We start from the raw sequence: 203,680 nt of genomic DNA on the forward strand, positions 1-203,680 counted from the left end.
GGGGCTTGCAGCAGTCGGGTTTTCGCTTTGAACTCAAGGGCGGAACGTCGCTCTCGAAAGGGCATGGCCTTATCCATCGGTTCTCCGAGGACATCGACATCCTGATTAACCCCGACTTGGACGATCTGCCAACCGGCAAGAACCAGAATAAGCCCGCCCATATAGAGGCACGCCGCACGTTCTATGATGGCCTGGCGGCCAAGATCACGATCCCCGGCATCAGCGACGTCGGGCGCGACGAAGCATTCGATGACCAGCGCATGCGCAGTGCTGGCATCCGCCTGCATTATACTCCCCGCAACACTCTGCCGGAGGGCGTCAAGGACGGGATTTTGCTGGAGGCTGGTTTCGATCAGGTGGCCCCCAATCGGCCATGCCGGATCAGTTCGTGGGCCTATGACAAGGCGGCGGTGAGTGGCCTCGCTGACCTGACCGACAATCGGGCACTCGATGTGCCCTGCTACGAACCCGGCTACACACTGGTCGAGAAGCTCCAGACGATCTCGACGAAGTTCCGGCGGCACCTTGAGGATGGCAGCATGCCGCAGAACTTCCTCCGCCACTATTACGATGTCTACTGCCTCCTCGGCGATGCCGACGTTCAGGCGTTCATCGGCACCGAAGCCTACATCGCCCATAAGGACGCGCGCTTCCCGGCTGCAGATAACAAGGTGATCGCCGAAAATCCCGCATTCGATCTTTCGGACCAAACCACACGGGATCGCTTCGCCCGTGCCTATGCCGCCACGTCTGCGCTCTATTATCGTGGCCAGCCCAACCTCGACGATATCCTTGGGCGTATTCAAGAGTATGCGCATCGGCTGTGAGAGATCAGCGCGGGCCCACGTCAAATGGACGACGCGAAGGCTGTCGAATCTGATGCGGAAGCGCGGCATCCGAATCACGGTGAACCGGACAGCCGGCAGCAAGAAATGCCCGGCAAAGGGACTCGAACCTTACGGCCAGAAAGTTGTAGGGTATCGACGAGGGTATCGGCTGACGGATATCTGGAAAAGTGATTATATTTCAATTCACTAGCGCGATTTTCGAGTCCTCTTCTGCTTGGAATCCGGGGGCGTTCACTGGCGTTCGGGTGGGTCCAGCTAGAGAGAGACTACGCGTTCAATTCTGAATGTGAAAGTCTCGTCCCGCGTTTCCCGAAGCCGACCATTTTGTTGACGTGTCAGAGTGTGTTGAGCGGCGGGACTTGGAAGCCGTCGTGCGGGGGATCGCCGGGACCGTCAGGTTTCGGTTAAACCTGCCTCTCGGCGGCGAGGCGGTTATCGACCGCTGAGTTGCCTGATCTCTGCGATCACAAACTCAACGGTGAAGGCAATCTGGGTGGCTTGACCGGCGTTGAAGCCGCATAGCGTCAGAAAAACAGGTACCCACTTCATGAGAGCCCCCTGTCGCGTGAAGCCATGGCGTATCCATAGAGCGCCGGGTGACCCGTGAATGCCGTCGCCATCTTGGTATCACCAAGCACACTTGCAGCCTTGAAAAATACCGAAAGCGGAGAAGTGACAGATGAAAGAGAAATCGCCATTGCGGGTGCCGTTTCTCCAACCGCATGCAGCAGCGGTTTGAAGATTCGATCCATGTCATGGGTCACCTTTTGTTTGCTGTTCATGATGATATTTCCCGACAATTTGGATTGTATGCCGCTAGAATAGGGAGAGTGTTTGGATCACTTAATAGCTCTGCGTGCTTCAACGCTTGTTAGCGACGCCACATAGTCCGAAGACCGAAAATAGTGGCGGCAAGCAGAAACCGTCAGTGATCGCCGCCTATTTTCGAGGCCTGAACGATGACCGCCGCCACTTTCCGGGGTTTGGACATCTGGATCAGGTGGCTGCCGGGAAGTTCGAGCGTGACCGTATGAGAACGGCGATACAATGTCCGCAGCATCTCGGGCGACAGCGTGCGATCATCCTGCGCGACGATCCCGAAACTGGGCTTGGTGTGCCACGCCGCATTCGGCACCCTGGTTCCGAATGCGGCGACCGGCGTCGGTCGCTGTGCGGAGGCAAGATAGCGAGCCTCCGACGCAGGCAGGTCGCCCGCTACATCCTGCTGGAACATCGCCGGTTCCACGATCAGCGAGGTATCATCGACCATCATGAGATGGCTCGGAAGCGGCCATCTGGCGTTCAGCTCTCCGACCGTTTCCCCAGCGTCTGGCTGCACAGCTGCCACGTAAACGAGCGATTTCACCTTGGCGTCTGTGCCTGCTGCAGTGATCACCGCGCCGCCATAGGAATGCCCGACCAACACGACGGGGCCGTTCTGGCGTTCGATGATCTGCCGGGTCGCAGCTATGTCAGCATCCAGCCCTGTGAGGGGAAGCTGCACGACCGAGACGTTGTAATGTTTGCGGGTGAGGATGTCGTAGACCTTGCGCCAGCTGGAACCATCCATCGCGGCGCCATGTACGAGGATCACGTTCTTGGTGGGAGGCGCCTCGCGGGCGGCGGCTGCGCCGCTGGCGAAGGTTGCTGCGGCGGCTGCAGCCAGTGACATGAAACTGCGCTTCATTGGTTCATCCTGTACGATCTTTCAGATTGGCGGACGCTCGGCACGGCCGCGCCGTGCCGAGGGGGTGTTCAACGGCCTGCCTTGCCATCGAGGCTGAAACGACCGGCTCCGAACGCGACGATCTGAAGCAGTCCGCCGATGATGGAAATGTTCTTGAAGAAGTGGATGAACTGGTTCTGGTCGGCCAGATTGCTGTGGAATGCGAGCGCGGCGCCAAGGGTGAACAGCGCCATGACGGCGGCCACGAAACGCGTGCGGTAGCCGGCGAGCAGTGCGATGCTGCCTGCAATCTCGACAAGGACAGCCAGGCCGAAGCCGACCGAGGCGAACGGGAGCCCGGCGCTTGCGATCATTCCGATCGTTGCCGCGGGAGCCGTCACCTTGGAAACGCCCGAGAGAAGGAAGAGTGGGGCGATCAGCACGCGGCCAGCAAGGGCGGAATAGGACGATGCATTCGCGGAAGAGTGTGCGCCCGAGATGGTCTGGGCGGGGCTGATAGCTGCTGTATTCATGAGGTATCTCCTGGTCTTCTTCAGCCGGTCACCATGACCGCTGCTGACGTCCAAATGGCACCTCACCGCTCATCGAAATAGCCGAATTGAATAGAAGATTAGGATCGATGAAATCGACATGTTTGGACAACTCTATCGCTCGGCCTAACAAAGCTTGATGCTTTCCAGATGATTATTTCGTGTGATCCGCCGGGCTACATCCGCTTCACCAACCAAGTGAAAGGATAGCTCTCATGCAAAATCTCGATGGCAAGGTCGTGCTGATCACCGGTGCAAGCAGCGGCATTGGCGAAGCCACCGCGCGCACTCTGGCCGAGGGCGGCGCCACGGTTGTTCTGGGTGCTCGCCGCACCGACCGCCTGAAAAAGCTGGTCGCCGAAATCGAAGCTGCCGGTGGTAAGGCTCTGGCAAAGCCTCTGGACGTCACCGACCGAGAAGATGTCGCGGCTTTTGCCCAGGAGGCGCTGGCGCGGTTCGGCAAGATCGATGTCATCGTCAATAATGCCGGCGTCATGCCGCTCTCGCCGATGGCGGCACTCAAGGTCGACGAATGGGACCGCATGGTCGATGTCAATATCAAGGGAACGCTGTACGGGATCGCCGCAGTGCTGCCGGTGATGAACGAACAGGGCTTTGGTCAGGTGATCAACATCGCCTCGACGGGCGGCCACGCCGTGTCCCCGACCGCTGCGGTCTATTGTGCTACCAAATTTGCCGTGCGTGCCATTTCTGAAGGCCTGCGTCAGGAGAATGACAAGATCCGCGTGACGGTTATCAGCCCGGGCGTGACGGCATCCGAACTGGCCGATTCGATCTCCGACCCGAAGGGGCGCGAAGAGATGAAGGAATATCGCAAGGTCGCCATCAGCCCCACCGCGATCGCCCGGGCCATCCGCTTTGCCATCGTGCAACCTGCGGATGTCGATACGACCGAAATGATCGTCCGTCCTACCGCCACGGCCCTTTGAGCCAGGCTCGAAGCCTCCGCCCGAACAATCACCAGATCAGGCGATGGGCTGGGCGCTGCGCCTAAGTCGGTGCAGCGCCCGCCTGCTCCTTGAATCGCTGGATCAGCCAGCGACCGGCGGGGCCGGGCGGAGTGTCGGTCCGGTAGATCGCATCCATGACATAGTCGCCGCCGATGCTGTCGGGCATTTCCAGCTTCACCAATCTTCCGGCCGCTATATCGTCGCCGATCATCGGCTCTGGCATATTGCCCCAGCCGATCCCCGCCTTGAGCAGCATATGCTTGGAACTCAGGTCGGCAAGGCGCCACGTGCTCGTGCCGACGACAGCAATGTCGCGGCCCCTGGTGAGCGCGGATCGGTCAGTGAGCACAAGCTGGACATGCTCGCGGCCGGCTCCGGGAAGATTTTCCTTGGCAAGGGCAAGGGGATGGGTCGGGGCCGCCACGGGGATCATCCGCACGCTTCCAATGCCCTCCTTTTCGATACCGTCTACCGTCACCAGCGGCCCCGCGACCCCGATGCTGGCAACGCGGTCCAGCACCAACCGCGTCACCGAGCCCAGTGATTCGACATAAAGGTGGAGCGCCACAGTCGGGAATTGATCGCGGAAACTGGTGAGCGCATCCACCACCCGCTCCTCCGGCAGCAACGTGTCCAGAACGATATGAAGTTCGGACTCCAGCCCCTGCAGCATGCCTTTCGACTTTGCGCGCAGGCTGTCGATGCCGCCCGCCACTCGGCGCGCCTCGGCCAGGACCATCCGTCCCGCTTCGGTGAGCTGCGGCTTGCGGGTCGTTTCGCGATCGAAGAGCGTGAGCCCGAGTTGCGCCTCGAGGTTCGCGATCGAGTAGCTGACCACCGAAGAGGCGCGATTGAGCTGCCGCGCGGCGCCCGCAAAGCTGCCGATGTCGACAACCGTCAGAAAGACCTTCAGCTGGTCGAGAGTGGGTGTACCTGGCTCACTTATCATGTCGAATTCCTCGAACCTAATCACCTATCATATGCCGGTTTTTTAGGCCGAAGGAAACGCATAACTCTCCGTCATCGCCAACGGCGCATTGCCGACGATGAAGGAACAAGACATGACTTTCCAAGCAAATCCGCCACTCGTCCAGCAGGTCGTACTGCCGGCGGTGCGCGACCTCGGCGGCTTCGATGTACGCCGGGCGCTCCCTTCGATCCAACGCCGAATGATAGGACCGTTCGCCTTCTTCGACGCCTTTGGACCTGCGGTATTCCGGTCCGGTGAAGGCGTCGATACACGCCCTCATCCGCACATCGGGCTCGCCACTCTCACTTATCTGATTGAAGGCGAACTCGATCATCGGGACAGCGAAGACTACTTCCAGACCATCCGTCCCGGTGAGGTAAACCTGATGACCGCGGGGCGCGGGATCGTACACTCCGAGCGCAGTGGTCAGGCCTTCCGCGACCGCGAAGACCGCATGTTCGGCTTCCAGACCTGGCTGGCATTGCCGCTGGAGCTGGAAGAAGCAGATCCAGGTTTCAAGCATATCGAGGCGGCCCGCATCCCGCGCCTGACCGAGGACGGCGTGCGCGTGAACCTGCTTGCCGGCAGCCTGGGCGGCGAGAAGTCTCCGACACCGATCTTTTCCGAGACGCTCTATGCCGATCTGCAGCTGAATGCCGGAAAGCGCTTCAAGCTGACCTCCGATCATATCGAACGAGCGGCCTACGTCGTCGAAGGAGAGGTCGAGGTCACAGGGCAAGAAGGCCGCTTCGTCAAAGACCAGCTGATCGTCTTCAAACCCGGGTCGGAGATCATCCTGCGCGCTGTCTCGAATGCGCGATTGATGGTGCTGGGCGGCGAACCGCTCGAAGGCGAACGCCACATCTACTGGAACTTCGTCTCGAGCCGGCTCGATCGCATCGAGCAAGCCGCCGCGGACTGGCGGTCCGGGCGCTTCCCCACTGTTCCGGGCGATCCCGAGTTCATCCCTCTCCCCTCGACGTCGCCCCGCGCCGCCTGAGCTCCCCCAACCAATTCCATCAAAAGGATATTCATTATGACCTACGCAATCATCGGCTCCGGCGCGATCGGCACAGCCCTTGCCCGCCAATTCGCCCGTACCAACACGCCTGTCCTTATCGCCAATAGCCGAGGGCCCGCCTCGCTCGCCAGCCTGGCGCAGGCGCTGGGATCGGCTGTCCGCCCCGTCGCGCTTTGGGATGCGCTGCAGGCTGAAACCATCATTCTGGCGGTGCCGTTCTCAGCGGTCGAACAGGTGGCAGCCGAAACGGCCGACTGGAGCGGCCGGGTGGTTATCGATGCTACGAACGCGATCAACTTCACCGATTTCTCGCCTGCCGATCTCGGCGGTCGCCTGTCGAGCGACATCGTCGCGGCCGCGCTGCCCGGCGCTGCCATCGTGAAGGCCTTCAACACACTTCCGGCAGCGATCCTCGCCGAGGAGCCGGGATCGGACGCGGGAAAGCGGCCGATCTTCCATGCGAGCAATAACTCGCAAGCGTCGGCCGTAGCCGCCGCGCTGATCGCCACCCTTGGTTATGCCCCGATCAATCTCGGCCGCATCGATGAGGGCGGCCGTCTCCAGCAGTTCGGCGGAGCGCTGATGGTCCACAGCCTCATCAAGCAGGCCTGATCACTTTCTTTGAAAGGCGCCCAAGCGCCCAGGAGAATGCACATGTCCAATATTCTTGAAGGCAAGACCGTCGTCGTCACCGGCGCAGCCAGCGGCATCGGCCGCGCCATCGCCATCTCGGCTGCAAAGCATGGCGCCAAGGCCGTCATCGTCTCCGATATCGTCGAAGCGCCGCGCGAAGGCGGCACCCTCACCACGCAGGAGATCGAAGCATTGGGTACGCCTTCGTTGTTCGTGCGGGCCGACGTGTCGAAGAAGGACGACAACGAGCAACTCGTTGCTGATACCGAGCAATTCGGCGGCGTTGACGTCATGGTGCTCAATGCCGGCATTTCCCTTCGCTCCGATGGGGCAGAGGTCTCCGAGGAAGACTACCGACGTCTGATGTCGATCAACCTCGATGGGACGCTGTTCGGTGCCCAGGCGGCCGCCCGGCAGATGAAGGCTGCCGGAAAGGCCGGCAGCATCGTGCTGATGGCCAGCATGGGCGGCCTTGTGGGCGCGGGCATCACCGTCGCCTATTCGACCAGCAAGGGAGGCGTCGTCCTGATGGCAAAGGCGCTCGCCGACGCGCTTGGCCCCGACGGAATCCGCGTCAACGCCGTTGCTCCCGGAACGATCGACACGGAACTGCTGCGCAGCACGCCGGACATCGCGGCCGCGAGCGAAGGCTTCCGCCAGCGCACGCCTTTGCGCAGGCTCGGTCAGCCCTCGGAAATCGGCGATGCCGTCGCGTTCCTGGGATCTGACCTGTCCAGCTATGTTTCTGGCATCGCGCTTCAGGTTGACGGCGGCTTGCTCGCGGTCATCTGAAAACCGGCAAGCCCGATCGGGCCAGCACCACGCTTGTCGATTTTCTCGATGGTAGCTGTCGATCGTATTCGGATTTTCGGACCGAAAGATGGCTGGCAAAACGAATTCACACAGACGCTTTCGCTCCACCACCTCTCTCAAGGATCACTATAATGGTCAAGGTACTCGTTCTCTATTACTCCTCCTATGGGCACATCGAGACGATGGCGCATGCCATCGCCGAAGGGGCTCGTTCGGCCGGCGCGACCGTCGACGTCAAGCGGGTGCCCGAGACGGTACCCGAAGACATCGCCCGCGGCGCGCATTTCAAGCTCGAACAGGATGCGCCGGTTGCGACCGTCGCCGAACTGGCCGACTATGACGCGATCATCGTGGGGACCGGCACGCGCTTCGGGCGCATGTCCAGCCAGCTTGCCACTTTCCTCGACCAGGCTGGCGGGCTGTGGGCGCGGGGCGCGCTCAATGGCAAGGTAGGCGCAGCCTTCACGTCTTCGGCCACACAGCATGGTGGCAACGAAACGACACTGTTCTCGATCATCACCAACCTGCTGCACTTCGGCATGACCATCGTGGGGCTCCCGTACAGCCATGGTGGCCAGATGAGCATGGACGAGATCGTTGGGGGTGCGCCCTATGGCGCCACAACGATCGCGGGCGGCGACGGTTCGCGCCAGCCTTCGCAGATCGAACTCGATGGCGCGCGCCATCAGGGCGAGATCGTTGCGAAGACTGCCGCCAAGCTTTTCGGCTGACAATCGGCCCGGGCCGCAAGTCCCGGGCTCCCACCACCGACAGGAAATTACCTTGGAAGTCCTGCTCTTCCGCGCGATGACGCGCGCCTCGAGCAGCTTCCGCGATCAGGTTTCAGGAGACTGACCATGGCACAGGATAGCAGCGATCTTGCAAAGTCCGTCATCCGCCGCAACACCGACGAAGTGCAAGGCGGCGGTGACTGGGCGCTGTTCGAGGAACTTTTCTCGGACGATTTCTACGATCATACGCCGCAGCCCGGCGGCACCCGTGACAAGGCCGGCGTACTGCTGCTCTACAAGCGCCTGCGCGACGCCTTTCCGGATTTTACGCCGGAGATCCACTGGCAGAGGGTCGACGGCGATGTCGTCACCACCTTCAAGACCTACCATGGCACGCATCTGGGGAACTTCCTTGGACAGGCGGGCACCGGAACGCGCGTCAGCTTCGAAACCGTGGACGCCATGAAGGTGGTCGATGGTAAGATCACCGAACACTGGGGCGTCGCCAACCTCTACTCGGTTCTGCAGCAGATCGGCGTAATTGCGCCGCTGCCCGCCGGAGAACCTAGCCATGTCTGACGTCATTCGCATGCATGCGGTCGGTGGACCGTCCGTACTAGTCGCCGAGCAGGAAACGGTTGGCGCTCCGGGACCGGGACAGGTGAAGATCCGGCACACCGCGATCGGCGTGAACTTCATCGATACGATGTTCCGCAGCGGGGCGTTCGGTGTCTCCCTCCCGTTCGTGAACGGTGTGGAGGGGGCGGGCGACGTCATCGAGGTGGGCGCTGGTGTCGAAAATCTGCAAGTCGGTGACAGGGTGGCCTATTTCTTCGCGCCCGGTGCCTATGCTCAGGAGCGGATCATCGACACCGCACCGCTGGTGAGATTGCCGCAGGATGTACCGACACAACTTGCAGCTGGGATGCTGACCAGGGGCGCGACCGCATGGCTCGCCGTCCGAATGCTGCATCAGGTCAGGCAAGGTGATGTGATCCTGGTGCAGGGTGCGACCGGAGGCGTCGGATCGCTGGTGGCACGCTGGGCCAGGAAGTTGGGCGCGACGGTCATCGCCGTGGGATCTTCGGCCAAGCTTGCACGCTTGCCGGCAGATATCGTTCATCGCCTCGCTTCCGAAAGCGCCGATCTGGGGACAGACATCCGGGCGATCGCACCGGACGGTGTCGACGTGGTCTATGATTTCGTGGGGCGAGCTACGGCCGATGCCTCTCTCGAGGCGGTAAGGGACGGCGGCGCAATCTTCACCATCGGCGCCGCGTCCGGAGCGGCGAACTTTGACGAGCAGCTGGTGGCCTCCCGTCGGATCACCGTCCGGCATGCCAGCGCGGCGTCAGCTGTGAAGGGCGCTGCGCTTGAGGCTGCCGCGCAGGAGGTCTTCGAGTGCTGGCGAGATGGCACGTTCGGGGAGATCGAACTGGATCGTTACGCTCTCAAGGATGCGGCCATTGCGCACCAGGCCATTGCTGATCGAACGATCGGATCTAACCCCGTGCTGCTCCCTTGACCAGACCATGCGGCAGCGGCGGCGCGTTGCAAAGTGTGGATTACGTCCGCTCGCCCGTATAAATACAACGTGCACGGCTTGGCCTGGTGGCCCGGGTTGCATAATGTCCGGGTTCATCACGAGTGAGGTACTCCATGACGCCGGCGGTTCAGGGCAGCGAGTTTGCGCAATTGCGCGCCTTTGTTTCCGTCGCCGAGCATGCCAGCTTCTCACGGGCGGCCGCGCAAATGGGCATTACCCCCTCGTCCCTCAGCCAGACCATCCGCAACCTCGAAGAGCGTTTGTCACTTCGTCTGTTCAATCGCACGACGCGCAGCGTAGCCCTGACCCCCGCGGGCGATGCGCTCCTGCAGCGGCTGCGTCCGGCCATGGATGAGATCGCGGCGGCGCTGGCGAATGCGTCGCACTTCCGCGACAGCGCTGCCGGGACGGTCCGCGTGCATGCGGCGCGGGTGGCTGCTGCGGCGCATATCGAGCCGATCCTGGGCGAGTTCTTCGAGAAATATCCGCAGATCCTTCTCGATGTGACGGTCGATGATGCCACCGTGGACATTGTCGCAGGCGGGTGGGACATCGCCCTGCGGCCCGGAGAAGTCGTGGAAAGGGACATGGTCGCCGTCCAGCTTGGTGGCGAACTGCGGCAGTATCCGGTCGCCACGCCGCAATATCTGGAACGCCATGCGGCGCCGCAAACGCCCGAGGATCTCCTCGATCACAACTGCATCCGGTGGCGGTGGGCAGGACGTCCACTCCCCTACAACTGGGAGTTCCAGCGCGACGGCGAGTGGTTCGAGCTGGCCGTCAGCGGATCACTAATCGCGACGGATCGTCCGATGATGATGCGCGCCTGCCTCGATCATGTCGGAATCGCCCTTGCGACAAACCGTGAGGCAGACGAACTTGTCGCCCGCGGCAAGCTTGTGCCGATGCTCGATCCCTACTGCGCTTACTACCCCGGCTATTTCCTCTGCTATCCCAAGCAGCGCCAGATGGCGCCAGCGCTGCGTGCGTTCATCGACTTCATACGAATGAAGGCGAAAGAGTAGCCCCCTTTCGCCTTAATCCAGCCTATTGGCGGTAAAGGACCATCCCGGCGTGATAGAGGACGTCGTTCCTGAAATCGCCATCAGCCGTAAACCCGGTGTCGTCCCAATATTCGATATGATCGCCAGTGACCTCATAGCGCCCCTGGTAGGCGCTATTCTTCTTTCCGCGGGCTTCGTCGTAGCGGCCGTTGGGCAGAAGCTCATGGCGAATATAATCATCCTTCGTGACCCACATTCCGACATAGTCGCGCTGCTGCGTCATCCTGCCTCGCATGTTGTTCAAAGTTGCGGCCTGGCGGACGGGGTTTAGCCGGTCCGCCCGTCCGATCAATCAAGCCGTGGGGCCGACGCGGATGAAGGGTTTGAGGTCAAGATCGCCTTCAACCAACTCCGGCACGCTGGCGACGAATGCCTGCATATGCGGAAGGCTGAAATGCTCGGTCAGGTCGTCGAAAGACCGCCAGACCTCGTAGACCATCCACAAATCCGGATCATGCGTGCCTTGGTGGATCTGGTAGATGATGCAGCCGGATTCCGCGCGGGAGGGGGCAACCAGGCGCTGCAGCGCAGCACCCAGTTCTTCGCTGCGCCCGGCCTTGGCCCTCATTTCGGCAAGGTTGGTGTGTTCTGCCATGATATTACTCCTTTCTGGCAAACATTTTCAGATCGCGAAATCGGTGCTGGTCGAAATGTCCTCCCATTGTCGCAGATCGTCCTCAAAGCGGTCGAGCCGAGCGCGCGTGCGCTGCAGGGCGTCGCTGCCAAGGACGAGGTCGAGCGGGGGTTCATCGGCGTCGACAGCGGCAAGAATTGCGGCAGCTGCCTTCTCAGGATCGCCGATCTGCTTGCCGTTCTTGTGGAGCAGGCCCGTGACGGCCCGCCCGCTGGTGGCGGCATAATCGTCGATGTTGCGCTGTGTGCGGCAAACCGACCTTTCCGAAAGGAACTCGGTTCGAAATGAACCCGGCGAGACGGTCGTGACCCAGACGCCCATCGGGGCGACTTCCTGTGCCAAACTCACCGACAAGGCAGAGATTGCCGCTTTCGTGGCAGAGTAGATCCCGGACCCGGGAGCGGGCGCGATGGCCGCCACGGAGGAGATGTTCATGATATGACCGCGCGTACGTCTTCGCAGGTGCGGGAGCGCGCCCCTGATCACGGCCAGCGGCGCGTAGACATTCACCATGAATATCTGCTCGATCTCCCGTTGAGACGCCGTCTCGATCGATCCCAGCAGGCCGAATCCCGCATTGTTGACAATCACGTCGAGGCGCCCAGCCACGCCCGCAGCCTTGGATACAGCCTGCTCGATCGCCGCCATGTCGCTCAGTTCGAGCGGAATGATGTGCAAGCGCTCTGATGAAATCGCTTCGGGCACGCGGCCGTCGCGGGTGGTTCCGACGACGACGTCGCCGCGTGCGATTGCAGCCGCAGCGATTTCCAGACCTAAACCACGAGAAACGCCTGTGATGAACCAGGTCTTGTGCGCCATTCCAACCTCCAAAAATGGCCGCGGCACCTGCCGCTCTGCTGCACAGGATTTAGGGCTTCACATGTCGGCGCATAATCACTCCCGTTCCGAACGCGCTTGTTAGCCGCACCACATAAATTGGCCACCTTGCTGCGATGCCCCTTGTTTATCCGCTGCCACCCCGCAAGACCCGCTGGCAATTCGGTATCCCGATGCAGGGGTCATCAAAGCCACTTGGAGATAGAAGCGAAGCCCTTGTAGGCATGCGGTCTAAAGCGGCCGTGGGCTCCGCAAACTGATCGATGGCGCGAGGATCGTTACGGAATGACAGAGCGGACGGCGGCAGAAACGCTGGACAAGCATATTCGGGGGCGGCTCGTTGCGGACGGCGGCGATCGTTCGATGAAATCGGTCATTGCCCAGATCTTCGTCCGAGAACGTGAACAGGACGGCTTCCTTGTCCCTGCCGTAGCTGAGCCCCTTATCGTATGGATCCTCAAGGGGACTGCCATCGTCGAAGAGCGTGAGCTTGGAGGCGAATGGACCGCTGCCCGCGTGGCGGCCGGTGATTTCTTCATCACGGATTCCGATGCGCCATATGAATTGCGCTGGAATTCACTCGATGACGGTCCATTCGAAGTGATGCACCTTCATTTCGGCTTGCCACTGATGGAACGGGCCGGTGCCGAAGTCCTGGGAAGCAAGCACCGCCCTCTGCTTTCAGAGGTATCCGGCGCGCGGGACGATCAGCTTGCGCCCTACATCGCCTTGATTGCAGAGGAGATCGCCGGGCAACCGAGACCAAGCCCGCTATATCTCGAAAGCCTCGCCCAGGCCCTCGCCATCCGTCTTGTTCAACACTACCGCGACGAGGCGCAGGATGGCAGCAGGCGACGTAACGCGCTTCCGGCTTACCGCCTTCGACGGGTCACCGAACTTATGGAGCAATCCATGGGCGAAGAGTTCGATCTCGCTCGCTATGCCGATGTTGCAAGCATGAGCATCGCCCACTTCAGCCGCCAGTTCAAACAAGCCACGGGCCTTGCTCCATCACAATATTTCATCCGCCTCCGCATCAGGCGTGCACGGCAGCTGCTCAGGGAAACCAACCAGCCGATCATCTCGGTTGGCATGGAAGTTGGTTATTCCAGTCCGAGCCACTTCGCGCAGGTCTTTCGCAAGGAAACGGGCGTTTCGCCCCGGTCGTACCGACGGGCATGACGACGGCACCAAAGAATAATCTATCGATCTGCACGCCCTGCCTTTGGCCGTAACGTCCACATGCCCAGCGCACGGGAAAGCTCCCGATAGGCAAAATCAAGCAAAACTCCGACAGTTTTCGCATAGCCCCGAGAGAAGGTCGGCGGTGGAAATGACATATCCGGTTCACGTCATCCGACGGAGCCGGATTGATCCATGGATCGTCAAAGCCGGCACAAATCGAGCGATCCTAGATGGAGAGAGATCATGACCAGCATCGTGAACACTGTGAATGAAGTTGAGGGTAAGGTTGCCATCGTGACGGGGGCAGCCAGCGGCATCGGACGAGCGATCGCAGAACTGCTGCATTCGCGCGGCGCCAAGGTCGTTGCGGAAGACGTCGATCCGGTGGTGAAGGATCTCGAACGCGACGGCATCGTCGCCCTGGTTGCGGATATCACGGTGGACGGCGTTGCAGAGCAGGCCGTGTCGCTTGCGCTCGACACGTTCGGCAAGCTCGACATCCTCGTCAACAATGCCGGCCGCATCCTCTACAAGAACATGATCGACCTCTCCCGCGAGGAGTGGGAGTGGCAGATGCAGACGAATGTCACTGGCGCCTTCCTCCACTCGCGTGAAGCCCAGAAGGCGATGATGAAGAATGGTTCGGGCGCGATCGTGAACATCGCTTCCTATGCGTCCTACTTCGCCTTCCCAGGTATCGCGGCCTACACCGCTTCCAAGGGCGCGATTGCCCAGATGACCCGCACGCAAGCCCTCGAGGCAATCGGGCACAACATCCGCGTCAATGCCATCGGCGTCGGCGACGTGGTCACCAACCTGCTCAACCACTTCCGCGATGACGGCCGCGAATTCCTCACCGACCATGGGCAGAATGCGCCCATCGGACGCGCAGCAGATCCGAAGGAAATCGCGGAAATCGTGGCATTCCTCGCATCCGATCGCGCGAGCTTCATCGTCGGCTCGGTTGTCATGGCTGATGGCGGCATGAGCGTTGCGATCGGCTGATCGATAGAGCGCGGGTGGCTCCGGGTCGGCGCCACCCGCGCATAGTCTCACTCCAATATGGGGTCCTGCACGGACCGCCCACGTGACTGGAATTTGTGCCGAGGCCGCAAAACGGGTTGGCGGTTGGCGAACGGCGGGTTTCGGCACAAGCAGTCATTCCCAGACGGGCTCCTGAGAGGCGAATATTGGTCGTCTCCTTCCTGAGATGTCGAATGCCGGTAAGCCGCGATTTGACCGCCAGTTCTGTTCAGGCCGTAGAACGACCTGGCGGCTTTATCGCGGAAAGCGTCAAGGTTTCTCTCTGCGGCATGGCAACCAGTCAGTGCGTTGGACAAAACGCCGCTGATCCCCATCTCTGAATGGCCAAGTCACGCCGCCGCCATCTTCTCAAGCTTTGCGACGAAGAAGCGGTCGCTCCATAATTCCAGCGACTTTGCCTCCGCCGGGCGCAAAAAGCGTCTGACATCGTCGGCGGCGGCCTTCCAGTCGATAGTGGCTATGGTGTTCCGCAACGTACCCTCCAACCATAGCATGTCGATCTTGAGGTCTGCCTGCCCCGTCCATGGGCCTGCCTGTATGAGGGCCGCCTGGAGATGTGTCAGATTGGGCAACACCCCGTTCGAGACGTACCAGGAAAAGTCATACCAATCCCTGCCCTTCAAATAGCCCCGACAAAGCAAGGCATGGATTTTCAGCGCGAAGTTGGAAGACATATCCTGATGCCGCACCTCGTAGTCGGCGGGAAAATCGAGAAAGGTGCTGGCTTCGCCGGATCCGGGCGGCGGATTGGTGTCGATCTCGAGCTTGATCTTGATCGTCCGGCGACGTCCGGTGCCTGCGAAGGTCAGATCGAGCTGGCTCGCGATGGATTCATCCTTGAGCACTGCCTCCCGAATCGCCTTGTCCATCCTTTCCTTGGGCTGGGCATCGAGCTTCAATCCAAACTGCGCAAAAACCTCGACCAGAATTTTGAGATAGGATGTCCAGTCAAACTCGGGGTTCGGTGACCGGAGCATAAAATCGAGAACTTCGGAAAATCTTGGAAGGCGATGCAGAATGCGTAGGCTGGTGCCACCTTGGAAAAGAGCGATATCAAAAAAATCGGCACGCCAGAGCGCGTAGAGGGCGATCTCCTGCACGATCTCCTTGGTCGCATTCTCTTCCTCGATCGCGTTGGTCGCTCCATATTGGCGGAGCTTTTCTTGAATAATCTCAATCATCCGAGGGGCGTCCTTTAGCCGCACCTTTGATCGTCAGAATGGCGTCTTCGAGTGAATGGAGGAACTCGTTGGCGGCCTTGTGCCTGTAAACGGGGCGGAGTGCGGAAAAATCCTTGCACCTGAGCGATCGCAGCCGGTCCTCGTCGATCCGCATGCCCTGGGTGAGCCAGTCCAGGCCGGACCATTGCTCCTTGCGCAGAGCGACAAGATCGATCAGCGCCCGTAAGGGCTGCGCGACAAATGCTGTGAGTTTCCCGAATTTTTCGCGATCTACGCCCGTGAGGAATTGGTATTCCCGGAGCGCGAGCGGATGAAAGCTGAATTGCCCGAGGGATGGTGTATCATAGGTAATCGTCTTGCGGCCTGGTGAAACACTTGCCGTGGTGAAAACGCTTTCGGGAATCCAGCCATGATAGGCCAGGGCAGTTTCAAACGAGATGTAGCTGCCCGGCAGGAGCGCCTGTGCCACGATAAAGGGATGGACGGCATCGTTGTTGATGCGCCGACCGAGCATATAGGTCGCCCGTTTGAGACGGATCAACGAACCGTCCTTCAGCGCCCTATGAACCAGAGCATAGCGACGAGCATCGCTGCCGCCTAGAAGCTCACGAAGCTGACCTTCGCTGAAAATCCGATCAACAAGGCTTGATTGTGTAATCTGATCAGCAAGCGCGCTCATAAAATTCCAGATACTTTCAAAGAGTGAAAGTTTCAAGAATTTCCTGAAACGGCGTGCACTATTTGTTCCTCTTCTGGCACCAATACTCAATATAAGTATATCAGATACTTAGATTTTATGGCGAGATAGAAAGCGCCAGTGACCCTTTTGGCGCCCCTTTTCTCGCATAATTGATTTTACGGTCGAATGCCGCCGAAACTCAGCCAATCCCGCCACACGACCCACCACCTCACCTTGCCAAGTTCTATGAGGCACTCGAACGTGCCTCTTATGGCCGATGGTGCATCGTCCGTGCAGCAATGGAAGGATGCGCTGTAGGACAGGTTCTTCAAGAAAGCGCCTGGACTACAGCGGCAATCCGTCGAGCAATATAAGGTCGTCAGGAATTTGCCTGATGCATGGCCACCACGGCTACAGCATCAGGTCGACAGGTGCGCCGCCCATCAGTAGATCGCCGAACGTGCGTGCGTACATGCGGAATTGTGCAGCAGCGTGTTGACGACCGCAGCGCATGTTGCGGTAGATGCGCGGGATACTGGTCTTTTCATAGACGCCGCCGCCGCCGGCAATCGTCATCATGTCCTCGGCAAGCCGGACGCAACGGTCAGCCACCGCAGCGCTTTGCAAGCGGAATAAGTGGCGCATTTCCATCGGCAAGGGTTCGTTGCGCTCTGCATACTCGGCCATGGTCTGGAGATTGGCGAAAAGCGTATTCTTCATTTCCGCAATGCCAGCCGTGGCCATGGCGACCGCATAATGCGCGTCCGGGTCGCGCCCGGTCCGAGTGCCGACAAAGACCTTCTCCCGCGCATATTCCTTAAACAGATCAACCATCGCCTGGAGCGCGCCAATCTGCGAATTGGTAATGCCGCGCATGAACACCAGCATGAACGGTGAGCGATAGATCGCGCCCGGATTCACGAAGCGGCCCGGATTCTGGCAATTATAGCCGTCGATGAACTTGTGTGTGCGGTGTTCCGGCACGAACGCCTTCTCGACCACGATGTCCTGGCTGCCCGTCGCCTGCAGCCCGGGGACATCCCACCCGCCGACGATCTTGGCGTCCGCGCGCGGCAGCAGGAACGACCGGAGATCCTGCCCGTCGGTGCCATCGACGATGCCGCCAAGGAAGGTCCATTCGCAATGGTCGCAGCCGCTGGAATAGGCCCAGCGGCCGCTGATCTCGTAGCCGCCGGGCACAGGCTTGGCGATGCCCCCGGGCATATAGGGGGACGCGATCAGCACCGAACTGTCCTCGCCCCACACGTCCTGGGCCGCCTGGTCTTCCATCAGGCAGATGTGCAGTGAGTGCAGGCTGATTACGCCGAAAATCCAGGCGACCGACATGTCGCCCTCGGCGAGCGTCATCTGCACTTCGGCAAAGGCGCGCTGCCCGAGCTCGTAGCCGTCCCAGCGCCGCGCCTGGAAGACGCGGAACAGGCCCGCCTCCTTCATGCGCCTTACTGTATCCGGGTTGACCAGGCCATTTTTCTCGTCTTCGGCGGCGCGCTCCTTGAGCAACGGGACCAGTGCTCGCGCCCGTGCGACAAGATCCTCGACGGTCGGCGCGGCTAATTCGTCGGCAATAGCCAAGGGCGATATCGATTCCACAATAATTACTCCACAGCCATTGAAAGTACAATTTCCGTTTTGCGAAAATTCATCAATCTCACGCAAGTTATATTGCAGGAAATTATATATTTGACACAATACTACCCTCAGTATCTCCTGTCATAGTCTGAATAGACTAAACATTTTATTACATATTTTGATCTACGTCAAATACCGCATGCCTCTGTTTAACTTATACTTGAAAAAGAATGTATCGTTCTGACTTGAGGAGAGTGGATCGTGAGGGGTAATGCGCTGATCAAGGGTGGTCGTGTGATTGACGGGACGGGCGCGCCGGCATTTACAGCTGATCTGCGGATCAAGACCGGAAGGATCGTCGAGATCGGCCCGGATCTGGCCCCAGGCGAGGAAGAGGTGTTCAACGCGGACGGCTGCTATGTCTCGCCCGGATTCATCGACACGCACGCTCATTATGATGGTTCACTATATTGGGACCCCAGGTTCGACCCCATTGCCCAGCATGGCGTCACCACGCTGCTGATCGGCAATTGCGGTCTTGGCATCGCACCGATTCACAAGCACCAAATTCCGGGCATCTCTGCCCTGTTCAGCTATATCGAGGACCTGCCGCGCGGCGTATTCGACACGGAAGTCCCGTGGACCTGGGGCGACTTCGATGCCTATGTCAGCGACCTGCGCTCGCGCGAATATGCCGTCAATGTGGCGACGCTGGTGAGCCATTCCCTGCTGCGCATGTTCGAGGTCGGGGACGAATCCTGGAACCGCCCCTCCACGGCGGAAGAGCGCAAGCGTCTGGCCGGGTGCCTGGATCGGGCAATGAAGGCAGGCGCGCTCGGCTTCTCGACTTCGAGATTTGACGTCAATCCGGATGGAAACAAGGTTCCCAGCTATTTTGCCGATGCGCAGGAATGGGACGACCTCTTCGCGGTCACCGCCGAGAACAAGGGTGTCGTTCAGATCATCCCGGACCTCAGTTCGCTCGACAACCAGGAAAAGGACCTGCGCGAGATGTGCGAGCTGTCGATCCGGCATGGCGGCGTGCCGGTCATGTCGAACGGCATCTATGAACGCCCCGAGGACGCCACATATGCAACGCGCCTTCTCAAACTCGGCCGCGAGATGCGGGCGAAGGGTGCCACCTTCTATTATTTCGCATCGCCGCGTTCGATCGAACTCGTCGTGAACTTCCATCAATGCATGGTGATGATGTACATGCCGGCGTGGGCCGATCTTGTGCAGTCGGTCGTCCCCGACGACGAAAAGAAACGTCGCCTTGCCGACCCGGCATGGCGCGCGACGGCGCGGGAGCAGTGGGATGCTGTCCAGGAGGGTTTCCCCAGCCGCGGGGGGCTTGCAAGATGCCGGATCATCACGGTCGACCGGCCGGAATATGAACACTATCTCGGCAAGACTTTCGACGTGATCCTCGGCGAGCGCGGGGGGCACCCGTCGGACGTACTGGCCGACTGGGCGCTCGAAAACAATCTCAAGGCCGAATTGGTTTGCCCCTTTACCAATCTCGATCTGGATGTGGTCGGGCAGTTGCTCGCGGCTGACGAGTCGCTGATCAGCGGCAGCGATGCGGGCGCGCATATCGGTATGTTCGACGGCGCGGGAGACACCACTCTCGTCCTGACCCGCCATGTGCGTGATCGCCACGACATGCCGATCGAGGTCGCCGTCAAGCGCATGTCGAGCGATCAGGCAAAGGTATTGGGACTGGTCGACCGCGGGACGCTCGAGGTCGGCAAGATCGCCGACGTCGCGGTCTTCAACCTCGACGATCTCAACTGGGCGGCGGAAAAGAAGGTGTTCGACGTTCCCGGGGGCGGATCGCGCCTGCGGCGGCCCGCTGGCGGCTTTCGCTACACGTTCGTCAGCGGCGTCCTGGTTCAGCAGGACGGCGAGTATACCGGCGCGATGCCGGCCCGCTTTCTCGGGCAGGAAGCCCGTGTCGCCAGCCCTTCGCCTGTCGCTGCCTGACCGCGACGGAGACGCAATTCTTTTTCGAGGGATTCAGCAATGTTCAGCCCGACCAACGATCTTACCGAAGCCCAGCTCGACAAGCTTGCGGCCAATTTCGATCATCATAGCCCGGAATATCGCAGTCATTCGATCGACATTCTCGGACATATGCAAAAGAAATGTCCGTTCACGCATAGCGAAAATTATGGCGGCTTCTGGATATCGACCAAGGCGTCGGATTGCCTCGAAATCGCCAAGAATGTCGACGTCTTTTCGAACTATCCCACAGATGTCATTCCCGACCTCGAACCGACTCTGATGATCCCCATCAATGTCGATCCGCCGGAGTTATACGACTATCGCGCCATTCTGGGCCCGGCCTTCGGCCCCGCCAAGGCCAAGGCGCTGACGAGCTTCGTACGGGAAACCGCCGAAGCCTTGATGTCCAGGATCGTCGAAAAGGGTGAAGGTGATCTCAAGTGGGACTATGCGCTGCCGCTTACTGGCAAGGTGACCTGCCTTGTCGCCGGCCTGCCGGCCGAGGATTGGGAATATTACGCGCCGCCGCTCCATGAACTGATCTACAGCGGCAAACCCATGGAAGAGCGCCTTGAGGGCATGGCCAAGATGATCGACTATATGCGATCGGAAATCGCCCGCCTCAAGGACGCGCCCATATCGGGCAGCCTGATCGAGTATCTGTACAATGTCGAGATGGCCGGGCGGAAATTGCGCGTCGACGAGATCGAGGGCATCGTCCTGATCCTGCTGGGCGGCGGACTGGACACGACCCAGGCGCTGTTCGGGATGAGTGCCGTGTGGCTGGCGCGCAACCCGGACCGCCGGAACGAACTGATCCACAATCCCCATTTGATGGACAATGCCATCGAGGAATTCCTGCGCGTGTTCCCGCCGACGCAAGGCAATGTGCGTCGGGCAACCGCGGATGTCGTCGTGGCGGGCCAACAGGTCAGGGCCGGTGAACAGGTTTTCATGTCCTATGCGGCCGCGAACCGCGACCCCGAAGAATATGAAAATCCGCACGAGATCGATTTCCACCGCGACAACATCCGCCATCTTTCTTTCGGGCTTGGTCCCCATCGCTGCCTGGGATCGCATGTAGCCCGGCTCCAGGCAAAAACCATGCTGCAAATATTGCTGGACATGGCGCCGGAGTATCGGCTGGTCGAAGACGAAGTGCAGCTCGCAACTGACATTGGAAACATCGCAGGATTTGCCAAAATCCAGATCAGAATATGACCTGAAAAATATTTCAGTGATGTATTTTTGGGAGAATAAAGAGATGGCAACCGCAAAAGATTATGGACTTGGCCCGTTCATCTTCCCTAGAGGCTGGTTCATGGTGGCGACCTCTGCCCAGATAGGGCAGAAGCCCTATTGTGTCCGCTTCTTTGGGCGTGATATGGTGATTTACCGCGGTGAAAGCGGCAAAGCCTATATGGTTGGTGCCTACTGCCCGCACATGCGCACGCATATCGGCAAGAGCACGACGTCATTCATGACGCAGCGGGGCGAGCAGATCGAGGGAGAATCCATCCATTGTCCCTATCATGCCTGGCGCTTCGGTCCCGATGGCAAGTGTAACAAGATACCCTATTCCGAGACGATTCCGCCCGCCGCCGAGCTGGGGGCCTACCCGGTCGTCGAGAAATACGGGGCGCTCTTCTATTGGCATGATCCCGAAGGCGGGGCACCTGACTATGATCTGCCTGAAATTCCCGAGTGGGATGATCAGCATTATGTGCAATGGGAAATCGACGAACTCGGCGCGATGAACCTGCATCAGATCGAGGTGATCGACAATATCTGCGACACGCAGCACCTTGGGCCAATCCACGCCACGACCAAGCAGTTCTATTTCGAGAACATCATCTGCGGCCATCGCGTGACACAGTTGCTGGGCGGCAAGCACGAGATCCTGGGTCACGATGTACCAATCTCTGAGTTCATCACCTATTACACCGGTCCCGGCATCCTTCTCTCGCGCTTTATCGGCGACAACTCCAACGATTCGATCATGTTCATCGCCCATACCCCCGTCGATGACGGTTCGGTGCGCGTCTGGCACGCCGTGCTCTGCAAGATCGCCGAGCGCAAGCCGACCCCCCAGGACATTGTGCAGGCGCGCGCGCTCCAGAAGCTCAGCCTCGATGCCTTTGCGCAGGATTTCGAGATCTGGTCCAACAAGGAACCCTGCCTGAAGGTGATGCAGATGCCTGCCGACGGCAACTTCCTGAAGGTCCGCACCTGGTACAAGCAGTTCTACGTGCCCCGCGCCGACGTCGCGGGGGTGCTCGCCCGCTGTGAGGGCCGGTACACCATACCGGGAATGGCCGGTGCGGAGGAGGGCCATGCCCGCCAGCGCGCGCTCGAGGCGATCGAGGCCTAGCAAAGGGCCTAGAGTGCTGATCGACAAATTGTTGCAGATGCGTCCCATCCAAACTGGGGAGGCGGGAATGGAAATCAGAGAACTGGCCTATCTTCTTGTCGGCGCGGCCGAAACGGCGGCGTGGCGGCAATTCGGCCAGGACGTGGTCGGCGCGATGGCGCACGATGGCCCGGATGGTTCGCTCTATCTGAAAATTGATGAGCGCGACTTCCGGCTGGCGGTCTTGCCCGGACATGATGATGGCTTGCTTGCCTGCGGCTGGCTGGTCGGGTGCGAGGCGCATTTCGCGACCGCGCGCGCCCGTTTCGCGGAAGACGGGGTCGCCATCAACGATGGTACGCCCCAGGGTTCGCACCTTCGGCGCGTGCAGAACTATTTCTCCTTCACCGATCCGGCGGGCATAACACATGAAATCGCGTGGGGCGCGATATCCGAGTTCGCTCCATTTACCTCGCCCGCCGGAGTGAGCGGGTTCGTGACAGGCAGGCAGGGCTTGGGCCATGTCGCGCTGGCGGTGAGTGACGAATATGATGCGGAACTCGCCTTCTGGGACCGCCCGGGGCGGTTTGCGGTATCCGATATCCTGCGTGTCCCCGGCCCTGCCGGGATGGCGCGGGTCAGCTTCCTGCATTGCGCCAATCCGCGCCAGCACAGCATGGCGTTGGGGGAACTGGCTATTCCCGGCCACTGCATCCACATCATGTTCCAGGCGAACAGCATCGACGACGTCGGGCGCTGCCTTGATCGGGCCAAGCGGATCGGCGTCAGCCTCACGGCGACCCTCGGCCGGCATGTCAACGACGAGATGCTCTCCTTCTACATGCGCACGCCAGCAGGCTTCTCGCTCGAATTCGGCACCGGTGGCCGGGAGATCAACGACTGGAGCGAGAACGTCTTCTTCGAAACGACACGCGGCAGCGACTGGGGCCACGCGTTCACGCCTGCCTGACATTCCCTCAGACACGTTGACGGGCTTCACTGCGTCAGGGCCGTGCAAATAGAGATCAGAGGAACGGAATATGGTCGAGAAAAGTTCTGGAAATGGCGTCGATACCGCCGCGCTGTTCCGCAAGTATGAAGAAGAAAAGGCCAAGCGGGTCCGCGCGGAGGGCATGGGGCAATATGCCCGGATGGAAGGCAAGCTGGCCCACTTTCAGGCCGATCCGAATGCCGCGCCGCTGACGCGCGATCCCGTTTCAAAAGATGTCGAGGTGGCGATCCTCGGTAGTGGCTGGGGTGGAATACATGCGGGTGTATACCTGCGCCAAGCCGGTATCGATGATGTCTGCATCATCGACAAGGCCGCCGATTTTGGCGGGGTGTGGTATTGGAACCGGTATCCCGGCGTTGCCTGCGACACCGAATCCTACGTCTATATGCCGCTGCTTGAGGAAATGGGCGTCATGCCCAAGGCGAATTACGCCAGCGGCCCCGAAATCATGGCGCATGCCCAAGCCATCGCCCGCAAGTTCGGCCTTTACGACAACGCCCTCCTTCAGACCTCGGTAAAGGAAGCGCGTTGGGACGAACCGGCGGCCAGGTGGATCATAACCACCGACCATGGCGATACGGTTCGCGCAAAATATTTCGTGATGACCTCGGGGTCGCTGCAATTGCCCAAGCTTCCCGGCATTCCCGGGATCGAGGAATTCAAGGGGCACAGCTTCCATACCAGCCGATGGGATTTTGCCTATACCGGCGGTGACGCCCATGGCGGCCTGACCAAGCTGAAAGACAAGCGCGTGGCCATCATCGGCACGGGTGCGACGGCCATCCAGTGCATCCCGCACCTTGCGCAATGGTCCAAGCATCTCACGGTCGTGCAGCGCACGCCCTCCGCAATCGACGTGCGCAACGAGCATCCGACCGATGAAGCCTGGTACAAGTCCCAGCCCTCCGGCTGGCAGATGAAACGCATCGAAAACTTCACCGACGTCGTTTCGATGCACCCGGTCAAGGAAGACCTGGTCAACGACGGCTGGACGCGGCGCACATTTGCCGCCATGCAGCAGATCACGCCGGACATGTCGGAAGCCGACATCGGCGACCTGCTCCAGCTGACCGACTACCGGACGGGCGAGGAGGTTCGTGCGCGTGTCGATGCGGTCGTCAAGGACAAGGCGACCGCCGAATCCCTGAAGGCGTGGTACAACCGCCTGTGCAAGCGCCCCTGTTTCCACGATGGCTATCTCGACGTCTACAATCGCGAGAACGTCACGCTCATCGACACTCAGGGCAAAGGGGTCGAGCGGATTATGGCGACCGGTCTCGTCGCTGACGGCAAAGAGGTCGATGTTGATTGCATCGTGTATTCCACGGGCTTCGAGCTCGGGCCCTACACCGATGCCCCGGTGATCCCGGTGATTGGTCGCGGCGGCGTGACGCTGGCGGACAAGTGGGCCAGTGGTGCAACAACACTCCACGGCTTTCACGTCCACGGTTTCCCAAATTTCCTGATGGTCAGCATCACGCAGAGCGCCTGGGGCGCCAACTTCATGCATATGCTGCTCGAACAGGGGCGCCATGTGGCCTATGTCATCAAGGCGCTTCGTGACCGCGCAGTCCGGGTGGCCGAAGTGACAGAAAAGGCCGAGCAGGCGTGGGTCGACCATCATGTTTCGCTGGCGCCCCTGATGTCGCGGCTGTGGGAGAACTGCACGCCGGGTTTCTTCAACAATGAAGGGAAGCTGGATGACCGGACAGCGCGGAGCGGACCCTATGGCGCCGGCGTAAGAGCCTTCGTCGAAAAGTTGGAACAATGGCGCCAGTCCGGGGATCTGGAGGGGCTCGCGCTGAACCAGCTGGATCGGAAATCCCGGCAGTCGACATCTCCGGCCCATCCGGGACGCAGGGCGGAAACCGCTCTGACCAAAGGAAGCCTACATGGCGCCATCCAGTAAAATGCAATTACTTGACAATATTCTGGAACGTGCATGCGATATTCTTGGAGATGTTACTCCACATGTATTTAATCTATATTACGTCACCTTCCCGGAAGCGCGCGCACATTTTGTCAAACATGCACGATCGAAATGCGGGCAATTGGAAGGGCAAATGGTCGAGCAGATTCTCTATTGCCTGATGGAATGGCCGGAATCCCCGGAACAAGTCAAAATCATATTACTGGACTGTGGACCACATCATGTCGAAACTCTGGATATACCTCCCGGACTGTTTTATGGACTAATCGATGCCGTCTGCAATGTCATAGACAAGACAATCCCACAACAGGAAGAAGATGAGAAAGCCTTGTGGAAGAGCATTCATAACGACGTGCGGGCGGTCTGCCTCGATCAGTTAGAGACCGTTGGGAAAGGGTCATTCCGCAGGGATGGAAGCCGCCCGAGGATGACGATGGAGTTGAAGGAAGTAGGGCTCGATGTTGGCGAGCGCCGGGTCGGATGACTGATGACCCGAAGGGCGGCGAAGCCAACATCAACGGGATCAAGCCAGTTCGCACGCGCAGGCACAAGGTTACGACTGACAGCCATCATCGTCTCGGTGTCGCGGCAAACTGGCTGGATGGTGATTTCGCCGCCGATGCCCCTGATCGTAAGTGGGCGGGCGACATCACCTATGTCTGGACTGCAGAAGGTTGGCTCTATCTCGCCGTCATCTTCGACCTGCATAGCCGCCGCGTCGTGGGCTGGGCTGTCAGCGACAGGATGAAGAAGGACTGGCGATCAGGGCACTGGATATGGCGGTGCGCCTGCGTCAGCCACCAGAGGGCTGCCTTTTCCATTCCGATCGCGGCAGCGAATATTGCTCCTATGACTATCAGAAGAAATTGCAGGCCTACGGCCTGCGTCCGTCGATGAGCCGCAAGGGTAATTGCTACGACAACACCTCTGTCGAAACGTTCTTCAAATATCTGAAGGCCGAACTCATCTGGCGGCAGCGATGGCCAACGCGGCGGCAAGCGGAAGCTGCCATCTTTCAGTATATCAACGGCTTCTACAACACCCGCCGCCGCCATTCATACCTTGGCGGCATCAGCCCGCTCGTGTTCAAGGTCATGTTCGGCCGAGTCACTCTGAGTGACGTCCGCAGCAATCCAGATTTTTATTGAGGGCAATCCCATGTGGTATTTTTCCTGGGTTCTCGGCCTTGGCCTCGCCGTCGCCTTCGCGATAATCAATGGACTGTGGCACGAGATACATTCGGTGCCGGACGAGGAGTAGCTGCTCGGTCAGTGCCGGGCCAATGCTCCCTGAACCCAGCGCACCATGGCATTTTGATCCAACACGCCCGACTGCCGCGCGATTTCGCGTCCTCGCTCGAAGAGCGCCAGCGTTGGGATCGACTGGATCCGGTATCGCGCGGCGAGCTCCTGCTCCGCCTCTATATCGATCTTGACGAGCCGGATACGCGGTTCGAGCCTGGCCGCAGCCGCTTCGAATTGGGGCGCCATCAAGCGGCAGGGACCGCACCAGCCAGCCCAGAAATCGACGAGCACGGGCAAGGTACCGATCCTGATCAGGCGGTCAAAGCCCGCAGCATCAAGCACGACCGGTTTGCCGATAAACAGCGGCCGCCCGCATTTGCCGCACTTCGGCTGCTCGGCAAGCCGAGCCTCCGGAACGCGATTGGCCGTCGCACAGGCCGGGCACAGGATGATTCGGTCAGTGGTCATGGGTGTACCCCGAGCGCCATTGCGCTCTTCCACATCATATAGGCGGCGATAGCGAGGATCAGAAGGGCAAAGACGCGGCTCAGCGCCTCTTTGGCGGCGAGCCTTCGCGCTGCGAACGTTCCGATGAAGCCACCCGCCATGCCGCCGGCAATGAACAATGCTGCAAGCACCGCGCCGGAGCGCGTGGTGGTTCCTGGGCGGTGCCCTGCGCGAGGACGGCCGCATCGCAATTGAGGCAGCGTCTGCATAGTTGTGTATCTATGAAAGATGACATACTTGCCTCGATCGACCAGGCATCGGAGTTCCTGAAAGCGCTCTCCGGACGCAGCCGGTTGCGGATCCTGTGCCATATCTGTCCCAGCGACCCAGAGAGCTGAAATCGTACTATGAGCCGAATAGCGTATACTCCTGGGCCGTGATGTCACTCCAATGCGCTGAAGGATGCCGACGGCAACTGGCGAGATGTTGCGAAGAAGCCCCTTTCCTGCGGAGGGCTCCAAGTTCGAGAGTCGTGATCGCGGGTGCGTCAAGCCTTTTGGGAATCGAACCATTCCGATAAAAAGTCCCAGGGTATCGGTGAGGGTATCACCTCATGGAGCCTCTCAAGAAATGGCTGTTTTCTGCGCCTGAACGGGTCGTTTTCGAGTCGTTTTCTAGAATGCCTTGGCAGGATCGCCGCGCATGCTCGGGGCTTCAACAGCTAAATGAGCAGGATCGCCCTTACGCAGCAAGAATGCCCGCGCTTTGCGGCGGTTTGCCGAGTAGACGGAAAATCTAACAAGCCAAGCATACCGCTGAAAGCGGAAACATGGTGCGAGGAGAGAGAGGATGAACCTTGCCACAGCGGCTGGCGCGCAGCAGATGCGTATAGATGCCCAAGGACAGAGCGTCGGGCGGTCAATCGGCGCGCAGCGCTTGGGCGCCGTACATCCCGGTTATCTCAATAACACAAGCCGTTCGCTGTTCGATCCAACGTTGGAGGCGATGGCGCCCGTCGATCGGAGGGCTCTGCAGCACGCAGCCTTCACGACAGAGTGGGAGCGTGCCTGGACGTTGCCCTTCTACCGTGAGCGATACTTGCAGGCGGGATTGAAGCCAGGAACGATTCCGGACCTTAGCGACATCCCGATGGTCCGTAAAAGTGACCTGCGCGCTAACGAGGCTGCGCTACCGCCGTTCGGCAGCCATCGAGCAGTGAACCTGGCCGATGCAGTACGAATTGCGCGGTCATCGGGTACCACGGGTCGCCCGTGGTATACCTTCTATACAATAGACGACATAGATCGCATGCGGGAAATCGATCGCACCATCTATTGGCGCGCCGGTTACCGACCAGGCATGCATTACTCACTCAGTTTTCCGCAGAACCTATATCCGACCAACGTCAATGGTGGGCGCAGCATGCGTGATGCGGGCATGCTCGAAATTCCAGTTGGCGTTCCTTTTTCGGTTGAAGACGCTGTCGGCCATATCAGAGTTTGGCAGGAAATCGGTGTCGACATCCTGATGCTCTCCTTGCCGCAACTTAACCTGTATGATGAAGCGGCAAGGTCAATTGGGTTAGACTTGGCCGAATTGCTGTCCGGCAACATCGTCTCAATCATCGAGGCGAGCATGCAATGGGAGACCCCCCGGAAGCGGTTGGAAACGGCATACAACATCCGTGTCCGCAATACCTACGGTGTTTCAGACTGTATCGGCTTCTCCGTATTAGACGGTGAGACGCACTCCGGTATGGCACAGCCAGTCAATTATTATATCACGCAAATTTGTGATCCGGACACCGGGCGCGAGGTGGAGCCCGGCACGCCGGGTCATCTCGTGGTCACCATGTTCGGGATGGACCAGTTCATGCTGCGTTTCGACTCCGAAGACGTTGTGGTCGAGCGGACGGACCCGTGCCCAACTGGATCAACGCTGATGCGTTGGAACTATCTCGGGCGCACGGCGGACATGGCAGTGATTGGCGATGTGCGTCTGCTTCCCGTGCAGGTCCAACTGGAACTGGAGGCTTATGGCGCGCCGGAGTTTGGCATAGCGCCAGGCGCGGCCGACGTACTCCGATTGAAAGTCGAGCATCCAGACGCTGATTCCATTGCGCGCCATCTTTCCGAGAGGCTCGGCGTGCCAGCAACCGTGATTTCGGCGCCGCAGGGATCGATGCCGCGCTCCACTTACAAACCTCGCAGACTGGCGTTTGATTGAACCAGGAACAGGACAACTCAAATGAGCGCAATTCCTACTGAGCCGCCCCGCTCGGAGTTGATCGATACGCTGATCGACGCGCCCGAGCGGTATGTCGACACCTCCTACAACATGATCTTCTCAATCACCGATGAACAGCGCGAGCGGCTGTGGATCCAAGGAGCGCGCCGACGCTTTGCGGAGATGCGCCCCAAGATCGCAATGCTCGAGACCTTGGCGGTGCGACAAGGGGTCGACGCAATCGCGACACTCGATGACCTGGCCCCACTGCTATTCAAAGCCTCAACCTACAATTCATATCCACTATCTTGGCTCGAAAAAGGCGATTTTGGGCGGCTGACACGCTGGCTGGACAAGTTGACGGTTGTCGATCTGTCGCACGTTAACATGGCCGGTGTAGAACTTATCGAGGAATGGTTTGCAGCGCTCGCCAAGCAGACAGATCTAATCGTCTGCTATTCGACCACGACGTCCGGGAAGATGACATTTCTGCCTCGTACCGTCGCGGAATGGCAGCTGTACTGGCGCGGAGGCCAGTGGCGGCTGGAGCCGTTTGGCGAGGAGCGGGCTCACTATCGACCGTTGGTACCCGGCGTTGACAAGGTGCCGATCTTCTTCCCCGGGCCAAAAGGGGGCAACCGCCCCTTCAACATCAATCTCGCTATCTACGAAGATGTCTACGGCGAAGGCCTCGTCAAAGCGCCCAGCGCTTACATGGACGCCGATTTGATGTCGCTGGCCGGGCGCATCCAGGAGGCGAGCAAGCGTGGTGAGGAAGGCATGCTCGCCATCAATCCGCGGCTCCTCGCCCGAAAGGATGAGATTGCGCAAATCAAGATCGATGGCCCAGCGCAATATGCTGCCTGGGTGGACACACTGATAAACGCCCATCGCGGGCAGCGCGTTTGGGTGCTGGGTACGATGGGGAGCGTACACGCACTTGCGCGGCAGCTCCTTGCTGGAGGCACCACCGGTGCTTTCACTCAGGACTCGCTGATCTCAGTGGGCAGCGGCTTCCCTGATGGGGTTGAGCCGGAGAATTGGCAGGAGGAGGTGTATTCCGCCTTCGGTATACCTGCGCGCAACATGAACATAGATTTCGGTATGGGCGAGATGATGAGCGTCGCTACCCGCTGTCCTCATCGCCACTACCACCTGCCGCCGACGACCATTCCCTACATCCTCGACGTTGATACCGACGAGGTGCGACCGCGCAGCGGCAGTCAAACCGGGCGGTTCGCCTTCTTCGATCTCTTGGCCAGCACTTACTGGGGCGGCTTTGTCTCTGGCGACCAGGTTACATTGAATTGGAACCCATGCGCCTGCGGGCGAACCGGCGCTTACCTTAGCAACGAAATCGGCAAGATTCCGGAGGATGGTGAGAAGATCGGCTGCGCCGGATCAGCGCAGGCCCATGATGACGCGACTGAATTCCTGCTGGAGAATTCTTGATGACGAAATCCTACTCAATCCCGATCTTCGCCAGAGGCGAGATCATTGATGATCCAGAGATGACTTACGCCGGACGGTTCGGCACAGAGTTCAGTGCGCCCGATGCCGCTAAATACCTTGATAAGCTGATCCTGCCGTCCCGCCACGCTCTAAGCGAGCTCTACGATCTGTCGATTGACGATATCGTCAACTTCCTCGTCGAACTGGGACATCGCCTGGATTTGGAAACCAACCCACATCTGAAGTGGGCGCTTGAACTCAACGAGGCATTTTCCGACATGCCGCCGTCCCTCTGCGCCGGCAGCTTTCGGGGAATAGCGGGAAAGAACGGCATGCTTTCTCGCGAGCGGATCGAAGCCGTGATCGACACGATCGGACGCGAGCATATCGATCAGTGGGCCACGACCACTCAGTATAATGGTCGGACGATCGGGGTGCGTGCGATCGGCGTGCCCACGGTTCACGTCATCGCCGGCAATGCGCCAGGAATTGCAACGATCACCTTCATTCGCAACGCTCTCATTCGCGGATATGCGCTTGTGAAGATCCCTTCAAACGAGTTGGGCGCCGCGATTGCCATCGGTCGAACGCTGATCGACATGGATCCCCATCATCCTCTTACAAAGTCATGGAGCGCGGCTTACTGGCGAGGCGGTGACACCGGGTTGGAAGAAAAGATTTACCACCCGAAGAACTTCGACCGCGTCGTGGCCTGGGGTGGGAAGAACTCGATCACTCACATCGCGCGCTACTTGCGCCCTGGGCTCGATCTTGTGATGTTCGATCCGAAAAATAGCCGAGCCTTCATAGGTCGCGAGGCGTTGGAAAGCGAAGACGCAATGCGCGAGGCGGCGATGCGGCTTGCCGCCGACGTCGGTTACAACAACCAGATTGGCTGCGCGAATGCGCGCATGGCATTTGTCGAGTGCGACGAGGATCCGACCAGTCGGGCACAGCTGCGCCGCTTCGGCCGGCTTGTGTTTGATTCGATCCAGCGGCTTCCAGCGCAGATCAGTACACCGGCTCCCCGCATCAGTAGCGAATTCGCGGCACAACTTGACTCGCTCACCATGCTCGACGAGGAGTTCGAGCTGATCGGCGGCGGACGGGACGGCGGCGTGATCCTTTCTCTGTGCGACGAACCGGTAGACTTCTTTGAGGATCTTGCGCACCGTACCGTCAATATCGTGCCGATCAAAAGCTTTGAGTCTGCATTGCGCCGAACTACGCGCGACGTCCAAACGGTTGGCATCTTCCCGGAGCATCTTCGGGAAAAGTTGCGCCTGCCGTTGGCGCTGCATGGTGTGCAACGGGTTACAGATCTCGGCTACATGCTCAACTATGACTCACTAACGGTCCCGCACGACGGTACCGAGGCTCTCCGACGAATGGCTACCTGGGTCGTGTCCGAAGATTGCAGCAACGTACCCGAATTGTGGCATGCGTTACTTCGTGAAAAGATTTCAGCGTGAAATAGCCTTGCCATCACTTTGATAAATTGCGCTCGAGGACCGAGCTCCCATGCTCTTCAGAGCATTGGAGGCGATTCACTGCAAAGCTGAGGACCCATAAAGAATATTAATCTGCGGGAGGGAGGACATGGCGAAAGTCATAAGAGCGGCGACAGTGTCATCCATTGCGATGTTGGCGACGGCCGGCAGTGTACAAGCTCAGCAAGCTCAGACTGTATTGAGGTGGTGCCGCCTTCTTGGACAGTTTGGCGGCTGAGTTAAGCTCATCCTGGTCGTGGTTATGCCGCCTGTTCGGGATTAGCTTAGCATCCTGTCCAGAAAACCGGCACCATCTCAGAGATCAGCATGGCGTTCTGAAGGCGGCTTGATCGCCTCTGCTCCGTGCGGAACTTGGTTGATGGAACCTAAGCTATTTACCAACGGCCTACCATCGAAACGCGACACTTGAAAAGCGACCGCATGACGGTGAGGGGCGGGGTAAGCGGGAGCGCTCCTTGCGACAAACAGCTCGCCAGTAGGCCACGTCGGCGGTAGGCTTCCGTAATGCCAGGCTTTCAAATTAGAAACTTTATTCGCACGCCGTTGAATGTGCTTGTAGAGGATCACGACCAGACGGGAGTGTCAGCATGTCACGTCGCGGCACCCCCCGATACTATCTGGCGTTACAGGGCTGTGATGCCGGAGAAGACTCATGTCATCAGCGTCTATTTCCAGCATAGCCTTCAACATCGCTTGGTCGTTGATGATACTGTGCTCATCGAGGGGCCGCTTCCAGATATTTTCATCTGTTTTTTACCGGCGGGCACTCGCGTTGAGGCAAATGTGACCAACGGATTCGACATTTTGCAAATGTTCATGCCTTCTTGGTGGATTGAGGGCCTGGCGCAGAAGATCCAGAGGCAACAAAGCGCCTTGGCTAATCTGAGGTGTGACCCATTCGTCTGCTCCGATCCAGGGCTCTTCTATCTTGCACGGGCCATATTGGAATCGATGCGTGGCTTCAACGAGGATCAGCGCCTCCTCGAGTTTCGCACGATGGCTGAAGCCTTTGCCACGCGCTTGGTTGCAGAACACATGCTGGTGCCAGGGGATCGCGGACGTAGTTCCGGCTTGAGTGAGGTCGATGTGAAGCGGGTTAGAAGATATGTTGAAGACCACCTGGATACTCCGCTGCGAGTGGAGCTGCTTGCCAATTTGACTGGACAGAGCCTCTTCCATTTCACCCGCGCGTTTAAACGCGCTACCGGCTTTCCGCCTTACCGCTATATACAGGACCGACGGATGCGCCGTGCTCTTGAGCTCTTACGCAACTCGAACCTCTCCATAGGAAGCGTAGCTGCTGCAGTTGGCTACGAGGATCCAAGCCATTTTGCGGGGGTTTTCCGTCGCACCTTCGGTTCGGAGCCGCGCCGCGTACGGCAATCCGATCAACTCTCGTCGCTGTCGAGACCTTCCGATCAGTCTTCTGACTAATGTGGTGGATTTGAAATACGCCTCATTATAGCGGCTAGGTAGGGAGCGTATTTTAAATCCAAAAAAATACACTAAAATCATATATTTACTAGTGACCCTGATGAATCTGAAGTTCGTTCAACACCTATCCAACAGTGTGACGAACTTCAGATTCGGGTCACTAGGCCGCAGAGACATCGACAGAATTCCTGGGGTCAGGACCGGGGCGCTGTCTGAACAGACGAGGATGTTGAGGCGCAACCGGTCCTACCCAGGGGATGGAGCAGGATGACATGGAGCGCGCAGATGAAAATGCTTGAAGGGCGTACTGCCCTCGTAACCGGCGCAGGTTCCGGAATTGGCCGCGCATCGGCCCGCCTCTTCGCCGAACGCGGCGCGCGCGTCGTTGTGGCGGATATCGATGCGCAAGGGGGGCATGTCACGGTCGAGGAGATCAGGCGTCAAGGGGGCGAAGCGCGCTTCATTGGGGCCGATGTGACGAGCGAGGCATCGGTTCGCGACATGATCGAATTTGTGATCGAGACCTATGGTCGGATCGACATGGCGCACAATCATGTGGGTCATGGCGGCCCGATCGGGAAGATCACCGACATATCGCTGGCTGAATTCGAGCGATGTCATGCTCTCAATACCGTCTCCTGCTTTCTCTGCATGAAATATGAAATACCCCATATGCTGGAGGCAGGCGGCGGCGCGATCGTGAATACCGGCTCGCTGGCCAGTCTGATCGGCACGCCGGCGATGAGCGCCTATGTCAGTGCCAAGCACGGTGTGGCCGGATTGACCAAAACGGCCGCTCTGGACTTTGCGACCAGCAACATCCGCGTCAACGCCATATGCCCCGGCGCTACCGATACGCCGATGATGCGCGGCGCGCTTGAGGAAGTGAGCAGGACAAATCCGGAAATGATCAAGCAATGGGTGGAGCCGATCGGGCGGTTCGGTACAGCAGAGGAGCAGGCCGAGGCGGCGGTATGGCTCTGTTCGCCCGCGGCCTCCTTTGTGACGGGTCACATTTTTCCTGTCGATGGCGGGCATATGGCGGGCAACCGGCCAAGCGACTGAACTTCAGGTCATGGGAAGGAAGGAATGTCGATGAACAAGCGCATGGACGGCAAAGTCGTAATAGTGGTCGGCGCGACCCGGGGCATAGGTGCTGCAACATCGCGTCGCCTCGCCCAGGAAGGCGCTGTCGTGATCCTGGGCGGGATAAGCGTCGAACGCGGTCAGGCCTTTGCAGAGGAGCTGAACGACAGCGGGGGCAGGGCCGAATTCCGATTGGCCGATCTTTCGAACGGCGACAGCCTGCTGGACCTGATGAACGGCGTCGCCCATGACCACGGCCGCATCGATGGTCTGTTCAACAATGGGGCCGATCTCCACCTGCTCGATCGTGACGGCGATGTTCTTAGCACCGATCCCGAGATTTTCGCGCGGTCGCTGACGACCAATCTGACAGGTTATTTTCTTTCATGTCGGGCGGCTATCCCTCATATGCTGAAGACCGGCGGCGGTGCCATCGTGCAAACCTCGTCGCTGGCGGCTTCACGCGGCGATTCGGCGATGGTGGGCTATTGCGCATCCAAGGCGGGCGTCGATGCGCTGACCAGGCATGTCGCCGTGCGGTTCGGCAAACAGAAGATCCGCTGCAACGCCATCCAGCCCGGCATGATAATGGTCGAAAATGCGGTGGCCATGGGGGATGCGCTGCCCCTCGAACTCATCCTGAAGCAGACGGCCGGGCCTCGCCTGGGAGAACCCGAAGACATTGCGAGCGCGGCGACCTTCCTGCTTTCGGATGACGCCGCTTTCATCAACGGCCAGATCATCCGCGTCGATGGTGGCATGAGCATCCCGCTGCTGAGCAATTCCATAGCGCAGTCTTGATTGGCCCTGCCGGGTGGTCTGCTTTGATAGTTGGCGCATTGTTGCCTCTGGCGCCGTGGCGGGCCGAAGGTGGAGCGAAGCGGAACCGGAGGGAGCCGATGGCGGCGTAGCCGTTTTCGGCGCCGAGGGGCGATAGCCCAGCGAGCTGTGCGGCCTGTCAGTTTTGTGATGCCGCCGCCATCAGCAGTACAAGCTGGCCGACATCGGCTTCACCGAGAACGGTATCGACCGCATCAGCGGCGACTGCGTGCGCGCCTACGACGTTCCGCTGGTTCAGCCCGCCGGGTGCGGACCTCGGGAATAGGTCGCAAGGTCGCGGACCGTGTCGTAATCGATTCCGTCCGGCGGCACGAAGCGTTCGCGCAGGTTCACGAACGGGCGGCGATAGGACGGATCCTCGCGCGTCTGGCTGGGTACGCCGTTGGCAAGGCGATCCGGCGCCCACCGGAACGGGATCGGCGCCCCAGGAATGTTGCAGCAGCCGTCGATCGTCGCATAGCGGAAGGCGATCCGCCAACCTTCCGGCCGCCGCTCCACCCGGTCGAGATAGCGGCCAAACGCGATCGAATTGCTGCCGTCGAGCAGCGGGCCGGTGAAAATCCAGTAGGTTTCCGTAATCGCTGTGTCCGCGTCGATGAACTCGCAAGTCTGGTTGGTCGTATGATGCAGCGTGGTTTCGATGGACCGCTTGTGCGAATCCCAGATCCATTCGAAAAATTCCTCGCGGCTGCCGCAGAAGCCCAGATGGTCGTCGATCGCATCATCGGCATAGGCGGTGAACAGGATATCCTTGTCCAACCGGTCGTCCCCGCGCGCGAGGCGGATCGCCACGTCGCGCACTGCCATGCGGTCGTGCAGGTGCTGCACTTCGGCCTGCAGGGCTTCCACCGTCCTGCACAGTCGGTCGATCTTTTCTGCGTCGGTCATTTGCTGCCTCTCCACCATACTTCCCGCCGCCCGGATCACATGACCGGCTTGGGCGCGTCGGGATCGATCAGCCGCATGACGCAATGGCGATGCGTGATCCGCCACCCGGCGGTGGTGCGGGTCAACCGGTCACGATAGACCCCGGTCATCGTCCGGGCATCGGCGAGCACGATCACAATCTTGGAATCGCAGCGGGCCCCGTCCGGCCCGTCGGGATCGACCACCAGGTTGGTCACGTGATGACCCCAGGGGTGCACTGATGCGCCCCAGGCGTCCTGCAACTCGCGCAGGCTATTCAGCCGCACGCCATACGGCTCCACTTCGAACACCGCCTCGGGAGTGAAGATCTCGCCAAGTCGATCCCACGGACCGCCGGCGGCGGAACATTCGTCCATGATGTGGCCGTAGCGGCCCATCAGGTTGTAGATGGCAATGAAATCCTCGGCCGCGATCTGACGCATCGGCTCATCCTCCGGAAACGTGCGGTTCCCATCCGGCTTCCGTGATGCGCGCTCCGCGCCCTGCCGCAATCGTCCGTGTGGCCTAGATGCCGTAATGGGCCGTCGCCTGAAGGGCAGCGCCCGAAAGCTTTAAGGCCCTCGCCAAACAACGCTATCGCTGGCGTTCGGCACGGTACAATGTCTTTGGGAGCCTTGCGCAACCCTGCGTACGCCCCGCCTGTCGGACCTCGAGGTGGCCGGATCGCTGCAGGCCTGGCTGTTCCAGATCGTCTTCGCCGCGATCTTGCCGTCCATCGATCTGGTGCCGCTCAATCCGGTCGTCGACACCGTCCTGCGTGTCTCGCGTGCGAACGCACCGGACGGGTCGCCGTCTGAACAGGATGCTACTCGGCCGCATTCGCGGAAGTCGATCATAGGCCGCGCTCGGCTGCAGCACTTCCGGCGCGACGTCCCGAAAAGGCGTCGGCTATCGTCATGCCGCTGGCGTCCACGACGCCACCGGTCCGCTCGTCGACCTCCAGCCCGCCGAGCATGAAGACCTGCGTGAAGCTGTATTTGTTCACAGTCGAAATGTTCGCCGCATAAAAGGGGCCCTTGCGGATTGCCGACCGGTTCCCAGGCGACTTGCCGAAGGCATCGTTCACTGGTCGGCTTCGGCTATCGTGAAACTATTCAACACTGGCCCGAGGACCAGCTATACCTACGGGCTAGGCCAGTCGATCGATATGCCATGCCGATTGGCGTCCAGGAACATGACGATATCGGCTCGTTCCGGCATTTCAGCCAATATATGACGTGTCAGACGCTCGTAATGGCTGATGAACCGGCTGATATCCGCTGTGGTCATGATAGCGTCGCCTGGCGCGCCGCTCTGACGCAGTGCCTCTTCCTGTTCGAGCCGCCAGCCATGCACGACATCCCAGCCTGGTGCGGCGAGGAATATCAGGAAGTCGATGCGCGCGAACAGGGAGCGGTAAGGCCCGGCCAACATGTCGTTTACATATCGGCGCCATGTGCCGTCGCGATCCTCTTCCCGCTCCAGCGCATTGGCCGGTTCCGCTAGCGCCTCGCTTTCCTGCGGCAGCGCGCCGACGCACCATCCCTCGAACAGCATGATACGGGTGTTTGCGGCTGCCATCGGCCATGACGTTTCCGGTGATCGATCGTCGATCGCCTTGTCGAAACGAGGCAGCCGAACAGCGGCGTCGCGATCCAGCGACGCCATCACGGCCATTCCCAGGTCGATGTCATGGGTGCCCGGCACGCCGCGTGTGCGGAGCAATGGATGGACATCCTGGGCCAATGCCTCGCGCTCCGCCCGCGTGAGGTAGAGATCGTCGAGTGAGAGCGTGGCGACACGGTCCAGACGCTGCGCGAGGCGGGCCACCAGCGTCGACTTGCCACTTCCCTGCGCGCCGCAAATGCCCACGACCAGCGGACGGTCGGGGCTCTGCGCCGCCGCCGCCTCGATCGCGGCGATCAGCCGATCGTCAGGCGACACGGTTGGGCAGCGCCTTGCCTGACAGGAATGCGTCGATGTTGGCGATGGCCTGCATTCCCATCGCGTTGCGCGCCTCGATCGTCGCACTGCCGAGATGAGGCAGCAGGACGGAGCGCGAATGGGCGAGCAATCCGGGATGCACCACCGGCTCCTCCGCATAGACATCCAGGGCGGCGGCACCGATCCAGCCCGCCTCCAGCGCCTCGACGAGCGCGGCCTCGTCGATCACCGGCCCACGCGCCGTGTTCACTAGGATCGCATGGGGTTGCATCGCGCGCAGGATCCCCCGGTCGATCATGTGACGCGTCGCCGCGCCGCCCGGCGTATGCAGCGACACCACATCTGCGCCTCGGACCAGATCAACCAGCGTGTCGACCGGCTCCGCGGCAAGCTGCGCCGTCACCGCCGGATCGACCGGGGAGCGATTGAAGTAGCGGATCGTCATGCCGAGCCCGCGCGCCTTCGCGGCCGTGGCTTGCGCGATGCGGCCGAAGCCAACGAGCGCGAGGACGCGGCCGTGCAGCCCGTTTCCGACCAGATGGGTGGGACGCCAGCCTGTCCACGCGCCGGCGCGAACCTCGCGTTCGCCCTCGCCCGCGCGGCGAGCCGCCATCAGCATCAGCAGGATGGCGAGTTCGGCCGTCGCCTCGGTCAGCGCGTCGGGCGTGTTGGTGACCGCGATCCCGACATCGCGCGCGGCGGCCAGGTCGATGTGGTCGACGCCGGCGCCGTAGCTGGCGATCAGCCGCACCCGGCGTCCCGGCACCGTCAGCAGTTCCGCATCGATGCGATCGGTGATCGTCGGGACGAGGATGTCGACGTCCCGCATGGCGTCGGCCAGCTGCGACCGGTCGAGCGGCACGTCGTCCGGGTTCAGCCGGGCACCAAGCCGCTCCGCGAGCACGCGTTCGACCTCCGTCGGCAGCCGGCGCATCACGCGGATGGAGGGATGCGCCGCCGTCATGCCCGAACCGCTTCGTCCCGCGCCGTCGGCACTGGCGCGTCGCTTCGCAACAGGCCCTCCGTCACCAGCGCCTGCCAGAAGCCTCCGGGTATCGGACGGCGATACAGGTCCAGCGTCTGCGCCAGCCGGCGCGGATCACCGATGCCGGGGAGGACGCTGACGACGCAGGGATGGGCAAGCGGGAATTGCAGCGCGGCGGCGGCCAGCGGCACCTGCCACGCGTCGGCAACGGCCTCGATCCGCCGGACGCGTGCGACGATCTCGTCCGGTGCCGGGCCATAGTCGTAATAGGGCGTACCGCCGGTGCGCGTCCCGGTCGCGAGAATACCGCTGTTGTACGGTGCGCCGGCGATCACCGACACGCCGTTCTTCGCGCACAGCGGAAACAGCGTGTCGAGCGGCGTCTGTTCGAGCAGCGTGTAGCGGTTGGCGAGCAGGAGGACGTCGATCGGCGCGGCGTGGATCGCGTCGATGCAGACCTCGACCTCGTTCACGCCCAGTCCGAACGCACCGATCGCCCCCTGGTCACGCAACGACTCCAGCGCGTCGAACCCGCCGCCCGTCGTCAGTTCGGCCCAGTGACGATCGTGCGCGTCGCCCTGCACCATCCGACCGATGTCATGGACGAACAGCATGTCGACCCGGTCGAGCCCGAGGCGGTGCAGGCTCGCCTCGAACGAGCGCAATATGCCGTCGCGGCTATAGTCGTACACGACCCGGAACGGCATTGGCGAGAGGAAGCCGTCGCGCGCTTCCTCCGCGGTCGCCGACGCATCGGGCGTCAGCAGCCGCCCGACCTTCGTCGACAGGATGATCGCGCGATCCGCTTCCCGCAGTGCATCGCCGACGCGCCGCTCGCTCAGGCCCCGTCCGTAAAAGGGGGCGGTGTCGACGAAGCCGACCCCCGCCGCGATCGCCGCGTCGATCGCCGCCCGCCCGGTCGCATCGTCGATCCGCCGGTTGAGGTTGCCGAGCGACGCGGCGCCGAAGCCGATCTCGGTCAGCCGGATCTTTGTCTGCCCGAGCGGGCGGGTCGGAAGGGTCATCGCGCCGGTCCCGTTCAACCATTCGCCGCGGCGACGAAGTCCTGGCGCTGCTCGCCCAGGCCCTCGATGCCGAGTGTCACCACGTCGCCCGCCTTCAGATAGCAGGGCTCGGGCTTCTGGCCGAGCCCGACGCCCGGCGGTGTGCCGGTGGTGATGATGTCGCCGGGTTCCAGCGCCATGAACTGCGAACAATAAGCGACGATCTCGGCGATGGGGAATATCATCGTCGCGGTGCTGCCGGTCTGCATCCGCTTGCCGTTGACGTCGAGCCACATCGACAATGCCTGCGGGTCGCCAACCTCGTCGGCGGTGACCAGCCACGGGCCGATCGGCCCGAAGGTCGGGAAGCCCTTGCCCTTGTCCCAGGTGGCGCCGCGCTCGGTCTGCCATTCGCGTTCCGACACGTCGTTGACGACCAGATAGCCGGCGACATGATCCAGCGCCTTGTCGACCGGAACGTCGTGCGCCGGGGTGCCGATGACGATGCCCAGTTCGACCTCCCAATCGGTCTTCTTCGATCCGCGCGGGATCACGACCGGGTCGTTCGGGCCCTGGATGCAGTTCACCCATTTGTTGAACACGACCGGCTCTTCCGGGATCGGCAGGTTCGATTCAGCGGCGTGGTCGGCATAGTTCAGGCCGATCGCGATGAACTTGCGGGTGCCAGTGACCGGCGGACCGTAGCGGACCCCCGCATCGACCAGCGGCAGATCGTCTGCGGAGAGCGCGGCGAGGCGGCGCAGTCCCTCCACCGAGATCGCGGCAGGATCGATGTCGGCGACATGCCCGGACAGGTCGCGGATGCGGCCGGCGGTATCGATCATGCCCGGCTTTTCGTGACCGGTGGTGCCGAAGCGGCAGAGTTTCATGGCTATTCCTTTGTCGAAAAATTGTTGGAAACATTGGCGAGGATGCTGTGGTCGATTGCGGAAACGGCATTGACGCCGGTCAGCGTCATGGCGACCCGCATCTCGTGTGCGAGCATGGCGAGCATCCGCGCAACGCCCGCCTCGCCTTCGGCGGCGAGCGCCCACAGCCATGCCCGGCCGAGCAGCACGCCCTTCGCCCCCAGCGCCAGCAGGCGGACGACATCAAGGCCGGAGCGGACACCGGAATCGGCGAGCACGGTCAACTGGTCGCCTACTGCGGCGGCGATACGCGGCAAAGCGGCGGCGGTCGACATCACGCCATCGAGTTGTCGTCCGCCATGGTTCGACACGACGATGCCGTCCGCGCCGTAATCGGCGGCGGCGCGGGCATCCTCCGGATCGAGGATGCCCTTGATGATGAGCGGCCCGTCCCATTCGGCGCGCAGCCAGTCGAGGTCGTTCCAGCGGATGCCGGGGTCGAAGTTCGCGCCCAGCCAGCCCATGTAATCGTTCAGGCCGCTGGCATTGCCCAGCACTGGCTCCAGATTGCCGAGCCGGTGCGGACGACCACGCAGTCCGACGTCCCATGCCCACCCTGGCTTGCCGATCGCCTGGGCGACGCGCTTCATTGCGGCGCCCGGCCCCGACATCCCCGAATGCGCGTCGCGATAACGGATGCCGGGTATGGGCATGTCGACGGTAAACACCAGCGCCTGCGCGCCCGCTTCTTTCGCCCGCGCCAGAAGTTCCCGCATGAAGCCGCGGTCGCGGATGACGTAGAGTTGGAACCACAACGGCCCGTCCGACGCCGCCCCGCGCAGTTCCTTCATGCTGCAAATGCCGACGGTCGACAGCGTGAAGGGCACGCCGTGCCGATGGGCTCCCCGCGCCGCCTGCGTTTCGCCGCGTCGGCGGAACATGCCGGCGATGCCGATCGGACCCAGTACCACCGGCAGCGGCTGCTCGCGACCGAACAGCGTCGTGCGCAGGTCGAGCGCGGCCACGTCCTGCAACACGCGCTGGCGCAGCACCGTGGCGTGCAGGTCGTCGACGTTGCGGCGGCAGGTGACCTCCGAAAAGGCGGCCCCATCGGCATAGTCGAACAGGAAACGCGGCAGCCGCCGCCGGGCGGCGGTGCGGAAGTCGTCGATGGAGGCGATGATCGTCATCGGGCGGCTCAGGCCATCGTCCAGCCGCCATCGATCGCCATCAGGCTCCCGGTGATATAGCTGCTTTCGTCGGAGGCGAGATAGAGGGCCAGTGCGGCAATCTCTTCAGCGGTGCCGATCCGCCCCATCGGCTGGCGCGCAATGAAGGCCGCGCGCGCAGCCTCGGCATCGCCGGTCGCCGCGAGCCGCTGGTCGAGTGACGGAGACTGCACGGTGCCAGGGCAGATCGCGTTGCAGCGGACGCCGTGCCGCACATAATCCACGGCCACCGATCTGGTCAGCCCGCCCAGCGCGCCCTTGGACACGCAATAGGCGAAGCGGTCAGGAACGCCGATCATCGCCCCCGCCACCGACGCGACGTTGACGATGGACCCGCCACCCGCGGCGATCATGCCGGGCAGGAAGGTGCGGATCATCCGCATCGCGGCATCGACGTTGAGGTCGAACGACAGGCGATAGCCCCGTTCCCCGGTGGAGAGCAGGTCGCCGGCATCGACATAGCCCGCGCAATTGACCAGCACGTCGATCGTCCCGACCTCCGTGCCCAAGGCGTCGACCGCCACGGCGTCGAGCAGGTCGACCACCTTCGTCCGGCACCCGGCCAGCGTCGCCAGCGCCTCCGCCTGCACGTCCAGTGCGATCACCTCCGCGCCTTCGCGCAGGAACAATTCCACCGTCGCGCGGCCAATCCCCTGCGCCGCCCCGGTCACGAGGGCGCGCTTGCCCGCCAGTCTGTTCATATCCTGTCCTCATTCGATAGATGATCACTCTGCCGGAAGACGCGATGCGCCACCGGCCAGGGTTCGCCATCGGCAAATGGCGCCCGTTGAAGCTCGGCCATGCGGGCCTGCCATGCGATCAGCTGGGGATGATCGCGCTCGATCCGCCGCAATCCCTCCGCGTCGAAATCCTCGGCCAGCGTCAGGATCATGACCAGACGGTGGCCGGCCCGGAAGATCTCCATCTCGACGATGCCATGACGATGCTGCGCCTCGACGACGGCAACCGGCGTCCGGCCCACGCGATGCGCATCGTCATAGGCGGCGATCGCCGCGGCATCGGTGGCGAGGTCCATGATGCGGACCACCCGGTGCGTTCCCATCGCTCAGCCCTTCATGCCGTAGAATGCGGCCGCCGCACCGCGAAACAGGCGATCCCGCGCCGGCCCGTGCAGGCCGGTGAGCCGGTCGGCATCCGCCACCCATTGCGCGAAATCGTCCCCCGACAGGCGCAGCACCGGCCAGTCGCTGCCCCACATCAACCGATCGCCGAAGCATGCGAGCAGATGGTCGACATAGGGGCGCAGTTGGTCCGCCGGAGCGCCGGCCACCTGTTCGGTGCGCAGGCCCGACAGCTTGCACCATGCGCCGCGATCGGCGAGCGCGGCGATCTGCGTCCGCCACGGATCGATCCTGTCTTGGGCGATGAAGGGCTTTGCCGCATGGTCGATCACGACCGGAAGATCCGGCCAGCGATCCATGAAACGCGCCAGCATCGGCAGATGCCGGGGCTGCACGAGCGCATCGAAGCGCAGGCCGTGCCGCAGCATCGCCGCGATGGCGGGCTCCAGCGCCGGGTCGAGCAGCCAGTCGGTGGCGGCGATGGACTGCAGCATCGGCCGCAACCCGCGCAGCCTGGGCGCGGTCGCGAGCGTGGCGATCCTGCCCGGTGCCTGCGGTGACGCGAGATCGACCCATCCGACGACGGCACCGACGACAGGACTCGTCTCCGCCACGGCCAGCATCCAGTCGGTATCGGCGTCGGTCGGCTGCGACTGGACCAAGACGCTGGCGGCCAGCCGGACATCGCCCGTCGCGGCGATCAGGTCGTCCATCGCGAAATCACGATGAATCGACGGTTCCGCGACGGTCGGCCACTGGTGCCCGGGCGTGTCGAGCGCCCAGAGGTGATGGTGCGCGTCGATCACCTGCATGGTATCACGCCATACCGAGGATCCGTTGCAGCGCCTGCTGAAAATGGCCGGCGAGCGCCGCTTCCGCCGCGTCCGCATCGCGGTTCGCGCACGCCTCCAGAATGTCGAGATGCTCGCGCAGCGTACGCAGCGCCAATGGTCTCGTCACCAGCCGGTCGAGCCGAACGAGCGTCACGTAATTCTTCAGTCGTCGCGCGGTCATTTCGATCAGCGAGTTGCGCAACGACGAGATCAGCGCGCCGTGCAGCTGCTCCTCCAGCAACCCCAGCCGATCCTCCTCGGCCGGACCCAGGTCGTGACGCTCCAGATCCGCGATCAGATCGCGATGCGCCGCGATCATCTCCGCGATCTCCGCCGCATCGCCCGTTTCCGCGAAAGCCCGTGCCCCCGCCCGCTCGATCAGCGAGCGGAACTGGTAGGTCGATCGCGACAGTTCCAGATCTGCCTTGACGAAGCGGATACAGGATCGCGCGTGAATCGTGACCAGGCCCTCCGTCTCCAACGTTCGCAACGCGTCGCGCAGCGGCTGGATGGTGAGGCCGAGCAATCGCATCAGTTCGTTCTGCGACAATTCGGCACCGACCGGGATGGTTCTGTCGAACAAGCCCTGAAGGATCGCACGATAGGCCTTTTCGGCCAGCGGCGGTTCGTTTCCTCTCTCGCCGACGGATTTCTCGCTGGCAGGGGGATCGGTCGCCGACACGGCGCTGATTTTCGAACGTGGCATAGTCAGACGAAATGGCCTCATCACCGGGACGGGTCAACCGCAAAGCCTTTCGGCAGGATAGCGAAGCGCCGCTCATCGCACCGACCGGATCGGCAACACGAGACACGCACCCGCCAGCACGAACGCCCCCGCGACGACGAACAGCAGCGGATAATCGTTGCCGGTCGCGCTGAGCAGCGTCGCAGCGAGCACCGGGCTGAGGATTTGCGGGACGTTCACCGCGGTGGTCAGGATGCCGAGATCCTTGCCCGTATCATCACCGCCTTCGCTGGCCGGCAGCACCTGCGTCATCAATGCGAGGTCGACCGACATGAAGGCACCATAGCCGAGTCCGATCAGCACCGCATAGGCGAACATGCCGGCGGCGTTGGGCTGCACCAGTGGGGCGACGACCGCCAGCGCCATGATGATACCAGCGGCGAAGACCAGCGGCTTGCGGCGCTGCCAGCGATCCGACAACCAGCCGGAGGCGAGGCCGGAGATGACCAGCGCGACGAACGTTACGGACGACAGCCGCGCGATGGTGGTATTTGCGTCGCTCTGGCTCAACCCGATGTGATCCTGAAGGATATAGAGCAGGTACGTGACGATCGCCTGATAGCCCATGTAGATCGTGAAGCGCCCGAGGAACGCCCATGCGAAATCGGGATGTTCGCGCGGGTCGATCCAGAAGGAGCGCAGGAACGCGCCGAGGCGAAACGGCGAGGCCGGCGGCAGCGTTTCGCGCGGTTCCGGGTTGAGCGCCACGAACGACAGGCAGGCGAGGATGATCGCACCGCCCAGCAGGCCGTAAGCGAGCCGCAGATCATGAGCGAGCAGTCCGCCGTAGATCGTGCCGGCGGAAATGCCGGCCGTCATCGCCGCGCCGACCACGCCCGACACGAAGCCGCGCTCCTCCACCGCGAACCGGTCGGCGACGATGGTCGTGATCGCCGGCTGCATCGAATTGAGGCTGATCGCCGCCACGACCCAGAGGGCCGTCACCGCGACGATGCCCGATCCGTAAGGCACCATGATGATGGCGCCGCCGCCGATCAGCGCGCCGATGACGATCCACGGTGTGCGTCGCCCGAACTGGCTTCGCGTTCGGTCCGAGAAGGCGCCGGCCATTGGCGTTGCCAGCGTGCTGAAGACGGACGTGATCGCGAACACCACGCCCAGCGTCTTCGTCTTGGTGGCGGGCGAGATATCCTGGATCTGGTTGGGCAGCAGCACGCCCAGCACCGCGGCATACAGCGTCAGCAGCACGAAGAAGACGACACCCAGCGACACGATCAGTCGCCAGTCGCGCCGACCGGTCGCCATCGTGCGGGGCGGGGGAGCAAAGGGCGCTGTCATGCCGCTGCCGCCGCAGTCAGTCGCCGGCAATCTTCCTGTGCGGTCGCGCTCAACCGTAAACCGTGCCCAGGCGTATCGCTGCCGAAGATCATGCCGTCGCGGATTGTAAACGTCTTTTCGACCAGATGGTCGAAATTCTGGAAGCTGTATTCCAGCCAGCGCACGCCTGGCAGCGCCAACGCCATGTTGACGCCGATCTCGAGGAAACTGTTGCCCAGCGTCACTTCGACATTCTGCTCGCTGGCCAGCCATCCGGCGCGCATCACGTCCCCGACCTGGGCATGGACGTTGAGCATGTCGCATGCCTGTTGTTCGAGCAGGCGCCGCTTGCCGGACAGGTCGAGATATTCGCCGGCGTTGACCCGGGTGATGCCGGTCCGCCGGATCAGCTTCAGCCCCGCGATATCGTCGCGGGTCACGGGATCCTCGACCCAGTAGATGCGGTGCCCCGCGCGCTCGAACGTCTGCAGGGCGTCGATCGCCTGCCCGACGGTCCACGCCTCGTTGGGATCGACCATCACCGGGCGGTCCTGGCCCACCGTCTTGCGCAACAGGTTCAGCCGGTGAACGTCGCGCTCGAGGTCGGGATGGCCGACCTTGATCTTGAAGCCGCGATAGCCGGCTTCCGCGGCGTTGCCGAACAGCTCGACGAAAGCGTGGTCCGACAGATGGAAGTCCAGCCCGCTCGCGTAGACGGGAACGCTTGACCGATCGGCGCCCAGCATCTGCCACAGCGGCAGGCCCTGCTGCTGTGCGAACAGGTCCCAGACCGCCTGTTGGATCGCCTCCTCGAACGGCAGCGACATGCGGCGCACATTGCCGCCGCGTGGACGCCGCACCGCGAGCGCCAGTGCCGCCGGTTCCTGACCATCGAGGGCGGGCCACGCCTGTTCGAGGAAGGTCCGCTCGATCTCCTGCTCGTCGGGAAGGGCGTTGAACAATGATTGCGCGAAGCCGAGGCCGACATGTCCCGCCGAATCGATCAGTTCGATCGCGGCCACATGGATTTCGGTCGTATGCACCTGCGAATCGCCGACCGGTCGATCGCGAGGATAGTGAAAACGGGTAATCCGATATGCCGTAATCCTCATCCCCGTTTGCCTTTCGTCATATCTGATATTTCAGATCTATATTTCAGAGAAATTTTGCGGGCGCAAGCCGATAAATCGATCTCAACGGCCGCGAAACACGCCTAACGGCACAGCGCCGTCACCGACAATAGAGGGGTAATCCCGTCCCGACAGCGGCATTTCGGTCTGAATTATCCTGTATCTTCAACAAAATTCATCCACTGATATATCAAAATATGAATTAGATAATGTTTTTGGCTTGCATGAAATATCGATTGGCTGCATTCACGGCGAACAAGGGCGGCGGTCGACCGATCGCGCAAGAGGGAGAGGATGAATGAAGATCACCCGGATCATGTGCCTGTGCACGGCAGGTGCAATGTCTCTCATGCAGGCGTCGATGGCCTGTGCGCAGGCGGGAGGTGAGGCGACCACGCCGCCCCCCGGCTCGCCGGCACAGCCGCAGGACTCCTCTGATGCCGCAGCTGGCACGGCCCCGGCACAGGCCAGCAATGTCGAGGATATCATCGTCACCGGTTACCGCGCCTCGGCGGAGCGTGCCGTAGCGGTCAAGCGTGAGGCCGCGTCCGTCGTCGAGGCCGTCACCAGCCAGGATCTGGGCCGCTTCAGCGACGTCAACATCGCCGACGTCCTGCAGCGTGTGCCGGGCGTTCAGATCGAACGCAACGACAGCGGCACCGCTGGCGATCGCGCATCGATCCGCGGCCTCGGCCCGGGCTACACGCAAGTCACGATCAACGGCCGCGTGCCGCTGACCGGCGGCAACGAGGGCATCAACTCACTGCGCCAGGTCAATCTCGACGTGCTGCCGACAGAGGTCATTTCGGGCATGCTGGTGTACAAGACACCGACCGCCGACCTGGTCGAAAGCGGCATCGCCGGCGAGATCGACGTCCAGACGCTGAAGCCGCTCGACTATCGCGCGCCCGGTGGCGGCACGTCGTTCGGCAGCCTGACCGTCCGTGCCGACTATGACGACCAGACGAAAAACTTCATTCCCCGGATCAGCGGTGTCGTCGGCACCAAATTGCTCGACAACCGGCTGGGCGTCTATCTGTCGGGCCTGTGGTCGCACGGCGACACTTCCAGCTCCGAACTGTTTTCGCGCTTTGCCACTCGGGATTTGTCGTTCGACGATAATGCCGACGGCAGCATCGACCGTGTCGAGCGCGGCGTGCTGGTGCCCTCGCGCATCACGGCGTCGAAGAACGACGGTAAGATCAGCCGCCTGGCGTTCAGCAGCGGTCTTCAGTTCAAACCGAGCGATCAATGGGAAATCAACGTCGACGGAACCTATTCCAAGTTTCTGAACGAGCAGTTCCGGCCGACCAACGATCTCCAGCTCAATGGCGCCAGCAGCGTCTATGACGGGGTGGCCAGCCCCGGCGGCTATACCGTCCGTGACGGACGGCTGCTCGCATTCGATACGTCGAAGCTCGCCTATGCGGGAGGAACGGGCCCGGGCGTCACGCTCGATCCGCAGCCGCTGAAGTTCTTCAACAACCAGTATGCGATCGTCGCCGGCGGCAACATCAAGTATAACGGCGACGGTTTCCGCGCGAGCGTCGACTATGGCTATTCGAACGGTCGCTATGATCAGGATCTGCGGCTGTTCTTCGGCGGCACCAGCGCGCCGAATCGCAACGTGCAATTTGACGGCGTTCCAATGGTGCCGACGATCACGGGAGTGACCAACGTCGTCACGCCGCCGGGCGGCGTCTTCAACGGCTTCTTCGGGCGCAAATATTTCAACCGTTCGCATGCCCATGCGCTTCGCGGCGACATCGCCTATGACGTGGCACCGGATGTCGTGCTGAAGGCGGGCGCGCGCTATCAGGACACGACCATAAGGCTGCGCAGCACCTCACTGTTCGTGCCGGCTCCCGATGCGGCCACCGGCTTCACTACCGCCATTTCCCAGCAGATGCCCGACGTGATCTTCAACGGGCAGGATGCCGGCTTCCTGACACGCTTCAATTTCGGGGTGCCGATCCCGTTCCTCGATTATCCGGCGGCGGCCAATCTGGTTCCCGCGCTGCGTGACGCGGCGATCGACAAGGAAGACGCGTCCTTCGCCATCACCGCGCATGAAAAGACGACCGCATTCTACGTGCAGGCCGATGGGAATGGCACCTGGGGCAATATGCCGGTCAAGGGCAATGTGGGCGTCCGGGCGGTCTACACCGATCTGACCTCGCGGTCGACGCAGAGCACGACGATCCTCAACGGCCTGAACGCGACGCTCAGCCAGACGCTGACGCCGACCAGCGACACGCATCGCTACTGGGAATTTCTTCCCTCGGCGAACCTCGACCTCAATCCCACCGACCCGCTGCATGTCCGTCTGGCCGTGTCCCGCGTGATGTCGCGCCCGGAATATGAGGATACCGCGCCACGCAACGCGGTCAGCTATTATGATCCCAACGATCCGCGCGTCGATCCCAGCCAGCGCGGCACCGCGACGCTCGGCAATACGAAGCTGAAGCCGCTGACGGCGTGGCAGCTTGACCTGGGGCTGGAATATTACACCCGTGGCGGTGGTGCGCTGTATCTCGGCGGCTTCTACAAGAAGGTCGACGACTTCATCCTGCGTACGGTGACCCTCGACACCACCATTCCGGCACAGGGCGCGACCCGCCTGGACGTGACGCAGCCCGTCAATGCATCGAATGGACGCGTCTATGGTGCCGAAGTCGGGTTGAACCAGCCGTTCAGCTTCCTGCCCGCACCGTGGGACGGGTTCGGCGTGCAGGCGAACTATACCTATATCAACTCGAAGATCACCATCGACAATGCCGCGTCGACCACCTCCTACGGCTTCCCGGGGGCATCGAAGCACAATGCCAACGCGATCGCCTATTATGAGAAGGGGCCGTTCGCGACCCGCGTCGCCTATGCCTATCGGTCGAGCTACTTCCAGGCGCTCGGCGGCGGCAACGATCGTGCTGCGCAACCGACCTTCACCAAGGGATATGGCCAGCTCAACGCGAGCATCTCCTACCGTCCGATCGAGCATCTGGAGCTTAGCGTCACCGGCACCAACCTCACCCGTGCCAATCGTCGCGACTATATCGTCGATCCCGACATGTTCCGCTCGTTCATCCAGCGCAGCCGGACGATCGCCTTCGCCGTACGCGGCTTCTTCTGATCGACCGGACCCTCGCCAGGTTCTTCGGCATCGATATCGGGACGTCCGGCGTCAAAGCCATCGTCATGGATCCATCCGGGAAGACGCCGGGCGAGGGCGTGGGCGAGGGCGTGGGGGTGCTGCCGGTGCAGCGCCCCCGGGGCGCCCGCGCCGGCCAGATGCCTGGTGCCACTCTGCTGGGGGCGGACGACCGTCCGCTCCTATTTGCCTGCAATCGGGCACAGGTGGCCCCACGCCCCTGAGTGAAATTGCCATCCGCGCGGCTCCATACTGCGCGCATATAGCCACGCTCCGCCGGAAGGGCTCGATGCTCCGCCTCATCCCCCCTCAGACGCGGCAATCGCGGCATGGGGCGAGGTTTCTGCATCAGATGCGCAGGCAAGATGAAGGATCCCTCGACATTCTGGAGGGGACGATATCGTCGGGCCCAACACTTTCACAACGCCGCGTTTTTCTGTAGACTGCGGCAAACGGTTATTATCCGAAGGCGACTCGTAAGGTCGACAAGCCGTTCGACCGGAGCCGCCTCACCATTGGTGGGAGAGGGCCTGTGCCGATTGCGGTCGCCATCGCCTTGCTGGTGTTTGGTTCGGTCGCCTTCCACTTGTTCAGTCCATGGTGGCGGACACCGATCGCGACCAATTGGGGTTCGATAGACTCCGCGCTCGACGTTACGCTGTGGATTTGCGCGGCGGCATTCGTCCTTCTCAACCTCTTCCTGGCCTGGGCGCTGGTGCGATATCGGCACCGGCCCGGACACCGCGCCCATTATGAACCGGAAAATAGTCGGCTCGAAAAACGGCTGACCTTCTGGACGGCAATCGGCATCGCCGGGATGTTGGCGCCAGGACTGGCTGCCTGGGGCAAATATGTATCGGTGCCCAAGGGGGCAACGATCATCGAGGCGGTGGGGCAGCAATGGCAATGGTCGTTCCGCTATCCGGGTCCCGATGGCGTTCTGGGCGCCGCAGCGGTCAAATATGTGACGCCGGACAATGTGCTGGGGCTCGATCCGCTCGACCCCTATGGTCGCGACGACCTGCTGGTCGAAACGGGCGACCTGCATCTACCCGTGGGCAAGCCGGTGAAGATCCTGCTGCGTTCCAAGGACGTGCTGCACGATTTCTATGTACCCGAATTCCGCGCCAAGATGGATCTGGTGCCGGGCATCGTCACCTATTTCTGGATGACACCCACGAAGACGGGGACGTTCGATATACTCTGCGCCGAACTGTGCGGCACGGGCCATCATGAAATGCGCGGCAAGGTGGTGGTCGATTCGCCCAGGGCCTTCGCCGCGTGGCAGGCGCAACAGAGCAGCTTCGGGCAGATACTGGCCGAGACGCCTCCAGCCGCCATGTCGATCCTGCTGATCAAGGCGAACGCCTGTTCAGTCCCCGCCTCCTGGAGCATTCGCTGATGGCTACCACCCTGGCCGACGATCTGCGCCCGCTGCATCATCCGCATAGTTGGGTCACCCGCTATGTCTGGAGCCAGGATCACAAGGTCATCGCCATCCAATATAGCGTGACCGCGATCAGCATCGGGCTCGTGGCGCTGGTCCTTTCGGCGCTCATGCGGCTGCAATTGGGCTTTCCGGGGGCCTTCCCGGCGATCCAGCCGGACAATTACCTGCAGTTCGTGTCGATGCACGGCATGATCATGGTCGTTTATCTGCTCACGGCCCTGCTGCTCGGCGGCTTTGGCAATTATCTGATTCCGTTGATGATCGGTGCGCGGGATATGGTCTTCCCCTTCGTCAACATGCTCAGTTACTGGCTGTACCTGCTTTCGGTGATCGTGCTGGTGGCGGGTTTCTTCGTGCCGGGCGGACCGACGGGCGCGGGCTGGACGCTCTATCCGCCGCAAGCGATCAGCGAAGGAACGCCGGGTCACCAATGGGGCATCGTCACCATGCTGGTCAGCCTGGCGATCTTTGTTGCGGCATTCACCATGGGTGGCCTCAACTATGTGACGACGGTGCTGCAGGCGCGGACGCGAGGCATGACGCTGATGCGGATGCCGCTGTCGGTGTGGGGCATTTTCACCGCTTCGGTCATGGGCCTTCTGGCCTTTCCGGCGCTGTTCGTCGCCGCGGTCATGATGCTGTTCGATCGTCTGGCGGGTACCAGCTTCTTCATGCCGGCGATGCAGTCGGCCGGCATGATCACGTCGACACAGGGGGGCAGCCCGCTGCTCTTCCAGCATCTTTTCTGGTTCTTCGGCCATCCGGAGGTCTATATCGTCGCGCTTCCCGCCTTCGGCATCGTGTCCGACCTGATCAGTGTCCATGCGCGGCGCAATATCTTCGGCTATCGCATGATGGTCTGGGCGATCGTCGTGATTGGCGCGCTGAGTTTCCTCGTCTGGGCGCATCATATGTATGTGAGCGGGATGAACCCCTATTTCGGTTTCTTCTTCGCCACATCGACGCTGATCATCGCCATTCCCACCGCGATCAAGGTCTATAACTGGATGCTGACCCTATGGCGCGGCAACATCCATATGCGCGTGCCGATGCTGTTCGCCATCGCCTTTATCTTCACCTTCATCCATGGCGGACTGTCAGGACTGTTCCTGGGCAATGTGAGCGTCGACGTACCCTTGTCGGACACCTTTTTCGTGGTGGCGCATTTCCACATGGTCATGGGCGTGTCGCCGGTTCTGGTAATCTTCGGCGCGATCTATCACTGGTATCCCAAGATTACGGGGCGGATGTGGAACGAGACGCTGGGAAAGCTCCATTTCTGGATCACTTTCCTCGGCGTCTACGCGATCTTCCTGCCGATGCACTACCTTGGCATATTGGGCGTGCCGCGCCGTTATTATGCGCTGGGGCGGGCCGACTTCATCCCGCCATCGGTGCATTTGGCCAACCAGTGGATCAGCATCGCGGCGCTGGCGGTGTTCGCGGCGCAGAGCCTGTTCTTCTTCAACATGATCTGGAGCCTGTTCCGCGGTCCGAAGGCCGATCCCAATCCCTGGGGCGCGGCGAGCCTGGAATGGCAGACGCCCCAGACACCGCCGGCCCATGGCAATTGGGGGCCGAAGCTGCCGGTCGTCTATCGCTGGGCCTATGATTACAGTGTCCCTGGCGCCGAGCGCGACTTCATCCCGCAGACCGAGCCGCGCGCATGAACCTCATCGCGCGCCTTTCCGAACGGAGCTGGGAACCGGCGAGCGACAGGCTGGACCCGTCGCATCGCCCCTCGGCGGGATCGGTCGGGCTGACCCTCTATGCGGTGGTGATGGCCGTCATGTTCTCGCTGCTGGTGGCCGCCTATGTCATGCGCATGGGGCTGCACGCGGCCATGGGTCATGCAGACGACTGGGCCGCGATGCCCGACCCGCCATTGCTGTGGATCAACAGCGCAGTGCTGGTCATGAGCAGCATTGCCTGGGAAATGGCCCGGCGAGCCGCGATCCGGGGCCGGGCGAGCATGGCGTCGCTCGCGGGCGGGGTGCTGGGGCTATGCTTCCTCGGCGGACAGTGGATGCTGTGGCGTCATTATCAGGCGGCGGGCTATTATCTGGCGACGAATCCGGCCAACGCCTTCTTCTATCTGCTGACCGCGCTGCATGGGCTGCATATCATCGGCGGGCTTGGCGCCGCGGGCTGGGTGCTGGCCTCGCGGAACCCGGGCCAGGTGCGACTGTGCGCGCTCTACTGGCATCTGCTGTTGCTCATCTGGATATTGATCGCCGTCTTGCTGCTGCTGACTTGAGGTTGTTGCGCCATGCTCCAGACCACGCAGGATCGTAGAGACAGGGAAGTCATCACCCCAGCCCTGCGCGAGATCGCGGCCGACTGGTCGGCGGATCAGGAGGTGTTTCGCCATACCCATTGGGGCAAGGCGATGATGTGGATCTTTTTGCTGTCGGATACCTTCATCTTCTCCTGCTTCCTGACCGGCTACATGACAATGCGCGCTTCGGCCGTGCTGCCCTGGCCCAACACGGCCGAGGTTTTCGCGCTCAACATCGGCGGACAGGACATTCCGCTCGTCCTGATCGCGATCATGACCTTCGCGCTCATCAGTTCCAGCGGCACGATGGCCATGGCCGTGAATTTCGGTTACCGGCGCGACCGCCGCAGAACGGCGGGGCTCATGCTGCTGACCGCGCTGTTCGGCCTCACCTTCCTCTCCATGCAGGCGTTCGAGTGGAGCAAGCTGATCTTCGAAGAGGGGGTGCGGCCCTGGTACAACCCCATGGGCGCGCCGCAATTCGGTGCCTCCTTCTTCATGATCACCGGCTTTCACGGACTGCATGTGACCTGTGGGGTCATCCTGTTGCTGATCATCGCGTCGAAGGTCGCGCGCGGCGATTATGATCGCACGGGCGATTATAGCGCGGTCGAGATTGCGGGACTCTACTGGCATTTCGTCGATCTCGTCTGGGTCTTCATCTTCGCATTCTTCTACCTGTGGTGAGCTCCATGAAGCAGGATCTGTCCAATGCCGATGTCGGGGCTGTGCATGAAGGGGTGGATCATCCGATCAGCCTTTATCTGAAGGTCTGGGGCTATCTTTTCCTGCTCAGCACCCTTTCCTATCTGGTTGACTACATGCATGTGCAGGGGATCGTCCGCTGGACGTTGATCGTGCTGTTCATGTTGCTGAAGGCGGGGCTGATCCTGTCCATATTCATGCATCTCGCATGGGAACGGCTGTCCCTGATCTACGCGATACTGACGCCGCCACTGGTGCTGCTGGTGCTGGTGCGGATCATGACGATCGAGGCGAACTACGCCTTCTGGACAAGGGCGATCTTCATGGGCGGGGGAGGCTGAACCATGGCGCGGATGCGTTGGGTGGTGACGGGGCTGTGTGTCGCGGGGGCCGCGGCGTCGCTCTGGAGCTTCAACTGGTTTTCAGGGCAACTCTATCCGCATGCCAGTGCCGGCGACCTTGCCTACAAGCCTGACGACATGCCGCCGCGCATAGATATGGCATCGGTGCAGCGCGACTGGCCGGCGAGCCTCGATGATCCGGCGGATGGCAATCGGCTGATCGCCTATCACCGCGACATGCGCGGGAAGGTTTCCCTGCCATCGACTGGCGCCGGGACCGGCGCCACCGCCGCCACGCCGCCGGCGGATTTGGGAACGCTGCTCGCCAGTGCTGATCCCAATGCGGGCAAGGCGAAGGCCCAGCTCTGCGCCAGCTGCCACGACTTCAGTCAGGGCGGGCCGAACCGGATCGGCCCCAATCTCTGGGGCGTGGTCGCCCGCCCGGTGGCGAGCCATGCGGGCTTTGCCTATTCGCCCGCGATGAAGGCGCATGGGGGCGCATGGAGCTATGACAAGCTGTTCGAATTCCTTGCCTCGCCGGGGCGGGACGTGCCGGGGACGAAGATGAGCTTTGCCGGGCTCCGCCGGCCCGAGGATCGAGCAGCGGTGATCCGCTATCTGGCGACCTTGGGGAATGGAGCGCCGCCTTTGCCAGCGCCGAAGAGCGCGAACTGAGTTAGGGCACGACGCTTCAGCGCCCATTCGGGCTGCGCTTGTTGAGGCGCAGCCCTTTCCTTCAGAAAAGCGAAGGGCCTGGACAGGCTCAGCCCGAACGGGTTCGGGTTACCGAACCACCGCCCGCGTGTAGAGATGCCAGGTCGCATAGCCCAGCACCGGCAGCACGATGGCAAGCCCGACCAGACCCGGCAGCGCGCCGAGGATCAGCAGCCCGACGACGATCAGTCCCCACATGGCGACCGTCACCGGATTGGCCCAGGCGACCCGTACGGAAGTGCGCAGCGCCACTCCCCAATTGGTCCGCTTGTCGATGATCATGGGAAAGGACACGACGCTGACCGCCAGGGTTATGATTGCGAAGCCGAGGCCGACCAGATTGCCGACGATGATCATCTTCCAGCCCTCGACCGTGCCGAATACCGCGTTCAGGAAGACACCGACCGAACTGACCGCTTGGGGACCGAGCTGGCCGACAGTGGCGTTATAGATGAGCCACGCTGCACCGAGCCAGGCCAGGAACAGCAGGGCGGTGATGCTGGTAAGGTCGAAGAGCGCGGGCGCCGACGGTCCGCGCACCACATCCAGGAAATGCCGCCAGCGACTGTCGAGTCCCTGTTCGCGGCGTCGTGCCAGTTCGTAGAAGCCGCTCGCCAGGGCCGGGCTGAACAGGATGGAGCCGGCGACCAGCGGGAAGAGCAGCGGCAGTATCGACACGCGGCTGGCCATCAATATGGCCATCAGCACCACTGCGGGATAGATGAAACCGATGAAGATCAGGTCGCCCCGCTTGGCCTGGAAATCGTCCCAGCCCTGTTGCAGTGCGATCTTCAGATCAGGCAGTCCGATCCTGCGAATCTCATATTCGTCACGAGACGATGCTTTTTCACCTGGATGAGCAATTGCCATGGCCGCTCTCCCTTTGAAGCTCGCCATGACGAGCGTCCGGCTTGTCCTGCCCTCTGTCGGGACCGGTGCGCGATGCAGTCCATGTTGGAGCCTGCCCAGGGCATCGTCCCGGCATGAGGAAACGCCTCATGGCCAAGGCGAAGAGTACATCTTTCCGCCGGCTTTGGACAGGGGCTGATCGCGGTCGAAACGTACATGCCGGCCCGCGGTTTCCAGCGCCACCGACAGCCCCTGGAGGCGTGCCGGCAAGCGGCGGCAGCCGTTGCGGTCAATCAAGCGCAAGCTCGTCGGTTGAACCCCGGGTCGCATGAACCTGATATGCATTGCGACAAGGCAGGATGATCCGCGCACATTCGCAACTAACTGTCTGGTTGCGATACATTATTGGCGCAATATAGCACGTCATCGACTTTGGTCATAAGATCGTCCTGTGTCGGCGGCTTGCGAAGAGGATTGGCGGGTGCGGGCATAACATCGACCCACGGCTTCGAACCGGAGATTGCCCATGAGCGACCTGATCCTGACCACATATGACTGGGTGCCGGAGATGCCACGGGGCCTTGTGCGCGACCTTCGGGTGCGCTGGGCGCTCGAAGAGGCAGGATTGCCCTATCGGGTGGAAAGCACGCCGTTTCGCGATCGCGGCCCCGAACATTTCGCGGCGCAGCCCTTCGGCCAGGTGCCGTGGCTGACCGACGGCGACCTGACCCTGTTCGAGAGCGGCGCGATCCTGCTGCATCTGGCGGACAAGAGCCCGGCGTTGATGCCGCAGGACGCGCGGGGTCGGGCCGAAGTCCTGTCATGGGTCATCGCCGCGCTCAATTCGGTCGACCTGCCGTGCCAGCCATGGAGCCTGTTCCGGTTCATGGGATTGCCCGGCGAAGCACCCGAGGCGAAGATGATCGACAAATTCCTGAAAGCCCGGCTCGACCGAATGGATGCGGTTCTCGTCGATCGCGAATGGCTCGTTGCGGGCCGCTTCACGGTCGCTGACCTGCTCATGGCGGATGTGATGCGGCAGGTCGATCGGTTCGACGGGTTGTCCGATCACGCGGCCTGTCGCGACTTCCTCGCCCGCGCCACGGCGCGACCGGCGTTTGAAAAGGCGCATCGCGACCAGATGGCTCACTTCGCCGCCGCCGATGTGGCCTGAGAACGCGCCATGTACGCCAAGGACGTTCCCGCCGGGACCATCTTCTATCACGGAACCAAGGCCGATCTGGCCATCGGCGACCTGATCGCGCCGGGGTTCGAGAGCAATTTCGTCGAACGGGGGCTGAAGCACGTCTATTTCGCGGCGAAGCTCGAAGCGGCCACATGGGGCGCGGAACTGGCGAGGGGTGACGGGAGGGGTCGTATCTTCATCGTCGAGCCGACCGGCCCGTTTGAGGATGACCCGAACCTCACCGACAAGAGGTTTCCCGGCAACATGACCGCCTCCTACCGATCGACCGCGCCGCTGCGGATCACGGGCGAACTGGAAGATTGGGTCGGCCATGCTCCCGAGCAAGTCAGGGAGATGAAGGACAATCTCGCCCGCATGAAACGCGAGGGCACGGACACGATCATCGAGGACTGATGCGCCGAAGGCCGGAGCGCGGCAGAAAACTCCAGGCCCGAGCGGTCCAGGGCCGGATGGCGGCGCATCCTTGGCGCAGCCTCTCCATCAGGGGTCGCGGCAGGAGAAGGCCACGATTCCTGATAAGGACAAAGCCCACCCGGCACGCCACTCCTGCATTGTCCGAAAGGACGAGGCGACCGCCCAGCACCCGGTTCATGATCCGGGCTGGGAGATTAAATCGATGGCGCTGCAAACATTCCCCCGAATTTGCCCGACCTGCGAGGCCAGCTGCGGGTTGGTCATCGAAGCCGATCCCGACAGTGGCGTGGTCGGCCGGGTGTCCGGTGATCCGGCCCATCCGTCGAGCAAGGGCTATGTCTGCCCGAAGTCGCAGGCGATCAAGGCGCTGCGCGAGGATCCCGACCGGCTGACGAGGCCGCTGATCCGCGATGGCGAGGGCTTCCGCGAGGCGAGTTGGGAAGAGGCGCTGGACTTTGCGGCGGCCGGGCTCAGGCGCGTCGTGGCTGACCATGGATCGAGCGCGCTGGGCATCTATCTGGGCAATCCCACGGCGCACGTCGCCGCGTTGCAGTTGGTCGGAGGGTCGCTGCTCTCCGCCATGCCGGCGCAACTCACCGGGGCGGCCGCGATCGACAACTTCGCGCGCAACATGGTCGACGCCTATCTCTATGGCGATATCGGCAATGTTCCCGTACCCGACGTCGACCGTACCGAATTCTTCCTGATCTTCGGCGCCAACCCGGCCGTGTCGAATGGCAGCATGTTCGGCGCCCCCGGCATGCCCGGTCGGCTCAAGCGGTTGCGCGCCCGCGGCGGGCGGCTGGTGGTGGTCGATCCGCGCCGCACGCCCACTGCCGAACTGGCCGACGACCACTTCGCCATCCGTCCGGGCACCGACGCGCTGCTGGCGCTGGCGCTGATCGACACGCTGTTCCGCGAGGGGCTGGTGCGCCTTGGCCGCCTGGAAGGGCACGTGTCGGGACTCGACGAATTGCGCGCCGTCGCGGCGCAATTCCCGGCCGAGCGCGTCGCCCCGCTCACCGGCATCGCAGCGGAGCGCATCACCCAGTTGGCGCGCGACTTTGCCGCCGCCGGCAGTGCCGCCGCCTATAGCCGGGTCGGCATCAATACCCAGAGCTTCGGCACGCTCGGCGTCTGGGCGATAGACTGCCTCAACATCCTCACCGGCAATTGCGATGCCGAGGGTGGGGTGATCTTCCCCGAGGGCAGCCTGCCGGTCTTCACCCGCGATCCCTATGTCGGCGATCAGCCGCCCCATGGTCGCTGGCACTCGCGCGTCTCGGGCGCGCCGGAACTGGGCGCCACCATGCCCACCCACGCCATGTGGGAGGATGTCGAGACGCCGGGCCCCGGTCGCATCCGGGGCATGACGATCATCGCCGGCAACCCCGTACTGTCCAACCCCAATGCCGGCCGCGTCGCCGCCGCCCTGGACAGCCTGGAGTTCCTGGTCGCGGTCGACATCTACCTCAACGAGACGACGCGCTTTGCCGACGTCATCCTGCCGCCGGGCGATCACCTGCGCCACAGCGAGTTCACGCTGATCTGGAACAACTGGATGGTGGAGGACGTGATCTCCTGGTCGCCGCGCATCCTGCCGCCCGATCCCGACGGACGCACCGACTGGAGCATCATCAACGGCCTCGCCGCCCGCTTCATCGGCATGGACGAGGCCGCTTACGACCTGCGCTGCGCGGTGGAATATCTGTCGCGCCAGGCACCGCAATTGCCGCGCCTGCCCGCCGGGGCGGACCTGGCCGGGCTCCTGGCCAGCGCTGATGGCGAGGACTGGCCCGAACGCATCTTCGATATCCTGTTGCGCGGCGGCAAGAACGGCGACGGCTTCGGCAGCCATCCCGGCGGCCTGTCGCTGGCCCGGCTGCGCGAAAGTCCGGCCGGGATTTCCCACGGGCCGATGCAGCATGGACGCCTGCCGCAGGCGATCGCCACCCCCGACGGCAAGATCGCGCTGGCGGCCGCTCCGTTCCTTGCCGATATTCCCCGGCTGGAGCAGGCGATCGACGATGGCAGGTTCGCGCACGGTACGCTGCGCCTGATCGGTCGGCGCGAGATGCGCTCCAACAACAGCTGGATGCACAATCTGCAGCCGCTGGTGAAAGGGCCGAAGCGCTGTACGGCGATGATCAGTCCGGCCGATGCCATCCGACTCGGCATCGACGAAGGCGACGAGGTGCGGTTGCGCTCGCGGGTTGGCGAGATCACGCTGCCCGCGCGCATCACCGACGAAGTGGGGATCGGCACGGTATGCGTGCCGCACGGCTGGAGCGAGGCGCTTGACGGCTCGCGCCTGGGCCTCGCCCACAGCCTCGACGGCGCCAATTACAACCGGCTGAGCGACGACGCCGAATTCGACGTGCCGAGCGGCTGCGCCAGCTTCAATGGCACGCCGATCGTCGTGGAGCTGGCAAGGACCATCGCGCAGCAGGACGCAGCTTGAACACCATGGTCCCGGCGATTGCCGAGGTCGAACGCCTGGTCGCCCGGGCGGCGGCAGCGGGCATCCCACCGACCGGCGAAAGCTGGCGTGAAGGATTGGAGGTGTTCCTCGCCGATCTGGCGCGTTCGCGCACGATGCGACCGGGCGCGCGCGAGCGGACGGAAGCCTTCCTGGTGGAGACGCTCAGAGCCCGGTTCGCGCTGGAAGCGTGGCACGCCGCGCATCCGGCGGCGGCCGCGACGCCAGTGACGCGCCCGTTGATCGTGCTGGGCATGCCGCGCGCGGGCACGACCTTCCTGGTCAACCTGCTCAGCCTCGACCCGCAGCGGCGGATGCACTGGAACTGGGAGGGCAATCGCGAACTGCCCCCGGCCGAGGCCGCCCACCTGCACGATGATCCGCGCATCGCGGTGCGGGTGCGCGAGGTCGATGCGCGGATCGAAAGCGGTTTCCTGCCGCTCAACCATCATGTCGAGCGCGGCGACGAGCCCACCGAGTGTTTCTGGCAGATGCAGCAGGACTTCAAGTCGTTCTCGCTGCTGATCCATACCCAGGTGCCCGACTATTTCGAATGGTGGCTGCACCATGCCGACATGGCCGCCGCCTATGCCTGGCACTGCCGCTATCTCCAGGTACTGCAGAGCGCCGCACCGGGGGCCTGGACGCTCAAATTCCCCTCGCATGCGCTCGCCGTGGAAGAGATCATCGCCACATATCCCGATTCGCGGATCGTCTACACCCATCGAGACCCGATCAAGCCGCTCGGCTCGACCTGCAGCCTCAATGCCCATCCGCTGTCGATGACCAACAGCGATGTCGACCTGGCGATGGTCGGTTATCAGGTCTCCGGGATCCTCGCCGCCAGCGCGCAGCGGATGATCGCCGCGCGCGACCGCCATCCGGACCATGCCTTTCACGACATTCACTACCGCGATTTCATCCGCGACCCGATGGCGACGATCCGCGCGCTCTATGCGTTCGAGGGGCTGGAGCTGAGCGACGTGGTGGCGCAGGCGATGGAGGCGGCGATCACCACCCATGAGGCAGCGCGTGGCCACGCCGGCGCCCATCTCTATGACCTTGCCGACTATGCGCTGACCGAAGCGACGGTCGATCGCCAGTTCGGCGACTATATCGCCCGCTTCGACATTGCCCTGGAAAGACGCTGATGCACCAGTGGTTCCCCGACTATCCGACGCGCGATGCGGACATCGTCGACTATCGTCCGTTCACCCTGGACGGGTGCCCGGTCCCGTTTCGCGGGCCCGCAATCGATCCGCAGGCCGCGCCGGAGCGGTCGTTCTTCACCTGTCTCGGCGCGGCGCAGACCTATGGCTGCTTCGTCGACCGTCCCTATCCCGACCTGCTCTCCGATCGTCTTGGCCTCAGCGCCCTCAACCTCGCGGTGGGCGGCGCCGGGCCGGGATTCTATCTCCAATATCCCGCGCTGATCGCCGCGATGAACCGGGGCCGCTTCGTCGTCGTGCAGGCGATGGCGGCGCGCCACGAGGCGAACAGCCGCTTTGCCGCCGACGGCTATGTCGAATATCTGCGTGACCGGGTGAGCGGTGACAGCATCGATACCGTTTCCGCGTGGAGCCGGGTGCTGGAGGAAACGCCCGATGACGCGCCCCGCCTCGTGGCGGAAAGCCAGGCGAGCTGGCTGGAATCGATGCGGCGGCTGCGTGCTGCGATCACCGTGCCGGTGGTGTTCCTGTGGTTCTCGCAGCAAAAGCCGGCGGCGCTTGCCTGGCCTGAACTGCGCGCGGAAGTGGGCCGGCGGCCGACTGTCGAGCTGGTCCACCGGATGTTCGGTGCGTTTCCGCAGCTGGTCGACGCGGCTATGGCCAAAGAGGCGGCGGCGATGTGCACCGCCGCGATCAACTGCGTAAGCGAGCGGGGGGCCGGCGCGCCGCTCATCAACCGCTGGACTGGCAAGCCGATCGATCCCGCCAATTATGAAAATCGCGGGGTCGAATATGTCGCGCTGGCCACCGGCCGCAACGATTACTACCCCTCGCCCGAGATGCACGAAGATGCAGCAACAGCGCTGCTCGGAGCCGTGAGGGGGTTGTGACCGCCTTGGGCACCGCGAAGGGCGCGAAATGGCGGCCACCGCTCGTTCGCGAAATTGAACAACCATCAAGCGCAACACCCCCAATATCATAGGAGCGGAAACATGAATGATAATGTCGTCGTCATTACGGGCGTTCGCGGACTGGGCCTTGCATGTGCCCGCCGTCTCGGCGTTGGCAAACAGCTTGTGCTCGCGGACAACAATCCTGAGGTTCTGGCCGACACGGTTCGGCAATTCGAGGACGATGGCTACAAGGTGCTGTCCGCGGTGGTCAACGTGGCCGACCCCGATTCCGTGAACGAACTAGCCGCACTGGTAGCCCGGACCGGGCGGCTCGCAACCTTGATGCATACGGCGGGCGTCTCTCCCGGCATGGCGGACTGGGAGACGATCTTCAACGTGAACCTCGTCGGCACGATCCACATATTGAATGCGTTCAAGCCGCTGGCCGTGGACGGCACGGTGGCGTTCGTCACCGCCAGCAACGCCGCCTATTACTCGCCGGTCCCGCTGGACGTGGAGGAAAAACTCGCGCTGGCCCCGATCGAGGACCTGAAGGCGGTGGTGCAGAGCGTGGCGGGCCACGACACAGGCATTGGCTCATACTGGCTTGCCAAGCGCTCCAACCAGCTTCGCGTGCAGGCGCAGGCCGCCGACTGGGGCGCCCGCGGCGCGCGGTTGCTCTCGATCAGCCCCGGCATCATTTCAACCGCGATGATCCGCCATGAACGCAAGCACGGAGCGCCGATCGACCAGACCATCGCCAGCCAGCCGATTGCGCGGTTGGGGAATGCCGAGGATATTGCCTCCGCCGTCTGTTGGCTTGCCGGTCCCGAGGCATCCTACATCACGGGCACGGACCTGCTCGTCGATGGCGGCATGCAGGCTTCGCTGCGCTGGTCGAAACTGTCGACCGAATATCTGGAAAGCTTCAAGAAAGATACGAACTCGTAAGGCCCGGACCGCGTCGGGATCTTGCCGCGCGGATCATGGCTGTCTGCGGTGCTGCGGTGTTTGTCGCCCGGTATCGCGGGCTGCCGCGGCCCGATCCTTGTTATCCGCTGATCAGGCGTCGGCCAGGATCAGGTCCGACGCCTTTTCGCCGATCATGATGGCGGCGGCGTTGGTGTTGCTCTGGAGCGTCGTATTGATGGTCACACGCTGACCGCAGTCAGGCCGGAATCTCGCAGGCGGCCGATACGGACTGCGCGCTTTTTCCCATCAACTCACAGCCACGAAACGCGGCGGTCGCTTCGCCAGGAAAGCGGCGACTCCTTCCCGCCCTTCGGACGCCCCGGCAGACGCTGCAATCCAGGCGGCTTCGCGATCCAGCTGGGTGGGAAGGTCGGCGATGGCGGACCCCATCAGCAAGGCGCGACATCTGGCGAGTGCGCGGATCGGCCCCTTTGCCAGCGCCGATGCCACGGTCGATGCCTCGGCACGGAGCGCATCGTCGGCGACCACGCGTGTCACAAGGCCCATGCCTGCCGCTTCCTCCGCCCCGACCCGTCGATTGGTGAACAGCATCTCCTGCGCTCGCCGCATCCCGATCAGGCGCGGCAACCACCATGATGCGCCGCCATCCGGTGTCAGCCCGACAGCGCTATAGGCCGAAGTGAAATGCGCGGAGGCGGCTGAGAGCGCGATGTCACCCAATATCGCAAGGCTGAGCCCAGCGCCGGCGGCGGGACCGTTGATAGCCGTGACGAGAGGTTTTTCCATCGTGGCCAGTCGATGGATGCCGGCATGGAAACTGCGTGCGAGGGCGCCGACCGCCGCTTCGGCATCCTCCCCGGCGGCGGAGAAGGCATCGATGTCGCCACCGACGCAAAAGAATTTGCCGCTTCCGGTGAGCACGACGCAGCGTATGTCCTGGTCCGCCGCGCATCGCTCCGCCAGTTCATGAAGGCGCAATGCGAATTCGGGATCGACCGAATTGCGCTTTTCGGGGCGCGCCAGCGTCAGCCAGGCGATGCCATCCTCGACAGTGAGCGTGATGGCCGGGCTGCTCATCGGGCGCCCGCCCTTTCCGCCTGCTGCCATGCGAGACGCATGAGTTCCGGGAGCACCGCAACGCGCTCGCGCGCCTGCGCGGACGAAGCGTTGCCGCGGATGACCCGACCCTTGATGCCATGGAAGATGGCCGCGAGCCGAAAGAAGTTGAAGGCAATATAGAAGTCGTAACCCGGCATGTCCGCCAACCCCCTGCGCCGGCAATAGGTGGCGAGATAGGCCTCTTCATCGGCTATGCCGAGCGCAGCGGGGTCGCTCCCGCCGAGGCCGGCGACGATGTGCGGCGGCATCCTATACATCATCGCGTGATAGGCGAAGTCGGCACCCGGATGGCCCAGCGTCGAGAGCTCCCAGTCCAGCACGGCCAGCACGCGCGGCTGCGTCGGGTGGAAGATCAGATTGTCGATGCGGAAATCGCCATGGACGATGCTCGTTTCCTCCCCCGGCGGGATGTGTGCGGGGAGCCATTCCACCAGCCGGTCCATGCAGGGATCGCGCCCCGCCTGTGCGTCCTCAAGATATTGGCGCGACCAGCGCGCAATCTGTCGTTCGAAATAATTTCCTGGCCGGCCATAGTCTGCAAGGCCGGCAGCCGCGTAGTCGATGCTGTGGAGATCGGCGATCGTCGCGTTCATGGCGTCGAAGAGCGCCGCCCTTTCCGTGGGGGACATATCGGGAAGCGCGGCATCCCAGAAGATGCGGCCCTCCACCATGTCCATGACGTAGAAGATCGTGCCGATGATGGCGGGATCGGTGCACAGGCCATGGACGGCGGCGACCGGGAAGCCCGCTCGCGACAGGCCAGCGAGCACCTTCGCCTCGCGGTCGAGCGCATGGGCACCCTTGAGCAAGGGGCCGGGTGGTTGCTTGCGCAGGACATAGGCCTTGCCCGGCGTGATCAGCTTGTAGGTCGGATTGGACTGCCCGCCCCTGAACTGCTCGATCCGGAGCGGCCCGCCATAATCGGCGGCATTGGCGCGCATCCAGGCGTCCAGCGCGACCAAATCCAGCTCATAGCCGGGACGGACGGTCGCCGTACCGCTATTGTCTTCGACCAGGGCGTTCATCGGGCGTCGCCATCCCTTGAAATGGGCGGGGGCAGCCATTGGCCGTTCAGCATGTCGGGCTTCGGTCCATAGGCGCGGATCACGACGAAAAATGGTCCCGCCGGTGCGGGAAGCCAGTTTCCACCAGATGATGCGGCGCGCTGGATGCGGATTTCGATCGACCCATCCTTCTGTACCTTCAGGCCCTTTGTCCGATCGCTCACCAGATAGCGGCGGAGCGGATTGGGGTGGAGGGCGAAGGTCTTCGCGTCGTAGAGGGTGACGGACCAGAAGCTGTTGACGGGCGGGGGCGTTTGCAGCCGGAGCATGTAGCGGGACGACGCGCCGTCCAGCGCAGCACCCTTGCCATCCGCGAACGTCGTGTAGGACGCATTTTCCTCCCGCACATTCGCGCCGAGGCCTGCCATGTTGATGACGGAACGGCGCAGATAATTGAACCCGTAGACGCCCTTGTTGACCTTCATCCAGCCAGTGCCGGTGGGTTCGCCCAATTGCGACTTGGCGCGTGTGAGCATAGCCATCGCGTCCGAGTAACCGCTTTCGATCGTGGCTCGCGTGGCAGGGGTAAGCCTGTCGGGATCGAACGGGCGGTCGCCCATTATGCCGAGCGGTCGGAAGCGCGACACGAGCGCTTCCTCGCCCGGCTGCCAGCCATTGGCCCGAAGCACATAGTCGAGCGAGCGGAGATAGCCGGTAGCGCCAGCGGCGGGTGGTGGTGGTGAAGATGCGTCGCCATGAGAGCTCACCGTCCCTTCCTCTTCCGGAGTGATGATCCGGACCGCATCCTGAAAAGCGCGAGCAGCCCGGACCTCGGCGTCGGACTGGGCGAAGGCACGCATGAGGATCCAAAGCTGGGTCGTGGCGGCCGGATAGACCGTGACCCCGGCGGGCGGGTTTCCGCGCCAGCCGCGCGGCACCAGCAGGAACCGGCCGCCTTTGACGCCGATGGTACGATTGCTGAGATTGCTGGGATTGCCGAAAATGTCGAAAATATTGAGCGTGAAATATTTGAGCTGCGTGGCCGGGATGTCGATTTCGACCGGGCCCTTGCTCAGGTCTACCCAGGCCGTGGAGTAAAGCGTGTCCGTATTGGGCACCTTGAAGGTTGCATAGTCCGGCCCCGCAAGGCTCCGCTCATGCGCAAAGCGGTTGAATCCGGTGTAATTGCTCGAACTTCGATCGAACGCCTGCCGATAGAGTTGCTCATAGTGCAGATAGGCAGCCATGCCATAGATGGTCGCGTCGAACGCGACGGTCCGAATCAGGGCGGCGCGATCCTTCTCGTCCCTGGGCAGCAGGTCCTCGCCATAACCGGTTTGCGAAGTAGCAGCCTCGGGCGCTGCGAAGTTCGCTGGCTGGGTATGTCCAGCGGTCGACATGAGGAGCGGCAAGAGGGCCAGCATCGGCCGCATGGCCGGCATCCATCGGCCAGCGCTCATCCCTGCGCCGCCTTCCAGTCGCGCTTGATCTTCTTGGCCAGGCTCCATTTATGAACCTCGGTCGGACCGTCGTAGATGCGGAAGGCGCGGATTTCCCGGAACGCCTGCTCGACGATGGTGTCGCCCGAAACACCCGAGCCGCCCATCACCTGAACGCAGCGGTCGGCGACGCGGAACAGCGCATCCGACACCGCGACCTTGGCCATGGAGCTTTCCGCCGTGCCGAGCGAACCTGTGTCGAGAACATCTGCGCACCAGTCGATCATGCGTTCGGCCTGTTTCAGGTCGATGAGGTTGTCCGCCAGCATGAAGCCGACACCTTCATGATCGACCAGCGGCTTGCCGAAGGCGTGGCGGCGGCAGGCATAATCGGTTGCGATTTCCTGCGCGCGCATTGCCAGGCCGAGCCAGCGCATGCAGTGGGACAGCCGGGCCGGGCTGAGGCGTATCTGCGCATAGGCGAAACCTTCTCCGCTCGCGCCCAGCATCTGGTCCGCCGGAACGCGCAGATCGACGATGTCGACTTCTGCGTGCCCGCCGGGCATGGAACTGTCGATCGTGTCGATCACGCGCACCGTCCGGATCGCGGGATCGGGCAGGTCGACGAGGAACATGCAGGCGCCGTCGTCCGACCGGGCCATGACGATGCCCACGCGCGCCCCTTCCGCCCCGGTGATGAACTTCTTGCGGCCGTTGATGATCCAATGGTCGCCGTCGCGACGGCAGGTCGTCTGCATCATCGACGGATCGGATCCCGCGCCCCCGTTTTCGGCAGGTTCTGTCATGAAGAAGGCGGAGCGCGCCTCGCCCCTCACCAGCGGATCGAGAAATCGGGCCTTCTGCCCGGCGTTGCCGACCTTCCCGAGCAGATACATGTTGCCCTCATCGGGAGCGGCGGTGTTGCAGGCGAGGGGGCCGAGCGGCGACAGCCCCGTCCTCATGAGGACGATGGCCGTCTCCCGCTGCGTCAGATGCGATCCGTCGTGCAGGACATGCGGGGTCAGCACGCCTGCCTCGCGTGCCTTTGCGCGCAGTTCCCAGACGAGCGCATCTTCCGGCCCATGGAAGCCGAGACGACTGTCCCTTTCGTAGGGAATGACCACGTTCCGGACGAAGGCTTCCACCTTCGACGCGATGGCAGTTGCCCGATCGGTCATTGCGCGGTGCTCCCCCCATCGATCACGAGTTCGGCCCCGGTCATGTAACGGGATTCATCGCTTGCCAGGAAAAGGATGCCATCCGCGATCTCCTCCGCCTGTCCGATGCGTCCGAGCGGGACATCCGCCAGCAGGGTCCGGGCGATTTCCGCATCGGCATAGGCAGGTGCGGTCAGCGGTGTCGCGATGTGACCGGGGTGGACGGAGTTCGCGCGCACGCCATTGCCGGCCGCGGCGCATTCAAGTGCGGTCGCCTTGGTGAACAAACGGACGCCGCCCTTGGCCGCGCTGTAGGATCCGGTGCCGGCGCCAGCCACGATGCCCCGGATGGAGGACATGTTGATGATCGCGCCACGGCCGGAGGCGGCGAGGAATGGCATCATATATTTTGTCCCCAGAAAGACACTGTCGAGATTGACGGCGATGATCGACCGCCACTGCGCCAGCGTCGTGTCCGCGATCGACGTGAACTTGCCGAACCCGGCATTGTTCACGAGGATGTCAAGCGTGCCGGACCGTGCTGCAACCCGATCTGCCAGCGCGGCCCATGCCTGCTCTTCGGTGACGTCCATGATGACGAACTCATGCCCGGCGCCCGGCAGCGATTCGCGCGCATTCGACAGCGCGTCGCCGTTGCGGTCCGCCAGTATGAGCGTCGCGCCCTCCGCCGCGAAGCGCCGGGCGGTGGCGAGCCCGATGCCCGAAGCAGCGCCGGTGATGAGCGCGATCCGCGCCTGAAGCCTGCTCACGCTCTTTGCCCTTCTGCGTCAGCCTTGCCCTTGCTGAGCGAAATCAGGCTGTCGAATACGGGATTTTCCCGGGCAAGGATGGCTTGCGTCCGCCGCGCGATCACCTGATCGTACCGCGCCGAGGTAAAGACATAAAACTGATCCTGGCGGATGCCCTCGAACGCCTGGGCGGCAACCTCCTCAGGCGACGGGGCATTCTGGAACAGATTGTCCGAAATCGACTGCAACTCCGTGGCTTCCGCCGGTTGGCCGTCGTTCGATCGCAAATGTGCGGGCCGGGATCGTTCGGCCTCGTAAATGCGGGTCGCGACCAGGCCGGGGCACAGCATCGTGACGCCGATCGGGGCGTTCCGCTCACGCAGACCGGCATAGAGCGCTTCAGTGATGCGGACGACGGCATGCTTTGACGCGCCATATACGGCGGAGCCTTCGCCGCTCACGAAGCCGGCCACGGACGCGGTATTGAGAATATGTCCCGGCCGTCCCTCCGCCAGCATCCTGGGCACGAAGCTGCGGATGCCGTTGACCACGCCATCCATGTTGACGCCGAAGGCCCAGCGCCAGTCCTCCAGCGCATATTCCCAGACGTGCCGGTGGCGGCCGCCGGGGACGACGCCGGCATTGTTGCACAGCAGGGATACGTCGCCAAAGCGCGACCATGCAAGGTCGGCCAGAGCCTGCACCGCATCCGGATCGGCCACATCGGTTCTGTGCAGCGCGATCGCCGGACTTTCGATGGTGCCGGCCACCGCCTCCAGGTCGGCAAGATTGATGTCGGCGAGGACTAGGTTCATGCCCTCGCCTGCGGCGAGATGCGCGAGCGCCGCGCCGATGCCGCTGCCGGCCCCCGTGATGACGGCCGTCCTGCCCTTGAAGTCCTTCATCCAGGCATGCTCCTCTCGCATCTGCCGATCCGGGATCGACCCTTGTACAAGGGTGCGATTTAGTCGACCGTCCGGTCGGACGTCAACTCCTTATCAGAAGTTGACCGCGATCGCGAAGCGGCATAGCCATATTCAACCGACCGGACGGTCCATGCATTAACGGAGAGACGATGACTGACCTTCTGCCCCCGCTCGCCAGTCTTGGCCGCTTGCGTCGCGACGCACCGAAGACCATCGCGGGATTCCGCCGCTGGCGCATGATCATCGATTCGGACGGGGCGGTCCCGGCGCGGATCAAGAGGTTGTTCGTCGCCTGCGCCGCCACGATAAAGGGCTATCGGGAACTTGCGACGCGGGAACTGGCCGAGGCCCGGTCGGCCGGTCTCACCGAAGCGGAGGCCGGCGCGGCGGTCGCAATCCTTGCAAGCGTGCGTGGGGAGGGGGCGTCGCTGCGCTTCCATGATCTTTTCCGGGAGATCTATCCGGAAGCCGCCGATCCCGACTGGCCTGACGACGACATGGTCGTGGAAGATGGTGCCGCGGAGGCGAATTTCCTGCAATATTTCGGCGCCATGCCGCCTTCCCTGGGCAAGCTGTTCGAGGTCAAGCCCCTGGGCGCCGACGCCTATTATCTCATGCGCGAGGGGACCTTGTCGGGGACGGCGCTGGGGCCTGTATATGCGGAGCTGCTGCTCGTGACCGTCCTTGTCGCCGACTACAGCGCCTGGGCGTCGGTTCACGTCAAGGGCGCGCGAGCCGCCGGAGCCAGCGAGGAAGCCGTGGCCGAAGCGGTAATCTGCGCAGTGCCGACCGCGGGCCTGTCCGCCTGGGTCGTCGGCGCGACCGCCATGGACGCATAAGGGCCGCCTGTCGTCAAAGGCCGCTGACGAGATGCCCGCCATCCACCGCAATGACCGCGCCGGTCATGTAGCGCGACTGGTCGGAGCACAGCAGCAGGAGCGGCCCGTCCAGGTCATGCACCTGGCCGAGTCGCTTCTGCGGGATGCGCGAGATGAGGCGCTGACCTGCGTCGGATGCGAAAAAGTCGCGGTTGAGGTCGGTTTCGATATAGCCGGGTGCGAGCGCGTTGACCCGGATGTCGAGCGGCGCCCATTCCAGGGCGAGCGCCTTCGTCAACTGGATGAGGCCGGCCTTGCTGGCGGCATAGGCCGCCAGTCCCTTGGACACGCGCTCTCCCAGGATCGAGGCGACGTTGACGATCGTCCCGCCGCCATGCCGCATCATCCGCGCCGCCTGCTGGGCGACGAGGAAGGCACCGGTCAGATTGGGCTGGATCACCTGCGCCCATTCGGAGGCATCGAGGTCGAGCGCCGCACGGGTCTGGGCGACGCCTGCATTGTTGACGAGGATCGAGAGAGATCCCGCAAGTTCGCGCTCGATCTGCCGGAAGGCTGTCGCGACCGCTTCCGGATCGGTCACGTCCATGGCGACGGGGATGCATGTGCCGCCCTGCCCACCAATCTCATCGGCCAGCGCGGAGAGCGCGTCGAGTCGGCGCGCCGCTACCACCACCCTAGCCCCTTCGCGCGCCAGCAGGCGCGCGAAATGTCGGCCCAGACCCGAACTCGCCCCGGTGACCAGCGCTGTCTTGCCCTCAACTTGCATAGTCCGCTCCCTCGCGCTTGCATTCTTGTCATCCAGCCCTATCCCTAGGGGGAACCGACCAGACGGTCGACTTACCTTTGTGAGAGGTAGGACGCAGACAGGGAACAGGGCCGGCAATGGCGCGACAAGCAGCAAAGAAACGGCAGACGACCGAGGCGCATGACGAAAAGCGCAACGAGATATTGAGACATTGCGCGACGCTGTTCGACCGGGTGGGATATCACAAGGCGTCGATGCAGATGCTGGCGGACGAGGTTGGCCTCGGCAAGCCGACGCTCTACCACTATTTCCCGAGCAAGAACGCCATCCTCTTCGCGATGCACGATGCCCATATGAGCGCCCTGCTCGCCGGCCTGGACGAGGAGGGGGGATCGGACGATCCGCTCGGGCGCCTGCGCGCGGCATGCATCGACATCCTGCGCCAGATTGCGGAGCATCCGGGTTATGTCCGGGCGTTCATGGACCATTATGAAGATCTGGAAGGCAAGATGCGCGACCATATCCGGGCGCAGCGCAATGCCTATCTGCAACGGGTGCGCGGCATCATCGAGCAGGGGATCGCGAACGGCCATTTCCGGCAATGCGACCCGGGGCTCACCACGCTCGGTTTCCTCGGCATGTGCAACTGGGCCTATAAATGGTACCCCCCCCTGGCAAAGCGCAGATCGCCCGAAGACGTCGCCGATGCGATCTGCCAACCCTTTTTCGAGGGGTTGAGCCTGAAGGGGCGCTGACCATGCTCGCTATCGACCATTCCTGCTCCATGCCCTCAACTGCCTTGATCGAAGCCGTCCGCTTTTCGGAGCCGGGAGGCATAGGGGCGTCGGCAGAGCGGCTGCGGGATGCGGTGATGGACCTTTGCGGGCTGCGCACGGCGGTCACGCATAATGTGGCCTCCCGCGAACCGATGCGTGATGGAAATGGCGCCGTGCTCGCCAGCGAGGTCTTTGGCTTTCGCGGCGAGGAGGCGCGGTGGTGGGAGGTGCCTCAGCTCGCCCTTTCCTCACCGATCGTTCACGCCTGCCGGGTGGAGGCGGAGCCGTTCTGGTGCAACGCGCATGGCTTTCGCACCCGCTTGCACAACCCGCTGCTCGATGTGGTCGACCTGCATGATTTCCGCATCCGGGCGATGACGGCGGCCGCGATCGTGGTGCCCATCCACCTGCCGTTCGGCCAGATCGGGGCGGCCAGTTTCCTCTCGCCAGAGCCAGAGGCCAACGACCTTTCCGATGCCTATTCCTGCGCCGCGGACGCGCTGGCCGTGCTGGCGCGGGCCTTCGTGCAAAGCTATGTCAAGGTGACCGCGCGGGCGCGTCCCGGTTTGGGCAGCATATCGCTGACCAAGCGCGAGGTGGAGTGTCTGCGTTGGGCGGCCGCTGGAAAGACGAATGAGGAAATCGGCATCATCCTCGGTCTGCAACGCACCACGGTGCGCTTCCACATCCGATCGGCTTCGGTGAAGCTGGACGCCGTGAACCGCGACCAGACGATGTTCAAGGCGGCGCAGCTCGGCTTTCTTGGAATGATAAACTAGAGCGGATTTCGATCTGATTGAATCAGATCGCCGCTCTGGATTCCTTGTTTTCCGCGATTTCTTAACCAGCGATCGGTTCCGATCGCTTGGAAATCGCTCTAGCTCCTGTCGCATTGGTCAGAAGCCGACCGAATGGTCGGGCGCTATGTCTCTCCAAGGAGATATGCCGTGCCCGACACCCTGCCCGTTCCGATCGCCGATGACCTTGTCTGCTCCGACAGCGGCGGCATCGCGCTGCTCGCCTCCCGTGAGCGCGCGACCGGCCGGATCTGCTTCCCGGCGCGACCGGAAAGCGATGCGCGCTACGACCGCGTCGTGCTGCCGCGGACAGGCCGACTATGGTCATGGACCGTTCAGCGCTTCCGTCCCAAGTCGCCGCCCTATGCTGGCCCGGACGCGTTCGAACCCTATGCGGTCGGCTATGTCGAGCTGGATGGGACGCTGATCGTCGAAGGGCGTCTGGTCGATGCGGCGTTCGATGATCTGGAAATCGGCATGGCGATGCGGATCGTGCCGCTGCCCTTCCTGCTGGCGGACGGCTCGCTGCGCACCAGCTTTGGCTTCGCGCCGGACAGGGGCGCTGGCATATGAGCGAAGACGTCTTCATCGTCGGTGCGGGAATTCATCCTTTCGGCCGTACGCCTGCCCTTTCGGGCCTTCAGCAGGGCGTCTTCGCCGTCCGCCAGGCGCTGGAACGGGCGGGGCTTGAATGGCGCGATGTTCAGTTCGCGTTCGGCGGATCGGATGCCGCCGGAAATGCGGATACCATGGTGTCGGAATTGGGGCTTACCGGCATTCCCTTCATCAACGTCGCCAATGGGTGCGCGACCGGCGGCTCGGCCATGTTCGGCGCCTACAGCACGATCAAGTCCGGCGAGTTCGACCTGGGCCTGGCCGTCGGTTTCGACAAGCATCCACGCGGCTCCTTCTCGCCCCTGCCGGCGGACTGGGGGCTGCCGGCCTGGTATGGCGAGACCGGGCTGATGCTGACCACCCAGTTCTTCGCCATGAAGATCCAGCGCTACATGAGCCTGCACGGCATCACGCCGCACACGCTGGGCGCGGTCGCGGAGAAGGCGTTCGCCAACGGCGTTCTCGCCGATCACGCCTGGCGGCGCGAAGCGGTCGATATCGATACAATCCTCCAATCCCAGATGGTCAGCGATCCGCTCACCAAATTCATGTTCTGCTCGCCGGGGGAGGGGGCGGTAGCGCTGTTGCTGGCGAGCGGCCGGAAAGCGCGCGAACTCGGCCTGCCGGCGGTGCGGCTGCGGGCTGCAGCGGTCCGCACCCGCCCGACCGGTTCATTCGAGGTCTTCTCGCCAGCGCTTGATCTCGATCGTGGCGGCTCGCCAACCGGCCTCGCTTCCCAGGCAGCCTATGAAATGGCGGGCGTCGGGCCCGAGGACATCGATATAGCGCAACTCCAGGACACGGAGGTCGGGGCGGAGATCATGCACATGGCCGAAAACGGCTTCTGCGCGGATGGCGAGCAGACGGCGTGGATTGCCGAGGGACGCACGCGGATCGACGGCACCTTGCCGGTCAACACCGATGGCGGATGCCTCGCCTGCGGCGAGCCGATCGGGGCTTCGGGGCTACGCCAGGTCTATGAGAATTATGTCCAGTTGATCGAGCAGGCGGGTGCGCGACAGGTGCCGGGCAAGCTGCGCCTCGGCTACAGCCATGTCTATGGCGCGCCGGGCGTCTCTGCTGTCGCGATCGTGGAGCGCTGACGCCATGGACCTCGCGCTTAGCAGGGAGCAGCGCGCATTCCGTGAGGAGGTGCGCGATTTCCTGGCCTTGTCGCTCTCCCCCGCGCTGCGGCGCGGGGCCGCGCTGACATCCGGTGTCTTCGCCGAACCTGACATCGCGCGCCAATGGCAGGCGATCCTGGAGGCGAAGGGATGGCTCGTCTACCACTGGCCGCACCATGCGGGCGGGCCAGGATGGACGCCTGTCCAGCGCTGGATTTTCGAAAAGGAATGTGCGGAGGCAGGCGCTCCGATCCTGCCCGGCATGGGGCTGAAGCTGGTGGGGCCGGTGCTGTACACATTCGGCACCCAGGCGCAGAAGGACCATTACCTCCCGCGCCTGCGCACGGCCGAGCATATATGGGCGCAAGGCTTTTCGGAACCCGGCTCCGGCTCCGACCTTGCGAGCCTGCGCACCCGCGCCGTCCGCCATGGCGACCATTATATCGTGTCCGGCCACAAGATCTGGACGACGCAGGCCCAGTACGCCAACCGGCTGTTCGCGCTGGTCCGCACTGATGCCGAGGTGAAGCCGCAACAGGGCATCAGCTTTCTGCTGATCGACATGACCCTGCCGGGCGTGACGGTCAAGCCGATCCTCAGCGCATCGGGCGATCACGAGTTGAACGAGGTCTTCCTCGACGAGGTGCGGGTGCCGGTGTCGGAGCGCGTCGGCGAGGAAGGGCAGGGCTGGTCGATCGCCAAGTTTCTGCTGGAGAATGAACGGGGCGGGTCCAGCTTCGCGCCGGCGCTGCTGGCCGATCTTGCCCGTTTGCGGATGTCGGCGGGGCCGCTGACCGGCGAACTGGCGGACCGCGCCGTCAGGCTTCAACTGGAGGCCGAAGCGCTCGAGATGACGGAGCTGCGGACGCTCATCGAGATCGAGCAGGGCGCCGCGCCGGACCCGCGCAGCCTGATCACCAAGCTGCTGGCATCCGAAATCCGGCAGGGTGTGGAGGCGCTGGCAGTCGATGCCTTTGGCCTCGCCGGCCTGCAACTGCCCGTCGAGCGCCCCTTTTATGGCGACGACATGCCCGCTCCGATTGGTTCGGCGCAGGCGCAGGTCGCAGCGGCCCGCTATCTCAACGCTCGCGCCTGGTCGATCTTCGGCGGCACCAGCGAGATACAACTGACACTTATCGCGAAGGCCGCGCTCGGCCTTTAGACAAAGAAAGAAGGATGCATCATGCCTGAAGCCTATATCGTGTCCGCACGCCGCACCGCCGGCGGCCGCCGCAACGGCCGCCTCGCCGGCTGGCATCCCGCCGATCTGGGCGCCCTCGTGCTGGACGCGCTGGTCGCCGACGCGGGTGTCGATCCCGCCGCGATCGACGATGTGATCATCGGCTGCGTCAGCCAGGTGGGCGAGCAGACCTTCGCCTTTGGTCGCAACATCGTGCTCGCGTCCAGCCTGCCCGACAGCGTGCCGGCGGTGACGATCGACCGGCAGTGCGGCTCATCCCAGCAGGCGGTGCATTTCGCGGCGCAGGCGGTCATGTCGGGGCTTCAGGACCTCGTGATCGCGGGAGGCGTCGAAAGCATGACGCGCGTGCCGATGGGGTCTCCCATCACGCTGGCCCAGGCGGGCGGCATCGGGGCCAACCCATTTTCCGGGGCTATCCAGAAGCGCTACGGCATCGAGATGTTCAGCCAGTTTCACGGCGCGCAGATGATCGCCGACAAATATGGCTTCACCCGCGACGACCATGACCGGTTCGCGCTCGCCAGCCACCACAAGGCAGCAGCGGCGATGAATTCAGGCGCGTTCGATGCCGAGATCGTGCCGGTGCCCATCGTCACGGCGGAAGGAGAGCAGGGGATTCATGACCGCGACGAGGGGGTTCGGGCCGATGCGTCGATGGAATCGATCGGTTCGGTCAAGCTGCTGAGCGAGGGCGGCACGCTTTCCGCGGCCACCGCCAGCCAGATCTGCGACGGCGCGAGCGGCGTGCTCGTTGCCTCCGAAGCGGCGGTCAGGGCGCATGGCCTGAAGCCCATCGCCCGCATCGTCAACCTGGCGGTAACGGCGGGCGATCCGGTCATCATGCTGGAAGAGCCGATTCCCGCGACCCGCCGGGTTCTCGATCGGGCCGGCATGGCCATGAAGGACATCGATCTGTTCGAGGTGAACGAAGCCTTCGCGTCGATCCCCATGGCATGGATGAAGGCGCTCGACGCCGATCCGGCAAGGCTGAACGTCAATGGCGGGGCCATTGCGCTCGGCCATCCGCTCGGCGCGACAGGCACGAAGCTGATGACGACGCTCATCCATGCGCTGAAGGCGCGGGGCCAGCGCTATGGTCTTCAGACCATGTGCGAGGGCGGTGGCATCGCCAACGCCTCGATCATCGAGGTGCTCTGAGCCATGAACCTCACGCTCAGCGATGAGCAGGTGATGGTGCGCGACATGGTCCGCCGCTTCCTGGCGGACCGATATGACGCGACGACCATGGCGAAAGGGCCGATGTCTCCCGCCGACTGGCGCGCATTGGGGGAGCTCGGCCTTTTTGCCCTGCTGGCGCCGGAGCAGGCAGGCGGGCTGGGCGGCGGCGCGGTGGAGGTGATGATCATCTCCGAAGAGATGGGGCGCGCCCTTGCGATCACCCCGCTGGCCGAGGGCATCCTGCTGTGCGGACGAGCGATCCTTGCCGATCCCGCCGCCGCGCGCTGGGGCGCCAGGCTGATGCAGGGGGATGTCCTGCTTGCATTTGCGCAGGGCGGCGCGCTTGTCGACGGAGGGCTCTGCGGATCGGCCGCCATTGTCCGGGACGGCATGGATGCCGACGCCTTCGTCGTGGAGACGAATGTAGGCGCGCTTTTGCTGGTGGACGCTCAGGATAGCGGCGTCCGCAGGACGCCGGTTCGTCTGGTCGACGGCAGCATGGCAGCCAATGTGCGTTTCGATGCCGCGCAGGCCGTGCCCCTCGCGGTTCCGGCGAGCATATGGGCGGAGGCTCAGGGCCTGGCCGGCCTGTCGATCGTCGCCGAACTGGTTGGCGCGATGGCGACCTTGCTGGACCTGACGGTCGATTATGTCAGACAGCGGCACCAGTTCGGCAAGCCGATTGCGAGCTTCCAGGTCGTGCAGCATCGCTGCGCGCGGATGTACACCTGGCTGGAGCAATCCCGCTCCCTGCTTTTGAAGGCGGCCATGGCCGAGGAGGAAGCGCGGGTCCGGGCTGTGACGGCGGCAAGGGCCTATATTGACGACGCTGCCCTGAAACTCGCGGAAGACGCCGTGCAATTGCATGGCGGCATGGGCGTGACCGATGAACTCGCGGTGGGGCGTGGGCTGCGCCGCCTGTTGTTGCTGTCACGCCTCCATGGCGGCCCAATTGCCGCCCGTGCCGCGCTGGCAGCGTGAGGGGATCGGCGATGACCAGGAAGGGCAGGGTCGAAGACAAGGTCGTCCTCGTGACCGGCGCCGCGCACGGACTGGGCAAGGCCGATGCCGAAGCATTGGCGCGCGAGGGCGCGCGGGTAGTCGTCGCCGACATTGACGAGGCGGAAGCGCAGCGGGTCGCAGAGACGCTTCCGGCCGCAATGGCCTTGGGCCTGGACGTGACCTGCGAAGCGCAATGGCAGGCCGTCCTGGCGAAGATCATGCGCACCCATGGCCGCCTCGACGCGCTGGTCAACAATGCGGGCATCGCCGCCTTTGAAACGGTCGAGCAGTCGTCGCTGGAGGCGTTCCGCCGCGTAATGTCGGTTTCCGCCGAAGGGACGTTCCTGGGATGCAAGACCTGCCTGCCGGCACTGGCGGCCAGCGGCGCAGGATCGATCGTCAACATCGCGTCCGTGGCTGCGATCCGCGGCAATCCGGCGGTGTTCGCCTATAGCGCGGCCAAGGGTGCCGTGCTCTCCATGACGCGCAGCCTGATCGTTCATTGCCAGCAGCAGGGCCACCCCGTTCGCGCCAATGTCGTCCTGCCCGGTTCGCATGATACGCATATGGTCCGTGAGGCCTATCATTTTGCCGCGCCCGAATTGCGCGACGCCGCCCGCAAATATGAAGGACAGCCGGAACATGTTGCCGATCTGGTCCTGTTCCTGGTGTCGGACGAATCGATCCGCTTGAACGGGGCGGAGATCGTGATCGACAATGGCCGGACAGTGGCCTGATGCCGGGCTGTTCCGCAGCCTGCTGAGCCAGGCGGGCCGGTAAAGCGCATCATCAGCCAGCGGTGCGAACGGGGTCATCAATGTTTCTTGAGATCGGACGCATAGAAGCGTGATGCCCATCCGATACTGCCCGCGCCGGCGAGCGAGAACAGCACCACGGCCGAAAGCGCGAAACGCAGCGATGTGTCGTGCATCCCGGCGCCTGCCAGCCGATCGCTGAGGAACCCGGTCACGGCCGGGCCCAGGCCCAGACCGAACAGGTTGAAGACGAGCAGGGTCACGGCAGAGGTCAAGGCCCGGATGCGGGGCGGGACGATCGACTGCGGGACGCCTATGATCGGGCCGTAATAGAAGAACATCAGCATGGTCGCGACGAAGCCGAACGCCAGCGATGCCGTCAGCGAGGGGGTCAGGAACTGGATCAGTGCCGCCGGCACCATCAGCAGCATCGCAACGGCGCTCACCCAGACGCGACCCGCCGGGTGGCGCGATCCCGCTGCGTCCGACAGGCGGCCACCCAGGTAGATCCCGATGCCGCCGCCCAGCCCGTTCATCAGCGCCAGCCAGGAGGCGACGTCCGCGAGCGGCATGTGATGGACGCGCATGTAGAAGGGCGCGGACCAGCTCATCATCGCATATTGGGCGAAGGCATGAAGCGTCGTGCCGATCAGCATGTAGCGATAGGTCCGCAACCGCCACAGGAAGCGCATGGCCTCGCCGAGGGGCGGCGCTTGTTCTGTTCGGGTCGAACCGCTCGATCCCGCACGCGCAGGTTCCCGCACGAGCAGCAGGACGAGTGGCGCCAGCGCCAGCCCTGCGACGCCTATCACCCCAAAGGCAAGGCGCCACCCCAGCGCGGAAGCGATCCAGCCGCCCGATGCATAGCCCAGCATGATCCCCGCCGGGAGCGCCAGCCCCCATAAAGCAAGCGCCGTGACCCGCTTTTCGGGCGGGTAATAGTCGGCGATGATGGAATGGGAAGCCGGCACGGAACCCGCTTCTCCCAACGCGACGCCGATGCGGAACGCGACCAGGGAGCCAAAGCCGGTCGCCAGTCCCGAGAGAGCCGTCATGCCGCTCCAGGTGGCGAGCGACGCGGCGATGATGTTGCGGCGATTGAAGCGGTCCGCCAGCCGCGCGATCGGAAGCGACAGCGTTGCGTAGAACAGTGCGAAGGCAAGGCCGGTGAGCAGTCCGAGCTGCCCGTCGCTCAACCCCAGTTCACGCTTGATCGGCTCCTGAAGCACCGACAGGACGGTGCGATCGATATAGTTGAACATCGACACCAGGCCCAGCATGACCAGCATCATGCGGCGCAACCCGGCCGCGGAGGTCGTCGGCGGGGCGGTAAGTCCGATGGGCTGGCTGGTCATGCGATTACCTCTTGAAAGGCGCCTGGATTGAAGGGAGGCCCGCCTTGGGCGAGCCTCCCTGGACTGTCGAACGTCCCTTGCGGGCAGTCCATGCGGCAATCCATCAGAACTTGAAACGGACCCCCGCCGTAAGCGTGCGCCCCGCGACATTGTAGAGCGTGAACAGCGTGGGGTAGAGAAGTCCCGGCGCGGCTGCCGCGGCAACCAAAGGCGGCTTGCGATCCAGCAGGTTCGTGGCGGTCACGAACAGCTCCGGCTCCCCGCGGACGTCGAATTTATAGGATGCCGTGGCGTCGGTATAGAAGACCGGCTTGATCGCCGGGACAGCATAAAAGGACGTCGGATCGTTTTTCAGGTTGCCGATGGTCACCTTGCCGATCATCGATTCCTGCACGAACAGGGTGAGGCCGCCATGGGAGTAATTGGCGCTGAGCGTGCCCCTGAACTTGGGATAGGCATAGGCCGTCTGGCTGTTGACGCCATGCCCGGCATAATCGATCACCGGCGCGATCGAGTTTGTCTGCGTCTTGTAGCGGTCCAGATAATTGCCGGAGGCGCGCAGCGCGAGTTCGCCATCGCCGAGCCTGGTGCGGTATGACATGGTGATGTCGAGGCCGCTGGTACGCAGGAAGCTGATATTCTGCGTGATGAGGCTCACCGAAATCGGATAGTTGGCGGGCGAGCGATCGCTGAACGGCAGCGGCCTTTCGATGAGGGCGCATGTCGGCGACGTGCCGTTCGACGTTTCACACTCGTTGACGACATCGTTCAGCCCCTGCGTGGCGATGGCGCCCTTGATCTTGAGATCGTAATAATCGACCGAAAGGTCAAAGCCGGGCAGGAAACTCGGACTGAGGACCACGCCCGCGGCAAAGGTGTCGCCGGTTTCGGGATCAAGGTCGGGGTTGCCGCCACTGAACTGACGGATCGAACCTGGCGTGCCCGTGTGGGGATCGTTGAAGTTCACAGGCGCGGTCTGGACGCCGGCGAACAGTTCGAACAGCGAAGGTGCCCGAATATCGCGGGACCGCGTGACTCGGAACATGATGTCCTGGATCGGCTTGTAGACGGCGCCCACCTTCCAGGTCTTGACGCTTCCGCTGGTGCTGTAGTCGGTGAGGCGGAAGGCGCCGTTGAGGCTCAGTTCCTCGGCGAAGGGCTGGTTCTTGAATATCGGAACCTGCGCTTCGGCAAACACTTCCTTCACATTCACCTTGCCGAAGGCGGAGCCGACATTGGTGTTGTTGAAACGGGTCATGCGATTGGCCGGGATGCCCCGCAGCCCGGTGAAGTCGACGGGCACCGCGGGATCGGAATTGGACGTCAGGTCCAGCTTCTGCTTGCGATATTGCCCGCCTATGGCGACCGTGACGGGCCCTGCCGGAAGCTCGAAAAGGTCTCCCCGCGCAGACAGGACGAAATCGTCGGTCGTGTTCATGGCGCGGTAGCGGGATACGCCTAGGACGGTTTGCAGATCGGCTGTGGAGGGCGTTCCCGCGCCGAAGACATTGAGCGGGACGCATCCAGGATAAAGGCCGGGGTTGGTCAGCGTGACGCGGCAGACGATCGAACCATTGGGGTCGCGAACCGCGTCCAGGGCTGCCGCAAGCTTGGGAATCTCGATCTGCGTCTGGGCGAATTTGGTGACGGACCTGCCATGGGTATAGTCGGCGGTGATGTTCCAGCCCCCCAGGTTCCACTCGAGCCCGCCGTTGATCAGATAGGCATTGGTCGCCTCGCGCGTCGGGATGGGACCCTGTTCGCCGATGAAGCGAAAGACGGTGAAGCTGTCGTTCGGGCCCATCTGCGCCTGGACCGCGGGGTTCAGGAAGGCGTTGCCACTGAAGAACCGGAAGCCGAGCACCGACTGGGCCTGCGTATCGTAGCGGGTGACGCTGCGCGAGTAGCTGCCCTGGACGTGCGCCGTCAGCGCGTCGCTAAGGTCGTACGACAGTCGGCCGAAGCCCTGGGTGGTCGTCAGCGGCGCGATCAACTGGTTGAAGCCTGGGATATAGAGGCCGTCGCCGCCCACATTGGTGCCCGGCGTGCCGGTGGCCGTCCCGCGCTGAATGGGCCGCACCGCGCCGCCGGGCAGGAAGATAGTGTTGGTGAGCGAGGGCACGGTGCTCGTCAGGATGATGCCGTTATTATAGTCGTTCGTCGTAAAACGCAGGTTCGGCAGGAAGATGAACGGGTTTGCCTGGCGACCCGGCGCGGCGGTCGATCCGGGGACCGAACCCACGGCCGCATAGGCATCGTCGCCGTAGATGCGCGCGCTGCGCTTGATCCCATCGCTTTGGAAGCGTTCGATCGAGGCGAGGACATGACCGCGATCGCCCGCAAAGCTGAGGCCACCCGCAATGCCGATCCGGTAGTTGCCCAGGTCGCCGCGCGTCGACACACCGCGCTGCGCGACGCCTTTCACGCCCTCGAACTTCTTGTCGAGGACGAAGTTGACCGCGCCGCTGACCGCGTCGGAGCCGTAGACGGCCGAAGCGCCGCCGGTCACAACGTCGACACGCTGGATCAGCAGTTGCGGGATGGTGTTGACGTCCACCGCGCCACGGAAAGTCGTAGGCGGCACGCGGATGCCGTCGAGCAGGATCAGTGCCCGCGTCGGACCGACGCCGCGCAGGTTGAGCAGATTGCCATGCTCGCCGCTGTTGCCCTGCAACTGGCTGTTGGACTGCGGGCTGACCGAGTTGGCGAATTGCGGCAGCTTGTTGATCGCATCGGCGAGGTTGGTGGGGGTCGCCTTCTCCAGCTCCGTGGTCGGCGCGACGGTCACCGGCGTCGGCTGGTTATAGCCGTCGCGTACGACGCGCGTTCCGGTGACGATGATGTCTCGCGCGGACGACGCGCCGGCATCCTCCACCGGCTGCGGCTCGGTAGCCGCCGTCGCTGCGGTTTGCGCATGGGCCGGCACGATGATCCCGGCAATCGCGCATCCCGAAAGGAGCGCCAATCGGCCAAATTTGAATCTTGTCATCATCTCTCTCCCTCTGATTAGGGCTGTTATGTATTTCGCCCCGAAATCTCGTTTCATGCAGTGAGAAGGTCAGCGTGCGCCCGCCTCCTGCGCCGCCAGCCAGGCGGCCTTGGCGAGCGGCTCGATTCGTGTGACGATGTCGCCGGCATTTGTTGCGGTCTGCACGCCGTCCCGTGCCCGCCCCGCAATGCCTTGCAGGATGGCAGCGACGCGGAACAGGTTGAAGGCGCGGTAGAAGGGGTGCGTCGGATCGCAGCGAAGGCCGGTTCGCTCACAATAGCGCCGGGCATAGTCTTCAGCCGTGGGTATCCCCAGCCGGGCAAGATCGGCGCCCTGCAAGGTTCCGCGAACGTCCACGCCCTCCGGCCTGAACCACTCCATCATATGATAGGTGAGATCGCCCAGCGGATCGCCCAGGGTCGACAATTCCCAGTCTATGACGGCGCAGACGCGCGGCTCCGTCGGATGGACCAGCAGGTTGTGGAAGGAATAGTCGCCATGGATGATCGTGGTGCGCTCTTCGGTGTCGGGAATCGCATCCGGCAACCAGGCGACAAGCCGGTCCATCTCCTGGATGTCGCGTGTGCGCGAGGCTTCATATTGCCGGGACCAGCGGGAAATCTGCCGCGCGAAATAATTGCCCGGCTTGCCATAGTCGGCGAGCCCTAACGCCGCGAAATCGACCAGATGCAGGCGGGCAAGCGTTTCATTGGCGCTATCATAGATCGCGGCGCGCTCCGCCCGGTCGAGGCCGGGCATGAGCGGGTCCCAGAAACTGCGCCCCGGAACATAGCGCATCACATAGAAGATGCTGCCGATAACATCCTCGTCCTCGCACAGCAGCAGCGGCTCGGCAACGGGCAGGCCGGCTTCGTGCAGCGCCTTGGTAATGCGATATTCGCGGTCCACCGCATGGGCGGACTTCAGCAAAATCCCCGCGGGCTTGCGCCGCAGGACATAGCGGTGGTCCTGCGTCGACAGAAGATAGGTCGGGTTGGATTGTCCGCCCTCGAACCGCTGGACGCGCATGGGTCCGGAAAAATCGGCGATCCGGCCCGCCAGATAAGCGGCAAGGCGGGTTTCGTCGAACGCACTGTTGGCGGCGACATCGATCGTCGCGCCGATCGTCGCGGCAGGCTGCGTGGCGCTCATGATGCTGCGCCCTCGGCATATTTGGCGAGTTCCATCCGGGCGAGCTGGCGTTCGTGGACTTCGTCCGGCCCATCCGTCAGCCGCACGATGCGGGTGTTCGCCCAAAGTTCGGCCAGGCCGAAATCGTCGCTGACCCCGCCGCCGCCATGCGCCTGGATGGCGTCATCGACGATCTGCTGCGCCATTTTGGGGGCGGCGATCTTGATCATGGCGATCTCGGCGCGGGCGGCCTTGTTGCCGACCGTGTCCATCATATGCGCCGCCTTCAGGCAGAGCAGGCGCGCCATCTCGATCTCGCAACGGGCGCGGGCGATCCGTTCTTCCCAGACGGAATGTTCGGCAATCGCCTTGCCGAAGGCCCGTCGCGACAGGAGGCGGCGGCACATCTTCTCCAGCGCGACTTCCATGGTCGCGATGTTGCGCATCGTGTGGTGGATGCGGCCGGGACCAAGGCGCCCCTGCGCGATCTCGAAGCCGCAGCCTTCGCCGAGCAGCATATTCTCCGCCGGCACGCGGACATCCTCCAGCGCCACCTCGAAATGCCCGTGCGGCGCATGATCATAACCGAAGACGGGGAGGTGGCGGACGAGCGTCACGCCCGGCGTGTCGCGCGGCACCAGGATCATCGATTGCTGCCGGTAGGGCGCGGCATCCGGGTCGGTCTTGCCCATGACGATGAAGAAGTCGCAACGCGGATGGCCAGCGCCCGACGACCACCATTTTCGGCCGTTGATGACATAGTCACCGCCGTCGCGGCGAATGTCCGTCGTGATGTTGCGCGCATCGGAGGAGGCGACGGCCGGTTCGGTCATCAGGAATGCGGACCGGGTCTTCCCATCGCGCAACGGCACCATGAAACGCTGCTTCTGCTCGGCCGTGCCGTACCGATGCAGCACCTCGAAATTGCCGGTGTCCGGTGCCATGCAGTTGAACACCTCGGAGGCGAAGGAGATGCGGCCCATCAATTCGGCGATGGGGGCATATTCGACGTTGGTAAGGCCGACGCTGGTGAAAAATTCATCATCATGCTCAGATGGCGGCATGAAGATGTTCCACAGCCCCGCCTCCCGCGCCTTGTCCTTGAGTTCGTCGAACACCGGCGGGATTTCGGTCCAGCGGTCGATCGTGGCGGACTGCCGGTGATAGACGGGAACGGCAGGAACGATGTGCTCCTCCATGAAAGCGCGCACGCGCTCCATCCACTCCCTGGATTTTGCCGACTGTTCGAAATCCACGCATCCGCTCCACTTATGCCGCCGGATTCGAGCCGGCCCGCTCTTGCTATAAGACTCGCCCGACCGATCGGTCGAGCGTTAAATAGTCGACCGGTCGGTCGGCTGTCAAACTGGTCAGGAGAGAAATTTTTTATTGACGCCCGACCAGTCGGTCGATCATCTGAACGGCAGGAGAGCAAGCGATGACGAATAGCCCACTCATGGATGTTGCCCTGCTGCAGGGCCATGCGCCGTACACGCTTGCCGGCTACGACATTTTCCGGTCGGTGATCGAGTCGGACGGCGCGGTGCCCGCTCGTTTGAAAGCGCTGTTCGCGGCGGTGGCTGCCGTCGATCGCCGCCATTTGTCGCTTGCGCGCCGGGAACTGGAGCGCGGCGCGTCGCTCGGCCTGACCTCGAAGGAGGCCACTGCCGGCCTCATCGTGCTGTCCAGCCTCCGTGGCGAGGCTGCGGCGCTCGATTTCGCGCAGATCATTGAAGAGAGTTTTGGCGACACCCAGGCGCCGGACCCGCAACCGCTGCCGACGGCGGCGGAGGGAGAAGCGGAGGCCAATTTCCGCGCCTATTGGGCGGGGAGCATCCCGGCGCCGCTCGGCGCGCTGATGCGCCTCGCGCCCGAAGCGGCGGACGCCTATTATCTCATGCGGCGGGGCAGCATCGATGCGAACCCGCTTTCCGCCAAATATGGCGAGCTGCTTCTGCTCACCATACTCGCGGCCGGATACAGCCCCATGGCGGCAACCCATGTGCGCGGTGCGCGCAATGCCGGCGCGAGCGACGAGGAAATTGCCGAAGCGGTGCTCTGCGCCGTCCCATCGGCGGGGATCGCCGCCTGGATGGCGGTGGGCGGGATGCTTGCCCCACCCGAAGACGGCGGCATCGTCCGCTGAAACGACCGATTTTTCACATCTTTGCCAAGGAGAGACTTACATGGAACCGGAAAAGGACGTCATCCAATATGAAGTGGCTGACAATGGTATCTGCACAATCTGGCTCAATCGCCCCCATGTGAAGAATTGCGTCAGCCCCCAGCTTCTGCGCGACCTGGAGGTCGCGGTGGACAAGGCGGCCGAGGACGATTCGGTCCTGGCGGTCGTGTTCCGCGGTCGCGGCAATACCTTCTGCGCCGGCGCGGACCTCGGGCAGCTCGTCGGGCCGGTGCTGCACGAAACCAGCACCTCGCTTCAGCTCGCGATCGATTCGGCGCGCACCTATGACAAGATCTACAACATGAAGAAGCCGACCATCGCCTGCGTCGAGGGCTATGCCGTCGCCGGCGGGTTCGAACTCTTCATCTCCTGCGACTTCGGCATTGCCGCCGACGACGCCAAGATCGGCGACTTCCACATCCGTCGTGCCTTGTTCGGCGGCGCCGGCCCGATCTATCGCCTGCCGCGCTATATCGGCATGCGCAAGTCGAAGGAGCTGATGCTGACCGGCAAGCTTCTGTCGGGCAAGGAATGCGTCGAATGGGGCCTGTGCAACGCGTCGGCGCCCAGTGAACAGCTTGAACAGCTGATCCAGGATTTCTGCGCGCCGCTGATCGACAAGAGCCCCTTCTGCATGTGGATGACCAAGATGGCGGTCAATCGCGGCATGGATGCCGACACCAACTCGCTCATCACGCTGGAAACGATGACCTGCAACGTCGTCCACCATTCCGCCGATGCGAAGGAGGGCGTCGCGGCGTTCCTCGAGAAGCGCCAGCCGGTCTGGACGGGCAAGTAAGCCATGGCGGTCAGCATGGTCGTCCTGGCCAGCCGGCCGCAGGACTGGACGCACGAGCAGTTCACCACCTGGTGGCGCGGCCCCCATGCCGACGCCGCCAGGGTCCTGCCCGGCCTTATGGCCTATCGGCACGGCGCGGTGACGAAGGATTATGACAATCCGGATGCACCGGGCTGGGACGGTCACGCCGTGCTGACTTTCGCTGATCAGGCGGCGCTCGACACCGCCTTCGCTTCGCCCGAATGGACGTCGGCGACCGCCCAGACGAAGGGTATGGGCGGTCGGCGCATCATCCTCATCACCGATGAGGTCGACCTGCTTGCCGGAGAAGATCATGGCTGACTGGAACCCTGGTTTCACCGCTGCTCAGTTCCGTCTCGACGGCAAGCGCGCGCTCATCACCGGCGGACGCGGTGCCCTGGCCGAAGCCATGGCCGCGACACTGGCCGACCTTGGCTGCGCGGTCGCCCTCGCGTCCCGCACGGAGGCCGACTGCGCCGACCTGGCGGCCGGCATGGCTGAACGGTTCCGGGTCCCGGCTGTCGGCCTTTCCTGCAACATCGCCGACGAGGCGTCGGTCGAGGCGGCGATCGCGACGACTGTCGATCGGCTGGGTGGCCTCGACATCCTCATCAACAATGCGGGCGCGTCCTGGTGGGGCCTGCCAGAGGATATCCCGCTCAAGGGCTGGCAGAAGGTGATGGACGTCAATGTGACCGGCACCTTCCTCGCCTGCCGGCACGCCGCGCGTCACATGATCGCGGCGGGCGGCGGCGCGATCGTCAACATCGCGTCGGTTGGCGCATTCCTGTCCTATCAGCCGGACGAAGGGCAGGTCGTTCCCTATACAACCAGCAAGGCGGCGATCGTTCACCTGACCAGCGATCTCGCCGCCCAATGGGCGAGGCACAACATCCGCGTCAACGCCATCGCGCCCGGCTCGATCGAAACGGGCATGACAGAGACGCTCGACCCCGCCATCCAGGAAAAGACGCGGGCGGGCATATTGATGCGCCGCTTCGGCCGCCCTGACGAAGTGGCCGGCACGCTGGCCCTGCTGGCGTCCGAAGCGGGCAGTTTCATCACGGGTCAGACCTTCCTGGTAGATGGAGGCCAATCCCTTGCGTGAAGAGCAAAGCCATCCGGCGTTCGAATGGGATGCCGAGCGGCTCTGGCCGCAATTCCTCCGTCTTGCCGACGCCGCACCGGATGCCCTTGCCCTTGCGGATTGCGGCGACCGCCTGTGGAGCCGCGGGGCGTTGAGAGGGCAGGCGATCGAGATCGCGGCCTTGCTGAAGGCGGCAGGGGTCGGGCCGGGTGACCGCGTCCTCGTCACCGCGCACAAAAACGCCGCGACGATCGCCACGGCGCTTGCCATATCTTCGTTGCAGGCGACCTTCTGTCCCGTGTCGCCAAAGCTAGGAGCGGGCGATCTTGCCCTGCTCGAATCCCTGCTCGGCCATGCCGCCAAGGTGAGCGGCACCGGCAGCACCTTGCCCGAAGTGACCGCTGCGGCCGGCGAACGGTCGACCGACCCGCGCGATCGGAACGCCGTGCTCATCGGCTTCACCTCCGGCAGCACCGGCGTGCCCAAGGGGGTGATGCATGGCCCGGAAGCCCTGAATTATGCGACCCGTGCCTGCGCGGCCATCGCCGGACTGGAACCGGATGACGCGATCCTGGGCATCGTCCCGCTCGACAGCGCGCCCGGCTTCACCTTCACGGCGCATTTCGCGCTGTCATTGGGGCATCCGCTTGTGCTGGTCGACCCATGGGTGCCCGCCGAAGCGCTGCGGCGGGCGGAACATTATGGGTGCGGCTGGGCGATCGCGGTTCCGACGCATCTTTTCACGATGGTGGAGGCGGCCCGGCTCGGCGAATGGTCCGGTCGCCTTCCGCTTCGCGCCATGGCGGTGGGCGGCAGCGCGATGACGCCCGAACTGATCGAGGACGCCGACCGGCTGCTCGGCCTCAAGGCGCTGCGGATGTTCGGCATGTCCGAATGCATGGGCCATGCGTCCACCCACCCGGCCCATTCGCTGGAGCGCCGCCAGCTTTTCGACGGCATCCCCTTTCCCGGCACGCAGGAAGAGGCGTTCGATGCCGAGCTGCGCGCCCTGCCACGCGGCAGCCGGGGGCAGGCGGGCGTGCGTGGTCCCTCGCTCTTCCTCGGCTATGCGCAGGGCATGGGGGCGGGGCAGGAACGCATGACGCCCGATGGCTTCTACCTGACCGGCGACGAGATCGTTCGCGATGAGGTCGGCTTCGTCCGCGTGGTCGGCCGCATCAAGGACCAGATCATTCGCGGTGGCTTCAACATCGACCCTGCCGAGGTGGAGGCGGCCCTGCTGCGCCATCCCGCCATCGCGGAGGTGGCGGTGGTTGCCGTGCCCGAACGCAAGCTTGGGGAGCAGGCCTGCGCCGTCTGCCGGCTGCGAACGGACGACGGGAGCATCGACCTGTCCATGTTACTCGACCATCTCTCTCAGCAGGGCCTGTCCCGCAAGAAATGGCCCGAACATCTGGTGCTGGTCGATGCGATGGCCGTCACCGCCACCGGCAAGCTCGACAAGAAGGCGATGGCCGCCATCGCCGTGGAGGAGGTCGCCCGCAGGCGCGCGGCTGCTTCCACCAGACAGGACGCATGACATGAAGCAGACCGCAACCAGCGCCGTCGCCGACGGCGTCGCCATCATCACGCTCGACAACCCGCCGGTGAACGCGCTCTCCGCGTCCCTCCGGCGGGGATTGCAGGCCGAACTTGAAAAGGCGTTCGATGACGGAGAGGTGGGCGCCATCCTGTTGCTCTGCGCCGGACGGACCTTCATTGCCGGGGCGGACATCACCGAGTTCGGCCATCCCTGGCAGCCGCCATCCCTGCCCGACCTGTGCGCCATGCTGGACGATGCGCCCAAGCCCGTCATCGCTGCCATTCACGGAACGGCGCTGGGCGGCGGGTTCGAACTGGCGCTTGCCTGCCACTATCGGGTGGTGGCGCAGAGCGCGAAGGTCGGCCTGCCGGAGGTGCATCTGGGCCTGCTTCCCGGTGCGGGCGGCACCCAGCGGGTGCCCCGGATCGTCGGTGCGGAGGCAGCGCTCGAAATCATTACGTCCGGGCGGCAGATCAAGGCTACCGAAGCCCTTTCGCTGGGGCTGGTCGATGCGGTGGTCGATGATGCGGCCTTGCGGGAGGAGGCGCTGGCCTTCGCGCGCCGCATCGTGGCCGATGGCGGTGCGAAGCCGCGGGTACGCGATCGCGCCGACGCCCTCCAGGGCGATCGGGATCGCCCGGAGCTTTTCACCGCCTTCGCCACCGCAAACGCCCGTCGGTTCAAGGGATTTGTCGCGCCCGCCGCCATCATCGAGGCCGTCGAGGCGGCAGTGACTCTTCCCTTCGAGGAGGGGCTGGCAAAGGAAACCGCCTTGTTCGAACGACTGGTCGCCAGTCCTGAGTCCGCCGCCCAGCGCCATGTCTTCTTTGCGGAGCGGGGGGCGGCCCGCATTCCCGACATCGGTCCCGATACATCCGCGATCGACATCCGATCGGCGGGCGTCATCGGCGCGGGCACGATGGGCGGCGGCATCACGATGAACTTCCTGAATGCCGGCATTCCCGTCACGCTGGTGGAAACCAGCCAGGAAGCGCTGGATCGCGGCATCGCCACCATCCGCCGCAACTATGAGGCGACGGCTGCCAAGGGGCGGATGACGGCGGCGCAGGTGGAGCAGCGCATGGGCCTTATCTCACCCAGCCTCGACCTGGCTGCGCTTGCCGACGCGGATCTCGTCATCGAGGCCGTCTACGAAAGCATGGACGTCAAGACGGACATTTTCGCCCGGCTCGACCGGATTGCGAAACAGGGGGCGATCCTGGCGTCCAACACCTCATTCCTCGACCTCAATCGCATCGCGGCGGCGACCAGCCGGCCCGAATGGGTCGTTGGTCTCCACTTCTTCTCGCCCGCCAATGTCATGCGCCTGCTGGAGGTGGTGCGAGGGGCGGAAACGTCGAAGCCGGTGGTCGCCACGGCGATGCGGCTCGCCAAGCGGATCGGCAAGGTCGCGGTGCTCAGCGGCGTGTGCGACGGCTTCATCGCCAACCGGCTGCTGGCGCCGCGTGGTGCGCAGGCCGAAGCGATGATGCTGGAAGGCACGCCGATCGCGGAGATCGACCGCGTGCTTGTCGATTATGGCTTTGCCATGGGGCATTTCCAGATGATGGATCTGGTCGGGCTGGACGTCATCGGCCGGAACGCGACGGAACGGACCGTAATGGGCGACCTGGTCGCCGCCGGCCGGCTGGGCCAGAAACGGGGCGCTGGCTATTATGATTATGATGAGAAGCGGCGGTCGCGTCCTTCGGACGTGACAGCCAGCCTGGTGAAGGAGGTCGCCGCGGCCCAGGGCATCGCTTACGGCCCCACGGCGGGCGATGAGGCGCTGCTCGCGCGGCTGCTCTATCCGGTCGTCAACGAGGGCGCGAAGATCCTGGAAGAAGGCATCGCGTTGCGCGCATCCGACATCGATATAGCCGCCGTGCTTGGCTATAACTGGCCGGTCTATCGCGGCGGGCCGCTCTTCTGGGCCGATCAGGTCGGACTGGACCGGATCGTCGCGGACATGCGCCGGCTGGAAGCGGTGCATGGTGAAACCTTCCGCCCTGCATCGCTGCTCGTGCATCTGGCGGAGGGAGGGCGGCGGTTCGGCGACAGGTCGTGACCCTCAACCGTTCCTGGGTGCTTGCGCACAGGCCCGAAGGCCCGGTGCGGTCCAGCGACTTCGCCTATCGGGAGGAGGCGTTCGATACGCCCGCGTTGCAGGAGGGCGACATTCTCGTCCGCACCCGGATCATTTCCTGCGCGCCGACGATCCGCAACTGGCTGAACCCGCCCGAACGCAGCTATCGCGGCGCGATCGGCATCGGCGATCCGATACGGGGCATGGCGGCGGTCGAAGTGCTTGCCTCTCGTCATGCACGCTTTGAACCCGGACAGTGGGCCACGGCCGTGGCGCCTTGGCAGGATTATGCCGTCCTGCGCCCGGATGAGGCGGTTGTCCCTGTCACGCCGATCGAGAGCTGGATGGATCCGGTCGACGCGATGACGCTTTACTCGCCCAACAGCCTGACCGCCTATTTCGGCCTCTTCGCGGTGGGGGAACCAAGGCCCGGCATGACCGTGCTGGTATCCGGCGCCGCCGGATCGGTCGGGGCGATGGTGTGCCAGATGGCCCGAATCGCGGGCTGCCGGGTCATTGCGGTGGCGGGCGGCCCGGACAAATGCCGCTGGCTCTCACAGGAGGTCGGGGCGGAAGTCGCAATCGACTACCGTTCGGCGGACCTTCCGGCGGCTTTGAAGCATGCCAGTCCCGACGGCATAAACATCTTCTTCGACAATGTGGGTGGGGAGGTGTTGCAGGCTGCCGTCGACCGGATGGCGCCGCATGGCCGGATCGTGCTTTGCGGTCAGCTCGCCGCCTATGATTCGAACAGTCCGGCGGCCGGCCCCAGGGATATGATGAAGCTGGTCTATGGACGGATCCGGATGCAGGGCTTTGTGGTTGGCGACCATGCCGACGATTATGCGTCCGCGATCGCGTCGATCCGACGCTGGGCGGCTGAAGGGCGCCTGCGCAGTCGGCATGATGTGCGCGACGGGTTCGATCGCATACCCGACGCCTTCGTCGACATTTTCAACGGGCGCAATGCCGGAACATTGATCGTCCGGACCTGAACCTCCGCGCTGCGCAGGAGCGCAGCCACCGCGCCTTACGGACGAAGCTTATCGGGGCCAGACCAGGTCAAGCCGGACCATCCCGTTCACCGCACCCGTGGCGGCGAGGGGTTGGCTCCCCGGATCGAGCGTGAATTCGGGGATGCGCTTCGTCCATTCGTGCAGCATGATCGCCAGCTCGCTGCGCGCCAGCCCCGCGCCCGGACAATTGTGAATGCCGTTGCCGAAGGTGCAGTGCGTTTCGCGCTTGCGGTCGAAATCCACGTTGAGCGCGTCCGGCCAGCGGCTCTCGTCCAGCCCATGGAGGCAGGTCGGCAGCACGATCATGTCGCCGGCCTTCACGGTCACGCCTTCATGCACGATATCTGCTGTCACCCGGCGGGCCACCGTCGCGACGCCATGGCGGCGCAGGATTTCCTCGACCGCGAAGGTGATCTTCTCGGGCTGTTCCACCAGGGTGCGATAATGGTCCGGATGGGTCGCCAGGAACTTCATGATGAATCCCATCATGCTCGCGACGGTGTCGAGCCCGCCAAACATGACGTCCATGCACTCGCCCATCACCTCAAGCTCGTTCATCGGCCTGTCGCCGACGGTGCCGTGAATGATCGCGCTCAACAGGTCCTCGCCCGGATCGGCCCGCCGCTTGTCGATCCACGACTGCAGATAGCCCGCCATCGACCTCTGGCTTTCCTCCTTTTCCTGCGTGGATTTCGGCCGCACCGACTTGTCGGCCACGTCGACCAGCCATTCGCGGTCTTCATCGGGCAGATCGACCAGAGAGAGGAAGATGCGCATGGGAACATGACGCGCGAATTCGGTCATGAACTCGCAGCGTCCGCGCGGCTGGAACCCGTCGATCAATGCCGCCGTGAGGCCGCGTACGTCGTCGGTCAGGCGCTTTACCGCCCTGGGGCTGACGAATGGCAGCACGATCTTGCGGTAATGATGATGTTCGGGATCGTCCGACTCGTTGGGGATCATCTTGAGCGGGCTGTCGCTTGGCGGAACCGACAGGTTGCGCGCCGAGAGGCGGTCTACATCCGCGAACAGTTCCCAGATCAGCGGTGCAGAGGTCGCTATCCAGTGGCCGCCATTGTGAGGCGTCCAGACCAGGCCTGGGTTGCCCGCTATGTCCAGCGCCTTCCACGCCATCTGGGGGTCGCGCTCGCCGCCTTCCAGGGCATAGATGTTGGCATCGACCACAAGTTCAGCCGGCACATTCTTGGGAAGCGTCTGTATCTGCAAGCTCTCTCTCCCAACCGTCCGGACTCGCGGAAGAGGATTACCGGCATGTCGAAGCCCCGCATTGCGTGCCGCGCCAGAGAGCGGCGCGCTCCTACATGCGGACGTCCCAGCCTCTCTCCCATTTGCGCGGCGGCATCTTGTGAATCACTATTCCTGCCCAGGACATGTCTATCAATCTCGATCCGGGCGGAATGGCGCGTGCCTGATTCATCGCATCTCTGATCCGCCGCCGCCGGACATCTCCGGCGGACAGCGGACCGGACCTGTTCCTCAACCCTGTTTCGCAGCCTCGATCAGCTTGGCGAGCCGACGTCGCGCCTGTACCGCACCCTTGTCGATCGGCAGCATCTTCGGTTCCAATGACCACAGGTCCGGCGTGCCCATCTGGCGCTGGATCTTCTCGATCATCGGCTTGTCCTCAAACTGGAAGGCATGGATGAGCTGATCGCGCAACATGGCGGTGAAATCGGCGTCATCGACCAGGAAGCTGCGCGCGTTACAGGTGAAATAATGCGTCGTTGTCTCCGTTTCCGGCGTCATGTTGTGAAGATTGAGGCTGTCTATGCCCTGTTCGGGCTTGCCCACGGGATGGCCGCCTGCACGCAGGACCATCAGCGCCGGCGGATACCAATCCACCTCCGTCCACAGCTTTGCCGGGGACTCCATGTGGAAGACCGGCGGCGGCTCGTCGCTGTCGGATCGCCAGGCTATCGAAAAATGATCTGGATATTCCTCCATGGTCGATTTGGCGCGCGTGTTGAACCCGCTGCCCAGACTGTTCGCATGAAGATAATCCGCATGGCTCAGGTCCATGATGTTGTCCGAAAGCAGTTCGTAATTCGCCGCCACCAGAGTGTATAGCCGCAGCTGCGCGGTCTCGGGCGTGGCGTCAATGAAGGACAGGTCGGGCAGCACGCTCTCATCCGGGCTGTTCTTTCCTACCCAGATCCAGACCGCCTTATATCGTTCCAGCACGGGATAGCTGGTCACACTGAGTGAACTGGTCGCCGCGCCGTGCGGATTGTGAACGCAAAGCCCTGCGGCATTGAAGACCAGCCCATGATAGGGGCAGGCGATCGTATCCCCCTCCCGCTTGCCTTCATTGAGGGGGGCGAAGCGGTGGGGGCAGCGGTTGTCCAGCACGGCGATGTCGCCAGATTCGGTGCGAAAGGCGACCATGGGTATGCCGACGACCTGACGACTGAGTACTGCGCCATCCGCGAGTTCCTCGGCCCAGGCAAGCTGGTACCATCGATTTTCCAGAAATTCGACCATCATGACATCTCCACTGCGCTGCGCGTATCAACTGCGTCCGTCGTCCCGCGATCGGCGACGATAGTGCGTTCCTCGACCATGAAGAGCGCCTCCCTCCGGCGGTCCAACATGCCGGCAAGGTGCGATCCAGCTTCTTCGATGACGGCGCGATAGGCCTCGATGGCGCTCCACCCTGCATCGCCGTCGAACCAGAGGCTTTCGACGCCGGCATAGGGGCTGAGCGGCGCGTTGGCGACGAAATTGGCGGGCAGGTTCGCGTCCGGCTCGCCGGCTATGCTGATGCTGCGGGTCATTCGGCGGATCGATGGGCCCAGGGTCGGATGATCGGCCATTCGGGCCATTTCCTGCGACCAGGCCGCATCGAATGTCTCGGCGGACGCCGCACCGTTGCTCGCCAGAAGGCGCATCACCTTGACCGGCGCGTCGCCCGGCATGGTCACCGCCACCTCCTCGACCCGCGTGGCAAGCAGGATGACCGCGCTGTGGCAGACGAAGTTCAACTCGTCGGGCTGGATAGTCTCGCGATAATAGGGGTCGGCGATGGAGCGCGCGAATGCGGCTCCATCCGGGAAGCTGATTTCGCTGAAAGAGTCGAAATCGGGTCCCGGCGTCCAGCCTTCGCCACGGCTGCCATATACCGCGTCGACGACGTGATTCTGGATATAGCCCAGCATGAAACCGGGATTATGCGCTACCGTCCCGCCATGGACATGCTGGGCGTAGTTCAGATAATCGCGGTGCGTCATTCCGGCGCGGCGGCGGCCGCCAATGATCATTTTCAACATCGCACTCTCTCCGGATCTGTCAGAATGTGTATCGGACGCGCAGGCCATAGGTGCGGGGCGGCGCATATATGGAAGAGATGACCCCGCCGGCCGGAGCGACGAACTGTGTGAAAAGGGGCACCGCCTTGTCGGTCAGGTTGCGGACGAAGCCTGTGACCGCCCAGTGATCGTCCGCCGCGCCGAAGGTGGCGGAGGCGTCGAATGTCCAGAACGCACCGCTATTCTGCTGCGGCAGATATTCAAAGCCGATGACGCTGTTGGAACGGTAGCGCGCATCACCGTTCAGGACGATTTTGTGGGCGCCTAGCGCGATGCTTTTCTCGATCCCGCCGTTCAGCGACCAATGCGGCGAATTGTAGCTCGGCTTGCCCGCGCAATCGATCGCATAGACGGGTGCGCCGTTCGCTGTCGTCGGCGTCACGGCGCAGCCCACCGCGGGTGGCGGTGAGGTCGCATCGCGGGGGCTGTTATAGGTATAGCGCTTGACCCTGGCGTCCAGATACTGGACCGTCCCGCTCAGTCGCGTCGTTGGAGTGAGCAGCCACTGCGCCTCCACATCGACGCCCTTGATCGTCGAGCGTCCTATATTCTCGGTAAAATAATTGGTGCTGTTATTGGCGTCCAACCCGTAATGCGACACCTGCTGGTTGCGGTAGCGCCAGTGGAACAGTTCCACATTGAACTGCAGGCGGCGATCGAAGAAGCGATTCTTCGACCCGATGGTCCAGGCTTCCACATATTCCGGTTCGAAGGTTTCGTGTCCAGGCGCATTGGAAAAGCCGCCGGAACGATAGCCCGTCTCGTAGCTGGCATAAAGCAACGAAGCCGGCGCCAGGTCATATTCGGCCGCCAGTCGATAGGTGACGCGGCCCTTGTCGATCCCCGCATTCACCTGATTTGGAATGTAGAACAGGATATTGCCAGCGGTGCCATAGGGAACCGCATTGGCTGGGCCGGGCATGGCCGGCGCGCCGGGCACCTGCGCCAGGGTTTGGACGACGGGTAGCGATGGTCCGCCAAAGCAGCCGGGACCGAATGGGGGCGGCGCATTGGTGCACAGGTCGATAAGCGTGTCCGCCCCGCCGTTGAAATCCTTGCCGTCATGGGTGTAGCGCCCCGCCGCCACGAATCTCAGACTGTCGCTCAGATGCGCCGTGACACGGCCGAAAGCGGCATAGGACTTCGTCTTCGATGTGAAGTCCTGGAAGGAAATGATCTGATATTGATTGATCCCGTACAGGCCCTTTACGGTTTCGTTGAAATAATAGCCGCCGACCAGCCAGTCTATCGGACCCAGGCGTGGACCCTGGAACCGTAACTCCGTGCTGAACTGCCGGTCATCCTCACTGTTGAGTGAGCCCCTGAATGAAGGACCATTGAACAGATTGTCCAGTTTCGCCCGTCGATAGGATGGCAGGATCGTCAACGTCCCTCCGGCCACATCGGCGTTGATCTCCGCCGTCAGTCCCCAATATCTGTTATTCAGATAGGGGGAGGCCAGCGGGGCGGGATTGATGAAAGTTCCCGGAATGACGGCATGCCCAAAATAGGCGCTGCCGGCTGGCGAAAGGAGCCCGCTGAAGGGATCGACGCCAGCAGCCGTGAAGCTGTAATTTGGCGGCGAGATGGACGTCGCCGGGGTGCCAGGCGTAAAATTTTCCGTGCCGACATAACTCGCACCGACGCCTGCGCCACCTTGATGCGAATAATCACCGCTCAGGCGGATGGAGACGGCCGGGCTGGGCTTTATCAGCAATTGCGCCCGAACCGCCTGCCCCACTTCGTCGGACGTGCCGTCTTCGTTGTAACCCTTCCGGTCTACAACCTTGCCGGCAATCCGTATGGCCGCATTGTCACCGATCGGCAAATTGGCGGCGGCTTCGGCATCGATCGCATCGTAATTTCCGAAACTGCCGGAAACAGAGAGGGTTCGCTCTCCCAACCGGGGCTTCGCCGGAATGACGTTGATGGCGCCACCCGTGGCATTGCGGCCGTAAAGCGTCCCCTGCGGCCCCTTCAACACCTCGATCCGCTCGAGATCGAAGAAGGTGCCCGTCGTGGAGGTCGGCCGGCCGAGATAAATGCCGTCCAGGTTGAATGCGATCGCCGGGTCCGAGTAGCCGTTGTTGGTGAAATTGCCGACACCGCGAACAAAGAAGGTGGTATTTGCGCCGCCTCCCTGCTGCACCGTAAGCGCAGGAACCGTCGCGTTGAGCATGGTGGCGGTGACGACGCCCGCGCGGGTCAGCTCCTGCGGCGAGACAACATCTATCGCGACCGCTGCGCGCTGTGCCGTTTCGGCGCGGCGCTGCGCGGTCACGATGATGTCCGCAAGCCCGCCATTCGCGTCGGAAGACGGTGCCGGGCCAGCAAGTGAATGGGATTGGGCAATATCCGGCGCTGCCTCCTGCGCTGCGAGCGGCACGGGCGCCGACATGGCGGCGATCGCGGTGCCGACCAGAAATAATGTTTTCATGGATCCTCCCCTGGGCCCTCGTTGAGCCTCTGTTCCGGGATTAAATCCATCTTGTACGCCGCAGGCAAATCGCATGTTCGCACCGCATTATTCGCAGGATGAATAATGTGGCCTGATTTGCATTGTTTCTTTTGAGGCATGCGGGACGGCGCGCTGGATGCCGCGCCGGGGTGCTGTCCCGAAAACGGCCCGGTCGATGCCCTTGGGGCTGCAGGCAGCGGCTGCTATATCCCTCCTATGACGGCACCGCTCAATCTGGCTTCCATAGACCTCAATCTCATGGTCATTTTCGACGCGCTCATGAAGGATCGTCATTTGTCGCGCGCGGGCGACCGGGTCGGGCTTAGTCAGCCAGCGATGAGTCATGCGCTGCGCCGCCTGCGCGCCGTGCTGGGCGATGATCTCTTCACCCGGCGCCGGGGGGTTATGGAGCCCACGCCCCGCGCGCTGGCGCTTGCCGATCCGATAGGTGGGGCCCTCGACCGCCTGCGTTCGGCGCTTGATACCGAACCGGCCTTTGAATCGTCGACGGCCAGCCGTTGCTTCACCCTGACCATGTCGGACGCAAGCGCGGCTCGCCTGCTGCCGCAACTGATCCCCCGTCTTCGCGCGCAGGGTTCCGGCATCGACATCGACATACTGGCATCGGGAGCGCGCGAGGGCATAGAGCATCTGCTGTCAGGCGCGGCCGATCTCGGCGTTGGAGTCTTCCCGAACCTTCCCGAAAGATTGCATTGCGAGGTTATCCAGACCGCCAAGCTGGTCTGCATCGCCGATGCGGCGCATCCGGCGTTGCAGGGAGGGCTGACGCTTCAATCCTTCCTTGCGCTGCCGCATGTCGGCGTCGACGTCGGTCATGACACGGGCGCGAATGTCGATTCCCTGATCGAAACGATGGGCCTGCGCCGCAGGATCATGCTCCGCGTGCCGCACTTCATGGTCGTTGCATCCGTCGTGATCGGGTCGGACCTCCTCGCGGTAGTACCGGCGGCTGTTCTTCGGGAGGAGGAGAAGGGCCATCTGGCCGTCTATGAGTTGCCGGTTGCCGTTCCCGACGTCGCCATCCACATGGCCTGGCGCGCGCGCCAATCACAGGATCCCGCCCTGCTCTGGCTGCGCCGGCTTGTTGCCCGGTCCATGCAAATCCCGATCAACGGATGAAGGCAGGTCGAAACCGGCCCTGAAGATGCGGGCGCCGACGCTATGGGATAATATTACATAATCTTAATTTGTGTCCGGTCCCCGACCTTTTGTAGAGCCAGGATCGTGCTTCACCATTCGGAACCAGCCATTTGAACCCGCCGGGCTCATCCCGTTCCGAAAGAAGTCGCGCCAGCATCCTGGTGATACTTGCCATCCTGGCCATGTGCATCTCCACCATGCTGGCGGTGCAGGTCCATCGCGAAATCGGCCATGCCGACCATCTCGCCCCGTCCCATTCGGCGCGGTTGGCGCATCAGCCGGGCAAACCGGCTTTCCTTTTCAGCTATTGCAAGCTCTGCGACCTGAAATTCCAGGCAGAGTCTGCTCCGCCGCTGCCGGTTCGCGTGATGGCGAATCGGACGCCGGTTCACGTGCGGCATGACGATGTTTCGCTCCATTTCCTGACCGTCGCATCGACAGGTCATATATGGCACAGCCGCGCGCCGCCGGAATCTCCGGTTCTCATCGCCTGATATTCCCTGCGCGCGGCGAAGTGACCGCGCCTGTCGGGGAATCAAACCGATTTCCTGGAGTATTCCCATGCGTGCCATGCTTTTCGGGGGCGCAGCGGCGGCTGCGTTCATGACCTTCCCGGCGCTCGCGGATGACGCGCCTTCATCTTCGGCCGGGACGAACCCCGGCGCCAACATCATCGTCACCGCCTCGCCGATCGCGCACGAACGCGACGACACCCCTTCCATCGTCGCCAGGGTCGATGCGGACCAGATACGCCGTCAGGGCGGCGCCACGATCTCCGATGCGCTGGCGCGTGTGCCGGGCATCGCCGCCAGCGGTTTCGCGACGGGCGCCAGCCGCCCCATCATCCGCGGCCTTGACGCAAACCGCGTTCGCATCCTGGAGGATGGGACGAGCGTTTCCGACGTGTCCGACATAGGGCCGGATCATGGCATCCCCATCGACCCGCTGGCGGCGCAGAGCATAGAGGTCGTGCGCGGCGCGGGGACGCTCCGCTATGGCAGCCAGGCCATTGGCGGCGTCGTCAACGTGATCAACAACCGCGTGCCCAACGCCCTGTCCGAACACCCGATTTCGGGACAAGTGGAAGGAAGCTATGGCAGCGTGTCGGACCTCTGGCAGGGCGCAGGGATGGTCGACGCGTCGCTGGGCCAGTTCGCCCTGCATGCCGACGGCTTCATCCGCGACGCGGGCGATTATGAAACGCCATTGGGCGTCCAGCAGAACAGCTTCTTTCACGGACATGGCGGATCGCTGGGCGGATCCTATTTCTTCGGTTCGGGCAATGACAGCCATGCCGGCGTGGCCGTGACGCAATATGATGCCCGCTACGGCATACCGAGCGACAGCAGCTATATCGACATGCGTCAGACCAAGGTCATGACCAAGTCGTCATTCAGCCTGGGCAGCGGCCTGTTCAAGTCGCTCAGTCTGGACGGCAGCTATTCGAACTACAAGCATGATGAGAAGGACCCGGATGGCACCATTCTCACCACCTTCAGGAACAAGGAATATAACGGCCGGGCGGAATTGCTGCTCAACCGGATCGGCTTTGTCGACAATTCGGCGCTGGGTGTGGAATATCAGCGTCGCGACTATTCGGCGGTGGGCGACGACAGCAGCTATCTCTTCCCCTCGACCATGGAAAGCTTCGCCGGCTATCTCTTCGCCGATACCCGCCTGGGCGACCGGCTGCACCTGGAGACCAGCGGCCGCATCGAAAATGTGAAGATCAGCGGTACGCCGGCGTCCGATCTGTTCACAAGGCGGGAATTCACCCCGATCAGCGGGGCTGTCGGCGCGCTCTATACGGTGAGCCCCGCGATCAAGCTGGGCATGACCTTCTCCAGCACGGGACGGGCGCCCGCCATGGCCGAACTCTTCGCGCGCGGCGGACATGATGGCCCCGACACCTTCGAAACGGGTGATCCTTTCCTGAAGATGGAGCGGGCCAATTCGCTGGAGGGCACCCTGCGGATCCGCAGCGGCGGCTTCCACCTTGACGGGAGCGTCTACAGCAGCTGGTTCCGCAATTATATCTATGGCGATCTGACGGGCCGGACCTGTGATGATGCGGGCATCTGCTCGGCGGGTGGCAATGGCGGCCTGCGCGAGTTGAACTATCGGCAGCAGGGCGCCCATTTCCGGGGGCTGGAGGCGGAGGCCAGCTATGATCTGGTCAAGACCGATCATGGCACCTTCCGCCTCGACATGCTGGGGGACTATACCCGCGCGACCTTGGATGACGGCAATAATGTGCCGCGCATACCGCCCTATCGCATCGGGGGAGGGTTGAACTGGTCGGGTGATCGCCTCGACGCCGGCTTCAACCTCATCTATGCCGGACGGCAGGACAAGGCGGGTCAATTCGATACGCCGACGCCGGCCTATGTCTCGCTGGACGGCCAGATCGCGTTCAGGCCATTTGCCCGATATCCGGGCATCGAACTGGGGATCACCGGCCAGAACCTCACCAATGACGTGCAGCGCCTGGCCACGTCGCTCAACAAGGATGATGTCGTCATGCCCGGCCGCAGGATCATGGCGACACTGAAACTTTCGACATTCTGATCCGCCGGCGCCCGGCGCAGGAAATGACCCGCGGGCCTCAGCCCGTGGTCAGCCGGAAGATGGACAGCTTCACCCCCGGCGCTTCTGCCGTTCCGGCCGGGCCGATCGTCCCTGTGAAGATGAACTGGTTCATCCAGGCATAGGGGCCGTCGGGCGCCTCGAACTGGGGCGTGGAAATATTGTAGTCGGCCGGCCAGTCGCCGTTCGGGCTGTGCCAGAGACCGCGATTGAGCACATGGATCTGCGCCCCGTCATGCGTTTCCATGAAATATTCCGCCTGGATCTCCCAATAGCCGTCTGAACGAAGGAGCTGCCAGTCGAACCCGCCCGGTATGATCTTTCCGCGTATCGACGGCCCGGAAAAATCCCCGCCGATGATCGGTACGCGGAAGCGCTTGCCGCGGATCGTCTGGCCATGCGGTATTTCCTTCTGGAGCAGCACGACGGCGTCATAGATCCACTCGGTACGCGGCGGTCTCGGCGCTGGCTGCGCGTCGGCCGCGGCCGCCAGGGAAAACGGGGCGGCGCCGGCCAGGGCCCCCGCTGTCGCTGCTCCGGAAAGAACGCCGCGTCGCGTCATGGAATCCTGCACGCCTGCCTCCTGCTTCATGCCCCCTGCACCAGCGGCCTTACCGCTCCTTGGTGGCGCTGAACCTGACCTTGGGATGGCGTTCCTGCTGATAGCCGATATCCCAGGCGCTTTTCGCCATGAAGACGATGTTGCCGTCGCGATCCTTGGCCATATTGGCGCCGTTGAACGCGACCAGGTCCCTGACGGCCGCATCATCGCCCGAAATCCAGCGCGCGGTATCGAAGGGGGAGGCCTCCAGCCCGGCCGCGACCTTATATTCCGCCTCCAGCCGTGAGATCAGCACGTCCAACTGCAACTGTCCGACCACGCCGACGATCCAGTTCGACCCGATCTCCGGATAGAAGACCTGGATCACGCCCTCTTCGGAAAGGTCGTCCAGCGCCTTGCGCAACTGCTTCGTCTTGGTCGGGTCCTTCAGCGCGACGCGCCGCAGGATTTCCGGCGCGAAGTTCGGCAGGCCGGTGAAGCGCACCCCCGCCTTCTCGCTCAGCGTATCGCCGACGCGCAACGTGCCATGGTTGGGAATGCCGATGATGTCGCCCGGAAAGGCCTCATCCGCGATCTCGCGGTCCTGTGCGAAGAAGAGGATGGGGGAATGTACCGCGATCGGCTTGCCGCTGCCGCTCGGCGTCAGCTTCATGCCCCTTTTGAACTTGCCCGAACAGAGCCGCATGAAGGCGATCCGGTCGCGATGCTGCGGGTCCATATTGGCCTGGACCTTGAAGATGAAGCCGGTGACTTCGCTGTTCTCCGGCTCGACCGGCGCGGGTTCGGCGGGCTGGGCGCGCGGGGGCGGCGCATGGGCGGCCAGCGCGTCGATCAACTCGGTCACGCCGAACAGCTTGAGCGCCGATCCGAAATAGACCGGGGTCAGGTCGCCATGGCGATAGGCGGCAAGGTCGAAATCGGCATAGCCGCCCACTGCCAGTTCGGCTTCCTCGCGCAGCCGCGCCAGCCCCTGTTCGGACAGATGCCCGGCCAGGGCGTCGTCGTCGACGCCGGAGAAGACGGCCTCCTTGCCTTCAAATTCCTTGCTCGCGCCCGAAGGCTGGCGCAGACGGTTCCTGGCGAAATCGTATATCCCCTCGAACTCGCCGCCCATGCCGACCGGCCAGCTCATCGGGCACACGTCCAGCGCCAGCGCGTCGGCCACTTCGTCGAGCAGCGCGAAGCTGTCACGTCCTTCGCGATCGACCTTGTTGATGAAGGTGATGATGGGGACGTTGCGCAGCCGGCACACCTCGAACAGCTTGCGCGTCTGCGGCTCGATGCCCTTGGCGGCGTCGATCACCATCACGGCGGAATCCACCGCGGTCAGCGTGCGGTAGGTGTCCTCGGAAAAATCCTCGTGCCCCGGCGTATCGAGCAGATTGAAGGTAATCCCGTCCCGCTCGAAGGTCATGACGGAGCTGGTCACGGAAATGCCGCGCTGCTGTTCGATCTTCATCCAGTCGGATCGCGCGCGCCGGTTCGCCCCGCGGGCCTTGACTTCCCCGGCCAGATGGATCGCACCGCCCTCCAGCAGCAGTTTCTCGGTCAGCGTGGTCTTGCCCGCGTCGGGGTGGGAGATGATGGCGAAGGTGCGGCGGGAAGGGATGGTCATGAAATTTCATTCTGTCTGGAAATGCGTCATCCCCGCGCCGGCGCCAGGCGGTCAGGCCGGGAACTGGGCCGGGGGGTCGATCCCCGCCTACGCGGGAATGAGGGAAAAGAACAGAGGCATCAGCGGTCCACCAGAGTCACGTCCATCCGGAAGGCCCGCTCCGCCCCCGGCGCCAGCCGCATGATCCCCTGCTTTTCCCAGACATCTCCCGCAAAGCCCACCAGATCGGCCATCCCCGCCCACGGCTCGACGCAGAGATAATGCGCGCCCGGCTTCTGCCACAGTCCCAGCCAGGGCGTATCGGGAAAATCGATCCTCAGACCCTTGCCGCCCAGCACGCCCCAGAACAGGCTGCGGCTCTCCAGCCGGTCCCAGATCAGCGCGTCGCCCTCGAACATCGCATGGGCAGGCGCCAGCAGATTGCCCTCGACCGGCGAGGCGATGCTCTCCCGGGCGATCAGGCCCGGTTCGTCCCCCACCTTGCGGATCGGCGCGGGTTCGGCCTTCTCGAACAGCACCCGGTGCTCCTCCGCCGCCCCGTCATAGGGCAACGGCCAGGCGAAGGCAGGATGATAGCCGAAGGAGAAGGGCAGGGCGCCCGTCCCCCGATTGACGACCGTGGCGGTCATTCGCAGCGCCGCCCCCTCCACCGCAAAGCGCATGTCCAGCCGGAAGTCGAACGGATAGACCGCCCGCGTCTCCGCATCCGCCTCCAGCCGGAAGGTCACGGCGTCCCCGCTCCGGTCGGCCACATCGAAGACCTTGCGCCGCGCAAAGCCATGCTGCGGCATGGGATAATCCCGTCCCTCGAAGCGATAGACGTCCCCGCGCGATCGCCCGACAAAGGGAAAGAGCAGCGGCGCATGGCCGGTCCACCAGCGCGGATCGGCATCGGTCATGAGTTCGCGTCCCTGCCGGTCCTTGAGCGACCAGAGCTCCGCCCCCAGCGGGTTGATGGCGGCGCTCATATCGCCCGACCCGATGGTGATGAATTCGTCCGCCATATGCCGCAATCTCCTCACCCTCCCGCATAGCGGCGATGCGGGCGCGGAACCACGCCCTATCTCAAGGGGTTGAAGAAGCAGCAGGGAGAAAATCGGATGAAATGGATCGGCGTGGTTGCGCTTCTGCTCTGTTCCACAGGCGCCTTGGCCCAGGAACAGGAGAAGAAGGACGATACGTTGAAGAAGGCGGGCAGCATCGCGACCCAGCCGGCGCGGGATGTCGGCATCGACAAGGACAAGATTCCCGACGTGCTCCAGCAGGCGGTCGAAGACCCCTATAAGCGCCCGCCCGTACGGACCTGCAAGGCGCTCAAGGACTCGCTCGATGAACTCAACCTGGTGCTTGGCCCTGATTTCACCGTGGGGCAGAAGGCGAACGAGAACCGCACCGGCAAGATCGCGGAGGCAGTCGGCAAGACGATCGTCAACTCGATCATCCCCTTCCGCGGCCTCGTGCGGGAAATCAGCGGCGCCGCGCCGGCCGAGCGTCGCCTGCAAGCCGCCGTCACGGCCGGCATAGCCCGGCGCGGCTATCTGCGCGGCTTGGCCGACGCCAAGGGGTGCAAGATCATGAGCCCGCCGCCGACGGCGGAGGAAAAGGCCGACGAGCCGAAAAAATAAGCCATAGCGCGAAGACCGCCTCCGCCAGCACCGCCACGATGTCGGCCTGAATGACGGTCGCGTCGGCCAGGTCCGGCGCGATCAGGGTCACCAGCCGGACGACCGCCTGGAGCGAGCCGCCGAACAGCAGCGCCGCGCCCAATGCGCGGGGAAACCACCGCGAGCGATAGGCCAGCAACCCGGTCAGAAGCAGGCCCAGCCCCAGAAGGATGCGCGCGACATGCTGAACCTGATCCCGCAGCAGCAGGGTCAGTTCCACCAGGGAATAGGTCTGCGCCATGCCGATGCCCGGATGCGGCGCCCCATCCAGCAGGACGATCGGCGCCATGGCGAGGATGCCGCCTGCCGCCAGCGCCGCGATGCCGATGACGGACAGCAGCGCCGCCATCCGCGCGACATGCCTCCCCACCGGCGCGAACAGCGCGTAAAGCAGCACGGTCGCCGCCAGCATGGCGCAGATCATGACCAGGTCGCTCGCCTCCGCCATGCGATAGGCCCAGGGAAAGTCCCTGATGTTCCGCGCCGTTTCCCGCCCGGAACCCGGCACGACCAGTGCGGCGCGGATCATGGCTTCCCCCACGCCGCGCGCCGCCATGCCGCCGAGAAGGAAAAGGCCGGCGAGCCGCGCTTTCCCCTCCATCCCGGCGAACAGTCTCATCCCCGCAGCGTGCCGCCCAGCTTTGCCGCCGCCTTCACCACGGCCGCGCTGATCGCGTCCAGCTCCTCCTGCGCGAAGCTCTTTTCGCCGGGTTGCAGCGTGATCTCGACGGCCAGGCTCTTCTTGCCCTCGTCCACGCCGGGGCCGACGAAGACGTCGAACAGCCGCGCGTCGACGATCGCTTTCTTGTCCGCGTTCCTGACGGCGCGGACCAGTGCGTCGGCTTCGACGGCTTCATCGACGAGGAAGGCGAAGTCGCGCTTCACCGCCTGAAGGGCAGGCGGCGCATAGGGCGCGCGCATGAAGCCGTTGGCCCGCTTGGCGGGGATCGCGTCCAGGAAGATTTCGCCCGCGACCACCGTGCCGGTCAGCCCGAACTGCCTGGCCAGGCTGGGGTGCAGCACGCCGAACTCCGCCAGCACCGTCTTCGGCCCCAGCCGCAACGTGCCCGACTGGCCCGGATGATAGGCGCCGGATGCCTCGCCGAAGCTCTGGAGATTGGCGACGGGCGCGCCCGCCGCGGCGAGCAGCGCCGTCACCTCGCCCTTGGCATCGAAGGCGGTGAAGGGCTGCGCCTTCCCCGTCTGCCAGCCTCGCGCCAGTTTCTCGCCAGCCAGCACGAAGCCGACCGTCGCCCGTTCCTTGTCCGCCTGATAGCGGCGGCCCAGTTCGAACAGCCGCACCGAAGCCGCGCCGCGATCCACGTTCCGCCGCGCCGCGGAAAGCAGGCCGGGCAGCAGCGAAGGCCGCATGACCTTCAGATCCTCCGAAATCGGATTGGCCAGGGTCCATGCTCCGCCACCGACCGCAGCGGCCTCCTTTTCCGAGATGAAGGACCAGTTGATCGCTTCGGCAAGGCCGCGCGCCGCCGCCGTCCGGCGCACGCGCCGCTCGATCGCCTGCTCCGGCGTGGCGGTCGGCTTGGCGACGCCGGGGGCGCGGGGCAGGGGGGTGGAGGGCACCTGGTCCAGCCCGACGATGCGCACGACTTCCTCGACAATGTCGGGCCAGCCGTCGACGTCGCGCCGCCAGCTCGGCACCGTCACGGTCCATGTGGCCGGGGTCGTGACCGGCACGCCATCCTGATATTCGAAGGTGGCGTCATGGCCTTCCACCGCGAAGCCCAGGCTTTCCAGGATGCGCTTCTGCTCGGCGTCCGCCACGTCGACCCCGGCCAGCGCCAGGCATTGCGCCGGATCGTAGGTCACGGTCTTCGCGACCACGGGCGGATTGCCGGCGCGCGTCGCCTCGCTGGCGCTGCCGCCGCACAGATGCGTCACCAGATAGGTCGCGATCGACAGGCCGTCGTCCAGGAAGGCGGGGTCCACCCCGCGCTCGAACCGTCCGCGGGCGTCGCTGGTCAGCCCCAGCTTCTGCCCCGTCACCGCGATCCGTTCCGGCGTGAAATAGGCGCATTCGATCAGCACGTCGGTCGTGCCGTCCTGCGCGCCCGAATGCTCGCCGCCCATGATGCCGCCAATGTCGTGCACCGCCTCGTCATCCGCGATCACGGTCATGCTGTCGTCGATGGCGTATGTCTTCCCGTTCAGCGCCAGCACCTGCTCGCCTGGCCGCCCGTGCCGCGCGACCAGCCCGCCCTTCAGCGTCGCCATGTCGTAGACATGCAGCGGCCGGCCGAGATCGATCATGATATAGTTGGTGATGTCGACCAGCGTGCTGATCGGCTTCTGCCCTATGGCCTTCAACTGCTTCGCCATCCATTCGGGCGAACTGCCGTTCTTCACGCCCCTGACCGTGCGCGCGAAGAAGGCGGGGCAGCCATCGGCATCCTCGATCCGCACGTCCGGTCCGGGTCCGGCCGCCTCGATCGTCGGCACGATCAGCGCGTTCAGCGTGCCCAGGCCCGCCGCCGCCAGATCGCGCGCGATGCCGCGCACGCCCATGCAATCCTGCCGGTTGGGCGTGATCGACACGTCGATGACCGGATCGTCCAGCCCGGCCCATTCGGCATAGACCTGTCCCACCGGCGCGTCGGCGCCAAGTTCGATGATCCCGTCATGATCCTCGCCCAGTTCCAGTTCACGGAACGAACACATCATGCCATTGGATTCGACGCCTCGAATGGCGGTCTTTTTCAGCACCATGCCATTGACCGGCACCACCGCGCCCTCAGTCCCGAACACGCCGACCAGTCCCGCCCGCGCATTGGGCGCGCCGCAGACGACCTGCAGGGCGCCGTCGCCCGCGTCCACGGTCAGCACCTGCAGCTTGTCCGCCTGCGGATGGCGTTCCGCCGTCAGCACCTTCGCAATACGGAAGGCGCCCAGCTTTTCCGCCGGATTTTCCACGCCCTCGACCTCAAGCCCGATATTGGTCAGGCCCTTGAGGATCGTCGGCAGGTCGGCATCGGTGTTGAGATGCGTCTTGAGCCAGCTCAGCGTGAACTTCATGCGCCCACTCCTCCGCTCAGCGTCGGCACGTCCAGCGCCGAAAAACCATAATGTTTCAGCCAGCGCAGATCGCCGTCGAAGAAAGCGCGCAAGTCGTTCATCCCATATTTCAGCATGGCGAGCCGGTCGACGCCGGTGCCGAAGGCAAAGCCCTGCCATTCGTCCGGATCAAGGCCGCATGCCTCGATCACCCGGCGGTTGACCATGCCGCTGCCCAGCACTTCCAGCCAACCGCCGCCCGGCGCATCGCCGTCGCCGCCGATCACCCGCTGGCCGCTCACCAGCGTATAGCCGACATCGACCTCGACCGAAGGCTCGGTAAAGGGGAAATAGCTGGGCCGCAGGCGCAGGACGATGTCGTCACGCTCGAAAAATGCCTTCAGGAAGGTTTCCAGCGTCCATTTGAGGTGGCCGAGCGTGATGCCCTTGTCGATCACCAGCCCCTCGATCTGATGGAACATCGGGGTATGCGTCGCGTCGCTGTCCGACCGATAGACCCGGCCTGGCGCGATGATGCGGATCGGCGGCGCCGCGTTCATCATCGTGCGGATCTGCACGGGGGAGGTATGGGTGCGCAGCAGCATCTTCTTCCCGGCCCCATTCTCATCGGGCCCATCCGGGAAATAGAAGGTATCATGCATCGCCCGCGCCGGATGGGTCTCCGGAATGTTGAGCGCGGTGAAATTATGCCAATCGTCCTCGATCTCCGGCCCGGTCGCGACGGAGAAGCCAAGGTCCGCGAAAATCTCCGCCAGCTCGTCCATCACCTGGCTGACCGGATGCACCGACCCCTGCGGACCCGTTTCGGCGGGCAAGGTCATGTCGATCTTTTCGGCCGCGAGCTTCGCATCGAGCGCCGCCTGCTCCAGCGCGGCCTTCCTGTCGGCCAGCGCCGCCGTCACGCTTTCGCGCAGGTCCTGGATCGGCGGTCCCTTCTCCAGCCGCTCCTCCGGGCTCATGCCGCCAAGGGTCTTGAGCAGCCCCGTCACCACGCCGCTCTTGCCCATGGCACCGACGCGCAGCGCCTCCAGCGCCTCCAGCGTATCGGCGGCGGCGATGTCGGCGATCAGGCCGGCTTTCAGATTGGCAGTCTCACTCATCACAGTCGTTCCCGCGAAGGCGGGAACCCATCTCCCGCACTATTCAAATTTCATGGCGCCCAATCGACGCCCCGACGCTCCAGAGGCTCAAAAACCGGATCAAGGGCGAGATCACGCCATTCGGGATGATCCCGCTCGATCAGGTCGATCGTCCCCTGCCTGCTCCACTTCTTGATCTGCTTCCCGCGCCGGATCGCCTCTTCCATCGAACCGCCGTTCCCGAACCACATCAGCCGGTGCACGCCGTAGTCTTTTGTGAAGCCTTCAATCAAGCCGGAACGATGCTGATGCCGCCGTTGAAGGCGATTTGACGTCCCTTCGATGCAAAGCGTGCCGTTTCATGACTGGCGCGGATGCAGGCTGTCGGATGGATTCCCGCGCACGGGAACGATGATGGCGGTCAGGCCCGCGCGCCCAGCAAGGCCCCGCCAAAGCCGATGAACATCACCCCCGTACCGCGATTGAACAGCCGCTGCCGGTTCACAGGCGCCAGCCAGCGCTTCAGCTTCATGCCGCCCAGCGCATAGACGCTGTACCAGAAGCTTTCGATCACCACGAAGCTGACCACCAGGATCGCGAGCTGCACGCTGAAGGGCCTTGCGGTATCGATGAACTGTGGAAACAGCGCGGCGGCAAAGATGATCAGCTTGGGGTTGCTGAGACCCGTCAGCAGCCCGGTCCCATAAAGCGCCCCAGCCGACTTCGCTCCAGCCCGCGTCGCGCCCACCTCGCCCGCGTCGCCCACCGGCGCTCGCCAGGCCTTGACGCCCAGCCAGATCAGATAGGCCACGCCGGCATAGCGCAGCACGTCGAACAGTCGGGGCGATGCCTTGAGCAATGCTCCCAGCCCCAGCGCCGACGCAATCAGGCAGAGCAGCACCGCACTCATCAGGCCCGCCATCGTCATCATCGCCCGTCGCGGCCCATGGTGAATGCTCTGGGTCATCACATGCAGCATGTTCGGTCCCGGCGTGGCCGAGATCAGGAAAACCGCCGTGACATACAACCACCACACATGCAGCGACATGGGACGCTCCCTTCAAGGGTGACAGAAACGAAAAGGGGCGCCGAAGGCATCTGCCCCGGCGCCCCTTTTTGGACGATCTTGCGACCGATCCGGCTCAGGCCGCGGGCAGCGCAGCCTTCGCCTGGGCGATGATGGCGCTGAACGCCTCGCCCTCGTGCATCGCGATGTCGGCCAGAACCTTGCGGTCCAGTTCCACGCCGGCCAGCTTCAGGCCATGCATGAACTGCGAATAGGTCAGGCCTTCGGCGCGGACGCCGGCGTTGATGCGCTGGATCCACAGGCCACGGAAGGTCCGCTTCTTGACCTTGCGGTCGCGATAGGCGTACTGGCCGGCCTTTTCGACGGCCTGGCGGGCGATGCGGATCGTGTTCTTGCGACGGCCATAATAGCCCTTCGCCTGATCCAGAATCCTCTTATGCTTCGCCTTGGTGGTCGTACCACGTTTTACGCGTGCCATGTGCCTCTACTCCTTACTTCAGGCCGTAGGGCGCCCAGAGGCGCACATGTGCCACGTCGGCGTCGGACATGACCGAAGTGCCGCGGTTCTGGCGGATATATTTCGCATTGTGGCTGATCAGGCGGTGACGCTTGCCAGCGACGCCGTGCTTGACCTTGCCGGAAGCGGTGAACTTGAAGCGCTTCTTCACACCGCTCTTGGTCTTGAGCTTGGGCATTTTCGTCTCCTTTTCAAAGCGCGACGATTACGAACAGCCACGGCAGCCCTAGTTAGCCGGGCGGTCCTTCCGAATATCGCGAAGGGCGGCCCATAGTCGGAAGCATTGCCGAACGCAAGCGATTCGGACCCAAAAAGGCGGATCGGCGTTCAACCGCCATGGCCGACGCCGATCCCCTCCGGCCGGACATGCCGGCAAGCGGTGCGCCGCATCCCCGTGGCACGCGCCACTATGTCCGGCGCGCGCGCGAGGGCTGGCGAAGGCTCCCCCTGCCGGCGCGCATCCTGCTCTGGATCATCGGCATATTCTTCGCGCTCTGGCTGATCCTCTTCATCACAAAGGGCCGCTTCCTCAAACATCCCTTCGAACGGATCGTCAGCAGCCGCCTGGAGCGCCCGGTTCGCGTCGGCGGCGACTTCCAGCTTTATTTCGACCCCGTCACCATCAAGTTCCGCGCCCGGCAAATGGTCATCGCCAATACGCGCTGGGCCAGCCGGCCCGCCTTTTTCCGCGCCGACCTGATCGACAGCCGCATCGCGCCGCTCAGCTTGCTGTTCGGGGACAGGTACAGACTGCGCTGGCTGGAACTGCGCAACGCCGCCGTCGATCTCGAATGGTCGCGCGACGGCAGGAGCAATACATGGACTTTCGGCGACCCCCTCAGGAAGGGTGAGCCGCTCAACCTGCCGCTGATCCGTCGCGCCGCGCTGACCGGGACGACGCTGCGCTATCGCGATCCCCGCATGCAGCTTGCCGCCGATCTGGGCTTCGAGACGGTGAAAGCGCAAGATACCCGCTTCGCCAGCGATGTGCGCTTTTCTGGTGCCGGCACGATGCGGGGCCGCCCCTTCACATTGCGCGGCGGCCTGCTCTCGCCCGATGAAATGGTGACGGGCGGCAGGAACCAGCTTGCCCTACATGCCCAGGCGGGGGCGACCGTGCTGGAGGTCAGCGGCACGCTACCCGGCGCGACGGAGATAGAGGGCGCGGACCTGCGCCTGGTCACCCACGGACCCAATCTTGCCCGGCTGTTCGATTTCCTGGGCGTGGCCATCCCCGAAACCCGCGCCTATCGGTTCACCTCCGCCCTGACCAAGGTGGATGGCGAGTGGCGCTTCACCCATCTCAAGGGCCGCTTCGGCGACAGCGATCTGGCGGGACGCATGACCGTGTCCCAGCCGGATGATCGCCTGCTGCTGAAGGCCGCCCTTGCCACCCGCAGCCTTGATATCGTCGATGTCGGTCCCTTCATCGGCTATGATCCCGAGCGGTTGGCGAAGCAGGGCAAGGCCGGCGCGATCCAGACCGTGGATGGAGCGCCGCGCGTTCTTCCCGATGCGCCGCTGCGGGTGGAGGTGCTCCGCAATTTCGATGCCCGGCTGCGCTATGACATAGGCCGCATCCGCGCCGACAATGTGCCCGTGTCCAATATCGGCCTCACCCTCTCGCTCGACCGCAGCCTGCTCACCCTGTCACCGCTGACCTTCGACATGTCGGGCGGCCATGTCAGTTCCGACATCAGCATCAACGCCCGGACACAGCCGGTTCGCACCAGTTACGACATCCGCCTGTCGCCCACGCCGATGGGCAAGCTGCTCGCCCGCTGGGGCGTCGAGGAATCGGGCACCACCGGCACGATCAAGGCGCGCGTCCAGATGACCGGCCTCGGCAACACGCTGCACGATTCGCTCAGCGCCTCCAACGGCCGCATCGCGGTCATCCTGCCGGCCGGTTCGATGTGGGCGCGCAACGTCCAGCTGTCGGAACTCGACATCGGCACCTTCATCACCAAGATGTTCCAGAGGAAGCTCAAGGACCCGGTGGAGATCAATTGCGGGCTGATCGCCTTCACCGTGCGCGACGGCGTGGCGGCCGCTGACCCGATCATCATCGACACACGAAAGAATGTGATGCTGGGCCGGGGCGGCTTTTCCTTCCGCAATGAGAGCCTGGACCTCGCCTTCCGCGCGGACGGCAAGAAGTTCAGCCTGTTTTCCGGCCAGTCACCCATCGGCATCAACGGGACGTTCGCCCGGCCCGGCATCGACGTGATCAGCCCCGAGCTGGTGGCGCGCGGCGGAGCAGCCGCCGCCCTGGGCATCGCCGCGACCCCGCTCGCCTCCGTCCTTGCCTTTGTTGATGTCGGGGACGCAAAGAGCGCCGCCTGCGGCCCGGTGCTCGCCGGCGCGACCGCGGCGGCCCAGCGCACCAAAGGCGGCAAGCCCCGCGACGATGTCGGCCACGGCACCACGGCCAAGGATGAGGCGGGCAAGGGAAACGTCCGGGAAAACAGGCGTCAGGAAAAGAAGTTTCTCGGCATCTTCTGATCATCCGCCGCGGTCCGGGAGGGGGGCACCGCGCCTCCTTGACGGACGCAGCGGCCTATCGTCACGGGCGGCAGCACGTCGTTCAGCCGCTGGCGCACGACATTGGCCCAGATGCGATATCCGGCCGGATTCATATGCACGCCGTCCGCCTGATAATTGTCGCCCAGCTTGCCATCCTTCAGCAGCGACAGGGGCCGGCGGCGCCATCCCTGACCCCATCGCCGCTGCCGGCCTGACCCGTCAGATCTTGCCATATTTGGCTTCGAAGCCGGCAACATCCCCGGCGGCGAGATATTTTGCCTGGTCGATCCACTGGTCGCGCACCGGACGGCCCTTGAAGCTGCCCAGCCTGGCGTCGATCGCGGCGATGTCGGCATCGTTCCAGCCCGCGATCTGGGCATAGCGCGTGACCCCCAGTTCGATCAGCAGCGTGTTGAGCTTGGGGCCGACCCCCTTCAGCTTCAGCAGGTCGTCGGCATCGCCGGACGGCGCGGCAGCCGCCGGTGAATCGGGGGCAGGAACCGGCGCCAAAGGTTCGACCGGCGCGGGCGCGGGCGAGGGGGCGGCCGGAGCGGCCATCGCCGGTTCGGGCGCGCTCGTCTCGACCGGCACGGAAACCGGCGGAGCGGCAACAGGCGCCGCCACCGCCACCGGCTTCGACTCGGCGGGAATGGAAGGCTCACTGGGACGGTTGCGCCCGGACAGCAGGAAAACGATGCCGATGATGACCAGCAGCGCGATCAGCAGCCACAGGCCATAGTCCATGAAGAATTCTTGCATCGCTTGTCCCTCCCTGTCTGAATTTGCCTTATTTAAGGACGGTTGAGCGCACGCCGCAAGGGGATCAGCGCTGCGCTTCCTCCCGCGCCACTTCGCGCCACCCGATGTCCCGGCGGCAGAAGCCGGTCGGGAAGGAGATGGCGTCGACCGCGCTGTAGGCGGCCTGCTGCGCCGCCTTCACCGTCGGGCCGGTCGCCGTGACGTTGAGCACGCGGCCGCCATTGGCGACGATCATGCCGTCCCGCTCTGTCGTCCCGGCGTGGAAAACCCGCGCGCCGCCGGCCTCCGCCGCATCGATGCCGGTGATCGCGCCGCCCTTGTCGGGCGTGCCGGGGTAACCGTTCGCGGCCATGACGATGGTGAGCGCGGCGCGGTCCGCCAGTTGCACCGGTCCCTGGTCCGCCAGCCTTCCTTCCGCCACGGCAAGCAGCAGCGCAACCAGATCGCCGTCGAACCGCATCATCAGCACCTGGCATTCGGGATCGCCGAAGCGGGCATTATATTCGATCAGCTTCGGCCCTTCGGCCGTCAGCATCAACCCGGCATAGAGCACGCCGCTATAGGGCGTTCCTTCGGCGGCCAGCGTGTCGACCGTGGGACGGATGATCGTCGCGATCACTTGCGCTTCCAGTTCGGGCGTCAGCACGCGGGCCGGGCTGTAGGCGCCCATGCCGCCGGTATTGGGGCCGGTGTCGCCGTCGCCCACCCGCTTGTGATCCTGTGCCGATCCGAAGGGCAATATGGCGCTGCCGTCGGTCAGGGCGAAGAAGCTGGCTTCCTCCCCCGTCATGAATTCCTCCAGCACCACTTCCTCACCCGCCGCGCCGAATGCGCCGGAAAACATGGTGTCGAGCGCCTCCAGCGCCTCCTCGCGGGTTTCCGCGATGATCACGCCCTTGCCCGCCGCCAGCCCGTCCGCCTTGATCACCACGGGCAGCGCGAAGTCGTCCAGCGCGGCGATGGCGCCGTCCTTGCTCTTGACGCGTTCATAGGCGGCGGTCGGGATGCCTGCGCGCTTGCACAGATCCTTGGTGAAGCCCTTGGACCCCTCAAGCTGCGCTGCCCTCTTGCCGGGGCCGAAGACCGGGTAGCCCTTGACCCGCAGATTGTCGGCAAGTCCGTCGACCAGCGGCGCTTCCGGGCCGATCACCACCAGGCCGATGCTGTGGCGCAGGCAGAAATCGACCACGGCGCGATGATCCGCGGCATCAAGGTCGACCAATGTCGCGTGCTGGGCTATGCCGGGATTGCCCGGCGCGGCATAAAGGGTGTCGAGCGCCGGCGATTGCGCCAGCTTCCACGCCAGAGCATGTTCGCGGCCGCCGCCGCCCAACAGAAGGATGTTCATTTCGCCCATGTCCCCGGAATATGAAGCTGGTTTCGATGTGTCGGGGCGCCTGTTAGCCGAGGAACGCTCGGGGGACAACGCGCCGCCGCTCAGCGTGAGCGAATTGTCGGGCCTGTTGAAGCGCACGGTCGAGGACCGTTTCGGCCATGTCCGCGTTCGCGGGGAGATTTCCGGCTTCAAGCGGGCTGGATCGGGGCACATCTATCTTTGCCTGAAGGACGACAATGCCGTGATCGACGGCGTGATGTGGAAGGGCGGGGCGGCACGCCTGCCCTTCGCGCCGCAGGATGGTGCGGAGGTGATAGCGACGGGCAAGCTCACCACCTATCCCGGCCGCTCCAAATATCAGATCGTGATCGAGCGGATGGAACTGGCTGGCGAAGGCGCGCTGATGGCGCTGCTGGAAAAGCTCAGGCAGAAGCTGGCGGCGGAAGGGCTGTTCGACCGGGAACGCAAGCGCCGCTTGCCGTTCATGCCCCGCGTGATCGGCGTGGTGACGTCCCCCACGGGTGCGGTGATCCGCGACATCCTGCATCGGCTGGAGGATCGATGCCCGACGCAGGTGCTGCTCTGGCCGGTGCTGGTCCAGGGGCAGGGCGCCGCCGATCAGGTGGCGCGCGCGGTGCGCGGCTTCAGCGAGATGCAGCCCGGCGGCATGGTGCCCCGGCCCGATCTGGTGATCGTGGCGCGCGGCGGCGGTTCGATCGAGGATCTGTGGAGCTTCAATGAGGAGATCGTCGTCCGCGCCGTCGCGGAATGCTCCATCCCCATCATCTCCGCCGTGGGGCATGAAACGGACACGACGCTCTGCGACTATGCCGCCGACATGCGCGCTCCCACGCCGACCGCCGCCGCCGAAATGGCCGTGCCCGTGCGGGCCGAATTGCTGGCGATGCTGACCGAACAGGGGCTTCGCATGGACCGGGCCGTGCGGCGCGGCGCGGCGCAGGCGCGAGAACGGCTGGAAATGCAGGCGCGGCTGATGCCCACGCCCGACATGCTGCTCAGCCCCCAGCGGCAGAGGCTGGACCAGTTGTCCGATGGCCTTGGCGGCGCGCTGCGGCACCGCGTGGCCGACGCGCGCGCGCATCTTGGCCAGGCGGGCGGCGCGCTGCGGCCTGCGCTGCTCCGCCAATATGTCAGCCGCGCTGCCGAGCGTGTCGACCGGTTGCGGCTGCGCCCGGATTATCTGGAGCGCGTCTATCAGGACCGGGCGACCGCCTTCGACCGGGTGTCGCGGCTCTTCACCTCGGTCGATCCCGATCTGCCGCTGCAACGCGGATTTGCGCGGGTGATGGCGGGCGACCGGCTGGTGAAATCCGTGGCGCAGGCCCAGGCGGAAGGCGTCGTCAGCCTGCACTTCCGCGATGGCGCGGTGGGCGCGAGCATCCAGGGCGGCACCCCCCTTGAGAAGCCGTCCGCGGAAGCTATATCGAGTCCGTCCCGCACCCCGCGCAAACCGCGCGAGGGCAAGGAAATCGGGCAGCAGGACCTGTTTTCCTGACGATGCCGCCGTACGAGAAAGGCCGAGTGATCCCATGCTGATGTCCAACCGCGACCGCCCGGCCCGGCTGCACTATATGGCCTACAGCTTTCGCGTCCTGCAGGCGGGCGACCATGTGGTCTGCGCCGTCAGCGGACGGAAGATCCCGCTGGACGACCTGCGTTACTGGAGCATATCGCGGCAGGAACCTTATGCCAGCGCCGAACTGTCCGCCCAGGCCGAACTGAAGGCGCGCGGATCCTAGATGAAGCGCTGGATCGTCGCGGCGGCACTGGCGGTGGCCGGCATGACGGTCGCGACGTCCGCTGCTCCCGCCGGTCCGGAACTGGTTCTGAACGGCGCCCCCATGCAGGGCGGCGCGTTGCTGGGCACGGCGCCCAGGGGCACCGTCGAACTGCGTTTCGATGACCAGCTGGTGCCGGTCGATGCCGATGGCCGCTTCCTGATCGCCTTCGATCGCGATGCCGCGCCGCAGGCCGGGCTGAGGGCGCGTCTTGCCGACGGAACCATGGTCGAGCGCACCCTGGCCGTCGCATCGCGGGATTGGCGGATCGAACAGGTCGATGCGCCGCTGCGCCCCACCAGGAACACGCAGGCCTTCCTCGCCCTGCGAAAGCCGGAGCTGGAGCAGATCGCCGCCGCTCGCCAGGAAATGACCGACGCGCAGGGCTGGCGCCAGCGGTTCATCTGGCCACGCCTTGGCCGTATCTCCGGCCTGTTCGGCGCACAGCGTATTTATCAGGGACAGCCGGGCGCCTATCATGGCGGCGTCGACATTGCGGGCGCCCCGGGCGAGCCGGTGGTGGCCCCGGCCGATGGAGTGGCGACGCTGGCGGCCGATCACCCTTTCACGCTGGAGGGCAATCTGCTGATGATCGACCATGGCCATGGATTGAACAGCGCCTTCCTGCACCTCTCGCGGATCGATGTGATTCCCGGCCAGCATGTGGTCCAGGGACAGCGCATCGGCGCGATCGGCGCCACCGGCAGGGCGACCGGACCCCATCTGCATTGGGCCATGAAGTGGAATGACGCCCGGATCGACCCGCTTCTGCTCGCCGGTCCAATGCCGCCGCAGTGAAGCAATATTTCACGGAACTATAATTTTATTCGTTCGTTTGCCGGAGCCGGAAATGTAAAATTTTGCCCGAAAACTCGGACCTGTAACAATGTTGTTAAACAGCCGTTCAATGTGAGTTTTTCGGGTTTGTGGCATAATTGCTACAGTTCAGATCAAATGCGATTTTTGACCTTCTCCCCTGCTTTACACTCATAAAACGTCTGCGCAGAGTAATCCGCAGCACGCGTGAAGAGGGTTTTGCTGTCGGGCTCTTCGCCCTCTTCACGCGTCCAAAACAGTACGCGGGCCAATCCGCGGGCCTCCAGAGCAAGGGACTGGATAGTGAAGACCAACTCGAATAACGCGTGGCTGCGCGGAAGCGCGGCGCTGCAGGCGCTTGCATTGGCAGGCGCTGGTTTTGCCGCTTTCGCCACACCCGCCTTCGCCCAGGAAGCGGCGCAGGGCGCAGCGCCTGAAGATAACGGCGACGTGATCGTCGTTACCGGCTCCATCATCCGCCGCACCGACGCCGAAACCCCGTCGCCGATCACCACCGTCTCGGTCGAAAATCTCGACAAGCGCGGCATCAGCACGGTTCAGGAAGGTCTGCAGCGCATAGCCGCCAATAACGGCCCGGCGCTGACCAACAGCTTTTCGGCCAACGGCGCATTTGCGGCCGGCGCTTCCGCCGTGTCACTGCGCGGCCTGTCGACCAACTCGACGCTGGTCCTGTTCGACGGCATGCGCGCTGCCTATTACCCGCTGTCGGATGACGGTACGCGCAACTTCGTCGACCTCAACACCATCCCCGACGATATCGTCGACCATGTCGAAGTGCTGCGCGACGGCGCCTCGTCCAGCTATGGCGCGGACGCGATCGCGGGCGTGGTCAACGTCATCACCAAGAAGAATTTCAAGGGCGTTGCCGGCCGCGTGGAAAGCGGCATCTCCAGCCGCGGCGACGGGCAGCAATATCGCCTGTCGCTGACCGCCGGCACCGGCGATCTGGAGGACAATGGCTATAACGCCTATGTCAGCGGCTTCTATTATAATAGCAAGCAGCTGAAGAACAGCCAGCGCGGCTATCCCTATAACAGCGACGACTATCGCGGTGTTTGCCATGACGGCAATTGCGGCCCCAACAACGTCGTCGATGGCCTGGACGGTGAAGGTAATTATCCGGGTTTCAGTCCGGTCGTCACCAACACCGGCAGCAACTTCTTCGTCCGACCCGCGAATTCGCTGACCGGCACTCAAAGCGGCAACTATCAGCTTCTAAATCCCGCTGGTTGTAATGCCCGCAGCACCTCCTATTCCCTGACGCCTGCCGAACTGGCGGACAATCTCGCAGCGGGTGCGCCGTCGACCGTCTGTCAGGAAGACCTGACCAAGAATTACGGCGTCATCAATCCGGATATTCAACGCTACGGTTTCTCGGCCCGCTTCACCGCCCGGGTCGGCGATTCGAGCGAAGCCTATGCCCAGTTCAACTTCCTGCAGACTGATGTCAGCTATGACGGCCTGCCCACGACCATTCGTGCGAATGCGCCGGCACCCTTCTATTTCCCGCGCTACAGCAGCTCGGGCAATGTGGCTTATTATGGCGGCAACACCATCCTGCAACTGCCGGTCTATGTCTGCCCGCGCGGCACGACCGTGGCCTGCACCGCCGCCAACGGCACGTTGAACCCCAACAACCCTTTCGCGGCATCGGGTCAGAACGCCGCGATCATCGGTCGCATTTCCAATTCGATCGAGCATGACGAATCGCGCACCCGCGCCTATCGCGGTGCGATCGGCATCAAGGGACCGATCAACGACAAGTGGAACTATCAGGTCGACGCGACCGCGATGCACATGGACCTGCGCCGCAAGTCGGACGGCTATGTCTATATCCAGCATCTGTTGGACGTGATCGCCGACGGCAGCTACAACTTCGTCAATCCGAACGCCAACAGCCAGGCAACCCTGGATTATCTGATGCCGACGGCGATCGCGACGTCGACCTCCGACATGGTGCAGGCGCAGGCGAATGTCAGCGGCGACCTGCTCGATCTGCCCGGTGGTCCGCTGCAGCTCGGCTTCGGCGTGTCGTTCCGCTACGAAGCGGTCGATTCGCCCTCGATCAATTCGGATATCAACGGTGGTACGGAGCGCTATTATCGCCTGAACGGCTTTGCCGTGAAGGGCAATCGCCGCGTCTATTCGGCCTATGCCGAATTGAACGCGCCGATCATCGACCAGGTCGAAATCAACGCGTCGGGCCGTTATGACCGCTATTCCGGCGGTATCGACAATTTCTCGCCGAAGATCGGCGTGAAGGTGAAGCCGATCAGGCAGGTGCTGTTGCGCGGTACCTATTCGAAGGGCTTCCGCATCCCCAGCTTCGGTGAGGCGAATGCGACCTTCCCGACGACCGGTTATGTGGGCAATGGCGCGACGCTGTTCAACGACACCTATCTGGCTCAATATGGCTGTACGGTCGCGACCTTCAGCAGCTGTCCGCAATATATCCGCAGCGGCACCTATGGTGCGACGTCGCTGGCCAATCCCAATCTGAAGCCGGAAAAGTCGCGCAGCTTCACCGCCGGCATCCTGGTCGAGCCGATGCGGGGCCTGTCCTTCACCGTCGACTATTACAACATCAAGAAGACGGGCGCGATCACCACGGCGGACAATACGCCTGCACTGCAGGCCTATTATGCCGGTCTGCCGATCCCGGCGGGCTTCAACGTGATCGAGGACGTGCCCATCGCCCCGGGCGATCCGCGTCAGCCGCGCGTGGCCTTCGTCCAGTCCGGCTTCATCAACGCCGACACGATCAAGTCGGAAGGCCTGGACTTCGGCGCCAATCTCGACCTGCCGATCAGCGACGGCATCCGCTGGAACAGCTCGCTGGAGGCCAGCTACATCATCCGTCTGGAAACCAAGTTCCCCGACGGTTCGGTGCAGCGCTATGATGGCACGCTGGGCAACTTCAACCTGACCGCCGGTTCGGGCACGCCCAAGTGGCGCGGCACCTGGACCAACACGTTGGACTTCGGCAAATTCGCGCTCAGCGGCACCACCAACTTCTTCGGCGGGTACGACCTGTCGGCGATGGACCAGGGTGACGGCTACAAGGATTGCGGCCAGAATCCGGACCGCTTCGTGCCCTGCCGCGTGAAGAACTACATCACCTTCGACCTCAATGCGCAGGTCAAGGTGACGGATCAGTTCACCTTCTATGCCAACATGCTGAATGTGTTCGACAAGATGCCTCCGATCGATCCGGTCACCTATGGCGCCCATGCCTATAACCCGGTCCAGGGTGGCGAGGGTATCCTTGGTCGCTACTTCCGCGTCGGCGCGAAGTTCAACTACTGATCTTCACGGGTCCGAAAGGGTATAAGGAAAGGGCGCTTCCATCAGGAAGCGCCCTTTCTGTTTGTCTCATCCGGTCCTGATTGAAACGCTCAACCAATCCCCAGCCTCAACCCCCCGTCGCCTTCATCGACCTTCACAGTCGCCCCGTCAGGCACCTCGCCGCGCAGGATCAGGTCGGCCAGCGGGTCCTGCAAATAGCGCTGCACCGCCCGCTTCAGCGGCCTTGCGCCATAGACCGGGTCATAGCCGACCCGCCCCAGCCACGCCCGCGCGCCGTCGGTCAGGTCCAGCGTCACCTTGCGGTCCTTCAGCAGCTTGCCGATCCGCGCCACCTGGATGTCGACGATCGGCGCCATATGGCTCGCGCCCAGGCGGTGGAACAGGATCACCTCGTCCAGCCGGTTCAGGAATTCCGGCCGGAAATGGGCGCGGACGATGTCCATCACCTGATCCTCGACCTTCTCCACCGGCTCGTCATCGGCCAGCGAAGCGATGAACTGGCTGCCCAGGTTCGACGTCAGCACGATGATCGTGTTGGTGAAGTCCACCGTGCGGCCCTGCCCATCGGTCAGGCGGCCGTCGTCCAGCACCTGCAGCAGCACGTTGAACACGTCGCCATGCGCCTTCTCCACCTCGTCGAACAGCACGACCTGATAGGGGCGGCGGCGGACGGCTTCGGTCAGCACGCCGCCTTCCTCATAGCCGACATAGCCCGGAGGCGCACCGATCAGCCGGGCGACCGAATGCTTCTCCATGAACTCGCTCATGTCGATGCGCACCATCGCGCTGTCGTCGTCGAACAGGAAGCCGGCAAGCGCCTTGGTCAACTCGGTCTTGCCGACGCCCGTCGGCCCCAGGAACAGGAACGACCCCAGCGGCCGGTTCGGGTCCTGCAATCCGGCCCGGGATCGGCGCACGGCGGTCGCCACGGCCTTCACCGCATCGGCCTGCCCGATGACGCGCTTGCCCAGTTCCGCTTCCATGGCGAGCAGCTTCTCCCGCTCGCCCTCCAGCATGCGGTCGACGGGGATGCCGGTCCAGCGGCTGACGACAGAGGCGATGTCCTCGCTCGTCACCTCCTCGCGCAGCATCGCGCCCTGGGTGACGTTCTGGGCCTCCTCCAGCTTGCGTTCCAGGTCGGGGATGCGGCCGTAAGCCAGTTCCCCCGCCTTCGCCAGATCACCGGCCCGCTGCGCCTGGTCCAGCTCGACGCGGGCGGCGTCCAACTGTTCCTTCAGCTTGCTCTCGCCCGCGATCTTGTCCTTCTCCGCCTGCCAGCGCTGCGTCAGTTCGGCCGACTGCTGCTCCAGATTGGCCAGGTCTTCCTCCAGCGCCGCCAGACGGTCCTGCGACGCCTTGTCCGTCTCCTTCTTCAGCGCCTCCCGCTCGATCTTGAGCTGGATGATCCGCCGGTCGAGCGTCTCGATCTCCTCCGGCTTGGATTCCACCTCCATGCGCAGGCGGCTGGCGGCCTCGTCCATCAGGTCGATGGCCTTGTCCGGCAGGAAACGGTCGGTGATGTAACGATTGCCGAGCGTCGCCGCCGACACGATCGCGCCGTCGGTGATCCGCACGCCATGGTGCAGCTCATATTTCTCCTTGAGGCCGCGCAGGATGGAGATGGTGTCCTCCACCGTCGGCTCGCCCACGAAGACGGGCTGGAAGCGCCGCTGGAGCGCGGGGTCCTTCTCGACATATTTGCGATATTCGTCGAGCGTCGTCGCGCCGATGCAATGGAGTTCGCCGCGCGCAAGGGCGGGCTTCAGCAGATTGCCCGCATCCATCGCCCCCTCGGACTTGCCCGCGCCGATCAGCGTGTGCATCTCGTCGATGAACAGGACGATCTGGCCCTCCGCGCCCTTCACCTCGTCGAGAACGCCCTTCAGCCGTTCCTCGAACTCGCCGCGATATTTGGCGCCCGCGATCAGGCTGCCCATGTCGAGCGCCATCAGCGTGCGGTCCTTCAGCGTATCGGGCACGTCGCCATTGGCGATGCGCAGCGCCAGCCCTTCGGCGATGGCGGTCTTGCCGACGCCGGGATCGCCGATCAGGACGGGATTGTTCTTGGTGCGGCGAGCCAGGATCTGGATCGTCCGCCGGATTTCCTCGTCGCGGCCGATCACGGGGTCGAGCTTGCCCTCGCGCGCCGCCTCGGTCAGGTCGCGGGCGAATTTCTTGAGCGCGTCATAGCGATCCTCCGCCCCCGCCGTGTCGGCGGTCCGTCCGCCGCGCAGATTATTGATCGCGGCGTTCAGGCCTTCCGCCTTCACGCCCGCCGCGCTCAGCGCCTTGCCCGCCGCCGTGGTGGTGGCCAGGGTGAGGGCCAGCAACAGCCGCTCGACCGTGACGAAGCTGTCGCCCGCCTTGGCCGCGACCTGTTCCGCGCTGTCCAGCACGCGCACGGCGTCGTTGTCGAGGCCGGGTGTCTGCTGCGCCCCGCTGCCGGAAACGGCAGGAACCTTGGCCAGCGCCGCATCGGTTTCGCGCAACGCCACGCCCGCATCGCCGCCCGCCGCCTTGATCAGGCCGGACGCCATGCCCTGCTGGTCCTCCAGCAATGCCTTCAGCAAATGCTCCGGGCTGATGCGCTGATGGCTCATCCGGATCGCGACGGTCTGCGCCGACTGGAGAAAGCCCTTGGCGCGGTCAGTGAATTTTTCGAGGTTCATACTATCCCCTTCGTGAAGCTGCTCACGATGTAATGTTGCATAAAAGCAACACAAGAGGCGCTACGCAAATATCCTTATGCGCTATCAATTCACCGGATCGTTCATGGTTTCGTCGCCTTGGGCGCATCCGGCGCAAATGCATCCCCAAAGAAATCCCCCTTGTACCAGCGCGGCGCCTGCGGCTCGTCCGCGATCTCCCGCGCAATGGCATAGTTCACCCTGGCGAACTTCGCGGCCGCATCCCAGTTGAAGGGCAGGCTCATCTGATCGGAAAGCTGGTGATAGTCGGTCTTGAGGAAATGTTCGAATGCCTCCCTTCCCGGACCCGCAAAGCCGGTCATCAGGAACAGCGCCGGTACCCCTTCCTGGACGAAGCGATAATGGTCGGACCGGGTGAACAGCCCTTCGGCCGGCAACGGATCGGGCGAAAGCGAGATGCCCTGCGCCCTGGCCGCCTTCTCTGCGATTGGCCCAAGGGTCGAATGATCGGCGCCAAAGGCGATCACGTCGTGGAAATCATAGGTCAGGATCGGCATGTCGAGATTGACCACCCCGACCAGCCTGCCGCCTGCCGGCAGGACAGGGTTCTTCGCCAGATATTGCGACCCCAGCAGCCCGTCTTCCTCCGCGGTGACGGCCGCGAACAGGATGGACCGCCTGGGTCGCTCCCCACTCTCCGCGAACGCCCTTGCCACGGCAAGCAGGGTGGCGATGCCCGAGGCATTGTCCATCGCGCCGTTATAGACCCTGTCCGGTCCCTTGCCGTTCTCCTCCATCCCCAGATGATCGAGATGCGCCATCAGCAGCACATATTCATGCGAAAGCGCCGGGTCGGCGCCGGGCAGGACCGCCAGCACATTGCGGCTGGGTGCCGTTTCGACGATGCTGGTGCGGTCGATCCGGACCGTGGGTCGCAGCGCGAATCCCCTGGGTCGGGCACCCTTTCTTTCCGCCTGCGCGCGGATCGCGGCGAGGCTCTTGCCCGACCCTGCGAGCAGTGCGTCGGCGGCTGCGCCGGTCACCGTCGCGGTGCCCCGGATGGCAGGCGTGCGGACATAGGGCTGGCCGTCCCTGGCGACCCAGCTTGCCGAAGGGTGCTGCGCCCGGTCGCGTATCTTTTCCCACGGCGTGCGGCCCAGATAGCTGGCGGTGGGTATGGTGATAAGGCCGACGGCGCCTGCCTGCTGCGCGGCCAGGGACTTTTCGGCGGCGAGATGCGCGCCGATCTCGCTCGGCATGCCGGCCGGGGCGCCGGACAGCGCAACCGCGAACTTGCCCTTGAGGTTGAGGCCAGCATAATCGTTGATCTTCTCGCGATCGGATTTCAGGCCATAGCCGACGAACACGGCCTGCGCCTCCATGCTCTGCCGCGGTTCGCGTCCAAATGCGCCGATGGCGATATCCTCGCCATTGGCGAAGCGCCTGCCGCCGATGCTGATCGAGGGCGCGGACGCCTTGTCGAGCCGTGCCACGGCGAGCGTCACGGGCTGATACCAGCTATCGGGAATGACCTGCCGCAGGCCCAATGCCTCGAACCGGGCGGCGACATAACGGGCGGCGATGTCATAACCGCGCGTGCCCGCGTCGCGCCCCTCCAGCAGGTCGTCCGCCAGGAAACCGATATCGGCGCGAATGGCGTCCGCACCGATGGCAGGCGCGGTTTCAGCGGAGGAGGGGTAGGGCGTGGCGAGGACAAGGCCGAGGGCGGACACGAAGGCGAGGGAATGACGGCGCATCGGGTGCGAAGACCTCTTCTTATGGTTGGAGGCAAAGCCTATCGCGCCCATCCCGCCTGTCCAGCGGAAAGCGTATTGCGCGGCTAAAGCGCCCCGCTATGCTGCCGGCCAATCCACTGACCATCATGAGGCGCTCATGACCTTCTCCCCCTTTTCCCGCCGGATAATGTTGATGATCGGCCTGTCCTCGCTCGCGCTTGTTCCCACGATGCCGGCGGCGGCCGCTCCGGTGGCGCCGTCGGCCAGCGCGCCCGCGCCGCTCTCCAGCCTGGTGGCGGCGGTGAACATTCCCTATGAGCAGTTCACGTTGAAGAACGGGCTCCGCGTCATCGTCCACACCGACCGCAAGGCGCCCGTGGTCGGCGTATCGATCTGGTATCATGTGGGATCGCGCTTCGAACCGGCAGGCAAGACGGGCTTCGCCCATCTGTTCGAACATCTGATGTTCTATGGCTCGGAAAATGCCGACGGACCCTTTTTCGGGCGGCTGGAGGATATCGGCGCGACCGACTGGAACGGCACGACCTGGTTCGACCGCACCAATTATTTCGAGACGGTGCCGACCGGGGCGCTCGACCGGGCGCTGTTCCTCGAATCCGACCGCATGGGCCATTTGCTCGGCGCCGTGACGCAGGCCAAGCTCGATACCCAGCGGGGCGTCGTGCAGAATGAAAAGCGGATGGGCGAGAATGAGCCCTATGGGCTGGTCGAATATGCGCAGCTCGCAGCCATGCTGCCGGAAGGGCACCCCTATCGCCATTCGACCATCGGTTCGATGGCGGACCTGAACGCCGCCAGCCTGGGCGACGTGCAGACATGGTTCAAGACCCATTATGGCCCGAACAACGCCGTGCTGGTGCTGGCGGGCGACATCGACGTGCCCACGGCCAGGGCGAAGGTCGAAAAATGGTTCGGCAACATCCTCGCCGGCCCCGCGCCCAAGGATGTGGATGCGACCGTGCCCACGCTCGACAAGGATGTCGAGAAGGTGATGCATGACAATGTCGCCGCCACCCGGCTCTACCGCAACTGGATCGTGCCTGGGGTGAATTCGGATGACCTGGTTCCGCTGAACCTTGCAATGGCGGTGTTCGGCGGCCTCAATTCCTCCCGCCTCGACAATATACTGGTGCGTGACGAGAAGGTCGCGGTGGGCGTGAAGGCGAACATCCAGCCCTTCGAGAAGCTCTCCATCGCGGAGATCACCGTGGACGTGAAGCCGGGACAGGACCCGGTGGCGGTCGGCAAGCGGCTCGACCAGCTTCTGGCCGACTATCTTGCCAAGGGCCCGACGGCGGACGAGGTGCAGCGCGCCGCGACGCAGCAGCTTTCGGGCACCATCGGCGGGCTGGAAAAGGTCGGCGGCTTCAGCGGCAAGGCGGTGACCCTGGCCGAAGGCGCCGTCTATTCGAACGATCCGGGCAAATATAAGAAGGATCTGGCCGCCTATGCCGCAGCGACGCCCCAGTCGGTCAGCGATGCCGCGCGCAAATGGCTGGGAAGGCCGGTCTTCCGGCTGACCGTGGCGCCGGGCGAGCGGTCGGCGGAGGACAATGCGCTGGCCGGCAACGCCACCCATCATCCGGCCTATTTCCGCGATCCCAAGAAGCCCGCGCCGGTCGCGGCGACCCCGCCCCCGCCGACCAGGATCGCGGAGCCGGGGATCGAGCCGGTCAAGGACCTGGAGTTTCCGGCGGTCGAACATGCGACCTTGAAGAACGGCATCCCGGTGGTGTTCGCGCGCCGGGCGACGGTGCCGGTGGTGCGGGTGTCCGTGTCCTTCGACGCGGGCAATGCCGCCGACGACAAGGCGAAACTGGGCACGGCGGGCCTCACCACGGCGCTGTTGGACGAGGGCACGACAACGCGCAGTTCGATCCAGATCGCCGAGGAGCAGGAACGGCTGGGCGCGTCGATCAGCGCCGGCAACGGCATGGATGCGACCAATGTCGGCCTCTATGCGCTGAAGCCGAATCTGGACGCCTCGCTCGGCCTGTTGGCGGACGTGATCCGCAACCCGGCCTTCGCGCCGGCGGAGGTCGAACGCCTGCGCGGCCAGGTGCTGACCCGGATCGCGGCGGAAAAGACCGAACCCATGCCGATCGCGCAGCGCCTGCTGCCGCCCTTGCTCTATGGACAGGCGCACCCCTATGGCATTCCCTTCACCGGCTCCGGCACGGAAAGCGGGGTGAAGGCGGTGACGCGGCCCGATCTGGTCGCCTTCCATGACAAATGGCTTCGGCCGGACAATGCGACGATCTTCGTGACGGGCGACACGACGCTGGCCGACGTGATGCCGCTGCTGGAAAAGCGCTTCGGCGACTGGAAGGCACCCAGGGTTGCAAAGGGGACGAAGCTGTTCCGCATGGACCGCATGATGCGGCCTTCGCGGATCATCCTGGTCGACAAGCCGCAAAGCCCCCAGTCGATGATCCTTGCCGGGCAGCTGACCAACAAGGCGGGCACCGACAATCCGGTGACGCTGCTGACCGCCAATGAAGTGCTGGGCGGCAGCTCGACATCCCGCCTGATCATGGACCTGCGCGAGACCAAGGGCTGGGCCTATTATGCGGGCAGCGCACTGCCAGGCGTCAAGGAGACGATCCCGCTGCTGGTCTATGCCCCGGTGCAGACCGACAAGACCGGCGAGTCCATCGTCGCCGCGCGGAAGGACATCGGCGATTTCCTGACCGCCAAGGGAACGACCGAGGCGGAACGCAACCAGACGATCAACAGCCAGATCCTGTCCTTGCCGGGCAGTTTCGAAACCTCGTCCGATCTGCTGGGGGCGATGATGCGGAACCGGATGATCGGGCGGCCGGATGATTATTATGAGACGCTTCCGGGCGTCTACCGCGCCATGACGGCGGCGGACATGGACAAGGCAGCACGGGAGGCGATCAATCCCGACCGGCTGATCTGGGTCGTGGTGGGCGACGCGAAACTGGTGAAGCCACAGCTTGACGTGGTCGGACTTCCGGTCGAAATGGGCACATTGGCAGATTGACGATTACGTAAAGGAGAAGTGCTATGGCAGCAGTGGACGGCGCCTATGATTGCGTGGCGAAGACGCCGATGGGCGACCAGAACGGCGTGCTGACCGTCATCAGCTCGGGCGACGGCTTTCACGGGACCTTCGCCGGCATGATGGGCTCGCTCGACGTGGCAGAAGGCAAGGTCGAGGGCAACAAGCTGAGCTGGAAGATGAACATGACGCTGCCCATGCCGATGACGCTGGAATGCGAGGCGGAAGTGAGCGGCGACAGCATCACCGGCACCATGCAGCTTGGCGCCTTCGGCACGGCGGGCTTTTCGGGCACGCGTCGGGCCTGAAGGATCGGCAGGCTGAGGCTGGAAGGCTGGGAAAGGGGCTGGGCAGGCGACTTCCCAGCCCCATTTTCTTGGCCCGAAAATACTCCCGACTGCGCTGGGCGGAACGGAAACCCTTGACGCAAGAGATTAGTTAGCTATCTAAATAAAATGTCACGATCGGAGTTGAAGCGCGCGCTGGCGCATAAAATGCCGCAGGTGGCCCGGCAATGGCGGCAATTGGCCGATCTGGCGCTGGCCGAATTCGGCGTTTCCAACAGCGCGGCCTGGTGCCTCATCTATCTCGACCGGCTCGGCGCCGATGCGCGGCAGGCCGATCTCGCCGAGGAACTGGGGATCACCCAGCCTTCGCTGGTGCGGACCCTGGACCAGTTGCAGGCGGCGGGACTTGTCGAGCGCGTGCCGAATCCCGATGATCGCCGTTCCAACCGAATCGCCTTCACGCCGGAAGGCCGGGAACTGATCGGCCGGATAGAGGCGCGGCTGGAGGATTTGCGGCGCGAATTGCTGGAGGGTGTGCCGGACGCCGCCATCGAGATCATCGTCAACCTGCTGAACCTGCTGGAGCGGCGCATGGCCGAGCGGCGGGGTCAGTCGTAACGGGGACGACCCGCCATGAATGGTCCGACATGCGAGCGCTGACATGAACGCCTTCGGCGAGCGCGTCGGCTGGCCCGCGGCTCTGTTTTCCCTCAAATGCTTCGCGGCGGCGATGCTGGCGCTCTATGTCGCGCTCAGCATCGGGCTGGAACGTCCCTATTGGGCATTCCTGACCAGCTATATCGTCGCGCAACCGCTGGCCGGTGCAGTGATTTCCAAGGCGGTGTTCCGCATCATCGGCACGCTGACCGGGGCGATCTTCTCCGTCGCCGTCGTGCCGCCTCTGGTCAATGCGCCGGAATTGCTGTCGCTCGCCATGGCGCTGTGGCTGGCCTTGTGCGTTTTCGTCTCGCTGCTCGACCGCACGCCGCGATCCTATATGTTCGTGCTGGCGGGCTATAGCGCCTGCCTCATCGTCTTTCCCGACGTCGACACGCCGCAGACCATCTTCACCGTGGCGACGCTGCGGGTGCAGGAAATCACCATCGGCATCCTGTGCGGCACCCTGGTCCACGGTGTTGTCTTCCCCGGCTCCATAACCGATCTGCTGCTCGCGCGCGCGGCGGCCATGCTGCGCGATGCAGAACGTTGGTCGCATGACGCCATCGCGCTGGAGCCGGTGGAGGGGCTGGCGCAGGAACGCCGCCGCCTGGCGCAGGACATCACCGAACTGCACCAGATGTCGGTGCATCTGCCCTTCGACATAAGCCGCCTCGCGCCGCGTGTGCGAACGGTGCGCGCCATGCAGGACCAACTCTCGCTGCTGCTGCCGCTGGGCGCGGCGGTGGAGGATCGTCTGGCCATGTTGAAGGCGGCCAGTGGCGGCGTCGTGCCGCGGCAGGTCGAAACATTGATAGCGGATGTCCGGGCCTGGATCGTCAACCCCGGCGAAGATCTCGCCGTCCGCAATGCAGCGGCGGACGCGCTGATCGCCCGATGTTCCGCGCTGGAACCGGCGGCGCGGGCGGAGATGGGCTGGGCGGACATGATGCGCCTCAGCCTTTTTGCCCGCCTCGCCGCACTGATTGCCGCGCATCGCGACTGCCGCGACCTCTATGACCAGATGGTGACCCACAGGCGGGAGGCGGTCAGCGCCCGCGTCGGCGAATTGCTGGAGGGGCGGCGCAACCGGGAACTGCACAGGGACTATGGCGGCGCGGCGCGCGGCGCATTCGCGGCCTTCGTCACCGTGGCTCTGGGCTGCGCGCTCTGGATCGGCAGCGGATGGAAGGACGGCGGCAGCGCGGTCATGCTGGCGGGCGTGTTCCTTTCGCTCTTCGCGGGGTCGGACAATCCGCTGGCGCCGCTAAAGGGTTTCATGATCGGCACCATCGCCGCTTCGCTGCTGGGCGCGGTCTATGGCTATGCCATCATGCCGCGCCTTGACGGCTTTGCCATGCTGGCCGCCGCCTATGCGCCGATGCTGCTGCTGTTGGGCACCATGATGGCCTCGCCGCGCTGGATGGGCATCGCCTTGCCGACGCTGCTGGGACTGGGCAGTCCAGTGCTGTTGTCCGATCGGTATGTCGGCGCCTTCGCGAGCTATGCCAATGGCACCGTGGCCCAACTGGTCGGCATTTGGTACGCGATCATCATGGCCGGGCTGCTGCAGTCGGCGGGGGTGGAGCGGGCGATCCGGCGCACGGTGCGCGCAGGGTGGAACGACATCGCCAATCGCGCCACGCTGATGACGCCGCCTGACCTGCGCGGCTGGATCAACCGGATGCTGGATCGCATCGCGCTGCTGGCGCCCCGGCTGGCCGCCGTCCGGTCCGACAGCGGGCAGCCGCTCTACGACGCGCTGCGCGACCTGCGGACCGGCGTCGCCATCGGCGAATTGCGGCAGTTGCGGCTCGACCTGCCCGTCGATGAAGCCGCGCCGCTCGCCGATGTGCTGACGGGCGTCAGCGCCCATTATCGCGGGCTGGACCCGGATGCACCGGAACCGGCCCGTCCGGCGCTGCTGACCGATATCGACGGCGCGATCAGTCATCTGTCCGATAATCCCGGCGCCGCGATCCGGCGGGAGGGTATCCTTGCGCTGGTCAGCCTGCGCCGCAATCTTTTCCCCGACAGTCAGGGCTATCGGAAACCCTCGCCGATCGGACAGCCGGCATGACCGGAGAAATCGCCCTGGGCGGCGTCTATGTGCCGACCCTTTTATTGCTGGCGCTGGCGGCGCTGATCCTGAGCTGGGGCGTAACCCGGTTGATCGGCGCCGTCGGCCTCTATCGTTTCCTCGCTTATCGCGCGGCGGTCGACCTCAGCATCTTCGTGCTGATGCTGGGGGCGCTCGCCATCCTCGTTCCCGCCCTTGGAATCCGTCTATGAACCGCTTTGTCGCCACGCTGACCCGCAGCGCCGCCACCATCGTCCTCGTCATCGCAGCCGTGCTCGTCGCGCTGTGGATGTGGAATCATTATGAGCGCAGCCCCTGGACGCGCGACGGGCGGGTGCGGGCCGACGTCGTGCGGGTGACGCCCGACATTGGCGGACTCGTCACCTCCGTCGCGGTGCATGACAATCAGGCGGTGAAGGCGGGCGACCTGCTGTTCGTGATCGACCGGCCCCGCTACGCGCTGGCGGTGGAGCAGGCCGAAGCGCAGATCGCCAGCGCCAGGGCGACGCTCGGCCAGGCCCGGCGGGAGGCGGCCCGCGACGTGGCGCTGGGCGATCTGGTGGCGAAGGAAGCGCATGAGCAGAATGTCGCCCGCGTCGCGACGGCGGAGGCGGCGCTGGCCGAAGCGATGAGCGCGCGGGATGCCGCCGCCCTCAACCTCCGGCGGACACGGGTGGCCGCGTCGGTCAATGGGGTGGTCACGAACCTCGACCTTCATCCGGGCGATTTCGTGGCGGCGGGGCAGCAGGCCATGGCGCTGGTCGACCGCGACAGCCTGCGCGTGGAGGGCTATTTCGAGGAAACCAAGCTGCCCCTGGTCTGCATCGGTGCGCCCGTGACGGTGCGCCTGATGGGGGAGGCGCAGGATCTGCACGGCCGGGTCGACAGCATCGCCTATGGCATCAATGACAGCAGCCGATCGGATTCGGGCAATCTGCTGCCGACGGTCGAGCCGACCTTCTCCTGGGTGCGGCTGGCCCAGCGCATCCCGGTGCGGGTGAAGCTGACGCAGGTGCCCCCGGAGGTAAAGCTCATCGCCGGGCGTACAGCCACCGTGACGATCGAACCGGCGCGCAAGGATGCGAAGGCCGGGGGGTGCCGTCATGCGTGAGATGCGGGCCAGTGGCGCCTTTTCTTCCTCCGGCCGAAGGCGCGGACCAAGGATGGGGGTGCCTGTCCTCGCTCTTGCACTGGTCGCCTGCGCCACGGCGGGTCCGGACTATCATCCATCCGAAAATTCGGCGGCAACCGCTCCCGCCGCGCAGGGCGCCTTCCTGTCGGCGCAGGATGCCCGCTTCAGCAACGCCGATCTGCCCGATCATTGGTGGCGGCTCTATGCCGACCCCCGGCTGGACGCGCTGGTGGAACAGGCCCTTGTGGCCAATCGCGACCTGCGCGTCGCCGACGCCAACCTGACCGCTGCGCAGGCCGTCCTGCGCGAGGCGGAGGCCGCACGCACCATCGGCACGACGGTCAGCGGGGGCGCGACGCTTTCGCGGTCTTCGGGCACGGCAGAAAGCCTGCCGGGCGTGGTCGGCTATGATCTGGGCCTTGCCGCCTCCTATCCGCTCGACCTCAACGGCCGGATCAGGCGCGCGATAGAGGCGAGCGCCGCCGATCTGGAAACGGTCGCGGCGGCGCGCGACTATGTGCGGGTCAGCGTGGCGGCGGCAACGGCGCGCGCTTATGCGCAGGTGTGCGCCGCCAATTATTCGCTGGCCGTCAACCGGCGCGTCGTGGCGCTGCAGCGGGAAACGCTGGGCGCCACGCAGCGGCTGTTCAGGGGAGGGCGGGGCACGGCCTTCGACGTCAGCCGTGCGCAGGCGGCGGTCGACGCAAGCGAGGCCAGCCTGCCCGCCTTCGACGCGCAGCGGCAGGGTGGATTGTATCTGCTGGCAACCTTGCTGGGCCGGCCGCCGGCCGATTATCCGAAGGATGTGGAAAGCTGCGCGACCCTGCCGGCGCTGGGTGCGGCCCTGCTGGTGGGCGATGGCGCTGCGCTGATCCGGCGACGGCCGGACATCCGGCAGGCGGAACGCAGCATCGCCGCCGACACGGCCCGCGTCGGAGTGGCGACCGCCGATCTCTACCCGCAGATCAGCATTGGTGGATCGCTGGGCCTGTCTGGACCGCTCAAAAGTGCAGGTTCAGGGGCCAGCTTCGGCATGAGCCTGGGACCGCTGTTAAGCTGGAGCTTTCCCAACCGTCCCGTCGTCAGGGCGCGGATCGCGCAGGCAGATGCGCAGGTCCAGGCCGATCTGGCGCGCTTCGACGGAACGGTGCTGGGGGCATTGCGCCAGACGGAAACGGCGCTGGAAAACTATCGTCGCCATGCCGATCAGGCGGCGGCTCTCGACCGCGCGCGGGACAGCGCGGGGGTTTCGGCCGCGCAGGCAGGCAAGCTGTTCCGCTTCGGGCGGGGCGATTTCCTGTCCCTGCTGGACGCGCAGCGCTCGCTCGCCAATGCGGAGGCTTCGGCGGCGGCGGCGCGGGTGCAGTTGGTGCAGGACCAGATTGCCGTCTTCCTGGCGCTCGGCGGCGGCTGGTCCTGAAAGGAAACCCCCGGAACAGCGATCTGATCAGATCGCTGTTCCGGGGGTCATGAAGCTGGTGCGACCCGAAAGCTTCACATGATCAATATTGGACCGTGACGGTTACCGCGCGACGGTTCTGCGCCCAGGCGGCCTCGTCCGAACCCAGCGCGGCGGGGCGTTCCTTGCCATAGCTCACGGTGGTGATGCGGCCGGCGTCGATGCCCAGCGAAGCGAGATAATTCTTCGCCGCATTGGCGCGGCGCTCGCCCAGCGCGATATTATAGTCACGGGTGCCGCGCTCGTCGCAATGCCCCTCGATGGTCACGCGGACATTGGGGTTCTGTTGCAGCCAGGCGGCCTGACTTTGCAGGATCTGCTGGTCCTGCGCGTCGACATCATATTGGTCGGTGCCGAACAGGATGCGATCGGATGCGACCGATGCGACGAAATCCTCCTGGCTGCCCTTGACCGGGCCAGTCGGGGCGGCAGGAGCGCCGGTTTGCGCCGAACTGTCGCCGCCGGGCGCGGGGGGCAATTCCTGCGGCGGCTTCTTGGAGCAGGCGGCAAGGGCCACGATGGCGGTCGCCATCAGCAAAGGACGGGAAATTTTCATCGGATGCTCCTCAACAGGGTCTGAAGGTCGTTACGCAGTCGGGACGATTCGGTTCCGTCATGATGCGAATCAGCATATGTCGGCGTCCTAGGGCAGCAAGGGCCCCCAGGCCGGGTCCGACCCGCTGAGCGGCGTGGGTATGCGCCGTTCGTTCACGCCGGTCAGGTCGACCTGCCACACCTGGCTGCTGCCTTCCCGGCCGGGCGTGGTGCGGAAGAATTGCAGCACGCGGCCATTGGGCGACCAGCTCGGCTGCTCGTCCTGCCATCCATTGGTCAGGATGCGCTCATTGTCACCCGTCGGCGTCATGACCGCGATCTTGAAGTCGCTGGAAATCTTGGTGAAGGCGATCAGGTCGCCACGCGGGCTCCATTCCGGCGTCGCATAGCGGCCACCGCCATGGCTGATCCGGTGCTGGCCCGAACCGTCGGCGTTCATCACATAGATCTGCTGGCTGCCGGAACGGTCGCTTTCGAACACGATCTGGCGGCCGTCGGGGGAATAGCTGCCGCCCACATCGATGCCCGGTGCCGTGGTCAGGCGCACCGGCGCGCCGCCGCTGGCGGAAATGCGATAGATGTCGGTGTTGCCCGCGATCGCCATGGAGAAAAGGATGTTGCGGCCATCCGGCGACCAGCGCGGCGCGAAGGTGGGATTGTTGCTTTCCGTCACCAGCCGCTGCCGCCCCGTGCCGATGTCATAGATATAGATGCGCACGCGGTTGTTGAGGTAGCTCACATAGACGATCGACTTGTAGTCGGGCGAAAAGCGCGGCGTCAGCGCGATCGACTGGCCATTGGTGATGAAGCGGTGGTTTGCCCCGTCCGAATCCATGATGGCGAGGCGCTTGGTGCGGTTCCCCTTGGGGCCGCTCTCCGCGATATAGGCGATGCGGCTGTCGAAGAAGGGGCTCTCGCCCGAAAGGCGCGCATAGATGGCGTCGGCGCATTTATGCGCGGCCCGCCGCCAGTCCCGCGGCGCCACGACATAGCCCTGCCGGGTCAGTTCCTGCTTCAGCGCCACGTCGTAGAGATAGCAGCCGACGGTGATGTCCGCCTCGCCTCCCGTCGTGCGCACGAAACCCTGCACCAGTGCCTGATAGGCGCCCCATTTGTCATAGACGGGATTGGTCACTTCGGGAAAGGCGATCGCCGGAATGCCGGCAGGGCCGGAGGGATCGAACAGGCCCGACCCCTTGAGGTCGGCCGCGATCACCTCGGCGATCTTGCGGCCCAGCTCGGTCGAACCGCCTGCGGGCGTGGAAACCTCCGCCTGCGCCGGCAGGGCAGGGACCACGATCTTGAGGTTGGAGGAGGATTCGTCCGTCACATCGACGCTGAGCTGTGCCGAAGCGGCGGGCGCGAGCGCCAGCAGCAGCGCCCCCAGCATGGCCCCGAACGTGCCGCGGGCCTTTCCTGTCCTGAAGGATGGGGTCATTGCGATAGCCTCTTGTCGAAGGAGATGCGGAGGGATTTCCAGCCATCATACAAAGCGGGCGGCAGCTTGAAAGGCGCGGCGAGGCGGATCGCCTTGACCGCCAGTTCCTGATGCAACGTCACCTGGGTGCGGTTGCTGGCGGTGATGCCGGTGGTGTTGACGACCTGCGGCTGCCCCGCGAGCGAACCGTCGCGGGAAAGCTGCACGTCGACGAAGGTGCGAAGCTGCTCGATGTCCGCGCCGCTGGGGGATTTCCAATAAGGCTTGAGCTGGCGACGGATTTCCGCGTCCAGCGCGGCCTTCTGCGCCGGCCCCATGGCGGCCGCCGGTGGCGGCGCGGGCTTGCGCGGGGCGTCGTCCTCGGTGTCGATGCCCTTCAGGAAGTCCTTGCCCAGCAGCGATCCCTTGGGCTTGTCCGCCTTGCCCTGGCCGGAGGCGCGCGCGGGCGTGTCGGACTTGGACTTGGCCGCGGGCTTCTGCGATGCCTTGGCTGGTGCGGGCTTTTCCGCCGCCGGCTTGGGCTTCGGCTTGGCGGCCGGCACATCCTTCTTCGGGGGTGCGGGCGCGGGTTTGGGCGGTGCAGGCTTGGCCGCCTGCTTGGGTGGAGCCGGACGGGGAGCCGGCGGCGCCGGGCTTGGTTCGGGTCGTGGCGCCGGTTCGGGTTCCGGCGCGGGCACGGCGTCCTCGGTCGGGCCCTGTTCCGGCGCAACGCTGGCGGGCGGGGGCGCGGTCGACACCTGCGGTGCCGTCGATTTCAGCGCGACCTCATCCACCAGGCTGACGTCCATCGGCGGCGAATTGAGCTTCAGGGGGTTAGGGGTAGCCAGAAAGCCGGACGAAAGCAGGCCGAACAGCAGGACATGTCCCGCCGTTGCCACGCCAAGGCCGATTTTCTCCGCACGATCCATCGCCAAGACCTATGGCCCCTATTCTGAACCGCTGCTGACAGCGGACCTGTCCTCGGTGCCGGTGCTGACCAGCGCGACCTTGTTGAGTCCCGCGCGGTTCAGCTCGCCCATGACGAGCATCACCCGGCCATAGTCCAGCCCCTTGTCGGCGCGCAGAAAGATCTGCGGCGGTTCAGCCTTGCCGGCATTGGCGGACATGATCTCGGCCAGGCGGCCGGGCAGTTCGGCGTCGCTGATCTGCGCGTCGTCGATGAAGACGCCGCCGTCGCGGTCGATCGAGACCACGGTGGGCTTCTGGTCCTGGTCCAGCCCCTTGGCGCGGGTTTCGGGCAGGTTCACCGGCACGCCCGTCACCAGCAAGGGCGCTGTGACCATGAAGATGATCAGCAGCACCAGCATGACGTCGACCAGCGGCGTCACGTTGATGTCCGCCATCGGCGCGCGACCGCGTCCGCGACGGCTGGAAGGAGGCCCGGACATGGCCATTACATCGCCCCCCGCTTTATCCCGGCCTTCGTCACCGCTGCGCCTCCAGCTCGCGGCTCAGCGTCGAATAGAAGCCGTCGGCAAAGCGGGTCAGCCCCGATTCCATGCGGTTGATGCCATGGCTGAAGCGGTTGTACGCGATCACCGCCGGGATCGCCGCGAACAGGCCGATGGCGGTGGCGAACAGCGCCTCGGCAATGCCGGGCGCAACGACCGCCAGGCTGCTGTTCTGTTCCGCCGCGATGCTGGTGAAGGCCCGCATGATCCCCCACACCGTGCCGAACAGCCCGACAAAGGGGGCGACCGAACCGATCGTGGCGAGAATGTTGAGCCGGTCCGACAGCCGGTCCATTTCCGCAGCGATCGTGCTCGACATGGCGGTGGACAGCCGATCGCGCGTCCCCTCGCGATCGATCACCTTCTGTGCGGTCGACCGGCGCCATTCGGTGACGCCGGCGGCCATCACCTTGGCGGCCGGGAACTCCGCCTTGCCGCGGCCTTCATAGAAGCGGTCGATATCCTCCGCCTTCCAGAAATCCTGTTCGAAGGCGCGGCTTTGCCGGCTGGCCTTGCGCAGGGTGAAGCTGAAGCCGATGATCATCGCCCAGGTCCAGATGCTGGCCAGCAGCAGGCCCAGCATCACCACCTTCACGACGATGTCGGCCTGAAGGAACAGGGCCAGCGGCGAAATGGTGGCAGCTTGCGCGGCATTGCCGACCGCAAGGCCAACGTCGGGCATCGAAAGGCTCATGGGTTGATGTCTTCCCCTCTCATCAAACGGCTGAAAATGTCGGTCCAGGGCTTTGGTTGCCGGCGCGGGCGGCCCTGGGGTGTCAGGAAGGCGACGGAAACATCGCCCTGGGTCAATATTTCCTCATCGCGCATGACCGTCTGATGAATGGAACATGAAGCCGCGCCGACTTTCGTGACGCGGCTCACGACCATCAGCTCATCGTCCAGCCGGGCGGGGCGGCGATAGCGGAGCTGGAGGTCGGTGACGGCATAGACGCCCTCTCCACCCTCCAGATTGGCGCGCTGGTCGATCCCGGCAATGCGCAGCATGTCCGATCGGGCCCGTTCCATATAGCGCAGATAATTGGCATGATAGACAAGGCCGGACAGATCGGTGTCCTCGAAATAGACGCGCAGCGGAAAGTGATGCACGGCGGCGATGAACCTTCCGGTCGCCGGCGCGGGCAGCAGGTCTGAAACGGACATGCCGGGGCTTTTAACCATCAAGCAGGCGCTGCGCAAAGCGGGAAATCGCAGAAAGATCGGCGCTCCGCCTCCCGCACGGGGCTTTCCGTCCGCTTTGACGTTGCGCGGAAGCACTGGCAGCCCGCCTGTCATGGCGCTACGGGGGCGGGCGAAGAGGATTCAGTGCAGGAGGGTTTTCGACCATGACGGATATTCGGACCGTGGGGGTGATCGGCGCGGGCCAGATGGGCGCGGGCATCGCGCAGGTGGCGGCGCAGGCGGGCTATGAGGTCATCCTGTCCGACATCGACCTGCCCCGCGCGCAGAAGGGCCGCGACAGCATCATCCGCCAGCTTGGCCGTGCGGTCGAAAAGGGCAAGCTGGCGCAGGCCGATGCCGACGCCGCCATCGCCCGGATCACGCCGGCGGGCGAAATCCCGCCACTGGCCGCCTGTCAGCTGGTGATCGAAGCCGCGACCGAGCGGGAGGAGATCAAGCGCGCCATCTTCGGCAATGTCGGCGCGCTGCTGGCGCCCGACGCGATCCTGGCGTCCAACACCTCCTCCATCCCGATCACCCGGCTGGCGCAGGCGGCGCCCGATGCAAGCCGGTTCGTCGGCGTGCATTTCTTCAACCCGGTGCCGGTGATGGCGCTGGTTGAGGTCATTCGCGGCCTTGCCACCAGCGCGGAAACGGTGACTGCGGTCGAGGCCTTCGCCGCCAGCCTGGGCAAGCAGGTGGTCCATGCCTTCGACGCGCCCGGCTTCGTGGTGAACCGCATCCTGTTGCCGATGCTCAACGAAGCGATGTTCGCGCTGGGTGAGGGCGTCGGCAGCGTGACCGACATCGACAAGGGCGTGATGCTGGGCCTCAACCATCCCATGGGGCCGCTGACGCTGGCGGATTTCGTCGGTCTCGATACCTGCCTGGAAATCTGCAAGGTGCTGCAGGACACGACCGGCGACCCCAAATATCGCCCTGCGCCGTTGCTGGTGAAATATGTCGAGGCCGGCTGGCTGGGCCGGAAGACCGGCAAGGGCTTCTACGACTATTCCGGTGCGGAGCCGGTGCCGACGCGGTGATGTGGGGGTTGGGCTACCCCGCGCTCAACCCATGCTTCTTCATGCAATGGCGAAGCTGGTCATAGGTCAGCCCCAGCCCCTTCGCCGTCGCCCGCTGGTTGTAGCGAAAGCGCTCCAGCGCCGCGCGGACGATGGCCGCCTCATGCGCATCCACGGCGGATTTGAGGTCCGTGATCGCGTCATGGCCGTTGGCGACGGGAGCTGGTGAGCCCATGGTCCGACCCTCCGCCACGACCTGCACCGGCATCAGCGGCTGGGGTTTCCAGGGCGAGGCGAAGGGATCGAACACGATCGCCGCGACCGGCCGCCCCGGCTCGTTCCAGCGATAGACCGCGCGCTCCACCACATTGCGCAGTTCGCGTACATTGCCCGGCCAGTAATGGGCCTCCAGCTCGGCCATGCAGGCGGCGGAAAAGCCCGGCCATTGCGGCCAGCCGATCTCCGCCGCCATGCGCCGCCCGAAATGATTGGCGAGCACCGCGACATCCCCCTCCCGCGCCCGCAACGGGGGCAGGGTGATCACCTCGAAGCTCAGCCGGTCCAGCAGGTCGGGCCGGAACCGCCCGGCATCGGCAGCGGCGGGCAGGTTCTCATTGGTCGCCGCGACGATGCGCACGTCGACCGTCAGCGGCTTCGACGCGCCGATCCGCGTCACCTCGCCATATTCGATGACGCGCAGCAGCCGCTCCTGCGCCGCCATGGAAAGCGTGCCCAGCTCGTCCAGGAACAGTGTGCCGCGATCGGCCTCTTCGAACCGTCCCGCCCGCGCCCGCGCCGCGCCGGTGAAGGCGCCCTGTTCATGGCCGAACAATTCCGCCTCGATCAGCGTTTCCGGCAGCGCCGCGCAGTTCATGACGATCAGCGGTTCGTCCCAGCGGGGCGAAAGATGGTGAAGGCGCTCCGCGATCAGTTCCTTGCCGGTGCCGCGCTCCCCGATGACCAGTACCGGCCGGTTGAGTTCCGCCGCCCGTCCGGCCTGCTCGACCGCATCGAGAAAGGCCAGCGACTGGCCGACGAACTGGGTGTTTTTCTCCATGCCCCAACTTATGGTGAAAATTCCCATATTTCGGCAAGTCCTATTCTTGCACGATCGTAAAAAACCGCGAAATTCTGCCATTTCCGGAAATTGGCACGGCTTCTGCAAAGTTGGAAAGCGAAGCCGCTGACCTATCGAGCGGCACGCATATGAAGGCCAAGGTTCAGGAGTTTATCATGGAAAAGCAAAGCAACAGCGTCCGCGAAATCGGTCAGTTCCTGTCCGTCGCCATCGCCTCCGTCCTGTTCGGATCGACCCTGATCCTTTCGGCGGTAGGCCCTGCCCGCGCCAGCGAAGTCCCGATGATCGCGAACCCGGAATGCCCCGCAGCCTTGCACTATCTGGCGTAAGGCTCGCCCCGACACGTTCGTACCAGGAGTGAAGTTCAAATGGGTATTTTCTCCCGCACCCGCGACATCATCGCCGCCAATGTCACCGACCTGCTCGACCGGGCGGAAGACCCGGCGAAGATGATCCGCATGATCATCCTCGAAATGGAGGAAACACTGGTCGAGGTGCGCGCCTCCGCCGCCCGCACCATCGCCGACCAGAAGGAAATGCGGCGTCACATCGCCAAGCTCCAGGGCCTGCAGGACAGCTGGACGGAAAAGGCCCAGCTCGCGCTCAGCAAGGACCGCGAGGATCTGGCCAAGGCCGCGCTGGTGGAAAAGCAGAAGGCGGTCGACATGGCGGAGCAGCTTTCCCATGAGATCGAGGTGCTGGACGAAGCGCTGCGCGCCTCCGAAGAGGACATCGCCAAGTTGCAGGGCAAGCTGCGCGAGGCCCGCGCGCGCCAGAACAGCCTGGTCACGCGCATGGAAAGCGCCCAGAACCGCCTGCGCCTGCGCGAAGCCTATGCCGGCGAGAAGGTGAACGACGCCTTTGCCCGCTTCGACATGCTGGAGCGCCGGGTCGACATGGCCGAAGGCCGCGCCGACGCCCTGAGCCTAGGCAACCAGCCCAAGACGCTGGAGGAGGAGATCGCGGAGCTCAAGACGTCCGACAAGGTCGACGCCGAACTGGCCGCGCTGAAGGCGTCGATGAACGCCGGTACAAACAGGGGAGAATGACGCATGGAGGACGTGTTCCTGCCCCTCATGATCTGCGGCATGCTGTTTATCGGCATGCCCTGGCTGATCTTCCACTATGTCACCAAGTGGAAGCAGGCCCCCAAGATCACCGATGAGGACGAGAAGCTGCTGGACGAGCTTCACCTGCTCGCCCGGCGGCTGGAGGAGCGGCTTCAGACCGTCGAACGGATCGTCGCCGCCGACAACCCCGATTTCCGTCCCGCCGGTCCTTCGCAGGACGAGGATTATGACTTCGACCGCCAATATCCCCACAGGAGGAACTGAGATGGCTGCCCGTCGCACCAAATTCTATCTCGACAAGCAGAACGGCAAATGGATGGGCGTATGCGCCGGCATAGCCGACTATAGCGGGATCGACGTGCTGTGGGTTCGCGTCGGTGCCGTGCTGGTGACGCTGATGGGGGCCTTTCCCTGGACGCTGATCGCCTATTTCATCGTGGCCTATTTTGCGGAGAACAAGCCGGCGGGCCTCTATGCCGACCGGGATGACGAGAAATTCTGGCAGGGCGTTCGCACCAATCCAGCACGCTCGACCCGCGATGTGCGGTCCAAGTTCCGCGACATCGACCGTCGCCTGGCCGATATCGAAACTTATTATACCAGCCGTAACACCCGGCTCGCCGATGAGATCGACAACCTGCGCTGACGGAATCGCGTGGCCCACGCCGTTTATCGAACGGGCTTGGGGGTCTGTCGAAAAATCGGAATTTTGTCTGAGAAATTCAACATCTGATATGCCGCACCTGCGGGTAGCGAGGGAGGTTTGCCATGTCGGAACAATTTGCGTTGGTTGCGCAACTCGCACCGCTGATCGTGATCTGCACCGGGATCGGTGTGGGCGGCTGGATCGTCACCACCTGGCTGCGGATCAAGCATGGCTATCCGCTGGACGGGGCATGGGGCCAGGCCATCTATCCGCAGGCAGGCAATGAGGCGATGGAACGGATCAGCCTGCTGAGCCAGGAAAATGCCCAGCTACGCGCCGAAATCGGATCGATGAAGGACAGGATGGTCGTGGTCGAGCGCATCGTCACCGATGAAAGTCACTCACTGAACAGGGAAATCGAGCGTCTGCGCGGTCCCGCCAACTGACGGCCCCAGGCTCAGCAAGGGAAAAAATCATGAATCCGTTTGAAATGGTCGTCGCCATCGTCGCCATAGCAGCCGTCGCCAGCGTCGTTCGCGCCAAATATGGCATCGTTCGCCGCCACAAGGGCGAAGAATTGGTCCAGCGCGGACCCGATCCGGAAGCCGAGCGGCTCCGGGCGGAGGTGAAGGCGCTGAAGGACCGGGTCGCCGTTCTGGAACGGCTGGCGACGGACAGCAGCACTGCCCTGGAGCGCGAATTCGACAAGCTCCGGGACCGCGACTGACGCGGGCATCATCATCACAGGGAGGACGATATGCAGGACCCCCTCAACACTTTGACATTGGCGATTGCGGGTCTGTCGGGACTCATCATCGTCACCGCCGCGGCCTTGCGGGGCTGGAATGGCTGGCTGGACCTTAAGCGCGCGGAACTCGCCCGCGGGACGGAGGGGGCAGCGCCGCCCTCCACCGCGACCCGGATCGAGGTTGCCGACCTCAAGGAACGCATCCGCAAGCTGGAAGCCATAGCCGCGGGCGTGGATATCTGAAAAAGGCCGATTTCCTCCTCCCGCCCGGCGGGAGGGGGACGGCAGCGGGAAGAGCTTTCCCCGCTTGAATTTCACCCTATATGGGCGGCCATGACCCAATTGCCCGTCCTTGCCGATCTGGTCGAAGAATATGAATTCCTCGACGCTGACGACCGCTACCGCCTGCTCATCGACCTGGGCAAGGCACTGGAGCCGATGCCCGACGCGCTCAAGACCGACGCCACGCTGGTTCGCGGCTGTTCGGCGGCGGTATGGGTCTATCCCACCGTGATCGACGCCGATTCCGCCAGGGGCAAGCGGCTCCATTTCCTGGCGGACAGCAACGCCGCCATCACCAAGGGGATCATCGCGCTCGTCCTCCTCACCGTGCAGGATCAGTCGCCTGCCGCCATTGCCGGGACGGATATCGAAACCGCGCTCGCCCCCTTCGACCTGCGCAACCAGTTGAGTTCCAACCGGACGCAGGGCATTCCCAACATGATCGCGCTGATCCGGGATACTGCCGCCCGCTATAGCTGAGCGGAGGGAAACCCCGCCGGCGCCATGCGTTCTCCTTCCGCCAACGAAACGGACAGAAGGAGAAAAGCGATGCGATCGATAGCGGTGCTTGCCGCCCTGGGGCTGATCGCCGCCTGCTCATCCTCCGACGACAAGGGGCCGACGCAGCGCGACCAGATCGGACAGGCCTGGAAATATGAAGGCGGCGAGGGCGGAAAGGCCAGGGTCGCCTATATCGGCAGCGCCAACACGGTCCAGACCATGACCGCCGCCGATACGTTCGGCGTGCTGCTGGTCCAGCCGCTGCAGGAAGGCGGGGCGGATGTCACGGTCAAGCTGGTCGGCGCACCCTTCACCTGCGACCTGTCGGACTGCGAGGTCACGGCCGTCACGGACGACGGCAAGACGCATGAATGGAAAGGCCGGATGACCGAGAACCAGGACGGTATCGAAGTCCTGCCCGCGGCCAAGGCCTATGACGCGATCAAGGACAGCCGGACGATCAAGGTGAACCTGGTGGTGGGGCCGAAGGACAAGAGCTTTCCCTTCCAGTTCAACGTCGCGGGCCTGAACCTGAAAGTGTAGCCGCCGCAGGAGCACGGCGCGTTCCAACAGGGCTTCACTCCTGCAACGACACGCCCGGACTGCGCGGATCGGCGCCGCCCACCCAATGGCCGTCGGCCGTGCGCTCCGCCGCATTGGCTTTCAGGCCGAAGCGTCTGATCGACACCTTGTGCCCCAGCTTCTCCAGCGGCGCCTTCATCGCCTCCAGCGATGTGCCCTGTTCCAGCACCAGCCCGTCCCGGTCGAAGAACTCGAACCCCAGCGCGATCGAATCCTGCGCCGACAGGCCCCAGTCGAAATGCGCGATCAGCGCCTTGGCGACCTGCATGATGATGGTCCTGCCGCCCGCCGCGCCGATGGTGAAGACCGGGGTTCCCGCCGCATCATAGACGATGGTGGGGGACATGGACGACAGCGGCCGCTTGCCCGGTTCGACCCGGTTGGCGACGGGCGCGCCGTCCTTTTCGGGGGTGAAGCTGAAATCGGTCAGTTCATTGTTCAGGATCACGCCATTGGCGACGAGCTGGCTGCCGAAAAAGCTCTCTATGGTGGAGGTCCAGGCAGCGATGTCGCCATTGCGGTCCACCGCGACGAAATGGCTGGTGCCCGATTCGGGCTGGGGCAGGGCTGCGGTGCGCTTTTCCGCACCCGGCGGCGTGCCGGGGCGATAGTCGTTCAGCGTCCTGCCCATGCTGATCAGCGCCGACCTCTGCCGGAGATAGCCGGGATCGATCAACCCGGCGATCGGCACGGACACGAATTCCGGATCGCCCAGCCAGTTGTCCCTGTCGGCATAGGCGAGCTGCATCGCTTCCCCGATGACATGCCAGGACCGGGGATCGTCCTTGCCCCACTTGGCCAGCGGAAAGCGTTCCACCATGCCCAGCACCTGCAATACGGTGATGCCGCCCGCCGAGGCCGGTCCCATGCCGCATATCGTATATCCGTGATAAGGCCCGCAAACCGGCTTGCGCGGCTTGGCCTGATAGGCCGCGAGGTCGGCCTCCGTCATCGGCACGGGATTTTTCGGCGCCTTGCTGACCGTGTCCGCGATCATGCGCGCATTGTCGCCCAGATAGAAGGCGTCCGGCCCCTCCGCCGCGATCCGCCTGAACAGGGCGGCGAGCGACGGATTCTTGAGGATCGTGCCCATCGGCGCAGGTTTGCCGTCGATCCAGAAATATTTCTGGATCTCGGGAAAATCAGCCCACACCGGCGCAACCGCCTTCATCGCCGTGTCCAGTCGCTGGCGCACCTCGAACCCCTGTTCGGCCAGTCTGATGGCCGGCTGAAACAGTTCGGCCCAGCGCAGCTTGCCCCATTTGCGGTGCGCCTCCCAGGCAAGGCGGACATTGCCGGGCACGCCGACGGAATAGCCGCCTGGCCAGGCATCGCGGAAGGAGAGGGGCTTGCCGTCCGCGCCCATGAAGCGATCGGGCCGCGCCGCCGCCGGCGCGGTCTCCCGCCCGTCGATCGATTCCAGCACGCCGGTCCGCCCGTCATGATGCATCAGGAATCCGCCCCCGCCGATACCGCTGTTATGCGGTTCCACGACATTCAGCGTCAGCATCATGGCGATGGCGGCGTCGGTGGCGCTGCCGCCCCTGCGCAATATCTCCTGCCCTGCCTCCGCCGCGCGCGGATCGGCGGCGGACACGGTGGCGTTGACCGCGACCGGCTCCCGCGCGGCCAGCGGGGAGGGGGAAAGGGCATAAAGAGCGAAGGGAGCCAGCAGGCCGAAAAGGCGAAAGGTCATGTCGGGTACCCTAGAGCATCGTGCGCAAAAGTGGGAACCGGTTTTGCGCGAAAACGATGCGACATCAAAAGCATAGAGCGCGCTGCGTGACTCGGATTCAGCGCAACGCGCTCCAGAGCGATTTCCAGGCGATCGGAACCGATAGCGCGCTCGATCGCTGTATTGCGCTCCGCAACCCGCTGGACGAATCAGGCGTCGATACCCACTATCTCGCTGATATTCCTCACCCCGTCGCGCGCCATCAGCGCCTTGATGCCGCTATTGATCCGCCGGGCGAGATAAGGCCCCTCATAGACCAGCGCGCTGTAAAGCTGGATCAGGCTCGCACCGGCGCGGATGCGGGCATAGGCCTGTTCCGCCGTGGCGATGCCGCCCACGCCGATCAGCGGCAGGCGAGTGCCCAGCACGCGCCGAAAGTCGCGCAGCCTTTGCAGCGCCAGATCGTGCAGCGGGGCGCCCGACAGGCCGCCCGCCTCCCCGGCGAGCGGCGACCGCAGCGAAGGCCGGGATATGGTGGTGTTGGACACGATCAGCGCGTCGATCCGGTGGTCGATGCAGGCGTCGGCAATATCCTCGATATCGGCGGGCTCCAGGTCCGGGGCCACCTTCAGGAAGATGGGCGTCCGATTCGTCCCCCGCGCCGCCATGACCGCGCCCAGCAATTGGTCCAGCGCGGCCCGGTCCTGAAGCGCGCGCAGTCCCGGCGTGTTGGGCGACGAGATATTGACCGTCAGATAGTCGGCCAGGGGCGCCATGCAGGTCACGCCCGTGGCATAGTCCGCGATCCGATCGGTCGCGTCCTTGTTGGCCCCGATATTGATGCCGATCACCGGGTTTTGTCCGTTCCTGCCGGGCCGCCTGCGCTTCGCGATTCGCTCAGCCGCTGCCGCCTGGCCGCCATTGTTGAAGCCCATGCGGTTGACCACCGCCCGGTCCTCGGCCAGCCGGAACAGCCGGGGCAGGGGATTGCCCTTCTGCGGCAGGGGCGTCAGCGTTCCCAGTTCGGTAAAGCCGAAGCCCAGCCCGTGCATCTTGTGCGCGACCAGCCCCTCCTTGTCATAACCTGCCGCCAGGCCCACCGGATTGGGAAAGGCGATGCCCGCCACCGTCTGGCCCAGCATCGGATCGGGTTCGAGCGCGGGCGGCACCGGCATCAGGCGCAGCAATCTGATCGACAGATGGTGGGCGCGCTCGGCATCCAGCGCGAAAAACAGGGGGCGGATCAGGCGATAGGACATGGCGGCGCTATGCCATCGCAAAGCGCACAGGTCGAGTCGCTGTTGCAGCGCGGCAACAGTAAGGACGGAATGACATTTCTTAACAAAATTCCTTGGGATTCGTCCCGTTTTGGTTCGACCAATGTCCGATCCATCCAATAAAGTTTCAGCGATTCGGACGTAAGAGAGTCCTGCGACCCGAAGGCTCTAGGCCATATGGCTGACGAGACCTTTTCCTGACCCGGCGGTGAAAACCGTCGGGTCGTTTTTTCCCTGCCCTGCGACATTCATTGACGGGCCCGGCATGGTGGAAAGCGCATTTCCGCCACGCATAACCCTTGCACCTTCACGCCGATGGCGCATATTGCATCACCGGGGTGATAATATGGGGCCGCATGACAGCGAGACGTCCGGGGGGGCGTTGAATATCAAGGCGAAAGATGGTCATGCGCCGCTGTCCTATACAGTCGACGCGGCTCAGGGAGCGGTACGGTTGCGCTATTTCGCGCCACCCGACCAGCTCAACGCCTATTTCGGTTCGCTCTACATCTTCACCGAAACGGCGGAACATTATTCCGACGTGACCCGTGCCGATGTGCCGCAGCTTCGTTTCATGCTGGACAACAGCGGCGACTATCATTTCCATGATGGAACGATAGTGCCGACGCCGGAAGTCTGCCTGTTGGGCCCGACCATGGGGGCGACTCGCTTTGAACTGACGGGGCCGGGCCGCGTGGTCGGCATTTCGCTGCTCCCTGCGGGCTGGATCGCGTTGCATGGGGGGGATGCCAGCATTCTCACCGATCGGCTGCAGGAGATGGTCGACCTTCCCGGCTACCGGCAATTGCTGGAGCAACTCCGCGCCACCGACGATGCGGAGGAGATGGCCACGCTCTGCTGGTCATTCCTGTCGGAACGTCTTGTTCCCCTGTCGGATTCGACATGGCGGCTGTTGAAGGCGGTGGACGGCTGGCTGATGGATGAAGGTTCTCCGCGGATCGAGACGCTGGCCGACATCACCGGCCTTTCGCCACGCCAGCTCGCCCGGCTCACCAACAAATATTATGGCTGCCCGCCCAAGCTGCTGGCGCGCAAATATCGGGCGCTGCGGTGCAGCGCGCGGATCGCGCTGGACCATGAAAGCTGGCAGGCGCTGTGTGACGACGGGCGTTTCTACGACCAGTCGCATTTCATTCGGGAGATCAAGCATTTCATCGGCCTGACCCCGCACCAGTTGCAGACAGAGCCGAGCGCGGTGGCGCAGCTCACCCTGCTGCGCCGCTCGCTGGGTGGAGACGTCGCCGTGATCAACCGTTTCAGCTAGAGCGATTTCCAAGCGATCGCTGGTTAAGAAATCGCGGCAAACAAGGAATCCGGAGCGGCGATCTGATTCAATCAGATCGAAACCCGCTCTAAACCTCAGCCATCAGCAAAAATGCCTTGATTCCCGCCTCTGCCGGGACCACATGCCAATCGGATTGATTCGATCCGATTTGAGAATGGTTCGCAAGACGCAGGGTCATGAGGCTTTCGAGTTTCGCAGATTATGCCGTGGTGCTGATGTCCGCCGCCGCCCGCCATTGCGGCGCGGCCAGGATGAACGCGACCACACTTTCGGCCGAAACCGGCATTCCCCTGCCCACCGCGCAGAAGCTGGTGAGCCGGCTGTCGGCCGCGGGTCTGCTCGAATCGAGCCGGGGGACAGGCGGCGGCGTGCGCCTTGCCCGCCCGCCCGCCGCGATCACGCTGGCCGATGTGGTGGAGGCGGTGGAAGGCCCGATCGCCATGACCGCCTGTACCGAAATGGGCGCCCATGACTGCACGCTGGAGCAGGATTGCCGCGTCCGGCCGCATATGAACGTCGCGAACAATGCGATCCGATCGGCGCTCGCGAGCGTCACCATCGCTAGCCTTACCCGAGAAATGGCATGACCGAGGAAACCACCACCGTCCGCAACCGTGAAGCGCATGAGGCGGCCGATCGCGCCTCCACCTATGAGCATGGCTGGTCCTCCGCCATCGAACAGGATTTCGCGCCCAAGGGGCTGAACGAGGATACGGTCCGCTTCATTTCGGCCAAGAAGAAGGAGCCGTTATGGCTGCTGGAATGGCGGCTGAAGGCCTTCGCCATGTGGCAGAAGATGGAGGCGCCGGACTGGGCCAAGCTCAACATTCCGCCGATCGACTATCAGGACGCCTATTATTACGCGGAGCCGAAGAAGAAGATCGAACTGGACTCGCTGGATCAGGTCGATCCGGAGATTTTGGCGACCTATCAGAAGCTGGGCATTCCCATTGCCGAACAGGAAGTGCTGGCCGGGGTGAAGGGCAGTCGCAAGGTCGCGGTCGACGCGGTGTTCGACAGCGTCTCGGTCGCCACCACCTTCCGCAAGGAACTGGAGGAAGCCGGCGTCATCTTCCGCTCGATCAGCGAAGCGGTGCGTGAATATCCCGATCTGGTAAAGAAGTGGCTGGGCAAGGTCGTGCCGATGCACGACAATTATTTCGCGACGCTCAACTGCGCGGTCTTTTCCGACGGTACCTTCGTCTACATCCCCAAGGGCGTGCGCTGCCCGATGGAGCTTTCCACCTATTTCCGCATCAATGCGGAGAATACCGGGCAGTTCGAACGCACGTTGATCGTCGCGGACGAGGGCAGCTATGTGAGCTATCTCGAAGGCTGCACCGCCCCGATGCGCGACGAGAACCAGCTACACGCCGCCGTGGTCGAACTGGTCGCGCTGGACGATGCGGAGATCAAATATTCGACCGTCCAGAACTGGTATCCGGGCGACGAGAACGGCAAGGGCGGCATCTATAATTTCGTGACCAAGCGGGCGCTCTGCCAGGGCCGCAACAGCAAGGTTTCGTGGACGCAGGTGGAAACCGGCAGCGCGATCACCTGGAAATATCCGTCCTGCGTTCTCAATGGCGAGAACAGCGTCGGCGAATTCTACTCGGTGGCGCTGACCAACAATATGCAGCAGGCCGACACCGGCACCAAGATGATCCATAATGGCAAGGGGTCGCGCTCGACCATCGTGTCGAAGGGGATCAGCGCGGGCCGCTCGAACAACACCTATCGCGGGCTGGTGCGCGTCGCGCCGGGCGCGGAGGGCGTGCGCAACTTCACCCAGTGCGACAGCCTGCTGCTGGGCGACCAGTGCGGGGCGCATACGGTGCCCTATATCGAGGTGCGCAACCCTTCGGCGCAGATCGAGCATGAAGCGACGACGTCGAAGATTTCCGACGACCAGCTTTTCTACGCGATGCAGCGCGGGCTGGACCAGGAAGCGGCGGTCAGCCTGATCGTCAACGGCTTCGCCCGCGAAGTGCTGCAACAGCTGCCGATGGAGTTTGCGGTCGAGGCGCAGAAGCTTCTGGGGATTAGCCTTGAGGGCAGTGTCGGGTGATTTATGACGGGGACGAGCTCAAGCAGGCGCTAGGTCTTGTGTATGGTGCATTGGCTCAAAATTTGTCTGACACGGCGGCAGTCAAGCATGCTTCTTGGTGGACGGGTGTGAATAAGGATGAGTTGGATCAACTCGTAAAAAGCGTTCATCCGGCAGGGTTGGAACATGAACGAGAAACTCAGAAAAACCTCTTGCCATTTGAAATGATCGTGCACTCGGAAGTCAATAAAATTGTCGATGGCGTTATAAAGAAAAATGGGATGAATGATAAGTCTATCCATCTCCTTTATACGGGAATTACTTCTTTCTTTGAGCGATTGGATCATGGTCATTCTATGGAATGCATGAGAGACAGGTTGTTATTCTGGCGGAAAAAAACGATTTGGTACGTTTTTCAGGCGGGGCGTGCGATGCCAATGACCTTGAGGCGGCGTCACTATGGGGCGATGGACGCCTGAGAGTAGAATGTAGAGGACTGAAACTTGAGCGACGAAGACGATATTCAGGATGCCCTCGCCGATTTCGCGGAGGATGTCGGAAATGGTCAGGCATGGACCGCCGCGATCCGCATCCTGACCGAGGATTATGAGCTGGAAGAGGGCGAGCTTCAGGCCCGCGCCGCCAAGGATTTCGGCGACCTCGACGCCTATCAGGCCGAATGCCGCGCCGCGCTGGAGACGGGCGACCTCGCCTTCACCGAGAAGCTGAAGAGCGACAAGGCCTTCCACAAGGCGAAGGCGCCCAATCTCGCCCGCATGGGTCCGGTGACCGAATTCGTGACCGGCGTGCTGGAAAAGGGCGCGCCCGAACCCGGCGCCGACTGGTGGCCCTATATGCCGATCAAGCGCCATATCGACACGCTGTTCCCCGCGCCGGGCGACGTGCGGGACATGGCCTTCTGGACCGCGCGGACGCTCCAGCGCGCGCATGGTCGTTGATTTTTGGGGTGTGAATGATGCTGACGATTGAGAACCTCACCAACGAGATTGACGGCAAGGCGATCCTGAAGGGCCTGTCGCTCTCCATCAAGGCGGGCGAGATCCACGCGATCATGGGGCCGAATGGCGCGGGCAAGTCGACGCTGGCCTATACGCTGGGCGGCCGCCCAGGGTATCAGGTTACCGGCGGCAATGCCTCTTTTAACGGTGTGAACTTGTTCAGCTTGGAGCCGCACGAGCGCGCCGCCGCCGGCTTGTTCCTGGGCTTCCAATACCCGGTCGAGATCCCCGGCGTCTCCAACCTGCAATTCCTGCGCGAGAGCCTCAACAGCCAGCGCAAGGCATGCGGCCAGGAACCGTTGTCGGGCGGCGAGTTCATCAAGCTCGCCAAGGAAAAGGCGGCTCTCCTCGGCCTCGACATGGAAATGCTGAAGCGTCCGGTGAATGTCGGCTTTTCCGGCGGCGAGAAGAAGCGCGCTGAAATGGTGCAGATGGGCATTCTCGATCCCAAGCTGGCGATCCTCGATGAAACCGACTCCGGCCTCGACATCGACGCGCTCAAGATCGTGGGCGCCGGCATCAACGCCATCATGCGCAAGCCCGACAAGGCGGTGCTGCTGATCACCCATTATCAGCGCCTGCTCGACTATGTGAAGCCGGACTTCGTGCACGTCCTTGCCGCTGGCCGGATCGTCAAGTCCGGCGGCCCGGAACTGGCGCTGGAACTGGAGCGCGAGGGTTATGCGGAGGTGGTTGCGGCGTGACCACGCTCTCCCTTGCCGCACGCCCCCTCCCTACAAGAAGGGCCGAGGAATGGCGCTACAGCGACCTTGATGCGCTGGCGGCCATCTGGCCGACGCCCGCGCCGACGCACATCGATGTCGCGGCCGGAGAAACTGCGCACCATCATCTGTTGCAGGATGCGGGCGAAGGCGCGGCGGCGGTGCATGATTATGTCATCAGCATCGCGGACGGCGCTCGGCTCGACTTCCACCTCCTCAATATCGGCGGGAAATTCGGTCGCGTGGCCTTTACCGTGACGCTGGGGCGGGGCGCGCATTTCGAACTGAACGGCGCGATCATCGGCAGCGGCGAGCAGACGCTGGAGATCATCACCTCCGTCACCCATGCCGAGCCGGACGCGACCAGCGGCCAGACGATCCGTTCGATCCTGGGCCAGCGCGCCACCGGCAGCTATCTGGGCAGCATCAATGTCGCCCGCGATGCGCAGCGCACCGATGCCTTCCAGTCGGTGAAGGCGATGCTGCTCGACCGCACCGCCACGGCCAATGTCAAGCCGGAGCTGGAAATCTACGCCGACGACGTGAAATGCGCCCATGGCGCGACGGTGGGCGAACTGGACAAGCAGGCCCTCTTCTACATGGCGAGCCGCGGCATGGACCCGGCGACCGCCAAGACGCTGCTGCTCAAGGCCTTTGTCGCGGGCGTGTTCGATGATGTGGCCGACGAAGCGGTCAAGGACCGGCTTGAGTCCGCCGCCCTCGCCAAGCTGGAGAGGCTGGTATGACCGACCTGGCCCAGGCCTTGCAGCTCAGGGACGACTTTCCCGGCGTAGGCAGCTGGCATTATCTGGACAGCGCCGCGACCGCGCAGAAGCCCCATGCCGTGATCGACGCCATCGCCCGCGCCTATGGCCCGGACTATGCGACGGTCCATCGCGGCGTCTACGAACGTTCGGCGAATATGACGCTTGCCTATGAGGCGGCGCGCCGGAAGGTGGCGCAGTTCATCGGCGCGCAGTCGGACAGCGAGATCGTCTATGTCCGCGGCGCGACCGAAGGCATCAATCTGGTCGCGCAAAGCTGGGCAGGGACGCAGCTCAAGGCCGGCGACCGCATCCTGCTCTCCATGCTGGAGCATCACAGCAATATCGTTCCGTGGCAGATTGTCGCCGAAAAAGTCGGGGCCGGGATCGATGTCGTGCCGCTGACCCCGGACGGCAAGATCGATCTGGATGCCATGGCCGCGATGATCACGCCCGCGCACAGGATGGTCGCGCTGGCCCATGTGTCGAACGTGCTGGGCAGCGTGCTCGACGTCCACCGCGCCGCCGAAATCGCGCATGGCGTGGGCGCGAAGATCCTGATCGACGGCTGCCAGGCCGTGCCGCGCCTTGCCGTGGACGTACAGGCGCTGGACTGCGATTTCTACGTCTTTTCCGCGCACAAGCTCTACGGTCCCACCGGCATCGGCGCGCTCTGGGGGCGAAAGGCGCTGCTCGACGCCATGCCGCCCTATCAGGGCGGGGGATCGATGATCGACAAGGTGACGTTCGAAAAAACCACCTATGCCCCCGCGCCCACCCGGTTCGAGGCGGGGACGCCGCATATCACCGGCGTTGTCGGTTTGTCGGCGGCGATCGACTATGTGCAGGCCATCGGGCTGGACGCGATCCACGCCCATGAATGCGCGCTTGTCGCGAAGGCCAGGACCGCGCTGCAAAGCCTCAACAGCGTGCGCGTGTTCGGCCCGGAAGATTCGGCGGGCATTCTTTCCTTCGAGGTGGAGGGGGTGCATCCGCACGATGTCGGCACCATATTGGACGAAACCGGCGTCGCCATCCGGGCTGGGCATCATTGTGCGCAGCCGCTGATGCGCCATTTGGGCGTCGAGGCCACGGCACGGGCCAGCTTCGGCATCTACAGCGACGAAAGCGATGTGGATGCGCTGGTCAAGGGCATAGAAAGAGTGAGGAAGATCTTCGCCAATGACTGAAGTGAATCGCGAAGAGCGCAAGATTCTGGTGGAAGAGGTCGAGGGGGTGGAAACGCCCCCGAAGGCACGCGTCGAGGAGGCGGCCGGTTCCGGCGCGCGCCAGCGCGACTATCTGGATGGCTTCCTCGCGCAGAAGCCTGCCGACATGCCCAGGGGCGAACCGGGCGGCAGCCTCTATGATGCGATCATCGATGCGCTCAAGGAAATCTATGACCCGGAAATCCCGGTCAACATCTATGATCTGGGCCTCGTCTACGGCGTAGACGTGACGGAGGATGGCCACGCCGTCGTCACCATGACGCTCACCACGCCGCACTGTCCGGTGGCCGAATCCATGCCGGGCGAAGTCGAATTGCGTGTCGGCGCGGTGCCGGGCGTGGGCGATGCGCAGGTGAACCTGGTCTGGGATCCGCCGTGGGATCCGCAGAAAATGTCGGACGAAGCCAAGCTCGAACTGGGAATGCTCTGATGACTCCTCCTCACACTGGCGAAACAAAGATCCGTGCCCGTCCGGCCGCCGTCGTGCTGACGGCGAGCGCCGAGCAGCGCATTGCCGACCTGATGGCGCAGGCGCCCGAAGGCGCGATCGGGGTCAAGCTGTCGACGCCGCGCCGGGGCTGCTCCGGCCTTGCCTATTCGGTCGATTATGTGAACGAGGAGGCCAAGTTCGACGAGAAGATCGAAACGCCGGGCGGCACCTTCTATATTGACGGCGCCTCCGTGCTCTATCTGGTCGGATCGACCATGGACTGGGTGGAGGATGACTTCACCGCCGGTTTCGTCTTCAACAATCCCAATGCCAAGGGTAGCTGCGGCTGCGGCGAGAGCTTTACGGTCTGACTTGGCCAGCGGCCGCCTGAACATGCCCCATATGCTCATCCTGGGCATGGGCTACACCGGCTCCCGGCTCGCCATGCGCCTGCGGGCCGAGGGATGGCATGTTACCGGCGTTCGTCGCGCCGCCGATGCCGAAACGCTCGACTTCAGCGACGAAACCGCTGTGCTGACCGCCATCGCGCGGGCCAGCCACATCCTGTCCTCCGTTCCGCCCGAGGGTGATGCCGATCCGGTCCTCACCCGCTATGGCGCCGCCATCGCCGCAGCGCCTGCCATCTGGACCGGCTATCTCTCCTCCACCGGGGTTTATGGAGATGCGGCGGGCGCCTGGGTCGATGAAGCAAGCCCGACCGGCGTGGCCCGGCGGGCTGCGCGCGCGCAGGCCGATGCGGATTGGGGCGCTCTGCGTCCGGACCTCCGCCGCTTCCGCCTGCCGGGTATTTACGGCCCCGGCCGCTCCGCGCTCGATCGTGTGCGGGAAGGGCGGGCGCACCGCATCGACCTGCCCGATCAGGTGTTCAGCCGCGCCCATGTCGATGATATCGTCGCTGGCGTCCTCGCGTCGATCCATCATGGTCCGCCGGGCATCTACAATCTGTCCGACGACCTGCCCTGCGCGCAGAACCGGCTGATCGAGGAAGCCTGCGCCCTGCTTGGCCAACCTGCCCCGCCGCTGCTGACACTGGAGGAGGCGCAGCTTTCCCCCATGGCGCGCTCCTTCTACGCTGAAAACCGCAGGGTGGCGAACGGACGCGCCAAGCGCCTGCTGGGCTGGTCTCCCCTCTATCCCACCTATCGCGAAGGGCTGCGCGCCTGTCTGTGACTCGCTCCGCCGCAAAGCAGGATCATCACTAACGGCTTCTTAACCATCCCTGCCCGATGGCTGGCCCGTCAGCTTCCGGGGAATAAAGAAATGGACCGCTTCGATCATGCCTTCACCGCTCTGGGCCAGCGCATCAACAGCCTGTCCCTGCCCGAACGCACCGCATCCGCGCCGGTGCCGCTCGCCAGCCTGATCGACAGGGTCAATGCGGCCAAGCGGCTTTACCAGCCGGGCGTCCGCCCTCAGACCGGCTTGGTTCGCAGCGCGACGACCATCCCTGCAATTGCCAGCAGCGCCCCCGCACCCGCCAGCGCCGTCCAGCGATAGCCCTCGACCAGCGTCGAGATCAGCATCGCGATCACCGGGATCAGCACGCTGGTATAGGCCGCCCGCCCCGCACCCATTTGCTGGATCAGCCGGAAATAGAGCGGGAAGGTCACGACCGAACCCGCCAGCCCCAGCCAGGCAATTCCTGCCAAATAGCCCAGACGCATCTCGATGACCGGCGGTCCGGCCGTCGCCCAGGCGAACAGCCCATCTACAGCCGCGCCGATCAGCATTGCCCAGGCGAGCACTGCCGCCATCGGCAGCCGCCGGGCGATCTCCATCCCCTGCATGACATTGGCCGCCGACGCGCTCAGCAGCCCGGCGATCGAAAATGCCGCGCCCAGCAGCACCATGTCCGGCCGGACCCGGGCGCCATGATATTCATGCGCCAGCATCAGCGCGATGCCCGCCAGTGCGACCCCCGACCCCGCGATGAAGGCGCGGCTCACCGGCTGACGGAAGAAGAGATAGGCGAGGATGCTGTTGGGTATCAGCAGCATCGCGTAGATCACCGCGACCACGCCCGATGTCAGATAATGCTCCGCACGATAGACGAAATTGAAGTTCATCACGAACTGCGCCGTACCCAGCAATCCCGCGAAGGCCAGCCCGCTGCCACCGATGTTGAGCGGCAAGCCGCGCAGCCGGGCGAAGATCGCTATCGCCGATCCGGCCAACAGGAAGCGGTAGCAGACAGACCAGCTTGGCGGCACATTTCCCAACTGGTCCCGGATCACGATCCAGGTGGAACTCCAGATCAGCGTGACGAGGATGAAGGGCAGGAAAACGCCCTTGCCCTCGCTCATCCCTCCAATGTCCTGATCGCCTCGGCCAGAGGCTGCACGCTGGAGGCATGCTGCGACCAGTTGGCGACGAGCCGCGCCGCATCCCCGCCCCAGTCATGGAAATCGAAGCCCTGCGCCCGCAATTGCGTCCTTTCCGCCTCGCTCAGCCGCACGAACAGTTCATTGGCCTGGACCGGATGCAGCAGCCGTCCCGCCGCGCCCGCCGCCAGCGCCTGGGCCGCGGCATTGGCCGCCCGCGCGTTGCGCAGCCACAGGTCGCCCTTGACCATCGCCAATAGTTGCGCCGCCAGATAGCGGCCCTTGGAGAAGAGGTGTCCACCCCGCTTGCGCCAGCGCGCCGCCTCGGCCGCTCGCGCCTGCGCCTGATTGCCGAAGAAGACGAGGGCTTCGCCCACCATGCCGCCATTCTTGACGCAGCCGAAGGAGAGGATGTCGACTCCTGCGCGCCAGGTCACATCGCCGGGATGGCAGTTTAGATACGCCACCGCATTGGCGAAGCGTGCCCCATCCATGTGGAAACCCAGCCCATGCTCCCGTGCCAGATCGCCCAGTGCCGCGACTTCGCCGGGCGTATAGACCAGGCCATATTCGGTCGCCTGGGTGATGCTGATCGCCCGTGCGGGCACCTGGTGCACGTCGGGACGGATAGCCTTCAACAGGTCCAGCACTGTTTCTGGCGACAGTTTCGCGCCCTCGCCAGGCAATGCCATCAGGGTCGCCCCATGGGTGTAGAAGCCGGGCGCGCCGCATTCATCGACGACGATATGCGCCTCCTCATGGCACAATATTCCGCCATAGGGTGGGCAGAGCGAGGCCAGCGCTATGCTGTTTGCCGCCGTCCCGGTCGCGATCCACAGCGCCACCGATTCCGTCCCGAACAGATCGGAAAAGGCACCGTTCAAGCGGGCGCTCCAGCGGTCCCCGTCATAGCCATGATCGGCCTGGTCGGCCGCGACGATGGCTGCCATGACTTCCGGGCAGACCGGCGTCGCATTGTCGGAGAAAAAGTGCATGACCCATGGGATAGCCGTGCTGCGGCCCAGCGCCAAGATGCCACCCCGACGGGATCGGCCATGGACCGCAACTTGGGTCAGTAATATTGACCATTGTTTCGCGCCGCCATCTGTGACATAGGCGGCCCGTCCGATCCAAAGGAGTTTTTCGACATGGACGTCCAGCAGACATCGCGCTTTACCGTCACCCGCAGCAGCAAGGCTGTGTCGGCTGATCAGCGCGCCGTATTGCTGGCGGATCCCGGTTTCGGAAAGCTCTTCACCGACCATATGGTGACGATTCGCTATACCGAGGGGCAGGGCTGGCACAGCCACGCGATCGGCCCGCGCGAGCCCTTCCAGCTCGATCCCGCCTGCGCCGTGCTCCACTATGCCCAGGAAATCTTCGAAGGCATGAAGGCATACCGGCTCGAGGACGGCAGCATCGCCATGTTCAGGCCAGAGGAAAATGCCCGCCGCTTCGCTGAATCGGCTGAGCGCATGGCCATGCCCGTTCTGCCCGAAGACCTTTTCCTGGAGGCGGTCGAGGAATTGGTGAAGATCGACGTCGACTGGATCCCGTCCGGGGAGGGTAGCCTGTACCTGCGCCCCTTCATGTTCGCGAGCGAAACCTTCCTGGGCGTGCGCCCGGCGAACGAGTATATTTTCTGCGTCATCGCCTCGCCTGCCGGCGCCTATTTCAAGGGCGGGAAGAAGGCGGTTACGCTCTGGGTGTCGGAACATTTCACCCGCGCCGCGCGGGGCGGCACCGGCGCTGCCAAATGTGGCGGCAACTACGCCGCTTCGCTGGTGGCGCAAAAGGAAGCGATCCAGCATGGCTGCGACCAGGTCGTCTTCCTCGACGCTGCCGAGAACAAGTGGGTCGAGGAACTGGGCGGCATGAACGTCTTCTTCGTGATGGACGACGGTTCGATCGTCACGCCGCCGCTGTCCGGCACGATCCTGCCGGGCATCACCCGCAACAGCATCCTCTCGCTCGCCCGCGCCAGGGGGCATGACGTGCGTGAGGAGCTCTACAGCTTTGCCCAATGGCGCGCCGACGCCGCCAGCGGCAAGTTGCGCGAGGCCTTTGCCTGCGGCACGGCGGCGGTCGTGACCGCGATTGGCACGGTGAAGAGCGTCGACGGCGACTTCACCATCGGCAATGGCGATGGCGGCATCGTGACGGAAGCGCTGCGCGCGGAACTGACCGGCATCCAGCGCGGCACGGTGGCCGATCCGGCGAACTGGGTGCGGAAGCTTTAACGGCCGGACGCACGCTCCGGACGGGCGAACGGGGGGAGGCGAGGCGCTCTGACGCCCTTCCCAATCCGTTCAGGAGCGCCTAGAACCGCCGTCATGCAACGCTTTGACGTCACCATATTGGGCGGTGGCCTTGTCGGCCTGACCCTTGGCATCGCCCTTTCCGGCCATGGCGTGCGCTGCGCCGTGATCGATCCGGCCAACCCGGTGGAAACCACCGCCACGGATTTCGACGGCCGCGTATCGGCGATCAGCTCGACCAGTTTCGCCATGCTGTCGGCGATCGGCGTGGCCGACCATCTGGAGGGCAAGGGTTGCCCGATCGACCGCATCTGGGTCAGCGACGGGCTGGCGCCCGGCGCGCTCGATTTCGCTCCGGATGCGGACGATGGGGTGATGGGCATCATGTTCCCCAATCGCGACCTGCGCGTGGCTCTGGCGAAGACGGCGGAGCAGGCCGAAAATCTCACCCGTTTCCAGCCCGACCGGGCGCTGCATGCCGATCGCAATGCTGATGGCGTGACGCTGACCCTGGCCAGTGGCGAAACCATTCACGGCGCACTGCTGGTCGCGGCGGAGGGACGCAACAGCCCCACGCGCGAGGCAGCCGGCATCCGCACCACGCGCTGGGCCTACAAGCATGTCGCGATGGTGACCGCGATCGATCATGAAGTGCCGCACGCCAACACGGCCTATGAGATCTTCTATCCCGGCGGCCCTTTCGCGCTGTTGCCGATGCTGCCGGGCACCCGTTCCGCGATCGTGTGGACCGTGCCGACGGAGCAGGCGCCCGCCATGCTCAAGCTCTCCGAACGCGCCTGGCTGGCAGAGGCGCAGAAGCGCATGGGTGGATTCCTGGGCGAAATTGCACTTGCGGGCCCGCGCTCCAGCTATCCGCTTGGCTTCCACCATGCGGCACGAATCACCGACACGCGCCTCGCACTGGTGGGGGACAGCGCTCATGCGATTCACCCGATCGCCGGGCAGGGCCTCAACCTGGGCTTCCGCGACGTCGCCGCGCTGGTCGAGGTGCTGGTCGAAGGCATGCGGCTCGGCCTCGATCCCGGCGATGCGCAGTTGATGGCCCGGTATCAGCGTTGGCGCGGGCTGGACGCGATGATGACCAGCGTGGCGATGGACGGGCTGGTCCGGCTGTTCGATGTGCCCGGCCGCATGCCTTCGCTTGTTCGCCGCGCCGGGCTGGCGGCGGTGCAGCGCACGTCCCTGCTCAAGAATCGCTTCATGGCGGAGGCGCGGGGGCAATCCGGCGCACTGCCCCGCCTGCTGACGGGCGAGATGGTGTAGGCCGATCTGGCCGGCGCCTTCTATTTTCTCGGAATCCTTCGCGCGCTGGCCAGGTGATGGGCGTGGGTGATCGCCACGGCCAGCGCGTCTGAGGCATCGGGGCCGACGACCTTGGCGCCGGGGAGGAGGCGGGAGACCATGGCGTGAACCTGCTCCTTCGATGCATTGCCGACGCCGACCACGGATTTCTTGACCAGCCGGGCGGCATATTCGCCCACCTCCATGCCGGAGCGCGAAGCTGCCAGCAGCACCACGCCGCGGGCCTGGCCGAGTTTCAGCGTCGATTGCGGATTGACGTTGAGGAACACCTCTTCGACCGCGGCGCCATTGGGCTGATGTTCCAATATGAGGTCGGTCAGCGCCAGATCGAGCACCAGCAATCGGCTCGCCAGCGCCATGGCCGAATCGGTCTTGATCTGGCCGTTGGCGATATGGGTCAGGCGGTTGCCGTCGGCGGCGATCAGTCCCCAGCCGGTCGTGCCAAGACCGGGATCCAGACCCAGGATGATCATGATCTCTCTCTCGACCCTTGGCGGGAGACAATGGCACTGCCTGTCAGGAGAAAGCGGTGATCATGCACGTCGCTCGCCCCGCCTTCAAAGATCCGCCAAGGCGGCAAAGGTGCCAGTGCTTCGCTTCCCTCTCCCTGCAGGGGAAAGGGAAGGCGAAGGATCAACCCAGTTTCTCCATGACTTCGTCGGAGACCTCGTAATTGCCCCAGACGGTCTGGACGTCGTCATCATCTTCCAGCGTGTCGACGAGCTTCATCAGTGTCGCCGCATTGCCTTCGTCCACTTCGACGGTGGTCTGCGGCTTCCAGGCGAGCTTGGCGCCTTCCGCCGGGCCGAGCTTGGCTTCCAGCGCCTTTGCGACTTCGTGCAGCGCGTCCATGGCGGTCCAGATCTCATGCTCGTCCTCGTTCGAGGACACGTCGTCCGCACCCGCCTCCAGCGCCGCTTCGAAGATCGCGTCGGCATCGCCCGCGCTTGCCGGATAGCTGATGAGGCCCATCCGGTCGAAACCGTGGCTGACCGCACCTGAAGCGCCCATATTGCCGCCATTCTTGGAAAAGGCGGTCCGGACATTGGTCGCGGTGCGGTTGCGATTGTCGGTCAGCGCCTCGACGATGATCGCCACGCCGCCGGGACCATAGCCCTCGTAGCGGATTTCCTCGTAATTCTCCATGTCGCCGCCGATCGCCTTGTCGATCGCGCGCTGGATATTGTCCTTGGGCATGGACTGCGCCTTGGCGGCGTTGATCGCGAGGCGGAGGCGCGGGTTCATGTCCGGGTCGGGCATGCCCATCTTCGCCGCGACGGTGATTTCGCGGCTGAGCTTGGAGAACATCGAGGAGCGCTTCTTGTCCTGCGCGCCCTTGCGATGCATGATGTTCTTGAATTTGCTATGGCCGGCCACGGCCTGCTCCTGACTTGTCTGTTTGTTGGATGCGCGCTCTCTAGCGAGCGCGCCCCATTCGCGCAATGTCAGACGAGGATCGCCGTGCCCGATGCCGTGACCATCAGCATCGATCCGCTCGATCCCACCGTCTCATAATCCAGATCGACACCGACGACCGCATTGGCGCCCAGCGTCGCGGCGCGGGTGCGCATTTCCGCGATCGCCTGTTCGCGGGCGCGCTGAAGCACGTCCTCATAGGCACCGGACCGTCCGCCGACGATGTCGCGGACGCTGGCGAACAGGTCGCGGAAGAGATTGGCGCCCACGATCACCTCGCCGGTGACGATGCCGAGATATTCCCTTGCGGGGCGGCCCTCCAGCGAAGGCGTGGTGCTGACGATGATCTCGGTCATGAGCGCTCTCCTGTGTTGTGATCTATTCGATGCCCAGCGCCGACTTGTATGTTTCCAGCAGCGCTTCGGCTTCCATGCGGGCGTTGCGTTCCATCTTGCGCAGGCGAACGATGGACCGCATCGTCTTCACATCATAGCCATTGGCCTTGGCTTCCAGATAGACGTCCTTGATATCGTCCGCGATGCCCTTCTTTTCCTCTTCCAGGCGCTCGATGCGCTCGATGAAAAGGCGTAGCTGTTCGGCGGCGACATTGCCATCGCTCATGAGAATCTCCAGTGAGTGTGAATCGGTGGGTGAATCGGTTGGCCCCAGCCTCTAGAGCGTTTTCACGATGAGTGAAAACGCTCTTGTCTTTCAAGGCCGCATTTTCCGAGCCGTTTGGCGGTAAATGGCCAGCCTGAAATAGTCTAATGCCCGTCGGCATTCTTCGCCACGCTCTCCTTCATGCGGGCGATCTGTTCCGGCGTGGCCTCGCCCTGGTATCGGGATTTCCATTCGGCAAAGGGCATGCCGTGGATGACCTCACGCGCCTCGTCCTTGCCCATCGTGCCGTCCGCTTCCGCGATCCAGTCCGCCAGGCAGTTGCGGCAGAAGCCCGCCATTCCCATCAGATCGATGTTCTGGACGTCGGTGCGGTGCTGCAAATGCGCCACCAGTCGTCGGAAGGCGGTTGCGGCGACCGCATCGCTGAGTATGGTATCGTTCACGGCGATCCTTTCGCTGATCTACATCATCCTGTCGTGCAGCACGGATAATCGAAAACCGCGCCCTGGCAACCCAGAGGCGACCATGACGGTCAGGAGACAAGAGGAATGACGAGATTACCGCCCCGTTCGCGCAAGGTTCGCATCTTGGCGACCCTTGGCCCCGCGAGCGACAGCCCGGAGATGATCCGCGCACTGTTCGTCGCCGGGGCCGATGCCTTCCGCATCAACATGAGCCATGGCGCGCATGAGGATCATGCCGCGCGCATAGCGGCGATCCGGGCACTGGAAAAGGAATTCGGCCGTCCGACGACCATCCTGGGCGACCTTCAGGGCCCCAAGCTGCGGGTCGGAACGTTCGACCGGGGATTGGCGATGCTGGAGACGGGGGCGGCGTTCGTGCTGGATAGCGATCCGGCACCGGGCGACGCGACGCGGGTCAATCTGCCACATCCGGAGATCTATGCGGCGCTGCTACCCGAAACCCGGTTGCTGCTGGACGACGGCAAGATGGTGCTGCGGGTCAAGAAGGTGACGGAAAACCGCATCGACACAGTGGTCGAAGTCGGTGGTACCCTCTCCAATCGGAAGGGGGTGAACGTGCCCGACGTGGTCGTGCCGGTGCCGGCGCTGACCGAAAAGGACCGGCGCGACCTCAGCTTCGCGGTCGAGCAGGGCTGCGACTGGATCGCCCTGAGCTTCGTCCAGCGGCCCGAAGACCTGGCCGAGGCGCGCAAGCTGATGGGCGGCTATGGCGCCTTGATGGCGAAGATCGAGAAGCCGGCCGCCGTGCAGCGGCTGGAGGAGATCATCGAACTGGCCGACGGCGTGATGGTGGCGCGCGGCGACCTTGGCGTCGAACTGCCGCCCCAGGCGGTGCCGCCTCTTCAGAAGCAGATCGTGGCGGCGGCGCGGCGCATGGGAAGGCCCGTCGTGGTCGCGACGCAGATGCTCGAATCGATGATCAAGGCGCCCACGCCCACCCGCGCCGAAGTGTCGGACGTGGCGACGGCGGTTTACGACGGGGCGGACGCGATCATGTTGTCGGCGGAGACGGCGGCGGGCGACTGGCCGGTCGAGGCAGTGACGATGATGGACAGCATCGCCCATAGCGTGGAGCGGGATCCGGGCTATTTCGGGCGGTTGCATTATACCGAGACGAAGCCGGACCCAACCACCGCCGACGCCCTGGCGGAGGGCGCGGGCAGCATCGTGTCCGTGGTGGGGGCGAGCGCCATCACCTGCTTCACCTCCTCGGGCAGCACCGTGCGCCGCGTGGCCCGCGAACGGCCCATGACGCCGATCCTGGCGCTGACGCCGCGGCAGGACACGGCACGCAAGCTGGGGCTGACCTGGGGTGTATATGCGGTGCGGACAAAGGATATCGGCACTTTCGAAGAGATGATCGGCAAGGCACGCCGCATGGCCCTGCGCCATGACCTGGTCGAGAAGGGCGGCAAGATCGTCGTGCTGGCGGGCGTGCCGTTCGGGACGCCGGGATCGACCAATGTGCTGCACGTGGCCGCGGTGCGCGGCGATGAGCTGAGGGGGCGGGACTAGGATCCGTCCTAGGGCGTTTCCCAAGCAGATCTGATGGCCGCGAGTTCCAGCCTCGCGCGAACGAAGGTCAACTCAGGCTGCCGCCGGGCCAATCAGGTCCAATCCTGCAAGGTCCCGGCGCAGCGTGGCCGCGTCGCGGAACAGATGGCCGCGCATGCCTTCCGCCTCGGCTCCGAGGATGTTCTCCTCGCGATCATCAATGAACAACGCCTGTCCCGCGTTCAAACCGAATCGCCCCAGCGCCAGCCGGTAGATCGCAGGGTCGGGCTTCACCAGTTTTTCCGTGCCGGAAACCACAATGTCGCTGAAAAGCGCGAACAGGTCGGCTTCGCGCGCGCGAAACGGCGCCCAGAATTCATCGCTGAAGTTGGTGATGGCGAATAGGGGAATGCCGCCTGCGTGCAGTGCGCGGACGATCTGCGGCATGCCCTCGACGGCTGGCCCTATGCTGTCGATGAACCTTTCGCCCCAAACGCGAATCAGCGCGGCCTGTTCGGGATGGCGCGCGATCAGTTCGGCGCTGGTTTCCGCGAAGGGCCGCCCCTGATCATGCTGGAAATGCCAGTCCAGCGTCACGACGTCGCGGAGAAACGCATCAAGCGCCCGATCGTCATCGATCAGGCGCTCGTACAGAACCCTGGGGTTCCAGTGATACAAGACATTGCCGACATCAAAGATGACGGCAATATTCGCCATGAATCAGCCCTGGCGGGCCTTGAAGCGGCGGTTGGTCTTGTTGATGACGTAGGTGCGGCCGCGGCGGCGGATCACGCGGTTATCCCGGTGACGGCCCTTGAGCGACTTGAGCGAATTGCGGATCTTCATGGAACCAGCCTTTGAATGAATCTTGCATGATCGAAAAAATCGAAGCGCAGCCCCTATGGGTGGGACGGCCGAAAGTCAAGGGCAGCCGCCCGGATTTCACCCCATTGCCTCGCTGTTCATCCTCCATGCAGCAAATCCGTGGCTTGACGCTTTTAAGGGATTAGCGGCCCGGTGTCGTGTAGAGCTTGTCATCCCCCGGAGTGCCCATCCATGCTGAATCCGTCAATGATGAAGAAGATCGCCTTTCCCGCCCTGCTCGCCCTGGGCCTGAGTGCTTGCGCCACCGCTGTTCCCCCCGTGGAAGTGACGCGGTTCCACATCGAAAATCCGGCCCGCAGCGGGAGCATCGCGGTCGAGGAAATGGCCGGCAACCCCGACGTCGGCCTCGAATTCCGGACCTATGCCGCCGCCGTGGAGCAGGAATTGCAGCGCGTCGGCTTCACCAGCGCGGCACCGGGTGCAAGGAGCGACTATGTCGCGCTGGTGAGCTTCCGCCGGACGTTTCGCGAACCCGAAAGCTATGGCGCCAATGGCAAGCCGGTGAGCGTCGGCGTCGGCGGCGCCGTGGGCAGCGGCGGTTATTCCGGCCTCGGCCTGGGCATCGGCATCAACCTGTCTGGCAAGCCCAAGGGGCAGGTGTTCACCGAATTGCAGGTGCAGATTCGCCGTCGGGCCGATTCGACCACTATATGGGAAGGCCGCGCGCAGACCGGGGCAAGGGAGGGCACGCCTGCATCGCAGCCCGGCCTGGCGGCGCAGAAGTTGGCGGCGGCATTGCTGGGGGGCTATCCGGGCGAATCGGGCCAGACTATAACCGTCAAATGAGCATCTCGATCACAAGTGCCTTTGACAGTGGCAATATTCGCGTCGTTTCGATCTCCGATACCGGCACCGGCGTCCGCGCCGAGCTGGAAATCGTCAAGGACCGGCAGAGCGACTTCTACCAGTGGTTCCATTTCCGCGTGGCTGGCGTCGCCGGGCGGGAAGTCGAACTGGCGATCGTCAATTGCGGCACGTCGGCCTATCCCGATGGCTGGCCCGGCTATCAGGCGCGGTTCAGCGAGGATCGGGAGAATTGGCTGCTGGCGCACACCGGCTATGCCGACGGCACGCTGACGATCCGCCTGTCGCCCGACAGCAATGCGGTGTGGCTTGCCTATTTCGCGCCCTATTCGATGGAACGGCACCATGATCTGGTCGCCTGGGCGGCGTCGCAGCCGGGGGTGCAGCATCGCGAACTGGGGCTGACGCTGGACAGGCAGCCGCTCGACCTGCTGGTGCTGGGAGATGGACCGAAGAAGGTCTGGCTCTACGCGCGGCAGCATCCGGGCGAGAGCATGGCCGAATGGTGGATGGAGGGTGCGCTGGAGCGGCTCTGCGACGAAGAGGACGCTGTGGCGCGGCTGCTGCGCAGGGAGGCGACCTTCCATATCGTTCCCAACATGAATCCGGACGGAAGCCGTCGCGGTCATTTGCGGACCAATGCGGTCGGCATCAACCTCAACCGCGAATGGCATGATCCGTCGCTGGAGAAGAGCCCTGAGGTTTTCCTGGTGCGCAGGGCGATGGATGAGGTCGGGGTTGACTTCGCCATGGACGTGCATGGCGATGAGGCCATTGCGGCCGTGTTCCTCGCCGGGTTCGAGGGTATTCCCTCCATCACGGAGCGTCAGTCGACCCTCTATCGCCGCTATTGCGACACGCTGGCCGCCCGGACGCCCGATTTCCAGACGAAGAAGGGCTATCCAGCGACACCGCCGGGCAGGGCGAACCTGTCCATGTCCACAAACCAGCTGGCAGAGCGCTTTGGCGCGGTGGCGATGACGCTGGAAATGCCGTTCAAGGATAATGACGACCTTCCGGATGCGGATTTCGGCTGGTCGCCTGCGCGATCAATCCAGCTTGCGAAAGATTGCCTCGGCGTGCTGGCGGAAATGATTGACGACATCTGATCTCCGACCCACGCCGGGTCAGCCGAAAATGTCGCCCAGGAAATCGGCCATCGCCCGGAAGCTGCGGCGGTCTGCGTCGGCATTATAGGCCAGGCCCTTTTCCGGCATCCTGGCGTCATGGTCGGTGAAGGCGTGGCCGGTGCGGCCATAGGCGTGGATCTGCCAATCGCATCCGGCGTCGGTGAGTTCCTTTGCAAGCGCGACAGTGGCGTCGGGCGGCGCGATCGGATCGTCCCAGCCGTGGCAGACCAGCAGCCGGGCCGCGATCTTCGCGTTGGGGAAGGGCGGTGCGTCATAGACGCCGTGGAAGCTGACGCCGGCCGCTATGTCCGCACCGGAACGGGCAAGGTCGAGCACGCATTTGCCGCCGAAGCAGAAGCCGATCGCGGCGGTTCGTGTTTCGTCTGCTTCGTCCAGTGATTTCAGCAGTGCATGAGCGGCGTTCACCCGGTCCCACAACAGGCTGCGGTCATTGTTGAGTTCGGCCATGTACCGGCCCATGTCGGGATCGGCGCGGGTGGTGCGCTTGCCCTGGCCGAAGACGTCCGCGACCAGGACGGTGTAACCGAGCGCCGCGACCCTTTCGGCATAGGCGAAATCGGCCTCCTTCGTGCCCAGGACATTGGGGAAGAGAAGGAGGCCTGGGCGCGGCGCGGCGATCGCTTCGTCGAATACCGCCATGCTCTCGAACCGGCCGCCAGGCCCTTCATGTACAGTGACGCGGCGGATGATGGTCATGGAACGGCTCCTTGCTTCGGTTCAGCACGCATGTCGAACACCGACAGGGGATTGGCAAGTTCAGCCGCCAGCCAAGTGCCGGAAGCAGGCTCCCGGCTTTCTGCCTATTGACCGTAGACGATCCGTACCTTCGACGCAGCCTCGGCCGCCAGCATGCGCGCCTTGTCGGCATCTTCCGCGACGGCGAGCGCGACGCCCATTCGGCGATAGGGGCGGGTCGTCGGCTTGCTGAACAGGCGCAGGTCGATTTCTCCTCCGGGCGTCGACAGCGCTTCGGCCAGCCCTTCGAACCGGAAATCGTCCGATTCCCGATCCGCCAATATCACCGCTGATGCCGCGGCCCTGCGCAGCGTCACTTCCGGTACCGGCAGACCCAATATGGCACGGGCATGAAGGTCGAATTCGCTCCAGTTCTGCGAGATCAGCGTCACCATGCCGGTGTCGTGCGGCCGGGGGGAGAGTTCGGAGAAGATGACATCCTCTCCCTTCACGAAGAATTCCACGCCGAAAATACCGTAGCCGCCCAGATTGTCGACCACCTTGCGCGCCATGTCCTGCGCGGCCGCCAGCGCGGCGCCGGACATCGGCGTGGGCTGCCAGCTTTCCTGATAATCGCCGCGCTCCTGCCGGTGGCCGATCGGCGGGCAGAAACTGACGCCTTCCCGGCTGCGCACGGTCAGCAGCGTGATCTCATAGTCGAAGGCGATGAACTCCTCGACGATGACCCGGCTGCGGTCGCCGCGCATATTGGCGACGGCATAGTTCCAGGCGGCCTTCAGCTCCTCCGGCGCGCGAACCGTGCTCTGCCCCTTGCCGGAAGAGGACATGACCGGCTTGATGACGCAGGGAAGGCCAGTGTGCTCGGCGCCGGCCAGCACTTCCTCCAGCGTCTCGGCGTAGCGATAGCGCGAGGTGCGCAGCCCCAGTTCGACCGCCGCGACTTCACGGATGCGATCGCGGTTCATGGTCATGATCGTCGCACGGGCGGAAGGCACGACGGTGACGCCGCGGGCCTCGAAATCGGCCAGGACTTCGGTCCTGATCGCCTCTATTTCGGGCACCACAAAGTCGGGCTGGTGCTTCTCGATGGCCTTGGCGAGCAGGTCGGCATCCAGCATCGAGAAGACTTCATGCCCGTCCGCCACCTGCATGGCGGGCGCTCGTTCGTAGCTGTCGCAGGCGATGACCTGGGCACCCAGCCGCTTGGCCGATATCACGAACTCGCGACCCAGTTCGCCTGAGCCAAGGAGGAGGATCTTCGCGGTGAAAGCCATGGGATTTCCTCAACAGCCAACGACAAATGCCGTCATGCTCCTGCCCGCGCAGGAGCATGCGCAATACATCTTTAAAGTTCAGCGTCCATCAACGCCGGGAAGAAGCCCTCATGGGCGCCGCGCAGGTCGGTCAGGGGGACGCCCGCAACCCTGTCGCCGCCCGTTGTGCCGATCTTCGCAGCGCCCGGAATATCGACGCCCCCAGCGGCGGTCACGATGTAGCGGCCCTGATCCTCGCCAAAGGCGCCTGCCGTCGTCAGGGCGATGCTCAGTTCTGCCCCGATGCCGCTGGCCAACGCCATTTCCGCCACCGCGACCAGCAGGCCGCCGTCCGAAATGTCGTGTACCGCGTTGACCTTGCCTTCTGCGATCAGCGACCGGACGGTTTCGGCATGGGCGCGCTCCGCCGCCAGATCGACCTTCGGCGCCTCGCCCGCCTCCCGGCCGGCGATTTCACGCAGCCAGATCGACTGGCCGAGATGGCTGCCTTCGCCGCCGATCAGCCAGATCGCGTCGCCTTCATTCTTGAAGGCCACGGTCGCCATTCCATCGATGTCCTTGAGCAGGCCGATGCCGCCAATGGCGGGAGTCGGCAGGATGGCGGAGCCGCCGCCGGTCGCCTTGGATTCATTGTAGAGGCTGACATTGCCCGACACGATAGGGAAATCCAGCGCGCGGCAGGCCTCGCCCATCCCATCCAGGCAGCCGGTGAACTGCGCCATGATCTCCGGACGCTGCGGATTGGCGAAGTTGAGGCAGTTGGTGACGGCGAGCGGCGTGGCGCCGACCGCGCTGATGTTGCGATAGCATTCCGCAATGGCCTGCTTGCCGCCCTCATAGGGGTCGGCATAGCAATAGCGCGGGGTGCAATCAGTGCTGATCGCGATCCCTTTCTGCGATCCGTGGACCCGAACCACCGCCGCGTCGCCGCCTGGGCGCTGCACCGTGTCGGCGCCGACCATGTGATCATATTGCTCCCAGATCCAACGGCGCGAAGCGATGTCGGGCGATCCCATCAGCTTGACCAGATCCGCGCCGATATCGGCACTTTCGGTTATCTCGCCCAGAGGCTGCACCCCGGACCAGACCTTGTACTCGTCCCTCGCCATGGCCGGGCGGTCGTAGAGCGGCGCATCGTCCGCCAGCGGGGCGAGCGGAATGTCGCACACCGTCTCGCCCTTGTGGACCAGCACCATGCGGCCCGTATCGGTCACATGGCCGATCACCGCGAAGTCCAGTTCCCATTTGCGGAAAATGGCTTCGGCAAAGCCTTCCTTGCCTGGCTGGAGCACCATCAGCATGCGCTCCTGGCTTTCCGACAGCATCATTTCATAGGCGGTCATGCCGGTTTCGCGCTGCGGCACCTTGTCCATGTCGAGCTGGATGCCGACGCCGCCCTTGGACGCCATTTCCACCGAGGAAGAGGTCAGGCCGGCCGCGCCCATGTCCTGAATCGCGACGATCGCGTCGGAGGCCATGAGCTCGAGGCAGGCTTCGATCAGCAGCTTTTCGGTGAAGGGGTCGCCAACCTGCACGGTGGGGCGCTTCTCGTCCGAATCCTCGCCGAAATCTGCCGAGGCCATGGTTGCGCCGTGAATGCCGTCACGACCCGTCTTGGAGCCGACATAGACGATCGGATTGCCGACGCCCGAAGCCGCCGAATAGAAGATCTTGTCTGTTTCCGCGACGCCCACGGTCATCGCATTGACCAGGATGTTGCCGTCATAGGCCGGGTGGAAATTCACCTCGCCACCCACGGTCGGCACGCCCACGCAATTGCCGTAACCGCCAATGCCACGCACCACGCCGCTGATGAGGTGCTTCATCTTCGGGTGATCGGGCCGCCCGAAACGCAACGCGTTCATGTTCGCCACTGGCCGCGCGCCCATGGTGAAAACGTCGCGCAATATGCCGCCCACGCCCGTCGCCGCGCCCTGATAGGGCTCGATATAGGACGGATGATTGTGGCTCTCCATCTTGAAGATCGCGGCCTGACCGTCCCCGATGTCGACCACGCCGGCATTCTCGCCGGGACCGCAGATCACCTGAGGCCCTTCGGTCGGCAGCTTCTTCAGATGGATTCGCGAGGATTTGTAGGAGCAATGCTCCGACCACATCACGGAAAAGATGCCAAGTTCGGTGAGATTCGGTTCCCGGCCGAGCGCGTTCAGGACGCGATCATATTCTTCCGGGGAAAGCCCATGGTCAGCAACGACCTGGGGCGTGATCTGGGATGCGGTGCTGGACATGTGCGCGCCTTTAGCGGGGGAGCGTCCGATAGACAATGCTGAGGCTCGCGCGTGCGCGAAAACATGATAGCTTTGCCGGGCTGGTCGACATGAGGAAGCTTGCCTGTGGAATGGATGCTGTTGCCGTTGCGCCGCTACGCCAAATTCTCTGGCCGGGCGCGACCGCGGGAATATTGGATGTTCGTTCTGTTCCTGCTGCTCTGCTACGTGGCTATCGCGATCGTCGAAGGCGCGATGGGCCTTGGCGCGACGCATCGCTGGTTCCAGCACGGCCCCTGGTGGGCGGCTGCCGGTTACAGCACCCGTGGCGGTCCGCTGACCGGGCTGTTCACGCTGGCGATGATCATTCCCCATGTCGCGCTTTCGGTCCGCCGGCTGCATGACACAGACCGCAGCGGCTGGTGGCTGCTGATCCTCTTCTTTCCCATCATCGGCAGCATCGTCCTGCTCATCTTCTTCATCATGGGCGGCACACGCGGACCCAATCGCTTCGGCCCCGATCCTGTCGAGGTGGGTGAGCCCGAATTCCGCTGAGGGCATTGTTTGGGCAGAAGGCGGGGATGCGGGATGCCGGACGGAAAGTGCGCCCTGCTGCTGCCGGTGAGCGCCGATGCGCCGCCTGATCGGCATCGCCAAAGAAAAGGGCCGGCCTTCCGCAGGGGAAGGGCCGGCCCGGATGTGCAGGAAAATGAAAGGTGTCAGGCCTTGCAGCTCAGCGCGCTCTTGCCCGGCAGGGTGGCGGTGATCTGCTTACCCGTGCCCTCGACCTTGAAGCCGCCGCCTTCGAAGGGCTTGCCGGCTTCGGCCGCCGTCAGCTTGGTGGGGGCGCCATCCTTTTCGGTGCGCACGTTGACCGTCTTGTCGTCGCTCATGAAGTCGACGAAGATCAGGCTGTTGTCCTTGCAGCGATATTGATGGCTTTCCTTCACCATCGGCGGCAGCTCGACGGGAGCGGCGTTCGCCAGCTTTTCGGCCATGGGGTCGGCGGGGCCGCCCACGACTTCAGGTTCGTCATTCTTGTTGCAGGCGGAAAGCAGCGCAAGCGCCGCCACGGGGATCAGGGGGAGATAATGTTTCATAGCGGTCCTTCTATGTGCACTAGCCATGCCCAGCGTCAACGCAAAACTGCCACAAGTCCGCCAGCCTGTGGCGCGACGTCATGACGTTTTTATGAACAACCGCCGGAATCGGCCGCCGCGGGCCCATGCGGGCTTGACCGGGCGGACGGGGGCCGCCAATGCAGGGACATGGCGCAAGACAGCATGACCCAGCAGGGCGATCCGTTGCAGATGTCGTTCGAAGATGCGTTGCGCGCGCTCGAATCGATCGTCCGTCGGCTGGAGAGCGGGGATGTGCCGCTCGACGAATCCATTTCGCTCTATTCGCAGGGCGAGGAGTTGCGGAAACGCTGCATGGAACGGCTTCAGGCGGCCGAAGCGCGGATCGCCAAGCTGACCATCGATGCCAGCGGTGCGGTGACCGGCGCCCAGCCCTTCGGTTCGGACTGAGCGTGCAGCGTGCGGGAGAGGCGGCCATGAGCGGAGCCGACTCCGTCTTGCCCCCGGCGATCGGCCTGGTGGCTGACCGCGCCGCGGCGGTGGCGGCCGACATCGACCGGCTGTTCGACCTGCTGCTGGCGGTTCCCGAGGATCCGCGCGCGCGCCTGTACGAGGCGATGCGCCATGCCGCCATGGGCGGGGGCAAGCGGCTGCGCCCGCTGCTGGTGCAGGCGGCCAGCGACCTGTTCAACATCTCGCGGGTTTCGGCGCTGCGCGTCGGCCTCGCGGTCGAGTGCATCCATGTCTATTCACTGGTGCATGACGATCTGCCGGCGATGGACGATGACGATCTTCGCCGGGGAAAGCCGACCGTGCACAAGGCGTTCGACGAGGCGACGGCGATCCTGGCGGGCGATTGCCTGCACGACCTGGCCTTTGAAGTGCTGGCGGATGAGGAGACGCATCCCGACCCCTTCGTCCGGGTGGAACTGGTGAAGGCGCTGGCCCTCGCCAGCGGCACCAGCGGGATGGCGGGCGGCCAGATGATGGACCTGGAGGCGGAAAAGACCAGCTTCGACCTGCCGACCGTCACCCGGCTCCAGCAGTTGAAGACCGGCGCGCTGATCGGCTTTTGCGTGGATGCGGCGGCGATCATGGCCCGCATCCCGCCGGAAGGGCGGACGCGCCTGCACGGCTATGCGCGCGACATCGGCCTTGCCTTCCAGATCGCGGACGACCTGCTTGATGTGGAGGGGGACGCTGCGCTGGCCGGCAAGGCGCTGGGCAAGGACGCGGCGGCGGGGAAGGAAACCTTCGTCTCGCTGCTGGGGGTGGATCGGGCGCGGGAACAGGGACGCCTCCTGGTCGAACAGGCAAAGGCGCATCTGCACGGATTCGGGCCGGAGGCCGATCTGCTGCGCGCCATCGCCGACTATATCGTGGAAAGGGATCGCTAGGGGCATGAGCAGGCAGAGGGTGGGGGTCTATCCCGGCACATTCGATCCGATCACCTTGGGTCATATGGACATCATCCGGCGGGGCGCGAAGCTGGTCGACAAGCTGGTGATCGGCGTCACCACGAACATCTCCAAATCCCCGATGTTCGCCGACGAGGAACGGTTGGAGATGGTGCGGCGCGAATGCGCCGACATCGACACGGAAATCGTCGTCACCGGCTTCAACTCGTTGCTGATGGACTTTGCCGAATCGCAGGGAGCGAGCGTCATCATCCGGGGCCTGCGCGCCGTCGCGGACTTCGAATATGAATATCAGATGGCGGGGATGAACCAGCAGATCAACGGCCGGGTGGAAACCGTTTTCCTGATGGCGGACGTTTCCTTGCAGCCGATCGCATCCCGCCTGGTCAAGGAAATCGCGCTCTATGGCGGGCCGATCCACAGGTTTGTCAGCCCCGCCGTGCGCGCGGAGGTGGAGGCGAGGGTTGCCGCCATCGGGCGGAAAGGGCAGGGTTGAAGGCTCCACTCAGCCTTCGTTCAGTTGCCAATCGCGAAGAGGGCGCTATCAGGGGCAACTCAGCACCTGGGCAAAATTTGAGGAAAGCTTCATTCATGCGGTTCACGTCGGCGCTCAAGACCGTGGCGATCGGATTCGCCCTCTATGCATCGAGCGGCGCGGCGCTGGCCCAGGGCGGCGGGCGCAATGCCGAGGAAATGAAGAAGGAAGAAGCGGCCGTACGTGCGGAGCAGACCGCCAAGCAGCTCGGCTTGGACCCCGCGTCCAAGCTGCCGCCGGCCACGGTGCCTGTCGACCCCCAGAATATATGGGATCTTGACCTGTCGAGCGGTGGCCGCGTGCGCATCCAGTTGCGTCCCGACATCGCGCCGGCCCATGTCGAGCGGATCAAGGAGCTGACGCGCCAGGGTTTCTATAATGGGCTGAAGTTCCACCGCGTCATCCCCGGCTTCATGGCGCAAGGCGGTGATCCCAAGGGCGACGGGACCGGCGGTTCGACGCTGCCGGACCTGAAGGCCGAGTTCAACCCGATGCCGCATCTGCGCGGCACCGTCTCCATGGCCCGCGCCCAGAGTGAGGACAGCGCGAACAGCCAGTTCTTCATCGTCCTTCTGCCGCGCATGCAACTCGACAAGAAATATACGGTGTTCGGCCGGGTGATCGAGGGCATGCAATATGTCGACGCCATCCATGAGGGCGAGCCGCCCGCCGATCCGACGATCATCCTACAGGCCTCTATCGAAAGCGACGGCAAGCCGCCGGTGACGGCACTGCCGACGCCGCCCGCTCCGCCGGTGCCGTCGATCATCGCGCCCCCGGCCAAGGCGCCCGTGAAGAAGCCGGTGGCGCAGAAGAAGAAATAACTCTCCCCGTCCGGCGGGGCATCAACCATGCGCGTAGACCTGTTCGATTTCGACCTGCCGCCCGATCGCATCGCGCTCCGGCCCGCCTCTCCGCGCGATTCGGCCCGGCTGCTGCTGGTGTCGGGCGATGCGCCGTTCCAGGACCGAATCGTGCGCGATTTGCCGGACCTGTTGCGTGCTGGCGATGTGCTGGTGTTCAACGACACCAAGGTCATACCGGCCCAACTGGAAGGCGTGCGCGGTCAGGCGAAGATTGGCGCGACGCTCCACAAGCGGCTTGGTCTGCGCCAATGGCAGGCCTTTCTGCGCAACGCCAAGCGGGTGCGGGACGGCGACCGGATCGATTTCGGCAACGGCGTCAGCGCTGTGGCCGGCCCGCGCGATGAGGAGGGCGGCGTCACGCTCCGTTTCGAGGGGGATGAGCCGGTCGAACTGTTGCTGGAACGGGCAGGCCGGATGCCGCTGCCGCCCTATATCGCCAGCAAGCGCCCCACCGACGAGCGTGACCGCAGCGATTACCAGACCATGTTCGCGCGGGAGGACGGCGCGGTCGCCGCCCCCACGGCGGCATTGCACTTTACGCCCGAACTGATGGCGGCGGTGGAGAAGGTGGGGATCCGGACTGAAACGCTGACCCTGCACGTCGGCGCCGGCACCTTCCTGCCGGTCAAGGCCGAGGATACGGACGATCACCGGATGCACGCCGAATGGGGACGGATCGACCAGGCGACGGCTGACCGCCTCAACGCGGCGCGGGCGGCTGGCGGCCGGCTGATAGCGGTCGGCACCACCAGCCTTCGCCTGCTGGAAAGCGCAACGGGGGAAGATGGCATCGTCCGTCCCTTCGCCGACGAGACCCGGATATTCATCACACCGGGCTATCGTTTCCGGGCGGTGGACGGGCTGATGACCAATTTCCACCTGCCCAAATCGACCCTGTTCATGCTGGTCAGCGCCTTGATGGGCACGGAAAAGATGCAGTCGGTCTATCGGCATGCCATCGATGGGGATTATCGTTTCTACAGCTATGGCGATTCCAGCCTGCTTCTGCCAAAGCGCTGAGGACGGCGGGCTGGCTGTCGACGCGATGCAGCCCCGTTCCTCCGGCGGGCACGATTTTCTGCGGCGCCGCATTGTTGAACCCTTGAAAGTCGCACTGGCGCGCTGCCATGTCTGGCGTTAAGCTTTTCCTTGATGACGATTGACCCGCTGGTGCTGTTGCAAGCTTACGCGATCGGCGTGTTTCCCATGTCCGATGATCGCGAGGCTGACGAGGTTTACTGGATCGAGCCAAAACAGCGGGCGATCATGCCGCTCGATGGCTTCCACATTTCCCATTCACTGGCCAAGACGATCCGGCGGGAGCGGTTCCGGGTGACCGCCAATCGCGATTTTGCTGCCATAGTCAGGCTCTGCGCCGAAGCCGCGCCGGATCGGCCCTCCACCTGGATCAATCATCCGATCGAGCGGGCCTATCGCCATCTGCATGAAATTGGTTTCGCCCACTCCGTTGAGGTGTGGGAGGGGGAGGAACTGGTCGGCGGCCTGTATGGCGTGGCGCTGGGACGGGCGTTTTTCGGGGAAAGCATGGTGTCGCGGCGCACCGACGCGTCGAAGGTGGCACTCGCCTGGTTGACCGCTCGCATGCGTTTTGGCGGTTTCACCCTGCTGGACTGCCAGTTCATGACCGATCATCTGCGGTCATTGGGCGCGATCGAGATCAGCCAGCGCGACTATCTTCAATCATTGGCCGGCGCGTTGGACGGGGTGGCGCTGGGGGCTGGGCGGGGCGTGCTGGCGACTGGCTCCGGCGTCTGGGCAGAGCTGGCATTCTCCCCGCTGGCGGGGGACGCATTGGCGCGCGCGCCGTCGGGCACGTCACCCTTGTCGCCCAGCTTCACCGTATCGGGGCCGGTTTCGGGCCACGACATCGTGCAGCTCCTGACCCAGACGTCATAGATCGGGTGCTGCACGACGTTGCGGTCCGGTCTTTCCCGGAACAACCAGCCGGAAAAATTGCGGCGCCATTTATTGTCGGCCGTGCTGCGAACGTCGAGCTGAACGAAGGCACCCGTTTCCTTCACATTTTCCCAGGGCGCTGTGGTTTCGCAGGCTTGCAGCCGAACAATGGCATCGCCCACGCGCAGCGCTTCGCCCGGCTTCATCGTCAGGTCGGTGGTGATCCCGTTGCGCTTGTTGAGCAGGCCGATCACCGCCACCCGCTCGTTCATCGGCGTACCGGTGAGGGGAGACTCGTCGCCATTGCGGATTTTCTGCCCCTCGATGCGAACAGGACCGCTCTGGTTCTGTGTCGGCAGGTCGTCGCCGCCGCAACCGGCCAATATCAGGGTACAGCCGAGAATCGGCAGGAAACGTCCCGCCGGGCGCCGCATCATGGTGCGTCGGGGCTCCATGCCTCGTAATCGCCGGTGGCCTTCTGGCGCAGGCCGCCCTTTTCCAGCGCGCCGCTGGGGCGATAGGCCTGGGCGGTGCCGGTGGCGTTGGGGGTGAAATCCTTTTCCCAGATGCGCGGCGGCGGCAGGAAGCTTTCCGGCGCGCCCTCGATCGAATGGTGCAGCCAGCCATGCCATTCGGCCGGCACGCGGCTGGCATCGTTCGCGCCATTATAGATGACCCAGCGACGGATCAGTCCATTGGGGTCCGTACCGCCTTCATAATAGACATTGCCCTGATGGTCCTCACCCACCTTGCTGCCCTTGCGGGAGGTGTAGAGCGCGGTGCCGATGGTCGCGCCATCCCACCAGGTGAAGATCTTGCCAAGGATTCCCATGGGCCAAGCGCTTAGCCGTTGCTGCCAGCGCTTGGCAAGGCGGTTCTGGTCAGCGGGGGCAGAAATTGAGGGGGTTTGCGGGCAGGGACACGGTGCAGTCGCCCCATTGCACATGGTCGCCCTCCCTGATGCCCAGTTCCGCCGCCCTGCCGCCGCGGAGTTCAAGGACGGCGGCGACCGGGATGCCAGCGGAGACCGGCTCGCGGGAATAGGGGGCGGCGTTCGCCTTCAGGAAAGCGATGCTGCCGTCGGTGTGGATGAACAGCATATCGAGTGGGATCAGCGTGTCCTTCATCCAGAAGCTGGCGGTACGCGGTGGGTCCATCGGGAACAGCATGCCAGCGTCAGGAGCGATCGATTGCCGGAACATGAGGCCGCGTTCCTGCTGTCTTTCGGTGAGCGCAACCTCCACCGTGAAACGGTGCGAGCCATCGGCGGTGCGGATGGTGAGGGGCAGGGCGCTGATCTGCCGGGCAGAGGAGGTGTTTTCCGCCTTGGGAGCGTTTGGGGAGCATGCGGCCAGCAGCGTTGCGACAAGGAGAAGGGAAAGGCGCTTCATGATCGGGGAGTAGCGCAGCTTTGCGTTTGAAAACAACATGACTGTCTGGCGGCCGCATGCAAAGCCTGGCTGGTCCGTGCAGCTTATGTCTCCGCTTCCGGTACTTCCCCCGGCGCGGCGTCGACCCAGAGCCGGGCGGTGGCATAATCATGCCCCGCGCGCAGGAAGGCGGCGATCCATTTTTCCCGCTGCCCGGGGTCTGGCCGCTCCTGCGCATAGGGTCCGATCCGCTTGCGGCGGGCAAAGCGGTCGGCGGCGGACCAGCTCTCCTTTTTCGTCTCGGCGTCGGCTTCTTCGCGGTCGGTTTCTGCTATGCCGTCGGCGCGCAGGGCTTCCGCGACCCTGCGCGGGCCATAGCCGCGGCGGCTGAGTGCGCCGCTTTTCATCACCGCATAGCTCGCATCGTCGACATAACGCAGTTCGCTCAACCGATCGACCAGCGCCTGCGGATCGGCGGGCGCCTCTCCCGTCCAGCCGCGTTCCCTGATCTTGCGGCCGAGATAGGCGAGCAGCTTCGCCCGGCTCGTGGCGAAGCGCCCGACATAGCGCAGCGCCAGTTCGCGCAAGGTCTCTTCATCGAGCGGGGGAGGGGAGCGTTTATCGGCCATGGCAATGCTTCATGCCTCCGCCGCCTTGATTATGCCACAGTCGGGCCGGAATTTTACCGCCCCTTATACGGTAAAAGCCCAGGCTGGAATGCAACTATCCGGTGCAAAGAGGCTTGAAAGCTGTTAGCGGCGCGCCGGAATATGACAAACATGACATTGGGTGACACCAATATGACGGGTTCGCAAAGCATGATGGCACCGACGCCGACCACCGACGACCTGCCCCGCCGCTTCTCGGATTTCGAGACGCTGGGGGAAGCGCTGGATTATGCTGCGATCGGGCGGCGGGGTCTGAATTTCCACGATGCCCGTGGAAATCTGGCTCGGCCCTATCCGTTCAGCGAACTGCGGGCCGATGCCGTCGCCTGCGCGCACCGGCTGATCGCCCATGGGGTGAAGCCGGAAGATCGCGTGGCGCTGGTCGCAGAAACGGGCGCCGATTTCGCGCAGCTTTTCTTCGGCATCGTCTACGCCGGCGCCTGGCCCGTGCCGTTGCCGCTGCCGACCAGCTTCGGCGGCAAGGAAAGCTATATCGACCAGCTGAATGTTCAACTGTCAAGCTGTGACCCGATGCTGTTCCTCTTTCCCAAGGAACTGGAGGAGATGGCGGGCGAGTCCGGTCGGCAGAAGAATGTCGAGAGCATCGCCTTCGAGGATTTCATCGCGCGGGATGTCGTGCCCTGCGACCTGCCGCAGGCGAAGGGCGAGGAGATCGCCTATCTGCAATATTCGAGCGGTTCGACCCGTTTCCCCCATGGCGTCGCGGTGACGCATCATGCGCTGCTCAGCAATCTTGCCGCGCATAGCCATGGCATGGAATTGCAGGACAGCGACCGCTGCATCAGCTGGCTGCCCTGGTATCATGACATGGGGCTGGTCGGCTGCTTCCTGTCCGTGGTCGCCAACCAGGTGTCGACCGACTATATGAAGACCGAGGATTTCGCGCGCCGTCCGCTGGCGTGGCTGGACCTCATCAGCCGCAATGAAGGCACCTCGATCAGCTATTCGCCGACCTTCGGCTACGACATCTGTGCGCGCCGCATGTCCAGCCAGACCAAGGCGCAGGATCGCTTCGACCTGTCGCGCTGGCGGCTGGCGGGCAATGGCGCGGATATGATCCGCCCCGACGTGATGCAGAGCTTCGTCGATGCATTCGGCGACGCGGGGTTCAGCCCCACGGCCTTCCTGCCGAGCTATGGCCTGGCCGAGGCGACGCTGGCCGTCACCATCATGCCGCCGGGCGAGGGGATCATCGTCGAACTGGTCGAGGAAACCGACCTCTCGGGCGGCGACGCGACCGAGGGCCGTCCGCAGCGTTTCCGTTCCATCGTCAATTGCGGCAAGCCCGCGCGCGGCATGATCGTGGAGATTCGGGACGAGGATGGCGGCCTGATGAACGAGCGCCAGATCGGCAAGGTGTGGACCACCGGCCCGTCGCTGATGGTCGGCTATTTCCGCGATCCTGAAGCGACCGAAGCCTGCATGGTCGACGGTTGGCTGGACACGGGCGACATGGGGTATCTCAGCGACGGCTATCTCTACATCGTTGGCCGCGCCAAGGACATGATCATCATCAACGGCAAGAATCATTGGCCCCAGGACATTGAATGGGCGGTGGAGCAGCTCCCCGGCTTCAAGCAAGGCGACATCGCGGCCTTCGCGATCACCACGCCGGGTGGTGAGGAAGCGCCCGCGGTGCTGGTGCATTGCCGTACCTCCGACAATGACGAACGCACGCGGTTGCGCGACCAGATCCGTGAACGGGTCCGCGCGATCACCGGCATGAACTGCGTTGTGGAGCTGGTGCCGCCGCGCACTTTGCCGCGCACCAGTTCGGGCAAGCTCAGCCGGTCGAAGGCGCGCAACCTCTATCTGACCGGCGAAATCCGGCCGTACGACATCGCAGCCTGAACCCTTGCGCGGCAGCGCTGGCGGTATCGCTTTTTTCGCCTTCCCGTGCGCCGCTGTTACGGATTGCTAACTGCTTGCTGCTAATCCGACCGGGTGAAACGCGGGCAAGGGCCATCTTCTGAACCGATTTCTCGGGAGCGGATATCGCTTCGAGCCATGATGGGTCTCGTCATTGTGCCGGGCGACGCCGCCGAGCGCGTGCTCGCCGCACAATTGCGCTCGGCCGATGATGTTGCGCTTCTCCGGCAGGCAATGAACGTCTTTGGCCTGCTGTTCCTCTGGCAGGTTTTCGGCCATCATGGATCCGTGCGGGGGCTGACGCTGTGGAGCGCGGCCTTGCTCTTCTCCATGGTCACCGGCGCCTTTTTGCGGCGCAGACGGAATGGCGCGGCCGCAAGCGTTGCCGATCTCCGGCTCCATGGCTTTACCGGGCTGCTTCATGGCCTCATCTGGGCGACCTGCATGATGACGCTTTCCTCGGGGCACGGTGCTTCCCTGCTGGTGGCGCACTGGACGCTGATCAGCTGCATCATGGTTTGCGGCGCGATCAGCTATGCGGCCACTCCGCTGGCGGCGACAGGCTTCCTGCTGCCCTGCATCGTCGGCCTCTGTTTTCTCTTCGATGCGCGGGATCAGACGCCGCTGCTTGCCCTTGCCACCAGCTACGCCCTGTCGCTTCTGGTCGGCTGCTTTCTTTATGCGCGGACTTTCGCCCGGCAGCATAGCGCCAGCGTGCAGTTGGAGGAAAAGAGCGAGGTCGTCAGCCTGCTGCTGCGCGAATATGAGCATGGCGCGTCCGATTGGCTGTGGCAGACCGATCCGGCGCGGCGGTTGAGCGACGTATCGCCGCGCCTCGCCGAAATGCTGGGCCGTACCCCGGCCGAGGTGGAAGGGTTGTTGCTGGTGCAATTGCTGGCAGGCAGTGCGTGGGAGAGCGGCCTGTTCCCCACCGAGCTGCATGCGCTGGCGGGCCATCTGATGCAGCGGGAAAGCTTCAGCAATATCGTGCTGCCGGTTGAGCAGGATGGCGCGGTGCGATGGTGGGAACTGTCCGCCTCCCCACGTTATGACGAGGGCGGTGCCTTTCTCGGTTTTCGTGGTGTCGGCTCCGACATTACCGAGCAGCGGGAATCGGCGGATCGGATCGCGCAGCTCGCCAGGTTCGATCCCCTGACTGGCTTGCCGAACCGGACTCATCTGCGCGACGTGCTCGATCAAAGCATGAGCGGCGCGGCATCACGGGGGCCGGTGCGTGCTGGCTGCTGCGCTTTCCTGATGATTGACCTCGATCGGTTCAAGGCGGTGAACGACACCTTGGGTCACCAGATCGGCGACCAGCTGCTGACCCAGGTCGCGCGCCGGTTGCGATATATTTGTTCCGGCGCGGAATTTTGCGGGCGGGTCGGCGGCGATGAATTTGCCGTGGTCATCACGCAATTGGGAGACAATCAGGACGTCGAAAAGCTGGCTGCCAGGATCATCAATGGCCTTTCCGCCCCCTATCAGGTCGACGAACATACGCTTTACGTGGGCGCGTCTGTCGGATCGGCGGTGTCGCCGCAGGACGGTCATGAATCAGAAGCGCTGATCCGGAGCGCGGACCTTGCCCTTTATCGGGCGAAAGGCGACGGGGGCGGCGTGCATTGCCCCTATGAACCGCAATTGCATGCCCAGGCGGAGGAGCGGCGCCAATTGGAATTGGCGCTGCGGGATGCGCTGGAAAAGAATCAACTGCATGTGCTGTTCCAGCCGGTGGTGGAAGCGCGGCAGGGGAGTGTCGTCGGGTTCGAGGCGCTGGTGCGCTGGACCCACCCGGACATGGGACCGATCTCACCGGCAAAGTTCATTCCGGTCGCGGAAGAGGCGCGGCTGATCGGACCGATCGGCGAATGGGTGCTGCGGACCGCATGCAAGGAAGCGGCATGCTGGCCTGAGGACATACGGATCGCGGTCAATGTCTCGGCCCAGCAGCTTACCCATCCCAGCTTTGTCGGCGCCGTGGTGTCGGCGCTTGCCCAAAGCGGCCTGGAGGCGCGGCGGCTGGAGCTGGAAGTGACCGAAAGCGTGTTCGTCAACGCTGATACCGGAGCGCTCAAGATCCTGGACCAATTGCGAGGGTTGGGCGTCCAACTGTCGCTCGACGATTTCGGCACTGGCTATTCCTCGCTCGGCTATCTCAGCCGAACGCGGTTCGATACGATCAAGATCGATCGCAGCTTCGTGGTGGGCGCATCGAACAACAAGGCCGAGAGTCTCGCGATCATGCGCGCGGTGGTCACGCTGGCCGAAAGCCTGGACATGGCGACCACCGCGGAGGGTGTCGAAACCGAGGCCGAACTGGCGATGGTCCGTGGTTTGGGCTGCCACAAGATTCAGGGCTTCTATTTCGGGCGGCCCATGCCGGCGGCCGAAGCGGCGGCGCTCTTTCCGGCACGTCAGGCACGGGCCAGCGCCTAGAGCGATTTTCGAGCGATCGGAACCGATTGCTGGTTAAAAGCGCGGAAAACAAGCGAACCTGCTCTCAACCTCCTAACGTTTCTGAACCTGCCGCTCGATCATCGTCCAAAGTCCCGCAAAGGCCTGAGCGGGCGGGGACGAACTCGCAAAAGCGCCAAGCGGCTTGCGACGAACAGCCATTTGCTCAACCGCGCTGGCCATGGGAATGGCTGGCCAGCCGGGTTGCGCTTCCAGCGCAGCGCGGTGCAGCGCGCGGCGGCGATCGACCATGGAATAGACCGGCATGATCGGTGGGTGGTTGCCGCCGCGCTGCACCAGATAGCGGGCGACTTCTCCCATGGCCCGCTGGGCCAGGGGAGAGGGGATGACGGGAATAACGATCATGTCGGCCGCCCGCAACACCTGCTCGCTGGTTTCGGTCAGGCCGGGCGGACAATCCAGGATGATGCGGTCATAATCCTTGCCCAGGCTCTCGATCAGCTTGGCGAGACGTTTCTTCTTGTCCATCTCCCGGAACAGATGGTCGAGGCTGCGCAGCGAGGTGTCCGCGGCGATCAGGTCCAGGCCCGGCACGGTGGACCGCTGGATCAGCTTGCGAACCTCCACATTCTTGCTGAAGATCGCGTGCGCGGCATCGCGGCTTTCGTTGTCGGTGGAGATCAGCCAGCTTGACGCGGCTTGCGGATCGAGATCCCAGAGCAGCGTTCGCCGCTTCGAGATGCTGGCCGACGCCCAGGCGAGGTTGATCGCGAAGGTGGTTTTCCCAACTCCGCCCTTCAGGCTGTAAACGGCGATGGTCGCCACTTGCGGTTCCTTTGCCATGTGCGGAGGCTATCTTGCTGCACCGCCAAAGCAAGGGCTGAATCACGGCAATGTTACAGCGTCGTGACAGGGTGGGTCATGTCCGACGACACGGCGGCGACGGCATGAAAAATCCCGCCGCGCGGCAAAGGCACGGCGGGATAAGATGGTTCGTTGCGAAGGATCAGGCAGCCGCCCGGCGTTCCTTCAGCTCCTCGTTCAGCATTTCCGCGAGCAGGAACGCGAGTTCCAGGCTCTGCGCGGCGTTGAGGCGCGGGTCGCAATGGGTGTGATAGCGGTCGGCCAGCCCCTCGTCCGTGATGGCGATCGCTCCGCCGGTGCATTCCGTCACATTCTGCCCGGTCATTTCGGCATGGATGCCGCCGCCGAAGCTGCCCTCCGCCCGGTGAACGGCGAAGAAGCCACGCACTTCCGCCAAAATGCGGTCGAACGGCCGCGTCTTGTACCCGTTGGCTGCCTTGATGACATTGCCGTGCATCGGATCGCAGGACCAGACCACCGGATGACCTTCGCGAAGGACAGCGCGGACCAGTTTGGGCAGGCCGGCTTCGATCTTGTCATGACCATAGCGGGTGATGAGCGTGATGCGACCGGCTTCCCGGCTCGGGTTCAGCACGTCCAGCAGGCGGATCAGCGCATCCGGCTCCAGGCTGGGGCCGCATTTCATGCCGATCGGATTGCCGATGCCGCGCAGATATTCGACATGCGCCGATCCTTCGAACCGGGTGCGATCGCCGATCCACAGCATATGGGCGGAGGTGTCGAACCAGTCGCCGGTCAGCGAATCCTGCCGGGTCAGCGCCTGCTCATAGGGCAGCAGCAGCGCCTCGTGGCTGGTATAGAAGCTGGTTCCGCCAAGCTGGGGCACGGTGTCGGGCGACAGGCCGCAGGCGCGCATGAAATCGAGCGCCTGGCCGATCTGGTCGGCCATCGCCTCGAATTTCGCGGCCCAGGGGCTGCGACCCATGAAATCCAGCATCCAGCCATGGACCCGGTCCAGGCTGGCATAGCCGCCGGTCGAAAAGGCGCGCAGCAGGTTTAGCGTCGCCGCAGACTGGTTGTAGGCGCGGATCATGCGCCCTGCGTCGGGTTCGCGCGCCTCCGCCGTGAAGGCGATGTCGTTCACATTGTCGCCGCGATAGCTGGGCAGTTCCACGCCGCCGATCGTCTCCGTATCGGAGGAACGCGGCTTGGCGAACTGGCCCGCCATGCGGCCGACCTTCACGATCGGCAGCTTGGACGCGAAGGTCAGCACCACGGCCATTTGCAGCAGCACACGGAAGGTGTCGCGGATATTGTTCGGGTGGAACTCCGCGAAGCTCTCCGCACAGTCGCCGCCCTGCAGCAGGAACGCCTCGCCTGCGGTCACCTTGGCAAGTTCGGCCTTCAGGCTGCGCGCTTCGCCGGCAAAGACGAGCGGGGGAAACTGGCTGAGCTGCGCCTCCACGGCGCCAAGCGCCTGGGCATCACGATAGACGGGCATCTGAATGCCCTTTTGGCTGCGCCAGCTTTCCGGCGTCCACTTCGCCGCCACGTCGAGTCTCCCAAAGATCGTAAAATAGGGGCCGCACCTACGCGCAACCAGTGGCCAACGCAAGTTTATAGCAGTTGTGGGCCGGGGGGCGTCATTTCTGGCAAGGATAATGTTCGTTGAGCGCCACGCTGACAAGGACGGAGGCGGGCGCCTGGCGTTGGTCGGGGTAGCGGGCGAGATAGGCCAGGACGATACGCTTCACTTCCTGCGCATCCATTTGGGCTGGCCAGCAATTGGGCTGAGCCCGGCCGATGAACACGTCTTTCTTGATGCCGTCCACCGCACCGACAATATAGGCGGTGCAGGCGAGCGCATATTCCGGCGCCTTGTTGCGGCATTTGGCGAGCAGGGTCGTGCCCGTCTCGAACATATAGCTTTGCGCCGGGGCAACGGGGGGCATTGTCGCCATGGCGCCAATCCCCATGAACGCTGCGGTTGCGGCTTTTAGCATGGGCGGAATATGCCCGCTTGCCTGACATAAGTACAAACGGGCGGGCTGATCCGCCGCACGCTCTGCCTCAGTGGTTGGAACCTTAAGCCGCCTCGAGTGTCAGGCGCCAGTCCCAGCGCAGCGGATCGCCGTCCATGACCTCCACCCCCCGCTCTATCAGGGCGTCGCGTATCCCGTCCGACAACGCGAACTCCTTTTCGGCGCGAGCCTGCTGGCGGCGATCCAGTTCGGCCTCGATCTCTTCGGGCATGATCGCCGCATCCCGGGGCCGGATCCGCAGGTCGGCGCGCCCGATGGTCAGCAGGTTGAGGCCCAGCGCCTGATCGAAAGCCGCGATAAGGCAGAGCTTTTCGTCCACCGGCACCTTCTTCATGGCGATGGTTTCCTCCAGCAGCGGCAGTGCGCGGGGCGTCATCAGGTCATCGCTGATCGCCGCGTCGAACTGTTCGAGCAAAGGCGCGAGCCTGGGATGCAGATTGGCGCGCAGCCAGTCGAGCCGCAGCGACTGCCATGTCACGCCCTCGGCCCGCGCCTTCAGATTTTCCACGCCCATGACAAGGCGTTTCAGGCGGGTGAGCGCGGCGCCGACATTGTCCGCGCTGAACTCCAGCTCGCTGCGATAATGCGCGCCCAGGCAAAGAAGGCGATAGGCGAGCGGATGGACGCCCGCGTCGATCAGCGAGAAGAGGGTGGTGAAGCCGCCCTTCGACTTGCTCATCTTTCCCTGTCGATCCACCAGGAAATTGTTGTGCATCCACCATTTCGCACCGGTGAAGCCTGCGGTCGCCGCGTCCGCTTTGCCGCAGCAGCTGCGGAATGCCTGGTTCTGCGCGATTTCATTGGGATGATGGATTTCGCGATGGTCGATGCCACCGGTGTGGATATCGAACGGATGGCCAAGCCGGGCTTCGCTCATGACCGAACATTCCAGGTGCCAGCCCGGCGCGCCCCTGCCCCAGGGTGAATCCCATTCCATCTGGCGCTGCTCGTCGGGTGGCGATTTGCGCCAGATGGCAAAGTCGCTGGGGTTGCGCTTTCCTGCGACCGGATCGATCCGGGCATGCGCCGCGTCGTCCCGGCCCCCGGCCAGCGCGCCATAATCGGGCACGGTGCTGCTGTCGAAATAGAGGCCCGTTTCCAATTCGTAGCAATGGGCCGGGGCGATCTTCTCCGCAAAGGCTATCATCTGCGGGACATAGTCGGTGGCGACCGTCCATTCGCTGGGAGGGATGATGTTGAGATCGGCGATGTTCTGCTTGAACGCCTGGGTATAATGGGCCGCTATGTCCCAGATGCTCTTGGCCTGGGCACGGGCCGCGGCCTCCATCTTGTCGTCGCCGGCGTCCGCATCCGACGTCAGATGGCCGACATCGGTGATGTTGATGACATGGGTGACGGTGAGCCCCTTCCACTGCAGCGTGCGGCGCAGCGTGTCGGTGAAGACATAGGCGCGCAGGTTGCCGAGATGGGGATAGTTGTAGACGGTCGGGCCGCAGCTGTAGACGCGGGCGTGGTTCGGCTCGATCGGGGCGAAGGGCTCCACGCTGCGCGTCAGGCTGTTGAACAGGCGCAGGGACGCGTCGGCATGCTGCTGGGCGGGGGTGAACTGGTCGCTCATGCGCGCAGCCATGCGGCGATCGGGCCAAGGCGTCAACTGGCCTTGGCATTTGTAATAAATTGTTGCTGGCACGCCCTCCCTCCGCGCCATCCCTTGCATTGGTGCGTCTGCCCACCGATATTGCTGATGCGGGCCGGGCCCCTCTGGTGGTTGGATGATGTGACATCCAGCCGCGATGTCGGACCGCATCGAGTGTGCTCGGTGCAGGTTCGTGTGCGTTTGCCCCCCTCTGACGTTGCACGAAGACCGCGCCGGGCCACTCGATCCGTCAAGACTGGTTTTTTGGATGGAGTGATAACGCCGTGAACAATCGCGTTCCTATGCCGGGCTATGGTGCGAGCCAGACGGCGCAGACCGATGCCGGGCTGCGCGCGCACATGCTGGGCGTTTTCCGCAACATGGGCCTAGGCCTGGTCATCACCGGGCTGGTCGCCGCTTTCATCGGCAATACGCCGGCGCTGGCCGCCGCGATCTTCGGCACGCCGCTCAAATGGGTGGCGATCTTCGCGCCGCTGGCCTTCGTGTTCTTCTTCAGTTTCCGCATCGAAAAGATGACGACCACGGGCGCGCGCATGGCCTTCTACGCCTTTTCGGCGGTGATGGGCGTGTCGCTCGCCAGCATCTTCGTGGTCTTTACCGGCGGATCGATCGCGCAGGCCTTCTTCTCCGCCGCGGTGATGTTCCTGGCGATGGCGCTGTGGGGCTATACCACTGGGCGCGACCTGTCTAAATTCGGATCGTTCCTGATCATGGGCCTGATCGGCATATTGGTCGCGAGCCTGATCAACATCTTCATCGGCTCCTCGGCCATGGCGATGGTGATCTCGATCATCGGCGTGGTGGTGTTCACTGGTCTGACCGCCTGGGACGTTCAGCGCATCAAGTCGGAATATTTCTATTACGCTGGCCATGAAGTGGCGCAGAAGATGCAGGTGATGGGTGCGTTGTCGCTCTACCTGAACTTCGTCAACCTGTTCCAGATGCTGCTCAGCCTGACCGGCGAGCGGGAGTAACAGCCAATGCGGGACCAGGCCGCTGTGTCGGCCATGCTCTGCCCGGTCTGTCATGTGGGGCTCTCCATGACGGACCGGCAGGGGGTGGAGATCGATTATTGCCCTCAATGTCGCGGCGTCTGGCTGGACCGGGGTGAACTGGACAAGATCATCGAGCGTTCGTCAGGCGGCATCCCGGCTCCGCCGGCAAGCTACCGCCCGGACCGGGGCCGCCAGGACGATGGCCGATATTATCAGAAAAAGCGGAAGAAGAGCTTTCTGGAAGAGCTTTTCGACTGACAGAAGCGGCCCTGGTTGCGGACCGTTTTTTTCGGGGCTGCGCCATAGGTGCTTTCATGGAATGCCGCTAAGAGGTCGGATACGGTCCCATCACGACGGATCGCCTTGTTCGAGTGAGTTGCATGCCGCGTATTGACGAAAAGGAATTTCAGCAGGTTACGCCAGTCATATTGGCCGGTGGATCAGGGACGCGGCTTTGGCCGCTTTCGCGCAAATCCTATCCCAAGCAGTTCGTGCCTTTGCTGGGCGAGGAGACGTTGTTCCGCTCTGTCGTGCGGCGACTTTCGGGGGAAGGGAAGGGTTTCTCCTTTGGCCGCCCCGTCGTTCTGACCAACGCGGCCTTCCGCTTCATCGTTGCGGAGCAACTGGCGCAGGAGGGCGCCGATCCGCGGGCCATCATGATCGAGCCTTCGGTGCGCAACACGGCGCCCGCCATATTGGCGGCCGCGCTGCACCTGATGGCGGGCGATCCGGAGGCGGTGATGCTGGTCGCACCCTCCGACCATGTGGTACCCGACGCAGAGGCCTTCCGCGCGGCGGTGAGTCAGGGGCTGGCGGCGGCGCGTGCCGGTGATCTGGTGACTTTCGGCATTCAGCCGACGCGGCCGGAAACGGGCTATGGCTATCTGCAGGTTGTCGCCCGGCCGGATGGATCGGGTGAACCGATCAAGTTGGCGCGCTTTGTCGAAAAGCCGGACGCGCTGCGGGCGGCCGAGATGTTGGCGAGCGGCGATCATCTCTGGAATGCGGGGATTTTCCTGTTCGCGGCGAAGGATCTGATCGCCGCCTTCGAGGTGCATGCGCCTGACGTGCTGGCTGCGGTGCGGCCGGCGGTCGAGGCCGCGGAGGGCGATCTGGGCTTCCTGCGGCTGGCGGCGGAGGCGTGGGACGGCGCGCCGGATATTTCCATCGACTATGCCATCATGGAACGGGCCGACAATCTGTCGGTCGTGCCCTATGGATCGGCATGGTCGGACCTGGGTGGCTGGGACGCGGTGTGGAGCCATGCCGGCCCGGATGCGGTCGGCGTGACGCTAAGCGGCGGCGCGACGGCTATTGATTGCAGCGATACGCTGTTGCGGTCGGACAGCGAGGGCATGGAACTGGTCGGCATCGGGCTCAGCAACATCATTGCGGTGGCGATGAACGACGCGGTGCTGATCGCGGACAAGGCGCGCGCGCAGGATGTGAAGCTGGCCGTCGAGGCGCTGAAGCAAAAGGGCGCAGCGCAGGCAGAGCGCTTTCCCAAGGATCACCGGCCCTGGGGCTGGGTGGAAGGTCTGCTGGCCGGCGATCGTTTCCAGGTGAAGCGGATTGTGGTGCAGCCAGGGCAGTCGTTGAGCCTGCAGAGCCATTTCCATCGGTCGGAACATTGGATCGTCGTCGAAGGAACCGCCAAGGTCACGGTGGACGACGACGTGACGCTGCTGACGGAAAACCAGTCGCTTTATGTCCCTGCGGGCGCGAGGCATCGAGTGGAGAATCCGGGCAAGATACCCGTGGTCTTCATCGAGGTGCAGACCGGCACCTATTTCGGGGAGGATGACATCGTGCGGTACGAGGATCGATACGCGCGGAAGTGAAGTTCACCCGTCATCCCGGCTTGCGCTGGGACGACGGGTCGGGAAAGGGACTTCGGAGTATTTTTCAAGTTGACCGTTTACGGCCAACGGCTCGGGAAATGCGGCATCAAAAGACTGGAGCGTTTCCTCTCACAGGGAAGCTTTAATGCGCTGCGCCCCAGCTTGGGCCATGGCCGATTTCCACCCCCAGCGGCACGCTGAGCTTCACGATCGGTTCGGCAGCAGTCTCCATCACGCGCTGGATAATGGCGCTCGCCTGCTCCACGTCGCTTTCGGGCAGTTCGAAGACCAGTTCGTCGTGAACCTGCAGCAGCATCTTGACCTGGTGCAGCCCTTGGGCCGCGAGCGCCGGTCCCATGCGGGCCATGGCGCGCTTGATGATGTCGGCGCTGGTGCCCTGGATCGGCGCATTGATCGCGGCGCGTTCGGCGCCCTGGCGCTCGTGCTGGATGGATGCCTTGATGCGGGGGAACCATGTCTTCCGGCCGAACAGCGTCTCCGTATAGCCTTTGGAGCGCGCCTTTTCGATCGTGTCGGTGATGTAGAGGCTGATGCCGGGGAAGCGTTCATAATAGCGGCTGATCATGTCCTGCGCCTCGTCGGCGCTGATCTCCAGCCGTCCGGCGAGGCCCCAGCGGCTGATGCCGTAGAGGATCGCAAAGTTGATGGTCTTGGCCCGGCCGCGCGTGTCGCGATTGACCTCTCCGAAAAGTTGCTGCGCGGTGGCGGCATGGATGTCCTCGCCGTTCGCGAACGCCTCCTTCAGCGCGGGTACGTCCGCCATATGGGCCGCAAGGCGCAGCTCGATCTGGCTGTAGTCCGCCGCCAGAATGACATTGCCCGGCTCTGCGACGAAGGCGTGGCGGATTTGCCGGCCGACTTCGGTGCGGATCGGGATGTTCTGGAGATTGGGGTCGGTCGATGACAGGCGGCCGGTCTGCGCGCCGGACAGGCTGTAACTGGTGTGGACGCGGCTGGTGTCCTTGTTGATCTGCGCCTGGAGCGCGTCGGTATAGGTGGACTTGAGCTTGGAAAGCTGCCGCCAGTCGAGGATCCTGCCCGCGATTTCCGCGCCCTGGGCCTTGAGCTGCTCCAATATGGTGACGTCGGTCGAATAGGCGCCGGACTTGCCCTTCTTCCCGCCCTTGTAGCCCATCTTGTCGAACAGGATCGCGCCCAGTTGCTGGGTCGATCCGATGGCGAAGGGCTGGCCCGCGAGGCCATGGATCTCGCCTTCCAGCTTTGCGATCTCGGCGGTGAATTCCGTTGAGAGACGGGAAAGGGCCTCGCGGTCGACCTTGATCCCTTCATGCTCCATCTTCGCGATCACCGCGACGAGCGGGCGGTCCACCAGTTCGTAGACGCGACTGGCGCCTTCGTTCGCGACGCGGCTCTTGAACAGCCTCCACAGGCGAAGCGTGACGTCGGCATCCTCCGCCGCATATTCAGTCGCCTTGTCGAGCGGGACTTCGGCGAAGCTGATCTGGCTCTTGCCGGTGCCGCAGACGTCCTTGAAGCTGATGCATGTGTGCCCCAGGTGAACCTTCGCCGCCTCGTCCATGCCGTGGCCTGCCAGGCTCTGCCCCGCGTCGAGGTCGAAGCTCATGACGATGGTGTCGTCATAGGGGGCGATCTCTATCCCGTGGCGGCGCAGGACGGTGATGTCATATTTGAGGTTCTGGCCGATCTTGAGGACGCTGTCGTCCTCCAGCAGCGGCTTCAATCTGGCGAGGACGAGATCCCTGGGAAGCTGTTCGGGCTTCTCCGCGAACATGTCCTTGCCGCCATGGCCGACCGGAATGTAGCAGGCGGCGTTGGGACCGACGGCGAGGCTGACGCCCACCAGCGCGCAGGACACGCAGTCGAGCATGTCCGTCTCCGTATCGACGGCGACCAGCCCCTCGGCCCGGGCGGCGGCGATCCAGCGGTCGAGCGCGTCTTCCGTCACCACCGTTTCATAGAGGCTGCGGTCGATCGGCGGTTCTTCCTCCAGCACCGGGGCGGAGGGGGTGGCGCGTTCGGTGACGGCGGCGGCTGCGGTCGCGACCGCCACGGCCGCGGCGGGGGCTCCGGCGCGGGCGAGCAGCGATTTGAAGCCGTGATGTTCGAGGAAGGCCTGCAGCGGTTCGAGCGGAATCCCTTTGAGCGTCAGGTCGTCGAGCGGTTCGGGCAGGTCCATGGCATCATGCAGCGCCACCAGCCTGCGCGACAGGCGGGCCATGTCCGCATGCTCGATCAGGTTTTCCTGCATCTTCGACTTCTTCATGCCCGGCGCGGCTTCCAGCGCGGCTTCCAGGTCGCCATATTCGGTGATCAGCTTGGCAGCGGTCTTGGGGCCGATGCCCGGAATGCCGGGAACATTGTCGACGCTGTCGCCCATCAGGGCGAGGACGTCGCCCAGCTGATCGGGCCGGACGCCGAATTTCGTCATCACATATTCCGCACCGCGCCGCTCGTTCTTCATCGTGTCGTACATGTCGACGCCGGGTTGGATGAGCTGCATCAGATCCTTGTCGGAGCTGACGATCGTGACGTGCCAGCCCGCCGCGACGGCGGCCTTCGTGTAGCTGGCGATGATGTCGTCGGCCTCGAAGCCGGCTTCCTCTATGCAGGGCAGGGAGAAGGCGCGGGTGGCGTCGCGGATCATCGGGAACTGGGGGACCAGATCCTCCGGCGCCGGGGGACGGTTCGCCTTGTAGGCGTCATACATGTCGTTGCGGAAGGTGTGGCTGCCCTTGTCCAGCACCACGGCAAGATGGGTCGGCCCTTCGGCCTTGCCCAGTTCATCGGCCAGTTTCCAGAGCATGGTGGTGTAGCCATAGACCGCGCCGACGGGCTGGCCATGCTTGTTGGTAAGGGGCGGAAGCTGGTGATAGGCGCGGAAGATATAGCCGCTGCCGTCGACCAGATAGAGATGATTCTGAGGCATGGGGGAGGGGATAGCGGGTTATGCGGGGGGCCTCCAGTGGCGTTGTTGGTTGCCGGCGGTGCGGCCGTCCCCCTCATGCCCGGCGAGCGGGCGTCCGGTTTGTTGATCCAAAGGAAATTGGATGCCGGCCGAAGCGGACAGGCCGGCGGAGAGGGCGGATTTACGTCATTTTTTGCCGAAGTTCACACCATATGCGCGCGCATGCCCGCGCGCGCGTGGGCGGCAGGCCATGATTTTTCACGATGTTTCAAAGAGCGGGCGGGATAGGCCCGCCCGCCTGCTGTAGGACAGCCAAAAGCGGCCCTTGTTGGAGAAATAGGACGTTTTTCGGCCGCTCTGTAGCTTTCCGGTCACGCCATGGGGCGAGGCCGAACTATCTGCTACCAGCTGAGCGGCAGGCTATCGACGGTGATGTTGACGCCCGTCGTGATCTTCGGCCGTGCTTCGGGATCAAGGCCGAAGTCAGGGATGCGTTTCAGCCATTCTTGCAGCATGACCTTGATTTCCGCGCGGGCCAGCATGGAGCCGGGGCAGACATGCGGCCCCGCGCCGAAGGTCGCCTTGGTGGGTGATTTCCGCGCGAAGTCCACCGTAAGAGGGTCGGCGTAAATGGTCGTGTCGACCGCGCCGGTGGGGGTGGACAGCATCACCATGTCCCCCGCCCGCATCGCCACGCCGTGGAAATCCATGTCCCTGGCGGCCGACCGGGCCGGGTTGGTGAGCGAGAAGCGGCGCAGGAATTCCTCGATCGCGTTCGGCAGGAGATTCTCATCGGCCAGAAGCGCATGGCGATGTTCCGGCCGCTGGGCGAGGAACCACATGATCTGGCTCATCATCGTCGCCACCGTGTCCAATCCGCCGATCAGCAGGAGCAGGCAGACGCCGACGGCATCCTCGATCCTGATCAGGTCGCCTTCGACCTGCGCCGTCGCGATGTGGCTGATCAGGTCGCTGCCCGGCGCGGCGCGGCGTTCGGTGACACGCTGGCCGATATATTGCGCCAGTTCCGCCATGGCCGCGCCCTTGTCGGCGCTGGCCTGCACCTGCTTGGCGGCGAGCGGCAGGAGGCGCAGCCTGTCCTCCTCCGGCAGGCCGAGCATCCGCATGAAGATGCGGATGGGCAGATGCTGGGCAAATTCCGTCACGAATTCGCAGCGGCCCCTGGGTGCGATCTCATCGATCAGTTCGATCGCCAGCGACCGGGCGTCCTTTTCCAGGTCCTTCACGCGGACAGCGGTGAAGGCCGAGGCGAACAGCTTGCGATAGACCTGCTGGCGCGGCGGATCTTCCTCGATCGGGATCAGCCGGGGACGCAGGCCCATATTGGCCTGAAAGCGCGAATCCACCGAGACGCCGTTGCGCGAGGTGAAGCGTTCCGGATCGGCAAAGGCTTCCATGATGTGGTCGCGGCGCTTCAGCACCCAATGGCCGCCATTATAGGGGGACCAGAATATATCCGGTATGGCCGCATCGTTGAGCCGGCTGAATGCCGTCTGATAATCTTCATCGGCCAGGATCGGGTGGTAGGCGTCGAAATCCGCCACCAGTTCCGCTGGCACATGAGGCGGAATGTCACTGACCTGTGCAGGCTGCGTTGCCATGGGTGTCTCCATCATTTGGACGAAGAGCTAGAAAGGCGGCGCAGGATCGTAAATCCGGCGCATCGTCAAATCACATGGCCGATGCGACGCGCCGCGCGGGATGGCGGCTGCGTCGCAAGGGGCAGGCTGTCAACGGCCCACGCGGTCGAGCAGGGCGGTGAGCTCGTCGGGGGCGGAATAGAAGGGCGAATGATCGGTGTCGAGGGATGCGGTCGCGCAGGGCTGCGCCGTCACCATCGCGCGTTGCAGTCCGGGCAGGACCGATTCATCCCGTTCGCAATGAATATAGGTGCGCGGCACCGTGCCGTAGCGTGCCGCCGTCAGATGGATGGGCGCGTCGCGCATGGAGGTGGGTTCGGGCGTCAGGCGCGCGAATGCCGCCGCCGCCTGGGCTTCGGACGTCATGCCGTAGAAGGCGCGCAAGGCCGTATCCTGGTCATGCCAGAGGCTGGTGCGGCCGTCCTGCGCCATGCTGATGGAGCCCGCGACATGGGGCGTGCGCGCTTCCGTGCTGTTGTCGAAGATCTCCGCCATGCTTTGCCCCGGCAGGGCCATCACCGCCGCCAGGTAAACGATGTGGGAAACCGCGTCGGGCGCCAGTTCTGCCGCCCGGCTGACGACGATGCCGCCCCGGCTGTGGCCGACGAGGATGGCCGGTTCGTCCGCGGCCCGGGCCATGCCCGCCACGAACATCGCCCATTCCTCGAGCGTGGCGACGTGGCCCGATGGCGCGTCGGCGCCCATGCCCGGCAGATCGGGCGCGCGAACATCATGTCCGAGCGCTTGCAGCCGTGGCGCGATCTCTTCCCAGCACCAGCCGCCATGCCAGGCGCCATGGATCAATATGTAGCGCGCCATTCTGCCATCCTCCGATTGCCTGACCAGCGCCCGGCACCAATCGTCCGGAAATCGGCGCAGGTTCTTGTTGTCGCATCGTTTCGGAAGGGGCCGGTTCCGACCCTTTCCGAACGATGCTTCCAATAGAGGCGACAGGTCGCAGCCCGCAATGTCCAGCGGCGGTCATCGCATATGTGGACAGGGACGGCGGGGTGCGCCGACGGGAGGCGCGTCGGATCAAGCGCGCAGGAGCGGCGTCCTGGAGCGATTTCCAAGCGATCGGAACCGATCGCTGATCAGGAAATCGCGGAAAACAAGGAATCCAGAGCGGCGATCTGATTCAATCAGATCGAAACCCGTTCTAGAGAATCTCATGGACCCGTTCGGGAGGGCGGGCGATGACGACGCCCTTGTCCGTGATGACGATGGCGCGCTCGATCAGGATCGGGTGCGCGGCCATCGCGTCCAGCACGGCCTTGTCGTCCTGCACATCAAGGCCGATTTCCTTGACGATGCCTTCTCCCTTGCGGACCGCTTCGGAAGGGCGGACGCCCGCCCTTTTCAGCACGGCCTCGATTTCGACGCGGCTGGGCGGGGTCTTGAGATATTCGACGACCTCCACATCGACGCCCGGCGCCTCCTCCAGGATCGCGAGCGCCGCCCGCGACTTGGAGCAGCGCGGATTGTGCCAGATGGTCGCCCTCATGCCGTCATGGCCTTCACTGCGCCTCGTCCCTTGCCAGCCATTCTTCCAGCCACTTGATCGTATAGTCGCCGTTGAGGAAATCGGGATCGGTCAGCAGCTTCTGGTGGAGCGGGATCGTGGTCTTCATCCCCTCGATCACATATTCCTCCAGCGCGCGCTTCAGCCGCATGATGCAGCCCTCGCGGGTGCGGCCATAGACGATCAGCTTGCCGATCATGCTGTCATAATAAGGCGGCACCCTGTAGCCCTGATAGAGGCCGCTATCGACGCGGACGTGCATGCCGCCGGGAACATGATAGCTGGTGACGGTGCCCGGAGAGGGGGCGAATGTCCTGGGATCCTCCGCATTGATGCGGCATTCGATGGCATGGCCGGTAAAGACCAGATCCTTCTGCTCGACCGAGAGCGGCTTGCCCTCCGCCACGCGGATCTGTTCGCGCACCAGGTCGACGCCGGTGATCATCTCCGTCACCGGATGCTCCACCTGAAGGCGGGTGTTCATCTCGATGAAGTAGAATTCGCCGTCTTCCCAGAGGAACTCGATCGTGCCGGCGCCGCGATAGGCCATGTCGGCCATCGCCTTGCGCACGACTTCGCCCATGCGGTTGCGCTCGGCGGCGGAAAGGACGGGGGAGGGAGCCTCCTCCAGCACCTTCTGGTGGCGGCGCTGGAGCGAGCAGTCGCGCTCGCCCAGATGGATGGCGTTGCCGTTGCCGTCGCCGAACACCTGGAATTCGATATGCCGGGGATTGCCCAGATATTTTTCCATATAGACGGTGTCGTCGCCGAAGGCGGCCTTCGCCTCGCTGCCTGCCTGCTTCATCAGCGTTTCGAGCTGGTCTTCGGAGGGCACGACCTTCATGCCGCGCCCGCCGCCGCCCGATGCCGCCTTGATGAGGACGGGGTAGCCGATCTTCGCGGCCACTTCCTTCGCTTCCTCGACGCTGGTGATCGCGCCGTCGGAACCGGGGACCAGCGGCAGGCCGAGCGCGCCGGCGGTGCGCTTTGCCTCCACCTTGTCGCCCATGATGCGGATATGTTCGGGCTTCGGCCCGACAAAGGCGATGTTATGCGCCTCCACGATCTCCGCGAACTGGGCGTTTTCCGACAGGAAGCCATAGCCCGGATGGATCGCGTCCGCGCCGGAAATCTCGGCGGCGGAGATGATCGCGGCGACGTTGAGATAGCTGTCCTTCGCGGCCGGCGGGCCGATGCAGATCGCCTCGTCGGCAAGGCGCACATGCATGGCGTCGGCGTCGGCGGTCGAATGGACGGCCACCGTCTTGATGCCCATTTCATGGCAGGCGCGGTGGATGCGGAGCGCGATTTCGCCCCGGTTCGCGATCAGCAGCTTTTCAATGGCCATGTGTGAAGCGGCCCTTATTCGATGACGATCAGCGGCTGGTCATATTCGACCGGCTGGCCATTATCGACCAGGACGGCCTTGACCGTGCCCGCCTGGGGGGCGGTGATAGCGTTCATGACCTTCATGGCCTCGACGATCAGCACGGTGTCGCCTGCCTTCACGGTGGAGCCGACGGCCGCATAGGGCGCGGCACCCGGTTCGGCGGCGAGATAGGCGGTGCCAACGATGGGCGAGCGGATGGCGTTGGTCGCGGCCGGCGCCTCCGCCGGAGCGGCAGCAGCGGCAGGCGCGGCGACCGGAGCGGCCGCGACCGGAGCCGGGGCGGCGATATAGGCGGGTGCGGCGTTGCCGCCCGCCTTGCGCGCGACGCGGATCTTCCGGTCGCCGTCTTCCACCTCGATTTCCGTCAGGTTGGTGTCGTCGAGCAGCGCAGCGAGATCGCGCACCAGTTGAACGTCCACCTGCATTGCGCCCTTTTCAGCCTTGTCGTTCATTTTCATTCCCTGGACGGTGAATTTCGTGTTCCGATGCCCGCGCCTATGCGCATTTGCGCCGGAGCGCAACTTATGTGCGTCGAGTTACAGTTCGAGCGCCGCTTCCAGCGCCAGCATGTAGGACAGGGCGCCAAAGCCCGCGATGGTGCCCTTCGCCGCCATGCCGATATAGCTTTTATGGCGGAATTCCTCGCGCCGGTGCGGGTTGGACAGATGCACCTCGATCACCGGGACCGTGATGGCCTTGATCGCGTCGTGCAGCGCGATGGAGCTGTGGGTAAGGCCGGCGGCGTTGAGGATGACGGCGTGCGCGCCCTCCGCATGGGCCTCCTGCAACCAGTCGATGAGATGGCCTTCATGGTTGGACTGGCGGAAATCGATCTCCACATGGGCGCGGTTGGCGGCGTCCTCCATTCGCTCGGCAATGTCGTCCAGCGTGTCATAGCCGTAGATTTCCGGCTCCCGCGTGCCGAGCATGTTGATGTTGGGACCGTTCAGGACATAGATTTTGCGCGTTTCGGTCATGACGGTCCCCTTGAGGTTGCGGGTGGGGCGTTGACGCCCCTATATGCGCGCTGATCTTTAGCCCTTCGTGTCGCGCCAAGTCGAGACACCTTGTTTGACAGGACCGGATAGTGAGCGTCGACGGAACCATCTCCATCCATATCAATGGCGAGCATCGCCGCATCCGCGCGGGCATGACGCTGGCGGAACTGGCGAGCGAACTGGGTTTCGTGCCGGAAAAGGTGGCGGTGGAACGCAATCTGGAGGTGGTGCCGCGATCGACCCTGGCGCAGGTGTGCGTCGAGGATGGGGACGAGCTGGAGATCGTGCATTTTGTGGGCGGCGGCGATGTGTCGCCGGTGCATGAGGATAGTTGGACCGTGGCGGGCCGGACCTTCCGATCGCGCCTGATCGTCGGCACGGGCAAGTACAAGGATTTCGAGCAGAATGCGGCGGCGGTCGCGGCTTCGGGGGCGGAGATCGTCACCGTGGCGGTGCGGCGCGTCAATGTGTCGGACCCCAAGGCGCCGATGCTGACCGACTTTATCGATCCCCGGAAGATCACCTATCTGCCCAATACGGCGGGCTGCTACACGGGCGAGGAGGCGATCCGGACCTTGCGCCTGGCGCGAGAGGCGGGCGGATGGGATCTGGTGAAGCTGGAAGTGCTGGGCGAGGCGCGGACGCTCTATCCCGACATGGTGGAAACGCTGCGGGCGACGGAGATATTGGCCAGGGAAGGCTTCAAACCGATGGTCTATTGCGTCGATGATCCGATTGCGGCGAAGCGGCTGGAGGATGCAGGCGCGGTGGCGATCATGCCGCTGGGCGCGCCGATCGGGTCGGGCCTGGGCATCCAGAATCGGGTGACCATCCGGTTGATCGTGGAGGGAACCAGGTTGCCGGTGCTGGTCGACGCGGGCGTGGGTACCGCGTCCGAAGCTGCGCAGGCGATGGAACTGGGCTGTACCGGCGTGCTGATGAACACCGCGATTGCCGAGGCGAAGGATCCGGTGCTGATGGCGGCGGCGATGAAGGCGGGGGTCGAGGCGGGCCGCATGGCCTATCGCGCCGGCCGCATGGGCAAGCGCATGTATGCCGATCCGTCGAGCCCGCTGGCGGGGTTGATCTGATTTTCTGAAGTCCGAACTGGGCTCCTGCCTGTGCAGGAGCACGGCCGCATGTTTTCGCGATCGCAGCAAATTGACCCATTGCCGGGTTGCTTCTATCTCCTTGGGCGGATTCCCGGACAGGAGGACTGGCGATGGTGAACAAGCTTTACCCCGATGCTGCGCGCGCGTTGGAGGGGCTTCTCTTTGACGGGATGCATTTGTGCGCGGGCGGATTTGGGCTGTGCGGGATACCGGAACGGCTGATCGACGCGATCCGCGACAGCGGGGTCA

The 203,680-nt window shown here is 63.9% G+C and carries 202 protein-coding genes and 3 pseudogenes; 110 read left to right on the forward strand and 95 right to left on the reverse strand.

Annotated elements, in window-relative coordinates; translation table 11 throughout:
- Positions 1-827: nucleotidyl transferase AbiEii/AbiGii toxin family protein (locus tag MRBLSP13_RS18905; RefSeq protein WP_363756061.1), on the forward strand; the 827-nt coding region annotated here is incomplete at its 5' end.
- Between the two features lie 566 nt (positions 828-1,393).
- On the opposite strand, the gene MRBLSP13_RS18910 is transcribed toward MRBLSP13_RS18905, so the two are convergent.
- The 3 genes from MRBLSP13_RS18910 to MRBLSP13_RS18920 form a co-directional block, all read right to left on the reverse strand.
- Positions 1,394-1,630, reverse strand: coding sequence for a hypothetical protein (locus tag MRBLSP13_RS18910; RefSeq protein ID WP_363737739.1), 237 nt, complete (start codon positions 1,628-1,630; stop codon positions 1,394-1,396).
- A gap of 143 nt (positions 1,631-1,773) precedes the next feature.
- The gene (locus tag MRBLSP13_RS18915) at positions 1,774-2,535 is read right to left on the reverse strand and encodes an alpha/beta hydrolase (RefSeq protein WP_363737741.1); all 762 of its coding nucleotides are present in this window, start codon (positions 2,533-2,535) and stop codon (positions 1,774-1,776) included.
- A 68-nt stretch (positions 2,536-2,603) separates the two neighbouring features.
- Complete coding sequence (locus tag MRBLSP13_RS18920; protein ID WP_363737743.1) at positions 2,604-3,101, reverse strand: DoxX family protein; 498 nt, start codon at positions 3,099-3,101, stop codon at positions 2,604-2,606.
- A 179-nt stretch (positions 3,102-3,280) separates the two neighbouring features.
- Here MRBLSP13_RS18920 and MRBLSP13_RS18925 point away from each other — a divergent pair, with 179 nt between their 5' ends.
- Positions 3,281-4,015: an SDR family oxidoreductase gene (locus MRBLSP13_RS18925; protein WP_363737745.1), complete on the forward strand. Its 735-nt coding sequence runs from the start codon at positions 3,281-3,283 to the stop codon at positions 4,013-4,015.
- 61 nt (positions 4,016-4,076) lie between these two features.
- Here the strand turns inward: MRBLSP13_RS18925 and MRBLSP13_RS18930 are convergent, their stop codons facing one another.
- Positions 4,077-4,982, reverse strand: a complete 906-nt coding sequence (locus tag MRBLSP13_RS18930; RefSeq protein WP_363738217.1) for a LysR family transcriptional regulator — start codon at positions 4,980-4,982, stop codon at positions 4,077-4,079.
- A 115-nt stretch (positions 4,983-5,097) separates the two neighbouring features.
- Between MRBLSP13_RS18930 and MRBLSP13_RS18935 the strand changes: the two genes are divergently transcribed.
- The 7 genes from MRBLSP13_RS18935 (at position 5,098) to MRBLSP13_RS18965 (ending at position 10,775) form a co-directional block, all read left to right on the forward strand.
- Complete coding sequence (locus tag MRBLSP13_RS18935) at positions 5,098-6,006, forward strand: pirin family protein (RefSeq protein ID WP_363737747.1); 909 nt, start codon at positions 5,098-5,100, stop codon at positions 6,004-6,006.
- 36 nt (positions 6,007-6,042) lie between these two features.
- Positions 6,043-6,639 carry an NADPH-dependent F420 reductase gene (locus tag MRBLSP13_RS18940; protein WP_363756063.1) on the forward strand — a complete coding sequence of 199 codons (597 nt, stop codon included), beginning with the start codon at positions 6,043-6,045 and terminating at the stop codon, positions 6,637-6,639.
- 42 nt (positions 6,640-6,681) lie between these two features.
- Positions 6,682-7,452 carry an SDR family NAD(P)-dependent oxidoreductase gene (locus MRBLSP13_RS18945; protein WP_363756065.1) on the forward strand — a complete coding sequence of 257 codons (771 nt, stop codon included), beginning with the start codon at positions 6,682-6,684 and terminating at the stop codon, positions 7,450-7,452.
- A 152-nt stretch (positions 7,453-7,604) separates the two neighbouring features.
- A complete protein-coding gene (gene wrbA / locus MRBLSP13_RS18950) occupies positions 7,605-8,204 on the forward strand; it encodes an NAD(P)H:quinone oxidoreductase (RefSeq protein ID WP_363756067.1) in 600 nt (199 codons plus the stop codon).
- 126 nt (positions 8,205-8,330) lie between these two features.
- Positions 8,331-8,783, forward strand: a complete 453-nt coding sequence (locus MRBLSP13_RS18955; RefSeq protein ID WP_363737754.1) for an ester cyclase — start codon at positions 8,331-8,333, stop codon at positions 8,781-8,783.
- Positions 8,776-9,729, forward strand: coding sequence for a zinc-binding dehydrogenase (locus MRBLSP13_RS18960; RefSeq protein ID WP_363737756.1), 954 nt, complete (start codon positions 8,776-8,778; stop codon positions 9,727-9,729). Before MRBLSP13_RS18955 ends, MRBLSP13_RS18960 begins: the two co-directional genes overlap by 8 nt.
- 134 nt (positions 9,730-9,863) lie before the next feature.
- Positions 9,864-10,775 (forward strand): LysR family transcriptional regulator, encoded by a 912-nt coding sequence (locus MRBLSP13_RS18965; RefSeq protein WP_363737758.1) that lies wholly within the window; start codon positions 9,864-9,866, stop codon positions 10,773-10,775.
- A 22-nt stretch (positions 10,776-10,797) separates the two neighbouring features.
- Here the strand turns inward: MRBLSP13_RS18965 and MRBLSP13_RS18970 are convergent, their stop codons facing one another.
- The 3 genes from MRBLSP13_RS18970 to MRBLSP13_RS18980 form a co-directional block, all read right to left on the reverse strand.
- A complete protein-coding gene (locus MRBLSP13_RS18970) occupies positions 10,798-11,037 on the reverse strand; it encodes an Atu4866 domain-containing protein (RefSeq protein ID WP_363737760.1) in 240 nt (79 codons plus the stop codon).
- Positions 11,038-11,106: 69 nt separating this feature from the next.
- A complete protein-coding gene (locus tag MRBLSP13_RS18975; RefSeq protein WP_363737762.1) occupies positions 11,107-11,409 on the reverse strand; it encodes a putative quinol monooxygenase in 303 nt (100 codons plus the stop codon).
- 27 nt (positions 11,410-11,436) lie between these two features.
- On the reverse strand, positions 11,437-12,267 hold the full coding sequence (locus MRBLSP13_RS18980) for an SDR family NAD(P)-dependent oxidoreductase (protein ID WP_363737764.1): 831 nt from the start codon (positions 12,265-12,267) through the stop codon (positions 11,437-11,439).
- A gap of 303 nt (positions 12,268-12,570) precedes the next feature.
- Here MRBLSP13_RS18980 and MRBLSP13_RS18985 point away from each other — a divergent pair, with 303 nt between their 5' ends.
- Both MRBLSP13_RS18985 and MRBLSP13_RS18990 read left to right on the forward strand, forming a co-directional pair.
- Entirely contained in the window at positions 12,571-13,467 is an 897-nt protein-coding gene (locus tag MRBLSP13_RS18985; protein WP_363737766.1) for a helix-turn-helix domain-containing protein, read from the forward strand.
- 246 nt (positions 13,468-13,713) lie between these two features.
- The gene (locus tag MRBLSP13_RS18990; RefSeq protein WP_363756069.1) at positions 13,714-14,475 is read left to right on the forward strand and encodes an SDR family NAD(P)-dependent oxidoreductase; all 762 of its coding nucleotides are present in this window, start codon (positions 13,714-13,716) and stop codon (positions 14,473-14,475) included.
- A gap of 368 nt (positions 14,476-14,843) precedes the next feature.
- Here the strand turns inward: MRBLSP13_RS18990 and MRBLSP13_RS18995 are convergent, their stop codons facing one another.
- From MRBLSP13_RS18995 to MRBLSP13_RS19005, 3 genes are all read right to left on the reverse strand, one after another.
- Entirely contained in the window at positions 14,844-15,695 is an 852-nt protein-coding gene (locus tag MRBLSP13_RS18995; protein WP_363737770.1) for a nucleotidyl transferase AbiEii/AbiGii toxin family protein, read from the reverse strand.
- A complete protein-coding gene (locus tag MRBLSP13_RS19000) occupies positions 15,688-16,374 on the reverse strand; it encodes a type IV toxin-antitoxin system AbiEi family antitoxin domain-containing protein (RefSeq protein WP_363738219.1) in 687 nt (228 codons plus the stop codon). The genes MRBLSP13_RS18995 and MRBLSP13_RS19000 overlap by 8 nt, the downstream gene beginning before the upstream one ends.
- Before the next feature lie 411 nt (positions 16,375-16,785).
- Positions 16,786-17,967, reverse strand: coding sequence for an acyl-CoA dehydrogenase family protein (locus tag MRBLSP13_RS19005; protein ID WP_363737772.1), 1,182 nt, complete (start codon positions 17,965-17,967; stop codon positions 16,786-16,788).
- A 258-nt stretch (positions 17,968-18,225) separates the two neighbouring features.
- Between MRBLSP13_RS19005 and MRBLSP13_RS19010 the strand changes: the two genes are divergently transcribed.
- The 7 genes and pseudogenes from MRBLSP13_RS19010 (at position 18,226) to cydX (ending at position 26,523) form a co-directional block, all read left to right on the forward strand.
- Positions 18,226-19,950 carry an N-acyl-D-amino-acid deacylase family protein gene (locus tag MRBLSP13_RS19010; protein WP_363756071.1) on the forward strand — a complete coding sequence of 575 codons (1,725 nt, stop codon included), beginning with the start codon at positions 18,226-18,228 and terminating at the stop codon, positions 19,948-19,950.
- Between the two features lie 39 nt (positions 19,951-19,989).
- Positions 19,990-21,192, forward strand: a complete 1,203-nt coding sequence (locus MRBLSP13_RS19015) for a cytochrome P450 (protein ID WP_363756073.1) — start codon at positions 19,990-19,992, stop codon at positions 21,190-21,192.
- Positions 21,193-21,211: 19 nt separating this feature from the next.
- Positions 21,212-22,342 carry a Rieske 2Fe-2S domain-containing protein gene (locus MRBLSP13_RS19020; RefSeq protein ID WP_363756075.1) on the forward strand — a complete coding sequence of 377 codons (1,131 nt, stop codon included), beginning with the start codon at positions 21,212-21,214 and terminating at the stop codon, positions 22,340-22,342.
- A gap of 67 nt (positions 22,343-22,409) precedes the next feature.
- The gene (locus tag MRBLSP13_RS19025; protein ID WP_363756077.1) at positions 22,410-23,291 is read left to right on the forward strand and encodes a VOC family protein; all 882 of its coding nucleotides are present in this window, start codon (positions 22,410-22,412) and stop codon (positions 23,289-23,291) included.
- A gap of 181 nt (positions 23,292-23,472) precedes the next feature.
- Entirely contained in the window at positions 23,473-25,242 is a 1,770-nt protein-coding gene (locus MRBLSP13_RS19030) for a flavin-containing monooxygenase (RefSeq protein ID WP_363756079.1), read from the forward strand.
- Positions 25,243-25,681: 439 nt separating this feature from the next.
- Positions 25,682-26,411 (forward strand): annotated as a pseudogene (locus MRBLSP13_RS19035) (IS3 family transposase); the annotation flags it as partial.
- A 10-nt stretch (positions 26,412-26,421) separates the two neighbouring features.
- Positions 26,422-26,523 carry a cytochrome bd-I oxidase subunit CydX gene (gene cydX, locus MRBLSP13_RS19040; RefSeq protein WP_363737785.1) on the forward strand — a complete coding sequence of 34 codons (102 nt, stop codon included), beginning with the start codon at positions 26,422-26,424 and terminating at the stop codon, positions 26,521-26,523.
- An 8-nt stretch (positions 26,524-26,531) separates the two neighbouring features.
- On the opposite strand, the gene trxC is transcribed toward cydX, so the two are convergent.
- Both trxC and MRBLSP13_RS19050 read right to left on the reverse strand, forming a co-directional pair.
- On the reverse strand, positions 26,532-26,975 hold the full coding sequence (gene trxC / locus MRBLSP13_RS19045; RefSeq protein WP_363756081.1) for a thioredoxin TrxC: 444 nt from the start codon (positions 26,973-26,975) through the stop codon (positions 26,532-26,534).
- Positions 26,972-27,325: a hypothetical protein gene (locus MRBLSP13_RS19050; protein WP_363756083.1), complete on the reverse strand. Its 354-nt coding sequence runs from the start codon at positions 27,323-27,325 to the stop codon at positions 26,972-26,974. The genes trxC and MRBLSP13_RS19050 overlap by 4 nt, the downstream gene beginning before the upstream one ends.
- A gap of 478 nt (positions 27,326-27,803) precedes the next feature.
- Here MRBLSP13_RS19050 and MRBLSP13_RS19055 point away from each other — a divergent pair, with 478 nt between their 5' ends.
- The 6 genes from MRBLSP13_RS19055 (at position 27,804) to MRBLSP13_RS19080 (ending at position 35,464) form a co-directional block, all read left to right on the forward strand.
- On the forward strand, positions 27,804-29,180 hold the full coding sequence (locus MRBLSP13_RS19055) for a phenylacetate--CoA ligase family protein (protein WP_363756085.1): 1,377 nt from the start codon (positions 27,804-27,806) through the stop codon (positions 29,178-29,180).
- Positions 29,181-29,237: 57 nt separating this feature from the next.
- Complete coding sequence (locus tag MRBLSP13_RS19060) at positions 29,238-30,632, forward strand: hypothetical protein (RefSeq protein ID WP_363756087.1); 1,395 nt, start codon at positions 29,238-29,240, stop codon at positions 30,630-30,632.
- Positions 30,632-32,104 carry an acyl-CoA reductase gene (locus tag MRBLSP13_RS19065; protein WP_363756089.1) on the forward strand — a complete coding sequence of 491 codons (1,473 nt, stop codon included), beginning with the start codon at positions 30,632-30,634 and terminating at the stop codon, positions 32,102-32,104. The genes MRBLSP13_RS19060 and MRBLSP13_RS19065 overlap by 1 nt, the downstream gene beginning before the upstream one ends.
- A 543-nt stretch (positions 32,105-32,647) precedes the next feature.
- Entirely contained in the window at positions 32,648-33,577 is a 930-nt protein-coding gene (locus MRBLSP13_RS19070) for an AraC family transcriptional regulator (protein WP_363737796.1), read from the forward strand.
- 285 nt (positions 33,578-33,862) lie between these two features.
- Positions 33,863-34,642, forward strand: coding sequence for an SDR family NAD(P)-dependent oxidoreductase (locus tag MRBLSP13_RS19075; protein ID WP_363737797.1), 780 nt, complete (start codon positions 33,863-33,865; stop codon positions 34,640-34,642).
- A 30-nt stretch (positions 34,643-34,672) separates the two neighbouring features.
- Entirely contained in the window at positions 34,673-35,464 is a 792-nt protein-coding gene (locus MRBLSP13_RS19080; RefSeq protein ID WP_363737799.1) for an SDR family NAD(P)-dependent oxidoreductase, read from the forward strand.
- 36 nt (positions 35,465-35,500) lie between these two features.
- Here MRBLSP13_RS19080 and MRBLSP13_RS19085 read toward each other — a convergent pair.
- The 15 genes and pseudogenes from MRBLSP13_RS19085 to MRBLSP13_RS19155 form a co-directional block, all read right to left on the reverse strand.
- Positions 35,501-35,644 (reverse strand): annotated as a pseudogene (locus MRBLSP13_RS19085) (IS3 family transposase); the annotation flags it as partial.
- A 93-nt stretch (positions 35,645-35,737) separates the two neighbouring features.
- The gene (locus MRBLSP13_RS19090) at positions 35,738-36,391 is read right to left on the reverse strand and encodes a nuclear transport factor 2 family protein (protein ID WP_363756091.1); all 654 of its coding nucleotides are present in this window, start codon (positions 36,389-36,391) and stop codon (positions 35,738-35,740) included.
- Positions 36,392-36,426: 35 nt separating this feature from the next.
- Positions 36,427-36,852, reverse strand: coding sequence for a nuclear transport factor 2 family protein (locus tag MRBLSP13_RS19095; protein ID WP_363756093.1), 426 nt, complete (start codon positions 36,850-36,852; stop codon positions 36,427-36,429).
- Between the two features lie 410 nt (positions 36,853-37,262).
- A complete protein-coding gene (locus MRBLSP13_RS19100) occupies positions 37,263-37,496 on the reverse strand; it encodes a hypothetical protein (RefSeq protein ID WP_363737805.1) in 234 nt (77 codons plus the stop codon).
- Between the two features lie 56 nt (positions 37,497-37,552).
- Positions 37,553-38,353: a kinase gene (locus tag MRBLSP13_RS19105; protein WP_363756095.1), complete on the reverse strand. Its 801-nt coding sequence runs from the start codon at positions 38,351-38,353 to the stop codon at positions 37,553-37,555.
- Entirely contained in the window at positions 38,343-39,317 is a 975-nt protein-coding gene (locus MRBLSP13_RS19110; RefSeq protein ID WP_363756097.1) for a 2-hydroxyacid dehydrogenase, read from the reverse strand. Before MRBLSP13_RS19110 ends, MRBLSP13_RS19105 begins: the two co-directional genes overlap by 11 nt.
- The gene (locus MRBLSP13_RS19115) at positions 39,314-40,363 is read right to left on the reverse strand and encodes an aldo/keto reductase (RefSeq protein ID WP_363756099.1); all 1,050 of its coding nucleotides are present in this window, start codon (positions 40,361-40,363) and stop codon (positions 39,314-39,316) included. Before MRBLSP13_RS19115 ends, MRBLSP13_RS19110 begins: the two co-directional genes overlap by 4 nt.
- A 14-nt stretch (positions 40,364-40,377) precedes the next feature.
- Positions 40,378-41,232, reverse strand: coding sequence for a fumarylacetoacetate hydrolase family protein (locus tag MRBLSP13_RS19120; protein ID WP_363737811.1), 855 nt, complete (start codon positions 41,230-41,232; stop codon positions 40,378-40,380).
- Positions 41,233-41,234: 2 nt separating this feature from the next.
- Positions 41,235-42,401 (reverse strand): FMN-dependent L-lactate dehydrogenase LldD, encoded by a 1,167-nt coding sequence (gene lldD, locus MRBLSP13_RS19125; RefSeq protein WP_363756101.1) that lies wholly within the window; start codon positions 42,399-42,401, stop codon positions 41,235-41,237.
- Positions 42,402-42,409: 8 nt separating this feature from the next.
- Entirely contained in the window at positions 42,410-43,141 is a 732-nt protein-coding gene (locus tag MRBLSP13_RS19130) for an SDR family oxidoreductase (RefSeq protein ID WP_363737814.1), read from the reverse strand.
- Positions 43,138-43,503 carry an L-rhamnose mutarotase gene (locus MRBLSP13_RS19135; RefSeq protein WP_363756103.1) on the reverse strand — a complete coding sequence of 122 codons (366 nt, stop codon included), beginning with the start codon at positions 43,501-43,503 and terminating at the stop codon, positions 43,138-43,140. Before MRBLSP13_RS19135 ends, MRBLSP13_RS19130 begins: the two co-directional genes overlap by 4 nt.
- 3 nt (positions 43,504-43,506) lie before the next feature.
- The gene (locus MRBLSP13_RS19140) at positions 43,507-44,334 is read right to left on the reverse strand and encodes an amidohydrolase family protein (RefSeq protein WP_363756105.1); all 828 of its coding nucleotides are present in this window, start codon (positions 44,332-44,334) and stop codon (positions 43,507-43,509) included.
- A 4-nt stretch (positions 44,335-44,338) separates the two neighbouring features.
- On the reverse strand, positions 44,339-45,061 hold the full coding sequence (locus MRBLSP13_RS19145; protein WP_133653172.1) for a GntR family transcriptional regulator: 723 nt from the start codon (positions 45,059-45,061) through the stop codon (positions 44,339-44,341).
- Positions 45,062-45,133: 72 nt separating this feature from the next.
- Positions 45,134-46,366 (reverse strand): MFS transporter, encoded by a 1,233-nt coding sequence (locus MRBLSP13_RS19150; protein ID WP_363756107.1) that lies wholly within the window; start codon positions 46,364-46,366, stop codon positions 45,134-45,136.
- Between the two features lie 29 nt (positions 46,367-46,395).
- Positions 46,396-47,490, reverse strand: coding sequence for a mandelate racemase/muconate lactonizing enzyme family protein (locus tag MRBLSP13_RS19155; protein WP_363737821.1), 1,095 nt, complete (start codon positions 47,488-47,490; stop codon positions 46,396-46,398).
- Between the two features lie 316 nt (positions 47,491-47,806).
- Between MRBLSP13_RS19155 and MRBLSP13_RS19160 the strand changes: the two genes are divergently transcribed.
- From MRBLSP13_RS19160 to MRBLSP13_RS19195, 8 genes are all read left to right on the forward strand, one after another.
- Complete coding sequence (locus MRBLSP13_RS19160; RefSeq protein WP_363756109.1) at positions 47,807-50,638, forward strand: TonB-dependent receptor; 2,832 nt, start codon at positions 47,807-47,809, stop codon at positions 50,636-50,638.
- A gap of 65 nt (positions 50,639-50,703) precedes the next feature.
- Positions 50,704-50,880 (forward strand): hypothetical protein, encoded by a 177-nt coding sequence (locus tag MRBLSP13_RS19165; RefSeq protein ID WP_363737825.1) that lies wholly within the window; start codon positions 50,704-50,706, stop codon positions 50,878-50,880.
- Positions 50,881-51,188: 308 nt separating this feature from the next.
- Entirely contained in the window at positions 51,189-52,058 is an 870-nt protein-coding gene (locus tag MRBLSP13_RS19170) for a cytochrome c oxidase subunit II (protein ID WP_363756111.1), read from the forward strand.
- A complete protein-coding gene (locus MRBLSP13_RS19175) occupies positions 52,058-53,776 on the forward strand; it encodes a cytochrome c oxidase subunit I (protein ID WP_363756113.1) in 1,719 nt (572 codons plus the stop codon). The genes MRBLSP13_RS19170 and MRBLSP13_RS19175 overlap by 1 nt, the downstream gene beginning before the upstream one ends.
- A complete protein-coding gene (locus tag MRBLSP13_RS19180; RefSeq protein ID WP_363737829.1) occupies positions 53,773-54,363 on the forward strand; it encodes a cytochrome c oxidase subunit 3 in 591 nt (196 codons plus the stop codon). The genes MRBLSP13_RS19175 and MRBLSP13_RS19180 overlap by 4 nt, the downstream gene beginning before the upstream one ends.
- Before the next feature lie 12 nt (positions 54,364-54,375).
- Positions 54,376-55,071, forward strand: coding sequence for a heme-copper oxidase subunit III family protein (locus MRBLSP13_RS19185; RefSeq protein ID WP_363737831.1), 696 nt, complete (start codon positions 54,376-54,378; stop codon positions 55,069-55,071).
- A gap of 5 nt (positions 55,072-55,076) precedes the next feature.
- Complete coding sequence (locus MRBLSP13_RS19190; RefSeq protein WP_363756115.1) at positions 55,077-55,430, forward strand: cytochrome C oxidase subunit IV family protein; 354 nt, start codon at positions 55,077-55,079, stop codon at positions 55,428-55,430.
- 3 nt (positions 55,431-55,433) lie between these two features.
- On the forward strand, positions 55,434-56,105 hold the full coding sequence (locus MRBLSP13_RS19195) for a c-type cytochrome (protein WP_363756117.1): 672 nt from the start codon (positions 55,434-55,436) through the stop codon (positions 56,103-56,105).
- A gap of 108 nt (positions 56,106-56,213) precedes the next feature.
- Here MRBLSP13_RS19195 and MRBLSP13_RS19200 read toward each other — a convergent pair whose 3' ends face one another.
- Entirely contained in the window at positions 56,214-57,014 is an 801-nt protein-coding gene (locus MRBLSP13_RS19200; RefSeq protein ID WP_363737836.1) for a DUF2189 domain-containing protein, read from the reverse strand.
- A 505-nt stretch (positions 57,015-57,519) separates the two neighbouring features.
- On the opposite strand from MRBLSP13_RS19200, the gene MRBLSP13_RS19205 reads away from it, so the two are divergent.
- From MRBLSP13_RS19205 to MRBLSP13_RS19230, 6 genes are all read left to right on the forward strand, one after another.
- On the forward strand, positions 57,520-58,167 hold the full coding sequence (locus tag MRBLSP13_RS19205; RefSeq protein WP_363756119.1) for a glutathione S-transferase family protein: 648 nt from the start codon (positions 57,520-57,522) through the stop codon (positions 58,165-58,167).
- A gap of 9 nt (positions 58,168-58,176) precedes the next feature.
- A complete protein-coding gene (gene arr / locus MRBLSP13_RS19210; RefSeq protein WP_363737839.1) occupies positions 58,177-58,593 on the forward strand; it encodes an NAD(+)--rifampin ADP-ribosyltransferase in 417 nt (138 codons plus the stop codon).
- Between the two features lie 223 nt (positions 58,594-58,816).
- On the forward strand, positions 58,817-61,075 hold the full coding sequence (locus MRBLSP13_RS19215; protein ID WP_363756120.1) for a molybdopterin-dependent oxidoreductase: 2,259 nt from the start codon (positions 58,817-58,819) through the stop codon (positions 61,073-61,075).
- 5 nt (positions 61,076-61,080) lie between these two features.
- Complete coding sequence (locus MRBLSP13_RS19220; RefSeq protein WP_363756240.1) at positions 61,081-62,244, forward strand: sulfotransferase family protein; 1,164 nt, start codon at positions 61,081-61,083, stop codon at positions 62,242-62,244.
- A complete protein-coding gene (locus MRBLSP13_RS19225) occupies positions 62,244-63,152 on the forward strand; it encodes a DUF6473 family protein (RefSeq protein WP_363756122.1) in 909 nt (302 codons plus the stop codon). Before MRBLSP13_RS19220 ends, MRBLSP13_RS19225 begins: the two co-directional genes overlap by 1 nt.
- Before the next feature lie 102 nt (positions 63,153-63,254).
- A complete protein-coding gene (locus MRBLSP13_RS19230) occupies positions 63,255-64,106 on the forward strand; it encodes an SDR family oxidoreductase (protein WP_363737845.1) in 852 nt (283 codons plus the stop codon).
- Between the two features lie 267 nt (positions 64,107-64,373).
- Here MRBLSP13_RS19230 and MRBLSP13_RS19235 read toward each other — a convergent pair whose 3' ends face one another.
- From MRBLSP13_RS19235 to MRBLSP13_RS19260, 6 genes are read right to left on the reverse strand one after another with little or no spacing between them, the layout of a single operon-like run.
- On the reverse strand, positions 64,374-65,165 hold the full coding sequence (locus MRBLSP13_RS19235; protein ID WP_133653189.1) for an enoyl-CoA hydratase/isomerase family protein: 792 nt from the start codon (positions 65,163-65,165) through the stop codon (positions 64,374-64,376).
- The gene (locus MRBLSP13_RS19240) at positions 65,162-66,232 is read right to left on the reverse strand and encodes a phosphotransferase family protein (protein WP_363756124.1); all 1,071 of its coding nucleotides are present in this window, start codon (positions 66,230-66,232) and stop codon (positions 65,162-65,164) included. The genes MRBLSP13_RS19235 and MRBLSP13_RS19240 overlap by 4 nt, the downstream gene beginning before the upstream one ends.
- On the reverse strand, positions 66,229-67,671 hold the full coding sequence (locus MRBLSP13_RS19245) for a DUF1254 domain-containing protein (protein WP_363756126.1): 1,443 nt from the start codon (positions 67,669-67,671) through the stop codon (positions 66,229-66,231). Before MRBLSP13_RS19245 ends, MRBLSP13_RS19240 begins: the two co-directional genes overlap by 4 nt.
- Positions 67,668-68,828 carry an acyl-CoA dehydrogenase family protein gene (locus MRBLSP13_RS19250; RefSeq protein WP_363756128.1) on the reverse strand — a complete coding sequence of 387 codons (1,161 nt, stop codon included), beginning with the start codon at positions 68,826-68,828 and terminating at the stop codon, positions 67,668-67,670. The genes MRBLSP13_RS19245 and MRBLSP13_RS19250 overlap by 4 nt, the downstream gene beginning before the upstream one ends.
- Positions 68,825-69,577 (reverse strand): SDR family NAD(P)-dependent oxidoreductase, encoded by a 753-nt coding sequence (locus MRBLSP13_RS19255; RefSeq protein ID WP_363737855.1) that lies wholly within the window; start codon positions 69,575-69,577, stop codon positions 68,825-68,827. The genes MRBLSP13_RS19250 and MRBLSP13_RS19255 overlap by 4 nt, the downstream gene beginning before the upstream one ends.
- Positions 69,574-70,461: an SDR family NAD(P)-dependent oxidoreductase gene (locus MRBLSP13_RS19260; protein ID WP_363737857.1), complete on the reverse strand. Its 888-nt coding sequence runs from the start codon at positions 70,459-70,461 to the stop codon at positions 69,574-69,576. Before MRBLSP13_RS19260 ends, MRBLSP13_RS19255 begins: the two co-directional genes overlap by 4 nt.
- Positions 70,462-70,631: 170 nt before the next feature.
- On the opposite strand from MRBLSP13_RS19260, the gene MRBLSP13_RS19265 reads away from it, so the two are divergent.
- The gene (locus MRBLSP13_RS19265; protein ID WP_363737859.1) at positions 70,632-71,321 is read left to right on the forward strand and encodes a carboxymuconolactone decarboxylase family protein; all 690 of its coding nucleotides are present in this window, start codon (positions 70,632-70,634) and stop codon (positions 71,319-71,321) included.
- 13 nt (positions 71,322-71,334) lie between these two features.
- Here the strand turns inward: MRBLSP13_RS19265 and MRBLSP13_RS19270 are convergent, their stop codons facing one another.
- Positions 71,335-72,087, reverse strand: coding sequence for an SDR family NAD(P)-dependent oxidoreductase (locus tag MRBLSP13_RS19270; protein ID WP_363737861.1), 753 nt, complete (start codon positions 72,085-72,087; stop codon positions 71,335-71,337).
- 116 nt (positions 72,088-72,203) lie between these two features.
- Here MRBLSP13_RS19270 and MRBLSP13_RS19275 point away from each other — a divergent pair, with 116 nt between their 5' ends.
- The 8 genes from MRBLSP13_RS19275 to MRBLSP13_RS19310 all read left to right on the forward strand — a co-directional run bounded on the left by MRBLSP13_RS19275 (position 72,204) and on the right by MRBLSP13_RS19310 (position 79,497).
- A complete protein-coding gene (locus MRBLSP13_RS19275) occupies positions 72,204-72,821 on the forward strand; it encodes a TetR/AcrR family transcriptional regulator (RefSeq protein ID WP_133653197.1) in 618 nt (205 codons plus the stop codon).
- A 2-nt stretch (positions 72,822-72,823) separates the two neighbouring features.
- Positions 72,824-73,621: a helix-turn-helix transcriptional regulator gene (locus MRBLSP13_RS19280; protein ID WP_363756130.1), complete on the forward strand. Its 798-nt coding sequence runs from the start codon at positions 72,824-72,826 to the stop codon at positions 73,619-73,621.
- Positions 73,622-73,789: 168 nt separating this feature from the next.
- On the forward strand, positions 73,790-74,212 hold the full coding sequence (locus MRBLSP13_RS19285) for a Zn-ribbon domain-containing OB-fold protein (protein WP_363756132.1): 423 nt from the start codon (positions 73,790-73,792) through the stop codon (positions 74,210-74,212).
- Entirely contained in the window at positions 74,209-75,357 is a 1,149-nt protein-coding gene (locus tag MRBLSP13_RS19290) for a thiolase family protein (protein ID WP_363756134.1), read from the forward strand. The genes MRBLSP13_RS19285 and MRBLSP13_RS19290 overlap by 4 nt, the downstream gene beginning before the upstream one ends.
- 4 nt (positions 75,358-75,361) lie before the next feature.
- Positions 75,362-76,540, forward strand: a complete 1,179-nt coding sequence (locus MRBLSP13_RS19295) for an acyl-CoA dehydrogenase family protein (RefSeq protein ID WP_363756136.1) — start codon at positions 75,362-75,364, stop codon at positions 76,538-76,540.
- Positions 76,541-76,561: 21 nt separating this feature from the next.
- Positions 76,562-77,737 carry an acetyl-CoA C-acetyltransferase gene (locus MRBLSP13_RS19300; RefSeq protein WP_363756138.1) on the forward strand — a complete coding sequence of 392 codons (1,176 nt, stop codon included), beginning with the start codon at positions 76,562-76,564 and terminating at the stop codon, positions 77,735-77,737.
- 3 nt (positions 77,738-77,740) lie between these two features.
- Complete coding sequence (locus tag MRBLSP13_RS19305; RefSeq protein ID WP_363756140.1) at positions 77,741-78,739, forward strand: acyl-CoA dehydrogenase family protein; 999 nt, start codon at positions 77,741-77,743, stop codon at positions 78,737-78,739.
- An 11-nt stretch (positions 78,740-78,750) separates the two neighbouring features.
- Positions 78,751-79,497 carry an SDR family oxidoreductase gene (locus MRBLSP13_RS19310; RefSeq protein ID WP_363756142.1) on the forward strand — a complete coding sequence of 249 codons (747 nt, stop codon included), beginning with the start codon at positions 78,751-78,753 and terminating at the stop codon, positions 79,495-79,497.
- A gap of 77 nt (positions 79,498-79,574) precedes the next feature.
- Here the strand turns inward: MRBLSP13_RS19310 and MRBLSP13_RS19315 are convergent, their stop codons facing one another.
- The 4 genes from MRBLSP13_RS19315 to MRBLSP13_RS19330 form a co-directional block, all read right to left on the reverse strand.
- The gene (locus MRBLSP13_RS19315; protein WP_363756144.1) at positions 79,575-80,870 is read right to left on the reverse strand and encodes a spinster family MFS transporter; all 1,296 of its coding nucleotides are present in this window, start codon (positions 80,868-80,870) and stop codon (positions 79,575-79,577) included.
- 103 nt (positions 80,871-80,973) lie between these two features.
- Positions 80,974-83,862 carry a TonB-dependent receptor domain-containing protein gene (locus MRBLSP13_RS19320; protein ID WP_363756146.1) on the reverse strand — a complete coding sequence of 963 codons (2,889 nt, stop codon included), beginning with the start codon at positions 83,860-83,862 and terminating at the stop codon, positions 80,974-80,976.
- A 66-nt stretch (positions 83,863-83,928) separates the two neighbouring features.
- On the reverse strand, positions 83,929-85,011 hold the full coding sequence (locus MRBLSP13_RS19325; protein ID WP_363756148.1) for a phosphotransferase family protein: 1,083 nt from the start codon (positions 85,009-85,011) through the stop codon (positions 83,929-83,931).
- Positions 85,008-86,246 (reverse strand): acyl-CoA dehydrogenase family protein, encoded by a 1,239-nt coding sequence (locus MRBLSP13_RS19330; protein WP_363756150.1) that lies wholly within the window; start codon positions 86,244-86,246, stop codon positions 85,008-85,010. Before MRBLSP13_RS19330 ends, MRBLSP13_RS19325 begins: the two co-directional genes overlap by 4 nt.
- A gap of 182 nt (positions 86,247-86,428) precedes the next feature.
- Here MRBLSP13_RS19330 and MRBLSP13_RS19335 point away from each other — a divergent pair, with 182 nt between their 5' ends.
- The 7 genes from MRBLSP13_RS19335 to MRBLSP13_RS19365 are packed head-to-tail and all read left to right on the forward strand — an operon-like array spanning position 86,429 to position 93,706.
- Positions 86,429-87,136: a carboxymuconolactone decarboxylase family protein gene (locus MRBLSP13_RS19335; RefSeq protein ID WP_363756152.1), complete on the forward strand. Its 708-nt coding sequence runs from the start codon at positions 86,429-86,431 to the stop codon at positions 87,134-87,136.
- Positions 87,137-87,176: 40 nt separating this feature from the next.
- A complete protein-coding gene (locus MRBLSP13_RS19340; protein WP_133653209.1) occupies positions 87,177-87,974 on the forward strand; it encodes an enoyl-CoA hydratase/isomerase family protein in 798 nt (265 codons plus the stop codon).
- 3 nt (positions 87,975-87,977) lie between these two features.
- On the forward strand, positions 87,978-88,316 hold the full coding sequence (locus tag MRBLSP13_RS19345) for an EthD family reductase (protein WP_363737880.1): 339 nt from the start codon (positions 87,978-87,980) through the stop codon (positions 88,314-88,316).
- On the forward strand, positions 88,309-89,103 hold the full coding sequence (locus MRBLSP13_RS19350) for an SDR family NAD(P)-dependent oxidoreductase (protein ID WP_363756153.1): 795 nt from the start codon (positions 88,309-88,311) through the stop codon (positions 89,101-89,103). The genes MRBLSP13_RS19345 and MRBLSP13_RS19350 overlap by 8 nt, the downstream gene beginning before the upstream one ends.
- A complete protein-coding gene (locus MRBLSP13_RS19355; protein WP_363756155.1) occupies positions 89,081-90,622 on the forward strand; it encodes a class I adenylate-forming enzyme family protein in 1,542 nt (513 codons plus the stop codon). The genes MRBLSP13_RS19350 and MRBLSP13_RS19355 overlap by 23 nt, the downstream gene beginning before the upstream one ends.
- Before the next feature lies 1 nt (position 90,623).
- A complete protein-coding gene (locus tag MRBLSP13_RS19360) occupies positions 90,624-92,693 on the forward strand; it encodes a 3-hydroxyacyl-CoA dehydrogenase NAD-binding domain-containing protein (protein WP_363756157.1) in 2,070 nt (689 codons plus the stop codon).
- Positions 92,690-93,706, forward strand: coding sequence for an NADP-dependent oxidoreductase (locus MRBLSP13_RS19365; RefSeq protein ID WP_363737888.1), 1,017 nt, complete (start codon positions 92,690-92,692; stop codon positions 93,704-93,706). The genes MRBLSP13_RS19360 and MRBLSP13_RS19365 overlap by 4 nt, the downstream gene beginning before the upstream one ends.
- 48 nt (positions 93,707-93,754) lie before the next feature.
- On the opposite strand, the gene MRBLSP13_RS19370 is transcribed toward MRBLSP13_RS19365, so the two are convergent.
- The 4 genes from MRBLSP13_RS19370 to MRBLSP13_RS19385 form a co-directional block, all read right to left on the reverse strand.
- A complete protein-coding gene (locus tag MRBLSP13_RS19370) occupies positions 93,755-94,954 on the reverse strand; it encodes a cytochrome P450 (RefSeq protein WP_363737890.1) in 1,200 nt (399 codons plus the stop codon).
- Between the two features lie 270 nt (positions 94,955-95,224).
- On the reverse strand, positions 95,225-96,232 hold the full coding sequence (locus tag MRBLSP13_RS19375) for an aromatic ring-hydroxylating dioxygenase subunit alpha (protein WP_363737892.1): 1,008 nt from the start codon (positions 96,230-96,232) through the stop codon (positions 95,225-95,227).
- Positions 96,229-97,014, reverse strand: coding sequence for an EthD domain-containing protein (locus tag MRBLSP13_RS19380; RefSeq protein WP_363737894.1), 786 nt, complete (start codon positions 97,012-97,014; stop codon positions 96,229-96,231). The genes MRBLSP13_RS19375 and MRBLSP13_RS19380 overlap by 4 nt, the downstream gene beginning before the upstream one ends.
- A gap of 19 nt (positions 97,015-97,033) precedes the next feature.
- Positions 97,034-99,490, reverse strand: coding sequence for a TonB-dependent receptor (locus tag MRBLSP13_RS19385; RefSeq protein ID WP_363737896.1), 2,457 nt, complete (start codon positions 99,488-99,490; stop codon positions 97,034-97,036).
- A gap of 237 nt (positions 99,491-99,727) precedes the next feature.
- Between MRBLSP13_RS19385 and MRBLSP13_RS19390 the strand changes: the two genes are divergently transcribed.
- The 3 genes from MRBLSP13_RS19390 to MRBLSP13_RS19400 all read left to right on the forward strand — a co-directional run bounded on the left by MRBLSP13_RS19390 (position 99,728) and on the right by MRBLSP13_RS19400 (position 103,240).
- The gene (locus MRBLSP13_RS19390; protein ID WP_363756159.1) at positions 99,728-100,651 is read left to right on the forward strand and encodes a LysR family transcriptional regulator; all 924 of its coding nucleotides are present in this window, start codon (positions 99,728-99,730) and stop codon (positions 100,649-100,651) included.
- Positions 100,652-100,833: 182 nt separating this feature from the next.
- A complete protein-coding gene (locus tag MRBLSP13_RS19395; protein ID WP_363756161.1) occupies positions 100,834-101,166 on the forward strand; it encodes a hypothetical protein in 333 nt (110 codons plus the stop codon).
- A gap of 67 nt (positions 101,167-101,233) precedes the next feature.
- Positions 101,234-103,240, forward strand: a complete 2,007-nt coding sequence (locus MRBLSP13_RS19400) for a TonB-dependent receptor (RefSeq protein ID WP_363756163.1) — start codon at positions 101,234-101,236, stop codon at positions 103,238-103,240.
- Between the two features lie 37 nt (positions 103,241-103,277).
- Here MRBLSP13_RS19400 and MRBLSP13_RS19405 read toward each other — a convergent pair whose 3' ends face one another.
- The 3 genes from MRBLSP13_RS19405 to MRBLSP13_RS19415 all read right to left on the reverse strand — a co-directional run bounded on the left by MRBLSP13_RS19405 (position 103,278) and on the right by MRBLSP13_RS19415 (position 106,439).
- Positions 103,278-103,850, reverse strand: coding sequence for a DUF3237 family protein (locus MRBLSP13_RS19405; RefSeq protein ID WP_363756165.1), 573 nt, complete (start codon positions 103,848-103,850; stop codon positions 103,278-103,280).
- Positions 103,851-103,869: 19 nt separating this feature from the next.
- Positions 103,870-105,435, reverse strand: a complete 1,566-nt coding sequence (locus tag MRBLSP13_RS19410) for a peptide chain release factor 3 (protein WP_133653222.1) — start codon at positions 105,433-105,435, stop codon at positions 103,870-103,872.
- Between the two features lie 119 nt (positions 105,436-105,554).
- Positions 105,555-106,439 (reverse strand): aldose 1-epimerase family protein, encoded by an 885-nt coding sequence (locus tag MRBLSP13_RS19415; RefSeq protein ID WP_363756168.1) that lies wholly within the window; start codon positions 106,437-106,439, stop codon positions 105,555-105,557.
- A 96-nt stretch (positions 106,440-106,535) separates the two neighbouring features.
- On the opposite strand from MRBLSP13_RS19415, the gene MRBLSP13_RS19420 reads away from it, so the two are divergent.
- Positions 106,536-107,060, forward strand: coding sequence for a hypothetical protein (locus tag MRBLSP13_RS19420; RefSeq protein ID WP_363756170.1), 525 nt, complete (start codon positions 106,536-106,538; stop codon positions 107,058-107,060).
- Here MRBLSP13_RS19420 and MRBLSP13_RS19425 read toward each other — a convergent pair.
- The 7 genes from MRBLSP13_RS19425 to rpmI form a co-directional block, all read right to left on the reverse strand.
- Positions 107,008-107,718 carry a DUF4386 domain-containing protein gene (locus MRBLSP13_RS19425; protein WP_363756172.1) on the reverse strand — a complete coding sequence of 237 codons (711 nt, stop codon included), beginning with the start codon at positions 107,716-107,718 and terminating at the stop codon, positions 107,008-107,010. The genes MRBLSP13_RS19420 and MRBLSP13_RS19425 overlap by 53 nt on opposite strands.
- Positions 107,715-110,129 carry a phenylalanine--tRNA ligase subunit beta gene (gene pheT, locus MRBLSP13_RS19430; RefSeq protein ID WP_363756174.1) on the reverse strand — a complete coding sequence of 805 codons (2,415 nt, stop codon included), beginning with the start codon at positions 110,127-110,129 and terminating at the stop codon, positions 107,715-107,717. The genes MRBLSP13_RS19425 and pheT overlap by 4 nt, the downstream gene beginning before the upstream one ends.
- Positions 110,126-111,229, reverse strand: a complete 1,104-nt coding sequence (gene pheS / locus MRBLSP13_RS19435) for a phenylalanine--tRNA ligase subunit alpha (protein ID WP_363737912.1) — start codon at positions 111,227-111,229, stop codon at positions 110,126-110,128. Before pheS ends, pheT begins: the two co-directional genes overlap by 4 nt.
- Before the next feature lie 50 nt (positions 111,230-111,279).
- A complete protein-coding gene (locus MRBLSP13_RS19440; RefSeq protein ID WP_363756176.1) occupies positions 111,280-111,501 on the reverse strand; it encodes a hypothetical protein in 222 nt (73 codons plus the stop codon).
- 128 nt (positions 111,502-111,629) lie between these two features.
- Entirely contained in the window at positions 111,630-112,256 is a 627-nt protein-coding gene (locus tag MRBLSP13_RS19445) for a LysE family translocator (protein ID WP_363737915.1), read from the reverse strand.
- Positions 112,257-112,350: 94 nt separating this feature from the next.
- The gene (gene rplT, locus MRBLSP13_RS19450) at positions 112,351-112,713 is read right to left on the reverse strand and encodes a 50S ribosomal protein L20 (protein ID WP_007689504.1); all 363 of its coding nucleotides are present in this window, start codon (positions 112,711-112,713) and stop codon (positions 112,351-112,353) included.
- A gap of 13 nt (positions 112,714-112,726) precedes the next feature.
- Complete coding sequence (gene rpmI / locus MRBLSP13_RS19455; RefSeq protein ID WP_007689506.1) at positions 112,727-112,930, reverse strand: 50S ribosomal protein L35; 204 nt, start codon at positions 112,928-112,930, stop codon at positions 112,727-112,729.
- 158 nt (positions 112,931-113,088) lie between these two features.
- Here rpmI and MRBLSP13_RS19460 point away from each other — a divergent pair, with 158 nt between their 5' ends.
- Positions 113,089-115,257, forward strand: a complete 2,169-nt coding sequence (locus tag MRBLSP13_RS19460; protein WP_363756178.1) for an AsmA family protein — start codon at positions 113,089-113,091, stop codon at positions 115,255-115,257.
- Here the strand turns inward: MRBLSP13_RS19460 and MRBLSP13_RS19465 are convergent.
- The 3 genes from MRBLSP13_RS19465 to purD form a co-directional block, all read right to left on the reverse strand.
- Positions 115,227-115,511, reverse strand: coding sequence for a hypothetical protein (locus MRBLSP13_RS19465; RefSeq protein WP_363756180.1), 285 nt, complete (start codon positions 115,509-115,511; stop codon positions 115,227-115,229). The genes MRBLSP13_RS19460 and MRBLSP13_RS19465 overlap by 31 nt on opposite strands.
- Positions 115,498-116,037, reverse strand: coding sequence for a hypothetical protein (locus MRBLSP13_RS19470; RefSeq protein WP_363737921.1), 540 nt, complete (start codon positions 116,035-116,037; stop codon positions 115,498-115,500). Before MRBLSP13_RS19470 ends, MRBLSP13_RS19465 begins: the two co-directional genes overlap by 14 nt.
- 64 nt (positions 116,038-116,101) lie before the next feature.
- Positions 116,102-117,385 (reverse strand): phosphoribosylamine--glycine ligase, encoded by a 1,284-nt coding sequence (purD, locus tag MRBLSP13_RS19475; RefSeq protein WP_363737923.1) that lies wholly within the window; start codon positions 117,383-117,385, stop codon positions 116,102-116,104.
- Positions 117,386-117,392: 7 nt separating this feature from the next.
- On the opposite strand from purD, the gene xseA reads away from it, so the two are divergent.
- From xseA to MRBLSP13_RS19495, 4 genes are all read left to right on the forward strand, one after another.
- Positions 117,393-118,889, forward strand: a complete 1,497-nt coding sequence (xseA, locus tag MRBLSP13_RS19480; protein WP_363737924.1) for an exodeoxyribonuclease VII large subunit — start codon at positions 117,393-117,395, stop codon at positions 118,887-118,889.
- Positions 118,890-118,923: 34 nt separating this feature from the next.
- A complete protein-coding gene (locus tag MRBLSP13_RS19485; protein ID WP_363737926.1) occupies positions 118,924-119,133 on the forward strand; it encodes a DUF2093 domain-containing protein in 210 nt (69 codons plus the stop codon).
- Positions 119,134-119,970: a M23 family metallopeptidase gene (locus tag MRBLSP13_RS19490; RefSeq protein WP_363737928.1), complete on the forward strand. Its 837-nt coding sequence runs from the start codon at positions 119,134-119,136 to the stop codon at positions 119,968-119,970. It begins immediately after the preceding gene.
- Positions 119,971-120,291: 321 nt separating this feature from the next.
- Complete coding sequence (locus tag MRBLSP13_RS19495; RefSeq protein WP_363737929.1) at positions 120,292-123,315, forward strand: TonB-dependent receptor plug domain-containing protein; 3,024 nt, start codon at positions 120,292-120,294, stop codon at positions 123,313-123,315.
- 89 nt (positions 123,316-123,404) lie between these two features.
- Here MRBLSP13_RS19495 and clpB read toward each other — a convergent pair whose 3' ends face one another.
- Positions 123,405-125,984, reverse strand: coding sequence for an ATP-dependent chaperone ClpB (gene clpB / locus MRBLSP13_RS19500; RefSeq protein WP_363737930.1), 2,580 nt, complete (start codon positions 125,982-125,984; stop codon positions 123,405-123,407).
- A 101-nt stretch (positions 125,985-126,085) separates the two neighbouring features.
- Positions 126,086-127,720, reverse strand: a complete 1,635-nt coding sequence (locus tag MRBLSP13_RS19505; RefSeq protein ID WP_363756182.1) for a M28 family metallopeptidase — start codon at positions 127,718-127,720, stop codon at positions 126,086-126,088.
- Positions 127,721-127,856: 136 nt separating this feature from the next.
- On the opposite strand from MRBLSP13_RS19505, the gene MRBLSP13_RS19510 reads away from it, so the two are divergent.
- The 7 genes from MRBLSP13_RS19510 (at position 127,857) to MRBLSP13_RS19540 (ending at position 136,321) form a co-directional block, all read left to right on the forward strand.
- On the forward strand, positions 127,857-130,727 hold the full coding sequence (locus MRBLSP13_RS19510) for a M16 family metallopeptidase (protein WP_363756184.1): 2,871 nt from the start codon (positions 127,857-127,859) through the stop codon (positions 130,725-130,727).
- A 23-nt stretch (positions 130,728-130,750) separates the two neighbouring features.
- Positions 130,751-131,053, forward strand: coding sequence for a hypothetical protein (locus MRBLSP13_RS19515; RefSeq protein WP_133653240.1), 303 nt, complete (start codon positions 130,751-130,753; stop codon positions 131,051-131,053).
- Positions 131,054-131,200: 147 nt separating this feature from the next.
- Positions 131,201-131,650 carry a MarR family winged helix-turn-helix transcriptional regulator gene (locus MRBLSP13_RS19520; protein ID WP_363737936.1) on the forward strand — a complete coding sequence of 150 codons (450 nt, stop codon included), beginning with the start codon at positions 131,201-131,203 and terminating at the stop codon, positions 131,648-131,650.
- A 43-nt stretch (positions 131,651-131,693) separates the two neighbouring features.
- Positions 131,694-133,769: an FUSC family protein gene (locus MRBLSP13_RS19525; RefSeq protein ID WP_363756186.1), complete on the forward strand. Its 2,076-nt coding sequence runs from the start codon at positions 131,694-131,696 to the stop codon at positions 133,767-133,769.
- Positions 133,766-133,981: a DUF1656 domain-containing protein gene (locus MRBLSP13_RS19530; RefSeq protein WP_363756188.1), complete on the forward strand. Its 216-nt coding sequence runs from the start codon at positions 133,766-133,768 to the stop codon at positions 133,979-133,981. Before MRBLSP13_RS19525 ends, MRBLSP13_RS19530 begins: the two co-directional genes overlap by 4 nt.
- Entirely contained in the window at positions 133,978-134,880 is a 903-nt protein-coding gene (locus tag MRBLSP13_RS19535) for an efflux RND transporter periplasmic adaptor subunit (protein WP_363756190.1), read from the forward strand. The genes MRBLSP13_RS19530 and MRBLSP13_RS19535 overlap by 4 nt, the downstream gene beginning before the upstream one ends.
- A gap of 52 nt (positions 134,881-134,932) precedes the next feature.
- Complete coding sequence (locus MRBLSP13_RS19540) at positions 134,933-136,321, forward strand: efflux transporter outer membrane subunit (RefSeq protein WP_363756192.1); 1,389 nt, start codon at positions 134,933-134,935, stop codon at positions 136,319-136,321.
- A gap of 82 nt (positions 136,322-136,403) precedes the next feature.
- On the opposite strand, the gene pal is transcribed toward MRBLSP13_RS19540, so the two are convergent.
- The 6 genes from pal to ybgC form a co-directional block, all read right to left on the reverse strand.
- Positions 136,404-136,916, reverse strand: a complete 513-nt coding sequence (pal, locus tag MRBLSP13_RS19545) for a peptidoglycan-associated lipoprotein Pal (RefSeq protein WP_133653245.1) — start codon at positions 136,914-136,916, stop codon at positions 136,404-136,406.
- An 87-nt stretch (positions 136,917-137,003) separates the two neighbouring features.
- Positions 137,004-138,353 carry a Tol-Pal system beta propeller repeat protein TolB gene (tolB, locus tag MRBLSP13_RS19550; RefSeq protein ID WP_414714732.1) on the reverse strand — a complete coding sequence of 450 codons (1,350 nt, stop codon included), beginning with the start codon at positions 138,351-138,353 and terminating at the stop codon, positions 137,004-137,006.
- Complete coding sequence (locus MRBLSP13_RS19555; RefSeq protein ID WP_363756243.1) at positions 138,350-139,261, reverse strand: cell envelope biogenesis protein TolA; 912 nt, start codon at positions 139,259-139,261, stop codon at positions 138,350-138,352. The genes tolB and MRBLSP13_RS19555 overlap by 4 nt, the downstream gene beginning before the upstream one ends.
- 18 nt (positions 139,262-139,279) lie before the next feature.
- Positions 139,280-139,747 (reverse strand): protein TolR, encoded by a 468-nt coding sequence (tolR, locus tag MRBLSP13_RS19560; protein ID WP_133653246.1) that lies wholly within the window; start codon positions 139,745-139,747, stop codon positions 139,280-139,282.
- 31 nt (positions 139,748-139,778) lie between these two features.
- Complete coding sequence (gene tolQ, locus MRBLSP13_RS19565; RefSeq protein ID WP_363737946.1) at positions 139,779-140,498, reverse strand: protein TolQ; 720 nt, start codon at positions 140,496-140,498, stop codon at positions 139,779-139,781.
- Positions 140,495-140,965: a tol-pal system-associated acyl-CoA thioesterase gene (gene ybgC, locus MRBLSP13_RS19570; protein ID WP_363756194.1), complete on the reverse strand. Its 471-nt coding sequence runs from the start codon at positions 140,963-140,965 to the stop codon at positions 140,495-140,497. Before ybgC ends, tolQ begins: the two co-directional genes overlap by 4 nt.
- A gap of 182 nt (positions 140,966-141,147) precedes the next feature.
- Between ybgC and MRBLSP13_RS19575 the strand changes: the two genes are divergently transcribed.
- A complete protein-coding gene (locus tag MRBLSP13_RS19575; protein ID WP_363756196.1) occupies positions 141,148-142,026 on the forward strand; it encodes a 3-hydroxybutyryl-CoA dehydrogenase in 879 nt (292 codons plus the stop codon).
- A 13-nt stretch (positions 142,027-142,039) separates the two neighbouring features.
- Here MRBLSP13_RS19575 and pspF read toward each other — a convergent pair whose 3' ends face one another.
- A complete protein-coding gene (gene pspF, locus MRBLSP13_RS19580) occupies positions 142,040-143,062 on the reverse strand; it encodes a phage shock protein operon transcriptional activator (RefSeq protein ID WP_363738227.1) in 1,023 nt (340 codons plus the stop codon).
- A gap of 176 nt (positions 143,063-143,238) precedes the next feature.
- Between pspF and MRBLSP13_RS19585 the strand changes: the two genes are divergently transcribed.
- The 9 genes from MRBLSP13_RS19585 to MRBLSP13_RS19625 all read left to right on the forward strand — a co-directional run bounded on the left by MRBLSP13_RS19585 (position 143,239) and on the right by MRBLSP13_RS19625 (position 146,873).
- Positions 143,239-143,412, forward strand: coding sequence for a hypothetical protein (locus MRBLSP13_RS19585; RefSeq protein ID WP_363737950.1), 174 nt, complete (start codon positions 143,239-143,241; stop codon positions 143,410-143,412).
- A gap of 39 nt (positions 143,413-143,451) precedes the next feature.
- Positions 143,452-144,132, forward strand: coding sequence for a phage shock protein PspA (gene pspA / locus MRBLSP13_RS19590; protein ID WP_363737952.1), 681 nt, complete (start codon positions 143,452-143,454; stop codon positions 144,130-144,132).
- Positions 144,133-144,135: 3 nt separating this feature from the next.
- Entirely contained in the window at positions 144,136-144,417 is a 282-nt protein-coding gene (pspB, locus tag MRBLSP13_RS19595) for an envelope stress response membrane protein PspB (protein WP_133653252.1), read from the forward strand.
- Position 144,418: 1 nt separating this feature from the next.
- A complete protein-coding gene (gene pspC / locus MRBLSP13_RS19600) occupies positions 144,419-144,799 on the forward strand; it encodes an envelope stress response membrane protein PspC (RefSeq protein WP_363737954.1) in 381 nt (126 codons plus the stop codon).
- A 122-nt stretch (positions 144,800-144,921) separates the two neighbouring features.
- Complete coding sequence (locus MRBLSP13_RS19605; protein ID WP_363737955.1) at positions 144,922-145,245, forward strand: hypothetical protein; 324 nt, start codon at positions 144,922-144,924, stop codon at positions 145,243-145,245.
- Between the two features lie 29 nt (positions 145,246-145,274).
- Positions 145,275-145,526, forward strand: coding sequence for a hypothetical protein (locus MRBLSP13_RS19610; RefSeq protein WP_133653255.1), 252 nt, complete (start codon positions 145,275-145,277; stop codon positions 145,524-145,526).
- Positions 145,527-145,556: 30 nt separating this feature from the next.
- On the forward strand, positions 145,557-145,790 hold the full coding sequence (locus MRBLSP13_RS19615; protein WP_363737958.1) for a hypothetical protein: 234 nt from the start codon (positions 145,557-145,559) through the stop codon (positions 145,788-145,790).
- A 90-nt stretch (positions 145,791-145,880) separates the two neighbouring features.
- On the forward strand, positions 145,881-146,309 hold the full coding sequence (locus MRBLSP13_RS19620; RefSeq protein ID WP_363737959.1) for a SufE family protein: 429 nt from the start codon (positions 145,881-145,883) through the stop codon (positions 146,307-146,309).
- Between the two features lie 69 nt (positions 146,310-146,378).
- Entirely contained in the window at positions 146,379-146,873 is a 495-nt protein-coding gene (locus MRBLSP13_RS19625; RefSeq protein WP_363737961.1) for a hypothetical protein, read from the forward strand.
- 34 nt (positions 146,874-146,907) lie between these two features.
- On the opposite strand, the gene ggt is transcribed toward MRBLSP13_RS19625, so the two are convergent.
- Positions 146,908-148,608 (reverse strand): gamma-glutamyltransferase, encoded by a 1,701-nt coding sequence (ggt, locus tag MRBLSP13_RS19630; RefSeq protein WP_363737963.1) that lies wholly within the window; start codon positions 148,606-148,608, stop codon positions 146,908-146,910.
- A 188-nt stretch (positions 148,609-148,796) separates the two neighbouring features.
- Positions 148,797-149,846 (reverse strand): quinone-dependent dihydroorotate dehydrogenase, encoded by a 1,050-nt coding sequence (locus MRBLSP13_RS19635; RefSeq protein ID WP_363756198.1) that lies wholly within the window; start codon positions 149,844-149,846, stop codon positions 148,797-148,799.
- 472 nt (positions 149,847-150,318) lie between these two features.
- Between MRBLSP13_RS19635 and MRBLSP13_RS19640 the strand changes: the two genes are divergently transcribed.
- From MRBLSP13_RS19640 to MRBLSP13_RS19690, 11 genes are all read left to right on the forward strand, one after another.
- Positions 150,319-151,149: a helix-turn-helix domain-containing protein gene (locus tag MRBLSP13_RS19640; RefSeq protein WP_363738229.1), complete on the forward strand. Its 831-nt coding sequence runs from the start codon at positions 150,319-150,321 to the stop codon at positions 151,147-151,149.
- 197 nt (positions 151,150-151,346) lie between these two features.
- Positions 151,347-151,757, forward strand: coding sequence for an RrF2 family transcriptional regulator (locus MRBLSP13_RS19645; RefSeq protein WP_133653261.1), 411 nt, complete (start codon positions 151,347-151,349; stop codon positions 151,755-151,757).
- Positions 151,754-153,238, forward strand: coding sequence for a Fe-S cluster assembly protein SufB (gene sufB / locus MRBLSP13_RS19650; protein WP_363756200.1), 1,485 nt, complete (start codon positions 151,754-151,756; stop codon positions 153,236-153,238). Before MRBLSP13_RS19645 ends, sufB begins: the two co-directional genes overlap by 4 nt.
- Complete coding sequence (locus MRBLSP13_RS19655; protein WP_363756202.1) at positions 153,235-153,696, forward strand: hypothetical protein; 462 nt, start codon at positions 153,235-153,237, stop codon at positions 153,694-153,696. Before sufB ends, MRBLSP13_RS19655 begins: the two co-directional genes overlap by 4 nt.
- Before the next feature lie 24 nt (positions 153,697-153,720).
- Positions 153,721-154,176, forward strand: coding sequence for a hypothetical protein (locus MRBLSP13_RS19660; protein ID WP_363737969.1), 456 nt, complete (start codon positions 153,721-153,723; stop codon positions 154,174-154,176).
- 17 nt (positions 154,177-154,193) lie between these two features.
- Positions 154,194-154,940: a Fe-S cluster assembly ATPase SufC gene (gene sufC, locus MRBLSP13_RS19665; protein WP_363738231.1), complete on the forward strand. Its 747-nt coding sequence runs from the start codon at positions 154,194-154,196 to the stop codon at positions 154,938-154,940.
- Positions 154,937-155,704, forward strand: a complete 768-nt coding sequence (locus MRBLSP13_RS19670) for a SufD family Fe-S cluster assembly protein (RefSeq protein ID WP_363737970.1) — start codon at positions 154,937-154,939, stop codon at positions 155,702-155,704. The genes sufC and MRBLSP13_RS19670 overlap by 4 nt, the downstream gene beginning before the upstream one ends.
- Positions 155,701-156,912: a cysteine desulfurase gene (locus MRBLSP13_RS19675; protein WP_363756204.1), complete on the forward strand. Its 1,212-nt coding sequence runs from the start codon at positions 155,701-155,703 to the stop codon at positions 156,910-156,912. The genes MRBLSP13_RS19670 and MRBLSP13_RS19675 overlap by 4 nt, the downstream gene beginning before the upstream one ends.
- Positions 156,905-157,381, forward strand: a complete 477-nt coding sequence (locus MRBLSP13_RS19680; protein WP_363756206.1) for an SUF system Fe-S cluster assembly protein — start codon at positions 156,905-156,907, stop codon at positions 157,379-157,381. The genes MRBLSP13_RS19675 and MRBLSP13_RS19680 overlap by 8 nt, the downstream gene beginning before the upstream one ends.
- Positions 157,381-157,752 (forward strand): HesB/IscA family protein, encoded by a 372-nt coding sequence (locus tag MRBLSP13_RS19685; protein WP_363737974.1) that lies wholly within the window; start codon positions 157,381-157,383, stop codon positions 157,750-157,752. The genes MRBLSP13_RS19680 and MRBLSP13_RS19685 overlap by 1 nt, the downstream gene beginning before the upstream one ends.
- Positions 157,753-157,774: 22 nt before the next feature.
- Positions 157,775-158,572 (forward strand): SDR family NAD(P)-dependent oxidoreductase, encoded by a 798-nt coding sequence (locus tag MRBLSP13_RS19690; RefSeq protein ID WP_363756208.1) that lies wholly within the window; start codon positions 157,775-157,777, stop codon positions 158,570-158,572.
- Between the two features lie 242 nt (positions 158,573-158,814).
- Here the strand turns inward: MRBLSP13_RS19690 and MRBLSP13_RS19695 are convergent, their stop codons facing one another.
- Both MRBLSP13_RS19695 and MRBLSP13_RS19700 read right to left on the reverse strand, forming a co-directional pair.
- On the reverse strand, positions 158,815-159,705 hold the full coding sequence (locus MRBLSP13_RS19695) for a DMT family transporter (protein ID WP_363737978.1): 891 nt from the start codon (positions 159,703-159,705) through the stop codon (positions 158,815-158,817).
- Positions 159,702-160,718, reverse strand: a complete 1,017-nt coding sequence (locus MRBLSP13_RS19700; protein ID WP_363737980.1) for a threonine aldolase family protein — start codon at positions 160,716-160,718, stop codon at positions 159,702-159,704. Before MRBLSP13_RS19700 ends, MRBLSP13_RS19695 begins: the two co-directional genes overlap by 4 nt.
- A 153-nt stretch (positions 160,719-160,871) precedes the next feature.
- Here MRBLSP13_RS19700 and MRBLSP13_RS19705 point away from each other — a divergent pair, with 153 nt between their 5' ends.
- Entirely contained in the window at positions 160,872-161,963 is a 1,092-nt protein-coding gene (locus MRBLSP13_RS19705; protein WP_363737981.1) for a branched-chain amino acid aminotransferase, read from the forward strand.
- A 93-nt stretch (positions 161,964-162,056) separates the two neighbouring features.
- Complete coding sequence (locus tag MRBLSP13_RS19710; RefSeq protein WP_363737983.1) at positions 162,057-163,265, forward strand: FAD-dependent monooxygenase; 1,209 nt, start codon at positions 162,057-162,059, stop codon at positions 163,263-163,265.
- A 20-nt stretch (positions 163,266-163,285) separates the two neighbouring features.
- Here the strand turns inward: MRBLSP13_RS19710 and ruvC are convergent, their stop codons facing one another.
- The 5 genes from ruvC to MRBLSP13_RS19735 all read right to left on the reverse strand — a co-directional run bounded on the left by ruvC (position 163,286) and on the right by MRBLSP13_RS19735 (position 165,784).
- Positions 163,286-163,777, reverse strand: a complete 492-nt coding sequence (ruvC, locus tag MRBLSP13_RS19715) for a crossover junction endodeoxyribonuclease RuvC (RefSeq protein ID WP_363737985.1) — start codon at positions 163,775-163,777, stop codon at positions 163,286-163,288.
- Between the two features lie 160 nt (positions 163,778-163,937).
- Positions 163,938-164,681 carry a YebC/PmpR family DNA-binding transcriptional regulator gene (locus MRBLSP13_RS19720; protein ID WP_363737987.1) on the reverse strand — a complete coding sequence of 248 codons (744 nt, stop codon included), beginning with the start codon at positions 164,679-164,681 and terminating at the stop codon, positions 163,938-163,940.
- 68 nt (positions 164,682-164,749) lie between these two features.
- Positions 164,750-165,076 carry a heavy metal-binding domain-containing protein gene (locus MRBLSP13_RS19725; protein ID WP_363756210.1) on the reverse strand — a complete coding sequence of 109 codons (327 nt, stop codon included), beginning with the start codon at positions 165,074-165,076 and terminating at the stop codon, positions 164,750-164,752.
- A 22-nt stretch (positions 165,077-165,098) separates the two neighbouring features.
- The gene (locus MRBLSP13_RS19730) at positions 165,099-165,341 is read right to left on the reverse strand and encodes a DUF2312 domain-containing protein (protein ID WP_133653277.1); all 243 of its coding nucleotides are present in this window, start codon (positions 165,339-165,341) and stop codon (positions 165,099-165,101) included.
- Between the two features lie 143 nt (positions 165,342-165,484).
- Positions 165,485-165,784 (reverse strand): DUF1244 domain-containing protein, encoded by a 300-nt coding sequence (locus MRBLSP13_RS19735; RefSeq protein WP_363737991.1) that lies wholly within the window; start codon positions 165,782-165,784, stop codon positions 165,485-165,487.
- Positions 165,785-165,889: 105 nt separating this feature from the next.
- Here MRBLSP13_RS19735 and pyk point away from each other — a divergent pair, with 105 nt between their 5' ends.
- On the forward strand, positions 165,890-167,341 hold the full coding sequence (gene pyk / locus MRBLSP13_RS19740; RefSeq protein ID WP_363737993.1) for a pyruvate kinase: 1,452 nt from the start codon (positions 165,890-165,892) through the stop codon (positions 167,339-167,341).
- Positions 167,342-167,413: 72 nt separating this feature from the next.
- Here pyk and MRBLSP13_RS19745 read toward each other — a convergent pair whose 3' ends face one another.
- Both MRBLSP13_RS19745 and ykgO read right to left on the reverse strand, forming a co-directional pair.
- Positions 167,414-168,037 (reverse strand): HAD family hydrolase, encoded by a 624-nt coding sequence (locus tag MRBLSP13_RS19745; protein WP_363756212.1) that lies wholly within the window; start codon positions 168,035-168,037, stop codon positions 167,414-167,416.
- Between the two features lie 3 nt (positions 168,038-168,040).
- On the reverse strand, positions 168,041-168,166 hold the full coding sequence (gene ykgO, locus MRBLSP13_RS19750; protein WP_004210176.1) for a type B 50S ribosomal protein L36: 126 nt from the start codon (positions 168,164-168,166) through the stop codon (positions 168,041-168,043).
- A gap of 210 nt (positions 168,167-168,376) precedes the next feature.
- On the opposite strand from ykgO, the gene MRBLSP13_RS19755 reads away from it, so the two are divergent.
- Together MRBLSP13_RS19755 and MRBLSP13_RS19760 are read left to right on the forward strand one after the other, a co-directional pair.
- Positions 168,377-168,991 (forward strand): DUF4136 domain-containing protein, encoded by a 615-nt coding sequence (locus tag MRBLSP13_RS19755; RefSeq protein ID WP_363737997.1) that lies wholly within the window; start codon positions 168,377-168,379, stop codon positions 168,989-168,991.
- Positions 168,988-170,118 carry a M14 family metallopeptidase gene (locus tag MRBLSP13_RS19760; protein ID WP_363756216.1) on the forward strand — a complete coding sequence of 377 codons (1,131 nt, stop codon included), beginning with the start codon at positions 168,988-168,990 and terminating at the stop codon, positions 170,116-170,118. Before MRBLSP13_RS19755 ends, MRBLSP13_RS19760 begins: the two co-directional genes overlap by 4 nt.
- An 18-nt stretch (positions 170,119-170,136) precedes the next feature.
- On the opposite strand, the gene MRBLSP13_RS19765 is transcribed toward MRBLSP13_RS19760, so the two are convergent.
- The 3 genes from MRBLSP13_RS19765 to purL all read right to left on the reverse strand — a co-directional run bounded on the left by MRBLSP13_RS19765 (position 170,137) and on the right by purL (position 174,379).
- Entirely contained in the window at positions 170,137-170,856 is a 720-nt protein-coding gene (locus tag MRBLSP13_RS19765; RefSeq protein ID WP_363738001.1) for a dienelactone hydrolase family protein, read from the reverse strand.
- A 104-nt stretch (positions 170,857-170,960) separates the two neighbouring features.
- Entirely contained in the window at positions 170,961-172,130 is a 1,170-nt protein-coding gene (purT, locus tag MRBLSP13_RS19770; protein ID WP_363756218.1) for a formate-dependent phosphoribosylglycinamide formyltransferase, read from the reverse strand.
- Positions 172,131-172,201: 71 nt separating this feature from the next.
- Positions 172,202-174,379, reverse strand: a complete 2,178-nt coding sequence (gene purL / locus MRBLSP13_RS19775) for a phosphoribosylformylglycinamidine synthase subunit PurL (RefSeq protein ID WP_363738004.1) — start codon at positions 174,377-174,379, stop codon at positions 172,202-172,204.
- 114 nt (positions 174,380-174,493) lie between these two features.
- Here purL and MRBLSP13_RS19780 point away from each other — a divergent pair, with 114 nt between their 5' ends.
- Positions 174,494-174,913: a DUF805 domain-containing protein gene (locus tag MRBLSP13_RS19780; protein WP_363756245.1), complete on the forward strand. Its 420-nt coding sequence runs from the start codon at positions 174,494-174,496 to the stop codon at positions 174,911-174,913.
- 164 nt (positions 174,914-175,077) lie between these two features.
- On the opposite strand, the gene MRBLSP13_RS19785 is transcribed toward MRBLSP13_RS19780, so the two are convergent.
- A complete protein-coding gene (locus MRBLSP13_RS19785; RefSeq protein ID WP_133653286.1) occupies positions 175,078-175,458 on the reverse strand; it encodes a hypothetical protein in 381 nt (126 codons plus the stop codon).
- A 168-nt stretch (positions 175,459-175,626) separates the two neighbouring features.
- Between MRBLSP13_RS19785 and MRBLSP13_RS19790 the strand changes: the two genes are divergently transcribed.
- The 6 genes from MRBLSP13_RS19790 to aat all read left to right on the forward strand — a co-directional run bounded on the left by MRBLSP13_RS19790 (position 175,627) and on the right by aat (position 180,173).
- Positions 175,627-175,887 carry an exodeoxyribonuclease VII small subunit gene (locus MRBLSP13_RS19790; protein ID WP_133653287.1) on the forward strand — a complete coding sequence of 87 codons (261 nt, stop codon included), beginning with the start codon at positions 175,627-175,629 and terminating at the stop codon, positions 175,885-175,887.
- A gap of 26 nt (positions 175,888-175,913) precedes the next feature.
- The gene (locus tag MRBLSP13_RS19795; RefSeq protein ID WP_363738006.1) at positions 175,914-176,834 is read left to right on the forward strand and encodes a polyprenyl synthetase family protein; all 921 of its coding nucleotides are present in this window, start codon (positions 175,914-175,916) and stop codon (positions 176,832-176,834) included.
- Between the two features lie 4 nt (positions 176,835-176,838).
- Positions 176,839-177,351 (forward strand): pantetheine-phosphate adenylyltransferase, encoded by a 513-nt coding sequence (coaD, locus tag MRBLSP13_RS19800; protein WP_363756220.1) that lies wholly within the window; start codon positions 176,839-176,841, stop codon positions 177,349-177,351.
- A 95-nt stretch (positions 177,352-177,446) separates the two neighbouring features.
- Positions 177,447-178,214: a peptidylprolyl isomerase gene (locus MRBLSP13_RS19805; protein ID WP_363756222.1), complete on the forward strand. Its 768-nt coding sequence runs from the start codon at positions 177,447-177,449 to the stop codon at positions 178,212-178,214.
- Positions 178,215-178,241: 27 nt separating this feature from the next.
- Entirely contained in the window at positions 178,242-179,276 is a 1,035-nt protein-coding gene (gene queA, locus MRBLSP13_RS19810; protein ID WP_363756224.1) for a tRNA preQ1(34) S-adenosylmethionine ribosyltransferase-isomerase QueA, read from the forward strand.
- 132 nt (positions 179,277-179,408) lie between these two features.
- The gene (gene aat, locus MRBLSP13_RS19815) at positions 179,409-180,173 is read left to right on the forward strand and encodes a leucyl/phenylalanyl-tRNA--protein transferase (protein ID WP_363738014.1); all 765 of its coding nucleotides are present in this window, start codon (positions 179,409-179,411) and stop codon (positions 180,171-180,173) included.
- 35 nt (positions 180,174-180,208) lie between these two features.
- Here aat and MRBLSP13_RS19820 read toward each other — a convergent pair.
- The 4 genes and pseudogenes from MRBLSP13_RS19820 to MRBLSP13_RS19835 all read right to left on the reverse strand — a co-directional run.
- Positions 180,209-180,628, reverse strand: a pseudogene (locus tag MRBLSP13_RS19820) (DUF2155 domain-containing protein); the annotation flags it as partial.
- Positions 180,607-181,005: an NADH:ubiquinone oxidoreductase subunit NDUFA12 gene (locus MRBLSP13_RS19825; RefSeq protein ID WP_363738016.1), complete on the reverse strand. Its 399-nt coding sequence runs from the start codon at positions 181,003-181,005 to the stop codon at positions 180,607-180,609. The pseudogene MRBLSP13_RS19820 and the gene MRBLSP13_RS19825, both read right to left, overlap by 22 nt.
- Positions 181,006-181,054: 49 nt before the next feature.
- Positions 181,055-181,564: a DUF192 domain-containing protein gene (locus MRBLSP13_RS19830; RefSeq protein ID WP_363756226.1), complete on the reverse strand. Its 510-nt coding sequence runs from the start codon at positions 181,562-181,564 to the stop codon at positions 181,055-181,057.
- A gap of 83 nt (positions 181,565-181,647) precedes the next feature.
- Positions 181,648-182,172, reverse strand: coding sequence for a regulatory protein RecX (locus MRBLSP13_RS19835; protein WP_363738018.1), 525 nt, complete (start codon positions 182,170-182,172; stop codon positions 181,648-181,650).
- 150 nt (positions 182,173-182,322) lie between these two features.
- Between MRBLSP13_RS19835 and MRBLSP13_RS19840 the strand changes: the two genes are divergently transcribed.
- Positions 182,323-184,083: a fatty acyl-AMP ligase gene (locus tag MRBLSP13_RS19840; RefSeq protein WP_363738019.1), complete on the forward strand. Its 1,761-nt coding sequence runs from the start codon at positions 182,323-182,325 to the stop codon at positions 184,081-184,083.
- Positions 184,084-184,239: 156 nt separating this feature from the next.
- On the forward strand, positions 184,240-186,540 hold the full coding sequence (locus tag MRBLSP13_RS19845; RefSeq protein ID WP_363738021.1) for a putative bifunctional diguanylate cyclase/phosphodiesterase: 2,301 nt from the start codon (positions 184,240-184,242) through the stop codon (positions 186,538-186,540).
- A 72-nt stretch (positions 186,541-186,612) separates the two neighbouring features.
- On the opposite strand, the gene MRBLSP13_RS19850 is transcribed toward MRBLSP13_RS19845, so the two are convergent.
- The 4 genes from MRBLSP13_RS19850 to cysS form a co-directional block, all read right to left on the reverse strand.
- The gene (locus MRBLSP13_RS19850) at positions 186,613-187,362 is read right to left on the reverse strand and encodes a ParA family protein (protein ID WP_363738022.1); all 750 of its coding nucleotides are present in this window, start codon (positions 187,360-187,362) and stop codon (positions 186,613-186,615) included.
- A gap of 163 nt (positions 187,363-187,525) precedes the next feature.
- The gene (locus tag MRBLSP13_RS19855; protein WP_363738023.1) at positions 187,526-188,896 is read right to left on the reverse strand and encodes a class II 3-deoxy-7-phosphoheptulonate synthase; all 1,371 of its coding nucleotides are present in this window, start codon (positions 188,894-188,896) and stop codon (positions 187,526-187,528) included.
- A 91-nt stretch (positions 188,897-188,987) separates the two neighbouring features.
- Positions 188,988-189,305, reverse strand: coding sequence for a Rap1a/Tai family immunity protein (locus MRBLSP13_RS19860; RefSeq protein ID WP_363738024.1), 318 nt, complete (start codon positions 189,303-189,305; stop codon positions 188,988-188,990).
- A gap of 124 nt (positions 189,306-189,429) precedes the next feature.
- Positions 189,430-190,965 (reverse strand): cysteine--tRNA ligase, encoded by a 1,536-nt coding sequence (cysS, locus tag MRBLSP13_RS19865; protein ID WP_363738026.1) that lies wholly within the window; start codon positions 190,963-190,965, stop codon positions 189,430-189,432.
- 320 nt (positions 190,966-191,285) lie between these two features.
- On the opposite strand from cysS, the gene MRBLSP13_RS19870 reads away from it, so the two are divergent.
- From MRBLSP13_RS19870 to MRBLSP13_RS19880, 3 genes are all read left to right on the forward strand, one after another.
- Positions 191,286-191,978 carry a Bax inhibitor-1/YccA family protein gene (locus MRBLSP13_RS19870; RefSeq protein WP_363738236.1) on the forward strand — a complete coding sequence of 231 codons (693 nt, stop codon included), beginning with the start codon at positions 191,286-191,288 and terminating at the stop codon, positions 191,976-191,978.
- Positions 191,979-191,984: 6 nt separating this feature from the next.
- Positions 191,985-192,257, forward strand: coding sequence for a zf-TFIIB domain-containing protein (locus MRBLSP13_RS19875; protein WP_363738028.1), 273 nt, complete (start codon positions 191,985-191,987; stop codon positions 192,255-192,257).
- A 122-nt stretch (positions 192,258-192,379) separates the two neighbouring features.
- Positions 192,380-193,840, forward strand: a complete 1,461-nt coding sequence (locus tag MRBLSP13_RS19880; RefSeq protein WP_363738030.1) for a mannose-1-phosphate guanylyltransferase/mannose-6-phosphate isomerase — start codon at positions 192,380-192,382, stop codon at positions 193,838-193,840.
- A 142-nt stretch (positions 193,841-193,982) separates the two neighbouring features.
- On the opposite strand, the gene polA is transcribed toward MRBLSP13_RS19880, so the two are convergent.
- From polA to aroQ, 7 genes are all read right to left on the reverse strand, one after another.
- Positions 193,983-196,769, reverse strand: coding sequence for a DNA polymerase I (gene polA / locus MRBLSP13_RS19885; protein WP_363756228.1), 2,787 nt, complete (start codon positions 196,767-196,769; stop codon positions 193,983-193,985).
- 380 nt (positions 196,770-197,149) lie between these two features.
- Positions 197,150-198,370 carry a cytochrome P450 gene (locus MRBLSP13_RS19890; RefSeq protein WP_363756230.1) on the reverse strand — a complete coding sequence of 407 codons (1,221 nt, stop codon included), beginning with the start codon at positions 198,368-198,370 and terminating at the stop codon, positions 197,150-197,152.
- 129 nt (positions 198,371-198,499) lie between these two features.
- Positions 198,500-199,228, reverse strand: a complete 729-nt coding sequence (locus MRBLSP13_RS19895) for an alpha/beta fold hydrolase (protein WP_363756232.1) — start codon at positions 199,226-199,228, stop codon at positions 198,500-198,502.
- A gap of 340 nt (positions 199,229-199,568) precedes the next feature.
- Positions 199,569-199,913 (reverse strand): arsenate reductase (glutaredoxin), encoded by a 345-nt coding sequence (gene arsC, locus MRBLSP13_RS19900; protein WP_363756234.1) that lies wholly within the window; start codon positions 199,911-199,913, stop codon positions 199,569-199,571.
- Between the two features lie 13 nt (positions 199,914-199,926).
- Entirely contained in the window at positions 199,927-201,279 is a 1,353-nt protein-coding gene (gene accC / locus MRBLSP13_RS19905; protein WP_133653305.1) for an acetyl-CoA carboxylase biotin carboxylase subunit, read from the reverse strand.
- Positions 201,280-201,293: 14 nt separating this feature from the next.
- Positions 201,294-201,773, reverse strand: coding sequence for an acetyl-CoA carboxylase biotin carboxyl carrier protein (accB, locus tag MRBLSP13_RS19910; protein WP_363738038.1), 480 nt, complete (start codon positions 201,771-201,773; stop codon positions 201,294-201,296).
- 84 nt (positions 201,774-201,857) lie between these two features.
- Complete coding sequence (aroQ, locus tag MRBLSP13_RS19915; protein WP_363756236.1) at positions 201,858-202,298, reverse strand: type II 3-dehydroquinate dehydratase; 441 nt, start codon at positions 202,296-202,298, stop codon at positions 201,858-201,860.
- A gap of 110 nt (positions 202,299-202,408) precedes the next feature.
- Between aroQ and thiS the strand changes: the two genes are divergently transcribed.
- Together thiS and MRBLSP13_RS19925 are read left to right on the forward strand one after the other, a co-directional pair.
- Positions 202,409-203,410: a sulfur carrier protein ThiS gene (gene thiS, locus MRBLSP13_RS19920; protein WP_363756238.1), complete on the forward strand. Its 1,002-nt coding sequence runs from the start codon at positions 202,409-202,411 to the stop codon at positions 203,408-203,410.
- 131 nt (positions 203,411-203,541) lie between these two features.
- Positions 203,542-203,680: CoA-transferase (locus MRBLSP13_RS19925; RefSeq protein WP_363756247.1), on the forward strand; the 139-nt coding region annotated here is incomplete at its 3' end.

This window comes from Sphingobium sp. LSP13-1-1.1, assembly GCF_040676415.1.
Lineage (GTDB): Bacteria > Pseudomonadota > Alphaproteobacteria > Sphingomonadales > Sphingomonadaceae > Sphingobium.

Excerpts from the sequence above, each read along its gene's own strand:
- MRBLSP13_RS18910 (WP_363737739.1), bottom strand. The coding sequence starts at position 1,630 with ATGAACAGCAAACAAAAGGTGACCCATGACATGGATCGAATCTTCAAA.
- MRBLSP13_RS18915 (WP_363737741.1), bottom strand. The coding sequence starts at position 2,535 with ATGAAGCGCAGTTTCATGTCACTGGCTGCAGCCGCCGCAGCAACCTTC.
- MRBLSP13_RS18925 (WP_363737745.1), top strand. The coding sequence starts at position 3,281 with ATGCAAAATCTCGATGGCAAGGTCGTGCTGATCACCGGTGCAAGCAGC.
- MRBLSP13_RS18935 (WP_363737747.1), top strand. The coding sequence starts at position 5,098 with ATGACTTTCCAAGCAAATCCGCCACTCGTCCAGCAGGTCGTACTGCCG.
- MRBLSP13_RS18940 (WP_363756063.1), top strand. The coding sequence starts at position 6,043 with ATGACCTACGCAATCATCGGCTCCGGCGCGATCGGCACAGCCCTTGCC.
- MRBLSP13_RS18945 (WP_363756065.1), top strand. The coding sequence starts at position 6,682 with ATGTCCAATATTCTTGAAGGCAAGACCGTCGTCGTCACCGGCGCAGCC.
- wrbA (WP_363756067.1), top strand. The coding sequence starts at position 7,605 with ATGGTCAAGGTACTCGTTCTCTATTACTCCTCCTATGGGCACATCGAG.
- MRBLSP13_RS18955 (WP_363737754.1), top strand. The coding sequence starts at position 8,331 with ATGGCACAGGATAGCAGCGATCTTGCAAAGTCCGTCATCCGCCGCAAC.
- MRBLSP13_RS18960 (WP_363737756.1), top strand. The coding sequence starts at position 8,776 with ATGTCTGACGTCATTCGCATGCATGCGGTCGGTGGACCGTCCGTACTA.
- MRBLSP13_RS18965 (WP_363737758.1), top strand. The coding sequence starts at position 9,864 with ATGACGCCGGCGGTTCAGGGCAGCGAGTTTGCGCAATTGCGCGCCTTT.
- MRBLSP13_RS18970 (WP_363737760.1), bottom strand. The coding sequence starts at position 11,037 with ATGACGCAGCAGCGCGACTATGTCGGAATGTGGGTCACGAAGGATGAT.
- MRBLSP13_RS18975 (WP_363737762.1), bottom strand. The coding sequence starts at position 11,409 with ATGGCAGAACACACCAACCTTGCCGAAATGAGGGCCAAGGCCGGGCGC.
- MRBLSP13_RS18980 (WP_363737764.1), bottom strand. The coding sequence starts at position 12,267 with ATGGCGCACAAGACCTGGTTCATCACAGGCGTTTCTCGTGGTTTAGGT.
- MRBLSP13_RS18985 (WP_363737766.1), top strand. The coding sequence starts at position 12,571 with ATGACAGAGCGGACGGCGGCAGAAACGCTGGACAAGCATATTCGGGGG.
- MRBLSP13_RS18990 (WP_363756069.1), top strand. The coding sequence starts at position 13,714 with ATGACCAGCATCGTGAACACTGTGAATGAAGTTGAGGGTAAGGTTGCC.
- MRBLSP13_RS18995 (WP_363737770.1), bottom strand. The coding sequence starts at position 15,695 with ATGATTGAGATTATTCAAGAAAAGCTCCGCCAATATGGAGCGACCAAC.
- MRBLSP13_RS19000 (WP_363738219.1), bottom strand. The coding sequence starts at position 16,374 with ATGAGCGCGCTTGCTGATCAGATTACACAATCAAGCCTTGTTGATCGG.
- MRBLSP13_RS19015 (WP_363756073.1), top strand. The coding sequence starts at position 19,990 with ATGTTCAGCCCGACCAACGATCTTACCGAAGCCCAGCTCGACAAGCTT.
- MRBLSP13_RS19020 (WP_363756075.1), top strand. The coding sequence starts at position 21,212 with ATGTATTTTTGGGAGAATAAAGAGATGGCAACCGCAAAAGATTATGGA.
- MRBLSP13_RS19025 (WP_363756077.1), top strand. The coding sequence starts at position 22,410 with ATGGAAATCAGAGAACTGGCCTATCTTCTTGTCGGCGCGGCCGAAACG.
- MRBLSP13_RS19030 (WP_363756079.1), top strand. The coding sequence starts at position 23,473 with ATGGAAGGCAAGCTGGCCCACTTTCAGGCCGATCCGAATGCCGCGCCG.
- cydX (WP_363737785.1), top strand. The coding sequence starts at position 26,422 with ATGTGGTATTTTTCCTGGGTTCTCGGCCTTGGCCTCGCCGTCGCCTTC.
- trxC (WP_363756081.1), bottom strand. The coding sequence starts at position 26,975 with ATGACCACTGACCGAATCATCCTGTGCCCGGCCTGTGCGACGGCCAAT.
- MRBLSP13_RS19050 (WP_363756083.1), bottom strand. The coding sequence starts at position 27,325 with ATGGCACAGGATCCGCAACCGGCTGCGTCCGGAGAGCGCTTTCAGGAA.
- MRBLSP13_RS19055 (WP_363756085.1), top strand. The coding sequence starts at position 27,804 with ATGAACCTTGCCACAGCGGCTGGCGCGCAGCAGATGCGTATAGATGCC.
- MRBLSP13_RS19065 (WP_363756089.1), top strand. The coding sequence starts at position 30,632 with ATGACGAAATCCTACTCAATCCCGATCTTCGCCAGAGGCGAGATCATT.
- MRBLSP13_RS19070 (WP_363737796.1), top strand. The coding sequence starts at position 32,648 with ATGCCAGGCTTTCAAATTAGAAACTTTATTCGCACGCCGTTGAATGTG.
- MRBLSP13_RS19075 (WP_363737797.1), top strand. The coding sequence starts at position 33,863 with ATGAAAATGCTTGAAGGGCGTACTGCCCTCGTAACCGGCGCAGGTTCC.
- MRBLSP13_RS19080 (WP_363737799.1), top strand. The coding sequence starts at position 34,673 with ATGAACAAGCGCATGGACGGCAAAGTCGTAATAGTGGTCGGCGCGACC.
- MRBLSP13_RS19090 (WP_363756091.1), bottom strand. The coding sequence starts at position 36,391 with ATGACCGACGCAGAAAAGATCGACCGACTGTGCAGGACGGTGGAAGCC.
- MRBLSP13_RS19095 (WP_363756093.1), bottom strand. The coding sequence starts at position 36,852 with ATGCGTCAGATCGCGGCCGAGGATTTCATTGCCATCTACAACCTGATG.
- MRBLSP13_RS19110 (WP_363756097.1), bottom strand. The coding sequence starts at position 39,317 with ATGACGGCGGCGCATCCCTCCATCCGCGTGATGCGCCGGCTGCCGACG.
- MRBLSP13_RS19115 (WP_363756099.1), bottom strand. The coding sequence starts at position 40,363 with ATGACCCTTCCGACCCGCCCGCTCGGGCAGACAAAGATCCGGCTGACC.
- MRBLSP13_RS19120 (WP_363737811.1), bottom strand. The coding sequence starts at position 41,232 with ATGAAACTCTGCCGCTTCGGCACCACCGGTCACGAAAAGCCGGGCATG.
- lldD (WP_363756101.1), bottom strand. The coding sequence starts at position 42,401 with ATGACGATCATCGCCTCCATCGACGACTTCCGCACCGCCGCCCGGCGG.
- MRBLSP13_RS19130 (WP_363737814.1), bottom strand. The coding sequence starts at position 43,141 with ATGAACAGACTGGCGGGCAAGCGCGCCCTCGTGACCGGGGCGGCGCAG.
- MRBLSP13_RS19135 (WP_363756103.1), bottom strand. The coding sequence starts at position 43,503 with ATGGGAACGCACCGGGTGGTCCGCATCATGGACCTCGCCACCGATGCC.
- MRBLSP13_RS19140 (WP_363756105.1), bottom strand. The coding sequence starts at position 44,334 with ATGCAGGTGATCGACGCGCACCATCACCTCTGGGCGCTCGACACGCCC.
- MRBLSP13_RS19145 (WP_133653172.1), bottom strand. The coding sequence starts at position 45,061 with ATGCCACGTTCGAAAATCAGCGCCGTGTCGGCGACCGATCCCCCTGCC.
- MRBLSP13_RS19150 (WP_363756107.1), bottom strand. The coding sequence starts at position 46,366 with ATGGCGACCGGTCGGCGCGACTGGCGACTGATCGTGTCGCTGGGTGTC.
- MRBLSP13_RS19155 (WP_363737821.1), bottom strand. The coding sequence starts at position 47,490 with ATGAGGATTACGGCATATCGGATTACCCGTTTTCACTATCCTCGCGAT.
- MRBLSP13_RS19160 (WP_363756109.1), top strand. The coding sequence starts at position 47,807 with ATGAAGATCACCCGGATCATGTGCCTGTGCACGGCAGGTGCAATGTCT.
- MRBLSP13_RS19165 (WP_363737825.1), top strand. The coding sequence starts at position 50,704 with ATGGATCCATCCGGGAAGACGCCGGGCGAGGGCGTGGGCGAGGGCGTG.
- MRBLSP13_RS19175 (WP_363756113.1), top strand. The coding sequence starts at position 52,058 with ATGGCTACCACCCTGGCCGACGATCTGCGCCCGCTGCATCATCCGCAT.
- MRBLSP13_RS19180 (WP_363737829.1), top strand. The coding sequence starts at position 53,773 with ATGAACCTCATCGCGCGCCTTTCCGAACGGAGCTGGGAACCGGCGAGC.
- MRBLSP13_RS19185 (WP_363737831.1), top strand. The coding sequence starts at position 54,376 with ATGCTCCAGACCACGCAGGATCGTAGAGACAGGGAAGTCATCACCCCA.
- MRBLSP13_RS19190 (WP_363756115.1), top strand. The coding sequence starts at position 55,077 with ATGAAGCAGGATCTGTCCAATGCCGATGTCGGGGCTGTGCATGAAGGG.
- MRBLSP13_RS19195 (WP_363756117.1), top strand. The coding sequence starts at position 55,434 with ATGGCGCGGATGCGTTGGGTGGTGACGGGGCTGTGTGTCGCGGGGGCC.
- MRBLSP13_RS19200 (WP_363737836.1), bottom strand. The coding sequence starts at position 57,014 with ATGGCAATTGCTCATCCAGGTGAAAAAGCATCGTCTCGTGACGAATAT.
- MRBLSP13_RS19205 (WP_363756119.1), top strand. The coding sequence starts at position 57,520 with ATGAGCGACCTGATCCTGACCACATATGACTGGGTGCCGGAGATGCCA.
- arr (WP_363737839.1), top strand. The coding sequence starts at position 58,177 with ATGTACGCCAAGGACGTTCCCGCCGGGACCATCTTCTATCACGGAACC.
- MRBLSP13_RS19215 (WP_363756120.1), top strand. The coding sequence starts at position 58,817 with ATGGCGCTGCAAACATTCCCCCGAATTTGCCCGACCTGCGAGGCCAGC.
- MRBLSP13_RS19220 (WP_363756240.1), top strand. The coding sequence starts at position 61,081 with ATGGTCCCGGCGATTGCCGAGGTCGAACGCCTGGTCGCCCGGGCGGCG.
- MRBLSP13_RS19225 (WP_363756122.1), top strand. The coding sequence starts at position 62,244 with ATGCACCAGTGGTTCCCCGACTATCCGACGCGCGATGCGGACATCGTC.
- MRBLSP13_RS19230 (WP_363737845.1), top strand. The coding sequence starts at position 63,255 with ATGAATGATAATGTCGTCGTCATTACGGGCGTTCGCGGACTGGGCCTT.
- MRBLSP13_RS19235 (WP_133653189.1), bottom strand. The coding sequence starts at position 65,165 with ATGAGCAGCCCGGCCATCACGCTCACTGTCGAGGATGGCATCGCCTGG.
- MRBLSP13_RS19240 (WP_363756124.1), bottom strand. The coding sequence starts at position 66,232 with ATGAACGCCCTGGTCGAAGACAATAGCGGTACGGCGACCGTCCGTCCC.
- MRBLSP13_RS19245 (WP_363756126.1), bottom strand. The coding sequence starts at position 67,671 with ATGAGCGCTGGCCGATGGATGCCGGCCATGCGGCCGATGCTGGCCCTC.
- MRBLSP13_RS19250 (WP_363756128.1), bottom strand. The coding sequence starts at position 68,828 with ATGACCGATCGGGCAACTGCCATCGCGTCGAAGGTGGAAGCCTTCGTC.
- MRBLSP13_RS19260 (WP_363737857.1), bottom strand. The coding sequence starts at position 70,461 with ATGAAGGACTTCAAGGGCAGGACGGCCGTCATCACGGGGGCCGGCAGC.
- MRBLSP13_RS19265 (WP_363737859.1), top strand. The coding sequence starts at position 70,632 with ATGACTGACCTTCTGCCCCCGCTCGCCAGTCTTGGCCGCTTGCGTCGC.
- MRBLSP13_RS19270 (WP_363737861.1), bottom strand. The coding sequence starts at position 72,087 with ATGCAAGTTGAGGGCAAGACAGCGCTGGTCACCGGGGCGAGTTCGGGT.
- MRBLSP13_RS19275 (WP_133653197.1), top strand. The coding sequence starts at position 72,204 with ATGGCGCGACAAGCAGCAAAGAAACGGCAGACGACCGAGGCGCATGAC.
- MRBLSP13_RS19280 (WP_363756130.1), top strand. The coding sequence starts at position 72,824 with ATGCTCGCTATCGACCATTCCTGCTCCATGCCCTCAACTGCCTTGATC.
- MRBLSP13_RS19290 (WP_363756134.1), top strand. The coding sequence starts at position 74,209 with ATGAGCGAAGACGTCTTCATCGTCGGTGCGGGAATTCATCCTTTCGGC.
- MRBLSP13_RS19295 (WP_363756136.1), top strand. The coding sequence starts at position 75,362 with ATGGACCTCGCGCTTAGCAGGGAGCAGCGCGCATTCCGTGAGGAGGTG.
- MRBLSP13_RS19300 (WP_363756138.1), top strand. The coding sequence starts at position 76,562 with ATGCCTGAAGCCTATATCGTGTCCGCACGCCGCACCGCCGGCGGCCGC.
- MRBLSP13_RS19305 (WP_363756140.1), top strand. The coding sequence starts at position 77,741 with ATGAACCTCACGCTCAGCGATGAGCAGGTGATGGTGCGCGACATGGTC.
- MRBLSP13_RS19310 (WP_363756142.1), top strand. The coding sequence starts at position 78,751 with ATGACCAGGAAGGGCAGGGTCGAAGACAAGGTCGTCCTCGTGACCGGC.
- MRBLSP13_RS19315 (WP_363756144.1), bottom strand. The coding sequence starts at position 80,870 with ATGACCAGCCAGCCCATCGGACTTACCGCCCCGCCGACGACCTCCGCG.
- MRBLSP13_RS19320 (WP_363756146.1), bottom strand. The coding sequence starts at position 83,862 with ATGATGACAAGATTCAAATTTGGCCGATTGGCGCTCCTTTCGGGATGC.
- MRBLSP13_RS19325 (WP_363756148.1), bottom strand. The coding sequence starts at position 85,011 with ATGAGCGCCACGCAGCCTGCCGCGACGATCGGCGCGACGATCGATGTC.
- MRBLSP13_RS19335 (WP_363756152.1), top strand. The coding sequence starts at position 86,429 with ATGACGAATAGCCCACTCATGGATGTTGCCCTGCTGCAGGGCCATGCG.
- MRBLSP13_RS19340 (WP_133653209.1), top strand. The coding sequence starts at position 87,177 with ATGGAACCGGAAAAGGACGTCATCCAATATGAAGTGGCTGACAATGGT.
- MRBLSP13_RS19345 (WP_363737880.1), top strand. The coding sequence starts at position 87,978 with ATGGCGGTCAGCATGGTCGTCCTGGCCAGCCGGCCGCAGGACTGGACG.
- MRBLSP13_RS19350 (WP_363756153.1), top strand. The coding sequence starts at position 88,309 with ATGGCTGACTGGAACCCTGGTTTCACCGCTGCTCAGTTCCGTCTCGAC.
- MRBLSP13_RS19355 (WP_363756155.1), top strand. The coding sequence starts at position 89,081 with ATGGAGGCCAATCCCTTGCGTGAAGAGCAAAGCCATCCGGCGTTCGAA.
- MRBLSP13_RS19360 (WP_363756157.1), top strand. The coding sequence starts at position 90,624 with ATGAAGCAGACCGCAACCAGCGCCGTCGCCGACGGCGTCGCCATCATC.
- MRBLSP13_RS19375 (WP_363737892.1), bottom strand. The coding sequence starts at position 96,232 with ATGATGGTCGAATTTCTGGAAAATCGATGGTACCAGCTTGCCTGGGCC.
- MRBLSP13_RS19380 (WP_363737894.1), bottom strand. The coding sequence starts at position 97,014 with ATGTTGAAAATGATCATTGGCGGCCGCCGCCGCGCCGGAATGACGCAC.
- MRBLSP13_RS19385 (WP_363737896.1), bottom strand. The coding sequence starts at position 99,490 with ATGAAAACATTATTTCTGGTCGGCACCGCGATCGCCGCCATGTCGGCG.
- MRBLSP13_RS19390 (WP_363756159.1), top strand. The coding sequence starts at position 99,728 with ATGACGGCACCGCTCAATCTGGCTTCCATAGACCTCAATCTCATGGTC.
- MRBLSP13_RS19400 (WP_363756163.1), top strand. The coding sequence starts at position 101,234 with ATGCGTGCCATGCTTTTCGGGGGCGCAGCGGCGGCTGCGTTCATGACC.
- MRBLSP13_RS19405 (WP_363756165.1), bottom strand. The coding sequence starts at position 103,850 with ATGAAGCAGGAGGCAGGCGTGCAGGATTCCATGACGCGACGCGGCGTT.
- MRBLSP13_RS19410 (WP_133653222.1), bottom strand. The coding sequence starts at position 105,435 with ATGACCATCCCTTCCCGCCGCACCTTCGCCATCATCTCCCACCCCGAC.
- MRBLSP13_RS19415 (WP_363756168.1), bottom strand. The coding sequence starts at position 106,439 with ATGGCGGACGAATTCATCACCATCGGGTCGGGCGATATGAGCGCCGCC.
- MRBLSP13_RS19420 (WP_363756170.1), top strand. The coding sequence starts at position 106,536 with ATGAAATGGATCGGCGTGGTTGCGCTTCTGCTCTGTTCCACAGGCGCC.
- MRBLSP13_RS19425 (WP_363756172.1), bottom strand. The coding sequence starts at position 107,718 with ATGAGACTGTTCGCCGGGATGGAGGGGAAAGCGCGGCTCGCCGGCCTT.
- pheT (WP_363756174.1), bottom strand. The coding sequence starts at position 110,129 with ATGAAGTTCACGCTGAGCTGGCTCAAGACGCATCTCAACACCGATGCC.
- pheS (WP_363737912.1), bottom strand. The coding sequence starts at position 111,229 with ATGAGTGAGACTGCCAATCTGAAAGCCGGCCTGATCGCCGACATCGCC.
- MRBLSP13_RS19445 (WP_363737915.1), bottom strand. The coding sequence starts at position 112,256 with ATGTCGCTGCATGTGTGGTGGTTGTATGTCACGGCGGTTTTCCTGATC.
- rplT (WP_007689504.1), bottom strand. The coding sequence starts at position 112,713 with ATGGCACGCGTAAAACGTGGTACGACCACCAAGGCGAAGCATAAGAGG.
- rpmI (WP_007689506.1), bottom strand. The coding sequence starts at position 112,930 with ATGCCCAAGCTCAAGACCAAGAGCGGTGTGAAGAAGCGCTTCAAGTTC.
- MRBLSP13_RS19460 (WP_363756178.1), top strand. The coding sequence starts at position 113,089 with ATGGCCGACGCCGATCCCCTCCGGCCGGACATGCCGGCAAGCGGTGCG.
- MRBLSP13_RS19465 (WP_363756180.1), bottom strand. The coding sequence starts at position 115,511 with ATGGCAAGATCTGACGGGTCAGGCCGGCAGCGGCGATGGGGTCAGGGA.
- MRBLSP13_RS19470 (WP_363737921.1), bottom strand. The coding sequence starts at position 116,037 with ATGCAAGAATTCTTCATGGACTATGGCCTGTGGCTGCTGATCGCGCTG.
- purD (WP_363737923.1), bottom strand. The coding sequence starts at position 117,385 with ATGAACATCCTTCTGTTGGGCGGCGGCGGCCGCGAACATGCTCTGGCG.
- xseA (WP_363737924.1), top strand. The coding sequence starts at position 117,393 with ATGTCCCCGGAATATGAAGCTGGTTTCGATGTGTCGGGGCGCCTGTTA.
- MRBLSP13_RS19485 (WP_363737926.1), top strand. The coding sequence starts at position 118,924 with ATGCTGATGTCCAACCGCGACCGCCCGGCCCGGCTGCACTATATGGCC.
- MRBLSP13_RS19490 (WP_363737928.1), top strand. The coding sequence starts at position 119,134 with ATGAAGCGCTGGATCGTCGCGGCGGCACTGGCGGTGGCCGGCATGACG.
- clpB (WP_363737930.1), bottom strand. The coding sequence starts at position 125,984 with ATGAACCTCGAAAAATTCACTGACCGCGCCAAGGGCTTTCTCCAGTCG.
- MRBLSP13_RS19505 (WP_363756182.1), bottom strand. The coding sequence starts at position 127,720 with ATGCGCCGTCATTCCCTCGCCTTCGTGTCCGCCCTCGGCCTTGTCCTC.
- MRBLSP13_RS19510 (WP_363756184.1), top strand. The coding sequence starts at position 127,857 with ATGACCTTCTCCCCCTTTTCCCGCCGGATAATGTTGATGATCGGCCTG.
- MRBLSP13_RS19515 (WP_133653240.1), top strand. The coding sequence starts at position 130,751 with ATGGCAGCAGTGGACGGCGCCTATGATTGCGTGGCGAAGACGCCGATG.
- MRBLSP13_RS19520 (WP_363737936.1), top strand. The coding sequence starts at position 131,201 with ATGTCACGATCGGAGTTGAAGCGCGCGCTGGCGCATAAAATGCCGCAG.
- MRBLSP13_RS19525 (WP_363756186.1), top strand. The coding sequence starts at position 131,694 with ATGAACGCCTTCGGCGAGCGCGTCGGCTGGCCCGCGGCTCTGTTTTCC.
- MRBLSP13_RS19530 (WP_363756188.1), top strand. The coding sequence starts at position 133,766 with ATGACCGGAGAAATCGCCCTGGGCGGCGTCTATGTGCCGACCCTTTTA.
- MRBLSP13_RS19535 (WP_363756190.1), top strand. The coding sequence starts at position 133,978 with ATGAACCGCTTTGTCGCCACGCTGACCCGCAGCGCCGCCACCATCGTC.
- MRBLSP13_RS19540 (WP_363756192.1), top strand. The coding sequence starts at position 134,933 with ATGGGGGTGCCTGTCCTCGCTCTTGCACTGGTCGCCTGCGCCACGGCG.
- pal (WP_133653245.1), bottom strand. The coding sequence starts at position 136,916 with ATGAAAATTTCCCGTCCTTTGCTGATGGCGACCGCCATCGTGGCCCTT.
- tolB (WP_414714732.1), bottom strand. The coding sequence starts at position 138,353 with ATGACCCCATCCTTCAGGACAGGAAAGGCCCGCGGCACGTTCGGGGCC.
- MRBLSP13_RS19555 (WP_363756243.1), bottom strand. The coding sequence starts at position 139,261 with ATGGATCGTGCGGAGAAAATCGGCCTTGGCGTGGCAACGGCGGGACAT.
- tolR (WP_133653246.1), bottom strand. The coding sequence starts at position 139,747 with ATGGCCATGTCCGGGCCTCCTTCCAGCCGTCGCGGACGCGGTCGCGCG.
- tolQ (WP_363737946.1), bottom strand. The coding sequence starts at position 140,498 with ATGAGCCTTTCGATGCCCGACGTTGGCCTTGCGGTCGGCAATGCCGCG.
- ybgC (WP_363756194.1), bottom strand. The coding sequence starts at position 140,965 with ATGTCCGTTTCAGACCTGCTGCCCGCGCCGGCGACCGGAAGGTTCATC.
- MRBLSP13_RS19575 (WP_363756196.1), top strand. The coding sequence starts at position 141,148 with ATGACGGATATTCGGACCGTGGGGGTGATCGGCGCGGGCCAGATGGGC.
- pspF (WP_363738227.1), bottom strand. The coding sequence starts at position 143,062 with ATGGAGAAAAACACCCAGTTCGTCGGCCAGTCGCTGGCCTTTCTCGAT.
- MRBLSP13_RS19585 (WP_363737950.1), top strand. The coding sequence starts at position 143,239 with ATGGAAAAGCAAAGCAACAGCGTCCGCGAAATCGGTCAGTTCCTGTCC.
- pspA (WP_363737952.1), top strand. The coding sequence starts at position 143,452 with ATGGGTATTTTCTCCCGCACCCGCGACATCATCGCCGCCAATGTCACC.
- pspB (WP_133653252.1), top strand. The coding sequence starts at position 144,136 with ATGGAGGACGTGTTCCTGCCCCTCATGATCTGCGGCATGCTGTTTATC.
- pspC (WP_363737954.1), top strand. The coding sequence starts at position 144,419 with ATGGCTGCCCGTCGCACCAAATTCTATCTCGACAAGCAGAACGGCAAA.
- MRBLSP13_RS19605 (WP_363737955.1), top strand. The coding sequence starts at position 144,922 with ATGTCGGAACAATTTGCGTTGGTTGCGCAACTCGCACCGCTGATCGTG.
- MRBLSP13_RS19610 (WP_133653255.1), top strand. The coding sequence starts at position 145,275 with ATGAATCCGTTTGAAATGGTCGTCGCCATCGTCGCCATAGCAGCCGTC.
- MRBLSP13_RS19615 (WP_363737958.1), top strand. The coding sequence starts at position 145,557 with ATGCAGGACCCCCTCAACACTTTGACATTGGCGATTGCGGGTCTGTCG.
- MRBLSP13_RS19620 (WP_363737959.1), top strand. The coding sequence starts at position 145,881 with ATGACCCAATTGCCCGTCCTTGCCGATCTGGTCGAAGAATATGAATTC.
- MRBLSP13_RS19625 (WP_363737961.1), top strand. The coding sequence starts at position 146,379 with ATGCGATCGATAGCGGTGCTTGCCGCCCTGGGGCTGATCGCCGCCTGC.
- ggt (WP_363737963.1), bottom strand. The coding sequence starts at position 148,608 with ATGACCTTTCGCCTTTTCGGCCTGCTGGCTCCCTTCGCTCTTTATGCC.
- MRBLSP13_RS19635 (WP_363756198.1), bottom strand. The coding sequence starts at position 149,846 with ATGTCCTATCGCCTGATCCGCCCCCTGTTTTTCGCGCTGGATGCCGAG.
- MRBLSP13_RS19645 (WP_133653261.1), top strand. The coding sequence starts at position 151,347 with ATGAGGCTTTCGAGTTTCGCAGATTATGCCGTGGTGCTGATGTCCGCC.
- sufB (WP_363756200.1), top strand. The coding sequence starts at position 151,754 with ATGACCGAGGAAACCACCACCGTCCGCAACCGTGAAGCGCATGAGGCG.
- sufC (WP_363738231.1), top strand. The coding sequence starts at position 154,194 with ATGCTGACGATTGAGAACCTCACCAACGAGATTGACGGCAAGGCGATC.
- MRBLSP13_RS19675 (WP_363756204.1), top strand. The coding sequence starts at position 155,701 with ATGACCGACCTGGCCCAGGCCTTGCAGCTCAGGGACGACTTTCCCGGC.
- MRBLSP13_RS19680 (WP_363756206.1), top strand. The coding sequence starts at position 156,905 with ATGACTGAAGTGAATCGCGAAGAGCGCAAGATTCTGGTGGAAGAGGTC.
- MRBLSP13_RS19685 (WP_363737974.1), top strand. The coding sequence starts at position 157,381 with ATGACTCCTCCTCACACTGGCGAAACAAAGATCCGTGCCCGTCCGGCC.
- MRBLSP13_RS19690 (WP_363756208.1), top strand. The coding sequence starts at position 157,775 with ATGCCCCATATGCTCATCCTGGGCATGGGCTACACCGGCTCCCGGCTC.
- MRBLSP13_RS19695 (WP_363737978.1), bottom strand. The coding sequence starts at position 159,705 with ATGAGCGAGGGCAAGGGCGTTTTCCTGCCCTTCATCCTCGTCACGCTG.
- MRBLSP13_RS19700 (WP_363737980.1), bottom strand. The coding sequence starts at position 160,718 with ATGCACTTTTTCTCCGACAATGCGACGCCGGTCTGCCCGGAAGTCATG.
- MRBLSP13_RS19705 (WP_363737981.1), top strand. The coding sequence starts at position 160,872 with ATGGACGTCCAGCAGACATCGCGCTTTACCGTCACCCGCAGCAGCAAG.
- MRBLSP13_RS19710 (WP_363737983.1), top strand. The coding sequence starts at position 162,057 with ATGCAACGCTTTGACGTCACCATATTGGGCGGTGGCCTTGTCGGCCTG.
- ruvC (WP_363737985.1), bottom strand. The coding sequence starts at position 163,777 with ATGATCATCCTGGGTCTGGATCCCGGTCTTGGCACGACCGGCTGGGGA.
- MRBLSP13_RS19725 (WP_363756210.1), bottom strand. The coding sequence starts at position 165,076 with ATGACCGAGATCATCGTCAGCACCACGCCTTCGCTGGAGGGCCGCCCC.
- MRBLSP13_RS19730 (WP_133653277.1), bottom strand. The coding sequence starts at position 165,341 with ATGAGCGATGGCAATGTCGCCGCCGAACAGCTACGCCTTTTCATCGAG.
- pyk (WP_363737993.1), top strand. The coding sequence starts at position 165,890 with ATGACGAGATTACCGCCCCGTTCGCGCAAGGTTCGCATCTTGGCGACC.
- MRBLSP13_RS19745 (WP_363756212.1), bottom strand. The coding sequence starts at position 168,037 with ATGGCGAATATTGCCGTCATCTTTGATGTCGGCAATGTCTTGTATCAC.
- ykgO (WP_004210176.1), bottom strand. The coding sequence starts at position 168,166 with ATGAAGATCCGCAATTCGCTCAAGTCGCTCAAGGGCCGTCACCGGGAT.
- MRBLSP13_RS19755 (WP_363737997.1), top strand. The coding sequence starts at position 168,377 with ATGCTGAATCCGTCAATGATGAAGAAGATCGCCTTTCCCGCCCTGCTC.
- MRBLSP13_RS19760 (WP_363756216.1), top strand. The coding sequence starts at position 168,988 with ATGAGCATCTCGATCACAAGTGCCTTTGACAGTGGCAATATTCGCGTC.
- MRBLSP13_RS19765 (WP_363738001.1), bottom strand. The coding sequence starts at position 170,856 with ATGACCATCATCCGCCGCGTCACTGTACATGAAGGGCCTGGCGGCCGG.
- purT (WP_363756218.1), bottom strand. The coding sequence starts at position 172,130 with ATGGCTTTCACCGCGAAGATCCTCCTCCTTGGCTCAGGCGAACTGGGT.
- purL (WP_363738004.1), bottom strand. The coding sequence starts at position 174,379 with ATGTCCAGCACCGCATCCCAGATCACGCCCCAGGTCGTTGCTGACCAT.
- MRBLSP13_RS19780 (WP_363756245.1), top strand. The coding sequence starts at position 174,494 with ATGCTGTTGCCGTTGCGCCGCTACGCCAAATTCTCTGGCCGGGCGCGA.
- MRBLSP13_RS19785 (WP_133653286.1), bottom strand. The coding sequence starts at position 175,458 with ATGAAACATTATCTCCCCCTGATCCCCGTGGCGGCGCTTGCGCTGCTT.
- MRBLSP13_RS19790 (WP_133653287.1), top strand. The coding sequence starts at position 175,627 with ATGGCGCAAGACAGCATGACCCAGCAGGGCGATCCGTTGCAGATGTCG.
- MRBLSP13_RS19795 (WP_363738006.1), top strand. The coding sequence starts at position 175,914 with ATGAGCGGAGCCGACTCCGTCTTGCCCCCGGCGATCGGCCTGGTGGCT.
- coaD (WP_363756220.1), top strand. The coding sequence starts at position 176,839 with ATGAGCAGGCAGAGGGTGGGGGTCTATCCCGGCACATTCGATCCGATC.
- MRBLSP13_RS19805 (WP_363756222.1), top strand. The coding sequence starts at position 177,447 with ATGCGGTTCACGTCGGCGCTCAAGACCGTGGCGATCGGATTCGCCCTC.
- queA (WP_363756224.1), top strand. The coding sequence starts at position 178,242 with ATGCGCGTAGACCTGTTCGATTTCGACCTGCCGCCCGATCGCATCGCG.
- aat (WP_363738014.1), top strand. The coding sequence starts at position 179,409 with ATGACGATTGACCCGCTGGTGCTGTTGCAAGCTTACGCGATCGGCGTG.
- MRBLSP13_RS19825 (WP_363738016.1), bottom strand. The coding sequence starts at position 181,005 with ATGGGAATCCTTGGCAAGATCTTCACCTGGTGGGATGGCGCGACCATC.
- MRBLSP13_RS19830 (WP_363756226.1), bottom strand. The coding sequence starts at position 181,564 with ATGAAGCGCCTTTCCCTTCTCCTTGTCGCAACGCTGCTGGCCGCATGC.
- MRBLSP13_RS19835 (WP_363738018.1), bottom strand. The coding sequence starts at position 182,172 with ATGGCCGATAAACGCTCCCCTCCCCCGCTCGATGAAGAGACCTTGCGC.
- MRBLSP13_RS19840 (WP_363738019.1), top strand. The coding sequence starts at position 182,323 with ATGACATTGGGTGACACCAATATGACGGGTTCGCAAAGCATGATGGCA.
- MRBLSP13_RS19845 (WP_363738021.1), top strand. The coding sequence starts at position 184,240 with ATGATGGGTCTCGTCATTGTGCCGGGCGACGCCGCCGAGCGCGTGCTC.
- MRBLSP13_RS19850 (WP_363738022.1), bottom strand. The coding sequence starts at position 187,362 with ATGGCAAAGGAACCGCAAGTGGCGACCATCGCCGTTTACAGCCTGAAG.
- MRBLSP13_RS19860 (WP_363738024.1), bottom strand. The coding sequence starts at position 189,305 with ATGGCGACAATGCCCCCCGTTGCCCCGGCGCAAAGCTATATGTTCGAG.
- cysS (WP_363738026.1), bottom strand. The coding sequence starts at position 190,965 with ATGAGCGACCAGTTCACCCCCGCCCAGCAGCATGCCGACGCGTCCCTG.
- MRBLSP13_RS19870 (WP_363738236.1), top strand. The coding sequence starts at position 191,286 with ATGCCGGGCTATGGTGCGAGCCAGACGGCGCAGACCGATGCCGGGCTG.
- MRBLSP13_RS19875 (WP_363738028.1), top strand. The coding sequence starts at position 191,985 with ATGCGGGACCAGGCCGCTGTGTCGGCCATGCTCTGCCCGGTCTGTCAT.
- MRBLSP13_RS19880 (WP_363738030.1), top strand. The coding sequence starts at position 192,380 with ATGCCGCGTATTGACGAAAAGGAATTTCAGCAGGTTACGCCAGTCATA.
- polA (WP_363756228.1), bottom strand. The coding sequence starts at position 196,769 with ATGCCTCAGAATCATCTCTATCTGGTCGACGGCAGCGGCTATATCTTC.
- MRBLSP13_RS19890 (WP_363756230.1), bottom strand. The coding sequence starts at position 198,370 with ATGGCAACGCAGCCTGCACAGGTCAGTGACATTCCGCCTCATGTGCCA.
- MRBLSP13_RS19895 (WP_363756232.1), bottom strand. The coding sequence starts at position 199,228 with ATGGCGCGCTACATATTGATCCATGGCGCCTGGCATGGCGGCTGGTGC.
- arsC (WP_363756234.1), bottom strand. The coding sequence starts at position 199,913 with ATGAGGGCGACCATCTGGCACAATCCGCGCTGCTCCAAGTCGCGGGCG.
- accC (WP_133653305.1), bottom strand. The coding sequence starts at position 201,279 with ATGGCCATTGAAAAGCTGCTGATCGCGAACCGGGGCGAAATCGCGCTC.
- accB (WP_363738038.1), bottom strand. The coding sequence starts at position 201,773 with ATGAACGACAAGGCTGAAAAGGGCGCAATGCAGGTGGACGTTCAACTG.
- aroQ (WP_363756236.1), bottom strand. The coding sequence starts at position 202,298 with ATGACCGAAACGCGCAAAATCTATGTCCTGAACGGTCCCAACATCAAC.